Origin of the sequence: Bacteroides sp. 90-K9/2 (assembly GCF_047310725.1) — a bacterium.
Lineage (GTDB): Bacteria > Bacteroidota > Bacteroidia > Bacteroidales > Bacteroidaceae > Bacteroides > Bacteroides vicugnae.
Genome location: NZ_JBCGVL010000001.1, coordinates 403,700 through 634,385 on the forward strand (window position 1 = coordinate 403,700; position 230,686 = coordinate 634,385).

General features: G+C 41.0%; 190 protein-coding genes, 8 tRNA genes and 4 pseudogenes (2 of these 202 cut by a window edge). 71 read left to right on the forward strand and 131 right to left on the reverse strand.

The window, feature by feature from the left end; genetic code table 11:
* The 20 genes from AAHJ11_RS01525 to AAHJ11_RS01620 all read right to left on the reverse strand — a co-directional run.
* Positions 1 to 250, reverse strand: partial view of an HNH endonuclease signature motif containing protein gene (locus AAHJ11_RS01525; protein WP_413578968.1) — the beginning only. It extends 515 nt beyond the left edge of the window; the window shows 250 of its 765 coding nt (coding positions 1–250); it begins with the start codon at positions 248 to 250; its stop codon lies off the left edge, out of view.
* A gap of 27 nt (positions 251 to 277) precedes the next feature.
* Complete coding sequence (locus tag AAHJ11_RS01530; RefSeq protein WP_413578969.1) at positions 278 to 1,996, reverse strand: ParB/RepB/Spo0J family partition protein; 1,719 nt, start codon at positions 1,994 to 1,996, stop codon at positions 278 to 280.
* A 101-nt stretch (positions 1,997 to 2,097) separates the two neighbouring features.
* Positions 2,098 to 2,286, reverse strand: a complete 189-nt coding sequence (locus tag AAHJ11_RS01535) for a hypothetical protein (protein WP_008775937.1) — start codon at positions 2,284 to 2,286, stop codon at positions 2,098 to 2,100.
* Positions 2,287 to 2,291: 5 nt separating this feature from the next.
* Complete coding sequence (locus tag AAHJ11_RS01540; RefSeq protein WP_009039409.1) at positions 2,292 to 3,035, reverse strand: AAA family ATPase; 744 nt, start codon at positions 3,033 to 3,035, stop codon at positions 2,292 to 2,294.
* Entirely contained in the window at positions 2,944 to 3,807 is an 864-nt protein-coding gene (locus AAHJ11_RS01545; RefSeq protein ID WP_413578970.1) for a hypothetical protein, read from the reverse strand. The genes AAHJ11_RS01540 and AAHJ11_RS01545 overlap by 92 nt, the downstream gene beginning before the upstream one ends.
* Positions 3,804 to 4,253: a VRR-NUC domain-containing protein gene (locus AAHJ11_RS01550; RefSeq protein WP_217929605.1), complete on the reverse strand. Its 450-nt coding sequence runs from the start codon at positions 4,251 to 4,253 to the stop codon at positions 3,804 to 3,806. The genes AAHJ11_RS01545 and AAHJ11_RS01550 overlap by 4 nt, the downstream gene beginning before the upstream one ends.
* Before the next feature lie 177 nt (positions 4,254 to 4,430).
* Positions 4,431 to 6,167 (reverse strand): DEAD/DEAH box helicase, encoded by a 1,737-nt coding sequence (locus tag AAHJ11_RS01555; RefSeq protein ID WP_258973921.1) that lies wholly within the window; start codon positions 6,165 to 6,167, stop codon positions 4,431 to 4,433.
* The gene (locus AAHJ11_RS01560) at positions 6,164 to 6,772 is read right to left on the reverse strand and encodes a hypothetical protein (RefSeq protein ID WP_413578971.1); all 609 of its coding nucleotides are present in this window, start codon (positions 6,770 to 6,772) and stop codon (positions 6,164 to 6,166) included. Before AAHJ11_RS01560 ends, AAHJ11_RS01555 begins: the two co-directional genes overlap by 4 nt.
* A gap of 24 nt (positions 6,773 to 6,796) precedes the next feature.
* A complete protein-coding gene (locus AAHJ11_RS01565) occupies positions 6,797 to 7,216 on the reverse strand; it encodes a hypothetical protein (RefSeq protein WP_413578972.1) in 420 nt (139 codons plus the stop codon).
* A 2-nt stretch (positions 7,217 to 7,218) separates the two neighbouring features.
* Positions 7,219 to 7,692 carry a single-stranded DNA-binding protein gene (locus tag AAHJ11_RS01570; protein ID WP_413578973.1) on the reverse strand — a complete coding sequence of 158 codons (474 nt, stop codon included), beginning with the start codon at positions 7,690 to 7,692 and terminating at the stop codon, positions 7,219 to 7,221.
* Positions 7,689 to 8,597 carry a hypothetical protein gene (locus AAHJ11_RS01575; protein ID WP_413578974.1) on the reverse strand — a complete coding sequence of 303 codons (909 nt, stop codon included), beginning with the start codon at positions 8,595 to 8,597 and terminating at the stop codon, positions 7,689 to 7,691. Before AAHJ11_RS01575 ends, AAHJ11_RS01570 begins: the two co-directional genes overlap by 4 nt.
* On the reverse strand, positions 8,594 to 9,190 hold the full coding sequence (locus AAHJ11_RS01580) for an ERF family protein (RefSeq protein ID WP_413578975.1): 597 nt from the start codon (positions 9,188 to 9,190) through the stop codon (positions 8,594 to 8,596). The genes AAHJ11_RS01575 and AAHJ11_RS01580 overlap by 4 nt, the downstream gene beginning before the upstream one ends.
* Positions 9,191 to 9,425: 235 nt before the next feature.
* Positions 9,426 to 9,508: transfer RNA gene (locus tag AAHJ11_RS01585), tRNA-OTHER, on the reverse strand.
* A 100-nt stretch (positions 9,509 to 9,608) separates the two neighbouring features.
* Positions 9,609 to 9,675, reverse strand: a tRNA-OTHER gene (locus tag AAHJ11_RS01590).
* A 227-nt stretch (positions 9,676 to 9,902) separates the two neighbouring features.
* Positions 9,903 to 10,008 (reverse strand) — tRNA-Leu (locus AAHJ11_RS01595).
* 95 nt (positions 10,009 to 10,103) lie between these two features.
* Positions 10,104 to 10,174, reverse strand: a tRNA-OTHER gene (locus AAHJ11_RS01600).
* A 62-nt stretch (positions 10,175 to 10,236) separates the two neighbouring features.
* Positions 10,237 to 10,428, reverse strand: a complete 192-nt coding sequence (locus AAHJ11_RS01605) for a hypothetical protein (protein WP_004300202.1) — start codon at positions 10,426 to 10,428, stop codon at positions 10,237 to 10,239.
* Positions 10,425 to 10,688, reverse strand: a complete 264-nt coding sequence (locus AAHJ11_RS01610; protein WP_413578976.1) for a hypothetical protein — start codon at positions 10,686 to 10,688, stop codon at positions 10,425 to 10,427. The genes AAHJ11_RS01605 and AAHJ11_RS01610 overlap by 4 nt, the downstream gene beginning before the upstream one ends.
* A gap of 13 nt (positions 10,689 to 10,701) precedes the next feature.
* A complete protein-coding gene (locus AAHJ11_RS01615) occupies positions 10,702 to 10,896 on the reverse strand; it encodes a hypothetical protein (protein ID WP_008775948.1) in 195 nt (64 codons plus the stop codon).
* A gap of 115 nt (positions 10,897 to 11,011) precedes the next feature.
* A complete protein-coding gene (locus tag AAHJ11_RS01620; RefSeq protein WP_342989225.1) occupies positions 11,012 to 11,209 on the reverse strand; it encodes a hypothetical protein in 198 nt (65 codons plus the stop codon).
* A gap of 471 nt (positions 11,210 to 11,680) precedes the next feature.
* On the opposite strand from AAHJ11_RS01620, the gene AAHJ11_RS01625 reads away from it, so the two are divergent.
* Complete coding sequence (locus AAHJ11_RS01625; protein ID WP_413578977.1) at positions 11,681 to 12,502, forward strand: DUF2806 domain-containing protein; 822 nt, start codon at positions 11,681 to 11,683, stop codon at positions 12,500 to 12,502.
* A gap of 224 nt (positions 12,503 to 12,726) precedes the next feature.
* Here AAHJ11_RS01625 and AAHJ11_RS01630 read toward each other — a convergent pair.
* The 3 genes from AAHJ11_RS01630 to AAHJ11_RS01640 all read right to left on the reverse strand — a co-directional run bounded on the left by AAHJ11_RS01630 (position 12,727) and on the right by AAHJ11_RS01640 (position 13,602).
* Positions 12,727 to 12,797 (reverse strand) — tRNA-Lys (locus AAHJ11_RS01630).
* Between the two features lie 274 nt (positions 12,798 to 13,071).
* Entirely contained in the window at positions 13,072 to 13,275 is a 204-nt protein-coding gene (locus tag AAHJ11_RS01635) for a hypothetical protein (protein ID WP_342989227.1), read from the reverse strand.
* 18 nt (positions 13,276 to 13,293) lie between these two features.
* On the reverse strand, positions 13,294 to 13,602 hold the full coding sequence (locus tag AAHJ11_RS01640) for a hypothetical protein (RefSeq protein WP_413578979.1): 309 nt from the start codon (positions 13,600 to 13,602) through the stop codon (positions 13,294 to 13,296).
* A 166-nt stretch (positions 13,603 to 13,768) separates the two neighbouring features.
* Between AAHJ11_RS01640 and AAHJ11_RS01645 the strand changes: the two genes are divergently transcribed.
* The 3 genes from AAHJ11_RS01645 (at position 13,769) to AAHJ11_RS01655 (ending at position 15,044) form a co-directional block, all read left to right on the forward strand.
* Positions 13,769 to 14,149 carry a helix-turn-helix domain-containing protein gene (locus AAHJ11_RS01645; RefSeq protein ID WP_413578980.1) on the forward strand — a complete coding sequence of 127 codons (381 nt, stop codon included), beginning with the start codon at positions 13,769 to 13,771 and terminating at the stop codon, positions 14,147 to 14,149.
* Positions 14,150 to 14,405: 256 nt separating this feature from the next.
* Entirely contained in the window at positions 14,406 to 14,690 is a 285-nt protein-coding gene (locus AAHJ11_RS01650) for a hypothetical protein (RefSeq protein ID WP_413578982.1), read from the forward strand.
* Positions 14,691 to 14,699: 9 nt separating this feature from the next.
* A complete protein-coding gene (locus AAHJ11_RS01655) occupies positions 14,700 to 15,044 on the forward strand; it encodes a hypothetical protein (RefSeq protein ID WP_320974466.1) in 345 nt (114 codons plus the stop codon).
* On the opposite strand, the gene AAHJ11_RS01660 is transcribed toward AAHJ11_RS01655, so the two are convergent.
* Complete coding sequence (locus tag AAHJ11_RS01660) at positions 15,041 to 15,223, reverse strand: hypothetical protein (RefSeq protein WP_320974467.1); 183 nt, start codon at positions 15,221 to 15,223, stop codon at positions 15,041 to 15,043. The genes AAHJ11_RS01655 and AAHJ11_RS01660 overlap by 4 nt on opposite strands.
* A gap of 315 nt (positions 15,224 to 15,538) precedes the next feature.
* On the opposite strand from AAHJ11_RS01660, the gene AAHJ11_RS01665 reads away from it, so the two are divergent.
* The gene (locus AAHJ11_RS01665; RefSeq protein WP_099145872.1) at positions 15,539 to 15,751 is read left to right on the forward strand and encodes a hypothetical protein; all 213 of its coding nucleotides are present in this window, start codon (positions 15,539 to 15,541) and stop codon (positions 15,749 to 15,751) included.
* Positions 15,752 to 15,773: 22 nt separating this feature from the next.
* Here the strand turns inward: AAHJ11_RS01665 and AAHJ11_RS01670 are convergent, their stop codons facing one another.
* The 4 genes from AAHJ11_RS01670 to gnd all read right to left on the reverse strand — a co-directional run bounded on the left by AAHJ11_RS01670 (position 15,774) and on the right by gnd (position 20,712).
* A complete protein-coding gene (locus AAHJ11_RS01670; protein WP_320974468.1) occupies positions 15,774 to 16,724 on the reverse strand; it encodes a Dyp-type peroxidase in 951 nt (316 codons plus the stop codon).
* 44 nt (positions 16,725 to 16,768) lie between these two features.
* The gene (gene pgl, locus AAHJ11_RS01675) at positions 16,769 to 17,500 is read right to left on the reverse strand and encodes a 6-phosphogluconolactonase (RefSeq protein ID WP_167511895.1); all 732 of its coding nucleotides are present in this window, start codon (positions 17,498 to 17,500) and stop codon (positions 16,769 to 16,771) included.
* Positions 17,497 to 18,993: a glucose-6-phosphate dehydrogenase gene (zwf, locus tag AAHJ11_RS01680; protein WP_148367371.1), complete on the reverse strand. Its 1,497-nt coding sequence runs from the start codon at positions 18,991 to 18,993 to the stop codon at positions 17,497 to 17,499. The genes pgl and zwf overlap by 4 nt, the downstream gene beginning before the upstream one ends.
* A 243-nt stretch (positions 18,994 to 19,236) precedes the next feature.
* Positions 19,237 to 20,712 carry a decarboxylating NADP(+)-dependent phosphogluconate dehydrogenase gene (gene gnd, locus AAHJ11_RS01685; protein WP_148367328.1) on the reverse strand — a complete coding sequence of 492 codons (1,476 nt, stop codon included), beginning with the start codon at positions 20,710 to 20,712 and terminating at the stop codon, positions 19,237 to 19,239.
* A 109-nt stretch (positions 20,713 to 20,821) separates the two neighbouring features.
* Between gnd and AAHJ11_RS01690 the strand changes: the two genes are divergently transcribed.
* From AAHJ11_RS01690 to AAHJ11_RS01710, 5 genes are all read left to right on the forward strand, one after another.
* Positions 20,822 to 21,991, forward strand: a complete 1,170-nt coding sequence (locus AAHJ11_RS01690; protein WP_074559687.1) for a dicarboxylate/amino acid:cation symporter — start codon at positions 20,822 to 20,824, stop codon at positions 21,989 to 21,991.
* Positions 21,992 to 22,084: 93 nt separating this feature from the next.
* Positions 22,085 to 23,155, forward strand: a complete 1,071-nt coding sequence (gene gmd, locus AAHJ11_RS01695; protein WP_117933029.1) for a GDP-mannose 4,6-dehydratase — start codon at positions 22,085 to 22,087, stop codon at positions 23,153 to 23,155.
* A gap of 100 nt (positions 23,156 to 23,255) precedes the next feature.
* Positions 23,256 to 24,326, forward strand: coding sequence for a GDP-L-fucose synthase family protein (locus AAHJ11_RS01700; protein ID WP_074559690.1), 1,071 nt, complete (start codon positions 23,256 to 23,258; stop codon positions 24,324 to 24,326).
* A 253-nt stretch (positions 24,327 to 24,579) separates the two neighbouring features.
* Positions 24,580 to 26,238: an AMP-binding protein gene (locus tag AAHJ11_RS01705; protein WP_148367330.1), complete on the forward strand. Its 1,659-nt coding sequence runs from the start codon at positions 24,580 to 24,582 to the stop codon at positions 26,236 to 26,238.
* A gap of 49 nt (positions 26,239 to 26,287) precedes the next feature.
* Entirely contained in the window at positions 26,288 to 27,436 is a 1,149-nt protein-coding gene (locus tag AAHJ11_RS01710; protein WP_413578986.1) for an LA_2272 family surface repeat-containing protein, read from the forward strand.
* 219 nt (positions 27,437 to 27,655) lie between these two features.
* Here AAHJ11_RS01710 and AAHJ11_RS01715 read toward each other — a convergent pair whose 3' ends face one another.
* From AAHJ11_RS01715 to AAHJ11_RS01725, 3 genes are all read right to left on the reverse strand, one after another.
* Positions 27,656 to 29,650, reverse strand: coding sequence for a fructose-1,6-bisphosphatase (locus AAHJ11_RS01715; protein WP_413578987.1), 1,995 nt, complete (start codon positions 29,648 to 29,650; stop codon positions 27,656 to 27,658).
* A gap of 212 nt (positions 29,651 to 29,862) precedes the next feature.
* Positions 29,863 to 31,527 carry a putative transporter gene (locus AAHJ11_RS01720; protein ID WP_320978446.1) on the reverse strand — a complete coding sequence of 555 codons (1,665 nt, stop codon included), beginning with the start codon at positions 31,525 to 31,527 and terminating at the stop codon, positions 29,863 to 29,865.
* Positions 31,528 to 31,788: 261 nt separating this feature from the next.
* Positions 31,789 to 32,232: a hypothetical protein gene (locus AAHJ11_RS01725; protein WP_195650426.1), complete on the reverse strand. Its 444-nt coding sequence runs from the start codon at positions 32,230 to 32,232 to the stop codon at positions 31,789 to 31,791.
* A 213-nt stretch (positions 32,233 to 32,445) separates the two neighbouring features.
* On the opposite strand from AAHJ11_RS01725, the gene AAHJ11_RS01730 reads away from it, so the two are divergent.
* The 4 genes from AAHJ11_RS01730 (at position 32,446) to AAHJ11_RS01745 (ending at position 36,079) form a co-directional block, all read left to right on the forward strand.
* Positions 32,446 to 34,020 carry an AAA family ATPase gene (locus tag AAHJ11_RS01730; protein ID WP_367742472.1) on the forward strand — a complete coding sequence of 525 codons (1,575 nt, stop codon included), beginning with the start codon at positions 32,446 to 32,448 and terminating at the stop codon, positions 34,018 to 34,020.
* The gene (locus AAHJ11_RS01735) at positions 33,995 to 35,422 is read left to right on the forward strand and encodes a VWA domain-containing protein (RefSeq protein ID WP_217723616.1); all 1,428 of its coding nucleotides are present in this window, start codon (positions 33,995 to 33,997) and stop codon (positions 35,420 to 35,422) included. Before AAHJ11_RS01730 ends, AAHJ11_RS01735 begins: the two co-directional genes overlap by 26 nt.
* A gap of 429 nt (positions 35,423 to 35,851) precedes the next feature.
* Positions 35,852 to 35,938, forward strand: a tRNA-Ser gene (locus tag AAHJ11_RS01740).
* A gap of 66 nt (positions 35,939 to 36,004) precedes the next feature.
* Positions 36,005 to 36,079: transfer RNA gene (locus AAHJ11_RS01745), tRNA-Glu, on the forward strand.
* Positions 36,080 to 36,228: 149 nt separating this feature from the next.
* On the opposite strand, the gene AAHJ11_RS01750 is transcribed toward AAHJ11_RS01745, so the two are convergent.
* On the reverse strand, positions 36,229 to 36,966 hold the full coding sequence (locus AAHJ11_RS01750; RefSeq protein ID WP_074559704.1) for a DUF3845 domain-containing protein: 738 nt from the start codon (positions 36,964 to 36,966) through the stop codon (positions 36,229 to 36,231).
* A gap of 106 nt (positions 36,967 to 37,072) precedes the next feature.
* Here AAHJ11_RS01750 and AAHJ11_RS01755 point away from each other — a divergent pair, with 106 nt between their 5' ends.
* The gene (locus AAHJ11_RS01755) at positions 37,073 to 37,657 is read left to right on the forward strand and encodes a Crp/Fnr family transcriptional regulator (RefSeq protein ID WP_074559707.1); all 585 of its coding nucleotides are present in this window, start codon (positions 37,073 to 37,075) and stop codon (positions 37,655 to 37,657) included.
* A 2-nt stretch (positions 37,658 to 37,659) separates the two neighbouring features.
* On the opposite strand, the gene AAHJ11_RS01760 is transcribed toward AAHJ11_RS01755, so the two are convergent.
* The 3 genes from AAHJ11_RS01760 to AAHJ11_RS01770 all read right to left on the reverse strand — a co-directional run bounded on the left by AAHJ11_RS01760 (position 37,660) and on the right by AAHJ11_RS01770 (position 42,323).
* Entirely contained in the window at positions 37,660 to 38,562 is a 903-nt protein-coding gene (locus AAHJ11_RS01760) for a helix-turn-helix domain-containing protein (protein ID WP_074559709.1), read from the reverse strand.
* 93 nt (positions 38,563 to 38,655) lie between these two features.
* On the reverse strand, positions 38,656 to 40,398 hold the full coding sequence (locus AAHJ11_RS01765; RefSeq protein WP_148367344.1) for a bifunctional metallophosphatase/5'-nucleotidase: 1,743 nt from the start codon (positions 40,396 to 40,398) through the stop codon (positions 38,656 to 38,658).
* Entirely contained in the window at positions 40,395 to 42,323 is a 1,929-nt protein-coding gene (locus AAHJ11_RS01770) for a sensor histidine kinase (RefSeq protein WP_074559723.1), read from the reverse strand. Before AAHJ11_RS01770 ends, AAHJ11_RS01765 begins: the two co-directional genes overlap by 4 nt.
* Before the next feature lie 118 nt (positions 42,324 to 42,441).
* Here AAHJ11_RS01770 and AAHJ11_RS01775 point away from each other — a divergent pair, with 118 nt between their 5' ends.
* Entirely contained in the window at positions 42,442 to 44,574 is a 2,133-nt protein-coding gene (locus AAHJ11_RS01775) for a Tex family protein (RefSeq protein WP_234132265.1), read from the forward strand.
* On the opposite strand, the gene AAHJ11_RS01780 is transcribed toward AAHJ11_RS01775, so the two are convergent.
* Positions 44,546 to 45,442, reverse strand: a complete 897-nt coding sequence (locus tag AAHJ11_RS01780) for a CPBP family intramembrane glutamic endopeptidase (protein WP_413578989.1) — start codon at positions 45,440 to 45,442, stop codon at positions 44,546 to 44,548. The two genes, AAHJ11_RS01775 and AAHJ11_RS01780, sit on opposite strands and share 29 nt — an antisense overlap.
* A gap of 103 nt (positions 45,443 to 45,545) precedes the next feature.
* Between AAHJ11_RS01780 and AAHJ11_RS01785 the strand changes: the two genes are divergently transcribed.
* Positions 45,546 to 46,595 (forward strand): leucine-rich repeat domain-containing protein, encoded by a 1,050-nt coding sequence (locus tag AAHJ11_RS01785; RefSeq protein WP_413578991.1) that lies wholly within the window; start codon positions 45,546 to 45,548, stop codon positions 46,593 to 46,595.
* Between the two features lie 207 nt (positions 46,596 to 46,802).
* On the opposite strand, the gene AAHJ11_RS01790 is transcribed toward AAHJ11_RS01785, so the two are convergent.
* The 3 genes from AAHJ11_RS01790 to AAHJ11_RS01800 all read right to left on the reverse strand — a co-directional run bounded on the left by AAHJ11_RS01790 (position 46,803) and on the right by AAHJ11_RS01800 (position 48,063).
* Positions 46,803 to 46,904 (reverse strand): smalltalk protein, encoded by a 102-nt coding sequence (locus AAHJ11_RS01790; RefSeq protein ID WP_167511929.1) that lies wholly within the window; start codon positions 46,902 to 46,904, stop codon positions 46,803 to 46,805.
* Positions 46,905 to 47,017: 113 nt separating this feature from the next.
* On the reverse strand, positions 47,018 to 47,494 hold the full coding sequence (locus tag AAHJ11_RS01795; RefSeq protein ID WP_148367953.1) for an N-acetylmuramoyl-L-alanine amidase: 477 nt from the start codon (positions 47,492 to 47,494) through the stop codon (positions 47,018 to 47,020).
* 53 nt (positions 47,495 to 47,547) lie between these two features.
* Positions 47,548 to 48,063: an HU family DNA-binding protein gene (locus AAHJ11_RS01800; protein WP_167511927.1), complete on the reverse strand. Its 516-nt coding sequence runs from the start codon at positions 48,061 to 48,063 to the stop codon at positions 47,548 to 47,550.
* Between the two features lie 293 nt (positions 48,064 to 48,356).
* Here AAHJ11_RS01800 and AAHJ11_RS01805 point away from each other — a divergent pair, with 293 nt between their 5' ends.
* From AAHJ11_RS01805 to AAHJ11_RS01820, 4 genes are all read left to right on the forward strand, one after another.
* Complete coding sequence (locus tag AAHJ11_RS01805; RefSeq protein ID WP_148367949.1) at positions 48,357 to 48,602, forward strand: DUF4248 domain-containing protein; 246 nt, start codon at positions 48,357 to 48,359, stop codon at positions 48,600 to 48,602.
* Between the two features lie 544 nt (positions 48,603 to 49,146).
* Positions 49,147 to 49,383 (forward strand): hypothetical protein, encoded by a 237-nt coding sequence (locus AAHJ11_RS01810; RefSeq protein ID WP_167511925.1) that lies wholly within the window; start codon positions 49,147 to 49,149, stop codon positions 49,381 to 49,383.
* A gap of 127 nt (positions 49,384 to 49,510) precedes the next feature.
* Positions 49,511 to 51,703 (forward strand): VapE domain-containing protein, encoded by a 2,193-nt coding sequence (locus AAHJ11_RS01815; protein ID WP_298045305.1) that lies wholly within the window; start codon positions 49,511 to 49,513, stop codon positions 51,701 to 51,703.
* A 129-nt stretch (positions 51,704 to 51,832) separates the two neighbouring features.
* Positions 51,833 to 53,584 (forward strand): ATP-binding protein, encoded by a 1,752-nt coding sequence (locus AAHJ11_RS01820; protein WP_413578993.1) that lies wholly within the window; start codon positions 51,833 to 51,835, stop codon positions 53,582 to 53,584.
* Positions 53,585 to 53,748: 164 nt separating this feature from the next.
* Here the strand turns inward: AAHJ11_RS01820 and AAHJ11_RS01825 are convergent, their stop codons facing one another.
* Positions 53,749 to 54,306, reverse strand: coding sequence for a YdeI/OmpD-associated family protein (locus AAHJ11_RS01825; RefSeq protein WP_148367946.1), 558 nt, complete (start codon positions 54,304 to 54,306; stop codon positions 53,749 to 53,751).
* 107 nt (positions 54,307 to 54,413) lie between these two features.
* A complete protein-coding gene (locus AAHJ11_RS01830; RefSeq protein ID WP_195359096.1) occupies positions 54,414 to 56,033 on the reverse strand; it encodes an ABC-F family ATP-binding cassette domain-containing protein in 1,620 nt (539 codons plus the stop codon).
* 272 nt (positions 56,034 to 56,305) lie between these two features.
* Here AAHJ11_RS01830 and AAHJ11_RS01835 point away from each other — a divergent pair, with 272 nt between their 5' ends.
* The 3 genes from AAHJ11_RS01835 to AAHJ11_RS01845 all read left to right on the forward strand — a co-directional run bounded on the left by AAHJ11_RS01835 (position 56,306) and on the right by AAHJ11_RS01845 (position 59,652).
* Positions 56,306 to 56,887 (forward strand): nucleotide exchange factor GrpE, encoded by a 582-nt coding sequence (locus tag AAHJ11_RS01835; RefSeq protein ID WP_148367944.1) that lies wholly within the window; start codon positions 56,306 to 56,308, stop codon positions 56,885 to 56,887.
* A 106-nt stretch (positions 56,888 to 56,993) separates the two neighbouring features.
* Positions 56,994 to 58,181: a molecular chaperone DnaJ gene (dnaJ, locus tag AAHJ11_RS01840; RefSeq protein WP_195650546.1), complete on the forward strand. Its 1,188-nt coding sequence runs from the start codon at positions 56,994 to 56,996 to the stop codon at positions 58,179 to 58,181.
* A 331-nt stretch (positions 58,182 to 58,512) separates the two neighbouring features.
* A complete protein-coding gene (locus tag AAHJ11_RS01845; protein ID WP_008999257.1) occupies positions 58,513 to 59,652 on the forward strand; it encodes a DNA alkylation repair protein in 1,140 nt (379 codons plus the stop codon).
* A 120-nt stretch (positions 59,653 to 59,772) separates the two neighbouring features.
* On the opposite strand, the gene AAHJ11_RS01850 is transcribed toward AAHJ11_RS01845, so the two are convergent.
* From AAHJ11_RS01850 to AAHJ11_RS01885, 8 genes are all read right to left on the reverse strand, one after another.
* Positions 59,773 to 60,165, reverse strand: a complete 393-nt coding sequence (locus AAHJ11_RS01850; protein ID WP_004297896.1) for a type II toxin-antitoxin system HicB family antitoxin — start codon at positions 60,163 to 60,165, stop codon at positions 59,773 to 59,775.
* A gap of 36 nt (positions 60,166 to 60,201) precedes the next feature.
* Positions 60,202 to 60,390 (reverse strand): type II toxin-antitoxin system HicA family toxin, encoded by a 189-nt coding sequence (locus tag AAHJ11_RS01855; protein WP_007753884.1) that lies wholly within the window; start codon positions 60,388 to 60,390, stop codon positions 60,202 to 60,204.
* A gap of 87 nt (positions 60,391 to 60,477) precedes the next feature.
* A complete protein-coding gene (locus tag AAHJ11_RS01860) occupies positions 60,478 to 62,196 on the reverse strand; it encodes a RagB/SusD family nutrient uptake outer membrane protein (RefSeq protein ID WP_413578995.1) in 1,719 nt (572 codons plus the stop codon).
* A gap of 11 nt (positions 62,197 to 62,207) precedes the next feature.
* Entirely contained in the window at positions 62,208 to 64,952 is a 2,745-nt protein-coding gene (locus AAHJ11_RS01865) for a SusC/RagA family TonB-linked outer membrane protein (protein ID WP_320974651.1), read from the reverse strand.
* A 98-nt stretch (positions 64,953 to 65,050) separates the two neighbouring features.
* A complete protein-coding gene (locus tag AAHJ11_RS01870) occupies positions 65,051 to 67,126 on the reverse strand; it encodes a family 20 glycosylhydrolase (protein ID WP_320974650.1) in 2,076 nt (691 codons plus the stop codon).
* Positions 67,126 to 69,450, reverse strand: a complete 2,325-nt coding sequence (locus tag AAHJ11_RS01875; RefSeq protein WP_298045328.1) for a family 20 glycosylhydrolase — start codon at positions 69,448 to 69,450, stop codon at positions 67,126 to 67,128. The genes AAHJ11_RS01870 and AAHJ11_RS01875 overlap by 1 nt, the downstream gene beginning before the upstream one ends.
* Positions 69,451 to 69,484: 34 nt before the next feature.
* Positions 69,485 to 72,079: a beta-mannosidase gene (locus tag AAHJ11_RS01880; RefSeq protein WP_320974649.1), complete on the reverse strand. Its 2,595-nt coding sequence runs from the start codon at positions 72,077 to 72,079 to the stop codon at positions 69,485 to 69,487.
* Positions 72,080 to 72,232: 153 nt separating this feature from the next.
* Complete coding sequence (locus AAHJ11_RS01885; RefSeq protein WP_148367936.1) at positions 72,233 to 73,867, reverse strand: BNR-repeat neuraminidase N-terminal domain-containing protein; 1,635 nt, start codon at positions 73,865 to 73,867, stop codon at positions 72,233 to 72,235.
* Positions 73,868 to 73,947: 80 nt separating this feature from the next.
* Here AAHJ11_RS01885 and AAHJ11_RS01890 point away from each other — a divergent pair.
* The 17 genes and pseudogenes from AAHJ11_RS01890 to AAHJ11_RS01970 all read left to right on the forward strand — a co-directional run.
* Positions 73,948 to 74,445 (forward strand): annotated as a pseudogene (locus tag AAHJ11_RS01890) (MFS transporter); the annotation flags it as partial.
* Positions 74,446 to 74,576: 131 nt separating this feature from the next.
* Positions 74,577 to 75,752 carry an AGE family epimerase/isomerase gene (locus AAHJ11_RS01895; protein WP_148367935.1) on the forward strand — a complete coding sequence of 392 codons (1,176 nt, stop codon included), beginning with the start codon at positions 74,577 to 74,579 and terminating at the stop codon, positions 75,750 to 75,752.
* 31 nt (positions 75,753 to 75,783) lie between these two features.
* On the forward strand, positions 75,784 to 78,906 hold the full coding sequence (locus AAHJ11_RS01900) for a SusC/RagA family TonB-linked outer membrane protein (protein ID WP_148367914.1): 3,123 nt from the start codon (positions 75,784 to 75,786) through the stop codon (positions 78,904 to 78,906).
* A gap of 14 nt (positions 78,907 to 78,920) precedes the next feature.
* Positions 78,921 to 80,561, forward strand: a complete 1,641-nt coding sequence (locus tag AAHJ11_RS01905; protein ID WP_148367915.1) for a RagB/SusD family nutrient uptake outer membrane protein — start codon at positions 78,921 to 78,923, stop codon at positions 80,559 to 80,561.
* 141 nt (positions 80,562 to 80,702) lie between these two features.
* On the forward strand, positions 80,703 to 80,960 hold the full coding sequence (locus AAHJ11_RS01910) for a hypothetical protein (protein WP_413578999.1): 258 nt from the start codon (positions 80,703 to 80,705) through the stop codon (positions 80,958 to 80,960).
* 13 nt (positions 80,961 to 80,973) lie between these two features.
* Positions 80,974 to 82,272, forward strand: a complete 1,299-nt coding sequence (locus tag AAHJ11_RS01915) for a DUF5018 domain-containing protein (protein ID WP_148367917.1) — start codon at positions 80,974 to 80,976, stop codon at positions 82,270 to 82,272.
* A gap of 29 nt (positions 82,273 to 82,301) precedes the next feature.
* The gene (locus tag AAHJ11_RS01920) at positions 82,302 to 83,546 is read left to right on the forward strand and encodes an alpha amylase family protein (RefSeq protein ID WP_148367918.1); all 1,245 of its coding nucleotides are present in this window, start codon (positions 82,302 to 82,304) and stop codon (positions 83,544 to 83,546) included.
* Positions 83,547 to 83,582: 36 nt separating this feature from the next.
* Positions 83,583 to 84,566, forward strand: coding sequence for a phosphodiester glycosidase family protein (locus tag AAHJ11_RS01925; protein ID WP_234133908.1), 984 nt, complete (start codon positions 83,583 to 83,585; stop codon positions 84,564 to 84,566).
* 118 nt (positions 84,567 to 84,684) lie between these two features.
* Positions 84,685 to 85,983, forward strand: a complete 1,299-nt coding sequence (locus AAHJ11_RS01930) for a family 10 glycosylhydrolase (RefSeq protein ID WP_148367920.1) — start codon at positions 84,685 to 84,687, stop codon at positions 85,981 to 85,983.
* Between the two features lie 33 nt (positions 85,984 to 86,016).
* Positions 86,017 to 87,990 carry a glycoside hydrolase family 97 protein gene (locus AAHJ11_RS01935; RefSeq protein WP_148367921.1) on the forward strand — a complete coding sequence of 658 codons (1,974 nt, stop codon included), beginning with the start codon at positions 86,017 to 86,019 and terminating at the stop codon, positions 87,988 to 87,990.
* Between the two features lie 12 nt (positions 87,991 to 88,002).
* Positions 88,003 to 89,391, forward strand: coding sequence for an SGNH/GDSL hydrolase family protein (locus AAHJ11_RS01940; protein WP_148367922.1), 1,389 nt, complete (start codon positions 88,003 to 88,005; stop codon positions 89,389 to 89,391).
* Positions 89,388 to 90,860 (forward strand): calcineurin-like phosphoesterase C-terminal domain-containing protein, encoded by a 1,473-nt coding sequence (locus AAHJ11_RS01945; protein WP_050428315.1) that lies wholly within the window; start codon positions 89,388 to 89,390, stop codon positions 90,858 to 90,860. Before AAHJ11_RS01940 ends, AAHJ11_RS01945 begins: the two co-directional genes overlap by 4 nt.
* Positions 90,861 to 90,885: 25 nt before the next feature.
* Positions 90,886 to 92,889 carry a glycoside hydrolase family 97 protein gene (locus tag AAHJ11_RS01950; RefSeq protein WP_149952313.1) on the forward strand — a complete coding sequence of 668 codons (2,004 nt, stop codon included), beginning with the start codon at positions 90,886 to 90,888 and terminating at the stop codon, positions 92,887 to 92,889.
* 7 nt (positions 92,890 to 92,896) lie between these two features.
* The gene (locus AAHJ11_RS01955; RefSeq protein ID WP_234133914.1) at positions 92,897 to 95,080 is read left to right on the forward strand and encodes an alpha-N-acetylglucosaminidase; all 2,184 of its coding nucleotides are present in this window, start codon (positions 92,897 to 92,899) and stop codon (positions 95,078 to 95,080) included.
* A gap of 21 nt (positions 95,081 to 95,101) precedes the next feature.
* Positions 95,102 to 96,553 (forward strand): calcineurin-like phosphoesterase family protein, encoded by a 1,452-nt coding sequence (locus AAHJ11_RS01960; protein WP_148367925.1) that lies wholly within the window; start codon positions 95,102 to 95,104, stop codon positions 96,551 to 96,553.
* A gap of 4 nt (positions 96,554 to 96,557) precedes the next feature.
* A complete protein-coding gene (locus AAHJ11_RS01965; RefSeq protein WP_320974648.1) occupies positions 96,558 to 97,958 on the forward strand; it encodes a DUF5009 domain-containing protein in 1,401 nt (466 codons plus the stop codon).
* Positions 97,959 to 97,976: 18 nt separating this feature from the next.
* A complete protein-coding gene (locus tag AAHJ11_RS01970) occupies positions 97,977 to 99,047 on the forward strand; it encodes an SGNH/GDSL hydrolase family protein (protein ID WP_320974647.1) in 1,071 nt (356 codons plus the stop codon).
* A 699-nt stretch (positions 99,048 to 99,746) separates the two neighbouring features.
* Here AAHJ11_RS01970 and AAHJ11_RS01975 read toward each other — a convergent pair.
* From AAHJ11_RS01975 to AAHJ11_RS02025, 11 genes are read right to left on the reverse strand one after another with little or no spacing between them, the layout of a single operon-like run.
* The gene (locus tag AAHJ11_RS01975) at positions 99,747 to 101,159 is read right to left on the reverse strand and encodes a DUF5009 domain-containing protein (protein ID WP_148367927.1); all 1,413 of its coding nucleotides are present in this window, start codon (positions 101,157 to 101,159) and stop codon (positions 99,747 to 99,749) included.
* A complete protein-coding gene (locus AAHJ11_RS01980) occupies positions 101,156 to 103,810 on the reverse strand; it encodes an alpha amylase family protein (protein WP_148367928.1) in 2,655 nt (884 codons plus the stop codon). The genes AAHJ11_RS01975 and AAHJ11_RS01980 overlap by 4 nt, the downstream gene beginning before the upstream one ends.
* Before the next feature lie 7 nt (positions 103,811 to 103,817).
* Positions 103,818 to 105,251, reverse strand: a complete 1,434-nt coding sequence (locus AAHJ11_RS01985) for a calcineurin-like phosphoesterase C-terminal domain-containing protein (RefSeq protein WP_074559368.1) — start codon at positions 105,249 to 105,251, stop codon at positions 103,818 to 103,820.
* 22 nt (positions 105,252 to 105,273) lie between these two features.
* On the reverse strand, positions 105,274 to 106,677 hold the full coding sequence (locus AAHJ11_RS01990; protein WP_320974645.1) for an alpha amylase family protein: 1,404 nt from the start codon (positions 106,675 to 106,677) through the stop codon (positions 105,274 to 105,276).
* Between the two features lie 35 nt (positions 106,678 to 106,712).
* Positions 106,713 to 108,410, reverse strand: a complete 1,698-nt coding sequence (locus AAHJ11_RS01995) for a DUF5018 domain-containing protein (protein WP_320982846.1) — start codon at positions 108,408 to 108,410, stop codon at positions 106,713 to 106,715.
* Positions 108,411 to 108,428: 18 nt separating this feature from the next.
* Positions 108,429 to 110,090: a RagB/SusD family nutrient uptake outer membrane protein gene (locus AAHJ11_RS02000; RefSeq protein ID WP_148367931.1), complete on the reverse strand. Its 1,662-nt coding sequence runs from the start codon at positions 110,088 to 110,090 to the stop codon at positions 108,429 to 108,431.
* 18 nt (positions 110,091 to 110,108) lie between these two features.
* Positions 110,109 to 113,333: a TonB-dependent receptor gene (locus AAHJ11_RS02005; RefSeq protein ID WP_320974643.1), complete on the reverse strand. Its 3,225-nt coding sequence runs from the start codon at positions 113,331 to 113,333 to the stop codon at positions 110,109 to 110,111.
* A 52-nt stretch (positions 113,334 to 113,385) separates the two neighbouring features.
* Entirely contained in the window at positions 113,386 to 114,549 is a 1,164-nt protein-coding gene (locus AAHJ11_RS02010; RefSeq protein ID WP_259022807.1) for an AGE family epimerase/isomerase, read from the reverse strand.
* Between the two features lie 40 nt (positions 114,550 to 114,589).
* Positions 114,590 to 115,993 (reverse strand): sugar porter family MFS transporter, encoded by a 1,404-nt coding sequence (locus AAHJ11_RS02015; protein WP_320974656.1) that lies wholly within the window; start codon positions 115,991 to 115,993, stop codon positions 114,590 to 114,592.
* Positions 115,994 to 115,998: 5 nt separating this feature from the next.
* Entirely contained in the window at positions 115,999 to 117,096 is a 1,098-nt protein-coding gene (locus AAHJ11_RS02020) for a DUF4434 domain-containing protein (protein WP_148366359.1), read from the reverse strand.
* Between the two features lie 44 nt (positions 117,097 to 117,140).
* Positions 117,141 to 119,015 (reverse strand): FAD-dependent oxidoreductase, encoded by a 1,875-nt coding sequence (locus AAHJ11_RS02025; protein ID WP_320974642.1) that lies wholly within the window; start codon positions 119,013 to 119,015, stop codon positions 117,141 to 117,143.
* A gap of 334 nt (positions 119,016 to 119,349) precedes the next feature.
* Here AAHJ11_RS02025 and AAHJ11_RS02030 point away from each other — a divergent pair, with 334 nt between their 5' ends.
* Positions 119,350 to 120,558, forward strand: a complete 1,209-nt coding sequence (locus tag AAHJ11_RS02030) for an ROK family transcriptional regulator (RefSeq protein ID WP_074559553.1) — start codon at positions 119,350 to 119,352, stop codon at positions 120,556 to 120,558.
* Between the two features lie 217 nt (positions 120,559 to 120,775).
* On the opposite strand, the gene AAHJ11_RS02035 is transcribed toward AAHJ11_RS02030, so the two are convergent.
* Positions 120,776 to 120,848 (reverse strand) — tRNA-Thr (locus tag AAHJ11_RS02035).
* A 108-nt stretch (positions 120,849 to 120,956) separates the two neighbouring features.
* Complete coding sequence (locus AAHJ11_RS02040) at positions 120,957 to 122,999, reverse strand: toxin-antitoxin system YwqK family antitoxin (RefSeq protein WP_320979855.1); 2,043 nt, start codon at positions 122,997 to 122,999, stop codon at positions 120,957 to 120,959.
* A gap of 104 nt (positions 123,000 to 123,103) precedes the next feature.
* Here AAHJ11_RS02040 and AAHJ11_RS02045 point away from each other — a divergent pair, with 104 nt between their 5' ends.
* From AAHJ11_RS02045 to xpt, 7 genes are all read left to right on the forward strand, one after another.
* Entirely contained in the window at positions 123,104 to 123,685 is a 582-nt protein-coding gene (locus AAHJ11_RS02045) for an epoxyqueuosine reductase QueH (RefSeq protein ID WP_217722778.1), read from the forward strand.
* Between the two features lie 27 nt (positions 123,686 to 123,712).
* Positions 123,713 to 124,591 (forward strand): DNA/RNA non-specific endonuclease, encoded by an 879-nt coding sequence (locus AAHJ11_RS02050; RefSeq protein WP_217722780.1) that lies wholly within the window; start codon positions 123,713 to 123,715, stop codon positions 124,589 to 124,591.
* 412 nt (positions 124,592 to 125,003) lie between these two features.
* The gene (gene mltG / locus AAHJ11_RS02055) at positions 125,004 to 126,041 is read left to right on the forward strand and encodes an endolytic transglycosylase MltG (RefSeq protein WP_074637065.1); all 1,038 of its coding nucleotides are present in this window, start codon (positions 125,004 to 125,006) and stop codon (positions 126,039 to 126,041) included.
* 83 nt (positions 126,042 to 126,124) lie between these two features.
* A complete protein-coding gene (locus AAHJ11_RS02060) occupies positions 126,125 to 127,717 on the forward strand; it encodes a thiamine pyrophosphate-dependent enzyme (protein ID WP_148366353.1) in 1,593 nt (530 codons plus the stop codon).
* 3 nt (positions 127,718 to 127,720) lie between these two features.
* Entirely contained in the window at positions 127,721 to 128,302 is a 582-nt protein-coding gene (locus AAHJ11_RS02065; RefSeq protein WP_148366351.1) for an indolepyruvate oxidoreductase subunit beta, read from the forward strand.
* 14 nt (positions 128,303 to 128,316) lie between these two features.
* Positions 128,317 to 129,624, forward strand: coding sequence for a phenylacetate--CoA ligase (locus AAHJ11_RS02070; RefSeq protein ID WP_148366349.1), 1,308 nt, complete (start codon positions 128,317 to 128,319; stop codon positions 129,622 to 129,624).
* An 89-nt stretch (positions 129,625 to 129,713) separates the two neighbouring features.
* Positions 129,714 to 130,286 (forward strand): xanthine phosphoribosyltransferase, encoded by a 573-nt coding sequence (xpt, locus tag AAHJ11_RS02075; protein WP_008999223.1) that lies wholly within the window; start codon positions 129,714 to 129,716, stop codon positions 130,284 to 130,286.
* On the opposite strand, the gene AAHJ11_RS02080 is transcribed toward xpt, so the two are convergent.
* The 18 genes and pseudogenes from AAHJ11_RS02080 to AAHJ11_RS02165 all read right to left on the reverse strand — a co-directional run bounded on the left by AAHJ11_RS02080 (position 130,273) and on the right by AAHJ11_RS02165 (position 148,784).
* Entirely contained in the window at positions 130,273 to 131,049 is a 777-nt protein-coding gene (locus AAHJ11_RS02080; protein ID WP_413579001.1) for an EFR1 family ferrodoxin, read from the reverse strand. The genes xpt and AAHJ11_RS02080 overlap by 14 nt on opposite strands.
* Positions 131,050 to 131,407: 358 nt before the next feature.
* The gene (rplT, locus tag AAHJ11_RS02085; protein WP_004297540.1) at positions 131,408 to 131,758 is read right to left on the reverse strand and encodes a 50S ribosomal protein L20; all 351 of its coding nucleotides are present in this window, start codon (positions 131,756 to 131,758) and stop codon (positions 131,408 to 131,410) included.
* A gap of 98 nt (positions 131,759 to 131,856) precedes the next feature.
* Positions 131,857 to 132,054: a 50S ribosomal protein L35 gene (gene rpmI / locus AAHJ11_RS02090; RefSeq protein ID WP_004297539.1), complete on the reverse strand. Its 198-nt coding sequence runs from the start codon at positions 132,052 to 132,054 to the stop codon at positions 131,857 to 131,859.
* 69 nt (positions 132,055 to 132,123) lie between these two features.
* Positions 132,124 to 132,735, reverse strand: a complete 612-nt coding sequence (infC, locus tag AAHJ11_RS02095; protein ID WP_004307244.1) for a translation initiation factor IF-3 — start codon at positions 132,733 to 132,735, stop codon at positions 132,124 to 132,126.
* Between the two features lie 72 nt (positions 132,736 to 132,807).
* Positions 132,808 to 134,748: a threonine--tRNA ligase gene (gene thrS / locus AAHJ11_RS02100; protein WP_195650686.1), complete on the reverse strand. Its 1,941-nt coding sequence runs from the start codon at positions 134,746 to 134,748 to the stop codon at positions 132,808 to 132,810.
* An 82-nt stretch (positions 134,749 to 134,830) separates the two neighbouring features.
* Positions 134,831 to 136,861: a tetratricopeptide repeat protein gene (locus AAHJ11_RS02105; protein WP_148366344.1), complete on the reverse strand. Its 2,031-nt coding sequence runs from the start codon at positions 136,859 to 136,861 to the stop codon at positions 134,831 to 134,833.
* Positions 136,862 to 136,937: 76 nt separating this feature from the next.
* Positions 136,938 to 137,492 carry a peptide deformylase gene (def, locus tag AAHJ11_RS02110; protein WP_074559540.1) on the reverse strand — a complete coding sequence of 185 codons (555 nt, stop codon included), beginning with the start codon at positions 137,490 to 137,492 and terminating at the stop codon, positions 136,938 to 136,940.
* A 45-nt stretch (positions 137,493 to 137,537) separates the two neighbouring features.
* Positions 137,538 to 137,954, reverse strand: a complete 417-nt coding sequence (ruvX, locus tag AAHJ11_RS02115; protein ID WP_004307247.1) for a Holliday junction resolvase RuvX — start codon at positions 137,952 to 137,954, stop codon at positions 137,538 to 137,540.
* Between the two features lie 74 nt (positions 137,955 to 138,028).
* Positions 138,029 to 139,168: an OmpA family protein gene (locus AAHJ11_RS02120; RefSeq protein WP_167511826.1), complete on the reverse strand. Its 1,140-nt coding sequence runs from the start codon at positions 139,166 to 139,168 to the stop codon at positions 138,029 to 138,031.
* A 317-nt stretch (positions 139,169 to 139,485) separates the two neighbouring features.
* Positions 139,486 to 140,454, reverse strand: coding sequence for a PCMD domain-containing protein (locus tag AAHJ11_RS02125; RefSeq protein WP_148366342.1), 969 nt, complete (start codon positions 140,452 to 140,454; stop codon positions 139,486 to 139,488).
* Between the two features lie 25 nt (positions 140,455 to 140,479).
* Entirely contained in the window at positions 140,480 to 141,586 is a 1,107-nt protein-coding gene (locus AAHJ11_RS02130; RefSeq protein ID WP_320974638.1) for a sulfotransferase, read from the reverse strand.
* A gap of 82 nt (positions 141,587 to 141,668) precedes the next feature.
* Complete coding sequence (gene cysN, locus AAHJ11_RS02135; protein ID WP_099147257.1) at positions 141,669 to 143,129, reverse strand: sulfate adenylyltransferase subunit CysN; 1,461 nt, start codon at positions 143,127 to 143,129, stop codon at positions 141,669 to 141,671.
* Positions 143,130 to 143,221: 92 nt separating this feature from the next.
* Complete coding sequence (gene cysD / locus AAHJ11_RS02140; protein WP_004297523.1) at positions 143,222 to 144,130, reverse strand: sulfate adenylyltransferase subunit CysD; 909 nt, start codon at positions 144,128 to 144,130, stop codon at positions 143,222 to 143,224.
* Positions 144,131 to 144,137: 7 nt separating this feature from the next.
* Positions 144,138 to 144,746 (reverse strand): adenylyl-sulfate kinase, encoded by a 609-nt coding sequence (gene cysC / locus AAHJ11_RS02145; RefSeq protein WP_004297522.1) that lies wholly within the window; start codon positions 144,744 to 144,746, stop codon positions 144,138 to 144,140.
* Positions 144,747 to 144,761: 15 nt separating this feature from the next.
* The gene (locus AAHJ11_RS02150) at positions 144,762 to 146,315 is read right to left on the reverse strand and encodes an SLC13 family permease (RefSeq protein WP_320982970.1); all 1,554 of its coding nucleotides are present in this window, start codon (positions 146,313 to 146,315) and stop codon (positions 144,762 to 144,764) included.
* An 11-nt stretch (positions 146,316 to 146,326) separates the two neighbouring features.
* Entirely contained in the window at positions 146,327 to 147,151 is an 825-nt protein-coding gene (gene cysQ / locus AAHJ11_RS02155) for a 3'(2'),5'-bisphosphate nucleotidase CysQ (RefSeq protein WP_167511825.1), read from the reverse strand.
* Positions 147,152 to 147,403: 252 nt separating this feature from the next.
* Positions 147,404 to 147,898, reverse strand: coding sequence for an SPOR domain-containing protein (locus tag AAHJ11_RS02160; protein WP_004307254.1), 495 nt, complete (start codon positions 147,896 to 147,898; stop codon positions 147,404 to 147,406).
* 115 nt (positions 147,899 to 148,013) lie between these two features.
* Positions 148,014 to 148,784, reverse strand: a pseudogene (locus AAHJ11_RS02165) (SDR family oxidoreductase).
* Between the two features lie 200 nt (positions 148,785 to 148,984).
* Here AAHJ11_RS02165 and AAHJ11_RS02170 point away from each other — a divergent pair.
* The 3 genes from AAHJ11_RS02170 to AAHJ11_RS02180 are packed head-to-tail and all read left to right on the forward strand — an operon-like array spanning position 148,985 to position 149,850.
* A complete protein-coding gene (locus tag AAHJ11_RS02170; RefSeq protein ID WP_004297513.1) occupies positions 148,985 to 149,194 on the forward strand; it encodes a YtxH domain-containing protein in 210 nt (69 codons plus the stop codon).
* Positions 149,195 to 149,226: 32 nt separating this feature from the next.
* Entirely contained in the window at positions 149,227 to 149,589 is a 363-nt protein-coding gene (locus AAHJ11_RS02175) for a phage holin family protein (RefSeq protein ID WP_004297511.1), read from the forward strand.
* Positions 149,590 to 149,592: 3 nt separating this feature from the next.
* Positions 149,593 to 149,850 carry a hypothetical protein gene (locus AAHJ11_RS02180; RefSeq protein WP_004297510.1) on the forward strand — a complete coding sequence of 86 codons (258 nt, stop codon included), beginning with the start codon at positions 149,593 to 149,595 and terminating at the stop codon, positions 149,848 to 149,850.
* A 6-nt stretch (positions 149,851 to 149,856) separates the two neighbouring features.
* Here the strand turns inward: AAHJ11_RS02180 and AAHJ11_RS02185 are convergent, their stop codons facing one another.
* The 33 genes from AAHJ11_RS02185 to AAHJ11_RS02345 form a co-directional block, all read right to left on the reverse strand.
* Positions 149,857 to 151,410 carry an ATP-binding protein gene (locus AAHJ11_RS02185; RefSeq protein ID WP_074559530.1) on the reverse strand — a complete coding sequence of 518 codons (1,554 nt, stop codon included), beginning with the start codon at positions 151,408 to 151,410 and terminating at the stop codon, positions 149,857 to 149,859.
* A gap of 209 nt (positions 151,411 to 151,619) precedes the next feature.
* Positions 151,620 to 151,787, reverse strand: a complete 168-nt coding sequence (locus AAHJ11_RS02190) for a DUF86 domain-containing protein (RefSeq protein ID WP_148366334.1) — start codon at positions 151,785 to 151,787, stop codon at positions 151,620 to 151,622.
* Positions 151,771 to 152,064, reverse strand: coding sequence for a nucleotidyltransferase family protein (locus AAHJ11_RS02195; protein ID WP_148366332.1), 294 nt, complete (start codon positions 152,062 to 152,064; stop codon positions 151,771 to 151,773). Before AAHJ11_RS02195 ends, AAHJ11_RS02190 begins: the two co-directional genes overlap by 17 nt.
* A gap of 325 nt (positions 152,065 to 152,389) precedes the next feature.
* Entirely contained in the window at positions 152,390 to 152,962 is a 573-nt protein-coding gene (gene rfbC / locus AAHJ11_RS02200; RefSeq protein ID WP_148366330.1) for a dTDP-4-dehydrorhamnose 3,5-epimerase, read from the reverse strand.
* A gap of 8 nt (positions 152,963 to 152,970) precedes the next feature.
* Complete coding sequence (rfbB, locus tag AAHJ11_RS02205; protein ID WP_217722792.1) at positions 152,971 to 154,089, reverse strand: dTDP-glucose 4,6-dehydratase; 1,119 nt, start codon at positions 154,087 to 154,089, stop codon at positions 152,971 to 152,973.
* Positions 154,086 to 154,988: a glucose-1-phosphate thymidylyltransferase RfbA gene (gene rfbA, locus AAHJ11_RS02210; protein ID WP_217722794.1), complete on the reverse strand. Its 903-nt coding sequence runs from the start codon at positions 154,986 to 154,988 to the stop codon at positions 154,086 to 154,088. Before rfbA ends, rfbB begins: the two co-directional genes overlap by 4 nt.
* Positions 154,989 to 155,002: 14 nt before the next feature.
* Complete coding sequence (locus AAHJ11_RS02215; RefSeq protein WP_320982971.1) at positions 155,003 to 155,719, reverse strand: WecB/TagA/CpsF family glycosyltransferase; 717 nt, start codon at positions 155,717 to 155,719, stop codon at positions 155,003 to 155,005.
* An 80-nt stretch (positions 155,720 to 155,799) separates the two neighbouring features.
* Positions 155,800 to 157,035 carry a glycosyltransferase family 4 protein gene (locus tag AAHJ11_RS02220; protein ID WP_320982972.1) on the reverse strand — a complete coding sequence of 412 codons (1,236 nt, stop codon included), beginning with the start codon at positions 157,033 to 157,035 and terminating at the stop codon, positions 155,800 to 155,802.
* Positions 157,036 to 157,221: 186 nt separating this feature from the next.
* Entirely contained in the window at positions 157,222 to 158,004 is a 783-nt protein-coding gene (locus tag AAHJ11_RS02225) for an acyltransferase family protein (protein WP_413579004.1), read from the reverse strand.
* An 8-nt stretch (positions 158,005 to 158,012) separates the two neighbouring features.
* Positions 158,013 to 158,972: an acyltransferase family protein gene (locus tag AAHJ11_RS02230; protein ID WP_061448685.1), complete on the reverse strand. Its 960-nt coding sequence runs from the start codon at positions 158,970 to 158,972 to the stop codon at positions 158,013 to 158,015.
* 11 nt (positions 158,973 to 158,983) lie between these two features.
* Positions 158,984 to 159,898 (reverse strand): acyltransferase family protein, encoded by a 915-nt coding sequence (locus AAHJ11_RS02235; protein WP_413579006.1) that lies wholly within the window; start codon positions 159,896 to 159,898, stop codon positions 158,984 to 158,986.
* Positions 159,899 to 159,906: 8 nt separating this feature from the next.
* Complete coding sequence (locus tag AAHJ11_RS02240) at positions 159,907 to 161,004, reverse strand: glycosyltransferase family 2 protein (RefSeq protein ID WP_413579008.1); 1,098 nt, start codon at positions 161,002 to 161,004, stop codon at positions 159,907 to 159,909.
* A 38-nt stretch (positions 161,005 to 161,042) separates the two neighbouring features.
* Complete coding sequence (locus AAHJ11_RS02245; protein ID WP_413579010.1) at positions 161,043 to 161,900, reverse strand: glycosyltransferase family 2 protein; 858 nt, start codon at positions 161,898 to 161,900, stop codon at positions 161,043 to 161,045.
* A gap of 8 nt (positions 161,901 to 161,908) precedes the next feature.
* On the reverse strand, positions 161,909 to 162,472 hold the full coding sequence (locus AAHJ11_RS02250) for a DapH/DapD/GlmU-related protein (protein WP_320982977.1): 564 nt from the start codon (positions 162,470 to 162,472) through the stop codon (positions 161,909 to 161,911).
* Positions 162,469 to 163,626 (reverse strand): glycosyltransferase family 4 protein, encoded by a 1,158-nt coding sequence (locus tag AAHJ11_RS02255; protein WP_320982978.1) that lies wholly within the window; start codon positions 163,624 to 163,626, stop codon positions 162,469 to 162,471. The genes AAHJ11_RS02250 and AAHJ11_RS02255 overlap by 4 nt, the downstream gene beginning before the upstream one ends.
* A 9-nt stretch (positions 163,627 to 163,635) precedes the next feature.
* Positions 163,636 to 165,579, reverse strand: coding sequence for a capsular polysaccharide synthesis protein (locus AAHJ11_RS02260; protein ID WP_413579011.1), 1,944 nt, complete (start codon positions 165,577 to 165,579; stop codon positions 163,636 to 163,638).
* Between the two features lie 2 nt (positions 165,580 to 165,581).
* Positions 165,582 to 166,787 carry a glycosyltransferase family 4 protein gene (locus AAHJ11_RS02265; protein ID WP_320982981.1) on the reverse strand — a complete coding sequence of 402 codons (1,206 nt, stop codon included), beginning with the start codon at positions 166,785 to 166,787 and terminating at the stop codon, positions 165,582 to 165,584.
* A gap of 5 nt (positions 166,788 to 166,792) precedes the next feature.
* Positions 166,793 to 168,067 (reverse strand): EpsG family protein, encoded by a 1,275-nt coding sequence (locus tag AAHJ11_RS02270; RefSeq protein ID WP_413579013.1) that lies wholly within the window; start codon positions 168,065 to 168,067, stop codon positions 166,793 to 166,795.
* Between the two features lie 14 nt (positions 168,068 to 168,081).
* Entirely contained in the window at positions 168,082 to 169,053 is a 972-nt protein-coding gene (locus AAHJ11_RS02275; protein WP_320982983.1) for a glycosyltransferase, read from the reverse strand.
* Entirely contained in the window at positions 169,053 to 169,988 is a 936-nt protein-coding gene (locus tag AAHJ11_RS02280) for a glycosyltransferase (protein WP_320982984.1), read from the reverse strand. Before AAHJ11_RS02280 ends, AAHJ11_RS02275 begins: the two co-directional genes overlap by 1 nt.
* Before the next feature lie 73 nt (positions 169,989 to 170,061).
* The gene (locus AAHJ11_RS02285; RefSeq protein WP_320982985.1) at positions 170,062 to 171,084 is read right to left on the reverse strand and encodes a hypothetical protein; all 1,023 of its coding nucleotides are present in this window, start codon (positions 171,082 to 171,084) and stop codon (positions 170,062 to 170,064) included.
* A complete protein-coding gene (locus AAHJ11_RS02290) occupies positions 171,081 to 171,962 on the reverse strand; it encodes a glycosyltransferase family 2 protein (protein WP_061448665.1) in 882 nt (293 codons plus the stop codon). The genes AAHJ11_RS02285 and AAHJ11_RS02290 overlap by 4 nt, the downstream gene beginning before the upstream one ends.
* 11 nt (positions 171,963 to 171,973) lie before the next feature.
* The gene (locus tag AAHJ11_RS02295; protein WP_413579014.1) at positions 171,974 to 172,795 is read right to left on the reverse strand and encodes a hypothetical protein; all 822 of its coding nucleotides are present in this window, start codon (positions 172,793 to 172,795) and stop codon (positions 171,974 to 171,976) included.
* Positions 172,796 to 172,897: 102 nt separating this feature from the next.
* Complete coding sequence (locus tag AAHJ11_RS02300; protein ID WP_320982987.1) at positions 172,898 to 173,851, reverse strand: glycosyltransferase family 2 protein; 954 nt, start codon at positions 173,849 to 173,851, stop codon at positions 172,898 to 172,900.
* A 5-nt stretch (positions 173,852 to 173,856) separates the two neighbouring features.
* Positions 173,857 to 174,750, reverse strand: coding sequence for a polysaccharide pyruvyl transferase family protein (locus AAHJ11_RS02305; protein WP_413579016.1), 894 nt, complete (start codon positions 174,748 to 174,750; stop codon positions 173,857 to 173,859).
* 5 nt (positions 174,751 to 174,755) lie between these two features.
* On the reverse strand, positions 174,756 to 176,291 hold the full coding sequence (locus AAHJ11_RS02310; RefSeq protein WP_320982989.1) for an oligosaccharide flippase family protein: 1,536 nt from the start codon (positions 176,289 to 176,291) through the stop codon (positions 174,756 to 174,758).
* 25 nt (positions 176,292 to 176,316) lie between these two features.
* Positions 176,317 to 177,297, reverse strand: a complete 981-nt coding sequence (locus AAHJ11_RS02315; protein WP_320982990.1) for an acyltransferase — start codon at positions 177,295 to 177,297, stop codon at positions 176,317 to 176,319.
* Between the two features lie 78 nt (positions 177,298 to 177,375).
* A complete protein-coding gene (locus tag AAHJ11_RS02320) occupies positions 177,376 to 178,689 on the reverse strand; it encodes a UDP-glucose dehydrogenase family protein (protein WP_008999191.1) in 1,314 nt (437 codons plus the stop codon).
* 163 nt (positions 178,690 to 178,852) lie between these two features.
* Complete coding sequence (locus AAHJ11_RS02325; RefSeq protein WP_281219335.1) at positions 178,853 to 179,527, reverse strand: DUF4276 family protein; 675 nt, start codon at positions 179,525 to 179,527, stop codon at positions 178,853 to 178,855.
* Between the two features lie 14 nt (positions 179,528 to 179,541).
* Positions 179,542 to 180,621, reverse strand: coding sequence for an AAA family ATPase (locus AAHJ11_RS02330; RefSeq protein WP_007759269.1), 1,080 nt, complete (start codon positions 180,619 to 180,621; stop codon positions 179,542 to 179,544).
* 119 nt (positions 180,622 to 180,740) lie between these two features.
* On the reverse strand, positions 180,741 to 183,164 hold the full coding sequence (locus tag AAHJ11_RS02335) for a polysaccharide biosynthesis tyrosine autokinase (RefSeq protein ID WP_320982991.1): 2,424 nt from the start codon (positions 183,162 to 183,164) through the stop codon (positions 180,741 to 180,743).
* A 24-nt stretch (positions 183,165 to 183,188) separates the two neighbouring features.
* A complete protein-coding gene (locus tag AAHJ11_RS02340) occupies positions 183,189 to 184,001 on the reverse strand; it encodes a polysaccharide biosynthesis/export family protein (RefSeq protein WP_413579019.1) in 813 nt (270 codons plus the stop codon).
* 59 nt (positions 184,002 to 184,060) lie between these two features.
* The gene (locus tag AAHJ11_RS02345; RefSeq protein WP_195650651.1) at positions 184,061 to 185,467 is read right to left on the reverse strand and encodes an undecaprenyl-phosphate glucose phosphotransferase; all 1,407 of its coding nucleotides are present in this window, start codon (positions 185,465 to 185,467) and stop codon (positions 184,061 to 184,063) included.
* Between the two features lie 451 nt (positions 185,468 to 185,918).
* Between AAHJ11_RS02345 and AAHJ11_RS02350 the strand changes: the two are divergent.
* Positions 185,919 to 186,539, forward strand: a pseudogene (locus AAHJ11_RS02350) (BT4734/BF3469 family protein); the annotation flags it as partial.
* 36 nt (positions 186,540 to 186,575) lie between these two features.
* The gene (locus AAHJ11_RS02355; RefSeq protein WP_320982993.1) at positions 186,576 to 188,408 is read left to right on the forward strand and encodes a DUF3987 domain-containing protein; all 1,833 of its coding nucleotides are present in this window, start codon (positions 186,576 to 186,578) and stop codon (positions 188,406 to 188,408) included.
* A gap of 133 nt (positions 188,409 to 188,541) precedes the next feature.
* Here AAHJ11_RS02355 and AAHJ11_RS02360 read toward each other — a convergent pair whose 3' ends face one another.
* Positions 188,542 to 188,760, reverse strand: coding sequence for a DUF4248 domain-containing protein (locus AAHJ11_RS02360; RefSeq protein ID WP_004297475.1), 219 nt, complete (start codon positions 188,758 to 188,760; stop codon positions 188,542 to 188,544).
* 220 nt (positions 188,761 to 188,980) lie between these two features.
* On the opposite strand from AAHJ11_RS02360, the gene AAHJ11_RS02365 reads away from it, so the two are divergent.
* The 3 genes from AAHJ11_RS02365 to AAHJ11_RS02375 all read left to right on the forward strand — a co-directional run bounded on the left by AAHJ11_RS02365 (position 188,981) and on the right by AAHJ11_RS02375 (position 190,136).
* On the forward strand, positions 188,981 to 189,469 hold the full coding sequence (locus AAHJ11_RS02365; protein ID WP_148366283.1) for a DNA-binding protein: 489 nt from the start codon (positions 188,981 to 188,983) through the stop codon (positions 189,467 to 189,469).
* A 129-nt stretch (positions 189,470 to 189,598) separates the two neighbouring features.
* The gene (locus AAHJ11_RS02370) at positions 189,599 to 189,706 is read left to right on the forward strand and encodes a smalltalk protein (protein ID WP_004297473.1); all 108 of its coding nucleotides are present in this window, start codon (positions 189,599 to 189,601) and stop codon (positions 189,704 to 189,706) included.
* A gap of 4 nt (positions 189,707 to 189,710) precedes the next feature.
* On the forward strand, positions 189,711 to 190,136 hold the full coding sequence (locus AAHJ11_RS02375; protein ID WP_148366281.1) for an N-acetylmuramoyl-L-alanine amidase: 426 nt from the start codon (positions 189,711 to 189,713) through the stop codon (positions 190,134 to 190,136).
* On the opposite strand, the gene AAHJ11_RS02380 is transcribed toward AAHJ11_RS02375, so the two are convergent.
* From AAHJ11_RS02380 to AAHJ11_RS02395, 4 genes are all read right to left on the reverse strand, one after another.
* A complete protein-coding gene (locus tag AAHJ11_RS02380) occupies positions 190,129 to 190,869 on the reverse strand; it encodes a polysaccharide biosynthesis/export family protein (RefSeq protein ID WP_320979886.1) in 741 nt (246 codons plus the stop codon). The two genes, AAHJ11_RS02375 and AAHJ11_RS02380, sit on opposite strands and share 8 nt — an antisense overlap.
* Before the next feature lie 32 nt (positions 190,870 to 190,901).
* Complete coding sequence (locus tag AAHJ11_RS02385; RefSeq protein WP_148366277.1) at positions 190,902 to 191,480, reverse strand: UpxY family transcription antiterminator; 579 nt, start codon at positions 191,478 to 191,480, stop codon at positions 190,902 to 190,904.
* Between the two features lie 336 nt (positions 191,481 to 191,816).
* Positions 191,817 to 192,782, reverse strand: coding sequence for a tyrosine-type DNA invertase cluster 3b (locus tag AAHJ11_RS02390; RefSeq protein WP_195650653.1), 966 nt, complete (start codon positions 192,780 to 192,782; stop codon positions 191,817 to 191,819).
* 102 nt (positions 192,783 to 192,884) lie between these two features.
* Complete coding sequence (locus tag AAHJ11_RS02395) at positions 192,885 to 193,856, reverse strand: type I phosphomannose isomerase catalytic subunit (protein ID WP_117515077.1); 972 nt, start codon at positions 193,854 to 193,856, stop codon at positions 192,885 to 192,887.
* A gap of 259 nt (positions 193,857 to 194,115) precedes the next feature.
* Between AAHJ11_RS02395 and AAHJ11_RS02400 the strand changes: the two genes are divergently transcribed.
* Genes AAHJ11_RS02400 through galK form a run of 3 tightly spaced genes read left to right on the forward strand, consistent with a single transcriptional unit; the run spans position 194,116 to position 197,780 of the window.
* Complete coding sequence (locus tag AAHJ11_RS02400) at positions 194,116 to 195,213, forward strand: aldose epimerase family protein (RefSeq protein ID WP_074556472.1); 1,098 nt, start codon at positions 194,116 to 194,118, stop codon at positions 195,211 to 195,213.
* A gap of 50 nt (positions 195,214 to 195,263) precedes the next feature.
* Positions 195,264 to 196,574 (forward strand): MFS transporter, encoded by a 1,311-nt coding sequence (locus AAHJ11_RS02405; RefSeq protein ID WP_074556471.1) that lies wholly within the window; start codon positions 195,264 to 195,266, stop codon positions 196,572 to 196,574.
* A gap of 51 nt (positions 196,575 to 196,625) precedes the next feature.
* Positions 196,626 to 197,780, forward strand: a complete 1,155-nt coding sequence (gene galK / locus AAHJ11_RS02410) for a galactokinase (protein WP_195650654.1) — start codon at positions 196,626 to 196,628, stop codon at positions 197,778 to 197,780.
* Between the two features lie 117 nt (positions 197,781 to 197,897).
* Here galK and AAHJ11_RS02415 read toward each other — a convergent pair whose 3' ends face one another.
* On the reverse strand, positions 197,898 to 199,880 hold the full coding sequence (locus tag AAHJ11_RS02415) for an alpha-L-arabinofuranosidase C-terminal domain-containing protein (RefSeq protein WP_413579021.1): 1,983 nt from the start codon (positions 199,878 to 199,880) through the stop codon (positions 197,898 to 197,900).
* 378 nt (positions 199,881 to 200,258) lie between these two features.
* On the opposite strand from AAHJ11_RS02415, the gene AAHJ11_RS02420 reads away from it, so the two are divergent.
* The 10 genes from AAHJ11_RS02420 (at position 200,259) to rpiB (ending at position 214,437) form a co-directional block, all read left to right on the forward strand.
* Entirely contained in the window at positions 200,259 to 201,398 is a 1,140-nt protein-coding gene (locus AAHJ11_RS02420; protein WP_148366267.1) for an aldose epimerase family protein, read from the forward strand.
* Positions 201,399 to 201,423: 25 nt separating this feature from the next.
* Positions 201,424 to 203,118, forward strand: a complete 1,695-nt coding sequence (locus AAHJ11_RS02425; RefSeq protein WP_148366266.1) for a sodium:solute symporter — start codon at positions 201,424 to 201,426, stop codon at positions 203,116 to 203,118.
* Positions 203,119 to 203,141: 23 nt separating this feature from the next.
* Complete coding sequence (locus AAHJ11_RS02430; RefSeq protein WP_074556461.1) at positions 203,142 to 203,819, forward strand: NUDIX hydrolase; 678 nt, start codon at positions 203,142 to 203,144, stop codon at positions 203,817 to 203,819.
* A 5-nt stretch (positions 203,820 to 203,824) separates the two neighbouring features.
* Positions 203,825 to 204,508 carry an L-ribulose-5-phosphate 4-epimerase gene (locus tag AAHJ11_RS02435; protein ID WP_074556460.1) on the forward strand — a complete coding sequence of 228 codons (684 nt, stop codon included), beginning with the start codon at positions 203,825 to 203,827 and terminating at the stop codon, positions 204,506 to 204,508.
* Positions 204,509 to 204,543: 35 nt separating this feature from the next.
* Positions 204,544 to 206,073, forward strand: a complete 1,530-nt coding sequence (araA, locus tag AAHJ11_RS02440) for an L-arabinose isomerase (protein ID WP_148366378.1) — start codon at positions 204,544 to 204,546, stop codon at positions 206,071 to 206,073.
* Positions 206,074 to 206,095: 22 nt separating this feature from the next.
* Positions 206,096 to 207,691: a xylulokinase gene (locus AAHJ11_RS02445; RefSeq protein ID WP_195649088.1), complete on the forward strand. Its 1,596-nt coding sequence runs from the start codon at positions 206,096 to 206,098 to the stop codon at positions 207,689 to 207,691.
* Between the two features lie 146 nt (positions 207,692 to 207,837).
* Entirely contained in the window at positions 207,838 to 210,240 is a 2,403-nt protein-coding gene (locus tag AAHJ11_RS02450; RefSeq protein WP_413579023.1) for a beta-L-arabinofuranosidase domain-containing protein, read from the forward strand.
* Positions 210,241 to 210,306: 66 nt separating this feature from the next.
* Positions 210,307 to 211,851 carry an alpha-N-arabinofuranosidase gene (locus AAHJ11_RS02455; RefSeq protein ID WP_413579024.1) on the forward strand — a complete coding sequence of 515 codons (1,545 nt, stop codon included), beginning with the start codon at positions 210,307 to 210,309 and terminating at the stop codon, positions 211,849 to 211,851.
* Between the two features lie 142 nt (positions 211,852 to 211,993).
* Positions 211,994 to 214,003 carry a transketolase family protein gene (locus AAHJ11_RS02460; RefSeq protein WP_074556456.1) on the forward strand — a complete coding sequence of 670 codons (2,010 nt, stop codon included), beginning with the start codon at positions 211,994 to 211,996 and terminating at the stop codon, positions 214,001 to 214,003.
* A complete protein-coding gene (gene rpiB, locus AAHJ11_RS02465; RefSeq protein ID WP_004309178.1) occupies positions 214,003 to 214,437 on the forward strand; it encodes a ribose 5-phosphate isomerase B in 435 nt (144 codons plus the stop codon). The genes AAHJ11_RS02460 and rpiB overlap by 1 nt, the downstream gene beginning before the upstream one ends.
* Before the next feature lie 170 nt (positions 214,438 to 214,607).
* Here rpiB and AAHJ11_RS02470 read toward each other — a convergent pair whose 3' ends face one another.
* From AAHJ11_RS02470 to AAHJ11_RS02520, 11 genes and pseudogenes are all read right to left on the reverse strand, one after another.
* The gene (locus tag AAHJ11_RS02470; RefSeq protein WP_148366377.1) at positions 214,608 to 215,990 is read right to left on the reverse strand and encodes an MFS transporter; all 1,383 of its coding nucleotides are present in this window, start codon (positions 215,988 to 215,990) and stop codon (positions 214,608 to 214,610) included.
* Positions 215,991 to 216,092: 102 nt separating this feature from the next.
* Positions 216,093 to 217,001, reverse strand: coding sequence for an endonuclease/exonuclease/phosphatase family protein (locus AAHJ11_RS02475; protein ID WP_229128574.1), 909 nt, complete (start codon positions 216,999 to 217,001; stop codon positions 216,093 to 216,095).
* Between the two features lie 9 nt (positions 217,002 to 217,010).
* A pseudogene (locus tag AAHJ11_RS02480) lies at positions 217,011 to 217,679 on the reverse strand (GDSL-type esterase/lipase family protein); the annotation flags it as partial.
* Complete coding sequence (locus AAHJ11_RS02485; RefSeq protein WP_148366256.1) at positions 217,676 to 218,371, reverse strand: hypothetical protein; 696 nt, start codon at positions 218,369 to 218,371, stop codon at positions 217,676 to 217,678. The gene AAHJ11_RS02485 and the pseudogene AAHJ11_RS02480, both read right to left, overlap by 4 nt.
* A 6-nt stretch (positions 218,372 to 218,377) precedes the next feature.
* Positions 218,378 to 219,907, reverse strand: a complete 1,530-nt coding sequence (locus AAHJ11_RS02490) for a BACON domain-containing protein (protein WP_167511819.1) — start codon at positions 219,905 to 219,907, stop codon at positions 218,378 to 218,380.
* Positions 219,908 to 219,920: 13 nt separating this feature from the next.
* Positions 219,921 to 220,337, reverse strand: coding sequence for a BACON domain-containing protein (locus AAHJ11_RS02495; protein ID WP_148366252.1), 417 nt, complete (start codon positions 220,335 to 220,337; stop codon positions 219,921 to 219,923).
* Between the two features lie 50 nt (positions 220,338 to 220,387).
* Positions 220,388 to 221,917: a SusD/RagB family nutrient-binding outer membrane lipoprotein gene (locus AAHJ11_RS02500; protein ID WP_297284685.1), complete on the reverse strand. Its 1,530-nt coding sequence runs from the start codon at positions 221,915 to 221,917 to the stop codon at positions 220,388 to 220,390.
* Between the two features lie 12 nt (positions 221,918 to 221,929).
* Positions 221,930 to 225,403, reverse strand: a complete 3,474-nt coding sequence (locus AAHJ11_RS02505) for a SusC/RagA family TonB-linked outer membrane protein (protein WP_167511818.1) — start codon at positions 225,401 to 225,403, stop codon at positions 221,930 to 221,932.
* 263 nt (positions 225,404 to 225,666) lie between these two features.
* On the reverse strand, positions 225,667 to 226,686 hold the full coding sequence (locus AAHJ11_RS02510; RefSeq protein WP_148366246.1) for a FecR family protein: 1,020 nt from the start codon (positions 226,684 to 226,686) through the stop codon (positions 225,667 to 225,669).
* A 74-nt stretch (positions 226,687 to 226,760) separates the two neighbouring features.
* A complete protein-coding gene (locus AAHJ11_RS02515) occupies positions 226,761 to 227,354 on the reverse strand; it encodes an RNA polymerase sigma-70 factor (RefSeq protein WP_148366244.1) in 594 nt (197 codons plus the stop codon).
* Between the two features lie 71 nt (positions 227,355 to 227,425).
* On the reverse strand, positions 227,426 to 227,905 hold the full coding sequence (locus AAHJ11_RS02520) for a DUF456 domain-containing protein (protein ID WP_195649084.1): 480 nt from the start codon (positions 227,903 to 227,905) through the stop codon (positions 227,426 to 227,428).
* A 134-nt stretch (positions 227,906 to 228,039) separates the two neighbouring features.
* Here AAHJ11_RS02520 and AAHJ11_RS02525 point away from each other — a divergent pair, with 134 nt between their 5' ends.
* Entirely contained in the window at positions 228,040 to 228,477 is a 438-nt protein-coding gene (locus AAHJ11_RS02525) for a DUF6078 family protein (protein ID WP_148366241.1), read from the forward strand.
* 170 nt (positions 228,478 to 228,647) lie between these two features.
* On the opposite strand, the gene AAHJ11_RS02530 is transcribed toward AAHJ11_RS02525, so the two are convergent.
* A protein-coding gene (locus AAHJ11_RS02530) for a GH92 family glycosyl hydrolase (RefSeq protein ID WP_148366376.1) crosses the window boundary here: on the reverse strand, positions 228,648 to 230,686 show its 3' portion. Its footprint extends 157 nt past the window's final position; only the last 2,039 of its 2,196 coding nucleotides appear in the window; its start codon lies beyond the right edge, outside the window; it ends in the stop codon at positions 228,648 to 228,650.

Below are 230,686 nucleotides of genomic sequence, written 5' to 3' on the forward strand. Positions count from 1 at the left end.
CTGCACTTTCAGTTGAGCCAAGCATCGAAGCTATTTCAAGATTTGTATGATTAGGATAAAGAACTATCAATTTTTGTCTTCTCTCCGGACTCCAAACCCTCACGTCCGGAGAACGTTTCAGTTTACGAATCAAAGCTTTGGATTTAACAGCTTCAAGTGTTTTACCAAGACGCCCGGCAAGTTCTTTTAAATCAGCAGTCGGGTACTCACTGTCAAGTATAGTAAGTTGCTCGTCAGTCCATGTTTTCATAAGTGCATCAATAAAGAGAGGAAACCGCTAGGCTTCCTCTGTGTTATCGTTATTTAGCTCTTTCAGTCTTTCTTTGAGCTTCTTTTCTTTCTTATCATATGAATCCGCAAGTTTCTTAGAGAGCGCCTTGAAATCATCCGGATATTGTTCTGCAAAAAGGATTTTCTGACACTTTTGCAAATAGGAGTAGAAATTCACATTATTCGATGATAAGCATTCAGCAATAAAGGCTCTATACCATTGGTGTCGGTCAGCTTGGTTGTTCTTGACATAATTTACAAAATCACTCTCACCATTCCATTTTTTCAAATTCAGTTTTTCAAGATAAGTACTGCTACAACCGCTAAGAACCAGCACATCAAAAACAAGTTGTTCATTTTCAGAGAATTCTTTTGTTCTCTGATAATATGTTTTCTCTTGCGCCCACTTGCGCATTTCTTCAGCAGACTTCTCCTTGACTATATCCTTCGCTCTTTTTAATTGGGCGTTTATTTTTTCCCTTTCTATCTCTTTTAGATCGGCAACGGCGGAAGTAGAGGAAGCCGTTTCTTTTCTAACATAATAGAAACTAACGTTAAATTCGGGAGAATAATGTCCAAAAAATGAAAGACAACGATAAACTTCTCCATCTTCAAGCATTTTCAAAGTGCGTTCATCATCTTCTGAATACCAGCACTTACATCTAAAGATTTCATCAGGATCAACTATTTCAAATCCAAGTTGTTTAACAGCTTCCAAAGTTTTTTCATAGAAAACCTTTCTATCTTCTCCCCAATATGTATCGGGACGTCTAGCGATAATTATTGTTTTTCCAAATGAAAGAGGTTCGCCAACTTTAACAAGATGTTCATATTCTAGTTGAATTTTCCGCGTCACATAAGCAATCTGTTTTTTCTCATAGCAAGCAGCATTGATACATCTAGCATCCTTACTATTCATTTCATAGAACAAACAACCATGATTACACGTATTATTCTCACATTGAGAACATGATTTAATATCAGTATTTTCCCAATTATCGGAATCATCTTTAATCCAAGGTGCGTTACCAAGCTCCATGAAAGAATTACTCACAAATTCTCGAATCATAGCAGTAGTACATTGTTCTTCCTCCTCCTCATGAAACTCTTTTTGAGTATCTTCATCCAATTTAGAAAGAATCATAGCACCGGACAATGGTATATCTCCATTTCTTACCCGCTCTTTTAGTTCAGGAATAAGAGAATTCAATTTAATACGGTCAAAAACAAACCGGGTAGACTTTCCTATTTTAAGAGCGATATCTTCCAAAGTTCGTCCTTTTTCAGCCAACTGCGCAAAGGCAAAAGCTTCTTCGATGGGATCAACATCTTTTCTTTGAAGATTCTCGGTAATCATCGCTTCAAAAGCCTCATCATCTGTCATTTCTCTGACAATGCAGGATATTGTCTGAAATTTTTCCGACTTTTTTCGATGGGCTTTGATTTTTGCAACATTCGCTTCATCTTCCTTTGTTTTCAAAAGTGACACAGCCCGAAAACGACGCTCACCGCAAACAATTTCATACGAACAGGGAATTGTCGTAACACCGCCAGTCTCTAAGTCAGTAAAATCTTCGGATTTGGCTACCCTGACGGTGATAGGCTGCAATAAGCCTTGCTTTTCAATGTTGCTTGCGAGCTCTTCAAGAGCTGCTTCATCAAAAGTCTTTCTCGGATTCAAAGGAGAAGGACTAATAAGGTCAATTCTAATGTTTTGTACTTCCATAATTTAATTATATTGGTTTGACTTTTAATTCATTACATCAGTAAAGTTATCGTAAAATGACAAGTTATGCAAACAGAAACTTCGCCATTTTAACGCCATTTTCATGTGGGCTTATTACGTATTTGAATAAATCCTCTTCTTTCAGTTTCCCGAAGAAGTTCCATATCTTCTTCTCGTATTTCAGCAGGCGTTTCACCGTTCACACTTCGATACGTTCCAATACCGAAACGCTCTCTGATACGAGCAATTTTATCCGAATCTTTAGTAACCCAGTAAATTGTAACTTTCATAGTAGCTATATTCTACGACTCTCGCCACACAGGGGGAGAACATTAAACGTTTTAAAACGATCCACTAATCTTGGCCCAAAACGTTTCTTAAATTCGGCTATGCCAAGATTCGATGTTATATGATACTTCTTGCCGTATTGCTGAAAAATCTCATACCGGGCATAAAGAAATTCATCAATAACCGAATCGAGACTGGTACCATACGATTTTTGATTTTCCGTTTCCAAACCGATATCATTCAAGCAGATATTAAAGGGATTTGGTTTAAATCCTTTGGATTGATTCTCATTGTAAGTGTACAAGTCAATATGCCCATGAATTTTATAATAATTCATCATTTGAGTAACAGACAAGTTTTCAAAAGCATTGGGGTTACAAGTAAGTTTCAAATAATCTGCAAAAATCTGCATCAACATTGTTTTCCCGGTGCCAGGTTCACCAACAAGCAAAAGATTCTTATGAACCTTGTAATTCTCTTCCGGAAACACATTTTGAGCATACCGACATCCGTTGAAATAGTACAGAAGAAACTGAATTAGTTTAGAGTTGTTATCATCAACATCAAATTTTCTAAACTCCCGTTCCGTATAATCCGTACCAAGGTTAGAAATTAAATTCCAATGGCTGTAATACTCTTGCGTATCAGTTAAGTCATATTCAGAAACGTTCTGAATACTTTCTTTGTGCCTTTGTATCAGGTTCTCTATCTGTTGGAGCGTCAGCTTGCGCTTGCCAGCTTCCTTCTCCATCAAATTTTGAAGCTTGCTTGATAGATTCTTTTCCTCTTCCGTCATGGTCTAATTCATTTTTTCGATTTTCACGTATGCGATCCAGTATCCAAAGGTTTGCTTTGGAATCCCACCGTTCAATTTTCACTCCATTAGCATTCTTCCACCCTATCGAGTCAAAGTGATTGAAGAATATTTCTGCTTGCTCTTGCCAATCATCTAACCGTTCCGGAGCATTTTGCTTTATGAAGTGTTGAATAACCTCATCAAGCGTAGGAGCTATAAATTCTTTTGCGACTCTTTTAGGTTTCTCCGGTTTAGAGGGTGGGAAAAGCTCGCCAGAGCTACTTTCTTTCTTACCCCCTTTAGGGGGTTCTTTCTTTGTCTTTGTCTCTGTCTTATATTCTTCTTTAGGGGGTATGGGGGAGCTTTCTTGAAAAGGTGCACCTAAAGGATACCCTAAAGGTGTACCTAAAGGATGCCGTAAAGGTGGTATATTTTGCATACCTTTTTGTACACCTTTTATAGAATACGTTGATTTATTGCCTCTTCCATTGCCTTGTTTACATTCAATAAGACCTGCTTGAACTAATCTATTTCGGGCGGACTTGAATACTTTTACAGACACTCCCACGTCAGATGACACCTTTGTATCACTACGTGTCCAGTTATCCTCCCAGCCTAAACGATTCGCAATTTTTAGCAAGTAAAAATAAAGCCTCGTTTCACAGCAGGAAAATTGCCAGCTTTCGTCAAGTTCCCAAAACCTATTGATAAGTTCAATATAAGTCATATCAATTTATAATAATTCCGTAAGACATTGTTTATATAAGGTTGAGGGTCAGCTTTCAAATAACCGCAAACGCTATTAATGAACTCAATCAACCCATGACAAACAACATATACACTACCATATTTCTCTACTAATGCCTGCCACTCTTTTTGCCCATCAGACTGCGTTCCGGCACGTTTACCTTTTACACGTGGAGTTTTCATCTCTATACAAAGACTGCTCTTACCACCGCGAGGAAAAAGCAGAATCAAGTCAGCAACACCAGCGATGGCACCTTCATATTTACGCATAGCACCGCTTTTCTTTGTCCTGACGCCGCCGTTTGGTATAGCAAAGAGTAAAGGGCCGACATTGGGAAACGTTTCTCTGAACCAAGTTACACAAATGTGTTGTATCTTGGTTTCAGAATATTTCACCTCCAATTTACGAATATCTTCTTCAGTCATTTTTCTGCTTGTTTTTTGAAATCGTAGCACATTCATTTAGAAGGTCAACGATTTGTTTACACCTGTTCCTGCAACCGACAAAGGATATTATGGTTTCCCATTCAGGACCGAACAACATTTCTTTCTTGTATTCCTGAATATGAGTTCTCTGTCCATTTATAACTAATCTAAATGGCTTCATAATTTATCCCTAAACAAGTCCATTGCAAGATTCACCATATTCTCTTCTACTTGGTCATCCGTTCCGGTTACACCGTTAGCAATGTTCTTCTTTGTTTGAATCACATCATACATATACTTGTCAATAGTATCCTTACCTAAGAAGTAATAGCAGTTAACGTTGTTCTTCTGCCCGTTACGGTGTGCCCGATCTTCTGCCTGTTCACAATCACTGAATGTCCATGGAAATTCAATAAATGCTACTCGACTGGCAGCCGTCAAAGTAAGCCCGGTACCACCCGATTTGAAATTCAGAATAATCAGTTTACAATCCGGATTATTTTGGAAAGAGTCAACGGCATATTGCTTTTGGTTGACATTATCGGAACCCGTTACAGTAACAGCTTTAGGAAATTCCTTTTTCAGTTCTGCTACAACTTCTTTCAAGTAACCGAAAAGTATCAGCTTCTCACCACCGTCAATAACATCATGGACAAATTCACAAACAGCCTTGATTTTACCTCTGGCAGATATCTGCTTTAAAAGTTGCATCTGCACCATGACGGCACCATTCATTGATTTCTGCACCTGCTCATCCGAAGCGTTCTTGTATTTCTTCAAGTATTTTACCATATCAGCCTCGGCAGCTTTGTATTCTTTGGTGGTAGTGATATCAACTGTCAAGTATTGACGAGTCTTGTCCGGAAGTTGTGTTAGTACTTTCGACTTCTCACGACGGAAGAAACAAGTATTCCATAACCGCCAATTCAGTTCCTTAACGTTGGATGCCTGTTTAGGACCATCACAATATCTTTCAACATACCGGCTATAACCTCCAAAGTCCTCTAATCGACCTAATATTTTCAATTGTTGTATCAAGTCTGTATTATTGTTGACAACAGGAGTACCGGTCAATGCGAATACATATCGTTTTCCTTTGCAGATACCTTCTACAAACTTTCCTTGCTGCGTCTTACTTGATTTACATTTATGAGATTCGTCAATGATAACAGACCTGAACAAAGAGACACGCTGATCGAAAGCAATACTTTTCATTGTGAACTTAGATTCCTTATTTACAGACCTCACAAAAAACTTATTCAGTGATTCATAATTCGTAATGAATACCTCACAAAGTGGGCTGCCATCAGACTTCTTACACTCATAAAAAGATTGCCAGGACTGGCGGTTTCTGTCATCAAGTATAATGGCGTTAATCCCTGCGAATTTCTTGAATTCACGTTGCCAGTTGACTTTCAATGCAGCAGGGCAAATTACAAGTACTGGAAAAGATTCACCGTATATAGGCGCTTCTCTATGTGCTTTAACAACTGCACATATAGCTTGCAACGTTTTACCTAACCCGGGCTGGTCACCAAAAAAACAGCGTTTGTGCTCTATTGCATACTGTACTCCCTCAAGTTGATACTCGTAAGGTTGAAGTAACATATAGTGTTCACCGACAAAAGGTTTCATCGGAGGAATATCATAATTTATATCTTCAGTAACCTCACGTTCCTTGACAGTAGAACAATAACGCATCTGAACAGCCCACTGCGAAAAAGCTCTCACATACCAATTGGCATCACGTCCAACAGGATAACGCGCATCATTGATACTAACAAGCCACGCCCGGTCTGTTCCGTCGTAGCGTGGCTTACTTGGTATCATCTTTATGACCTCGACCAACTTTGGATGATACTCGAACTGAATCCGGTACAGATTGGGCGTCTTAGTCACATAGATTGGTTTCATGAAGCAGGCTCTAATACTAATTCTTGATGTTCAACAGTTGAGCGTATCTCATTATCATCACCATCCTCATTCATTACATCAGCAGCTTCATCTGTCTTCTCAAACGGGTCATCACCATCTTTAAACTCGAATTCTCTTTGAATCTCTGAACATTTATTCTCTGTAACATATTGTTCAGCCTCATACAAAAAATTGTAAACCGCATCACGAAACTCCTCACAATGCGCATACGATTCATTGTCCGGGTCGAAACCAATACCAGGAGAACAAAGATTAAGGACTTTGCTCGTCATAAGGGTTCGCTTACCTGTCAACACACAGACTTCAAAGGAAGAGTCACCACCAATGCTGACACCAGTGACATTGAATTTTTTGAAAAACTCATCTTCAAGACATGACTCCGGACGTTCCCAGTTAATGTACTGGGATTCTTTCTGCTCTGTAATATCTACCATGTAAGGTACGAGCTTGTTTAGCGAATCCTTCAAATCCGGATGAACAGGATTAATCCCCTTGAAAACGATATCGTTTCCCTCCTTGTCTGCATAGACCACTTCAAGACATCCCTTTTTGGTCAATTTTGCTTTTGAAATATTCAAATCCATTTTAATTAAACTTTTAGTTAATACTTACCTATGCAGGTATTCATTAATAAAATCTTTATAGTACTGGTCAACAGGTAATGGCAAATTGATTCCTAATTCGGTGGCAGCATCAGCCTGGACCTTATCCATGAAAGTTTTCATTTGGATCGTATTCAATTTAGAAGTACTTCCAACAACCGAAACAATATTTCCATTCATACATATTTGCCGTGGAAGAAACTTCCAGCAATAGTAATCATGTACATCCAACTTATCCGTGCCTGTCTCCCTCTCAATACAGGCAAACCACAGCCACATGAGCGCATTTTGCGACAGGGTACGCGGTTCTACCTTTCTCTTGATGCTTACAGTGTAAGTTCCATTTTTGAGCGTGGAACAGAGGTAGTCAAACGACTTATCCATTGTGACTACCCCATTTTGTTTTGTTAGAATAGCTTCTGCCATATTTAGAATGGTAAATCATCAGGTGGTGATACCTGTTGATATGGCTGTTGCTGATATGCAGGCTGCTGTACTTGTTGTTGCTGTCTCTGTGTAGGCTGTTGCATTGGTAACGGTGGTGGTACAGGAGCAGCCTGTTGCTGAACTTTCGGTGTAAGCATCTCGATACTATCAACAAAGACTTCAGTTATGTAACGTTTAACTCCTTTGCTATCATCATAGTTACGAGTGCGTAACTTACCTTCTATATACAACTTATCTCCTTTATGGACGTACTTCTCAACTATTTCAGCAGTCTTATTCCAAAAAATAAGATTATGCCATTCTGTACGTTCCGGCACCTGGGTTCCATTTTGCAAGGTGTACGCTTTATCTGTTGTGGCAAAAGATAAAGAAGCTACTTTTGCTCCACCGTCCAATGTTCTCACATCCGGGTCTTTACCGGCACGCCCTATAAGAATTACTTTATTAACACTCATTTTCCTTCCTCCCTTATAGTTACACGAATACTATCCGCTTTAGTTGACGTTTTTAAATATTGGGAATAAAGTTCCGGGTGATCTTCCTGAAACTTCTTTGCATCAAAACTCTTACCCGTTGAAGAGGGAGTATAGCTAACACGCAGCCGACCGGCGTCCCATGATTTAACACCGTTCTCACGCATGACACTTTTAAGCTGTTCCTTATAACCTTTCTGCACTTCAGCGATATAACTCGCCTGTTCCTCTATATCAATAATAGTATTTACTAATTGCATAGGAATAAGCAGCTTCTCATCGGCTGGAACAGGAGCATTAGGTAAGAACTGTTCACCTTTAATCTCACACTCCAGTAATCTCTTAACCTCTGCATCCGGTTTACGCTCAATCTCAACCAATTCAGATTTATCACCTCGTAGCCAAATTCCAAACAATTTATCAACTTTAATTAGTGGATTTTGAAGTTCAAACAAATAGGCATAAATTGATAACTGCCAACTCAAATACTCACGGTCAAGACTTGCAGTAGTCTTGATGTCACCAAGGCTGATTTTCTCGTCCTTTTCCCAAACACAATCAATATTCGATGCAAAATATTCATTATCTGAAACAGTGTACTCATTGGCAAAAGCCTTATATCCGGCATTTACTCTTTCCCTGATATAGTTAATAGCTTCAACACTTTCAGGTGGTAATCCTGTTACATCAGCAAACTGGCATTGTCCATGAATACGACTGCCTTTTTCAGCAGCTTTTTTCAATATGTATTCTGGAATATCCCTATACTTATTGGGAAATAGTTGCCGGCTTATCATTCCGGTAATACCTTTCAGTTGCTTTTCACCAAGAAAATATGTGTGGTTCTCTTCTGAGAAAACCACACTCGATTTAACCAACTCTATCATGATGCAGGATAAATTTTGCCCATTTCCATACAAGCATTTACAAACTCTTTATCATTTTGCATAGCCGGATTACCATACCATATTTTTTCAAGTTCAGCTCTGCTTTTGACAGCAAGCATATCGGCAATAGCCTTTTTCAGTTGAGCACCAGTATAAACTGGATTCTTCATACTAGCCGGTGTTTTTGCAGGCTGTTGCGCATCTTCTTTATCGTGAGTGTTAGTTGCATCACTGTCTTTTGTATCATCAATGCAAAATAGACCGTTAAGAGCATACTTTCTTGCATAAGAAGATGAGGCTCCGGTAATTTGGCTACCGTCCATTCCCTTCTTTGTTTCCTCTTCTCTCGCAAAAGCAGTCACTATTTCTTTTTCCCCTTTTTCGTTGGTTAAAGTGGCAGTTGCTTTTACATAAATTCTATTGCCTACTGGCACCATCTCATCACTGAGAGTTAATGAACACTTTGTTTCAGTAAGGATAGGTTTTACTGACTCAAGAATATCCTCACAACTACGGTATTTGTAACTACCGAACTTATTAAATTGCCCTTTGGGGGCTTTCAGCTTTTGCTGAATAGTTACTAATTCTTTCATAATTCTGAAATTAATGGTTTGACTTTTAATTCTTTACATCTATAAAGTTATCTTTTATTGACAAGATGTGCAAACAGAAACTTCGCCATTTTAACGCCTTTTTTGTAACAAAAAACTGCCTGTACGATATTGTACAGGCAGAAAAATAAGAAAATGAATAATCCAATGTACCTTATGGAACGGCTACGCTTGAAGGGTGTACGGCTCCCTGATTTATACATAATGTAAATGCTAGTGGACGGAACCGGAGTCGAACCGGTCTCACGGAATATTGGTGCACCTCACCGCAGTTTCAACCAACGATATACATATCCGCCCGATTAATTAAAAAGGTGCACTATCTTCACAGACCATACACCCCAATCACAAACACAAAACAAAACTCATGAACTACTATAATTTAATAGGATCAGAAGGGTGAATGGCGTGGGGCTCGAACCCACATCACGCATACCTGCGTATGCTGCCAATTACACCAGCCATCCGTTTTAAGTGAACTATTCTCACGAACCATTCACCTAGAACACAAACACAAAATAAAACACGACATTAACTATTAAATAGCACTCTCACGAGCTTCTTGCTTCCGGATAGCCGTTCAAAGCACACCAGAATAGTATAGAACAATTAAAACTCAAATAACAGGGGCTTTAACCCTACAGCGTCCTTTTCGCTGGCAACATTAGTTAAACATAAAAAGAAAAATTCTCTGTGAAGGAACCCGGACTCGAACCGGGATGAGTTGTCATGCTCACTACATCTAAGGGCTGACACTCCCTATTGTTGAGTAGCGCGTCTGCCAATTCCGCCATTCCTTCAGGTCGTAGCCAGACGCTTCCGGCTACATTGATTGATTGTTATTGATACAAACATAATTTTCCCCCTCACGGGTTACTTAACTCTGATTGAGTTGAACCGGGAAACGAATTCGAACCGCTGACCTCATGTAGAAACATGCGCTCTAACCAACTGGGCTATCCCGGCAGATGCCCGGCGAACCGGGCTAAATAAACATGACAAATACTAAAATTAAGCAATGCAGACCTTCACAGGCTATCTTTATTTTGTTTCCTATCTTCGTAGTATCGAAAACAGATATAATTCACTGATACGACAGTCACCAATACAAAAGCAGCAATAAATTCTTTCTTACTAACTTCAATGCTATCTATAAGATACAGTGTTGTCCATAAGGCAATGAACATCATGGCATACTGTATCACTTTAATCTTTTTCATTTCTTCCGTTTTTTATATTTAACTTTCCTTCCCGCACATCGGCAATGAAGTAATACTTGAGCAGCATTACAATGCCATTTACCGTTTTGGACATTAGTGGGCTTATCACTTTCAATCTTACCCGCTTCTATAAGATTCATCAATTTCTTTTCCCCACCTACGTAATATGCAGACTTATCTTTTCCGAATGTCTCCGTAGACATCACACGAAGAATATTATCCAGCAATATTTCAGCCATTTCACCCCTAATAGTTTCCATAAGCTTTAATTACTTACTCAACTCGTGTGACCGTAACAATACCACTGTTTCTATCAGACTTAATCCCCCATTTTTTATCAGGCTCCTTCTCTTTTAGCCTGTAAGAGGTCAGATTCAAAAGATACGCCCTTTTGGAAATGGGAAAGTCTTTTTTGTCATCAATCTCCATTTCACGGAGAATGCACATGATACTCTTTTCTTTTTCCATACTGATTAATTTTAAAATAAAAGCTCCCCCGAACCAATTCGATCGGCAGCATCACGCTTTATTCGGAGGATTTACTTAACTTTGGGGTGTATAATCAAAAATTAAGTGAAGAAATTTATTTATCATCTCTCTTTTTATCTCGATTAAACCCGACTTTACAATCTGCATAATCCCGAAAAGCTTTCTGTATCATAGCAGGAAGCTTTTCGGCTACTACTTTAGCTGATTTTATCGGCATATTCTCTACACGTAATGAGAATGTGGCATCTTCCAAATTCTCATTACTATCGTTTCTAATTGTTACTTGAATCATAAATATGTTATTAATCAATGGGACTACTCAATGAGTGAGATAGGCCAATAACCGTTCCCAATCAGGCTTATCGCCTGAGCCATATTCATCTTTGAAATGAGTGACAAACCACAATCGGATGCGCCACTCTTTCAAAGGTGCATTTACAATAAAGGAGGTTATTTCTCAGTAACCACCGTAAAGTTGTGTTTCCTCAATGACTCACATCTTAATTTTCCTGACTAAGTATTTGCTGATAAATTGGGGGAATTTCATAAACAAATAAGTAAATTATATTTTAGTGATAATAACCTAAACAATACTGTGGGGGTGTTTATTATTTCAAAAACTTGTCCTTTCAAATGCTGTTAGAATAAAGGACACACCCTAATAAAAATAAAGTGTCGAATTTTAAATTTATAATCAAAAACGGGTATGCCCTTTCATTTTTATTTATATTTTTGTCATTGTCGAATTTTTAAATTTATTATTATGGAAATAAAAGATTTAGTCGGACTTTCCGAGCCCTTAGTAAAACTTATTGAAACATTTAGTAATGGTTGCACAGGGCTTTTCAAACCGTATCAAATAAAAAGAATAGCAAAAGCTGAACGAGAAGTAAAAGAGCTTAACTGCAATTTAGATATGAAACTACAGATGAAACAAGCTCTTCTTTCAACTACAATCGACTCTGTAAAGTCAATTAGAGAGCAAAGACAATGTAATAATATAGCTGATATATATTCAATGGCAGCCGAAGAATTGGCTATAATTGAGAATGTATCAGATGAACCTGTTAATGTAGATTGGGCATCACAATTCTTTGATTATGCAAAAGACATCTCTGATAATGAAGCTAAAACATTGTGGTCTAAAATTTTAGCCGGTGAAATCAAATCACCAAACACATATAATAAAAGAACATTATTTGTTCTAAAACATATAGAAGTACATGAGGCAAAATGGTTCGTTGAAATATGTCCATTCATACTTAACAATCGTATTGTCCCTCGCTTTTTATTTGAGAAAAAAATTTATCCATACAGCCAATTCCTATCTCTATGTGATTGTGGTTTGTTTACAGAAGCTGAATGTATTTATTCTATAGACGAAGAAGAGATTGAAATAAAAGGGAGTTCCTTAACAATTACACTTCCGTATAGAAACCACACTATTGAATTTCAATCTTTTGGCTTGACTAATGCTGGTATTCAATTATACAGCCTTGTACAAAGCAAATCAAATAGAGATTATATGATTAAATTAAAAGAGAATATTGAAACAAGATATAACATTCAAGTTGAATTAACCTAAATACTGCATGAAGCAATTATCTCTATAACTCGATGTTTCGTAGCACAAAAAATCTTATCTTTAACTTCAGCATCAGTCGTACATATAGGATGATTGCGATCAGGTACAGTAAATTGAATAATCGTAGTTGCGTATTGCGTGAAGAAATGCATCTTTTTATAACGATACGCAACTATCATTTTTTTTACAACTTTCATATTCTATATTTTAAGAATTAAACATTGAAGTGATGGGCGGATTCGAACCACCGACCTCATGTAAAACATACGCTCTAACCTGTCTGAGCTACATCACTTTTATATACATAAAGCAAATGCCACGATTTGCCGACATACGTCTAACTGATTTAGTTTTACAACGATACGGCTTGACCATTAACCACAGCATTATATCGTTGGGAAGCCTGCCTACATCAGTAATCCCTTTCGGCACGTGTCGACTTCCAAAACACCATTTTACCAATATGTCAAAGAACTCTTCTCTGTTGTTCCCAGTCTCCCTTCAAGGGCAGGCTCAAAGACCGGACTGGGTGCCGGATAACCGACGGTTTGGTTTGACTTTAGTGAGGGTTATGATTTAGCAGCGGTGCAAATCAAGTTAGCTATTGTAGCAATGGACTTGACACTCTCCGCCAATTCGTAGTTTTTAGCATCTACTTTTCTCCACCAATCCTCATACATAGCTCTTTCTTTTCTTAGCTGTTCGTTCTCTTTCTTCAGTTCCTCTACTTGTTCTTCAAGAATCTGCTCACGTGATTTCTTTTGTTCTTCCATGATTATTTTATAATTTGATTAATCTCCGACATAATGTGCACCGTAATGAGTACTATTTGAGTTATAGTAAGCGGAAGCGGGAATACTGAGGTTATTGTACCCCTCATGCCTTGTAGCTTTAGCCGCTTTGCTCATTACCTCGTTTCTTTCTGATAAGAATTTATCCGTTCTTGCTTTCATGGCTTCCTGTGAGAAATTTTCTTGGAGTTTAGCAAGTCTCCAAGTAGCTTTCAGAACCTCAACAAAAGTTTTCCCCTGCTTCCTGCCTGAATACTTATAGGTTCTATGGGCATTTCTCATTATTTCGGATAAATCAAATCTTTTCATGTCTGTCACATTTATTTGGTTTCACATTTGTTTTATCAATCATTTTTTATACTTTTGGAGTATTGATTGATTGATGATGCAAATGTAATCCAAATATGGATAATTTCAAATCTGAAAACCTATTTTATTATCCATATTTGGATATATTAACTTTATAGTAAATTTTATGATTGATAGAATTAAAGAAGTTATAGCCTATTCGGGGCTATCTGATAGGGCATTTGCCCTCAAATGTGGTATTAAACAAAACACATTGAGTAGACAATTAGGAGGGGTAAGTGAGGTTAGCACCTCAACTATTAATGCAATATTGGATAACTACCAAGAAATATCCGCAGAATGGTTGTTAAGAGGAACCGGTTCCATGCTCATTCAAAAAGAAGAAACAGAACCAGGAATGGACAAATTGAAAAGTATAGTATATACAATAGCCAATCTACAAGATGAGATTAACGAAAAGACAATGCTCACTCAACGTCTTTTGGAAGAGAACCAGAAATTAAAGGGTGAACTGGCTATGTTGAAGAATGAACGAAATGTAGGATAAGCCATGAAAAGGACATATTATACTATAGTACTCAAAATAGCATTTGTAATCACTTACTTTATAGTACTGTTTAACTATCCAATAACAACAGTTATTATAAGCTTGATTCTTATTGCACTATACTATAACATAATGTCTGATTCAAGCCAAACTGATAGACCGGATAAATGGGTTAATGGATATACAAAAAAGGATGGAACCTATGTAAACGGTCACTGGAAAAGAAAAAGAAAGAAATAAATAAAATAAATACAAAATGAAGAAAATCACATTAGTTTCATTTGCATTAACACCCATAGTGTTATTTGCACAAGCTCCTGCACCGTCTTCATCATTCGATGGTTTCGGTTCAGTACTTATGGTATTACTTATCTGTGCTATAATCTTTATCGTATGCAGAGAACTACTTTGCTGGTATTACAAGATTAACAAAATGGTATCTAACCAAGAGGAAATTATCAGGCTCCTGAAAAAGATAGCAGAGAAAGATAAAATTGCATCTGATAATAAAGAAACTATTATTGATCCATTTCACAAATAAAACATCTATATGGAACTTAAAGAATTCATAAAAGATACAGTTACTCAAATAGCAGATGCAGTAACAGAGTTAAATGGAGGAACATCAAAATTTAACCTCATAGTAAACCCGATAGTCTCCATTGGAGGTATAAACAAAGGTACATTACATATTGGAAGGCAAGAATGTGTACTTACCAATATAGAATTTAATCTATCACTCACAACATCTGAAAACAAAGGAAGTGATGCTAAAGTTGGTGTATTTGCAAGCGTAATAGGAGTAGGAGCATCCTCTAATGAAAATGCACAAAACGAGATTGTGAGCAAAATAAAATTCTCGCTTCCAATATTGTTACCTACAAAAGAAGTTTAACTAATCGAACCGTCTTTAATGTATCTATATATTGCATCAGCAAGGTAAGCATTTGCAGGCTTAGAACCTTTTACAACATAATCGACACAACGTTCCCTGAGATCTTGGTCTTTTTTAAGTTCTCTACGAACTTTACGCTCTCTCATCCATTTTTGGATGCTTCTAAAAAACATTTTCATAAACGCACTATTTTAGTTTGACAATGCGCAAATATAACATTTAAAGTAATATAAAATATGAAATATAGAAATCTTGATAGTACATAAAACGGCAAATGGTCGAATTATGGTCGAACCATAAAAAAAAGCAGGACTATATAATTGATATACAGAATATACAACTAGATTTCCAAAAATGTGTCTAGTTTAGTTTTTGTGTTGATAGCTCCCTCGTCGGCGGACGAACAAGGGAGCTATTTTTTATTTATTACAGGAATATAATTGCATAAAATATACATATTTTCCATAACTTTGCAGTGACAAAGGATCACACAAATGGAATATAGTGTAGAAGAACTAAAAAGTGAATTAATAGAGAAATGCAAGAGCGAAGGTATCCTGTATGCAACGGTTGCAATGGACCGTCATACTAAAGAAATGATTCTTCCTGATACTTTACAAGGAGCTCTGAAACATCCGGAATTCTTCGTATGTACTTGCAAGAAAGTAAAAGACCAATATGTAGTGGAGGAGATTACCAAAGTGTAATCCTCCTCCAGTCTTTTATTTTTTATTCGCCCAGTTCACCCAGTAAATCGTAGGAAGGAGCAAAGAAAAGTGTTCCCGTTACTGCTGTACTAAAGTCCAGTAAACGGTCGGTATTGCCTACCGGATTGCCAATAAACATACTTTCCAACATCTGCCGGGTAGTAGTGAACGTACTTGCATAACCGATGAAGTAGGTACCATATTCTCCTTTAGACGTATTGGCGAACGGCATATTGGCACGCACTATTTTCAGGTCATCACCAATATTAGTGACGGCATTATGCGCATTTTGAGGTTTCTCCTCGTCAGACAGTTCGACATCGTTAAACTTGCGACGCCCGATCACTTTCTCCTGTTCTTCCACAGGCAAGGAGTTCCACGCAACCATATCATGAATATACTTCTGCACAAAGACATAGCTGCCTCCTGCAAAATCAGCATCTTCCTCTCCTACAACTGCAAAATGATAGGGATTTTCATCAACTGCCGGATTCTCCGTTCCGTCTACAAAGCCGATAATGGCCTTGCCGTCCATATATCTGAAACCGTGAGTTTCATCAACAGGCTCAACTACGCCTTGAAGTTTCTCATCGATGATAGATGCAAACTCAAAACATAATCCCATCTGTTTTGCACGGATATGAAACAATAAGTCGCCCGGAGTAGAAACTGCCGTATGCTTCTCGCCTTTTATCTCTTCGAAAGTGTTCAGTTCTTTGGGTTTTCCCAGTTCCGGGAAAAGACGGCTCCAGGCATCAGCTCCAAATCCCATGGTACAACTGAACATCATATCGGGAAAACGGTTACGCATACTGCGAATCAGGGCCGAAAAATTGGCACACACATCTTTTACTTTGTCAAGAGTTTCAGGCGAATCTTTTAAAGCATAAACAATAAAGATAACATTTTCGCCTTGTTTCCCAGCTACGTCTTGCGGGATATTACCACCAAATGAATGTTGATAAGGATTCATATTCTTCTTTTTTCTATTAGTTTCGTCAATGAAATAGTTATGTTCTAACTCTTCTTTTTATTAGGATCTTCAATACATGCGGCAGCCCCTTTATCCATAAACAATTCTACATTTTGAGCATGATGAGCTACATAGGCTGCGGGACCAGTGTCTCCCGAATGGCAGATTTCTTCTACTACATCGGCTTTGTTTTTTCCGGTAATCAGGAAAATGACATAGCGGGCATTCTGAATGGGATATCCCGTCATTGCGATACGCTTCTGCCCGTTACGGGGATGTGCACTGACCACATAAATAGAGTTTGAAGTCAGCAAATCTTCTTGTCCGGGAAAGATGGAAGAAGTGTGTCCGTCATCTCCGGCTCCCAACAGTATAATATCGAATTCGGGCCAACCACGTTTAAACGGCACTTGCTGCCGGACTAACTCCGAATAGCGAACCGCCTCTTTCGCAGGCTTTTCCTCTCCACGGATGCGGAATACATTCTCATAAAGAATAGGAGTTATGCCCAGAAGAAGGTTGCGCATCATTCCGTAATTACTGTCCGAATCATCGGGAGGCACACAACGTTCATCCACCCAATAAATCCGCATACGGTCCCAAGGGGTGATTTCCAGATATTCATTCGCCCATAAATCGAACATCAGAGCAGGGGTATTACCACCGCTGACTGCGATATTGAACACTCTGTCCGGCTCTTCATTCATGATTTCCACCAGGCGGAGTATCAATGCTCGTGAAGTTTCAATAGATGAGGGAAAAACTGATATTTTCATAATTCACAATATTGATCTGTATTTGTCAAATTCTTACAAGGATTCGTCCAGTCGGCCCCATGTTCATGCATCATCGCTTCGCTTTCCAAAGGCCCCCACGTACCTGCGGGATAACCGTAAAGAGGCGCGTCGGGATTATCTTTCCAATAGCGCAGCACCGGATCGAAAAATTTCCATGAGGCTTCTACTGCATCACTTCGAGTAAATAAAGTCGGATCACCCTGAATACAATCGTCTATCAGACGGGCATAAGCGTCGCCACTAGGCACACCGCCCAACTGTGCATAACTGAAATCCATCGTCACCTGACGGACTTCGAAGCCTGCACCGGGGACTTTCATTCCGATCTTGAGCACTATTCCTTCATTCGGTTGCAAACGAAGAATCAATTTATTCGCCCGCGGACAGTTGCCACCGGCACAATGAAACATCTGATGAGGTGTTTCACGAAAATGAACAACGATTTCCGTTACTTTCGTCGGCATTTGTTTTCCTGTACGAATGTAGAACGGAACGCCACTCCAGCGCCAGTTACTGATGCCCAGTTTCATGGCAATATAAGTTTCCGTGCGCGAATCGGGAGCCACTCCTTTTTCTTCACGGTATCCCTTTTTACTACCGGAGGCTGTATATTGTCCGCGAACAATATGTTCGTTCAAATCGACATCGTTCAATGGAGTAAGAGATTCGTAGACCTTCACCACTTCATTACGGAAATTGTCTGCATTGAAAACAGCAGGCGGTTCCATAGCCGTAAGGGCTACAAGCTGTATCAGATGGTTCTGCACCATATCCCGCAGCGCACCTGCCGTTTCATAGAACCCGCCACGTTGCTCGATACCCAGATTTTCTACGGCTGTAATCTCAACGTAGTCGATATAGTTACGGTTCCAGAGAGGTTCGAAGATACCATTGGCAAAACGGAAAGCCAGTACATTCTGGGCCGTTTCCTTACCGAGAAAATGGTCGATACGGTAAATTTGATGCTCATTGAAAACAGAGGCATACGTTTTATTCAGTTCAAGTGCCGATTCGAGATCATAGCCGAAAGGTTTTTCGACGATGATGCGCGAATGGGGAGTGTTAAGTCCGGCAGCTTTCAAGTAGATGGGCACTACTCCGTAAAGTGATGGCGGAGTGGCAAGGTAGAACAGCAGATTGTCCGGATCTACCTCGTTAGTCAATTCCACCAGACGTTGGCGGAGTTGTGGGTAACCTTCTTCTTTTGCCGGGTCCATCGGTAAATAGTAGAGATGGGAGACAAACGAAGCCATAAGAGCTGCGTCCTGTTCTTCGGACTTGACGAACTGTTGCAGTTCTTCTAATATATAGGAACGGTAGTTATCGTCAGAATAGACCGTACGCCCGATACCCAATATGGAAAACTCTCCGGTCAACCGGTTTTCACGGTAAAGGGAGTAAAGGGCAGGCATCAGCTTACGCTTGGTCAAGTCACCCGACGCACCGAAAATTATCATTGCAAATTTATCCATCATTCAAGAATTGTTTTGATTTATGTTTTGAAATGGTAAATAATCATTTATGAGTCCACCACAGAGGACACGGAGAACACAGAGTTCTTCTCTCTCTTTCTGCAAGTAAAACAGAGCGATAAATACAATTATAAATACGTGAAACTCTGTGTTACTCCATAGTAAATAAAAATATAAAACCTCTGTGTCCTCCGTGTCCTCTGTGGTGAAATATAATTTATCATTTCAAAACTATTTTTCTATTTAAACATTATATGTACCCGATTTCGTATCTCCTCCGTGGCCTGTCCAGTTCTCGTGGAAGAACTGTCCGCGCAACTCATCCTTACGCTCAAAAGTGTGCGCACCGAAATAATCGCGTTGTGCCTGCACAAGGTTGGCGGGCAAATCGGCAGAAGTGAGCGAATAGAAATAGTTCAGGGCAGAAGAGAAAGCAGGAACGGGAAGTTCTTCTTTCATGGCTTCCGCCGCCAGACTCTTCCATCCGGGAAGCAATGTCTTCATTTCTTCTTTAAAATAAGGAGCCAACAACAAGTGTTTAGGCTTGTCGGTGGCTTCGAAGGCAGCGGCAATATCGTTCAGGAATATACTGCGGATGATGCATCCCCCACGCCACATACGTGCAATGGAAGCCAGGTCGAGATGCCAGCCGAAAGCGTCGGAAGCACGTTGCAACACGGCGAATCCCTGGGCATAAGAGACGAGTTTGGAAGCATAAAGAGCAGAAAAAATATTCTTTACGAGTTCCGCCTTATTATATATAGGTTGTGTATGTTGACACTGGAATTGCTTGGAAGCCAAGTGACGCAAGTCTTTCTGTGAAGAAAGGCTTCGTTCGAATACCGCCGTGGCAATTAGCCCTAACGGCATACCGAGTTCCATCGCATTGATAACCGACCATTTACCGGTTCCTTTCTGTCCGGCTGCATCCAGAATTTTATCAATGAGATAACCTCCGGATTTGTCTTTATGCCGCAGAATGTTGGCGGTGATTTCAATCAGATAACTGCGAAGTTTGCCTTCGTTCCAACGGGCAAAGACATCAGCCATTTCCTCATTGGTCAGATCAAGCAACTTTTTCATCACCCAATAGGCTTCGGCAATCAGTTGCATATCACCATATTCGATACCGTTGTGAATCATCTTCACAAAATGACCGGAGCCGGCAGGACCCACCCATTGGCAACAAGGAGTGCCGTCCGGAGCTTTTGCCGCAATACTCTGAAGAATCGGTTTCACTTCAGGCCATGCTTTTTCCGAACCGCCGGGCATAATAGAAGCGCCATTCAAGGCTCCCTCCTCACCACCGGACACACCGCTACCGACGAAAAGAAATCCCTTTGATTCCGCCAGTTGGACACGACGGTTGGTATCTTCGTAATTAGAATTACCGCCATCAATAAGAATGTCTCCCGGTGAAAGCAACGGGAAAAGCTGATCCATCAGTTCGTCTACCGGACTTCCGGCACGAACCATCATCATAATCTTACGGGGAATAGCTATCGAATCTACAAATGCCTTTATATCCGTGAATCCTTCGATGTTTTTACCTTTTGCACGACCATTCAGGAAGCGCTCTACCACCCCCTCTTCTACTCCGGGAACAGTACGGTTATATACCGACACGTGCCATCCCTTACTCTCCATGTTTAAAGCAAGATTCTCGCCCATCACAGCCAAGCCGATAAGTCCGATATCTGTTTTATTCTGATTTGCCATAACTTGTATATTTTGAATATTCTTTATCTTAGTAACATTTAAAATGCACATTTGTTCGCAAGATTTTAGATTAAAACATTATTTTTGTAGTCTACAAATAAAATCAAGGATGAAGAAGATCAAAATCGGTTTGCTGGCACGCATCGTTATCGCCATCATTTTGGGTATTGCCATCGGCACAGTTTTCCCGGCTCCGCTAGTGCGAATATTTGTTACGTTCAATGGCATTTTCAGTGAATTTCTCAATTTCTCTATCCCATTGATTATCGTCGGGCTGGTCACTGTGGCTATTGCCGACATCGGGAAAGGTGCAGGAAAAATGCTGCTCCTGACTGCTTTGATCGCTTACTTCGCTACTCTTTTTTCCGGCTTTCTCTCCTACTTCACAGGAGTTACAATATTTCCCTCACTTATCGAACCGGGTGCGCCACTTGAAGAAGTAAGCGCAGCGCAGGGAATCCTCCCCTACTTCTCCGTTTCGATTCCGCCGCTGATGAACGTGATGACAGCCCTGGTTTTAGCTTTCACACTGGGGTTAGGACTGGCGTCACTCAACAGCGACGCATTGAAAAATGTGGCACGTGATTTTCAGGAAATTATCGTACGAATGATAAGTGCCGTCATTCTGCCTTTGCTGCCGCTTTATATTTTCGGCATATTCCTAAACATGACACATTCGGGACAAGTATATTCTATCCTGATGGTGTTTATTAAAATTATCGGAGTCATCTTCGTTCTTCATATTTTCCTGTTGGTTTTTCAGTATTCCATTGCGGCATTGTTTGTGCATAAAAATCCATTCAAATTGCTTATCAAAATGCTGCCGGCTTACTTCACGGCATTGGGCACACAATCATCCGCAGCCACCATCCCCGTGACGCTGGAACAGGCCAAAAAGAACGGAGTATCTGCCGAAGTGGCCGGATTCGTGATTCCGCTATGTGCCACCATCCATCTATCGGGCAGCACATTGAAAATCGTAGCCTGCGCACTGGCATTGATGATGATGCAGGGAATGCCGTTCGACTTCCCCCTGTTCGCCGGGTTTATCTTTATGCTGGGTATCACAATGGTAGCCGCTCCGGGAGTTCCGGGTGGAGCAATCATGGCTTCCCTGGGGATTCTGCAATCCATGCTCGGTTTCGACGAATCGGCACAAGCTTTGATGATTGCGCTTTACATCGCCATGGACAGTTTCGGCACTGCCTGCAATGTGACGGGAGACGGAGCTATCGCTTTGATTATCGACAAAATAATGGGAAAAAACCGTGCTGAATGACTGTGCTGAAAAATAATTGGAAAGTCACTTGGCTGGGTCACAAAAAATGCCGACATTTGCACCCACATTTTCAATTATATAAATAATTAGCGTATGAAAAAAGCCCTAATTTCAGGCATCACCGGACAAGATGGTTCTTATCTTGCCGAATTTCTATTGCAAAAAGGTTACGAAGTACACGGTATACTCCGTCGTTCTTCTTCGTTCAATACAGGACGTATTGAACATTTGTATTTTGACGAGTGGGTGCGCGACATGAAACAGAAACGTACGATTAATCTGCATTATGGGGATATGACAGATTCTAGTTCGTTAATTCGTATTATTCAACAGGTGCAACCGGATGAAATCTACAATCTCGCAGCTCAAAGCCACGTGAAGGTTTCGTTCGACGTTCCGGAATACACTGCCGAAGCAGATGCTATCGGTACGTTGCGTATGCTCGAAGCTGTACGCATCCTGGGACTGGAAAAGAAAACCCGCATCTATCAGGCTTCTACTTCCGAATTGTTCGGTAAGGTGCAGGAAGTTCCACAAAAAGAGACAACTCCATTCTATCCCCGTTCTCCGTATGGGGTAGCCAAACAATATGGTTTCTGGATTACTAAAAACTACCGCGAAAGCTATGGTATGTTTGCAGTAAACGGTATTTTGTTCAATCACGAGAGCGAACGCCGTGGTGAGACGTTCGTTACCCGTAAAATTTCGCTTGCTGCCGCACGTATCGCACAGGGCGAACAGGACAAACTGTATCTGGGTAATCTGGATGCACGCCGCGACTGGGGATATGCCAAAGATTACATCGAATGTATGTGGCTGATCCTGCAACATGATGTTCCCGAAGATTTCGTTATTGCTACTGGAGAAATGCACACGGTGCGCGAATTCGCAACGTTAGCATTCAAAGAAGCAGGGATCGAACTTCGTTGGGAAGGTGAAGGCGTAAATGAAAAAGGTATCGACGTAGCTACCGGAAAATCTCTGGTAGAAGTTGATCCGAAGTATTTCCGTCCATCGGAAGTAGAACAGCTGCTGGGCGACCCGACAAAAGCTAAAACACTGTTGGGTTGGGATCCGCGTAAAACATCATTCGAAGAACTGGTAAGCATCATGGTTCGCCACGATATGGAGAAAGTGAGACGAATGATTGCTACCAAACACTAAATGAATTTCATTTCACCACAGAGGACACCGAGGACACAGAGGAAAAAATAAAATCCTCCGTGTCCTCTGCGTCCTCTGTGGTGAACTAATAAAAGATAGAATGGAAAAGAATGCAAAGATATATGTGGCAGGACACCGCGGACTTGTGGGATCTGCTATCTGGAAGAATTTGCAGGATAAAGGATACACAAATCTGGTAGGCCGCACTCACAAAGAGCTTGATCTGCTGGATGGCGCGGCTGTCCGTAATTTTTTCGATGAAGAACAACCGGAATATGTATTCCTTGCTGCTGCCTTTGTAGGTGGTATCATGGCGAACAGCATCTACCGTGCCGACTTCATCTATAAGAATCTGCAAATTCAACAGAATATCATCGGAGAGAGCTTCCGCCACCATGTAAAGAAGTTGCTCTTTCTGGGTAGCACGTGTATTTATCCACGTGACGCCGAACAGCCGATGAAGGAAGACGTATTGCTTACTTCACCGTTGGAATATACCAACGAACCGTATGCAATCGCTAAAATTGCCGGACTGAAAATGTGCGAAAGTTTCAACCTGCAATATGGAACGAACTACATCGCTGTGATGCCGACAAACCTTTACGGACCGAATGATAATTTCGACTTGGAACGCAGTCATGTACTGCCTGCCATGATCCGTAAGATTCATCTGGCACACTGTCTGAAAGAAGGAAACTGGGAAGCTGTACGTAAGGATATGAATCTGCGTCCGGTGGAAGGTGTGAATGGCGACAGTCCGAAAGAAGAAATCCTGGCTATTCTGCAAAAATACGGAATCAGCGAAACGGAAGTCACTCTTTGGGGTACAGGTACTCCACTCCGCGAGTTCCTTTGGAGCGAAGAAATGGCGGATGCCAGTGTCTTTGTTATGGAGCACGTAGACTTCAAAGATACCTATAAAGAAGGTAGCAAAGATATCCGCAACTGCCACATCAACATCGGCACCGGTAAGGAAATCACCATCCGCCAACTGGCCGAACGTATTGTAGAGACTGTAGGGTATCAAGGAAAACTGACCTTCGACAGCAGCAAACCGGACGGCACTATGCGCAAGCTGACCGATCCTTCGAAACTGCACGCTTTGGGGTGGCACCATAAAATTGAAATCGAGGAAGGCGTACAAAGAATGTACGAATGGTACTTGAAATAAGAATCTAAAGAATCAATCAATATGCTATGAGCAGAATTATTTTTGCTTATAGCATATTTTTTTTTGATTATAGCATAATGATTTTTGGTTATAGCATAATGAAATTAGCTATAATCATATTCTTTCCTCCTACCGGCCTGTCGCAATCTCACCGCATCGCCCTTCCCCCATTTCCAAAAATTCTTCCCTCTTAATTCTTCATTCTTAATATAATTGCTATATTTGCACAAATTAATACCAAATGTGCAAAACAATGGAACAAAGTTTTATAGCCTACATTGAGAATAGTATCAAAAATAATTGGGACTTGGATGCCCTGACCGATTATAAAGGTGCAACATTACAGTATAAAGACGTAGCTCGCAAGATCGAAAAACTCCATATCATTTTTGAAGAAAGTGGGATCCGCAAAGGAGACAAGATTGCTGTTTGCGGAAGAAACAGCTCTCATTGGGGAGTCACTTTCCTTGCTACACTGACGTATGGGGCAGTTGTTGTACCCATTCTCCATGAATTTAAAGCGGACAATATACATAACATCGTCAACCATTCCGAAGCAAAATTACTGCTTGTAGGAGATATGGTATGGGAAAACCTGAATGAGTCGGCAATGCCGCTACTGGAGGGTATCCTGATGATGAACGACTTCACCCTGCTAGTGTCACGCAGCGAACGACTGACTTATGCACGCGAGCATCTGAACGAAATGTTCGGCAAAAAATATCCGAAGAATTTCCGCACAGAGCATATCGCATATCATAAGGATGAACCGGAAGAACTGGCTGTTATCAATTATACTTCAGGAACAACAAGTTACTCGAAAGGAGTAATGCTCCCCTATCGCAGTCTGTGGTCGAATACCAAATTTGCTTTTGAAGTGTTAGACCTGCAAGCCGGAGATAAGATCGTATCCATGCTCCCTATGGCACATATGTACGGACTGGCTTTCGAATTCCTTTATGAGTTCTCCGTGGGTTGCCACATCTACTTCCTTACCCGCATGCCGAGTCCGAAAATCATTTTCCAAGCTTTCGAAGAGGTGAAACCGAATCTGATTGTTGCCGTACCGCTTATCATCGAAAAAATCATCAAGAAGAGCGTACTTCCGAAACTGGAAACTCCTGCAATGAAGATCTTACTAAAAGTACCTATCATCAATGACAAGATAAAAGCAACGGTACGCGAAGAAATGATTAAGGCATTCGGCGGAAACTTCAAAGCTGTTATTGTAGGAGGTGCTGCTTTCAATCAGGAAGTAGAACAGTTCTTGAAAATGATTGATTTCCCTTATACAGTAGGATATGGAATGACGGAATGTGGTCCGATTATCTGCTACGAGGATTGGAGAAGATTCAAACCGGGTTCATGCGGAAAAGCTGTGCCACGTATGGATGTGAAAGTGTTGTCATCTGATCCCGAAAACATTGTTGGCGAAATCGTATGTAAGGGCCCGAATGTGATGTTGGGATATTACAAAAACGAAGAAGCTACCCAAGAAGTTATCGACAAAGACGGATGGCTGCATACAGGTGACCTGGCTTTGATGGATGCCGAAGGAAATGTTACGATCAGAGGACGCAGCAAGAACCTGTTATTGAGTGCCAGCGGACAGAATATCTACCCGGAAGAAATTGAAGATAAATTGAACAACCTGCCATACGTGGCTGAAAGTATTATCGTTCAGCAAAACGAAAAACTTGTCGGACTTGTTTATCCTGATTTTGACGACGCTTTCGCTCACGGTCTCAAGAATGAAGACATCGAGCAAATAATGGAAGAAAACCGTGTGGCACTGAATGATATGCTACCGGCCTACAGCCAAATATCCAAGATGAAAATCTATCCGGAAGAATTCGAAAAGACACCGAAGAAGAGCATCAAACGTTATTTATATCAGGAAGCAAAAGGCTAATATAAAGTTAGCTGCATAGAGATATAACTTAAACCGAAAAGAGAAAGGAATGAAGATAAAGAAAACAATATTCACGGCAGCTATACTAATGGCTGCCGTTTGTTTACCGGCACAGAACAAGAGTGCAGGTATTAATATATCCATCTGGAAAGATATTTGTACGCAACCGCATGACAGTACACAGACGACTTATGTGAACATCGGTCTCCTGTCTACAATGAACCGTCTGAACGGTGTGGGCATCAATGCATTGGGAAGTGTGGTACATGGTGACATGAACGGAGTACAGATCACCGGATTAGCCAATCTGGCAGGTGGAACAATGAGGGGTGTCCAGCTGGCCGGTATCAGTAATATCAGTGGTAACAACACCGTAGGACTTTCTGCTGCCGGACTGGTAAATATCACCGGTGACAGAACGCAGGGAGTAATCATATCCGGCTTAACCAGCATCGGAGGAGATAATACCTCGGGGGTAATGATGAGTGGTTTCATGAATGTGACGGGCAACATGGCTTCGGGGCTACACTTTTCCGGAGCGGCAAATATCACAGGACAGAGCTTCGGCGGTTTGATGGCTTCCGGACTTTTGAATGTAGTAGGCGAACACATGAACGGCTTGCAGATTGCAGGAATTGCCAACATAACCGCATCGAAACTGAATGGGGTGCAAATAGCATTATGTAATTATGCAACGCAGGCACGCGGGCTTCAAATAGGCCTTGTCAATTATTACAGGGAAGATATGAAGGGGTTCCAACTCGGACTGGTGAATGCGAATCCTGATACAAAAGTGCAAATGATGGTGTATGGTGGAAATGCAACACCTGCCAATATAGGTGTACGCTTCAAGAACCAATTGTTTTATACTATTCTGGGAGTCGGCTCCATGTATCAAGGATTGAATGATAAGTTTTCGGCAAGTGCATCCTATCGTGCCGGTCTGTCATTTCCTCTTTACAAAGGCTTATCCATCAGCGGAGACCTTGGCTACCAGCATATCGAGGCGTTCGATAACAAAGACGAGATGATTCCGAAACGTTTGTACGCATTGCAGGCACGTGCCAATCTGGAATATCAATTTACCAAGAAGTTCGGTATCTTTGCGACAGGCGGTTATGGGTTAACCAGATTCTATAATAAATCAAGCAATTATGATAAAGGAGCGATTATAGAAGCAGGTATTGTTCTTTTCTAAACAAGAATCGGGCAAGATATACTGCTGAAAAGATTAAAACACTAATATCAAGATATTGCTTTACTAATGATAATTCGTTCCACCTGGATGTTTGTTTCGTTCCACCATGGTTTTCCTTTCGTCCCATCCGGGTCACCGTTTAGTCCCACCTAGGTGGAACGAATCACTCAATGCACTAAAAGTTATTGAATTTCATATTGCAAAGGAATAACATTCATTTCAAACCTTCTCCTTTATCAGACCAGTACGATAAGCAACAAGCAATTTCTTCAAATCCTGTATTTGAGTCACCAGTTCTTTTCCCTTATCGGTATCTTTCACCATCATTCGTTGCGAATTAAATTCGAGAACAAAGTTGGTCGATTTGATATCAAGCCCCTCTTCAATGGCTTTCTGACGGGACTGGAACGGTTCATGCTGTACGAGCTGCATACCATGAGAATGATAAACAAGTGTATATCCCGCAATTCCCGTTTCCGGCTGATAAGCTTTCGAGAAGCCACCATCGATAACGAAAAGCTTGCCATTGGCTTTCATGGGTTGTTCTCCCTGAATCGTTTTCACAGGCACATGACCGTTGATAATATGCGAATGAGGCCCTAAAACTCCAAACTCTGTCAAAATCTGGTCACAAATATCTTCCCGGTTACGCAATGTGTAATAATAGCCCTTCTTTTCTTTATGTAACTCTTTATCTTCTAGGAAATAACGCTCAAAAGTCGCCATCTTATCCTTATCAAACAAGGGAGCCTCCGGACCACACCACATATACCAGATATAATCCATAGCAAATTCCTTATCCTCCTCTCCTTCTTCATCGAAGTAAGCGGTACGGATCAGTTGATCGGCTTTATCCAGCAATCTATGTCCCCAGTATTCCTTTCCACGTATTTTGACATGCTTAAAACTGCCATCCTCATTCAGAGGAACAGAAGCATGATAAAGAAGATTCGAGTTTGAAACCAGATACATGCCGCCATAGGTAAACAGACAACGCATATGCTTCTTCAATTTCTCGCTATTCATAAATGAATAATGAATCTTTTCTACCAATTCGCGTTCTTCTTCAGTCAACCGGTAAGGATTTGCCGGGTCTACAGTCGGGAAGTTGGTATCGCGCAAAGCATATTCTTTTCCTTCGTACACAAAGACACCACGTTCAAAATCAATCTTCTCCAGAAGTTTACGATTAGCCATTCCGAATTCCGGACGGCGGTCGATGATTTCAGCTTCCAGCTTAAACTGGATAATGGTAATGGCTTTATGCATTTGAGTAATCAGACGCAAAGTCTTCTCATTATAATGAGCATCGGCAAAGTTCATTTTCGGCATGAAGATCGTGCAAGGATCATCGGCATACGTATCCATTGCAAAAGTAGCCAATGGAAGCAAATTGATTCCGTACCCGTCTTCAAGCGTACCCAGATTACCGTAGCGCATGGACATACGTATCACATTAGCGATACAACTATCATTACCGGAAGCTGCTCCCATCCAAAGAATATCATGATTTCCCCATTGGATATCGAAGTTGTGGTAATTGCACAATGTATCCATAATGATATGCGCACCGGGACCACGGTCGTAAATATCTCCTACGATATGAAGAGAATCAATAGTCAAGCGCTGAATCAGATTACACATAGCGATAATGAAATCGTCGGCACGCTTCGTAGTGATAATCGTGCTGATAATTACATTAATATAAGCATGCTTGTTCGGTTCGATAGACGATTCGTGCAATAACTCCTGAATGATATAAGAAAATTCGGCAGGCAGTGATTTACGAACCTTCGAACGGGTATATTTGGAAGACACGTTCTGACAGACCTTCACCAGTTGGTTCAGCGTAATCAGATACCAATCGTCCAGATCCTTTTCACGGGCCTTCACCAATTGGAGTTTCTCTTCGGGATAGTAAATCAACGTGCAGATTTCTTTCTTTTCAGCTTCACGGAGAGTATTGCCGAATATTTCATTTACTTTACGTTTTACCGCACCGGAAGCATTTTTCAGTACATGCTGAAAAGCTTCATATTCTCCATGAATATCAGTCAGGAAATGTTCCGTCCCTTTAGGTAGATTTAAGATAGCCTCCAAGTTGATTATTTCCGTACTGGCATCGGCAATGGTAGGAAAACTTCGGGAAAGCAGTTGCAGGTAACGGAGATCACTCACAATGCTTTCAGGAGTTATGTTACTTTGAGCAGTCATTCTATTTACTATTTTACTATTTACAATTTATTAATTGGCAACTTATTATTCGTTGACAACTTACCATTTAGTAACTCAAAAAAGGAATTTATTAACTCCTCTCCTTTTCTAGTTACAAATTTATCTATTTTAAACGATTCCTGATTAAGAAATGACTTCTTTTTATTTACAAATCCATCATTTCTCAATTTTCAATTCTCAATTCTCAATTCTCAATTTAACAAGAACATCAACAACACTTGAGCGATAATTACCCGCAGGAACATACACAGCGGATAAACAGTCGCATAGGCTACGGATGGATTGTCGCTGGGAATGGTATCGTTCACATAGTTCAGTGCCATCGGATTTGCCATACTTCCGCACAACATACCGGATACAGTACCGAAATCAATCTTCATCATCTTGAAAGCTACAAACCCGACCAACATGGTTGGAACAATAGTCAATCCGGCCCCCAAAGCGATCCATAACAAACCTTCCGGACGGAATACGGTGTCGAAAAAATGAGCTCCGGCATCCAGTCCCAGACAAGCAAGATACATGGAAAGCCCCAAGGCACGCAGCATCAGATTCGCACTACGGGTGGTATAGGTAATCATGTGTATCCGCGGTCCAAAAGTTCCCAGAAGGATACCAACGATAATCGGTCCACCCGCCAATCCCAGCTTCACAGGAGTACTGACACCCGGAAAGGAGAAAGGAATAGCTCCCAATGCCAAGCCAAGTACGATGCCGATAAACACAACAACCAGATTGGGTTCTTTCAAGCTTTTTACAGCATTTCCCAATACCTTCTCCACATTCTGAATAGCAGCAGCCTCTCCCACTACCGTCAGGCGGTCTCCTAATTGAAGTACCAATCCCGGAGTAGCAAGCAACTGCACACCCGACCGATACACGCGGCTGATGTTAATCCCATAATGGTTTCTCAATCGGAGTGACCCGAGTTTCTTACCATTCAGTTCGGGACGGGTAACGACAATACGCTGCGAAATCAATTCACTATCAATCGCATTCCAGTCAATGTCCTCTTTATTCCAATCCGTATTTTCCTGTTCACCAAAAAGCACGGTCAAGGCCAAAGCATCTTTCTCCGCAGTTACCACCAGCAAACGGTCACCTTCCTTCAATATCTTGTCAGAAGTCGGAATACTGACATGTCCGTCACGCCATAAGCGGGAGATGACAAACTTCGGGTAGCTCATGCGAGCTATATCCTTGATGCTTTTATTGAAAATAGCAGGATTGTGTACTTGAAACGCTGCAATGTAGGTTTTGTTCGCATCGTCTTTCTCTTTTATCTCCAAGTCTTCTTTGCGAACCAGCACTTTGCGAATTAATAAAACGGCAAGGATTACACCAACGACCCCCATCGGATAGGCTACCGCACATCCTAAAGCAGGAGTACTGCTGTCCATTCCCATCTGTTTCAGCGTCTGTTGTGCGGCTCCCAACGCCGGAGTATTCGTGGTTGCTCCACAGAGGATACCGACCATATCAGGAAGAGAGACGCCTGTTGCATAACTGGCTACCACCGTCAACAAGGTTCCCAACAGAACAACTCCCATTGCCAACATATTCAACGTCACCCCTCCTTTGCGGAAAGAGCTGAAGAAACCGGGACCGACTTGCAAACCGAGAGAATAAACGAAAATGACCAGTCCGAAACTTTCTGCGTAGTTCAACATCTGCGGATCGACCGAAAGCCCGAGATGTCCGGCAAGGATACCTGCAAAAAAAACAAAAGTGACTCCCAGGGAAACTCCCCAGAAATGCACTCTTCCCAAGCCCAGACCAATGGCAGAAATCAGTGAAAGTACCACAACAGCCTGTAAGGCAGAATGTTCGATAAATAGACTATATAACCACTCCATGTATATAAAAACTAATAGGGCGCAAAGATAAAAACTATTTAGTCCGGTTCAAAACTTTTAAGCTTTCATTTCACGCCCTATTGATACCCTGATTCATATATCCTGAAATCTTATTGATTACCCTTTTACTTCGTTACCTATTATTTTGTTCCTAATAACTATCCTATTTCTATCTTAACTTCCTTATCCTTCTCTTTTCACCTGCATCTTGTTATCCTTCAAACGATCTTTTCCCTCTGTTTCTTTCCTCTTTATCTTTCATCATTTCCCCTGAAACTCTACAAAGTTATTTCGTCCGTCCAGATAACCGCTTAACCTGTTTCCACCGATGTACACATCATCCAGGTATGAAACATCATTCGGTCCGTATGACATACGAATGGAAGTCTGCGCATAATTCTCCCAGCTCCAACGGAAATTATATTCATATTGCTCTACTGCTCCGTTAGGATATTCCACCCGTATATAGTCAATTCCGGTACGATCTAAAAAGAAGTCCAGTTCCTGACGGCAATAGTTACCGTCCATGTCCCGGTAGAAACTAACCCAAGTACGGCTACATAAATCAGCCGAACGATTATAGTACCCTGCACCATTATGATCATCATCATAGAAACTATCTATTTCCACTTCGCAAGAGGTAAAACTTACCATCAATACGGCCATCAAAGCCAAACCGAAGTATTTAAATGTGTTCGTTTTCATATTCCTTTATTTTTAACGGTTCTCTAATTATTATCTATCATTAATCTTTCGATAGAACAAAAGTAGAGAATGAATTTTCCTTATGAAACTGAAAACTCCTACTTATCGGGAGGAAATTGCCTAAATCTGTGGGTAAATCCCCCCAATGAAGTCTATTTCAAAGAATTCTTGTATCTTTGCCTCCTGCTAACAACACATGAAATCATCTGTCGCATGAAGTCAATCAAATCCCATATCACCCAACTACTGAAATCCCTCAATGAGGGAGTATTCGAAAAAGAACATACCATCGCACTCTCCCTATTATCTGCCATGGCAGGTGAAAGTATCTTTCTATTGGGCCCTCCGGGAGTAGCCAAGAGCTTAGTGGCGCGCAGGCTCAAACTGGCATTTAAAGATGCGGATGCTTTTGAATATCTGATGTCCCGTTTCAGTACACCGGATGAAATATTCGGTCCCGTGTCCATCTCAAAATTGAAAGATGAAGATACATACGAACGTATTACACAAGGATACTTGCCGACAGCATCAATTGTCTTCCTGGATGAAATATGGAAAGCCGGTCCTGCCATCCAAAATTCTCTTTTGACGGTAATCAATGAAAAGATATATCGCAACGGACAATTTACGGTGCGTGTTCCTCTGAAAGCGCTGATTGCCGCGTCCAACGAACTACCCGCAAAGGGTGAAGGACTGGAAGCCTTATACGACCGTTTCCTGATCCGCCAGTTTGTGGGATGCATTGAACAGGAATATGCTTTCGACCAGATGATCTCTTCTACACGGGAGGTAGAACCTGAAATCCCCGCAAAACTCCAGGTAGACGATGAATTATACAATCAAATACAAGCTGAAAGTGAGAAAGTAGGTATTCACTATACCATCTTCGAGCTGATTCACAATATCAAACGAGAAATCGAACAGTACAATACGGGACGGGATGAAAACACCCCTCCCATCTATATATCCGACCGCCGTTGGAAAAAAATAGTAGGTCTGCTCCGCACCTCGGCCTATCTGAACGAATCGCCGGGGATTCACTTCTCCGACTGCTTGCTGATGAGTGCCTGCCTGTGGGATGAAGTTTCGCAGCTCCCCATCATCGAAAATATAGTGGAACAGTCGATTGCACGGGGAATCAACACCTATTTATTGGGAGAAAAACGGCTGGAACAGAAACTGGATACGTTGAAAGAGAACATGAAGTCCGAACATAGCTTACGGGAACTTAGCGATCCGGGAATCCAGGTCGTAGATACCTTCTATCATCGCATAGAAGGTTACCACATTGCCGGAAATTTACTCATCTTTGCTTCAGATTACCAGTCTTTGAAGAAAGACAGTAACCGGCTGTTTTATATCCAGCAGGATAAATTCCGTCCGGTCAACAAAATCCTGAAAGCCTACGATTTTGTAAAGAACAGAAATATCGCACAAAAGAATATTTATTCCCTCCGAAAAGGAAAACGATCTGTTTTCATCAACAATCAGGAGTATCCACTACTATGTTATGACAATTGCGAACCTTTGCCAGCACAGCAGGACGACAGCACTCCGTTCGAATTTACATTGCAGGAAGTGATAGATTTACTTCAGCAAATGGAAGTAGAATATAAAACAATCTCCGAGCGGGAAACAGCATACACCAAGGAACATCTTTTCTTAAGTTCATCGCAAAAAAGCAAGATTAAGCGAATCTTAGGAGAGACTGCACACGTCATAGAGAACTACCGGAATGAACTTCGCATCATCGCTCATGCCCATGAACAAGAGAACAGAGAGTATTAGGCTCAAACACCTGCAAGACATTTATTACGAAAAATTGCAGGGAATAGCCTATGATGTGTACGACGAACAACTGCACAATCAGATTATCCGTCCCGAAGAACTGGATGCGGACATTCACCTATATTTTCGTCACACACAACCCTCCCTGCAAGATTTCTACTCCCGCTATGCATCGCAATGGGAATACTTTCATGAAATGAATGAAGCATCGGACGCAAAGTTTCTTCAATTCCTGAAAAACAGCGCATACCCCTTCTCCATGAAATATCACCTGGTAGACCTCAACGTAAAATACTATCTCCAACGTTTTGATGTAATCAGCCCGCGTTCCAAAGAATGGAAAGCGTTGCGGACTCTCTTTTTCGACAAGTGGCATACGCTGCTCTCGAACAATGAGTTCAACTATCAGATGGAACATATCGAGCAACTCTGTGAGGATTTCTACCGCATTCAACTGTCATTAGCCAAAAATCTTCCGGTACGCGGTGGCTCACGCCTCGTCTGGCTGCTTCGCAATCATAAACAGATAGCGGAACAGATTTTAGAATACGAAGAAACGATCAAACGGAATCCCGTTATCCGCGAACTGGTAGAAATCTTAGGCAAGAAACACCAAAGCAGCCGGAAACGTTTCAAAATGACCGCAGGTATTCATCGGGAACAAATTATATCTCACGCCACCCGAAGCGATATTGCAGGCATTTGTGAAGGAAATGATTTGAATAGTCTTCTCCCTCTGGAATACTGTTATCTGGCGGAAAAGAGCCTGCAGCCTATATTTTTCGAGCGTTTCATAGAGAAGAGACTACAAGTCATCGATTATCAATCGCACGAGAAGCAAACCATCAATGATAAGAAAACAGCAGGAAATGAAGTTTCCGAAGAAGCTGAAGGCCCTTTCATCGTTTGTCTGGACACTTCCGGTTCTATGGCAGGAGAACGGGAAAGAATCGCGAAATCTACTCTACTTGCCATTGCCGAATTGACAGAAGTACAACATCGGAAATGTTACGTCATCCTTTTCTCCGATGATATCGAGTGTATTGAAATAACCGATTTAGGAAGTAGCTTCGACCGCCTTGTCGATTTCCTAAGCCAATCTTTTCATGGTGGCACAGATATGGAACCGGTCATCACGCATGCTCTGCGAAAAATCAGCGAAGAAGGATATATGGAAGCAGACATCATCACCGTATCGGATTTTGAGATGCGTCCCGTCGATAAACTGCTATCCCAGTCCATAGAACATGCAAAAGCAAAACAGACAAAGATGTATGCCATTTCTCTAGGAGGCAAAAGTGCAGAGACCAGTTATCTGAAATTATGTGATAAATATTGGGAATATAGTGTTCAAAACGCTGAAAATCTTAATAAAAATAGAATTGAGGAATCAAATATTTAATCAATGTTATAAAACATCTCTTTTTTCTTGTTTTATTTGCAAATTCACCAGAAGTCCGTATATTTGTACTGTGTTTTTCATAGTATTAGATTTAAGGTTAACAAAAGATTGGCTGTCTGGGATAGATAGCCTTTTTTTATGCCCTTTTCCAAGGTTAAATATACCGTCACTATCCAATCCCGATGATTACCCTATCCCATGAAGATACCGTCACTATAATGAACGGATAGCGTCAATATGTTTCAAGTCGTCCGCCCATCGATAAAATTTAAAAGCTTTCGAAAAAAAAATTCCTCCGTTTAACATTTGAAACATAGCAGGTTATCTCATTTTACAAAAAACAGGTAAAAAAAATCTTGCTAAAAGATTTGCGTAGTCCAAAAGTTCCCCCTATATTTGCACCGCATTTGAGAGAGAATGCGGGTTCAAGGAAGTTTGGGTGAGTGGCTGAAACCACCAGTTTGCTAAACTGACGTACTCGTAAGGGTACCGGGGGTTCGAATCCCCCAGCTTCCGCAAAATCTCAAAATAAAAAAGAGCTAAGTTTTGTAGACTTGGCTCTTTTTAAATCTATCAAATTCCGGTGGGTTCGTCTAACGGTTAGGACACATGCCTCTCACGCATGTAATACGAGTTCGATTCTCGTACCCACTACCACTTGATTATCAGCCTCTTACAAACAAGTAAGAGGCTTTTTTATTGCCTTATATCTATATCAAAGTATCGTTTTTAGGCGTTATAAATGGGTATTATTAAAAAAAATGGTGCAAATTTTGCGTAAATTTTCATCTCGCATAATTATCGCGCTATCCCATTAATGGACTCTCTTTTTCTTTATAGATCTCGAAGTAAGATTCCTTATCAATCCTCAACCGGACTCTGTCCTCCCTTTTCTGACCTGCCAGATTCACAAACAGATTGAAATACAGTTGGCTGAAAGAAAGGTTGGAACGGTCATAAGTTATATCGAACGTCCAAGTTCTGCGGAAAGAATCGAACGTAGCATACGATTGTTCACCCCCTTTACACATAAACACTTCCGGGAAAGACGTAGGAGGATAAGGCTGGAATAAGCCGGCTAATTGAGCATAAATATAATCAATCATCCATTCATCTCCTGTTAAGGTCAATTCTCCTTTTAAACGGAGTTTGATGGCATAACTGGCAGTCACGTCGGGCGAAGTATAAACAGGGACCTGGCTTTCTGCCGGATAGTTGCCGTCTTTATATCCAAGACTCATCGTTAGTTTGGATTGACCGACACCATTAAAACCACTCACCTCCTGATCAGTCAACCGGTTTTTCAGACTAACCATAAATGTCAATTTACCGAGCGTCGGATCACCCGGATATTGCGCGAGCGTGTCCAGTACATAATCTTCGGTATTATAACTACGGGCTATCAAATCACCCTTTCCAGCCTCCAAAGCCGGACCGCCTCTTTCCACATCCACGTTGCCAACCGGATAATAAATAGCATCATTATCCCTTACACAACCACTAAAACAGAACAGCAACACTGCCAACTTTATTATCTTATTCATTATCAACTACATTTTGATTTTGCGGACAAATATACATCTTTTTTGTACCACACATGATTTATGTCAACCGTTTTTAGTATTTTTGCACACACCAAGACAAAAAGACATGGATACACTATTAAGAGATACCGTAAATGCTGTTGTTAATTCCCGCTTTCCGGAAATGAGCATAGAAGGAAGACGGCAGATAGAAAACATATTGATCCGTGAAGAATTTCCCAAAGGAGCAATAGCGCTGAATGAAGGAGAAGTAGCTCACGAACTCGTTTTTGTTGGCAAAGGTATGCTTAGGCAGTATTATTACAAAAATGGAAAAGACATAACCGAACATTTCTCATACGAAGGCTGCATCGTGATGTGTATCGAAAGTTTCTTGAAACAAGAACCTACGCGGCTGATAGTGGAAACTCTGGAACCTTCCATCATTTACCTATTCCCCCGTGATATGATACAAAAGTTGGCAAGAGAAAATTGGGAGATCAATATGTTCTACCAGAAGATACTGGAATACTCCCTAATCGTATCGCAGATTAAAGCAGACTCCTGGCGTTTTGAATCCGCCCGCGAACGCTATAACCTCCTGCTCGAAACACATCCGGAAATCATCAAACGTGCACCTTTGGCGTACATCGCCTCCTATCTTCTAATGACACCGGAGACATTAAGCCGTGTACGTTCCGGTGTTTTATAAATTTAGCGGCTTTTCCGGTATTCCTTAGGAGACATACCGGTGTAATGTTTGAAGTATTTTCCAAAGAAAGACTGGTTTGCAAAATTCAGCCGGTCGGCAATCTCTTGTATATTCATACTTGAAGAATTCAGAAGTGCTTTCGCCTCCAGAATCACCAATTCGTCAATCCACTCTCCCACTGTTTTCCCACTGACCTCTTTCACTACTCCCGAAAGATGCTTCGGTGTCAGACATAACTGATCGGCATAGAATTTCACACTGCGTTCAGACTGGTAGGACTCTACTAAAAACTCATAGAAACGTTCAAAAATATATTCTTTCCGACTTTTATTCTTCACTGTGACAGTATTGGCAGGTACATGGTTATTAAGAATATTATACAGTTCGAAAAAGAACCCCTGCATCAATCCCATCACAACCTCTTTACGGTACACCCCCTCCTTATTTCTCAATCTCTTTCTGATAAACATATGATATTCCTTCACAACCTCCTGCTCGTGCGAGTGAAGGGCGAGACACGGATAGTCTTTCAGATAGAGAAATAAGGAAAGCACATTCCCTATTTTAGGCAACACCTCCAACATATTCTTTGACACAGCAAAAAATATTCCCTTAAAATCGGGACTAAAGCACCGCTGTTCAATAATCTGGCTGGGCAACGCTATCACCATCAATCCGGGAGACAACTCAAATTCACGCAAACTAATATTAAATGCACCAGTACCTTCCAGGCAAAGCCCTACAGTCAGCACTTCCAGTTTGGTAGGTCCATTATACAATGATATAACGCTCTCCGTATCGAAAAGTGCTATATCATTATCCATAACATCAATATGGTCGGCATCTATATGTTTGGAATGAACTACCGAAGAAATACCTATTTTAGGAACACTCTGAATATCCATACTCTCTCTTTTTTGCGACAAATATACCAGCATTTAATCAGATACACAAGCCATTCAGGAGTATTATCGGACATAATGAACACTTTTGACTACTTATTGAACAGACCGGAATAGATATTCATAATCACGTCTGGCAGCCGGCACTGTCCATTTCTCCGGAACAAACTTCCACTGATTCAGGGCTTTGGGGTCCATCTTACCTTTCTTTTCGATATAATTCATCAAATAGAAACGAAGGTCTTTATCCGTAGAGAAAATAATACGGTCTTTCAATTTCTCCTGCGGAATACCCGATCCTTTCGTCAACAGTTCTCCACCGCCATTACCACGATAAGAATTTAAGGCCACTTTATATATCTTATCCATACGGAAAGGAGAACCGTCGGCCATACTCGTAATCGTAATCTTTTCTCCCTGCGGTTTAGTCACGTCCACCGTATAAATAATGCCGGAAGCCGAGTCGAAATTAAAACTGAAGTTCCGGAAAGAAGCCCTGTCTTCCGCACCTTCCCGAGGTTTCTCCTTGAACCAGAGCAGATGATCTTCCGGTGACTTCATCCGGTTCGTCCACATATAATAAGACATCTCCAGAAAATCCTTAATCTCCTTCCCGGACAACGTCATCACGTACAACATATTCTCGTACTTATATAAGTTGAACATATCACTGACAAACACATCCCCCTTCTTTATCTCCGCATCAAACGAAAGCGGAGCGGCAAAAGAGATGTCAGCTCCGGTAATGTCGAGCTGTAAGGTATGTATCAAGTCGATAAAAGCGGAAGGACCGAAGAAAGCAGGACGAGTAGAGATACTCTCGGTAAAAGTTCCGATCTTCTTGGATACAAACTTCTGCACCGCCTCATATTGCGGAGCAAAATACTTCATGAAATCCTCGCTGATTCCGTAAGTTTCCGTCTCCGTCAACTCCCCCTTGATATCCTTGCTCTGCACCTTTCCATCTTTCAATTTCAAGGTCACATCGATATTAGACAATACAATTCCATTGCTGGCCGGATCGATAATCAACACCGAATCTCCGGCCACGTTCATCACCTTCTTACATTCGCGGGCATGATCGTGTCCCATCAATACAATATCGAATCCCGGGACATTCTTCGCAACGTTGAGAGAAGCATTCTCATTGTATTTGCCCGACATTTTGAAAGCCTCCTGTCCGGCATGAAACAATCCGATCACTACATCGGGATTCTCTTTTTCATGGATAATCTTCATCCATTTGCGTGCCGTCTCTTCCATATCGTCGAAACGCAACCCTTTCCACAGGTTTTCAGAAAGCCATGCAGGGATGGCAGGAGTAATCATACCCAATACCACGATCTTCACGCCATCACGTTCCAACACCTTATAAGGAGCCAGATGGGGCTTTCCCGTAGACGTATCAATGATGTTGGCACCCAACACAGGGAAGTCACAAGTGGCTATCCAACGGTCGAACACGGCACGCCCCGTTTCCACATCATGGTTTCCCATATTGCCGGCATCATATTTCATATAATTCATCATTTCCGAACAAAGATGAGGAGACACCGTATCTATATAATTATAGTAATAGGCAGTAGGCTGCCCCTGCAAAATATCACCATTATCCAGCAATATCAGATTCTCTTTATACTGTTCGCGCTCCTTCTGCACGAAAGAATAAATACGTGCCAGACTCCCCTTCCACTCGTGACGGGTTATAAAATTGTAAGGATAATAATTACCATGTACGTCACTTGTTTCCACAATCTTCAGCTTCACTACCTTTTCCTGCGCCGCAACAGACAGTACGAGACAGAAAAGCAAGCCATAAATAAATCCTATTCGTTTCATTCTTTTTCTATATTTAGCGGATGCGAGAATACGAACCGTGCCCCACCGGTATAGTCAGGGTCGATCCATATACTTCCTCTCCATTTATGCACAATCAATTTACAGATAGACAATCCCAATCCGGTTCCCTGGGCATACTCATTCAATTTTTCAAAACGCTCGAACACAAGTCCCTGTTTTTCTTTCGGGATGCCGCATCCGGTATCCGTTACCGAGAAAATAGCCATTTGCTTTTCCTCATTCACAGAAAAGTCCAATGTAATCTTCCCGCCTTTCGTAAATTTGTCAGCATTGGACAGCAGATTAATGATTACCTGTTGCATACGCTGCACATCCGTCACCATCCGGAAAGTTTCAAAAGAGGTGGAAAACAAAAACTGATTATCCGACGACTGCCGTGAAAAACTAACAGAGGCAACCACCTGACTACACAATTGCACCACATCACATTCCTCCCACGTCAAAGTCACCCGGTTGGCCTCCAGACGTGAAAGATCGAGAATATCATTAATCAGACGAAGCAACAAATCCGAATTGGTTTTGATAATCTGATAATAAGACTGCTGTTCATCCTCCGTGCTATCACCCATTGCCAGTACATCCGAGAAGCCGACAATCGAGTTCAACGGTGTCCGTATCTCATGACTCATATTAGCAAGGAAAGCACTCTTCAGACGATTAGACTCTTCCGCCCTGTCTTTCGCTACACGCAAATCCTTCTCCGATTTCAGAAGCTCGTCTTTCAAACGTTTCGTACGGAAATAATAGAAGAGAGAGATACATAAGCCAAGTACCAGAATCACGAACAAAGCACAAGCAGACCATATCTGATAAGTATATTGCTGATAGAACGAAACCGACTGGTTGACAAGCTGCACTTTAAAAGGCAACACATTCGGGTGCAGCCCCCACTCTTTCACCTTCCGGCTATCCAATACCGCTTTGCAGCCGATGACCGAAAGATGCTTTTCCGTATCCTCCGGATGCTGATCCATCCGTATAGATTCCAGAGCCATTTCTCCTCCCACTTTCCGATAATCGGGCAGCACTCCTCCTATCGCCCAATAACCGAGGCTCACCGATGAAGGAGTAAAAGCCGGGATGGTAGGAGTAGCTTCCATCATGGCATACGTAGCATTTCGCATGAAATACCCTTCGTTCATGTCCACACGCCACGTTCCCACCAAGATAACTGTGTTTTCGGGCAGCTGTCTCAATTCCTCAACGATGGTATAAATAGAATGTGTCCGGCCGTCCATCAGAATCAAATCCAGATCGGGGAAGTTCTTCATTTCTTTTCGCACCAACGCTTGCATGGTCACCCCGCCATAAGTATTGTCCGAGATAAAAGCAATGTGTTTCGTTTTCGGGTAGAAAGCTTGAATCATGCGGATATTACCTTCTATATTATATTGGTTGATAAATCCCGATTCCAGTTCGGGAATATCCAGATGATCCTCAAATATATCGATAGATTCGGGCATCCAGCGATCAAGGTTTTTCACCGTATCTTTCGGCAATATCACCACATTGCTACTGGCCAGACTGCACATCACAGGCACTTTCACCTGCATTTCATCCCTCTGCGACAAATAAGCAGCCCATGCCTCCTGTCCCAACAGGATAATTTGCGCCGGATGCTTTTCCCCCTGATATTTAGCCAGAATCTGCGTCATCATTTCGCTCCATAACGGAGCTTCCGAGAAGCTTTTACAGTTCATGTTTTCGATGATAATGTCGCGCTGTCCCCCCAATTTACTATATTCATCCATATAATCGGAAATAGTGACCGAGGTTTGATGCGCAGCCGGATTATAGGAGCAAATAATCAGAATAGGTTTCTTATCTTTAGAGACAGCCAATACTTCCGTTGACTGCAGAAGCCAAAGGAAACAGATAAAAAGATATCCAAGACGTCCCAGCATAATCATGCAGTTTTGATGTGTTAATTCATTAATTAAGTTGCAAATATAGTAAAACTTGTCGGGTTTAGCAGATTAATATGTATTTTTGTCGCTCATTTACTCTCAAAAAATACAAATTATGGAATTATTTCACAAGATGATTTCCGGTTTTTTGGGTATACCGGAAAGACAAATAAGTAGTACACTCCATCTTTTGGGTGAAGGTGCTACGATTCCCTTCATCAGCCGTTACCGTAAAGAAGCCACCGGCGGACTGGATGAAGTGCAGATAGAGCAAATCAAAGAGCAACACGATAAGTTGTGCGACATAGCCAAACGGAAAGAAACGATTCTCGGCACCATCAACGAGCAGGGAAAACTGACTGCCGAACTGGAGAAACGTATCAACGACACTTGGAATCCTACGGAACTGGAAGACATTTATCTTCCTTATAAACCCAAGCGGAAGACACGTGCTGAAGTAGCCCGCCAGAAAGGGTTGGAACCGCTTGCCATCCTCCTGATGTTGCAAAGGGAAAACAACCTTAGCGCCAAGGCTGCCTCCTTCGTGAAAGGAGACGTGAAAGATGTGGAAGATGCCCTGAAAGGCGCCCGTGACATCCTTGCAGAGCAGGTGAACGAAGACGAACGTGCCCGCAACGCGGTACGTAATCAGTTCAGCCGCCAGGCAGAGATTAGTGCCAAATTGGTGAAAGGAAAAGAGGAAGAAGCGGCGAAATACCGGGATTATTTCGATTTCTCCGAAGCACTGAAACGTTGCACGTCCCACCGCCTGTTGGCCATCCGCCGGGCAGAGTCGGAAGGCCTGCTAAAAGTATCCATCAATCCCGACGACGAGGCATGTATCGAACGCTTGGAACGTCAGTTCGTACGTGGCAACAACGAGTGTAGCCAGCAGGTGGGCGAAGCTACGGTCGATGCTTACAAGCGTCTGCTCAAGCCCTCCATCGAAACAGAATTTGCCGCTCAATCCAAAGAAAAAGCCGATGAGGAAGCCATCCGGGTATTCACCGAGAACCTCCGCCAACTTCTTCTCGCCCCTCCATTGGGACAAAAACGGGTGCTCGCCATCGACCCCGGATTCCGTACGGGATGTAAAGTTGTCTGCCTCGATGCGCAAGGCAATCTGTTACATAATGAGAATATCTATCCGCATCCTCCGGTGAACAAAACAGGAGAAGCTGCTTCCAAACTCCGTAAGATGATTGAGGCCTATCAGATAGAAGCCATCTCCATCGGCAACGGAACGGCAAGCCGTGAGACAGAAGATTTCATCAACAGCCAGAGCTTCGACCGTCAGATACCCGTGTTTGTAGTCAGTGAACAGGGAGCTTCCATTTATTCGGCTTCGAAGATTGCCCGCGACGAGTTTCCCGATTATGACGTAACGGTGCGTGGAGCAGTCTCCATCGGCCGCCGCCTGATGGACCCGTTGGCAGAATTGGTGAAGATAGATCCTAAATCCATCGGTGTAGGTCAATACCAGCACGATGTAGACCAGACAAAGCTGAAAAAAGCACTCGATCAGACCGTAGAGAATTGCGTGAACCTGGTCGGCGTAAACCTGAATACGGCAAGCAGCCATCTATTGACTTACATCTCCGGACTGGGACCGCAACTGGCTCAAAACATCGTCAACTACCGGGCGGAAAACGGAGCTTTCGGTTCGCGGAAAGAGTTGATGAAAGTTCCGCGCATGGGCGCCAAGGCTTTCGAACAGTGTGCCGGATTCCTCCGCATCCCCGGAGCCAAGAATCCGCTGGACAACACCGCCGTGCATCCGGAAAGCTACCACATCGTAGAGCAAATGGCCAAAGACCTGAAATGTACCATCGACGAACTGATAGCCGACAAGGAACTCCGCCGGAAGATTAACATCTCCGCCTACATCACCCCTACCGTCGGCCTGCCCACCTTACAGGACATTCTGCAGGAACTCGACAAGCCGGGACGTGACCCGCGTAAGGCTATCAAAGTCTTCGAGTTCGACAAGAACGTGCGCACCATAGCCGATTTGCGCGAAGGAATGATTCTTCCGGGCATCGTAGGCAACATCACCAATTTCGGGGCGTTTGTCGATATAGGTATTAAGGAGAATGGACTGGTGCACCTCTCGCAATTAGCGGAACGGTTCATTTCCGATCCGACGGAAGTGGTATCCATCCATCAACACGTCATGGTCAGAGTGATGAATGTAGATTATGACCGGAAACGGATTCAACTTAGTATGATCGGAGTACCGCAAGACTGATTGCTTCTCTTTTTTCTCCCCACCACACGATCAGAATCGTAAAAATAATCATAAGTACTGTGCAAATGAGCGAGCCTTCAAAACCGAAGGCTCCGCCATTCAGTACGTTTTCTTCGGGCATACGCAAAGTCAGCATGCTCGTCGTGAAATTATTTCCGCTTACCTGATAACCCAGAATCGGACCCTGAATCCAATTCCAGAAAAGATGAAGAGAGATAGGGAAACACAGATTACGGGTATATAGATAGGAAGCACCCAACAGCATACCGGCAAGCAATAGATTTAGCATCGGCAGGAAAGCTATTTCCGGATTAAAGATATGCATAAACGCGAATAATGCCGACGAGATGAAGAGTGCCAGGAATTTATTCATATTGGTATGAAGCAGACGTCCAAGGATATAGCCGCGCATCAGAATTTCTTCAAACAACGCCACTAACAGGAAAAACACCCACGACCCCAATAAATCCAACGGCTTAAACTGGAAACCGGTGACTTCTATTTCTCCCAAAACAACAGAGATTCCGAAACCCAGCAAATAGAGCAAGATTGCCACCAAGAGACCATACCACAGTCCGTTGGTATGTCCTTTTAGGGAAAGTCCCAAATCAGAAAACGGACGACGTTCGAGACGAAGCAAGATGACGGCGGCAGTAAGAACGGCCAAAAGCATACCGGCCTCCACGAAAATATACCCTACTACTCCCGGATGGCGAGCCTCCACTCCAAGAACCAACGACAGGCCTCCGCTGACCAATGTCCCATACAATCCAATAAATATGAAAAGTACCACAATAAACAGCGGGATACATGCCCACACAGGAAGTCTTTTGGGTTCTTTCTTCCCATCTATGTTGTCTGCCTCCATTTTTACAATTTGTTAATCCGGCTACAAAATTAGATATAAAACATAAAAAAACATCATGTATTCTCTATTTTTCCTATATTTGTCAGAACAAATCTACAAAATTATGAAAATTAAACTACTATTGATAAGTTTCTTACTGGCCGCTAATGCATTAGGAGCCGCCGCCCAAGTGAGTAAGACGTATTATGTGAGTAAGCCCGGTACGCTGATTTCCATGATGACTGAAGAGGAAGCCAACAGTGTCACCCACCTCACACTGACCGGAAAACTGAATGCAGAGGACTTCCGGCATCTCCGTGACGAATTCGATAATCTGAAAGTATTGGATATTTCGAACGCGGAAATCAAGATGTACAGCGGAAAAGCCGGTACTTATCCCAATGGAAAATTCTACATTTATATGCCGAACTTCATCCCTGCCTATGCTTTCTCGAATGTGATAGGCGGAGTGACCAAAGGTAAAGCCACACTGGAAAAAGTGATCCTTTCCGAGAAAACGAAGAATATCGAAGATGCTGCCTTCAAAGGCTGTGAGAATCTGAAAATCTGCCAGATCCGGAAAAAGACAGCTCCCAACCTGCTGCCGGAAGCATTGGCAGACAGCGTTACCGCCATCTTCGTTCCTCTGGGCAGCAGCGACGCTTACCGCTACAAAGACAGATGGCAGAATTTTGCTTTCATCGAAGGTGAACCGGTTGAGACTACCCTGCAAGTGGGTGCAATGGGTAAACTGGAAGAAGAGATCCTGAAAGCCGGACTGCAACCCAGAGACATCAACTTCCTCACCGTTGAAGGGAAACTGGATAACGCTGACTTCAAACTTATCCGCGATTATATGCCGAATCTCGTATCGGTTGATATTTCCAAGACAAATGCAACGGCTATCCCCGACTTCACTTTCTCGCAGAAGAAGTATCTGCTGAATATGAAATTACCTCATAACCTGAAATCAATCGGACAGCGTGTATTTAGTAATTGCGGTCGTCTGTGCGGCACGCTGGAATTACCGGCCAGTGTAACGGCTATCGAGTTCGGCGCTTTTATGGGATGCGATAATCTTCGCTACGTATTGGCTACGGGGGATAAGATTACAACGCTGGGAGATCACTTGTTCGGGGAGGGAGTTCCGAGTAAGTTGGTTTATAAGAAATAAAAAAGCTACCCGATCTAAATAAAAAATTATATACGCTTCAAAAACACAACAGTAGACGTACGAAACTTGAATTACATTATTGTTTTATAATATGTATGAATATGAATAGGCAAGATTGCCAATAATATGAAAACTAAAAAATAAATACAAAAATCAGTAACTAAAAAGGGCGGGAAGTAGTGCACGTACTTCCCGCCAAAATATAGGTTACAGATTCATCGCATTCGCACCAAATACGCCTGCTACTGCCGAAGCCACCGCAATGACTACCTTTAAAATAGTATCCCAAAGGGATCTTTTGACTGCCATAACTTTACACACCTCCTTTCCACGCTCTTTAGTTGACCACAGAGGACACAGAGGGCACAGAGGAATATTTATTTCCCTTCTCCGTATACGCTGCGGTGGTTTGTTTTTTTATACTAATTTTCCTCCGTGTCCTCTGTGTCCTCTGTGGTGAAACCTTCCGCTTTCACCTCAAAACACGGACACGCTTTGATCCATTCTTCCGGTTCAATTTCCCCGTTTCCGTTGCGGTCGGGACTTAAATCCCGGTGACCGCACACCCGGCTACCGGGGAAAGTCTCAAGCAATTGATGTACAAGCAAATGAAGTGTTGCCCGTTGTTCCGGTGTCCGCGTGTCCGCCGGACGACCATGACAGTCCAGCCCACCTTCATAGCAGATGCCTATCGAACAAGCGTTGAATCCTTTCACGTGCGCACCGATACGTTCAATCGGTCGGGTGATGTGCACCGTTCCGTCTTTGCGGATGTAGTAGTGATATCCTGTTCCGTTAAATCCACGCCGACGGTGTTGCGTTTCCAGATCATCCGGGGTGAGCGAACGGTCGGCACGGGTGGCGGAACAGTGAATCACGATCAAATCAATCTTTCTCATTATAGTGCCACTGTTTTTCTTATCAGTTGTAAGCATTATCTACGCTCTATGGCTCAAGCTGCCGGATCCGGAGCTTCACCACCGCCATCACCACTACCTCCACCGGAGTCTCCTCCTCCACCTTCTTCACCGGAATCTCCACCTTCGGTTTTCTTTTTCTTAGGTGCATCGAGGTCAAGGAACTCGATTTTCTCACCGGCACGGGTAGATGTCAGATTAGGACGGACGCTGCTGGAAGGACGGAAATTGATATTCACGCTCCTGATGTTCTTCATCGTACACTCTTCTTTCGTATCCGCCCCCAGTGTGGTAGCGGAAAGACTGAATACACCGAAGTCGCGGATATTGACGGACTTACCGTCGAACAACGCTGCACGCATCGCTTCAACAAGATTGGTTAGCACACTCTGGATATCGCCCAGCGACAAGGAACTTTTCTCTTTCATCGTGTAAGCGAGTTTATCCAGGTCTACACTCTGTCCCTGCGTCACAAGTTGTGGGTGATACTTCACCACCCCATCAACCTCTCTCGGATCTTTACGACCCATTCTTTTAAATGGTATTGCCATGATAAATTAAAAATTGAGAATTAAAAATTAAAAAATAAATGTTACAGATTGCGGTTAGCGCAATGGTATCGGAAGAGAGGAACGAGCTCTGTTTCTTTTCTTTCGATACCTCAAAGGTAGTGTATTACAGGGGAATGGAATGACGTACTTTGTCTCCGATTGGCTTACTTTGTCTTACTTTCATTTAGAATGTATTTACTTTCATTCAGAGTGATTTTATTTTACTTATACATTTGGAGTTCCTATGGATTTTTTGTATATTTGGAATACTATAAACATAATTCCCCGAAGATATGAAAGCTGAAACTGAAGAGGCGGCGGAAGAGCCGTTTGTCATACGTCCGTATTTGAAATCGGAGCTGGCGCATTTATATAATCCTTATGTACCGTTGGTGTATGCCATGCGGAAAATGAGGGAGTGGATCAGAAATAACAATGAACTATATGACGCAATGTATAGTGGCGGTGAAGGAAAAAACGACCACGCTTACAGCGCAAGGCAGGTACGGCTCATTGTGAAGTATCTCGATGAGCCATGAATCTCTTTATGGCAAGTGCTGATTAGCTATAATGAAAATGAAATTAGCTATAATGAAAATGAAATTAGCTATAATGAAAATGAAATTAGCTATAATGAAATCGAGATTAGCTATAATGAAAATGAAAGCGGCTATAAGGGATTCTGTGCAACACACAGCATCTTGAGGATAAACAGGCCATATGAGTTTTCTTTATATAATAATGTCCACGTGCGCAGGCGCGGGAGAATATTCTTTTAGATAGAAAAAAGCGTGTATTTGAGGGTGAGGGGTTCACCCTCAAATACACGCTTTTTCCATCAAATAAAATCTATAAAGAGAATAAACAACATAAGTAAATGATAGGAACAAAATAAAATGTACCTTTGCGTCTTTTTAAAACAACATTTTTTAACAACATTGAAATAACACTTAAAATCATGAGAAAAAAGACATTTTTTCCGAAGGCTTCGTTTACCTGAACAAGCAGGCTATAACGCTCGAAAAGGGAGAATTCCCCCAAGTATCCCAGTTTATCACACAAACGCTTGACACCGTCAATAATTTGTATAACAACAGGATAGATGTAAGTCCGCGCGAACGCAAGAAGTATCTCCTTCCCTTTGTCCATCTCTGCTATGATCACGATTCTCCTTTTAACACTAAAGGTCCCAAATTCTTTGCACAATTGTTGTTTATGACTGTTAATTTCAAGAAATATGATGATTCGGACGAATCATTAAGCGTAGAAGAGATTGACTATGAGATACAAAGACTAAAAAGAACGCTTTTTGACGATTAACATTTAAGAGCCGACTGTTAAAAAACTGCTTTTTGAGTACCAAAAGCAGTTTTTTTTATCTACAGGAAAAGCCGTCCTTTGCAGTGTGTTAATATTGACACGACTTAAATTCATATCAACAAATCAAATGGAAAATATCGTAATAACCACATACAGAGGATTATCACTCGTATCAGGAAATATCAGCATCCGGCAACTGTTCGAATTTATCCGGGGAGATGTCTATCGGGACAGAATCCGGAGACTTCGGGAAGCAATGGAGGCAGGAGACACGGCGAAAGCAGACCGCATGAAGAAGCAACTGCCCTACCACACCATCACAGCCACTTACGTAAAGGAAAGACTGGCTTACAGCCTGGACAAGTATCAGGACATCATCACGGTAGACTGTGACGATATGCCGGCAGAAAAGCTCCCGGAATTCCGCCAACTGGCGAACGATTGCCCCGACACATTAGGAAGCTTCATCAGTCCCCGCATGCACGGGTTGAAAATCTTTGTCTACCTCACCGGCAAAGAGGCGGAAGCCTTACGTGCCGAACTGAACGCGCTGGGAACCGTCGACTTCCCCACCCTCGAACGATATCACCACCGAATGTACGCCTTGGCAAGCAGCAAATACGAAACACTGCTCAATACCAAAGTGGATACAAGCGGAAGCGATCCGGGACGCGGATTCTTCGTGTCGCATGATCCGGACGCTTTCTTCGCTCCCGAACGACTGGAAAACGTAAAGCCGCTGACCGTAAAAGTGACACTGCCCACCGAGGAAGAGTGCAAAAACAAGAAACGCAAAAATCCGGCAAAACGATCTCCCCTCCTTCCCGTGCAGGAGAACGCGTCGCCCATCGACCTGCAAGTGCAACTCGACTTCCGGAAAGCGCTGGAATACACCCAACGCAAAGAACGTCTGGAGACAGGCAACCGGGACAATTTCTTCTATTGTCTGGGCAACCAGTGTTACCGTCGGCATATCACGGAAGAGGAAGCCGTCAGTCTGGCACACAGCCATTTCGGCGAACTCCCCGATTTCGACCTCGAACTCCCCCTGCACAATGCTTACCAATATACCTCAAAGACTGACTGTGCGGAAGAAGAAGAGAAAACACCGAGAATCTGCCAGGTAATCAAATTTATGGATGAACACTACGAAATCAGGAGAAACGTAGTGAAAGAGCAAATCGAGTTCCGGAAACTAATACCCGGTGTTCCCCCCACAGAGCTGCCGCCTTTCAGCACACTTCGCGTAAAGGATGTCAACACATTCTATATCAACGCGCAGATGAAGAAGATATACGTCTCACAAGCTAATTTGAAAGCGCTGGTAGACTCGGACTATGCCAAGCCATTCAACCCATTTGTCCATTATTTCACCTCACTCGAGGCATGGGACGGGAAAACAGACCACATCGGGCAACTGACAAAAACAGTAAAAGCGGCAGATCAGGCTTTTTTTGAAGACAGTTTCCGCCGCTGGCTGGTGGGAATGGTGGCATGCGCCATCAATGACGAAGTGCAAAACCACCAGTTGATGTTACTCCACGGCGCACAGGGAAAAGGCAAGAGTACCTTTATCCGCCGTCTCCTCCCGCCGGAGCTTAAAGATTATTATCGCAACGGCATGATTTATCCCGAAAACAAAGACCATCTCCTGCAAATGTCGTCCTGCCTGATCATCAACCTGGATGAGTTTGACACGCTCTCTCCCGCACGGATGCAGGAGTTGAAAAGTCTCATCACGCAAGATGTGATGAACGAACGGAAGGTTTACGACATCCAGAATTATACGTTCACCCGCCGCGCCTCGTTCATCGCCAGCACCAACAACCCGCACTGTCTGCCGGACATTGGTGAAAACAGGCGTATCCTGTTCAATACGCTTCTGAAAATAGACTATCACACGCCTGTCAACCATCAGGGGATATATGCACAAGCATACGCACTCTACCGGCAGGGATTCCAATATTGGTATGAGAACCAAGAGATTACGTTTCTCAACAACCGCAACGAGGCGTTCCGCCAAAAAGATCCGATGGAAGAGAATCTTTTCTTCTATTTCCGGGCTGCCAGGCCGAACGATATACAGGCGAAATGGTATCCCGCCTCCTACCTGCTGTCGGTATTAAGCGTGAACGGGCGTACACAGGCCAACGCACAGATGAAACAAATGCTGGTCACGGTACTGGAGAACAACCATTTCCACTCACGGAAGACCTCCAACAATGTCACAGAATATTGGGTGGTGGAGTATACATCCCAGGAACGTACAGAAAATTCAATACGACCGCAAGTTCCGGTTCAAAAAGGATTAGAGTTATAATCAATCTGCCAAGCAGCAGTTTTTCTACAAAATAACAGATAAACGGATAAATTAATGGCATTAACGATGTCACATTCATCCGTTTTCCGTATATTTGCTACGATATGAATTAAAGAAAGGAATCGCAATATGATGAAACAAATACCATACGGATTGACGGATTTCGGAGCCATCATCAAAGATAATTTCTATTATGTAGATAAAACCATGTTTATTGAAAAAATAGAGAAGCAACCCCGTTATCTGTTTCTGATCCGTCCCCGACGCTTTGGAAAAAGCCTCACGCTGGCAATGCTGGAAGCTTATTATGACGTTCGTTACGCTGACCAGTTCGACGAATTGTTCGGCCAGCTGTATATCGGGCAACATCCTACACCGATACATAACCAGTTTCTCATCATGAGATTCAATTTCTCGGAGGTGAGTTCGAATATCAATGAGGTGGAGGAATCTTTCCGGCTGCATTGTTGCGGGAAGCTTAGACATTTTCTGCAAAAGTACGAACATCTATTGGGAAAGGAAATCTGGGATGTGCTGAATGCAGAGACGCTTGAAGAACCGGGAGCATTGCTATCCGCTATCAATTCGTATGCCACTCTCAAGGGAGACATCAAAATTTATCTCCTGATTGATGAATACGATAATTTCACGAATACCATTCTCTCGACTTACGGCACGGACTTATATCGGAAAGCGACGCATGGCGAGGGATATATCCGGAGATTCTTCAATGTAATCAAAGCCGCCACGACGGGAATGGGTTCTGCCCTCAATCGTCTGTTTATCACGGGAGTAAGTCCGGTAACAATGGACGACGTGACAAGCGGATTCAACATCGGCACGAATATCACAACCGATCCCTGGTTTAACGACCTTGTAGGTTTCAGCGAGAAGGAACTGCGCGAGATGCTGGCGTATTATAAGGAGCAAGGCGCTCTTTCCATGTCAATAGATGATGCGGTGGCAATGATGAAACCCAACTATGACAATTATTGCTTCAGCAAAAGTAAATTAGCGGATTGCATGTTCAACTCGGACATGGTGCTCTACTGCATGAAGTCATTGATATTGCACGGAGTTAAACCGGACGAGATTGTAGATCCGAATATCCGTACCGACTTTAATAAGCTTGCCTACCTCGTCCGTCTTGACCACGGACTGGGAGATAACTTCTCCGTCATCAAGGAGGTTGCGGAAAAGGGAGAAATAATAACCGATATCGTCACTCATTTCTCCGCACTGGAAATGACGGACGTGAGCAACTTTAAATCTTTGCTGTTCTATTTCGGACTGCTTTCTATTAAAGGGGTCGATATGATGGGGCGTCCCATCCTGCACGTTCCCAATCTGGTGGTTCGCGAACAGCTATTCAATTTCCTGATTCAAGGATATGCCCGTCATGATATCTTCAAGCTCGACGTGAACCGGTTGCTTACGCTGTTTGAGAATATGTCTTTCAAGGGAGAATGGGAACCGTTGTTCGAATTTGTAGCAGAGGCCATTCGGGAGCAGAGCCGCATTCGGGAATATATAGAAGGGGAAGCTCATATCAAAGGATTCCTCCTAGCCTATCTAAGTATGTTCCGCTATTATCAACTGTATCCGGAATATGAAATGAACAAGGGTTTTGCCGATTTCTTCTTTAAACCCAGTCCGGTGGTACCCGTATCTCCACCCTACACTTATCTGCTGGAAGTGAAGTATGCGAAAGCCGATGCACCGGAAAAGGAAATAAGGACGCTTGCCGATAATGCGCGGGAACAGCTGATTCGCTATAGCAAGGACGAATGCGTGGCGGAAGCTCGTGAGAAAGGGAAACTGAAACTGATTACGATCGTGTGGCGCAGCTGGGAATTGGTGCTGATGGAAGAGGTGTTATAGGATTATTTGTCGCATGAAATGTGCGGGTGAGTCTTATTAATAAAAAATTAGGCACGGATTACGCGGATTTCACGGTTTTTTGTTAATTACAAATGATTAGCAACCGTGAAATCCGCGTAATCCGTGCCTGAATTTATAATATAATTGGATATAGAAAAACATACCTAGTAGTATTTTTCGATTCCCCCAAATCCTTTTATCATTTTATTTTCCTTCGTTTTATGGATGAAGTTGTTCAATCGCTTTTCAAATTCTTCCGGCCGTTTCCTTGCGGCTTCAATGTACGCAATTCGGATGCGCCTATACGCATCGGAAAATTGGAGGTAATTCTCCCATACTGTTTTATCCTCTTTCAGTTTTCCGATGATATCATTCGGAAAAACGAAAGGAGCTGACAATACTTTTCGTATATTATCTTCCCAATCAGGGTGAATCATTTGATGTTCCAGCAACCATTTCAGTCTCTCTTTGTTGGCTTGAGAATAGGAACTTTTAGGGTTTCTGGGCGTGAAATGCTGGATTTTATGTTCTTTGTCGAGCGCCTTTATAGTGCTGTCGATCCATCCGAAACAAAGGGCTTCTTCGACGGCGTCGTTGTATGTAATACTTTTTTCGCCCGAAGATTTGGAGGGGAATACAAACCAAACGTCACTGGCGGTTTCAAAGTTGTCCGCCAGCCATTTTCGCCAATCTCCTCTATTTTCAAAATATTTTATTTCCATAGTGCTAAAAAGAACAGCAACCCATTGTTGAGAATAGGTTGCTGTAAAAATAGGTTATTCATCAGACTTCATGTATGGGAGTCAGAGGCCTTTATTCGTCCGGTCACTTATTTGTCTCCGTACATCTTCGCCCGCAATTCCTTAATATGGTCGGAAGTGATATATTCGTCATATTCCATCATCTTGTCGATGATACCGTTCGGTGTCAGTTCGATGATGCGGTTGGCAACGGTCTGGATAAATTCGTGGTCATGAGACGAGAAGAGGATATTTCCCCTGTACGTCTTCAGGTTGTTGTTGAATGCCTGAATAGATTCCAAGTCCAGATGGTTGGTCGGAGTGTCCAGAATGAGGCAGTTGGCATTGCGCAGCTGCATACGGGCAATCATACAACGCATCTTCTCACCTCCGGAGAGTACGCTTACTTTCTTCAGCACCTCTTCGCCGGAGAAAAGCATACGGCCGAGGAAGCCTTTCATATATACCTCGTTGCCTTCTCCAAACTGGCTCAACCAGTCTACCAGATTCAGGTCGGAATTGAAGAAGTCGGTGTTATCCAGCGGCAGGTAAGCAGTGGTGATGGTTACCCCCCAGTTGAAGGTCCCTGCATCCGGTTTCATGTTTCCGTTGATAATTTCGAAGAAAGCAGTCATCGCGCGCGGATTGCGTGACAGGAATACCACCTTGTCACCTTTCTCTACATTGAAGTTCACATCGTTGAAGAGCACTACGCCTTCTTCCGTCTTCTTGCTCAATCCGGACACTTCCAGAATCTGGTTGCCCGGCTCGCGTTCGGGAGTGAAGATGATGCCCGGATACTTACGTGAAGAAGGTTTGATTTCTTCTACATTCAGTTTCTCCAACATCTTCTTACGGCTCGTTGTCTGCTTGCTCTTCGCTACGTTCGCGCTGAAACGGCGGATAAATTCTTCGAGCTCTTTCTTCTTCTCTTCAGCCTTCGCCTTCTGGTTCTGTTGCTGACGGAGAGCCAACTGGCTGGATTCGTACCAGAAACTATAGTTACCGGCAAACATATTGATTTTTCCGTAGTCGATGTCTACGGTGTGCGTACATACAGAGTCGAGGAAGTGACGGTCGTGGCTTACCACCAATACGGTATGCTCGAAGTTGGCAAGATATTCTTCCAACCAAGTCACTGTTTCCATATCCAAGTCATTGGTAGGCTCATCGAGCAAGAGGTTGTCCGGATTTCCGTACAATGCCTGCGCCAGCATGACACGCACTTTTTCCTTACCACTCAATTCACCCATCAATACGTAATGCTTATCTTCTTTCACGCCCAGTCCGCTCAACAGCATAGCTGCGTCGCTTTCCGCATTCCATCCGTCCAACTCGGCAAATTTTTCTTCCAATTCGGACACTTTCAGTCCGTCTTCGTCTGTGAAATCTTCTTTTGCATACAATTCTTCGCGTTGCTTCATGATGTCCCACAACACGGTATGACCCATCATGACGGTATCCATGACGGTATATGAGTCCCACTTAAAGTGGTCCTGGCTCAACACCGAAAGACGTTCGCCCGGTCCGAGCGCAATCGTACCTGTTGTCGGGTCCAGATCTCCGTAAATCGTACGAAGAAACGTAGATTTTCCCGCACCGTTCGCACCGATAATACCATAACAATTACCACTCGTAAACTTCAGGTTTACGTCATTAAACAACACTCTTTTACCAAACTGAACCGATACGTTCGAAACTGTAATCATCTTATTATTTACTATTTTACTAGTTACTATTTACTATTTGAGCGTGCAAAGGTAGACATTTAAAATGAATTATGAGCTATCTGATATGTGCCAATCTGACATAAAAGTGTTACCTTTGCTGCGTTTTTTGGCAAAACGGCCAACTTGGCAAAGTTTTTGCAGACAAAATCTGTGACATCCGGTCAGTCCGGTATGTTTATAAGCGGTATCTTGCATAGATAACGTGTGTTTCTAAATAGTAAATAGTAAATAATAAAATAGTAAATACCAAGATGGATCCGAAAGAAAAAAAAGTGAAGGAAGAGGAACTGAATGTGGAGGAAACTCAAAATCCTGCGGAAGACCAACCGCAAAACGAACAAACGGAGGAGTCTGCTCCGCTGACTCATGAAGAGGAGTTGGAAAAGGAACTGGAAAAAGCTCAAGAAGAGATTGAAGAGCAAAAGGATAAATATCTGCGCCTGTCTGCCGAGTTCGACAATTATCGTAAACGCACTTTAAAGGAGAAGGCCGAACTGATCCTGAATGGTGGCGAGAAGAGCCTTGGCAGTATTCTTCCGGTAGTGGACGACTTTGAACGTGCCATCAAGACGATGGAAACGGCAACGGATGTCAATGCCGTAAAAGAAGGGGTGGAATTGATTTACAATAAATTTATAGCTGTCTTGGCTCAAAATGGCGTGAAAGTCATCGAGACGAAAGACCAACCGTTGGATACTGATTACCATGAAGCCATCGCGGTAATCCCCGCACCGTCGGAAGCACAGAAAGGTAAGATTCTGGATTGTGTGCAAACGGGATATACACTGAACGACAAAGTGCTCCGCCACGCCAAAGTGGTAGTAGGGGAATAAGGATTGATTACGGATTATGAATGATGAAAAACGAGGGACTTCCCGCAATAATTCATCATCCATAACCCGTAATTCGTAATTCATCATTCATAATTTTAAAAGAAGCATGGCAGAAAAAAGAGATTATTACGAAGTATTGGAGGTGACGAAGACAGCCACAGTAGAGGAAATTAAGAAAGCGTACCGTAAGAAAGCAATCCAGTATCACCCTGACAAGAATCCGGGGGATAAGGAGGCTGAAGAGAAATTTAAGGAGGCGGCCGAGGCTTACGATGTGTTGAGTAACCCGGAAAAGCGTTCGCGTTACGATCAGTTCGGTCATGCGGGAGTGAGCGGTGCGGCAGGTAATGGCGGTCCGTTCGGTGGTTTCGGTGGCGAGGGGATGTCGATGGATGACATTTTCTCTATGTTTGGCGACATCTTCGGTGGCCGCGGCGGCGGTTTCGGGGGAGGCTTCGGAGGTTTCAGCGGATTTGGTGGCGGTGGCGGTTCACAGCAACGCCGGTATCGCGGCAGTGACCTTCGTGTGAAAGTGAAGCTGACGTTGAAGGAAATCTCTACCGGAGTAGAAAAGAAGTTTAAACTCAAAAAATATGTGCCGTGTGACCAGTGTCATGGCACGGGTGCCGAAGGTGATGGCGGTTCGGAAACTTGTCCTACTTGTAAGGGTAGCGGCTCGGTGATCCGTAACCAGCAGACTATTCTGGGCACTATGCAGACTCGCGTCACTTGCTCCACTTGTGGCGGTGAGGGTAAGATTATCAAGAACAAATGTAAGAAGTGTGGTGGCGACGGAATCATTTACGGTGAAGAAGTGGTGTCAGTGAAAATCCCTGCCGGAGTGGCAGAGGGTATGCAGCTCTCTATGGGTGGCAAAGGAAATGCCGGCAAACACAACGGTGTGGCAGGCGACTTGCTGATTCTCGTAGAGGAAGAACCGCATCAGGACTTGATTCGCGACGAGAATGATTTGATTTATAATCTGTTGCTTAGTTTCCCGACTGCAGCTCTGGGTGGAGCCGTGGAAATTCCGACTATCGACGGCAAAGTGAAAGTGAAGATTGATTCGGGTACTCAACCGGGTAAAGTGCTTCGTTTGCGCGGCAAGGGATTGCCGAATGTGAACGGGTACGGAACGGGGGATTTGCTCGTCAATATCAGTATCTATGTGCCGGAAGCGCTCAATAAAGAGGAAAAGAGCACGCTCGAAAAGATGGAGGCTTCGGACAATTTCAAACCTAACACGTCGGTGAAGGAGAAGATTTTCAAGAAGTTCAAGAGTTTCTTCGACTAATTTTTTGCTATGAGTATGGGTACATAATTAGTTTATATAGTAATTTAGGCACGGATTACACGGATTTCACGGTTTTTAGTGTTGTCATTACTGAAAAACAACCGCGTTAATCCGTGAAATCCATGCCTAAAAAAGATAGAAATTTATTAGTGACAAGTACTTAACATATAAAAGTGAGCTGCAATCTTTATTTGTAGCTCACTTCTGTTTTTGGGCTTATCCTTCCTTTTTCACTCTGTTCGGTTAAATAAGTCGATAAAGAATTGTCTTTTTAAAAAAAGGGCATATATTTGTGTAGCAAATAAATAGATACTAAATATAGACTTCAAGTATGGCAGAACCTTTTAAGAATATGTATAACGAGCAATTTTTCGATCTATTTACGAAAGATTTGAAACTTGTTATCGATGATTTTGATGCTCACGGGTTTGTTTCTCAAGTTATGGATGATGAATGGGAAGGCAGGGAACTTAAACAGCGCTGCATACATATCACTACCATTCTGAAAAAGTTTTTGCCGGCAGACTACAAAGAGGCAATCGCTAAGATTCTTGAGTTGTTGGATCATGTAAAAAGTACGCGGCCTGATTTTTCGGTGATAGACGATACGAAGTTTGGATTGATGCTGGAGTATGGGGCGATTCTGGATAATTATGTCGAGCAATATGGGTTGGATGATTATGAAACGTCTGTCAAGGCGATAGAGAAAATCACGCAGTTCACAAGTTGCGAGTTTGTGACTCATCCTTTTATTATAAAATATCCGGATGAAATGATGAAGCAGATGTTGGTTTGGTCGAAACACGAGCATTGGGGAGTAAGGCGGCTTGCGTCAGAAGGTTGCCGTCCGCGTTTGCCTTGGGCGATGGCTTTGCCGAATCTGAAAAAAGATCCGACACCTATTATTCCTATTTTGGAGAATCTTAAAAATGATCCGGCAAGATTTGTACGGTTGAGTGTTGCCAATAATTTGAATGATATTGCGAAAGATAATCCGGAAATAGTCATTGATTTGGCAAAGAAATGGAAAGGTGAGTCGAAAGAGGTAGACTGGATTATAAAACACGGTTGCCGGACGCTCTTAAAGCAAGGGATTCCGGAGGTGATGGAGTTGTTTGGCTTTGATTCTATCAGAAATAATATTAGTGTGGAGGATTTTCAGATTTCAAGTCCTAAGGTTAAAGTCGGGGACTCGCTGGAGTTTGGTTTTAACTTGTTGAATCATAGCAATAAGACGATCAAAATACGGCTTGAATATGGTATTTATTACCAAAAAGCAAATGGAACGCTGACGAAGAAAGTTCATAAAATCAGTGAAAAAGAATATACCGGAAATTCTACCACACGAATAACGCGAAAGCACTCTTTCCGTGTGGTTACGACGAGAAAATTCCATCTCGGGCTTCATCAGATTGCTATAATAATCAATGGGAGTGAATTTGAAAAATATGATTTCGATTTGATTGAGTAATTCGATTGCTGCAACAAATAATATAAATCCTCGATTCTCCGGATGAAAATCGAGGATTTTTTATTTGGGTTCGTCTTTATCTCACACTGGCTGGAAGTTGAATATATAGCACTCTATATATTACAATAAATTGATTGCCGATAATTCCTTTGATAAAGCCTGAATACCTTTTTGTATTTTTTCAAGTTGTTGCCTGCGAGGCTTATGCACTCCAGCAGCATAATGCCATAATTGCCGTTCATTAATACCCGTAATCCGACTCAATGCAGCTTTAGTGAAGATGTTGCTATAATAGTTTATAAATGTAGCAGCATCAATCTTGAATTTTAATTCAAACTCTCCGGACAATACTTCACAGGGATTGGAATTATCTTCCAAATACAATTCAATCGCCTCTCGCATGTTGTCCTCAATCTCTCTCATGTCATTGCCAACAGTGATAACCGGAGCATCTTCAATATAAGCACTCAAGTTCTTTCCTGCGTGTTCCACAATTACTTCTACTGTTTTCATATCTCCTCCTATATTAAATTACAGAAAACAAGGGGGCTACTTTAGCCCCGCTTGTTTCAAAATGCTGTAATAAGTGCCTTTCTCAACGCCTTTGCTATTATGATTCGGTACAATAACTACCCTACCGTTCTTCTCAAACTTCATGTGGCTACCTTTCTGACCTTTTAGAACAAAACCGTTTTCCAGCAACATAGTTACAACGTCTTTAACTGATTTGTAACTCATAACGCTTTGGACTTAATTACTGCACAAATATAGTAATTATATGAACACTACCAAAAGAAGTATTCATATTTTCACTATGATTTCTTCCTAATACCCCGGATTCTGTTTCAACCTCTCATTCATCACCCGTATTTTCTCCGGTATAGGAAATACAGTTGTATATCCACTTGCTTCATCCGGCAGTTGCGGACGGCTGCTGTAAGCTCTTGTAAACTTCCCGAAGCGGACTAAGTCCTGTCGTCTCCATCCTTCCCAAGCCAGTTCCAGCTGACGTTCGGCAAGGATATTCTCTAAAGTGGCAGTGCGGGGAGAAGCGTTGACACGGCTACGAATTTCATTGAGTTCTTCATCTCCGTTTGCTCCGTTCCGGACTTTCGCTTCACTTTTCATCAATAAAGCGTCTGCATAGCGGAACAATACAATGTCATTCTCCATCAACTTACCGTCTTTTGTGGCAGTCGGGTCGACTTCATACTTTTTCATGCGGGCTCCTGCGGTTTGTTCGTATGGGGTATCTGTTATATCCAGAGATACTTTCCAGGGCAGATATTCCAGTACCGTTCCATTATCCAGTTTGATTATGTTTCCTTTCAGGTCGTGGACAATTCCTGCAAAATAGCAAATATCAAAACGGGGATCTTGTTCCGCGGTTTCATAACCGAAAGTTTCGAGGGCTTCAATGGTGGCGCTGGGACCGTTCTCACCGCTTAGTCCGTAAGCCTTGGCATGATTATAGTGGCGGGAACGGAAGAGATATTGCATCTGGTTGGTATACAGAGTTTTGTTCATCGGGATAGTGAAGACATTCTCTACAGACGGTTCGTTGAATATGGAGAAATTCGTTTCGTATTCCGGTTCCAGTTTGTAGCCCATAGTCTTGAGTTGGTCACAGTAGTAGATGACTGTTTCCCAAGCATTGAGTTCGCTGCCGTTCACAATGAACTTTATATTTTTTCCATCCGGACGTTGTCCGTCCGTCCAATCATTGTCTGTATAAACTTCGGAGTTCAAAGCCAGTTTGGCCAGTAAGAAACTTACCACGGGGCGAGTGATACGACCATAGTAAGGGCCGGACTGGTTGCTATGTGCATCGCTCAACAAAGGAGCCGCCTCTTGCAATTCCTTGACAACAAAGTCAAAGACCGTTTTCCGTTCACTTTGCACTACATCTTTCATGGCTACGGAAGAGGATTGAACTAGCGGGATGCGTCCGAACAAATCCATCAGGTAATAATAATACATAGCCCGCATGGCACGTACTTCAGCGCGGTATGCCGGTAGTTCCGTAGCGGAATGAGTTTCGGCGAATTTGTCTATCCGTTCCAGTGATTTGTTACTTAACATGACGACTTTATAGAGATATTCCCATGTAGCCTGAATGGCATCATTCTCTATTCCCCAATCGTGCAGGTAAAGTCCTTGCCAAAAACCACCGTCATACCAGTCACCTCCACGGGTGGGGATAATGGCTTCGTCGGAAGTAAAGGTGTTCAGGTCGTAGACTCCCCTACCCGTTCCCTGCAATCCCTGACTATCACTATAACCGCCTACGTATGTATAAAGCGAAGCTACTGCATTGAGATATACTTCCGAGATCGTATTGTAAACGTCATCTTCGGGTAACTTATCTTTCGGATTTTCCTCCAAGAACTTATCACATGAGAATAAGCCCAGACACGCTATAAGAAGGAATACCAACACTTCCGAAGGACGTAAGTTCTTCTTTGAAAACAGTTCCGCTATCCTTGAAAGCTGTTCTTCTTTCTGCAAAAACCGACTTTTATTTTTCATATATTGTTTCATCATCTCCTCCTCCATTAAAAGTTAATACTCAATCCCAGTGTGTACGTCCGCGCCAACGGATATCCCCGTTTATCATCCACGCCTAAAGTGGAGTTCACCGTGGAACTGTTAATCATGGGTGAAAGTCCCGAATAACCGGAAATGGTTGCCAGGTTGTTGACTGTAAATGCCAGACGCAGGGAACGGACATATTTCTTCAGTTTCTGCACTTTCTCAATCGGCACGTTCCAACCCAGCGTCACATAGTCGAAGTTGACATAATCTCCTTTTTCCAACCAATAGTCGGTGGCGGTTTGATCCTTGATGTTCTGTTTCGGGGCTTTCTTCATTACGTTATAGTCGGGAAATATATTCATGTTCATATAGGTCAGGGAAGTTCCGTTGTAGATTTTATGTCCGAAAGCTCCGTTAATCTGCAAAGACAGGTCGAAACGCTTGTAGCGGAAACTGATGTTGGAGCCAAGAATCGTTTTAGGTACGGCTTGTCCTGCCACGTAGCGGTCTTCACCATCTTCAAGGCTGACACCTCCGCCATTCAGGTCGGCGATGCCATAGGTGTATCCACCGTTTCCGTCGGATTCGAGTCCTGTACTGTGGGGAAGATAGAACACGCCCAACGGTTGACCCACCATCTGATATACGATGTGGTTGTATCCTCCGTGAAAGCCGGCTCCGTCGAGGCCGGCAAGACTTTTATATTCGGGGGCAGAAAGCATTTCACCATTGTGCATACCGCTTAAAGAGAGCAGTTTGTTGCGCTGGAAAGTGATATTGGCATTGATATTCAGTTCCATATCCTTCGTCTTCAAAGGGGTGATGCCGATGGCGATTTCCGTACCCCAGTTGCGCATGGAACCGATGTTGGCAAGCAAGGTGTTATAGGTGAAAGGCGGTACGCTTACGTTGTAAAGGTAAAGCATGTCTGTGGTTCGAGAGTTGTAATAGTTGGCGGAAAGCAGCAGGCGGTTGCCGAAAAGAGCTACGTCGATACCGGTATTAAAGGTATGTTTCACTTCCCATTTCAGGTCGGGATTCGTGTTCCGCAAGTCTCCTAAAGATACGACGGCGGAGTTTCCGACGGGGACTACACCGTTCGGCTTTACAAGGTTCAATGTAGTGTATGAGTCAATCCCGCTCTGATTACCTGCCAGACCATAGCCGATACGGAATTTCAGATTGTCTACCATCGGCAAGTGCTTCATAAATTCTTCCTCACTAATCACCCATGCGGCAGATGCGGAGGGGAAAAATCCCCATTTATGGTTCGCTCCGAATTTGGAGGAAGCATCTGTACGGGCATTCAGCGTCAGCACGTAGCGGTCGGCGTATGTATAGTTGAAACGTCCCATGAAGGATGCCAGACGGGGTTGGTCGTAGTATGAATTAGTGCCTTCCCACAAGCGGAGTGCGCCTGCCTGAAGATTATTATACCCGAATTTGTCGGTGCTGAAATTGCTTACTGTCGTATAATATCCCGTGTAGGTTTCTTTTTGAAGTTCGGCAAGTGCCAGCACGTCAAAGAAATGTTTTTTCCAGTTTTTCTTATAGGTCAGCATCATGTTGCCCAACAAGGATTCTCGCTTTTTGGTTCCTTTGTAAGCCTGACCGTTCGCCCAGACGGAGGTGGGGAGGTATTGCGAATTTTCCACAATATTATAGGTATAGGCGCCGAAGAGGTTTAGTTTCAGTCCTTCCAGCAGATTGAAAGTCAGACGGGCGTGCGTGCTGATGTGCGAAGTGGCATCATCGTCCTGCACTTCCATCCATGCCAATGGATTGGTGATTTGGCTGGCGGTCGTTATTCCGTCCCAGGAATTGGTGACGGGGTCTTTATGGTTGGGATAGGTGGGGTTGAATGTGGCTGCCGAATAGAACGTTTTCTGATAATCCACCAGATTATGATTCTTCTGAATGGAACCGAACATTCCCAGCTCGCAGTTCAGGAAGCCGTCGAACATCTGCTGATTCATGTTCATATTCGAAGTGAAGTTTTTCATGTCTTCATTCAGAATCACTCCCTGACGGTCCATGAAACCGAGGGAAACACGATAGCTGGATTCACTGGAACCGCCATAAAAGGCGACGTGATGGTTTTGTTGTAGTCCTGTCTGTTCAATCTCTTTCTGAAAATCGGTGTTGTTTCCTTTATCCAGAATGGAAATGCCACGCTCCGAGGCCACACGACGGAATTCATCGCCGGACAGCATTTTCAGATTCTTGTAGACGGTGGAAACTCCGAAGCTACCGTTGTAGGCTACCTGTGTCCTGCCGCTCATTCCTTTTTTGGTGGTGACCTCAATCACACCGGAAGCTCCTCGTGAACCGTATTGTGCGGTTTCGGAAGCGTCTTTCAGAATGGTGAAGCTCTCAATATCCGTAGGGTAAATGGAGGTGAGCATACTCAAGTCGCCAAATACTCCGTCAACAATTATCAAAGGGTCGTTGCCACTGGTCAGTGAGGTGGTTCCCCGCAGGCGTACCGCATCCAAGGCTGCCGGACCGTTTGATCCGCGTTGGATGGTCAAACCCGGCACACGTCCGCGGATTGCTTCCAAAGGGTTCGTTATCTGGTCTTTATTCATCTGTGTCTCCGTAATCTTCTCTACGGAACCGGAGAGGTTTTTCAAACTTCCGGTGGCATATCCAACAGTTATCAATGAGTCTATGGGCGTGACGGGAATCTTCTGCGCCAAGGTGCTCTCGCACGGGATTACCAGAAGAAGAAGGCTGTAGAAAATGAGTCTAGCGTGTTGTACCATATTCTTAGTTTTTAAGGTAATAATACAAATATAACAATAAAAGAGGGAATCTGGTTGAGTAGATTCCCTCTTTTATTCATAAATGATATTGACAATGTCTATTTCACGATTATCTCATCCGTAAATATCCAGCCTCCGAATTCGCTTCCGGCCTGTGCCTGGTAACGTACGTATCTTCCTTTGGCTTCTCCCTGCCATGAAATATCCGTAAACCGGATGGGTGTTTCTTTGCTCACTTCAAAGTGTTGTTTTTGCAGCTCCGTGAAGTTTATTCCATCATCGGAAATGGAAATAATCACTGTCTCCGGCAGGAATACTTCCGCGCCGACCACTTGCATAAAAGCGGCGGTGACGGAATGGATAGGGGTTTCTTTTTCCATATCAATCGTCACATCGAGACGGTTGTCCGAGATAAATCCTTGCCATGAACCATCACCATAAGTCCAGTCACCACGTATGCCGTCTGTCAGGGCTGTGTTGCCTTGTGCGGGATAATGGGAGCTGTAGGGGGAGTTATAGATCACTTTTTTACCGAGTGCCAAATGGCTGACTGGTTGAAGAGATTCGGGACGGCTGCCGATTTCTTTGCTCAAATCGAAAGGATGGTATCCTTTTTTCTGTAAATCGGCCACTGCTGACAGTGCACGGGTATGGAAATCGGACCATGACTTACGTTCCGGAGCCGACCAGGCTACTTCCGCCAATGCCAGTATACGAGGGTAAATCATATATTCCACGTGTTCGGGAGTGGGGATATATTCCACCCATAGGTTGCCCTGCACACCGTAGACTAACTTTGCCTGCTCCGCAGTTAAGGAAGCGGGAACAGGATCGTAGGCATATACTTTCTTCAATGACAGGTAGCCGCCGATAGCTTCCGGCTGGGAGTATGGGGCGTCCTGATAGCTGTCCAGATAACAGTATGCACCCGGCGTCATGATGGCATGATGGCCGGAGGTGACGGCAGCGATACCACCCTCTTCTCCACGCCATGACATGACGGTTGCATTGGGCGCAATGCCTCCTTGCAAAATCTCGTCCCATCCCAAGAGACGGCGTCCGTGATTGTTGAGGAATTTTTCGATGCGGTGTATCAGATAGCTTTGCAGCTCGTCTACATTGGCCAGATGCTCGTCTTTCATTCTCTTCTGACATTTCGGACAGGTCTTCCAAGCCGATTTGCCGGCCTCATCACCTCCTACATGAATGTATTCGGAAGGGAAAAGTTCCATAACTTCCGTCAGTACATTCTCCAGAAAGGTGAAAGTTTCTTCATTGCCGACACAGAAATCGGAGTTCTTGTAAGGTTCTCCCGAACAGGATAGCTGCGGGTAGGCAGCCAGCACCTCTTCCGAATGGGAAGGCATTTCAATCTCCGGAATCACGGTGATGTAGTGCTGACGGGCGTATGCCAGTATTTCACGAATATCGTCCTGGGTGTAATAGCCTCCGGAAGCTCCGGGTTCATCGTAACGGAGGTATTTACGTCCGCCGTTCCACCATTTCTTCCAGGTGGGGTCTGTACGCCAAGCTGCAAAATCGGTCAGTAAAGGATATTTCTTAATTTCAAGCCGCCAGCCTGCCGCATCGGTCAGGTGCAGGTGCAAACGGTTGATTTTGTAATATGCCAATGCGTCTATCTGCTTCTTTATAAACTCTTTGGTAGAGAAATGGCGGGATACGTCCAGCATCAGTCCGCGGTAAGCAAAACGCGGGGTGTCTTCTATCTTGACAGAGGCTACGGAATAGCTGCCTGTGCCCGCCGGTTGCATCAGCTGTAACAGGGTTTGCATTCCATAGAATAATCCGGCTCCCGAAGTTGCCCGGATCTCAATTCGTTGAGGGGTGACGGAGAGTGTGTAGCTTTCCGGTGATGGCAATTGGGGGGTCTTGGGGGTTATCAATAAGAAAAGCATCTGCTTCCTGTCTTTCATTCTCGCTTCTTTCAATTGAACAGGCAATGCTTTCAGGTAATTCTCCCAAAGTTCCGCTTCTCCACCTTGCAGGTTTGTATAAAGTTTAGTCTTTTCTGACAGTAAAAAAGAGCCCGTCCCCTGCTCCATTTTTAATGGGACAGGTATGACGGACTGTGCCAGAATGGGATGTGCATGGAAGCACATCCCCAATATCCATAAGAAAAGACAAACTTTAGGGTATTCTTTTCTTATATTCATTAATCAATTTTGATTTCGTCTACAAATAAAAATGCGTTTTTACCTTTTCCTCCATGCCATGCCGGAAGTGATTTCTCCGGTGAAGCAATGACTCTCACGTATTGGGTGGTCACAGGATCAAAGGTTAGTTTATGCTCAACGATTCCGTCTTTGTCTGTCTCTTTCATCTCCGGGTATTCTTCGGAAGCAATCTTTTTGAAGTTCTTGCCATCATCTGAAGTTTCTACGGACAGGTTTCTGGCATCAAATACCCAGTCTCCTTTTGCTACATTGGTAGAGATTGCCACGCTTGAGATTTCAGTAGGTTGCTGGAGGTCGATAGTCATATCCATGTCATTTCCGTTGAAAGCGATCCAACGGCCTGACCTGTAGCTGCTATTTCCTTTCAGACCGTCTACCAAAGTGGAAGCTCCTTTGAACAGGTATTGTTCATTGATAGGCTGATTGGCTACAATCGGCTTCATGCTGGATTTGCTGAAATCAATCTTCTCCGTCACAGTCTTGCTTTCGCCGTTGGGACGGATGGCTTTAGCGGACAGGGTGACATTTTCCTTAATTTTCAATACTCCTTCGTAAACGGGGGAAGTGGCAGTAGGTTCTGTGCCGTCTAACGTATAGTAAATAGGAGCACCGTCGATGGTAGACAGGGTAACGTCCATTGTTCCTTCTGCCGGATTCGGGTCAAACTCGGCTTGTACGTCAAATACGTGTTTAGCGTAATTGTATCCTTCTGCATCGTACCACTTAATCAGTTGTGGAAGACGGGACAGGAAGTCGGCATAGTTTTTCTTTTCGGGGCTGGACCACTGAATTTCACACAAAGCAGCCCAACGAGGCAATACCATGTATTGTGCATGTGGGAAAGTAGCGATGTATTCTGTCCAGAGGTTGGCTTGCACTCCCTTGATGTATTTCTGTTCTTCGGGAGTAAGAGAAGCCGGCATCGGCTCGTAGCTATACACTCTTTCCATGGGCAGATAACCACCGATACCGAACGGTTCGTTTTCTACGTCTTTAGCTTGGTAGTAGTCGAAATACAGGTAGGTGTTCGGTGTCATGATGACATCATGTTGCTGCTTCGCAGCTTCGATACCACCTTTCTCACCACGCCATGACATCACGGTAGCATTCGGAGCAAGTCCGCCTTCGAGGATTTCATCCCAACCGATGATTTGACGTCCATGGTCGTTCAGGAATTTCTCAATATGGTTGATGACAAAGCTCTGCAAACGTTCTTCTTTGCTGTGGTTCTGATCTGACTTCAGTCCCAATGCTTTGATACGTGCCTGGCATTTCGGACATTTTTCCCATCTTACTTTCGGGCATTCGTCGCCACCTACATGAATATATGGTGACGGGAAGATTTCAATCAATTCACCATAGACATCTTCCAGGAATTTCAAGACCTGGTCGTTTCCGGCGCAAAGCACATCTTCGGATACGCCCCATTGTCTCCATACTTCGTACGGACCACCGGTACAACCCAATTCAGGGTAAGCGGCAAGGGCAGCTTGCATGTGTCCCGGAAGGTCGATTTCGGGAACAACGGTGATGTAGCGTTCGGCTGCATAATCTACGATTTCTTTGGCTTGTTCCTGGGTGTAGAATCCACCGTAAGGTTTGCCGTCGTATTCGCCGGAGTTACGTCCGATGACTGTTTCTGTTCTGTTAGCACCGATTTCAGTCAGTTTCGGGTATTTTTTGATTTCCAGACGCCAGCCTTGATCGTCGGTGATATGCCAGTGGAGGCGGTTCATGTTATGCAAAGCCTGCATGTCGATGTAGGTCTTTATTTCGTCCACAGTAAAGAAATGACGGCTGGTATCGAAATGCGCGCCACGATAGCCAAAGCGGGGAGCGTCATTGATTTCTACGGCTGGCATGGCAATATCCGCACCGACAGCCACAGGCAATGATTTGCGCAGGGACTGGATGCCATAGAATACACCGGCTTCCGTAGGACCGGTAATCGTGATTCCGTCACCGGTAACTTTCATCTGGTAGGATTCCGGATTTTCGTTCTCCGTACCTAATGCCAGTATGATTGCGTTTTTACCTTCTGTTCCGGCTTCAATGGCGAAATCTTTTCCGGTAGCCGTTTTCAGGTAGTCTGCCAGAAATTGTGCGTTGCGTTGCATCTTCTCGTTTCCTTCCGGATAGAGAATCTTCACACTGCTCTTCAGGATGAAGGGACTTCCTTGAGCGGTTACAATCTCTTGTGGCATGGGGATGATCTGGTAGTTGGCTTCCTGTTGCGCCGATTGGCAAGAGGCAAAAAGTCCTGCTAGTGCCAGACATCCGGTTAATTTAAAGAGTTGTTTCATAAACTAAAAAATTAGGTGTTAAGTTATTAATAGATTAATTATAAGTTTCACGAATATGTTTGATTGTCAAAGGCAGCTCCTCTCCTTTCTTTATTTGGGGAGAAGTGATGACGACCGTTTTACGTTCTCCGGGAAGAAGGTCGAAAAAGTTGTCGCTGAAACGGGCTCCCTGCAAAGGAATTTCAATAAAGACATCTTTTGCAAGAGTGGGAGAAAACAATGTCAGTTCACACATGCCGTCTTTCTGTTTCATCTTGCAGGAAACGGTTGTTTCAGGCAGAAGCAGGTCTTTTGTTTTTCTAAAGAAGTATACGGTTTCGGCAAGAGTATTTCCTGCCTTGTCTTTCAGGGTCAGTTGCATGAAACAGCGTTGCTGTTCTTCCGGTGATAGCCAGATATCGGGTTTTATACGGTACACACATTGGGAAGTGTTAGCCGGAACTGACAATGTGTTGAGTCGTATCGGCTTGCCTTGTTTCTTTCCGTCAAAATCTGTTACTTTCATTTCCAACGTCAGGTGGTCTTTGGTGTCCGGACAGTCGGAAATCAGGTAGATATTGAGGCTGTCGTTCTGCCGGATAGGATTGATGAAAATTGGAGCAAAGGCTCGTTTGGCTTGGTAATGCAGGGCTTTCCAGTTACCATAATAGTCGATACTCGACCAAGATACTACCGGCCAGCTGTCATTCAGTTGCCAATACAGGGTGCCCATACAGTAAGGACGGTTCCGGCGGTGCGCTTCCAGTCCGTGACGCATTCCTTGTCCTTGCAGCACTAGTCCGACATAGACAAAGTCTTCAAATTTTTCGGGGATGATATAGTCGCGCTCCATGTAGGTACGAATCAGGGCGTTGCCGATGCTGCTTTTCTGATGAGCATTCATCACTTCCGATTCTATCTGATAATCTTCCGGAGCGGCGAAAGTGGAGATGGTCTTCATTTCCGGGAAGGACTGGAAACCGAATTCGCTCATGAAACGGGGCAGGTCTGTATCGAGTGACTCGAATGTTTTTTGACCATACCAGACTCCCCAGTTATGGCTGTCTCCTATCCCCCAGGATTCGGGACGTCCCCAGTTGGCAAAATATGGGGAGCTGTGTATGTAGAAACGGGCGGCATCCAGTTCCTTCACCTTGGCAGGAAGGAGCTGATGGAACAGTTTGTCGTAGCCTCGAAACATTTCCTGATAGATTTCGGGCGGGAAGTTCTTGTCGAATCCCCAATATTTTAAGGCTTCCAGTATTTCGTTATTGCCGCACCACATCGCCAGGGAAGCATGATTGCGAAGGCGGCGGATGTTGTAGCAGGCTTCCGCCTCTACCCTTTTCAGGAAGGTGGGGTCGGACGGATAGGGAGTGCAGGCAAACATGAAGTCTTGCCACACCAGTATTCCGTTTTCATCTGCCAGGTCATAGAAGCGGTCATCTTCGTACGTCCCACCTCCCCATACACGAATGACATTCATGTTCGCTTCGCGGATGTCGCGGAATAAGGTTTGGTAGCGTTCGGTAGTGACGTTAGTCAAGAGTGCATCCTGGGGGATGTAATTGGCTCCTTTGGCAAACATCGGTACACCGTTTACTTCAAAATAGAAGGATTCTCCGTCTTTATCTTTTTCATTAACGAGGCGAACGGTACGCAGTCCTATCCGGTGCGATTGCTCGGCTACGACTTTATCTTCTACTATGATTTGAGCGGAGAAATCATACAGGGCGGGCTTTCCCCATCCATTCGGCATCCAACGTACGGGGAATGCCACTTCGGAAGGTATGGAAACATGATTGATTCCGGGCTGTAAAGTGATTGCCTGGTTGATGCTTTTTTCTGCACTTCCTTCGAATGAGGTATTGATTCTCACCTCTGCCTGAAGTGGGCGGGAGAGTATGTTGTTTATTTCTAACTCATTAGACAGGTTTGCGAGCTGGTCGGTCAGTGCGAGTTGCTTTACGTGGTAGTCACTGATAAAAGCTGCGTCATAAAAACGGATGGTCACCGGACGCCAGATGCCGCTGGTCACCATGCGGATTCCCCAATCCCAGCCATAGCTGTAAGGGGCTTTACGGGAGAATACGCTTAAATGTTTGTCGTGATGGTCGTTGTCTGCCGGATAGTTGAATCCATTCGAGTTATATTGAGGCAGTGTCTGCCGGATGGGGGAATGAAAATAGATGTGAAGAAGGTTTTCTCCGATACGGAGTTGGGACTTGACGGGTATGGTATAACCGACAAACATGTTATCGGCTTTCAGCAACAGTGCTCCATTGAGGTATACATCGGCGTATGTGTCAAGGCCTTCAAAAACCAATTGGGCGTCATCCCGTTTCAGTTGTTCGGGGGTAACTGTAAAAGCAGTCCGGTATTCCCAGTCTTCATTTTCCACCCACTGAATCTTTTGTTCATTGATGCCATAAAAAGGATCGGGTATTTGTTTATGGTTGATAAGGTCCTGATGAACGGTGCCCGGAACCTGTGCCGATTGCCACAGCTCTGTTCCTGCCTGGGAAAATTCCCAACCTGTATTTAGAACGACAACTTCGGAATTGTCATTGCTCTGTGCATATACCATACTGCAACAGCATAGTAATCCACATGCTATTTGAGCCTTTTTTCCGATCAAATTAATCATCATAGTGGGGGCATTAGATATTAACGGATTCAAAGATATTGTTTTTTCAGCAAATTTCACTGATAATTTAACAAAATATGTTGTTTTTGCATGCTACGATAAATATACGGCTTTATTCTTTTATCATATCAGATAGTTTAACCGCTATTATATCTTTCATTTCACTCCTAACAAATCTGTTAATTTCACCGTCTGAAAAGTCATGTGTGCCACACTGCTCTCATATAGAATACCGATTGTCTCTTTATCAATCATCGTCAGGCAACTATATCCCCATCCTTCTGCTTCGTCGAGCATGATTTGATGTTCGGGCAACCAGGTAAGTCCTTTATCCAGACTTGCTTTTATTGTTATATGATTGCGCCCTTTAGTCGTATCCGGATTTGAAAACAACAGGAGGTCTTTATTCAAAACGTTGTCCTTGGCATCGACATGAATCAAGCTGGCCATACATACCGGTTCCTGAAGTGCCTTACGTGAAGACGGATGTTCTGTCCAGGTTTTTCCCAAATCTTTGGTTAGGGCGACAGCACGGCTTCCTCCTCTATTATCACGCATATTCAGCATTAATACTCCCGGTTCTATTTCAGCAACTTGTGCTTCCGTCGTATTAGTCCGTGCCGGATGATGCATTTTCCATGTTTTTCCCCGATCTTTACTATACATGATTCCTGCATTCGGGATACGGGTAGAGTCGATAAACTGTGTTGGAAAGACTAATGTACCGTCGCTCATCGTTATTCCTCGTCCGGGACCTTGAAGCAGAAAATACCAGGAGGGATCTTTTACCTGTTCTGTTATATTGATCGGTTTCGACCAGGTTTTACCATCGTCTGTACTCTTTGCCAATACCAGCTGTGCGGTATGGTTTATATCCATTCCCGGATGGGAGCTCCACCAGGCACGTTGATTACCCATACCATGGGTCCATGCGGCAACCACCCAGACGGTATTCGTTTGGGTATCTACCAAAATAGAGGGATCTCCTACCCCATTCTGTGCTTTAGGTAAACCACCGTACTCACCAAATGAAAGCGGAAGACGCATTTTCTCCCAGCTCTTCCCTCCGTCAGTGCTACGACTCAAACCCACATCTACATATTCCTGTAAATCGACACTACTATTATATCGGACATCGTACACTCCCAATAATGTTCCTTTATTGGTTGTCACCAATCCGGGAATACGGAAGGAAGCAGAACCATCATTACCGGCATGACGGACTCCGACTGCCATCCGGTGAGTAACATTCTTCGGAGAAATAGATTTACAATAGAGTTCTTTCCCGTCCACTTTTACAGCACGTAAATCAGAGACTACTTTAGTATGCAAAGAGGCATCTGTTTTCATCTGCAAACTGATCCAAAAAAAGTTGACACCTGGAAATAAATTGTAATTACCTCTTAATACGACTTTTTCTGATGGTCCGACCTCTGCACATTTTATGGAATAGGAAGGATTAGCCGCCAATGTCGCACCCGGTCGATGGCTGGATATGTACTCTACAGGGGCAAAGCGATTTTTGTTTTGATCTTGTAAGGCCTCTGTTCCTCCATAATAGAGTTTGATTGCCTGAACATCCGCTAAATTGGTACTTTTACTGAAATCTAAAACTACTTCATCGAGCATCTTGCTTTCCTTTACATCCAACCGGATATAGAACAGAACATTGTCCTGCCGCTCTATCAAAACCGGGATTTGTGTTTCATGAATAAACACTGTGTCTGAAGCTTTTACGTCAAAAGAATAGCCTAATAAGACAAGGAAAAGTAAATAAAAAATTCTTCTCATAATGGGGGTATTAGTTAGTTTAACGCGATAAAGATAAAACTTTTCTACCATAATACAGCTATGCAAACAGTTAACTTTCATTTTACCAAGTTCTGGTAGGACTAGTCAACACCTTGACCACCGTTCTGGCTCTTGTCATCATTGATAAGGTAGGCCGCAAGAAGCTAGTTTATTACGGAGTTTCGGGAATGGTTGTTTCTCTGATTCTCATCGGCCTGTACTTCCTCTTCGGAGATTCCCTGGGAGTATCCAGCCTCTTCCTGCTTATTTTCTTCCTGTTCTATGTATTCTGTTGTGCCGTGTCTATCTGCGCTGTGGTGTTCGTGCTCCTCTCGGAGATGTATCCCACCAAGGTTCGCGGACTGGCCATGTCGATAGCAGGATTCGCTCTCTGGATCGGAACGTACCTAATCGGACAGTTGACCCCCTGGATGCTCCAGAACCTTACCCCCGCCGGAACATTCTTCCTGTTCGCCCTCATGTGCGTGCCGTATATGCTGATTGTCTGGAAACTCGTGCCGGAGACTACCGGGAAGTCACTGGAGGAGATTGAAAGATATTGGACCCGTTCGGAATAAATATAAAACAGACCTTAATAACAATAAACTAACATCTTATAAATATGGATAGTAAGAACAACATTGGTCATTCAGCGGACATTTCTTTCACTGCTGAATTGCCCATACCAATCTATAATGGAAATAATAGTATGGATTTCGAGAAACTGGCAAGTCTGTACAAGAATGAACTTCTGGACAGTGTCCTCCCTTTCTGGCTTGAACACTCCCAAGATCACGAGTATGGTGGTTACTTCACCTGTCTGGACCGTGAAGGAAAAGTGTTCGATACGGATAAGTTCATCTGGCTGCAATGTCGTGAAGTGTGGATGTTCTCCATGCTTTACAATAAAGTGGAAAAACGCAAGGAATGGCTGGATTGTGCCGTTCAAGGTGGTGAATTTCTAAAAAAATACGGACATGATGGTAACTATAACTGGTATTTTTCCCTTGATCGTTCGGGTAGACCATTGGTAGAACCGTACAATATCTTTTCATATACATTCGCTGCCATGGCTTTCGGACAGTTAAGCCTTGCAACCGGTAATCAGGAATATGCTGACATTGCCAAGAAAACTTTCGACATTATCCTTTCCAAAGTAGATAATCCGAAAGGGAAATGGAATAAGCTTCATCCGGGTACCCGTAATCTGAAGAACTTTGCCTTGCCAATGATCCTCTGTAACCTGGCACTGGAGATAGAGCATTTATTGGATGAAACGTATCTGCGGGAAACAATGGATACTTGTATCCATGAAGTGATGGAAGTTTTCTATCGTCCCGAACTCGGAGGTATCATTGTTGAAAACGTGGACATAGACGGTAATCTGGTCGATTGTTTTGAAGGCCGTCAGGTAACTCCGGGGCATGCCATTGAAGCTATGTGGTTTATTATGGATCTGGGCAAGCGTTTGAATCGTCCTGAATTGATAGAGAAAGCCAAAGAGACTACTCTCACGATGCTTAATTATGGCTGGGACAAGCAATATGGGGGTATCTACTATTTTATGGATCGTAACGGTTGTCCTCCCCAACAACTGGAATGGGATCAGAAGCTCTGGTGGGTGCATATCGAGACACTTATTTCTTTGCTGAAAGGCTATCAACTGACGGGAGATAAACGGTGTCTGGAATGGTTTGAAAAGGTACACGACTACACTTGGGAGCATTTCAAGGATAAAGAATATCCTGAATGGTATGGCTACTTGAACCGAAGAGGAGAAGTATTGCTACCACTCAAAGGTGGAAAATGGAAAGGATGCTTCCATGTACCAAGAGGACTGTATCAGTGCTGGAAAACATTAGAAGATTTGATGAATTATAAATAACTATCTTGTTTTATTAACATTAATATTTAATATGGAGAAACAAATCACATGGAGTATAAGGTTTATAGCCTTATTCATCTGTTCGCTTTCTTTCTTAAACGTTCATGCTCAAAAAAACACGAACGTGAAAGGGACAGTGTATGACTCAAACAATGAGCCGCTTGTCGGTGCTACTGTTAGTGTAAAAGGGAATTCGTCCAACGGTACTATTACCAATATTGACGGACAGTTTAGCCTAAATGTACTGGATTTAAAATCGACTTTAGTAGTTTCCTTTGTCGGGTACCAGACTCAAGAGGTTGCTTTACATGGTCGTTCAGAAATTACTATTAGACTTCAAGAAGATGCACAAGCATTGGATGAAGTTGTAGTGGTGGGGTATGGAACTCAAAAAAAGAAATTCTTAATAGGTTCCGTTTCTCAAGTAGGCTCTAAAGAGTTGATGATGGCTCCTCAAGCTAACCTTTCTAATATGATGACAGGCAAGTTACCGGGGGTAACGAGTGTTCAACGTTCCGGTCTTCCCGGAAACGACCAGACATCTATCAACATCCGTGGTTTAGGTACTTTTTTAGATTCTAGTCCTCTGATATTAGTGGATGGTGTTGAACGTATGTTGAATACTGTAAATCCTAATGATGTAGAAAACATATCTATTTTGAAAGATGCAGCTACAGCATCCGTTTATGGTTTGGCAGCGGCAAATGGAGTAATCCTGGTAACAACCAAGAAAGGTACTGAAGGTAAAGTAACTCTTTCGTATGACGGTTCTGTTACTTTCCAGAAAAATACAGCTATGCCTGAAATGCTAAATGGTCCTGACTATATTTATTGGTATAATAAGGCGAGTGAACTTGATGGCAACGGACCATATTATGGAGCTGATATTCAGACGAAAGTGGCTAATAACTATGATCCGGAAGGTAAATATGGAAATACAAACTGGACGAAAGAAGTTTTTAAGGATTATGGCTTCACACATCAACATAATATTTCTGCTTCCGGTGGTAACAAGAATATCCGTTTCTTCACCAGTATAGGTATGTTGGATCAATCCGGCATCATCGAAAATGTGAATTATGATCGTTACAATGTCCGTTCTAACGTAGAAGGTAATATTACCAAAGATTTAACGTTCGAACTTAATATTTCTGGCTTTTATGAAGAAAAGAACTGGCCCGGAATTAGTACAAGCGCACAAGCTGAACAAAACCCCATTCAGCAGGCTGTTTATTCAGCCCCTATTATTCCTATTTATTATCAAGGAGAATATACAGCTTGGATTGGTCCCGGTAGTTCCAACACACAGAGTCCACTCGCTACTTTAAGGAATAGCGGATTTCAGAAAAACCAAAGACATGAGTTTGATGGTACAATGAAAATCAGTTATGCCTTTCCTTGGATAAAAGGGTTGAAAGCTTCTCTAGGTTTAGTTTATGATACTAGTTATTCGGAAGATAACGGTTTCTTGGTAGGATACAATGTTAATGCTTATAGTGCAGATTCTAAATCATATAATTTAATGCGTGCCTCTTCTACAAGCGAGAAAGGTAATTACACAAAATCCGCATCTTCTTTCAGAAGATTTATGGTCCGCCCAAGTGTGGAGTATGCTAATACCTTTGGCAAGCATGCAGTTTCAGCCCTTTTCTTATATGAACAGACGCAATTGAAAGGTTCTACAATGACAGGAAAGATGGGTGGTTATAATTTTAATGATCCGGTTGATCTTTCATTAGGTACTGAATTTATATCCAATCCTACAGGTAGTCACAGCGATAAAGCTACCATTGGTTATGTAGGACGTTTCAATTATATTTTCGATAAAAGATACCTTGCTGAATTTGCTTTCCGTGTAGATGGATCCTATAAATTCGCAAAAGATAGAAGATGGGGATTCTTCCCTTCTGTATCTTTGGGATGGGTAATCTCTGAAGAAAATTTCATAAAAAACAATTTTTCTTCTATCAACCTATTAAAACTGCGTGCTTCTGTCGGTGAATTAGGAAGTGATAATACAGATGCTTTTTTACATAGAAGTATTTTTAACGTAGAGAAGAATGCCTACATATTCGGAGGAGTTCCTTATGCAGGATTAGGTGCATCCAACTCTATTACTTCCAGCTTAACCTGGTCTACTACCCGCAGTTACAATATTGGTGCTGACCTGACAATGTGGAATGGATTATTGGGAGTAGAATTCGATTTATTTTATAAGCTGACAAAAGATATACAAGAAAGCCGGAGTGGTGGTTTCCCTCCTTCATTAGGTGGAAATTATGCTCAAAAAGGAAATACGGGTAAGATCGACAATCGCGGTTTTGAATTGGTATTGAAGCACCAAAACCACGTTAATGATTTTTACTATAGTATAACCGGTAGTGTAGCGTGGGCTAGAAATAAAGTTCTGTCGCGGATTGAAAGTGAAAGTACTCCTTGGTACCGGACAAACATAGGTGAACCTTTAGGACAAATTTATGGCTATAAAGCTATAGGCTTATATCAAACACAAGAGCAATTGGATAACCGTCCTTTTGTTGGTAATGGAGTTCAACGTTTAGGTGATATCATGTATGAGGATATCAATGGAGATGGTAAAATTACGCAGGATGGGGATAAAGTTAAAATCGGTCACAGCACTTTGCCAGAGTTAAACTACTCTCTGTCTATGGACTTCAACTGGAAAGGGTTCAATTTGAGTGCATTATGGCAAGGAGCTGCTATTGTTAGTTATACGTTGAATGGTACTTATAATCATGGTTCAATGGACAATACGGTCTATACACGACCATTCTACTCGGGAGGAAATGCTCCTTATTATCTGGTAGAAGATTCATGGACACCGGAAAATACTAGCGCCCGTTATCCCAGATTAAGTGCCATTCATAACGGAAATAATGCATATACCTCTTCCTGGTGGTTAGTAAATGGTAATTTCCTGCGTTTGAAGAATTTACAGTTTGGTTACACAATTCCTAAAAAAATACTTGCGAAAGCCAATATTGGACTATCTAACGTTCGTGTATATGTAGCAGGCACCAATCTGTTTACTTTCACAGAATTTAAATATTGCGACCCTGAAATGGCTATTATAAATAATGGTTATTATCCCCAACAAAAGAATTATAGTGTTGGATTAAATATCACATTCTAATTAAATCAATAATTATGAAAATAAAAAGATTATATCTATTAGGGATAGGGCTGATGTTTACGTCACAGTTTCTAACCTCGTGCCATGATTTGTTGGAGAAAGATCCTACAGACTCATATTCAGAAACAGTAGCCTGGAGCTCGGAATCTTCTTTAGATATGTATGTGACTTACTTATATAAGCCTCTCAATGGCTTATCCAACTTTTCTTCTTTATCCTTAACCGATGGATATACAGATTTAGTTAAGTATGGAAATGGAGTTCCACAAACATGGAGTGCTCATAACAAGATTCTATTGCAGCAAAACACAATAACATCAGATAATAATCCGATGTCATCGTGGGGACTTTATACCGACATATTTAGAGAAAATGTATTTCTGCGTGATGCTGGCATCTATGGAAGTAAGTTTAGTGAAGATTTTCTCAATACTCGTATTGCTGAAATTCGTTTTATTCGCGCTGTGAATTATGCACGTATGATAAGAATTTTCGGAGGAGTTATTCTTCGTGACGAAACAAATGGAGTTGATTCAGAAGGGGAAAAAGCAAAAGCAAGAGCAACTGAAGCCGAATCATGGGATTTTGTTCTGAAGGATTTGGAATTCGCAGCCAAACACCTTCCGGAAGAATGGGACAGCAAATGGGATGGGCGTTTGACTAAAGGAGCAGCGTATGCCTATATGTGTCGTACAGCACTCTTTGCAAAACGTTGGGATATTGCTATTACCGCTGCTGATGAGATTAAAAAGCTCAATAAGTATGATTTAATGGATGAATATAAAGATGTATTTAAAGTGGCAGGTAATAAAGAAATTATTTTCTCCATAGCATACAAAATTCCGGATATGCCCCATTATTTCGATCGCTATTTTGCTCCTGACGGTAAACAAGGGATAAGAAGAGCTGTCCCGACAAGTGAGCTGGCTGATTCTTATGATATGGCTGACGGAACTCCTTTCTCGTGGAGCGGCTCCATGGCCAAAGATCCTTATGTAGGTCGTGAACCTCGTTTCTATGCATCCATTATATATAATGGGGCTACTTGGAAAGAAAAGACTATTTATACCTATGTAGACGCAGAAAACGGTTTTGCAGCTTACAGAGATAACATGAATCCGGGAGAAAAACAAACTGTTACCGGATATTTCATCAGAAAATATCTACAAGAAAACAATACCGAATTTGATGATAAGGGAAGCGATCAGTTTTGGATTGAAATGCGTTATGCGGAGGTTTTGTTAAATCTGGCTGAAGCTCTGGCAGAACAGGATTATGCTAAAAATCAGGATGATGCCCTGGAAGCTCTCAATGAAGTAAGAAGACGTGTTGACCTACCGGAACGTACAACACAAGAAGCACCGGATAAAGACTCATTTATGAAACTATTACGTAAGGAACGTATTTGTGAATTGGCCTTTGAAGGATTCCGTTATTGGGATTTACGCAGATGGCGTTTGGCTGGCGAAGTTATTGATGGAAAACAGGCACATGGAACAAAAATAACCAAAAAAGATGATAATTCTTATACTTATGAACAAGTGTCATGTGACGACAATATAAACCGCTTCTTTCCAGAACGCTATTACTTGCTACCTATTCCTGTAGATGAATTACAGAATAATCCGTTATGTGAGAATAATGCTCCTTGGTAATATTAAAAGATTATTATAGTTATGAAAAATTTCAAAGTAATTACATACATCATATTAATGATAGCATTTAGCTTTTCCTTTTCTTCTTGTGAAAAGCATGATGATATCCATTATCATTTTGATTGTGATATCATATCCATTATGGTTCGTGCTAATTCTCCGGAAGATGGTACTACTTATGATGGGCTCATATCAGAGAATGGAAATATAACTTTCGAACTTCCGGCAAAAGTGAAATTGAGCGAATTATATGTAACAGCCAATTTGCCTGTAGCAGCATTTGCTTATCCTTCATTGACTGGTGCTAAAGATTTATCTACTCCATTTAAACTAACTATTGTAGCAGGTGATGGAACGCAAAAGGAGTATACTTTGATTGCTAAACACCCAAATAACTAAAAAAGTAGATGTTATGAAAATAAAATATCATAATTGGCTTCAAGTTGCTGTCATGGCAACAATGGTTGTATTTTCCGCATGCTCGGATGATCCAACATTATACTCTGACACTGATATAACCGGATTCAAAGTTAGATTGGGCGAGGGTAATTATAAACAGGGTACCGTTAAGGATGGTAACATTATTGAATTTAAGATCACTCCGGACTTAGATTTGAGCAAACTCAATGGAGTTACTTGTTCTTTCTTTATCTCTCCATATGCAACAGTTACACCTACCCCCGATGTACCTCAAGATTTTTCAAAAGATGTACATTACACAGTGAAGGCGCAAGATGGCACAACCACTGACTGGACCGTAAAATGGACTTATGGCGGAAAAGTAAATGATGGAGAAGGTTTTGAATATTTTTTCAAAAAATGGGAAATTAGTGTACCCACTCCATCTAATAAAGACAAAGATGGTTTCGGTGCAGTGTTTGGTAATTATATAATAGATACCCAATTTAATTTCTATGATAAATATACAGGGCAGAAAGTAGATAAGACTTTGAATGTGACAGGAATAGACGCTTCTTTGTGCCAGTTAGTCAATGATGACGCCGGTAATTTGATCGGTGTAGTAAAAAATGTAGGGTTATACAGATGGACTACTGTTGAGGGAGCTCCACAAAAGGTTGCTAATGTAACTCCCGGAGCAAATAAAGTTTCTGCAATCGGTGATATTGACAAAGTGGGATATGTTTATGATTCTAAACCTGATGGTGTAGGTACACATGCAGTTTACAAATTTGAGAATGGTACATATACAGGCACTTCAACCTTGGTTACCGGTCGTCCCAGTAATGATAGTAACTGGCGACAGATTGTGGCTGTACTCGGCGTGTCGGATAACCCACCATTTTACGTAATAGACGCAGTGAATGCCGGAGGTGTAATGGGACCGGAAATCGGTTATAAAGCAAATACGGCAGGGGCATTTAGCAGCATCACAGGTCCATATATAGACATGTGGAATAAGAAAGGATACGCTGGCTGGGGAAATCATGTACTTATTTCCGGTAGAGGTATTCCATTCAATGGCAGATGGTACGGAGCAACCATAACTTGTGGTTGGGGCTGGGTTGGACTGCATCTGCTAGACCCGTCTAGTAATCATTCATTACCTATCACAGAAACAATTGAGCCATGGACTACCAACTCTTGTATCTGGACTACTTGTTCACCAAGTGATGACGGAGAATCATTATATCTCTATTACGGTTATGGTGTAGGTATTCGTTGTTATGAACTTACAAAATACGAGAAATAGGCATACTCCTAATTATATAGAATTGAAATATGTTGAATAAAAGCATTATATCGTTTTTTCTATTGTTATTTGCTACCTGTTCCTTTGCCGGGAACAGGGGCAAAGAACAACCTAAATACCTTTGGTTTGATGCAGAAGCTAATTTTGAACGCTTTGCCTCTAAAGATTCTATTTCTTACTATTTGGAAAAAGCCAAATCAGTAGGATTCAACCAAGTAGTAGTAGACGTCAAACCTATATACGGGGAAGTACTGTATAAAAGTAAAATTCTACCTCCACTTACAACAGTGAATGGTAAAGTAATTCATCGTGACTGGGATTACCTGCAGTATTTTATCAATGAAGCTCGTCGGTTAGGATTAAAAGTCACTGTTTCCACTGCAATGTTTCCGTCCGGACATCCCGCTACCCGCGAAGGTCTGGTCTATGATGAGTCACGTTGGGATGGGAAAACATGCTTGGAATATACACCTGACGGAAAGATGCTTGACATCAGAGAGGATAAGAAAAAAGTAGGAGCTTTTTTAAATCCGGTTCGTAAAGATGTCCGCAAATTTGCTTTAAGTATTGTTCGTGAAATAGTGAAAAACTATGATGTTGATGCTTATGCATTAGATTATTGTCGATATCCAGGAGATGATAGTGACTTCTCTGCTGACAGTCGTAAAGCTTTTGAACATTACTTAGGAAAAAAAGTCCGGAACTTTCCAGACGATATTTTCACTTGGAATGCCGATGGAACGAAAAATCCTGGTATTTATTATAAAGAATGGTGGGCATTCCGGGCTAATGTTATCACTAGTTTTGTGAAAGAGGTACGTAAAGAAATTCATTCTATCAATAATAAAGTAGAACTAGAGTATTGGGCCGCTTCCTGGATTCATGGTATTTATGGACAAGGGCAGAATTGGGCCAGTCCAAAATCTGATTTCTCATTAAATTATCCGTGGGGATCGGAAGCCTACAATGAATCAGGATTTGCACCTTATCTGGATACCTTCTTATGTGGAACGTATTTAGAGCGTATCTACGGCATGGATGATCCGGAATCTATAGAGTATGGTATTGCCCGTGCACAGAGATTGGTTGGTAATGATTGCAAAGTATTCGGAACGATATATGCTTTAAATCATAAAACCAATATAGCCGATGCAGTAAGCCTTTGTCTTGAGAAATCGGAAGGATTGATGATATTCGACATAGTACAGGTTATTGAAATGAATCTGTGGGATGATATCCAAAAAGGTATAGAACGTGCGGAAGCACAGAGATAACTAAAAATAAATATTTACGATTAAATCGATATGATAATGAAAAATATATCAAAATATTGGCTTCTTTTCATGATTGCCGCCATGTCTGCGACAAGTTGTTCAGATGATGATAATGAAAAGGTGGTAATGCCGGATCCTGATCCGACAACATTAGGTTGGGTTAAACAGACAACAGAGTTTGGCACATTACCTGAATACATAAGTGTATACAAATCTCCGTCAGAGCTGGAAGGCATGAAAGCCATAGCTTTTATTGCTGTTGCGGATATGTCAAAAGCAAATTTTGCAACTATCGGAGACCAGATATATTCTAAGACTCCCAATCAAATCTGGCAAGCAGAACAACAAAAATATCCGATAATTATGAATGGTGGATATTTTGTAATGGGAGCCGGTAAGTCTGTCAGTCTGCTATGCCGTGGAGGAGAGGTCTTAGCTGTGAACTCGCAGGAGGAAATACGTTCTCAAAAGAGTTATTATCCTACACGAGGTATCTTTCAGCTGTCAAAGAATGGCTATTTCTCCACAGATTGGGCTTATACAACAACTGATGGTGTGACATATACCTATGAACAACCTTCTCCCAATAAGTCCGGTTATGAGCCTCAACCTGCACCTTCGGCTTATTTTCCGACGAGAGGCGTGAAATTAAATGCAGAAACGGCGATTGGAGGTGGACCGATCCTGTTGAAAGACGGAAGTGTGAGAAATACTTTTATTGAAGAACTTTTTGATGAAGAAAGTGGAGTTGCTCCCGAAAGTTATCATCCAAGAACCGCTATCGGAGTAACAGCCAATAATAAGGTGATATTTTTTGTTTGTGAAGGCCGCAGTGTAACGGAAGGTGTAAAAGGTATGAATATGGCTATGATGGCTAATGTCCTGAAGAGCTTAGGTTGTGTAGATGCTATGAATCTTGATGGTGGTGGTTCAACTTGTATGTTGGTCAACGGTCAACCGGTGATAAAGCCAAGTGCTGGTGCCCAACGTGCTATAACTACGGCAGTAGCTTTAAAATAACGGTCGAAAGATCTTTAGGATAACAAGTTTATTTTATTTAGCTTTCTTATTATTCTCGATTTCAGGCTGTATTTTTTCTAAATACTAGCTTGAAGTCGAGAAATAAAAACAATAAAGTATGAAATACATTCCAAGCATTTTATTCTTCTTTTTTCTTCTATCACTTAGTAGTTGTTCTACAAAGACTGTAGAATCAGAGCTTCCCGAGCCAAATCCTCCCACTCCTGTCATTCCGGAAGAACCAACTCCTGAAAAAGAAAAAATGCTCTGGTTTGATGCAGAAGCAAATTTTGAACGTTTCTCCCCAAAAGAGAATATCACATATTATCTTGATCTCGCCAGATCAACAGGTTTTAATAAAATTGTAGTCGATGTGCGTCCTGTACAAGGCGATGCCCTGTTTAAAAGTTCCTATTTAACCCCATTGACCGATCTTGCCGATACACATATCGAAAGAGATTGGGATTATCTTCAATTTTTTATTGATGAGGCTCATAAACGTGAACTTAAAGTTACGGTCTCTGCTACTATATTTACGGCAGGCCTACCTTCTTCTAAAAATGGTATGGCGTACCGTGATGATACATGGGATGGAAAAACTTGTTTGGAATATACCAAAGATCAGGGTTTGATAGATATTAAGGACGATAAAACAAAAGTCTCCGCCTTTTTAAACCCAGTTTTACCGGAAGTACAAGACTTTTGTCTGAATTTTATAAAAGAGTTAGTTACAAATTACAATTTTGATGGTTTTGCCTTAGACTATTGCCGTTATCCGGGAGATGAAAGTGATTTTTCGGAGGCAACAAAAACGGCTTTCGAACAATACATCGGAAAGCAATTAGATCGGTTCCCGGATGATATTTTCATTTGGAATACAGATGGCACTAAACGGACAGGGACTTATTACAAGAAATGGTGGGAGTTCCGCTCTATGGTCATACGTAATTTTGTAGAACGGGTGCGCACAGAAATTAAAAACATTAAACCGGATATTCAATTAGAATATTGGGCTGCCTCATGGATTCATGCTATTTATGGGCAAGGACAAAATTGGGCATCCACCGAATACGATTTTTCCAAAGAATACAGTTGGGCTTCACCTGAATATAAAAATACAGGTTTTGCCGGATTGTTAGACACCTTTCTATGTGGAACTTATTTAACCAAAATATTTGGATTGAACGATCCCGAATCCATAGAATATGGTATAGCGCGTGCACAACGCATTGTTCATGGAGCATGTAAAGTCTATGGCACTTTGTATGCTTTAAATCATAAGGACAATATAGCAGATGCTGTTTATGTCTGTCTTTCCCAATCCGAAGGATTAATGGTGTTTGACATTGTGCAAGTAATAGAATTCAATCAGTGGGCAGCCATTAAGGAAGGAATTCAACGAGCAGAGAGTCTTTAAATAGCGAATATTCAATAAAATATAATATATAAAATGAAACGAGTACTTATATTATTACACATTATTTTATGCACATGCATAGTAATTCAAGCCAAAAACTACACTGTAAGTTCACCGGATGGAAAAATCAAGGTGACGGTAACAGCCGGAAAACTATTAAGTTGGAGTATTGATTACAATGGTGAACGTATACTAAATCCCAGTCTGATGCAGATGGATATTGAAGGGCAGACTGAACAACCGGGAGTAAATCCGAAAGTAATAAAAGCTAAAACACTCAAAGTAAATTCGGAGCAAACAGCTGTCATTCCACTTAAACAAAGAATTATCAAAGATCAATATAACCAGTTAACTCTGACTTGTAAAGGTAACTACGCAATAGTCTTCAGAGTATATAACAATGGAGCCGCTTATCGTTTTGAGACTTCATTAAAGCAACCTAAAGTTATTATTAATACTGAAACCATCGAACAGAACTGGACTGAAGGGTGTAAGCTATATTGGCCAAGAGAAAAGAATCAAGAATATCTCACACACTGCGAAGCCATTTTTGATGAATTAAACATCTCCTCGCTCACTAAGGATATGAAAGGCTATCTACCCATTTATCTCTCTACCCCTAAAGGAACGAAAGTTGTTATTATGGAATCCGATCTTTTCGATTATCCCAATCTATTTTTGACAGGTGATCGTAATAACACGCTGTCCGGTGAATTTCCTCCTGTAGTTTTAAAAAGTGCCTTAAAGGAAGGTGCCGACCGTGACGAAGTATTATTGGAGAAAGCCTCTTACATTGCTGAAACTGAAGGAACAAGAACTTTCCCTTGGCGTGTGTTAATGATTAACGAAGACGACAAAGCGGTAATTGAAAATAACTTAGTGTATCAATTAGCCTCTCCATCTGTTACTCAAGACACAGACTGGATAAAACCCGGAAAGATTTCTTGGGATTGGTGGAGTACACTGAACGTATACGGGGTAGATTTTAAGGCAGGTGTGAATACTGATACCTATAAATATTTCATTGATTTCGCTTCAAAATACGGAATTGAATATATTTTATTAGATGAAGGATGGTCAGCCGGAACCTGGAATATTAAGGAGCCAATACCCGGATTGGATATACCGGAACTGGTACGATATGGAAAGGAAAGAAATGTTGGTCTTGTATTATGGACCTTATGGAACCCACTTGATAAAGAATTGGACGAAATTCTGGATGTTTATGAAAAATGGGGAATCAAAGGTATAAAAGTAGATTTTATGCAACGTTCGGATCAATATATGGTTAATTTCTACGAACGGGTAGGAAAAGCCGCAATGGACCGTAAATTACTCGTTGATTTCCATGGATCTTTCAAACCTTCCGGTTTGCAGAAGAAATATCCCAATGTGATGACTTTTGAAGGTGTACTGGGATTAGAGCACGATAAGGATTCAAGAGATATTAATCCGGTACATGACTTGATTCTTCCATTTACAAGAATGGTAGCCGGTCCGATGGATTATACTCCCGGTGCAGTAAACAATGCAACAGCAGAAGACTTTTACATCAATTTCGTACATCCGATCAGTTTAGGTACACGCGCCCATCAGGCAGCTTTATATGTAGTGTATGAAAGCCCGTTACAAATGTTAGCAGATTCTCCCTCAAATTATTATAAAGCTCCAGAATTTGCCTCTTTTATCTCCCGTATACCTACCATTTGGGAAGATACTAAAGCTATAACAGCTAAAATCGGAGAACAATTAGTTATTGCCCGCAAGAATGGTAAGAATTGGTATTTGGCAGGTTTAACAGACTGGAATGCCCGTAACATTGAAGTGAAACTGGATTTTCTTGAAGCATCCAAATATAAAATGGAAATTTTCAAAGACGGTGTGAATGCAGATGTTTACGCCTCGGATTTTAAAACAGAAGAGGTAATGGTTTCAAAAGATGAACTAATTAACATCATCATGGCTAAAGGTGGCGGTTGGGCAGCAATTCTTACTCCGGTTGAATAAAAAGGTTTAGTAATGAAGAAAATACTATTTATATTATATACCTGTTGCATTTTATCGTTTCCTGTACGTGCGCAGCAAATTCCGTCATTTAAAGCAAATGACAGAATTGTTTTTCTTGGAAATAGTATAACGGAAGGAGGGCATTATCATTCTTATATATGGCTGTATTACATGACGCACTTCCCCAATTTACCTCTTCGTATGTATAATGGAGGAATCGGTGGTGATTGTGTGAGCCACATGGTTTATCGTTTCGATTCAGATATTAAAATCAAAAAGCCGACCTATCTGATCTGTTCTTTCGGGATGAATGATTCCGGATTCGACGGATATAATAAGCCCGGATATGATAAGTATGCGAATCAGCAGGTAGAGTATGCTCACACAGAGTTTGAAAAACTGCAACGGCAGATTCTTGCTGACAAAAAAATAAAAAGCGTAGTACTTCTAGGCTCTCCTCCCTATGATGAGAATGTGAAATTGAAAGGAGTAGAAGCTCTACACGGAAAGAATGAGACGATCAAACGAATTATTGAAATGCAGGCAGAAGTTGCCCAAAAGAGAGGATGGGGATTTGTCAATTTCAATACTGTGATGTGCGGGTTGAATAAGCAGATTCAGCTATCTGATTCTACAGCTACTTTCTGTGGCGGTGACCGGATTCATCCTGATAAAGACGGTCATATGGTAATGGCGTACTTATTCCTGAAAGCACAGGGACTTGCAGGACAGGAAATCGCCTCTTTCCAAATCAATGCCACTAACAGGAAAGCAATGGAAGAGCGAAATTGCCGAATATCTCATATAAAGAATGAGAATGACACAATATCTTTCAGATATTTATCCCGTTCATTGCCTTTCCCTATCGACACGATTCCTCGCTGGGGAACGAAAGGTACAGCCCGAGATGCTATCAGACAAATTCCCTTTATGCAGGAAATGAACCAGGAAATAATGAAAGTAACTGATTTGCATGGCATTTTCCGGGTAACTATTGATGGAATAGAAATTGGCTGTTGGAGTGGCGACGAATTGAGTAAAGGAGTTAATCTGGCAGAAATAACATGTACACCCCAATACCAACAGAGTCTGTCTATCATGCATCTGAATGAAGAAAGGTGTGCTATAGAAAAACGTTTACGTCAATATATGGCTATGCAGTATGTCTTTTTTAAGCATAGAGGATTACTTTTTGCAGATAATAAAGCCGCTCTTGATGTTGCCAAAGCGGAACGGGAAAGTCATTACCTGGTGAAGTATTTATATACCAATTATACTCAAGCCATGTTTCCACAGATACGTGAAGCCTGGCAGGCTGAAATAGACCAGTTGATAACTCAAATATATAAAATAAACAAGCCTCTTACGCGTTTGATAAAAATAGAAAGGATTAAAGAATGAAATTAAGACTATTATTACTTTTATGCCTGTTCCAATGGAGTTTTTCCTGTTTTAGTGTACAGGCTGAAACTACTCCCGTAGTCTATTACGGGAAAGTACTGTCCGGAGGTAAGGGAGTTGCTAACGTACCTGTGACAGATGGTACGCAGATTGTCCTTACAGATAATAAAGGACGATACTCCATGACAAGTACCTCTGATGCAGAATACATCTATATTACCCTTCCTGATGGTTATGACGTTCCGATGAAAGGTAAAGTCCCTGTATTCTTTCAAAAAGTACCTGCTCAACCTTCAAAGAAAGTACATTTTGATTTTGAGTTGACACAATCATCTACGAATAACCAAAAGCATGTTTTGGTTGTATGGGCTGACCCACAAGTGTATTTTGACGAAGAAATGCCACAAGTACGGGAGGCCTCAAAAGATGTGAAAGAGCTGTTGGCAACTAGCTATCAGGGAATCCCTGCGTATGGAATAGTGTGTGGAGATATTATTGGTGACATCAATAAAAAGCCCAGCTATTTTGCGCCCATGATAGATGCAATAGCCGAAACGGAAATTCCCTTTTTCTATGTAATTGGAAATCATGACTTAGATTTAAATGTACGTTCCAATGAACATGCACGTACTACTTATAAATCTTATTATGGTCCCACTTACTATTCATTCAATAGAGGAAATGTGCATTATGTTGTTCTCGATGATATTTTCTTTATTGCAAAAAGCTATTTGTATGTTGGTTATCTTACCGAACAACAACTCCAGTGGTTAGAACAGGATTTGAAACAAGTTACTCCGGGATCCACAGTAGTAGTTGCTACACATATCCCTACCTATTCAAGAGAAGCACGCCGAAAGGAATGGGGAAAGGAGTCTACTATGAAAGTAATGAATAACCGCTCTCATTTGTATGAGTTGCTAAAACCTTACAATGCTCATATCATGTCAGGACATGAACACTATAATGAAAATTATGTGTTGGCAGACAATCTTTACGAACACGTGCACGCCCCCTTGTCAACATTGTTTTGGCAAGCTCCCTGGGCTTGTGATGGAACTCCGGGCGGATATGCCGTCTACGAGTTTGACGGAGGTAAAGTTAACTGGTATTACAAATGTGTAGGAAAAGATAAGGACTATCAATTTGAACTTTATCCGGTAGGTGCCAGTCGAAATAAAAAGGAAGCAGTGGTGGCAAATGTCTGGAATTACGACCCAACCTGGAAAGTGAAATGGTATGAAAACGGTATTGACAGAGGAGAAATGACTCGTTTTTCCGGATACGACCCTGCTATTTATGAATACTGTGATAAAAACAGTTCTACATTTAAGCATAAGTATTTGGGAGCAGACATTACTGAACACTTATTTTATGCGGTTCCTGAAATGAAGGATTCCGAAATACGTGTAGAAGTTACAGATCATTGCGGTAATGTATATACCCGTAAAATGCAGCAACCTAAATAAGCAAAAACATAAAAAAGGAAAGAAAATGAATCGACTAACTGCATTAAGAAAAGTGTTTTATATTGTGGGAATCACCAGCTTCCTTTCAGCTTGTAACCAAACTGATAATCTGGTACTAAAGTCCCCGGATGGTAAGATACAACTAACAGTCACAGAGAATGATAATACAATATCATACGCAGTAAATAAAGAGAATGAAACCATGATACTCCCTTCTAAATTAGGGTTTATCCTGGAACATGGAGATAGCTTAAACCATTTTGTAATTAAAGGCACCGAACGTTCCTCCTTGGACGAAACTTGGGAACAACCTTGGGGAGAGAGCCGATATGTACGTAACCACTATAATGAATTGAAAGTACTACTTCAAGAGGTAGCAGGAAAACGTAAACTTAATGTAATATTCCGTCTCTTTAATGATGGTATCGGATATCGTTATGAGTTTCCGCAACAGGAATCCATGGATTCATTAGTTATTATGAGCGAAGCAACAGAGTTTAAAATGCCGCGTATACATAAAGCTTGGTGGATTCCCGCATCCGATCCATATTATGAATGTATAGCAACATTCTCTTCCATAAATGAACTGGATACTGTACGCACTCCTCTAACAATGGAAACTGCAGAAGGAAAGTATCTTGCCATTCACGAAGCTAACCTGACAGATTATCCCAAAATGAATCTGACAGTCAAGGATTCTGCCACACTCTGCGCTTCATTAGTTCCTTGGTCTAATGGGGTTGCAGCATACATCAAAGCTCCATTTGTTACCCCTTGGAGAACAGTTGTTATTGGTGATAAACCGGGTGATCTGGTTACATCTTATTTGATGTTGAATCTCAACGAACCCTCCAAAATCAAAGATACTTCCTGGATAAAGCCAGGGAAATACATCGGTATATGGTGGGAAATGCATTTGGGTAAAGGAACATGGTATTATGGTCCCAAACACAGTGCTACCACTGCTAATACAAAGAAATATATAGACTTTGCATCGGAAAATGGTATCTCCGGTGTGTTAGTAGAAGGATGGAATGTCGGCTGGGAAGGAAACTGGATGAAACACGGGGATTCTTTAGACTTCACCAAACCTTATCCGGATTTTGATATTAAGGCAATCACTGATTATGCCCGTGAGAAAGGCGTAGAACTGATTGGACACCATGAAACTGCAGCTGCTACCCGCAACTACGAGAACCAACTGGATAAAGCCTTCGCTTTCTATCAACAATATGGAGTGCATGTCGTGAAAACCGGATATGTGAATCGCCTAATGGACTTTAAAGAAGCGCACGACGGTCAGTATGGTGTACGTCACTATCGGAAAGTGATAGAAACTGCTGCCAAATATCAAATAGCTATTGACAACCACGAGCCTGTTATGCCTACCGGTATTGAGCGCACATGGCCTAATCTTATGACCCAGGAAGGCGTGCGCGGACAGGAACACAATGCATGGTCTCCCGATGGAGGAAATCCGCCGGAACATACAACTGTTATTCCTTTTACCAGAGGATTAGCCGGCCCCATGGACTTCACATTCGGAACTTTCAACTTTACTAACGAAGCATATCCGGGGACTCGTGTCAATACTACACTTTGCAAGCAATTAGCGCTATTTGTCGTGATCTACAGCCCCTTACAAATGGCCTCGGATTTACCAGAAAACTACAAAGGCATCAAAGCGTTCGATTTCATTAAGGATGTACCTACCGACTGGGATAAAACTTATGTGGTAGATGCCAAAATTGGTGATTATTCCGTGTTTGCGCGGAAAGACCGTAACACCAGCGATTGGTATGTAGGCTGCATCACAGATGAAAATGCAAGAGAGTTGGATGCTCCTTTGAGCTTTTTGGATGCGGATGCGAAGTATACTGCTCAAATATATGCTGACGGTGACGATGCGGAATGGAAAACGAATCCGACTTCTTTCAAGTATGAAGAGAAAATAGTAACAGCTTCTGACACGCTTCATGTCAAACTGGCAACAAGCGGTGGATGTGCTATTCGTTTTATCAAACAGTAATATGATTATGAAGAAAATACTAAGTATACTCCTTTTTCTAGTTGTTGTCTGCCAAATACGTGCGGAAGATGCTAATATCACTACCATGTATAAAATGACACAACGGTTGTTTCCTCAACAGGCTTCATCTTTTGATTTCCGTCTGTTGAATAATACTTCAGCAGACACTTTTACCATCAAAAGTGAAGGGAATAAAATTATTATTTCCGGAAATAACGCTAACTCTATGGCAGTAGGTTTGAATCATTATTTGAAAAACTACTGTCTGACCACTATTTCATGGTATAAGGATGATCCGATAGAATTACCTAAAACTCTCCCTTCCATATCAACAGAAGTCACTATTAAGGCAAATGTCCCGACCCGTTTCTTTCTAAACTATTGTACGTTCGGGTATTCAATGACTTGGTGGAAATGGAGTGATTGGGAACATTTTATCGACTGGATGGCTTTAAATGGAATCAATATGCCTCTTGCTATTACCGGTCAGGAAGCTATCTGGTATAAAGTCTGGAGTAAACTGGGATTGACAGATGAAGAAATACGGGGATACTTTACAGGTCCTGCACATCTTCCATGGCATCGAATGTGTAACTTGGATGGCTGGCAAAGTCCTTTACCTAAAGAGTGGTTGTCAAGTCAGGCAGCGTTGCAGGAACAGATTGTTGCCCGTGAACGTGAATTTAATATGCGACCTGTATTGCCGGCTTTTGCCGGGCATGTACCGGCAGCATTGAAACGGGTTTATCCCAATATAAAAACAACCAGAGTAAGCGAATGGGGAGGTTTTGCCGATCAATATCGTTGTACTTTCCTGAATCCCATGGATTCTTTGTATGCGATCATACAAAAAGAATATCTTACCGAACAGACTCGTTTATATGGTACAAACCATATCTATGGCATCGATCCGTTCAATGAAATAGATCCTCCTTCATGGGATGCCGATTCTTTGGGAATGATGGCTAAGCATATCTATGAATCTGTAGCTGCTGTAGATCCTGAAGCGGTATGGTTGCAGATGACATGGCTGTTTTATGCTGACATCAAGCATTGGACCACTCCACGTATCAAATCCTATCTTCGTTCTGTGCCTCAAGACAGGTTGATTCTATTAGACTATTTCTGTGAATATACAGAAATCTGGAAACAGACAGACAGTTATTTCGGTCAACCTTATCTTTGGTGTTATCTGGGTAATTTTGGTGGCAATTCCTTTCTGTCAGGTCCGGTAAATTTGGTGAGCGAACGATTGGCAGATGCTTTAAAGAATGGCGGCAGTAATCTTAAAGGAGTAGGTTCCACTCTCGAAGGCATAGACCTGAATCAGTTTATGTATGAATTTGTTCTTGACAAAGCATGGAATGGAGGTCAGACAGATAAAGAATGGTTCTTTAAACTGGCAGACAGACGAATTGGCAAGATATCTCCTGAAGCGAGAAAAGCATGGGAAATACTAGCAAATAAAGTGTACGTCCAACCAGCACAAGTGGGACAAGGCACACTCACCAATGCGCGCCCCTGTTTGAAAGGAAATGGACATTGGACTACCAAACCAACGATTGAATATCAACCAAAAGATTTAGTTGAAGCATGGAGATTGCTATTATCTGTAAAAGACTGTCAACGGGATAGTTATGAGTTTGATCTGGTCAATATTGGACGACAAGTTTTAGGGAATTATTTTAATGTAGTCCGTGATGAGTTCACCCTTGCATATGAAGCGGGAGATATACCGATGATGAAAAACCGGGGGAATAAGATGAGAGAGATTCTTGCTGACCTTGATAAACTCGTTAGCTGTCATCCAACTTTCTCACTGCATAAATGGATCACTGATGCTCGTGATATGGGACATGATACCGCTTCTAAAAACTATTATGAAATGAATGCCCGTTCTCTGATTACCATTTGGGGAGATAGCTATCACCTGACCGACTATGCTAATCGATCATGGGCAGGTCTAACCAATCAATATTATTCTGTTCGGTGGGATCGTTTTATAAATAAAGTAATCGAGGCTGCTGAAAAGAAGAAGAATTTTGATGAAGAAGAATTCTTTAATCAATCACGGATTTATGAAAACGAATGGGTAAATCCTAGTAACAGAATCAGCTACAACGAAGGCGGTGACGGAATAAAACTAGCCCGCCAAATCTATAAAAAATACGCAAAAGAAATCATTCGATAAAATTATAAAGTATACCTCAATATGAGAACGAATAAACTACACTTGTTTTTATTTCTTTTAATGTGTTTCTGCCTGAACCTTTCAGTTCAGGCGGAAGCCTCTATCAACATTATCAAAGGTAAAGTCACCTGCGAAGGTAAAGGAATGGGGGGAGTAATGGTTACCGACGGCCATATATGTGTGCAGACCGACGCTTCAGGGAAATATAGTATCCCCACTTTGGGAGACAGTCGTTTTGTATATATTTGTACTCCTTCAGGCTATCTGACAGACCGGAAAGGAACTATCCCTTCTTTCTATCTACCTATTGATTATTCTAAAAAGCAAAACTATAATTTTAATCTGAAGAAGAATCCCAAAGATGATGTTTCCCATGTTTTTGTAGCTCAATCTGATATACAAGTTACTTCCAGAGACGAACTGGCTATTTATCAACATGTAGTCGACGATTGCAAACAACTTCTCTCTTCTTATGCAACAACAGAAGTTTTTGGAATTGATTGTGGAGACATTGTAGGCGATCATCAAGAATTATATCCCGATTATTTGAAAAGAGCCGATCAACTGGATATACCTATCTATCGTGTAGTTGGCAATCATGATATGAATTATGACGGTCGCACGCATGAAACTTCCTACAAGACTTTTGAAGATACTTTTGGTCCTTCTTACTATTCTTTTAATAAGGGAAATGCCCATTATATTGTAGTAGACAATAATTTCTTTATCGGACGTGATTATTTCTATATGGGTTATCTGGATGAGAAAACATTTGCATGGCTTGATAAGGATTTATCATACGTACCGAAAGGGGCACTCGTATTCTTCATTATGCATATCCCTTCCCGCCAAACAGAAAAACAAGAAGCTTTTTTGTATAACTATGATATGATTGGTAATCAGATGGTCAACGCAGGTGCACTGCATCAGATGTTGAAACCCTACAAAGCACATCTTATCACAGGACATACTCATTACAATCTTAATGTCGTATTCGATGAGAATCTGATGGAACATAATACGGCTGCAGTTTGTGGTACGTGGTGGAAAGCGGATATTTGTCTGGATGGTACTCCACGTGGTTATGGCGTATATGAAGTAAATGATAACGATGTAAAATGGTATTACAAAAGTTCCGGATATCCCAAAGAACATCAATTTCGTTCTTATCCTGTAGGAGCTTCTAAGGAACATCCGTCAGATATTATTGCTAATGTATGGAACTGGGATAAACTGTGGAAAGTGGAATGGCTGGAAGACGGTCAGTTGATGGGAAACATGACACGATATACTGGTTTAGATCCATACGCATCAGTAGTATGTTCGGACCGGGAAAAGATGGTATATACATGGATTACCCCAAGACCTACCCAACATATGTTTCGGGCAACTCCTAAAAATAAAGATGCTCATATAACGGTTAAAGTAACCGACCGTTTTGGCAAAGAATATATTCAAACAATCAATCCATAGATATATGAATAAACGTGCTTATGCTTTAGATGCCCTACGAGGTTATGCCATCATCACGATGGTGCTTTCGGCAACTGTTGCATGGAATTCTCTACCCGGATGGATGTATCACGCACAAACTCCTCCTCCGGACAGAGCTTTCGATGCCAGTTTATCGGGAATCACCTGGGTGGATCTTGTTTTTCCATTCTTCCTGTTTGCAATGGGTGCTGCTTTCCCTTTCTCGATCAAAAAAAGATTTGAGAAAGGGGATACTAAGTTACGATTGGTATATGAAGCTATCAAGCGAGGTGTGCAATTGACTTTCTTTGCTATTTTTATTCAACATTTTTATCCGCATGTTTTAAGTAATCCACAAGACGTGCGTGCTTGGTTATTATCCATTCTTTGTTTTATTATACTATTTCCTATGTTCATTCGCATCCCTCTGAAAATGCCAGATTGGATGCGTACAGTTATCAAGGTAACGGCCTATGTAATAGCCATTGTCTTGTTACTGACAACTCAATATGCAAATGAAAGAACTTTTGATGTATCATTCAACAACATAATCATATTACTGCTGGCAAATATGGCTGTTTTTGGTTCGGTCATATATATTTTCACAATGCAAAATCTCCGGGCACGAATAGGTGTATTACTAATATTGATGACTTTGTTGTTAAGTGGACAGGTTGACAATTCCTGGACACAAGCTATATACACCTACACCCCTCTACCTTGGGCTTTTCATTTTGAGTATTTACAATATCTCCTTATCGTGATTCCGGGAAGCATCGCCGGAGAGTATTTGATGGAGTGGCTGAAGCAGCACAATGATTCGTCTGTTGAATCTACAAATAAATGGAAAGCTATCGTAATGATTCTTTTGACATTAGCTATAATTATTGTAAATTTGGCAGGACTTTATACACATTGTACAGTCTTGAACCTGATAATAAATATTCCGTTGCTGATAAGTGGAGTCTTTTTATTGAGAAAGGGCACAGGATTTATAAAGCTTTGGAGAGAACTTTTTACAGCCGGAGCTTTCTTAGTTGTTTTGGGATTATGCTTTGAACCTTTTCAGGGAGGTATAAAAAAAGATCCCGCCACTTTGAGTTATTTATTTCTCACTTCAGGTCTGGCATTTATGGCTTTATTGCTTTTAAATGTGATATGTGATTATTTTCGTTGTGTAAAGAGTACCCGTTTTCTTGTAATGCCCGGACAAAATCCCATGATGGCCTATGTAGTAGGAGATCTGTTGATTATGCCTGTAATCCATTTATTAGGAATTGCATCATTGCTTGTTTATTTCAATGAGAATGCATGGATGGGATTTTTACGAGGGGTAGTATTAACGGCATTATCAGTATTGGTAACTATGTTCTTTACCCGAATAAAATGCTTTTGGAGAACTTGAAACAATAATATTCAAAATATGAAAAGAAGAATTTGTGTTTTTATAATGCTTTTTTTGATGTGTCATATATATGCCCAACTAGTATATCATGATGCATCAAAGTTCCCTCTATTAGGAAAAGCCACCGAAGCCACCGGAGTACGATATGAAAGACTTCCGGATTCATTGAAGAATATTTCCCGTGCTCCGTTATGGAATTTAAGTCGTAATTCTGCCGGAATGGCGATACGTTTTCGCAGTAATTCTACCACGATAGCTGCAAAATGGGAAGCTCTTATCAATTTTCATATGAATCACATGACTGATACAGGTGCAAAAGGCTTAGACCTTTATTGTCTTCAGAAGAATGGGGAGTGGCGTTTTGTAAACAGTGGTCGTCCGAATGGAAAAATAAATCAAGCAATAATCATTGCTAACATGCAACCGGAAGAGAGAGAATATATGCTTTATCTTCCTCTCTATGACGGTTTGGTTTCCCTATCTATAGGGATTGATTCGTTAGCTACTATCGATCAGCCTTTAATTGATTATCCAATTCGCCAGAAGCCGGTTGTATTTTATGGAACCAGTATTCTTCAAGGAGGTTGTGCTTCACGTCCCGGAATGGCACATACAAACATTATATCAAGAAGATTAAATCGTGAATGTATCAATCTGGGATTCAGTGGAAATGCATTGCTAGATTTAGAAGTTGCCAAAGTAATAGCCGAGGTAGATGCCAGTGTTTTTGTTTTGGACTTTGTGCCTAATGCTTCTGTAGAACAGATGAAAGAACGTATGGAGACATTCTATCACATCATTCGTAGTAAGCATCCGGATACGCCTATTATTTTCATAGAAGATCCTATATTCACCCATACATTTTATGATGAAAGAATTGCTAAGGAGGTACAAAGAAAGAATGATACGCTAAAGGAGATATTCAACCGACTAAAAAAGAAAAATGAGAAAAATATCATTTTAATCTCTTCAAAGAATATGCTGGGAGAAGATGGAGAAGCCACAATTGATGGTATTCATTTCACTGATTTAGGCATGATGAGATATGCTGATCTTGTCTGTCCAATCATAAAAAAAGCAATCAAATAAAATAGTGTCGCTATCGGCTTGGTATAGCGTCGCTATATGAAGCTTATAGCAACGCTATCCTGTTGACATAGCGTCACTATTTTAATAATCTTAATAGGTGGCTTTTTCGTACGCTATATCAATAGAAACAAATCTTCAAATATCAAAATGATAAAATGTCATTTTGATATTTGAATTGCACTATAATCGAATTTATTCAGTCTCAATGCCAGGAGTGGAAAAGAATCGTACGGATTAGTGATCTGCATAATTCAGGAATCAAAGAAATCCTTTTATTATAGAGCATAATCATTATTATTGAATATTATGCGCTGCATAATGAATGCATTTATCAATCCATACATGCTTTTTGTTTGATTAAACAGAGCCCTAAAAACACTTCTAATAAATCACGAAATCCTATTTTCACGAGTAAAATATGCTTCCTTTTAAATGTACGTGGCGTTTCTTATAAACCAACCTTGTGTTTCTTTAAAACCAACCGTACGTTTCATTAGAATCAACCGTATGTTTTTCGCAAATAATACGGTAATTTATATGCAAATGACCGTTCTTTTATTCGTAATTATGCATATAAATACCGTATTTTATTTGTTTATTTCTCTACTTCTTTTCATTTACAAAGGATAGGAAATAGTAGAATCTATAAAAAAGCGACAGAAAGCAAATCTTTTTAGTATAAAATAATCACATTGATATTTACGTTCTCCAAAACCATTTGATTTTTGTGAAGAACATAGTCACTAAAACTGCCAAAGAAGTAAGAATTACTCCTTGGAGAAAACCTAACCAAGCACTTTGTTGAAAATAAGATAACAATGAAGCAACTCCTAATATGTTAGCTAATGGCATAATCAATAAATCGCCGACCACATAAGCTATCATTGGATTCTGACCGGACATGACTAAAAAACGAGTACTTTTGACACACCGGAAATAGTCACAAATAATACTTAGGAATATAAGAGCCAGGAAAGCCAGCCCGGAAGTAACAAAGAAATAACTAAAAGTTGTCGGATCTTTTTTAATGCCATCCTGAAAAGGTTCAAAACACAAACCCAAAAGAAGTAAGTATGCGCCTGCATTAAACAACTTTTTCCATAATAGGGCTATTCCATCCACCCTGTGTGGAAATATACATTTGCCTGCTAGTAGCAATAAAACTGTAACCACCAGATTAATAACCAAATTACGAGTGTAGAGACCGTAAAGATTACTAATGATAAGAACGACGGATAATATCATCAACATGATACTCATTTTACGATAAGGAGATGTAGCATAATCATCCGTCTCTTTTTGATATGTTTTCATCCACTCCGCTAAATATTCGCCAGCTATACTGCCGGGAATAACGATAAATAAGTATTTCAAGTAATCAAACCGATACATCCATGGCAGAGGAGTATAATTAAATACACTCTGTGTCCACGAACCATCCACTGTACTCCCTAATATCATTGTCAGTAGCAATATCAGAATTCCTAAACGTATCCAACGATTATGCATTGTGAAAATGTAAAGAATAGAGCCGAAAATAGCCATATTAGCCAACAACAAAATGATGATATTACTGGAGAATAGGCTGAATGTCTTACCATCTGCATAAGAGGTGGTTGCTAACATGATGGCAGCAATAATGTAAGCTCCAACTTTTATTGAAGTATGTGCCCAATCCGGCATCTTCAAAGGAATACGCATAAACATGGGAAATAGAACAATAAAACAGAGTATAGCCAGCAACCATGCCCTCATATCTTGTGGAGAGCTTAACATGTACGGATAAAAGTGCTGGATAAAAATAGCAAAGAAAGTCAACTGAATCCCCCGTTTGACAGCTTCATAAACAAGCTTCAATTTTGAATCACCTTTTTCAGCACGTTTCCTTATGGAAAAAGGAAACGCGGCTCCCATAGCGAACAAGAAAAAAGGAAACACAAGATCTACCCAAGTAATGCCGGGTAACAACGGATTAAACACATGATCTGGCGGAGGCGTTTGCGCATGACTCATCCAACCGGGAAGAACATGCGTTACGATGGTAGCCGAAAGTACCATCGTAATAATTGCATATCCTCTTAAAGCATCTAAAGCTAAAGCTCTGTTGTTCATAAAGCTCCCCCTTCACGCATTCCTTTTTCTACTTCCTTCCAAAGATTCTTTTGGATGATGTGTACAATATCAAATACCATGAGCCCATCCGATCGACGGAGGTTCATTTCTATTGTTTCAGATAATTTTCCCGGGTTATCGTAGAATTGATCTACCAGGATACCACCCATAAACTTGTTATCTTTCAGAATTTGACGTAAGTGTTGACAAGAACCTTCCACACAGTACCATGTACCGGCTTGAGCTTGTGAGTCTGTTTCGTTCCAGATACTGCGGTTCGTTTTCTTATACTCTTCTATTGTTATGTCTGTATAGTAATTTCCAGTTGCATACAAATCAATCAGCTCTGCATATCCATAATTTTTATATTCGGGAGTAGCCCAGCTGAAATCTTGAGACGGATCATACTTTTTACTGGCGAAATTAACTCCTACTTCGTAGTAAGACGGATACCAAGCTCCAGTATATGTGCCAAAGGAAACTTTTGGATTGGTAGCTTTAACTTCTTTACGTGCCAATGCCATAAAATCAGTAATGTTTTTCGTCCTCCATTCAATCCATTTCTGGAAAAACTTTCCCGGTTGCATGATATACTTCCCGCCAGCATTCTTCTTCCAAACAAAAATATCTTCGGGGAACTTGGTCACTTTCTTATCTATATATTCTTCAAATTTCTCACGCGAAAGTGATGAAAAGTCGGCTGTTATACCATCATAACGTACGCGATCGAGCATCAGTCCATCCAAATCAGGATAATTGGTCACCACTTCTTTCAGTACATTCAGAATATGCGTCCGATATTCCTCATTCAAGGGGTTAATCATAGCACCGTATTTCTGTTTTTCTTCCGTGATTGGAATAATGCCTTTCTCGGGAGTATACACCATTGATGCCCAGTCCGGATGTCCACTATATACCATTCCGCGATCGAAATAATTGTGTCCGGCGCAGAACACATTTAGGGAAGCATGAATCTCAAGTCCCAATTCATGCCCTTTTTTAATGAAATGTTGCAAGTAATCAAAATTCCCAGCTTTTGCACCTTTCCATTCTTTCATCTGTGGGGCAAACTGGCTTTGATAAAGCACTTCTCCGGTAATGGGGCGGATGTCCACTATTGCGTGGGTAAAACCTAATGATTTGATTTTCTCCAGATAGTAGTCTATCGAGTCTTTATGACTGAAACGTTCGAAATTAGCTTCGGCATCAAACCACATTAAAGCGGGTTTCTTCTTGATTACAATCCGAAAAGGAGAAGCAGGAATTTCCGCATTGTTACATAGTTCTCCCAACATATAATTCCGGAAACAATAGCGCACCTCTACCGGATCATTTACAGAATCATTCCATACTTTTACAGTGGATGAGCCATTGATAATTTCTGCTTTAGCCGATCGTAATATACCATCTGTCCCGACTATTTCAAATCCTTTTATATTTTGATTTTCAGGAGTCAATCCATCTTCACCATGTTCAAAATCTATCTCTACTATGTTCTCTTTTATCCGGTGGGATTTATATATAGGACCGGAATATTGAATACCTTTACGATGATAGGTCTTTGCCAATGCCCAATAAGCCAATCGCTCACCGATCTTTATTTTATAAGGTGAATGAATAAAGTTTTCACTTCCGGCATCTCCTGTTGTCACCATCCCGACATTAGGAACTTCTGACATCAATTCCAACTGACATTGACGGAACCAAGCCCAATCCTGTTTATCATTGCCTTCCGATTTCCACGGCGCAATCTGTACGTAATAAAATGGCATTTGGGGATTATTGAAGAATGTTCTCCATTGAGAAACCATCGCAGGAAATAATCTTTTATATAATCCAGGATCGGGTGTGTTTGCTTCGCCTTGATACCAGATAACTCCTTTAACAGGAAATCCTTTCCATGGATTTACCATTGCATTCCATAATAATGTGGGAGTCCCTGCCGTCCATTCAAACTCTTTCTGTTCCACGCAGGGTAATGCTATTTCCGGGAAGTCCGACAAAGTCTCTTTATCCATCCAGGCCTCTATTTTTGACATACTCCAGGAACAATGTATCAGTCCGACGGGAATATCCAGAGATTGTTGTAGCTGATTACCAAAGAAATAAGCTGTCGCACTGAAATTAGCAACTTCTTCCGGAGAGGCTTCTTCCCATTCTCCTTCCACCCCAGTTTCCTGTGGAGTGGTACTCCAGGCATTTTTTACTGTATAGAGGCGCAATGGACGTTGAGGATTGGCAGATACAATGTACGGCTGGGAGCCAAACACTGGCTGTCCACGGAATCCTTTTACAGGCATCTCCATATTCGACTGTCCGGAACAGAACCAAACTTCTCCTATTAAAATATTTTGTAACTTGAGTTCCTCTCCGTCCGAAAACGTTATACTGTATGGCCCTCCGGCTCTCGGTGTTTGAAGCGTAAGTTTCCATTCACCTTTTGTATCAACATTCGTTTGGACTTTTTTATTATCCCATGAAGCGATAGCTTGCACGCGTTTTCCCGAAGTTGCCGTTCCGGAGAAAGTAACCTCTGATTGTTGCTGCAACACCATATTACTCCCCCAAATGGAAGTTAGGGTTACTTTAGCTTCTGCCTTCAAAAGAAACGACAAACATATCAATAATATAAAATATCTGGTTCTCAACATATTATCTTTATTTATTTTCTATAGCTTTAGTGTATACATTACCGAAGCGGTCTGTTACTTTCACTTCCATTTTAGCATTCTTATTGTGGGGAGTAGCATGAAAAAGATGTTCGGTAAGAACAGGGGAAATCCATTCATACTTCACCTTTTCTTTGTCAGAACAGATTGCTTTGGCTGTAGGATCGTACCCTTTATAACGTTGCATTTCTCCCATTCGCTTTCCGTTTTCATACCATTCCACTTTCCATCGTTCATCCCAGTTCCATACATTAGCAATGATATCAGAAGGATGCTCGTCGGATGATCCGACAGGATATACATGTAGCTGATGTTCTGCCGGATAGCTTGCGCTTTTATATATCCATTTCACTTGATTCCCATCTACTTCATATACCCCGTATCCCCTCGGAGTGCCGTCCACATTAATATCTGCACGCCACCAAGTACCGCATACGGCAGCTGTGTTATGTTCCATTAATGAATCATTAAAGCATACGTTCAAATTGAAATGTGTATGTCCGGAAATGATATGGGCATTATAACCTTCCAATAGTTTGTACAGTGCAGCTGTATTTACAGTTTCATCCTGATCTAGGGTATTATATCTTAACTTCTTCTGAAGACTGGAAGGAATATGCATTACCACAAAGACAAGTTTGTCTTTAGGCACGTATGAGAGGTCTTGCTCCAGCCATTGGAAAGTACGTTCATCAATGTAACCTATATATTGATAATCACGGTTGACATAAAAGCAATTATCGAGTACGATGTAATGTGCATTTCCTTTATTAAACGAATAATAGATGGGACCGAAATAACTTTCGAAAGTACGATAGGAGTATTCAAAAGTACGTCCTCCATACGTCATGTCATGATTACCGATTGCCCGATAAATGGGAAAATTTAATGATGATACCGTGTTTATATATGAAGGATATAAAGAGGGTGTATCTCCTACAATATCCCCACAATCTATACCGAATACCTCTTTTTTACCTATATAAGGACGAATATATTCTTTCATATCCTGCAAATATTTTGCATAGGCTTTTACATCATCCTCGGAAGTCACTTGGGCATCTGCCTGCACCAAAAAAAGATGATTCATTTCATTTTGCGGATTTCTTATCAATTCGAAATCGTAAACACCTTGTTTGGCCGGATTCAGCTTTTGATAGAATAAAGGTATTGTTTGTTCTGCTTTCGGCAAATATCCAGAAGGAGTGGATAAATAAATAAAACGAACATCTCTATTGGGGAGGAGAGTATATTGGCCTTGTTGGTCAGTAAGCGTACAGTCTATTCCGTCGGTAACTACTATTCCTGGAATTCCTATTCCATCGCAAGTCACTTTCCCGCGAATATGATTAGAAGGAATCTGGGCTTGTAAATTCAAGCCCAGACCTACTAATAAAAAAAATTGTAATAAATATATTTTCATAATTAGTTGGTTAGTTCAAACCTTATTCTTCGATAGATTCCAGATATTTATCAAAGCCCGTTTTAAAAGCATTCCAATAGTCATACATCTTAATGTGGCAAAGGTCGAAGGCAAAGAAACCGTCGCTATTATTGATACAAGCATCAATGGCATCCGGAATTTTGGCAGATTGTCCTCCGTCGGTCCATCCGGTACTGTTACCTATATCCGGTCCACCGGCAAAAGGTACATCACCTTGTAGCAATTCGCGTCCATTCTTGCAAAAGCCTTCCATGGTCCATTCCCCGCTTCCATATATATTGTTCACGGAAGCATAGGCACCCAAGAAGATATAGTCTAAATGATCTGCATATCCATAATTTTTATAATCGGCAGTAGCCCATTTCGGATAGTAAGTAGAGGTGTTGTATTTAGGGCTGGCCCAGTTTACACCTGACGTATAGTATGTAGAATACCAAGCACCGACATAAACTCCAAATTTGATATTGTTATTGACAGATTTAACCTTGTCGCGCGCCTTTACAACGAAATCATGAATAACTTTCACTCTGAATTCCAGCCACTTCTTAAAATAGGCAGGCTGTTCCGAAGGAAGTTCATCCGTACCGGGTGCCATAATATCTGCCGGGAAGTTTGCTACAGTTTCACCGATGTATTCTTCGAACTTCTGTTTGGAAATGTCTGAAAAATCACTTTCTAAACCATAGTCATCATAACGACAACGGTCTAGTATAATGCCATCCAGATCATATTTAGCCAAGTCGGCCAATAATTGTAAAACGAAGTTTTGTACATCATCATTAGCCGGGTTGAAGAATTTTGTCCCATAATCAGTCTCATCGTCCAACAAATCCATTGTATTGGTTAGCCCATCAGCCAAATTAGCTACACTAGCCCATCCTTTTTTAGAATCATCACGGAATAATACTCCATCATGCCCCAGATTATACGGACATAAATAACCGCCTACAAATGTATTGATGGATGCATTCACTTTTAATTCCTGTTTACGAGCCTCATCAATAAATGCTTGTAAGTAATCCCAAGTTTCCGTCCTTTCATAATAACTATATCCGGAATTACCCCATACATCCATACGTTTCACCTGATCTACAACATTTGTATTGAATAATACATCTCCTGTAGTGGGACGTACATCGACAATAATATCAGTGAATCCTGCCGCTTTTATCTTTTCCATATCTTTGGCTATGTTTTCCTTACTATTGGCATAGTCAGGAAAATTAGCAGCCGCATCAATCCAAATATATCGTGGCTTAGCTTCTGTAACATCCGGCTCGTCCGGCTTTTCTGTCGAATTATCGTTCCACGGCCATCTGGGAATTCCATCAGAATTATCACTACAGGAGGTTATTGTAACTGCTCCCAAGAAAGTCAGTATTAGTATTTCTAGAAATTTTCTCATATCATATTTGTTTTATTAAGTAGATACTACTTTAATTATTTGTCGATACAATCAAATTCATATCCTCCGATAACCTTACAGTTGTTATCCACGTAGTAAACACGGAGTTTATATCCATCTGTTGTTGGGGCAAGCAATACATCGCCTGTTGCAGCTACACCATCAGCAGAGTTGAACGAAGAAAGTGTCGGATTGAATGACAAAGCATCCGAAGTAGATACTGTACCGGTGAATGATCCGTCTGATGTTACATCATACATATATAGGTATGGAGTTCCACCCCATTGTGGGAAATGAGCTGTACATACCAATACAAGATATTGTGCATTATTAAAGCTTCTTGCATCCAGACAGTTGTTGTTCATTGCCCAAGAATTACCATTGTCGGAATCTGCCAAAGATTTGGCTGCATTGTTACTTGCTCCATTCACCCAATAAAGTATGTTAGCGTCATAATATGACAAGAAATAATCACTTTGAGCGGTAGTTCCCTTAGTCACAACTTTAGTGTTTGATACAGGTGCTCCCCAACTATCTACACCGTTTACTGAAACAACTTGAGGACTTCCCAGTACGCCATCTGTTATAATCCAACGGACAAACTTGTTGGAACCAGAGCCCGATGCTCCGTCGCAAGTGGCAATAATAGAGGCATTAGTATTGATATCTCCTTGAACAGACACTTTCGTACCCATATCCAGACCTGTACTATTGGTATAAGTTGTCAATAAAGTCGGAGCTGTTGTCACAGACGAAGTTTTATAGATAGAGAAGGATTTACCGTTAGTAGCCTTGGTAGCTAATAATATATTTCCCTTACTATCACTCGTCATACATCCCAAAGAAGCAACACTCACACTTCCCAAAGTTACATTACCAATCTTATTTCCGGTAGATGCATTGTAATATGTAGGAGTGGTGGCACCATCTCCTAGGCAAACTACCAAATTATTTCCGCTAACGGCCAAAGAGGGTGAATTAGCATCGGTCCAAGGTAATCCGATAACTCCCATATCCAATTTGAATAATTCTGTTTCACTACCTTTTCTGTATCCGTAAGGGATCTTATCCGGTACTGCTTTTTGAATGGTATACGTTTGTTTTGTCACTCCATCGTGAGCTATCACCGTAAGTTCCACAGGCGAGTTAAAATTAAGCGGCTCCGTTTTAGGATCCGGTGACATGGTTGCATGGGCTGACAATGAATAATCTGCCAAGCAAGAAGATAAGTCTTCTGCAGAGATTAAAGATACAGTTTTATGGTCTTCATCGATAATACCGGTAATATCCTCTGATGGTATTGAGAAACTTAGTAACTGACATTTAGTAGACTTAACTCTTTCACCTGTGATACAGATTTGTTTCTTATATCCTTGAGCGTCTGTGTAAGTGAAATAGTTTTCTTTAGTCAAGTCCAGAATTGAAAGAACCGGCTCAATGGTACAGTTGGGCGCCAACTTTGCCTGAACCCTCATCGTCTTCATATATTCTGAAGTTTCATTATCGCTATTTTCAGGATAATACCATGGCATAGGGATTACATACTTATCTACAGAAGCATCTGTAATGGTATACACTACTGCTTCTTTATCTACGTATGGTCCAGAAGTAAAGAGCGCAGTCAAGCTCGTGATTCCCTGCCTGTCCGCAGTAGGAAGCACATATTCCGGATCTTGGCAAGAACTCGTGAGAGCCAAAACCCCTAATAATAGATATAGTATATTCTTTTTCATAATGTTTTCATTTTAGATTTATTGCCATTCTGCATATTGAGTTACTGCACCGTTATTATCCAACTCTGCCTGTGGCATTGGGAAACGATACATCTTAGTCGGGAAATTACGATCTTTATCGTCACATTGTGTATAAATGTAAGTGAAAGATCCATTTGCATTTTGCTCTATTTTCATTCCATGAAGACGAATACCGGTAAATGCTGTTGCAGATAATTTCCAACGCCGCATATCCCAATAGTAATGTCCTTCGTATGCAAGTTCCACTTTACGTTCCTGACGGATGGCTTTTATTAAATCATTACCGCTTTTGTCTGTGTAAGATAAGCCGACTCTGTTACGAATATCTTTAATATCTTTATTTGCCTTATCCGTATAGCCATTCAAATGATAGCAGGCTTCTGCATGATTCAATAAGACTTCTGCATAACGAATTTCCGTCCATGGCTGCGTACTGGCTTGTATGGAAGTAAAGTTGTGATCCTCGTCTACCAGTTTGCGCAAATAGTATCCGGTGGTAGAACGCCCTTCCGGCTTCGCATCCGTTTTCCATGCAGCCCAGCCATCAGTACCATTTACGAAAGATTCTATAGTTCTACCTTTCCATGTTGCTCCATTATAAAGAATGGTAGCTTTAAAGCGCGGTTCCAGCTTATCGTAAGGAGGAGTAGCTGTAGTACCTTCAGCAGTATGCCATGCACTCCAATCAGGGAAACCACTGCCATCTGCATATTCATACGATTCAACCATTTCTTGTGTTGGGGTACCAAATCCTCCAGTCATGGAGTTACCATCCAATACTTTATCACCTCCAGGAGTCATATATCCATCAAAGTCATGAGTCACAGTAGAACTTTTATCATAACAATATTGTAAAATGGCTTCTTTGCTTCCCGCTTTAAAGGCATTTGAATAGTCTTCTTTTGCTTCCAGTTCATAGCCCATTGCCATCACCTTTTCAGCTGCGATGCGAGCATCATCCCATCTTTCAGCATACAACATAGCTCTTGACAACATTGCATAAGCAGCTCCGCTGGTTAGACGTCCGTTAGGAGTTTTATCGACAGGCAAATGTTCGCCAGCATACTTCAAATCATTATATACAAAGTTCCATCCATCGGCTTCCGAACTAACCGGCATATCCTTTTGGATATTATCCAAGTTCTCATCGTATATGATAACTTCTTTATAACGTTTTAATAAATCTGTATAGAGATATCCTCTGAAAAAACGCATTTCAGCTTCCAGGCGTTCTTCATCAGTCTGATTGAATGAAGCATACTTCTTTAATTTGTTGATACCTTCATTGACGCGGCGCACGTACTCGTACATAGTACCCCAGTTACCTAAATAAGTACTAACATAGTTCACCGTAAGGACAGAACCTCCATAAGCAATTTCACTGGGTATTTGACATTTGGCCATATAGTTGTAAGAACCATATTTAAGCTGATCCGTCAAAGCTTCTGTCATTCCTGCCAAACATTGTCCGTCCCGATAGACTCCTAAATAATCTATATAGCGATAGAAATCGTTGACTGCTTGCTCTGCATAGTCAAGTTTACTCCATACAAGTTTATCTGATGCTCTGTCTGTTGGAGTCATGTCCAGATAATCGCTACATGAGCCAAGCCCTAAAGAGGCTCCCAACAATATGATACTTAATACTTTTGTTTTCATAATAGAACTTTTAAAGGTTTAGAAAGTCAAAGTTATACCGCCCATAATAGTGCGTTGTTGAGGATAGTATCCGTTATTTACTCCCGGAGATTCAGGATCGATTCCATCAGGAAGACCGCAAATCGTGAATAAATTGGAACCTTCTACATAAATTCTTAGATTCTGAATACCTACGGGGCTCATCCATTTCTTGGGGAATGTATAACCTAATTGTGCAGATTTGAGACGAAGGTATCTACCATTACGCAGCCAGAAAGTGGAAGCTAGTCCATTATCTCCTCCATGCCCCTGATTGCCCAGCGTAAGTCGGGGGAATGTTCCATTCGGGTTTTCTACTGTATATGCATTCTGAACCAAGTATAATGGTGAGTTGGCACCTTCTTTAAATGCTTGTGTCCAAACAGTGTTGTCGTCATAGCCATTATAATAAGTACCTGTCAATGATACGTCGAACAATGCACCTCCGGTAAATTGTGCACTTAAATCGAATCCATTCCAGGCACAATTTAAGTTCAAACCATAAGTTAGTTCCGGACGATTACCACGTCCAACACGTGTTCTATCATCTTCGTCTATTTTACCATCACCATTCAAATCTTTATACTTGATATCACCTACATTAGGACGGGTGCCATACCAGGCTGAATTGTCTATTTCTTCTTCCGAACGGAATAGACCATCTGCAATCCACACAACAGAGGCATCTACACTACGTCCTGTACGTTTTCTCCATTCTACTGTATTAGGACTATCCGGATAGCGGAGGTAGCGGTTTCTTGCAAATGTCAGATTGAAGCTCGCACCATAGGAGAATGGCTTACCTGCTAAATTTAATTTATTACGATGACTCACCGTTACTTCAACTCCTTTGCTATCTACCTTATTGTAATTGGCATAGGTATAATAATATCCTCCCATGGATGGTGGATAATCACCTCCCATGGATGTCAGGATATCGTAGGTGTAATTATAAAATGCATCGAATTCTACACCTAACAGACCATTCCACATGGTAAAATCAAAACCCGCATTGTAGGTTAAAGTGTTCTCCCAAGTCAGAGTAGGATTGGCTATAACAGAAGCACGTAATGCTTGCATTACTTTTCCATTCAAAATTGTCTGGTATGCATTTTTGTTGCTATCCATCAAATCATAAGTACTAAGGAATGCGTATGGGCTCACTGCATCGTTTCCTAACAAACCAATGGATGCGCGAATCTTCATGTCATCCAAGAATGTCAAATCAGACATAAAATTTTCTTTGGATATTCTCCATGCTACAGATGCTGATGGAAAGAACGCCCAACGTTTTCCACTGACGTTACCCGCGAATTTATAAGAGCCGTCATATCGACCTGTAAATTCTGCCAGATACTTATTGTCATAGTCATATTTCAGACGGAAAACATAACCTATGCTACGATTTGCATCACTGTAGCCCGAGATTGGGGAGTCAGCCGGCTGGCCAAAACTTAATTCAGGAAGTTCGGAGAAACTCATATTCTTATTATATCCGGAGAAGCTATTTTCTTTATAGTCCCGGATTTCCGCTAATACCATTGCTTCCACATTATGCTTTCCGAAGGAGTTTGCATAGTTTATACTCCCTTGACCTACCATTTGATGAGAGCTGTATTGTCCTTCACCTAAATTTATTCCATTGGCTGTACCACGGGGATCATCTGCTTTAGACCAAGTCCAATCTGTTGTTGAAGTCGGCATTCTATGTATATATGTAGAATAAGGCGTATTCAGATTCTTATTATGAGAAGTTGTATAGTCATAAGCTCCGGTTACTTTCACGCTCAAGCCTTTAACCCAAGGTACATTATATTGTAAAGAGATGTTGGTCTGTAAATCAAAGCTGTTAGTATGCTTATATCCGGATTCATAAATAGCAGCCAACGGACTGTTGGGCAGACTTGTGTTATTCTGTGTAGTAGCACTATAAAGCCCGTCGTATGTTTCCGGCAAATATGGGTGCATCATTATAGTCTGATGAGCTACTGACAACCAGCCTTGTTCACCTAGTTCGGAATTAGAATCCGTACCACCCGAAGCATATCCCGGAGTCTCACGCTTGCCAACATTTCCTGCAATACCTAAACTTAACTGGAAGTTCTTAGCCAATTGAGTCTCGAGATTAGTTCTCAAATTATATCTCTTGTAAGAGAAATTATCAATGTTACCTTTTTGACCTAAATAACCCACAGAAGCAAAGTAACGCATCTTATCACTACCTCCTTGTACTGTTACATTGTGTTTCTGGTTGATACCGGTTCCGAATACTTTATCAATATAGTTAACATTATCCCATCCGTCAGTAGGATCACCATTCAACATCGCTTCTACATTTGCCTTTGTAAAAACAGGAGTATATTGACTAATCTCCGAAATACTTCCATTTGCCATTTTATCCATCATGTCAGCCATGTTATAATAATAAGCAAATTGAGGTCCATTCATAAACTGTGGGAAGTTTGCATTCATAGATGCTCCTATTGAACCGTTATAAGTGATTCTAGATTTTCCTTCCTGACCTTTTTTAGTAGTTATAATAATAACACCACCCGCTCCTTTTAATCCATAAACTGCTGCAGAAGCTCCATCTTTTAAGACAGATACGCTTTCAATGTCATTAGGATCAATATCATTAATAGAACGAGGCATTCCGTCCACTATATAGGTAACATTATAAATAGAGCCACGAACCCGTAATGTAGCCTGGTCATCTCCCGGTTCACCGGATACTTGGACGGATGAAATACCCGGCAAGCGTCCACCTAAAAGACTCGATACATTGGTTGCCGGTGCTTTCAACAGTTCATCACCTTTTACCGCAGATACGGCTCCGGTCAAAGATTGTTTTTTGGCAGTACCATATCCGACAACAATAACTTCATCCAAAGCCGCCACATCATCTTTCAGAACCACATTAATGGTATTCTGACCTGCTACTTTTATTTCCTGATCTGCCATTCCAACATAAGAGAATGATAAGATGTCTTTTGCTGTGGCCTGAATGCTGTATTTTCCATTTACATCTGTAATTGTGCCATTAGTAGTTCCTTTTACAACAACACTTACTCCTGGTAGAGGTTCCCCTATACCATCAGTAACAGTTCCTTTCACAAAACTCTGTGCATGACTACTGATAGCACATGCAAATAGTGCGCATAATGAAAACATAAATATTTTCAATATACGAGAGTTTTTTTTGATTTTTGAGTTAAACTCTGTCATAGAATTAATTTTTAGATTATTAATATAGATTGGTTAACATATCCGTTATTGTTTATAGCTGTTCCAATACTTTCCAGCATTGGTATAACCCTCTTGGTACATGGAAACATCCTTTCCATTTTCCTCCTTTCAATGGTAACAGTACTTCACCTCTCCGGTTTAAGTAGCCATACCATTCGGGATATTCTTTATCTTTAAAATGACTCCATGTATAATCGTGTACTTTTTCAAACCATTCCAGACATTGGTTATCTCCGGTCAATTGATAACTCTTCAGAAGAGATATGAGTGTTTCAATATGCACCCACCATAGTTTCTGGTCCCATTCCAGTTGTTGGGGAGGACAACCGTTACGATCCATAAAATAATAGATACCTCCATATTCTTTATCCCAACCATATTCAAGCATTGTAAGAGTGATGTTCTTAGCCTTTTCGATTAATTCCGGACGGTTTAGGCGTTTCCCTAAATCCATTATAAACCACATGGCTTCAATCGCATGGCCAGGGGTAATCTGCCGTCCTTCAAAGCAATCTATCAGATTACCATTCACATCTACATTCTCAACAATGATACCACCAAGTTCGGGACGATAGAAGACAGACATAACTTCATGAATACAAGTATCCATCGCTTGTTCCAAATAGTCCTTGCCTAAAATATGCTCAATTTCCATAGCAAGATTGCATAGTATCATCGGCAGGGCAAAATTTTTTAGATTACGAGTGCCCGGATGAAGTTTATTCCATTTACCTTTCGGATTATCTACTTTGGAAAGGATAATATCGAAGGTTTTCTTAGCAATGTCAGCATATTCCTGATTATCGGTTGCAAGGCTTAATTGCCCGAAAGCCATGGCAGCGAATGTATATGAAAAGATATTGTATGGTTCTACCAATGGTCTACCCAAACGGTCAAGGGAAAAATACCAGTTATAGTCTCCATCATGTCCATATTTTTTCAAAAACTCACCACCTTGAACGGCACAATCCAGCCATTCCTTACGTTTTTCCACTTTATTGTAAAGCATAGAGAACATCCACACTTCGCGGCCTTGCAGCCAGATAAACTTATCTGTATCGAAAACTCTTCCTTCACGATCCAAACAGGTGAAGTAGCCTCCATATTCATGATCTTGTGAGTTTTCAAGCCAGAAAGGAAGAACATTATTCAAGAGTTCATCCTTGTATTGATTTGCCAATTTCTTAAAATCCATACATCTTTTATTATTAAGTTATTAAGGTCTTTTTGTTTTACTATTCCGAACGGTTCCAATATCTTTCAATCTCCTCCAGTGACTTCCCGGTAGTCTCCGGCACGAGTTTCCAGACAATCAGCATATATGGCACGCACATGAGGGCGAACAGGAAGAATGTTCCGGCGGGGGTAAGGTTCTGGAGCATCCAGGGGGTCAACTGTCCGATCAGGTACGTTCCGATCCAGAGAGCGAATCCTGCTATCGACATGGCCAGTCCGCGAACCTTGGTGGGATACATCTCCGAGAGGAGCACGAACACCACAGCGCAGATAGACACGGCACAACAGAATACATAGAACAGGAAGAAAATAAGCAGGAAGAGGCTGGATACTCCCAGGGAATCTCCGAAGAGGAAGTACAGACCGATGAGAATCAGAGAAACAACCATTCCCGAAACTCCGTAATAAACCAGCTTCTTGCGGCCTACCTTATCAATGATGACAAGAGCCAGAACGGTGGTCAAGGTGTTGACTAGTCCTACCAGAACTTGGTAAAAAAGAGAATCTCCACCTGAAAGTCCTGCATTTTCAAAAATAGAAGGGCCGTAATAAAGCACTGCATTCACTCCCATAAATTGTCCTAAAATGGCAATACAAACACCGATAATAACAGCTTTGAAGATTCCAGGCTTCATTAATAACGACCATTCCGATCTCGTTTCAGAGGTCAGTACAGATTTCGTTTCTTTTAATTGACTTTTCGCTTCTGTAATTGAATTGTATATCCTTTCTAGTATATTTACAGCTTTTAAATCTTTACCACGTACGATTAACCAACGAGGGCTTTCCGGAATAAAGAATATGATAATGAAAAATAAGATTGCGGGCAATGTTTCCATCCCTAACATTCCTCTCCAGACTTCAGTAATAAATACCTTATTCAACCAGTCCACACTTAATTGAGTTCCACTCTCTGCCCATGCTAATAATTGATAATTAACCAAATAGGCACCTAAGAAACCTACCGTTACAGCTAATTGATATAGCGATACCAAACGCCCTCTATACTGTGCTACAGATACTTCAGATATATAAAGAGGAGAAACGATGGAAACAACCCCTATCCCTACTCCACCTATAATCCGATAGATCACTAATTGAGTAAAATCGGCGCATAGAGCACATCCTAAGGCTGATGTAGAAAACAATACGGCTGAAATAACCATCGTAAGTTTTCTTCCTAACTTATCACTTAAGATTCCTGCAAAAAGAACACCCACAATAGAGCCTACTAAAGCACATCCTACATACCATCCCTGTTGCAACGTATCTAATTGAAATAGTTGAGTCACCTGGGCAATTGTCCCCGATATAACTGCGGTATCATATCCGAACAAAAAACCTCCCACTGCTGCCACAACGGAAAGAAATATAAGATAACCAAAATTGATTGTAGACTTCATCATATTTATTTTATTTCAAAATATTCTTTATATCTGTCATATAAATGACCCGCTTGTAAATAAGCTGACTGCGGACTCATAAAATGAGAAAATTCAAAGGTGATAGCCTTATCATATCCAGCACGTTTTGCAGCCTCCAATTTCATCCGAAGTTTATCGAACTTAATGGGTAGAAAACGAATAGGCATATCACGGTCAAAAGATTCGGCATTTGTCCAACATTGCATACCATACTTATCTGCTAACTTTTTATTGACAAAAAAGAAGGCATCCAGTTCATCATAATCAATATGACCATCTTGAAAAGCGCATGCGTCTACCACCTCATGAATTCCATCAAAAATTTCATCCCACTCTTTTTCGTGTTGTTGTACAGAAACGGCATCTTCCTTAGTCATCTTTGTCGTTCCCATTATTGCTTTTTTGCCATCGATCCAAGGAGATATAAAAGTAGGCAATCCATTGGATACATCTTTACATTGTTTACCTAATGCATAAAAAGCACCAATTGCACCTTTCGTTGCCCGACTAATTTCACCACTGATGTACCATCCACCAAAACTTTTATACTTGAAACCATAGTTTTTCCAAACCTCATCAATCACATATTTATTATCTTCTACTTCCCAGGTCATATCTCCTGTGTCCCAGTATTTACCCGAATCATACAATCCAAAATAGAATTTCATTCCATACTTTTCAGCTAAACGCAAAAACATATCCACCAAATCAACAGAAGGCATATAGCAACCTTTTTTCAGCAAATAAGGAGAAGGGAAAGTTACAAATTTACGATAGCCCGAACGGATCATTATTACCGTATCAATTCCTATATTCTTCATGTGTTGAAAATCTAGGTCCCATTCTTTCTCACCCCAATTCTGATGTGGAATATCATGCGATATCTCATCCAGGAAAGTTCCGGTAATTTTTAATCCATTGTTTTTAGGAACAATGAGTTTACTTTCCAGACCATCGGTTGCCACTATTGTACTAGCATTAGCTTTTGAAGTACAAGATTCAAACAATGTTGGCACAGTCAAAGCCGACGCACCAGCCAATGTGGCTTTTTTTAGAAAATTTCTTCGATCTAATGTTTTCATATTAGTTTAATTAAAACAGCTGTTAACATTTATATTTTTATTACCTATTGAATATACTGTCCTGTAATATCTATTTTTTTATTATTGAAAGGATCTAATATCTGATCTATCAAAATAGCCATTTCACCCCGTAGAATATTTCGATTCATATCTAAATCTTTCAAGCCAAATTCACTCCAGATTTCTTCAATCCTACCCTTCTTCAACTCAATACTTTCTTTTTCAGCAATCCCTTCTATCATCTCTACCGCTTTCTGAATTGATATGGTATTATTACCTTCAAAATTTTGCTTATCAACAAAGGGATACACATCTCTTAGCCCTTCCAACTCATTTGCCAATAACAAAGTATCTGCTCTAAACCACGTTTGATTTGCCCAGTCAACACTTTTACCTATACCTTTTAAAATTCCTGTAGAACCTACACGCTGTAATGATTTAAACATTGGATGATCCATTGCAACATCTAAATAAGGTAATAAATATCCTTTCGCATCCAAAATTACATTTTGCACTTCCCGAACAGACACTTCACTAATATTCTTATTTTCTTTCACTGCAAGAGCTGCCAATGCTCCCGCTGCCTGTCCAATCTGCATTACCATAGGTTGCAAGCGAGTGGTACCATTAATTATATTGGAAACGGATATTGATTTTTCAGCAACAATCAAACCTTCAACATCTTTTGGAATCAGGGTTCCTAAAGGCAATCCATACGAAGGTACCGGATGAAAATAGAGATTAGGCAATTCTTCATATCCATGATAACGGGTATGATGATGATCTACTGGATAATTTCCAACAGCAATGCAAGTGCGATAAAGTGGTTGAGACTGGTTGAACGGCTCACAAACATGATTTAAATTAAAACGAACCAATCCATGGATTCTTCTTGACTCCCTATGATAAGGAATAAATGGCAGTTTGTCGGCCGTAGGATATTCATCATCAGCCAATCCCAATGTATTAAAGCCTAACTCATGTTGCAGGAAATAAACAAAACACATTGTATAATGCTTGGCATATTTCAAAGCTTCTTCACGTTCCTCACGAGTCATCTCAATCAGGTTAACATAATAATCATTGCCTTCTATCGGCCAATTTATCATATACTTATTATTAGGAAGCTTCCCATATGTTATCATCATTTCCTTAGACCATACACGATCCGGTTCTTTAGGTGTGACACAAACAGGACTGGCGCACGCACAAGCAAATTCATCTTTATTGTATCCTTCAGGGCAAGGAATCGTCACATCCTTACCATAATCTTTCAAGGTTGCAACGTATGTAATATCCTGAACTATATTATTTTTCTCTTCCGGGGCAATATCTTCTTTAGTATCATGACGGCTTTCCATGCCGATATCATATTTCACACCGCACATTTTGGCTATATCACCCAATTCCGTACCATCAATCAAAATCTTAGCGCATACTTTTTTAATCGTATTATCCTTCATCTGAATTTGAGCAATCCAAGAATCATCTTTTCTTTCCAATTTTACCAGAGTAGCATTATGCCATACTTTTAAGTTTTTCTCTACGCCAACCATCTCATGGAAAATTTTATTTCCAACTGAAGGTTCAAATAATACTCCACTCACCCAACCGGTTTTTAAAGAATCAAGTCCTCCATAATAATCTGCTAAATGTCCGCGAAACTCACCAAACAAACCAGCCGGCAAATCATAATTTCCATCAACAGCACTTACACCCGCAGAAGTTAACATTCCACCCAACCAGTTTGTCTCTTCCACTATTAATGTCTTAGTTCCCATTCGAGCAGATTGAATACCAGCAGTCACCCCACTAGCACCTCCACCAACAATCAGCACATCAACAGAATCATCCAAATGAGAACACGCCGTGAAGCATAAGGATATTAATAAATATAGAGTTAAAAAATAGTTTCTCATACTAAATTCATTTAAGGATGCAGATTTTTATTAATAATATCACGGCACAAATATAGCTATATTTATTAAATAAACAATAGATAATAAAATATTTTATTAATAAAAACATTATTGATAGCATAATTAATTAATAGAAGGGGTAATTAATTCACCAATCATCATATTCCATTTATTATACCCATAATCGATCACCCTTATATTATCCTGTATATAAACTCATTAGATAACATATATATAGTATAACATCCAAGATATTCTAATTTTCAAGGTTCTAAAACCGTAAATTAATAAAAAAATTAATTATCTTTGTGTGAATTACCAAATAAGCATAGTTATGAACCAACAATTCTTGAAAGAAATAGAAAAGGGCTCTAAAAGCGCTCTCGTCAAAAAGAGAATTATTACACATTATATATATAATGGCAGTTCTACAATTCCCGATCTTTCAAAAGAGCTGGATTTAAGTGTACCAACTGTCACCAAATTTATTGGCGAAATGTGTGATGACGGATATATTAATGATTATGGAAAATTGGAAACTAGCGGCGGACGCCATCCAAACCTTTATGGACTTAATCCCGAATCCGGTTACTTTTTAGGTGTAGACATTAAAAGATTCGCTGTCAATATCGGCCTGATAAATTTTAAAGGCGATATGGTGGAACTGAAAATGAATATACCTTATAAATTTGAGAACTCAATTGAAGGGATGAATGAGTTATGCAAACATATTCTCAATTTTATAAAGAAACTCACTATTAATAAAGAGAAGATCTTAAATATTAATGTAAATGTATCGGGTCGTGTAAATCCTGAATCAGGATATAGCTTCAGCCAGTTTAATTTTGAGGAGAGACCATTAGCAGATGTATTATCCGAAAAATTAGGATATAAAGTGACTGTTGACAATGATACGCGTGCCATGACCTATGGAGAATATATGCAAGGCTGTGTAAAAGGAGAAAAAGATATCATTTTTGTAAATGTAAGCTGGGGAGTAGGGATCGGAATTATTATTGACGGGAAGATCTATACTGGAAAATCCGGTTTCTCCGGTGAGTTTGGACACATGAGCGCTTATGATAATGAAATAATCTGCCATTGCGGCAAAAAAGGATGCCTGGAGACAGAAGCCTCCGGTTCAGCACTGCACCGTATTTTATTGGAACGTATTCAGAACGGGGAAAGCTCCATACTATCGACTCGAGTCGCCACAGAAGAAAATCCGATCACTCTTGATGAGATAATTGCTGCCGTGAATAAAGAAGACTTGCTTTGCATTGAAATCGTAGAAGAAATCGGGCAGAAACTGGGAAAACAGATTGCCGGACTAATCAACATCTTCAACCCGGAACTGGTAATTATAGGGGGAACTTTATCTCTGACCGGCGATTATATCACCCAGCCCATAAAAACAGCCGTACGCAAATACTCACTCAATCTGGTGAATAAGGATTCAGCCATTATAACATCCAAATTGAAAGATAAAGCTGGCATTGTTGGCGCTTGTATGCTAGCACGCAGCAGAATGTTTGAAAGCTGATTATCTTCTACGCTGGGAGAAAAAGTTATCTATAAAGCGAACGATATAGACTACTGCCACTCCGGCAACTACTAAAACAATAATACGACTCAACATAGATTACATTTTTATATTTCACATCTATTACATACACTGAATTTTCCTTTCATAGGAAATTGGATATTTTATAAAAATTAGAACGCTGATTATTAGTTAATAATCAGCGTTCTAATTTGAGAGCCGCTAGCCAGACTTGAACTGGCGACCTACGCGTTACGAATGCGTTGCTCTACCAACTGAGCTATAGCGGCGTTTGTCTCTCGTTTACGGCGTGCAAAATTACAGCTTTATTTGAGAAAACAAAAAGAATCCGATTATTTTTTGAGCTTATTTTTTAAATCAACTTTTGTTGACGTAATCTAAAACTTTTCTTTGCGCTCAAATTTCCCGTCCTCGGTATAATATTTCCATGTACCTTTCGGTTTATTATTTGCATACTTTCCACGAAGTTTCAAGGTACCATCTTCATAATATTCACGGTAACGGCCGTGACGTTTCCCTTCTTTTACTTCCGCTTCACTCTTCAATGCGCCTTCCGGATAGAACTCCCGCAACACATTCCCTTCAAACTTTTCGACATAGAAACGTTTCAGTTCGCTCATCTGCTCTTTCTCGGTTTCAGCATCTTCGTTCATTTCCTTATCATCTTCATCAGTAGCAATAGCAACGGCAACCTCTTCCGGTTGATATGGGCTATAATCCATCACATACTGCAAAGAAGCCGAGTGATCCTCTCCTATAATCTGCATAGTCCAGTAAGGGAATGAATACAAAACGTCTTTGTTTGATTGTATTTCATTCCATGTGGCAGGATTCATCATCGGTTTCAACTGGGAATAAAACTTGCGCACATCTGTATATAAGAAAATAGTAGAACTTGATTTTAAATATGACAGTGCATTTTCAAAACCCGGATTATTTTTCAATAAATTCTTCTGCTCGTAATCTTCTACAAAAGAAAGTAAAGAAGCAGCTTTATTACTAAAAACTACATAATCGTCAACATAAGTATAGTATGGCTTCTCAAATTTATCAAATAGCTTCCCAAAAAACAAGCGGAAAAAGCCTTTCATCTCGATATAATTAATCTCGAAATCCTTATAATTAGCAGTCTTAATCTTAACCGGAGTACGTCGCTTAATCTTCTTTTCAATGAATTCCATGTTCTTACGGGCATCTTTAATACTTTTAGCCCTGATAGCCAGAATCAGTTCGGGATCATGCCCTAACAAACCTGGTTCGGATTGCGTAATAGCAAACTCTCCTGACATCCAACTCAAGAAGTTTTCTTCCAAAGATATACCGAATAACCCTTCTATCTTTTTCCGGGAACTTTGATAAGAATCATACAACTGTTTATTGTGAACCGACAGTGCATTCTCCAATTCCTTTACAAAAGTTACCGGACTATTGAAACCTATATTCGTATAAAGAGCTGTCCGCCCGGACAGAATCTCATGCGCTTTCATTTTATGTTTTCCCGAATTCAACAAAGCAGTGACATAAGGATCGGCAGAATCTTTTTTCAACGTATATCCTTTCACCTCCATCCTTTCCTTATTCGTATTTAAATAAAGTCCCGCAAAATTCATGGAATTGCTAAACAGATCGATATACTCATTTCTTGTACCTAAATAAATAGACATAAATTGAGGTACACGCGCATAATTGATAAAGACCCTGACAAGCCCCTTACCGGAAACCAACTTCTCTGTTTCAATAAAAGACTGATCAAGCCCGATTTTAGGTTTATTACGAGAATCAATAGCCGACTCGACAAGTCCGGATGTATAAGAACCGACCAAATGATTATCGACAAAAGCAATATAGAAAATATCCCTCGTCTCGGGATCGCGCATTTCAAGGATATTAATGCCATTATGCATCCGGTTAGTCACAGTAAAACCACTCATAACCAATACGGTTTCAACCTGGTCTTTCAATAAGTCCATCTTTGATGTCTTCTGCATATCCAGGATAAGTAGAAAATCCCAATTAGTGGGACGAGTCTTATGGAGCGAAATAAGCATATCCCGCTCACCAACAAGCGACAATAATACCTTATTGCTTTTGACAACGGAATCCAGCTTCTCCACACTTTGCGTCACCTCCTCAAAAGATTTCGCTTTCTTCAGGCATTGCCACGTCTCGCTTCCACTAAACTTCTCCCAATCTTCAATCGGAGCCGATGACTGAATAATAAATGCCGCATCTTCCGGAACCAGATAGATCTGCTGAATATTCCGATCAGGCGAGACAAATAAATAAACCACGGAATATACAACATATACCGCCAAAGCCAATGCAGCCACAACTAAAGTTCTCTTCACTATTTTCGAGGTACTTTTTTTCTTCTCCGGGCCTGCATATTGCTCTTCTTGCCCGCAATTTAATTCATCCATTATTGAGTTGTTATAAACTTGAATGGACAAATATACAAAAAAAACTATTCTGAATAAAACATAAACCATTGACTCGTATCGTAAATATGTACTAACTTTACCGCATGAAAAAGAAATTCCAACTCGAAGTTCCGGGAGGAGCCGATAAGGTCTTACTTCATACCTGTTGCGCTCCTTGTTCATCAGCCATTATTGAATGTATGATGCAACATCACATTACCCCTGTTATCTATTATTGCAATCCTAATATCTATCCGCTGGAAGAGTATATGATAAGAAAAGATGAATGTACGCGCTATGCCCAATCATTGGGATTGGAAATAATAGATGCTGATTACGATCATGAAAACTGGCGATGTCATATAGCAGGAATGGAGCAGGAACCCGAAAGAGGAGGACGCTGCCTACGTTGCTTTAAACTACGTTTATTGGAGACCGCCCGTTATGCACACGAACATGGCCTTTTCGTAATAACCACAACGCTTGCTTCCAGTCGTTGGAAAAGTCTGGAGCAGATTAATGAAGCCGGACAATATGCCACTGCTTCATACCCGGATGTCACATACTGGGAGCAGAATTGGCGGAAAGGCGGACTTAGTGAACGACGCATTGCCATCATTAAAGAGTATAACTTCTACAACCAACAATATTGCGGTTGCGAATTCAGCATGAGAAAAGAAGAATAAAACGAACCCGACATCAGCAGCTAACCAATGAATCGAAGTAAAAAAGGTAAAAACAGAAAGCTATTCAAAAAGAAATCACATTCCAATAACAAGTTAGGATGTATCATCGCCATCATTGTGCTCATTCCTATTCTTTTTGGCGTCTATTTGTATTGCCAACAGATTAATATCCAGAAAAATAATGAACTGCAAACCGATGCTTCCCTTCAAATTCCACTTGGCAAAGATCTGGAGACACCCATATCATTAGCTCCCCGGCAAGAACAAATCATCCGGCATAGCGGATATACCGTATCATATAACAAAGATTTAAAGATCCCCAACTGGGTCTCTTACGAATTAACCCGGGAAGAAACCAGAGGAAAAGAAAAAAGAGGCAATCGTTTCATTGCCGATCCATTAGTGACAGGTCCGATTGCCACGAATGCCGACTACACCCGTTCAGGATATGATAAAGGCCACATGGCTCCTGCAGCAGATATGAAATGGAGCCCCGAAGCCATGAAGGAATCATTCTATTTCAGCAATATGTGTCCACAACATCCACAGTTAAACAGAAGAGGGTGGAAAAATCTGGAAGATAAAATCCGGAATTGGGCCATAGCAGATAGTGCCATTATTATTATATGTGGACCTATTATTGAAAAACAGCCTAAAACGATTGGGAAAAATAAAGTCGTAGTACCTCAACAGTTTTTCAAAGTAGTCCTATCCCCTTTTGTCAAACCGATACGGGCCATCGGCTTCTTATTCAACAACGAGCAGGCAGTAGAACCTCTATCTTCATATGTAGTCACAGTGGATAGCATCGAGAGCCTGACTAATATGGATTTCTTTGCCCCCCTGCCCGACGAAATAGAAAACAGGATAGAAGCGGACGCTAATTATTCCTTATGGCCGAACTAACTTGCAAAACTCATTCAGCTGAAACGAATTTATCTCCATACGCCAATAGTATTCTGTTACAACAGTCCTTCACCTTATTATAAAGGGATGCCGTAGCGATTCTAACGGTTTCACACGGTATCATCAAGTAATTCAATTAGTCCCACATATTATGGGAAAGTATTCTTTTATATTGTGGGAAAGTATTCCCACAATATATGGAACTAATGGAGTTACTATACAAAAAAGGAAATACTATAAAGATCCGGATAAATCAAGAAGGGTGAAACGCAAGATGAAGAAACAGCTTCATAAACCGCACCAAAAGAAAACAAACTTTTGATGCGGCCGCCCTGTGATTCATCATGTAAAGAGAACAATCCTATCCAAATTCTTTTTATCTTTGGCGAACTTTTTAAATATACCTCAAAAGATGAAGAGAAAAAAGAGAAACATTCTATTATCCATTCTAATCGGAGCATTCCTCCTTTGTGCAATTGCCGGAGGCACCTTTTATTACTATCTGTTTGCTCCTCAATTTCATCCATCTAAAACTGTATATATTTATGTAGACCGGGATGATACAGCCGATTCTATCTACCATAAAATAAAAGAATTCGGGCACGTCAATAAGTTCGCCGGATTCCGGTGGATGGCAAAATACAAAGATTTCGATCAGAATATCCATACCGGACGTTATGCCATTCGCCCCAATGACAATGTCTATCATGTATATAGCCGCTTTTCCAGAGGTTATCAGGAGGCGGTCAACCTTACTATCGGAAGTGTCCGGACATTAGACCGATTAGCACGAAGCATTGGAAAACAACTCATGATAGACTCTGCCGAAATCGCCAGCCAGTTATTCGACTCTACTTTCCAGGCTCAAATGGGATACACAACCATAACACTCCCCAGCCTTTTCATACCTGAAACCTATCAGGTATATTGGGACATGAGCGTAGACGACTTCTTTAAACGAATGAAGAATGAGCACGAACGCTTCTGGAACAAAGAACGTCTGGCACAAGCCACCGCCATCGGCATGACACCGGAAGAAGTCAGCACTCTTGCTTCCATCGTCGAAGAGGAAACCAACAACAATGAAGAAAAGCCAATGGTAGCCGGATTGTATATCAACCGTTTACATCAAGATATGCCTCTGCAGGCAGATCCTACCATCAAATTTGCACTGCAGGATTTCGGTCTGCGCCGAATCACCAATGAGAATTTGAAAGTCAACTCCCCCTATAACACCTATATAAATACCGGACTGCCTCCAGGCCCCATCCGTATCCCTTCTAAAAAGGGAATAGACAGCGTATTGAACTATACCAAACATAACTATATCTACATGTGTGCCAAAGAGGATTTTTCCGGAACTCACAACTTTGCATCCAATTATGCCGACCACATGGCAAATGCAAGAAAATACTGGAAAGCCCTGAATGAAAGAAAGATTTTCAAGTAAATTTGTAATAAAACGAACGGAAAAGCCTATCTTTGCCCGATAGATTAACAAACTGTGATCAACACTAAATAAAAGAAATATATATGAGCAAGCAACTCTTACTTGGCGATGAAGCCATTGCACAAGCTGCACTGGATGCCGGACTTTCTGGTGTTTATGCCTATCCTGGTACTCCTTCAACTGAAATTACGGAATATATTCAAATGGCCCCAATAACGACCGAACAGAATATACACAGCCGTTGGTGCGCCAATGAAAAAACAGCGATGGAAGCTGCGTTGGGTATGTCATTCGTTGGTAAACGGGCATTAGTTTGTATGAAGCACGTAGGTATGAATGTAGCTGCCGACTGTTTTGTCAACTCTGCCGTCACAGGCGTGAAAGGCGGATTGATGGTGGTAGCAGCAGACGACCCCAGTATGCACTCTTCGCAGAACGAACAAGACAGCCGTTTCTACGGAGATTTCTCACTGATCCCCATGTACGAACCCAGCAATCAGCAGGAAGCGTATGATATGGTATACAGTGGCTTCGAATTCTCTGAAAAATTGGGCGAACCGATCTTGATGCGTATGGTAACCCGCCTTGCACACTCCCGCTCCGGAGTAGAACGCAAAGCACAAAAACCACAGAATGGCATCTCTTTCAGCGAAGATCCCCGTCAGTTCATCTTGTTGCCGGGAAACGCCCGCAAACGCTACAAAGTATTGCTTGCCCGCCAAGACGAATTTATCAAAGCCTCGGAAGAATCACCTTATAATAAATATACAGATGGTCCTAACAAGAAGTTAGGAATTATCGCTTGCGGTATAGGTTACAATTATCTGATGGAAAACTATCCTGAAGGTTGCGAATATCCGGTACTTAAAATCGGCCAGTACCCATTGCCTAAAAAGCAATTACATCAATTGATTGACTCCTGTGACGAAATCCTCGTTCTGGAAGACGGACAACCATTTGTAGAAAAACAATTGAAAGGTTATCTGGGCATCGGCGTTAAAGTAAAAGGACGCTTGGACGGCACTCTGTCACAGGATGGAGAATTGAATCCGGACTCTGTAGCCCGCGCCGTAGGCAAAGAGAATAAATCGGAATTCGGCATTCCTTCTGTCGTAGAAATGCGTCCGCCTGCACTTTGCGAAGGTTGCGGACATCGCGATATGTATATCACATTAACCGAAGTTCTGAAAGAAGAATACCCATCTCATAAAGTATTCAGCGACATCGGCTGTTACACGCTAGGTGCGAATGCTCCTTTCAATGCAATCAACTCATGCGTAGACATGGGCGCCTCCATCACGATGGCAAAAGGTGCGGCTGACGGAGGTCTTTTCCCAGCTGTAGCTGTCATCGGAGACTCCACATTCACCCATTCCGGAATGACCGGACTACTAGATTGTGTGAACGAGAATGCCAGTGTAACCATCGTCATCTCCGACAATGAAACTACCGCCATGACAGGTGGACAGGACTCTGCCGGAACCGGACGTATCGAAGCGATCTGTGCAGGTATCGGAGTAGATCCGGCTCATATCCGCGTCGTTACTCCGCTGAAGAAAAACTATGAGGAGATGAAGCAAATCATTCGCGAAGAGATCGAATATCGTGGTGTATCTGTCATTATTCCACGCAGAGAGTGTATCCAGACATTAGCACGCAAAAAAAGAAGTAAGTAAGCCATGAAGAAAGACATTATATTATCAGGAGTCGGTGGACAGGGAATTCTGTCTATTGCTACAGTGATCGGCAAAGCTGCCTTGAAAGAAGGATTATATATGAAACAAGCAGAAGTGCACGGAATGAGCCAACGCGGAGGAGATGTTCAATCCAACCTCCGTATCAGCGACCAGCCGATTGCTTCAGACTTGATCCCATCAGGTAAATGCGACCTTATTATTTCATTGGAACCCATGGAAGGATTGCGCTACCTCCCCTATCTTAGCCCTAACGGTTGGTTGGTGACTAACGAAACTCCGTTTGTCAATATCCCCAATTATCCGGAAACAGACAAAGTAATGGCAGAAATCAATAAGCTGCCTCACAAAATTGTGTTGAACGTAGACAAAGTAGCCAAAGAAGTAGGCTCCGCCCGTGTTGCCAACATTGTCTTATTGGGAGCAACGATTCCATTCCTCGGCATCAATTACGAGAAAGTGCAAGACAGCATCCGGGAAATCTTCCAGCGCAAGGGAGAAGCAATTGTAGAAATGAATCTTAAAGCATTGGCCGCCGGCAAGGAAATTGCAGAAAAGCTAATGTAATAACAGACATTATCATGAGTACACAATACTGGGAAGAAGAACTAGAAACCATGAGCCGGGAGAAGTTGCAGGAATTACAACTTCGACGGCTCAAGAAAACAATCAATATAGCTGCGAACTCCCCATATTACAAAGAAGTTTTCAGCAAACATGGCATCACAGCAGATAGCATACAATCATTAGACGATATCCGCAAATTGCCCTTTACTACCAAAGCCGATATGCGTGCCCACTATCCTTTCGGGCTGGTAGCAGGTGATATGAGCAATGATGGTGTACGTATTCACTCTTCCAGTGGTACTACCGGAAACCCGACAGTTATTGTTCACTCACAGCACGATCTCGACTCCTGGGCCAACCTGGTAGCCCGTTGCCTATACGCAGTAGGAATACGCAAGACCGACGTCTTCCAAAACAGCTCCGGATACGGTATGTTTACAGGAGGGCTGGGTTTCCAATACGGTGCAGAACGCCTGGGCTGCCTGACAGTTCCCGCTGCAGCAGGAAACAGTAAACGACAGATTAAATTCATCAACGACTTTAAGACTACCGCTTTACATGCTATTCCCAGCTATGCCATCCGCCTTGCCGAAGTCTTTCAGGAAGAAGGACTTGATCCCAAAGGAACCACACTGAAAACGCTGGTTATCGGTGCCGAACCTCACACCGACGAACAACGCCGGAAAATAGAAAAGATGCTGGGCGTAAAAGCATACAACAGCTTCGGTATGACAGAAATGAACGGCCCCGGCGTTGCTTTCGAATGTCAGGAACAAAACGGAATGCACTTCTGGGAAGACTGTTATCTGGTAGAAATTATCGATCCGGAAACAGGAGAACCCGTTCAGGAAGGAGAAATCGGAGAATTAGTGCTTACAACTCTCGACCGTGAGATGATGCCGTTAATCCGCTATCGCACCCGCGACTTAACCCGTATTCTTCCGGGGAAATGCCCCTGCGGCCGCACGCATATCCGTATCGACCGTATCAAGGGACGCAGTGATGATATGTTCATTATCAAGGGAGTAAATATCTTCCCGATGCAGGTAGAAAAGATACTCGTACAATTCCCCGAATTAGGCAGCAATTACCTGATTACACTGGAAACGGTCAACAACCAAGACGAGATGATCGTCGAAGTAGAATTAAGCGACCTTTCCACTGACAATTATATTGAACTGGAGAAGATCCGCAAGGATATAACCCGCCAATTAAAGGATGAAATATTGGTGACTCCCAAAGTTAAACTGGTAAAAAAAGGCTCTCTCCCACAAAGCGAAGGAAAAGCCGTCCGAGTGAAAGACTTAAGAGACAACAAATAACGATTCAAAATTCCATGTGCTAATATACCAACCGCTGTTCACCATGCGGAATGGAATATTAGCACATTATTTAATTAATATCATACAGCATGCAATTACTTAAAAAAAGAATTCTGCAAGACGGAAAGTGCTACGAAGGAGGTATCCTGAAAGTAGACGGTTTTATTAATCATCAAATGGACCCTGTCCTGATGAAATCAATCGGAGTTGAGTTTGTCCGCCGTTTTGCAGCCACAAACGTAAATAAGATTATGACGATCGAAGCCAGCGGCATCGCTCCTGCTATCATGACAGGCTACTTGATGGATTTACCAGTTGTATTTGCAAAGAAAAAGTCTCCTAAAACCATCCAGAATGCACTAAGCACCACCGTGCACTCATTCACCAAAGACCGTGATTATGAAGTCGTTATCAGTGCAGATTTTCTCACCCCGAACGACAATGTTCTTTTCGTGGATGACTTTCTCGCATATGGAAATGCCGCATTAGGCATTATTGACCTCATCAAGCAATCCGGAGCAAATCTGGTAGGAATGGGCTTCATTATTGAAAAAGCCTTCCAAAATGGCCGTAAAATGCTCGAGGAACAAGGTGTCAGAGTAGAAAGTCTGGCCATCATTGAAGACTTATCCAACTGCTGTATTAAAATCAAAGACGAGTAGATTGATTGGGGTTGAAATACTGCCCCTTATCTTTCGTCCTTTTTCCATATTGCACCGCATGCTGCGGACAAACATGATAACATGCCAGGCATGAGGTGCAATCCATTCCCCAAACAGGCCTTCCGTCCACAACTTTAACATTCTCCACCGGACAAATCTTCTCACAACGCTTGCACCCAATACAAGCATCGGTAGCATAAAAATGCTTGGGAGACATCTGAAAACGATTAAACAACGGATTTATAATCCTCGTCTTGATAAAAGGCATACTCCCTTCATGACAGAGAAACATCTCTTCCCTCTTACTTATCAAAGCATTTATTTTACTGACAGTCGAAACAGCCTCCGCTAGTTTTTTCTCTTCCAACTCTTTATTATCCACGTCAAAACCGGGAAGCAAGACATAATTATTAGGCATAGTCACCGAAAAACCAGCGTGACATTCCCAACCTTTATTCTTCAATGCCTTCGCCAGTACTTGCTGGGTAAGCCCGGTATCATCACCACAGGAACAAACAAAAAACAAATATTGTCCTTTATATCCCCTTAAAGAGAGCTGTCGAACAAAGTTCAATACTATTTCAGGAGGTCCCCACGAATAGATAGGAAATACAAAGCCGATCTTTTCATCTGCCTGCAAACTTAACTCCAATGCTCCATTCTTTAGCGCATCGGGAATAAAAACCAACTCTTCTTTTTGCTCTTTGGAAAGCTGATTTGCAATCCACTTAGAATTACCTGTACCGGAGAAATAAAATATCATAGAAAAGTATATAAAAAAGCCGCATCGACGATGTGATGAAACTCTGATAGAACAAGATTTGAGCGCTCGCCCTCTTTGTAATCCACCGGCTTAAAGCTGTCCCGAAGGATGTGGCCCGCCATTGAAGAACGAAGCTTTCTCGGTGCATCAGATTAATTTGAAGAGTTTCCCGATCCAGTCGATACGGCTAATATTTTTGTATCACAAATGTAATAAGAATCTATGAGACTAACAAGAAAAAAAAGGAATTTGTTTACCTACTAACATTTTTTTCACTCCCTTTTATCCGCCTAACAAAAGAAAAGTGTCAGTTACTAGCCTAGTAACTGACACTTTGTAACTCGTAAACTATTGATGCTTAAGCAGCTTTAGCCTTAGCAACTACAGCTTTGAAAGCTTCCGGGTGATTCATAGCTAAATCAGCCAAAACCTTACGGTTTATTTCAATACCGGCTTTGTGCAGACCGCCCATCAATTTAGAATAAGACATTCCTTCAAGACGTGCAGCAGCGTTGATACGTTGTATCCAAAGAGCGCGGAAGTTTCTTTTCTTATTTCTACGGTCACGGAACGCGTAAGTCAAACCCTTTTCCCAAGTGTTTTTAGCTACGGTCCATACATTCTTTCTTGCACCAAAGTAACCTCTGGTCAATTTCAAAATTTTCTTTCTTCTTGCTTTTGAAGCAACATGATTTACTGATCTTGGCATAGTTTTACTTTTTTTGAATGTTAGCGCCGCTACTTCACGCAGCGAACTTCAAGCTAATGCATTCGGTTAATACTTTAATAATACTTTTACGCTTTTGATTACTTCATTGCTAAGAGTTCCTTAACCTGGCTTACATTTGTTGTATCAACAGTTGTAGAGTAGCACAGATTTCTTTTTCTCTTCTTGGATTTCTTAGTCAAAATGTGACTGTGAAAAGCGTGCTTTCTTTTGATTTTACCTGTTCCGGTAAGGGTAAACCTTTTTTTAGAACCGGAGTTAGTCTTCATCTTTGGCATCTTACTTGTTTTTAAATTATTAAATATATAATGGCAACGCACTATACCTGCGCGTTACGCATCCTTTTCTTATTCTTCGCTCGTTTCCGGCTTCTCTGCTTTTTGTGCAGGAGCAGCAGGTTTCGGTGCTCCGGCCGTTGCAGGCTTTTTAGGAGCTTCTTTCTTCTTCGGAGAAAGCTGTATAGTCATACGCTTACCTTCCAGTATCGGCATCTGATCTACTTTAGCATAGTCTTCCAAATCATTCGCAAAACGAAGCAACAATACTTCACCTTGTTCCTTAAAAAGGATAGAACGACCTTTAAAGAATACATAAGCCTTCACCTTATCACCGTCTTCCAAGAATCCTTTAGCATGCTTCAACTTAAAGTTGTAATCATGGTCATCTGTCTGGGGACCAAAACGAATCTCCTTCACATTAACCTTCACCTGCTTCGCTTTCTGTTCCTTCTGACGTTTCTTTAATTGATAAAGAAATTTAGAATAATCAATAATACGACAAACAGGGGGTTGAGCATTAGGAGAAATTTCCACTAAATCCAATTCTTTTTCTTCAGCCATTTTCAGAGCCTGAAAGATTGGATATACTTTCGGTTCAATATCATCGCTTACTATGCGAACTTCCTTGGCACGAATCTGTTCATTGATTCTGTATTGCCCTTTTAGAGTGTCATTCTTCATTAAAAACGTTTACTTCCTGGTTTGATCTTTTTATTGTTATACTAAATATTTTATTCTGAAACGGCTGCAAAGTTACCATTTATTTATCATATTCTGAACTTCTTCGTTCAAAATTTTAGCAAATTCTTCAAATTTCATGGTTCCTTTGTCACCTTCGCCTTGTCTACGAACAGAAACTTCACCATTTTCAGCTTCTTTTTCACCGACAATCAGCATATAAGGAATGCGTTTCATTTCATTATCACGAATCTTACGACCGATCTTCTCGTTACGATCATCTACAATCGCACGGATTTCGTGTATTTTCAGATACATCTTCACCTGCTCTGCATATTCATTGAACTTCTCACTGATCGGCAGAATAACTACCTGTTCCGGTGTCAGCCACAATGGGAATCTACCGGCAGTGTGCTCAATCAATACGGCAACAAAACGTTCCATTGATCCGAACGGAGCGCGGTGAATCATCACCGGACGGTGCTTCTGATTATCAGAGCCCATATACTCAAGTTCAAAGCGTTCCGGCAAGTTGTAGTCAACCTGAATTGTACCCAGCTGCCAACGACGACCAATAGCGTCTTTCACCATAAAGTCGAGCTTAGGACCATAAAAAGCAGCTTCTCCATACTCAATCTTAGCAGGCAAGCCCTTCTCCGCACAAGCCTCGATAATAGCCTGTTCCGCTTTTTCCCAGTTATCATCGCTACCAATATACTTTTCACGGTTCACCTTATCACGCAAAGATATCTGTGCTTCAAAATTCTGGAAATCCATAGAACGGAACACAATAGATATAATATCCATCACACGAAGGAACTCATCTTTCACCTGTTCCGGACGACAGAAGATATGCGCATCATCCTGCGTAAAACTACGAACACGAGTTAAACCATGTAACTCTCCACTTTGTTCATAACGACAAACCGTACCAAATTCAGCTATACGCAACGGAAGGTCTTTATAAGAACGTGGGAAGTTCTTGTAAATCTCACAGTGGTGAGGACAGTTCATTGGTTTCAAGAAATACTCTTCCCCCTCTTCCGGAGTATGGATAGGTTGGAAGGCATCCTTGCCATATTTTGCATAGTGGCCTGAAGTCACATACAGCAACTTATTACCGATTGGCGGAGTAATCACCTCCTGATAATCGTAACGCGTCTGGATACGACGCAAGAACTCCTGCAGACGCAAACGCAATGCAGTACCTTTCGGCAACCACATAGGAAGCCCCTTCCCTACAGTTTCGGAGAACATAAACAACTGCATCTCCTTACCGATCTTACGATGGTCACGCTTCTTCGCTTCTTCCAACAACACCAGATACTCATCCAGCATTTTCTTCTTCGGGAACGTGATACCATAAATACGGGTCAACATCTTACGGTCTTCATGACCACGCCAGTAAGCACCAGCCACAGAAGTTAATTTAATAGCCTTGATCGGAGCAGTCGTCATCAAGTGAGGACCACGGCAAAGGTCAGTAAACGCACCCTGTGTATAAGTCGTAATGTGTCCGTCTTCCAGTTCGGAAATCAATTCACATTTATATGTTTCGCCACGATCACCAAACATTTTCAAAGCATCCGTTTTTGCGATGCTTTTTCTGACTACGTCTTCTTTCTTTGCAGCCAGTTCCAACATTTTAGCTTCAATGGCAGGAAGGTCGCTTTCTTTTATTACCGCCTCACCCGGATCCACATCATAGTAGAATCCGTTTTCAATAGCCGGTCCGATACCAAACTGGATACCCGGATAAAGTTCCTGCAAAGCTTCCGCCAACAAGTGTGCACTTGTATGCCAGAATGCATGCTTACCTTCTTCATCATCCCATTTATAAAGAACAAAATTAGCATCTTCATTAATAGGACGTCCTAAATCATAAGTCTCGCCGTTCACGCCACATGCCAGCACTTCCTGTGCCAGACGCGAGCTGATACTTTCAGCAATCTGTAAACCGTTCACTCCTTCGTTATACTCACGAACGGAGCCATCGGGAAATGTTATCTTTATCATAATATGATGATGTTATATTTTCATAATTTGAACGCAAAAGTAACTAAATCTTTTGAGTTTTCTGTTTTTTATCAAAAAAATGTTATTCCGATTGATCCGTAAAACGTTTGATAACATTATAAGCGGAAACAATCCCCAACTCACCGGCTTTACTCAAATCTGAAATACCCAGCTTATTATTTCCTAAGAAAATATGAGTCAGTCCACGGTTGAAATAAGCATCCGCAAAATCAGGATTCAGCTCAATCGCCTTATCGTAGTCGATAATTGCGGCACGGTAATCTTTCAACATGGCAGAAACATTAGCACGATTATAATATGCGTATACAAAGTCCGGAGCCAGATTAATCACCTTATCCAAGTCTTTTCTGACCACTTCATAATCTACCGCAGTAATCTCTTTACGCTTATTATCACCCGGAACAACATCTGTTTCGACAGCTTGTTCAGCCTTCTGATATTCCAACTGTTTACAACGGATCAGTGCACGCATAAAATATGCCGGGAAGAAATCACCATCCAGCAAGATCGTCTGGGTCAAATCGGAAACCGCACTCGAGAAATCCTGCACCAGATAAAAATCAATCGCACGGGCAAAACGTTTCGAAGCATTCTTATCATCTTCCACAATCGCCGATGTATGCGTATCAATCAAGGCAAAATGAACTTTCACCTGTTCTTCCGTCAACGGAGCTTCCATATTTGTGATACGAAGACGTTTCGGAAGTATACCTGTACGGTTCATGTCTTCAATATATTTGTGGAAGTTCACCGAACGCTTCACGTCACTCATCTTCTCATAATAAGTCAAAGCGAACATCGGTTCCAGCGTTATATTTACGTTCTTATCCTGCACACGACCACGATAATCACTTGTATAGCGTTGTTCGGCTTCAGAATCATCCGCAATCACTATCTTACGATAGTTATTCATATTCTTATCGGATTTCTTACGGGTCTTCTCTCCGCCTTCCTCCTCATTTTCCTTATCCTTGTTCTGCGCTACATCTTTATTCGTCACACCATTCTGCTTGTCGATCTGCGCCTTCATGACCTTAAACTCGTCCTGCTCCGCACCCTTCTTATCTCCAATCTTTCTGCGAGCTTCCGAACGCTGATAATATCCGGCCAGGAAGTTCGGATACTGATTGATAACGGTGGTGTAATCTTGTATAGCTCCGCGATAATCACCCGTTTGCGCACGAAGCAAACCACGGTTAAAGACAGCCATCATATTATCCGGTTCCATCTTGATGACAAAGTCGAAGTCTTCGATAGCCCGGTTATCATCTCCTACCTGTGCACGTAACAATCCGCGGTTATAATGACCGATAAAGTTATTCGGGTCAATATCCAATGCCAGATCATAATCGCTCATGGCCCCTCTTAAATTATTCTGATGAAAGCGTGCCAATGCACGGTTTATATAATTTCCTGCATTCTTAGCACTCAACGGAATAGCACGGTTGAAATCCGCTTCTGCTTCCGCATACTTAGCCTGCTGTAATTTAACAATCGCTCTTGCAGCCCAAGCATCCGGATCATATTTATCCAGTTCAAGCGCCTTATTGAAGTCATTCAAGGCAGCAATTGTATCTTTCTGTTGCAAAGACACTTCCCCCCTCATCAAATAAGCACGGGTATAGCGTGGAGACACCTTCAACAAGCTTTCCAAATCCTCTTTCGCAGAATTATAATCCTTCTTCTGGATATGAGATAATGTCAGGTTATGCCATAAGGTAATATTCTCCGGATCATAATGCAATGCTTTCTTATAATCCTCAATCGCCCCATCAAATTTACTCTGACGAATCCTTGCCAAACCACGAATCTGATAAGCACCCACCACAAACGGATTGCGTTGGATAGCTGCATCACAGTCCGCTTCAGCACCCTGAAAATCCTCCAGATTCAGTTTGGCCAATGCCCTGAAGAAATAAGGTTCATACAGATAAGGCTTAGCGTTAATGACCTGGTTAAAGTACTGAATAGAAAGCACATAGTCCTCAAAATAAAGAGCATTTCGGGCAATAGTCATCACCCGATCCGTATTTATTTGAGCACACACCAGCGTTGGGAACAGTAATAAAACTGTTAAGATTCTTTTTACCATTGATATTTTATGCTTGTAAACGAAGCAAAAATAATGCTTTTCGCTTACTTAACAGGGATATAAACGTTTTTTATCTTTATTTCACCTGTTTCATCTTATATGAACTGCGCGCTTTTCCCTTCAACATCGTATTCAGCTTTCCTTTAATCATCTGCTTACGAAGCGGTGAGATATGGTCGATGAACATCTTACCATCCAAATGATCGAACTCATGTTGCATCACCCGAGCCAGATAACCTTCCACCTCTTCCTCATGCTCCACAAAATTCTCGTCCATATATTTCACGCGAATTTTATTACCTCTTTTCACTGTTTCATGAATACCGGGAAGGCTTAAGCATCCCTCTTCCATATTCACTTCTTCCCCCCCAACTTCCAATATGTGGGGATTGATATAAGCCTTATTGAAGTCTTTAAATTCAGGATATTCCTCCGAAAGCGGATCCAATGTAATCGTGACCACGCGAATAGGCAAACCGATCTGTGGAGCAGCCAATCCTACGCCGTCCGCATGTACCATTGTTTCGAACATGTTCTCAATCAACTCTTTCAGATTCGGATAATCCGGTGTTATGTCCTCTGCAACCTTTCTCAATACAGGTTGACCATATACATAAATAGGTAAAATCATATTTTTATACTCTACTAAAAAATTAAGTTATTCTTATGTTCTATACTAAAAACGTTTACTCTCCAAATATGTTTGCAAAATAATAGTAGCACTTATCTCGTCCACCAATGCTTTATTTTGCCGGTCCTTTTTCTTCAAGCCGGCCTCCAGCATGGTACGGTGTGCAAGAACAGAAGTGAAGCGTTCGTCCACATATTCGACCGGAAGGTCCGGATAGCGTTTTTTCAGCGAACGAACAAAAGGCTCTATATTCTTCATATTCTCCGAAACCTCATTATTCATTTGCTTGGGCAATCCAATAATAATCCGCTCCACCGGTTCTTTAGCTATATATTCACCGATAAAGTTCAGAAGTTCATGCGTGGGCACCGTTGTCAATCCGTTTGCGATCAACTGCATTGTATCGCTCACAGCTATTCCGGTACGCTTTCTTCCATAATCTATTGCTACTATTCTGCTCATGGGGTACAAAAATACAAAAAAGACGCTTCCCATGAAAGGAAACGTCTCTTTTATTCTATTATTTCAAATGTATATTATTCTTCAACAATAGCTACACGGCTCAACTTAGCATCATCATAGAACATGTTGCCTACGCCACCCTTGTAATCAACCTTCAATTGAGAAGCAGGAACACCAAATTCATTAACCATCAGGTCACGAACAGCTTCAGCTCTCTTCTTACTCAACTTCATGTTGTATTCAGCAGAACCAGTACCCTTATCAGCATATCCTGTTACAGTAAATACTTTATCAGTTGCTTTGATACCCTTAGCCATAGCTTCGATATTCATGTATTCTCTCTTGCTGATGTTGCTCTTTCCGATATTGAATACAACAACCAGACGTGGAACGAATCCAGCTTCTTTCTTAACGATCACTTCCGGTTTCTTGTTACGAGCTTCAACCAAGTCACGTTTCAAAGATTCGTTTTCACCCTTCAGGGCGTTCACTCTGTCTCTCATGTCGTTCAACTGGCTTTCCGGAACCATTGGTACAGTAGGAACAGCATCCCAACCACGTTTCTTAAACTTGTAAGTAACACCTACAGTCAGACCGGCCAATCCTTCAGGACCTGAATTGCCGAATGCGCCTTTCATCAAAAGTCCGCGCAATTCAACGTTGAGATCCAAAGCAGAAGACAGGCGGAAACGGTTGATCAAACCGGCATTGATACCCAATTCGTCATAACCCGAACCTTTTCCTGAATGAACAAATCCAGCTCCTACATAAGGAATGAATGAATACAGACGATCTTCTCTATAACCACAAATCATATTGGAAAGATTCAGCATTACATCTCCATGGAAGTTCATCACATTCCATTTTTCTTTGTAGTAGCCATTAGAATACTGTCCTCCGTCTACAAGCGGACCATTAGCATCAGGAGTAGCACCTTTAGCCTGAAGACCGTTATAAGCAACACGTAATCCGATACCCGGAGTAAACCACTTACCTACAGCAATGTCAAGTGCCGGAGCAAGACGTTTTCCGAAGTCAGCTTTACCATCATTGTCGCCAAAATACATTTGTGCGCCAACGCCACCACTAATAAACCAGTTAGCACCAAAGCGATTCGTTTCCACTCTATAACTCTTTGCTGCATTTTCTTTTTCTTGTGCAGGCAGACATACAGAGACTGCTGCCAATAAAATAAACAATAAACCCTTTTTCATCTCAATTTATTTTAGTAAATAATATATTTCAATTGTCTTACAGGATAGAAGCACAACCCAAATGCTCTACACCTGACTAAGAGACAATAAACATCATCCTTCTTTCTAAATTTAGTGCAAATATAGATATTTAATATAACACAAACAAAAAAACACGTAAATTTTCATTCATCCATAGTTTTTTATAGAACGATAAAAGTGTCATATAACACCAGGAGGCATCTGAAGGCATTTATAATAGAAGAATTAAAACAAAAAAAAATAGTCAATGATAAATTATATCACTGACTATTTCCATTCTTCAACTATATACCTTATTAATATACCAGTTTCACATTGTCAATCCATAGCGTATTTCCCGGAGAACCAATATAGGCTCCTCCATGACTGGACGTGAACTGAAGACACATATGAGTCGGAACATCATTTTCATCTCCCCAGGCCACCTCATGAATAGGCACACTTTCACCTTTGCTGTTCACCGTATAGTTTTCGGTCACTTGCAGACGCATCATATGAGACTTATATTCCGGACGGTTCGTTATGTCACCATACATAATCTCATAGGTTGCATTATTTTTCCAATCCGTAGAATGATAGTAATAAGTCACCATTGTCCCTATCCGTTTCGCATACACATTACCATTGGCATCCTCCCAGCGTTTTTGCAAAAACAGGATAGCTGCCGGATAATCTTTTCCGGGAACATCCGTAATCTTGCTGAAACCGGTAGCACGAATACGATTCTCCCGGTCAGACATCTTCACTTTGTAATCAAACTGAAGGGCAACCGGTTTCTTTGTAAACGGAATGCCGGTCTGCAACATTTTCTGCGGATTTTTAGTACCCTTAATCGGCTCATGCACCGAACCAGTGAAAATAGAACCGGCCGCCAGTACTGTGATATTAACCAATCCCATCACTTTCACACTTTCCATGCGCGTATCCAAACGTGCACAATATCCATCCCCCCGTTTCTCCGGGAATACCGAAGTATTAGTTTTCGTTATACCGGCAACCTTCGCCATTACATTTGAAGTGCCCCAAGGCGATCCGCCCATATTCTTATAAACCTGATCTCCCTTAATCACCGTCGTCGGCCCTATCGCATATACATTCTTTGTATTTCCACCAATAATGCTCGACTCCTTTATCTGACGGTCCACCCATTGATCCATGTCCCCAAAAGGAAGCATTTCAACTTTATGTTGCGCCATCAAAGACAAGGAAGAAATAAATGCAACGAAACCTGTCATCAACAGGCGATGAACGTTTTTCTGAATCATCAATACTTTTCCTTTCTTTTTCTTCTTATAAATTATAATCCCATTGTTTCAAAGCAAAATCCCAGTTCTCTTCTACCAAACGAATCGTACGGTCGTCATATTTATACTTATTCTTCTTATATCCCTTCTTTCCGCCCACATATTTTTCTATATCACTACGTGCTTCGGCAAATCCGGGGATAGAAAGAGACTGATAAATATTCTCCGTCATTCCCATCGCATCCGCTTCGAAATCTTCAAACTTCACTTCCATCAAGTTACCTTCCGGAATAAATTTCTTATCCGATTCATACTTATGATAAAGCTTGGCATAAATAGAAAGGATATTTTCCTCTAATTGTTCATTGCTGACATCCTGCAATTTCAGCGGCTGAATCGTATTTGTAAAGAAACTGCGTGTAGATTCGAATACAGTATACGGATTACGCATCAGGTAGATAAACTTAGCATTCGGGAACATTTTCACCAGTTCCTTCACCCTGCCGGTATGCGGAGGATTCTTGCTAAGGAATTGAGTACCATGGGTATTCCACAAAGAGATCTTAATCAACTTCGTAAACACCTCTTCAAACACTCTCAATTCAGCATCCGTTATATCATCAAATAAAAGATATTTATCAGCATATTCCTGTTGATATTTCGGCAAAAACCAGAAATTATAATATGTATAAGGCATCATGTTCGACAAAGCAAACTCCTCCTCCTGGGGAAGATCCACTGCCAGCTCCATATTATCCGTCGGACGCTTATCCGGCATCAGCCAACTCATATTCTTTTTGAAGAAAGGCTGTCCCCACATCATCAGATGAGGAAATACAGTCTGATAAGTAGTGTTATACCCAAAATGCTTGTCACAAGAGAACACATTATGTACAAATGTAGTTCCACTCCGCCAGTGTCCCAAAATGAACACCGGATCATGCTCCAATGGCTGACCAGCCAGCAACTTCTCATAACGCCTGTCTTGTAATGACGCCAATGGAGAAAGCAATCGGCACACAGCCTTCGTCAATCGGTATTTACCTTTGTAGGCTGCGTCAATTTCACGACCGGCGGTGATAGCCTTGAATGTCTTCCAGTCGGCACCTACCAATGTATTAATCGGAAGTTTATTAAATTCGAGTAATCCCACTTTATTAATTAGAAATTAAAAATCAAAAATTAAAGACGACAGGATACTGTCATTTTCAGTTTTCAATTTATTGTTGAACAATCTATTTTATTAGTCGCACTGCAAGACCCTGGCGTTCCAGTTCCTTCACAGCTTTTTCTACCGCTTCGTAATGTTCCGGAGCAATTCCCAGTTTTACCATATCCAATACCGGAATACCCTCCGTGTCACTCATATCTTTCATTTCCACACGGTCGATAATCATACCTACTGCCGAAGTATTATTAGTGATCGGGTCAATCAGGATAAATGAGCCACAAGATTTATTCTTCTTATAAGGATCAAAAAACAATTCCTTAGCCGTAGTCAGCACCACACGGGCAATCTGATTCAACTGCAAAGGCAGCGTTTCTTTAGTCAGCTGACCATTCTCCAGAGACAGATGCTCCATGGTATTCACGTCCACCTTATATTTTATCGTATCAATTCGCGTACGGCTCAAATTGGTAGTCTGTTTGATAAAGAACGACTTATTTACATCCATCGGTTCTTCATCCATCCAGACCATCATAGCATCAAAGTTACGATCCACCGTCGGCAGATTATCAGGATGCACCAACATTTCGCCGCGCGACACGTCGATCTCATCCTCCAAAGTCAAAGTCACAGACTGCGGTGGGAAAGCGTAATCCAATTCCCCGTCATAAGTCACGATACTCTTCACCTTAGACGTTTTTCCGGAAGGAAGTGCCATCACCGTATCCCCCTTGCGAACGATACCGGATGCAATTTTACCACAGAATCCTCTGAAATCCAGATTCGGACGAAGCACATACTGAACCGGGAAACGGAAATCCGTAAAATTATGGTCATTATCAATCTGAACCGTTTCAAGGAAATCGAGCAAAGAAATCCCCTTGTACCATGGAGTACGTTCAGATTTATCCACCACATTATCCCCATCCAATGCAGAAAGTGGAATGCAGTTGACGTCAGGAATACCTAATGGAGCAACAAACTTCTTATAGTCAGCCACAATCTCGTTAAAACGCTCTTCCGAGAAATCCACCAGGTCCATCTTATTGACAGCCAATACCACATGCTTGATTCCCAGCAAAGATACCAGGAAAGTGTGGCGACGAGTCTGGGTTATCACTCCGGTACGGGCATCCACCAGAATAATAGCCAAGTTAGCCGTAGATCCTCCGGTAATCATATTGCGGGTATATTGCTCGTGTCCCGGAGTATCCGCGATGATAAACTTACGGCCATTCGTTGAGAAATAGCGATAAGCAACATCAATCGTAATCCCCTGTTCACGTTCAGCCTTCAATCCATCGAGCAATAACGCATAGTCAATATGCTCACCTGCATTTCCCACCCGTTTGCTATCACGCTCCAACGCATCCAACTGATCCTCGTACAGTTTCTTACTATCAAACAACAAGCGTCCGATCAACGTTGATTTTCCATCATCTACCGAACCCGCAGTCAACAGTCTCAACAAGTCTTTCTGTTCATCCTTGTCCAGAAAAGCTTTTATATCTAATTTATTATCTGCCATTACTTCTTAAATTAAAAATTGAGAATTGAAAATTGAGAATTAAAAACTACACACTATTATTTTTTAATTTTTAATTCTCAATTCTCAATTTCCTAAAAGTATCCTTCACGTTTCTTTTGTTCCATGCTACCCTCCTGGTCAAAGTCAATCACACGGGTAGTACGTTCACTCTTCGTTGTAGTCATCATTTCCTCCACAATCTCTTCAATCGTAGCAGCTCCACTTTCCACCGCCCCTGTCAGAGGCCAGCAGCCCAATGTACGAAAACGAACCATCTTCATTTCAATCTGGTCACGGTACTTTTCAGGCAAACGGTCATCATCCGCCATAATAATATTACCATCCAAATTAATCACCGGACGCTCCTTAGCATAATATAGCGGAACGATCGGAATATTCTCCAAACGGATATACTGCCAAATATCCAACTCAGTCCAGTTGCTAATCGGGAATACACGGATACTTTCCCCCTTATGCACGCGGGCATTATAAATATCCCACAATTCAGGACGCTGATTTTTCGGGTCCCATTGGTGAAACTTATCCCGGAAAGAGAAAATACGTTCCTTCGCACGTGACTTCTCCTCGTCACGACGTGCACCACCAAATGCAGCATCAAACTTATACTTATCCAGCGCATGAAGCAAAGCCTGTGTCTTCATCAAGTCCGTATGCACCTTACTTCCATGCGTAAAAGGTCCTACCCCTGCATGAAAAGCCTCCATATTACTTTCAACGATCAGATTCCATCCATACTTCTTCGCATATTCATCACGAAACTGAATCATCTCCTTGAACTTCCATTTCGAATCGATATGCATCAACGGGAATGGCACTTTACCCGGATAAAACGCTTTTTCAGCCAAGCGTACCATCACCGAGGAATCCTTTCCGATACTGTAAAGCATCACCGGATTCTCAAATTCCGCCGCCACCTCGCGGATAATATGAATAGACTCGGCTTCGAGCTCCTTCAAGTGGCTTAATTTATATTCTTCCATATTTATTTCATTTTATACACTTCACTTTTGGCAAAACAAGCTCCAACAAACGGTTCACCGACTCCTCCAAAGTCAATTTGGAAGTATCCAGTGACAAAGCCGGATGTTCGGGAACCTCGAAAGGTGCGGAGATTCCTGTAAAATTCTGAATTTCCCCTTTCCGTGCCTTCGCATACAACCCTTTCACATCACGTTTCTCACATTCCTCCAGCGGAGTACTAACGAAAACCTCCAGAAAATCATCCTTACCAATAATGTTTGCAGCCATTTCGCGAATATCATTATTAGGGCTAATAAATGCAGCAATCGTAATGATACCGCTATCCAGAAACAACTTCGACACTTCCGCTATGCGACGGATATTTTCCACCCGGTCCGTTTCGGAGAATCCCAGGTTATTATTAATTCCACTACGGATATTATCCCCATCCAAGATACGGCAAAGCAATCCGCGCTTATGAAGTTCACGTTCCAATGCAATGGCAATCGTGCTCTTTCCGGAACCGCTTAATCCGGTAAACCAGATCATCACACTGTGTTGCCCCAAAAGCTCTTCTTTGTCCTGCCGCGTCATCATGCGGTCAAATATCGGATATATATGATTCTTTTCTTCCATTTACAAATTTATTTATTAAAAGTTCCAGATCAACGGGATCAGAATAATAGAGATTAAGAAAGTGATGATATTAAGCGGCAATCCGATACGTACAAAATCCGTAAACTTATAGTTACCGATACCTTGCACAATCAAATTAGTCTGATAACCAATCGGTGTCGAGAAGCTGGCAGATGCAGCCATACAGATCACCACAAAGAAAGGGGTAGGACTAACTCCCAATTGGGCAGCAATCGACAATGCCAACGGGAAAGCCAAGGCAGCAGCTGCATTATTCGTTATCAGTTCCGTAAACAAATTCGTAATGATAAACAACATTGCGAGCAACACATGCGGGCCATAATCATCGCTCAACCCGATAATAAACTTCGCAACGCTATCCGCCACACCGGAGTTCACCATCGCCTTACTGATGGCAAAAGCACAAGCAATAGTAATCAGAATATCCCACGAAATATATTTAGTATATTTACGGGCAGGGAACAGATTCGTCCATGCCATAATAATAGTAGTAATAGACACAAAGAAAAACATATCCAGCTTGATATCCGGAAACATCTCCTTAGTTACCGGAAGCTCACCCACCGTTGCGCCGACAATCATCAGAACCAGCAACAGCAAAGCAAACCAACGCTTCTTCTTCCCGGTAGTATCCGGCTCATTCCCGTTCGTCAACAAGACAAATACAGAAGATTCCCCCCATGTCGGGATAAACGTATCATCAGCCATCACAACCAATGTATCTCCTTCGTGAAGCACCACAGCCTCCAGATTCGACACAAAACGCTGTCCGTTACGTGTTTTAATCTCTTTTACCTCCGCACCGTAATGACGCTGGAAATTAAAATCCTTCAGTTTCTTATTGATACCGGGAAAACGGGCCCCCAAAACAGCCTCTACCCGATGTAACTTCTCCCCTTCCTCTACTTCCTCATCCGGCACAGCCGTATCCGGACGTGCATCCGGCAAAAGACGTTTGGAGAAAAGAAATATATAAACGATTCCGGCAATAGCGATAAAAATGCCCACCTTTCCGAGTTCGAACATCGAAAAGCCTTCAAATCCGGCCTCCAATATCATTCCATGCACCACCAGATTGGTAGAAGTACCGATCAAGGTACAGATACCTCCCAAAATAGTCACATAAGAAAGAGGAATCAGAAACTTCGTAGCCGGGAGATTCACCGACTTAGCCCAATGTTTGATAATCGGTGCAAAAATAACCACCACAGGCGTATTATTCAGAAAGGCGGAAATAAATGCCACCGAAGGTAAGATACGCAACTGTGCCTTAAATACGGTCGTCTTTCCTTGCGGAAGCAACTTTTTAATCACTTGTCCCAATGTGCCCGACTGGCGAATCCCCTCACTCACCAGAAACAGCAGAGCAACGGTAATCATCCCTTTATTACTAAACCCTTCCAGCATCTCTTTAGGAGTCAGGATGCCGGCACACAGAAACAAAACCACTACCGAAAAAAGTATCATGCCCGGACGCATCTTATCTGCTACCAAAGCCGCTACCATTCCTAATAGGGATAATAGTACAAATACAATTTCAAATGTCATATAAACATTATTTAGTGTTCTCTTTTTGGCTCAACGATAAACCACGGATTCAATAAATCCTCCTTATTATATCGTAGAGGTTCTTCCTCTCCAGCCTGATATACTTCCATCCCTGCAGCACGGGCTATCGCATGCCCGGCAGCCGTATCCCACTCCATCGTCGGAGCGAAACGCGGATATACATCAGCCTTACCTTCAGCAACCAGACAGATTTTAATAGAACTTCCGCTCGAAATCAACTCCACACTGCCGTGTTTCTTCTTCAAATCTGCAATATATGATTCAGTTTCAGGCGACAGGTGCGAACGGGAAGCAACCACGATCAAATGATCGTGCACCTCCTTCAAAGGTATCTGTTCCGACTTCCCAATCAGCTGTTCCAATGCCACGCCGTCATCTTCCAGACTGACAATACCGGAACATTTATAAGCCCCTGCACCTTCGATCCCGAAATAAAGTTCTTTTTTAACAGGCACATAAATAACACCGAACACAGGTACAGCGTTCTGCACCAAAGCGATATTTACCGTAAACTCTCCATTGCGCTTAATAAACTCCTTCGTTCCATCCAGCGGATCTACAATCCATAAAGTATCCCATCCTCGACGGATCTCATACCCTAAATGCTTCCCTTCTTCACTAAGAACAGGAAAAGGAGTATCGTTCAGAATAGCCACAATCGCTTCATGCGCTTTTCTGTCTGCTATAGTTAACGGAGAGTTGTCAGCCTTCCTCTCTATCTCAAAGTCCGATGCCGGATCATTATAAATAGAAAGAATCTTTTCACCCGCTTTTAGAGCCGCATCAATAGCAGCCATAACATATTTTTGTTCCATTCAATCTCTAAAATTAATGCCCTATTCACATTCAGGCAATACATCCTCCAAATTAAGAGTTGACAAAAGTAAAAACTTTCTTTGCTATAAAAGTTTCCCCACTATCATTTATAACTTCTTTTAGTAGAAAGATAAAAATATCTAAACGAAAAAGCCACTCATTTTCAATAAAAAAGCAGTAACTTCCCAGTTACCGCCTTCTTATTCGGAAAAAAACGTTCGTTCTTTCCAATATATATTACCAAAAAGAAATCAATATACACGATACAGCAACCAAGCACCCTGAAAATCCGAACGGTTCGGATATTTAGCCTTGAATGCATCGCGAGCTTCAGCAGCAGCAGCCTTGTCAGCAAAAGAGTTCACAATCACACGATACATTGCCTTATCAGCATTAAATGCAATCGTAGAGTGATATCCCTGTCCGTCCAACCAATCTTTCAGGCCTTCAGCATTCGCTTTCACCCCAAAGCTACCTGCCACAACGCTATAATCTTTCAATCCTTCGTTACCGGAAACCACTGTAACCTTTTCCTGACGAACGCCGGATGTATCTGCCACTTTAGTAGTTGTCACAGGAGCTGCAACCACCGGAGTAACCTCTACCGGAGCTTCCACCTGCGGTTCTGCCAATTCTTGCTGTTTTGCTTTTTCGTAAGCTTTCTTATAGGCACTTTCGCTGGATTTACAAGATGCAAATGCCAGCACCAAGCATACTCCCATTCCTAATACGACTAATTTTTTCATAATCCTATACTCTGTTTTAATTAATAATTCAATATTCTCGTCTATTATATTTAGTTTCGGGCAACAAAATAATAGAAATTTTATCATCCGGCAAAGAAATCCATCAAAAAAACGTCTATTCCGGCTTCTTCTTATACGAAATAGTGCCTGTAGCCTGATAAGTAGGCATCAAAAGTACCTCCGCAATCTGAATATGTGCAGGAGCCGACGCGGCAAAATAAACAGTTTCTGCAATATCATCTCCCGTCAACGGACGAATCCCTTTATAAAAATTATCGGCAGCCTCCTTATCTCCCCGATAACGCACCACTGTAAAGTTTGTCTCCACCATTCCCGGTTTTATATTCGTCACTCTCAACGGAGTGTCCACCAGATCGATCCGGAGCCCGTCCGAAAGAGCTTTCACGGCAGCTTTCGTTGCGCAATACACACTTCCACCCGGATAAGCGGCATCCCCCGCAATAGATCCTATATTAATAATATGTCCGCGTCCGCGTTCCACCATACCGGGCACCACCAAACGCGTCATAGCCAGCAGTCCTCTTATATTCGTATCGATCATGATATCCCATTCATCCAGGCTACCCTCGAATTCCTTATCCACACCGATCACCAGTCCGGCGTTGTTCACCAACACATCAATCGCCTTCCATTATTCGGGCAATGATTCCAAAGAGGCGGCAGCCAATTTCCGGTCACGCACATCAAAAGGCAATAAATAAACCCGGACACCATACCCCCCTTCCAGTTCAGCTTTCAGTTCTTCCAGTTTCGATACGGTACGGGCATTCAGAATCAGGTTCCATCCCTCCTTCGCAAATTTACGGGCACAACCTTCACCAATTCCGCTACTGGCACCGGTTATAAAAACAATCTTAGCTTCCATTATGTTTTGATTTACAATATTCGAAAGCAAAAGTACGCCTTAACCTTCAAAGGATAGCTACGAAAGTCAGTTAAATAAGATTAAACCATAAAAGAAAAAAAGAATTATAAAACGAGGCACTTTTTTTCAGTTTTCACGAACAACCTTTCGATAAAAATGTTATATTTGTTGTATCATAATCATTTTAAACATTATACATTATGAAAGGATTGAATGTTTTAGCAGCTTTTTTGGGTGGTGCAGCCGTAGGTGCAGCCCTTGGTATTTTATTTGCTCCTGAAAAGGGAGAAGATACCCGTCATAAAATCGCAGAGATTCTTCGTAAAAAAGGAATCAAGCTTAACCGCAGTGAAATGGAAACTCTCGTTGACGAGATCGCTGCCGAGATGAAGGGAGAAATAGCAGAATAAGTGAGTAACCAAAGACTAAAAACAGAGCGACCATGTTTGCAGACGATAAAAGTATTGAGAATTTTCAGCAGTTGTTTTTCGAGTTCAAGAAATATCTGGAGCTTCAAAAAGAATATACCAAATTAGAATTGACGGAGAAGTTAACCATACTTTTTTCCACGTTAATTATGATATTAGTACTTATTATCCTTGGCATGGTTGCCCTGTTTTATCTGCTTTTTGCTCTTGCTTATATATTGGAGCCTTTGGTGGGCGGTCTGATGTCGAGTTTCGCCATCATAGCAGGCATCAATGTTGTTCTCATCGCCCTGGTTATTATTTTCCGCAAGCAGCTCATCATTTCTCCAATGGTGAACTTCCTCGCTAATTTATTTTTAACCGATTCAAATAAATAAATTATGAATGCGCAGACCCCGCAGAAATTTACATTAGAAGAGATTGCCGAACGTAAAAAGAAGCTTTTAAATGAGATCCATGCTCAAAAAAAAGCCATGACAGCTACTACACGCGAAATATTTGCCCCACTTGCTCCGGCAACCAACAAGGCGGATGCACTCATGCGTTCGTTCAATACCGGTATGGCTGTATTTGATGGCGTAGTGATGGGAATCAAGATTATGCGGAAGATACGGGCGTATTTTAGGAATTTGAGATAAAAAGAGCTACTCTTCCACTATCCATTTTTCTATATTTCTTGTTTGCGAACTAAAGTTCACACCTACTTTAAAAAGCTTACGATTATCCGCTTCAAAAGGAAGTGAATAATGTTTTTCATTAATCTGCTTCAAGGCTTCTTCTGCCGTGCCATTCAGTTTAAATTCCATGACATATATAAATTTGTCCGTCTGCAAAACAAGGTCGATGCGTCCTTCGCTTGTATGATATTCCACTTTAGTATAAAAGCCTACGAGTTTGAAAACGATAAAAAGCACATTTTCGTAATGCAACTCCTGCTCGCGAATCACGTCATAGCCTGTATCTGCAAAGAAACTTTGCAAACGACGGAAGAAAGAGTTATAATCACCAGATTCAACTTCACGGACAAACTTCTGAATTTCAAACGGAGACTCCACCTTATTCACGTTCGCATAATAAGGAAGCAGGAAACGAACAAACCCCTCTTCCACTTCACGATTCGGAAAACCTAAACGATATATACCAAAACGTTCGTCATACCCCTTAATGGTGAGATATCCGCTCTGGTAAATCACCGGAATGGGATTACTAGATTCCGAGTCGATACTGTTCAACACCTGTTCATCTGTTTCCTCATGAGCCATCCGTTCCAAATCATAGTGATGCTTCTTCAACAAGTTCACCAGATAAGTGGGTGTCCCCGTCTCAAACCAGTAGCTGCCGAACTTCATCTTATCAAACGTGTTCAACAGACTGAAAGGGTTATAGATTCCTATAGTATGTTCCACAAAGTGATAGCCATCATAACATTCTTTCAATTCTGCACACACCTGCTCATAACTCATCTTCTGCTTTTCTGCCAACTGATGCAATTCCTCCTCCAGATTGTCATGTATTTCTTTCTCCGTAATACCGCAAATATCCACAAAGCGCTCATCCATTGAAATATCCTTCAAGTTATTCAAGTCACTGAATACGCTTACCTTGCCAAATTTTGTCACCCCGGTCAGCAACGCGAACTTGATACAACCGTCCATCGTCTTCAAAGCGCCGTAAAAAGGCTTCAATGTATCCCGGAATTGCTTCTGTAAGTCCTCATTGCCAATTGCCTGCAACATCGGCTTGTCATATTCATCCACCAGAATAACTACCCGTTGTCCGGTCTTTTCATAAGCGCGCTCTATAATACCGGCAAAGCGTAGAGAGAACGAACGTTCCGATGGTTCGGCACCATAAAGTTTTTCCCAAGCGGTCAACGATTTATCCAGAATATTATCCAGACTCTCCGGAACATCATACTTCTCAATATTAAGGTCGAGATGCAAAATTGGATGTTCTATCCAATCTTTTTCGAGCTTCTCCACCATCAGTCCAGCAAATAGTTCCTTCTTCCCTTGAAAATATGCTTCCAGGGTAGAGATCAGCAGACTCTTTCCAAAACGGCGCGGACGACTCAAAAAGTAATAACTCCCGGTCTTTACCATCTGATACATCAAGGCCGTTTTATCAACATAGAAATAACCGTCTTGACGGATTTTCTCGAAGTTCTGGATACCAATAGGATATATTTTATTGCTCATACATGTACAACCTTTTAATTATGGTGCATACAAATATACTGCTTTCATTCTATAACACAAAGCTAGCAATGATTTTAATTCTATGATAGAAGAAACTTTGGGGTGAATTATATTCGGATGCAGAAGGTACGGACATATTTTAGAAATTTGAAATAAAAAATCATTTAGTCAATCGCTTGATTGGATACTTTCAAATCGTCTATGATTTGTTATAGCACATCTTTTAACTTCGGCAAATCATGTTTTATCACGTCATAAACAATTTCAGCATCTAAATCATAATGGTGTGCAACTATATCCCTCATTCCCATTACACCTTTCCAATCCATCTCTGGATACAATGATTCTATTATCTGACTTTTACACATAAATTCCATCTTTATTGATACACCCCCTCAATAATTCATCCATATTATTTCGCAACCGAACCACATCAACTGGACATTTCAATAGTTTTTCCAATTCTTCTTTAATATGAACTAAAGTAAAGATAGAAGGTCTATCAATTTCAACACAAATATCGACATCACTACCTTCATGTTGTTCACCACGAGCAACGGAACCAAATATCCCCATGCGAGAAATACCATATTTAGCAGCATTCTTTCGCATATACTCACGAAGCAAAGATAAATATTCTACAGTAGTCAACATAATAAATTGCTTTGATCTATACTACAAAGAAATGCATTTTCTTTCAAAAACACAATAGATAATCAATAAAAAACATTCTAATTCTTTCTATTATACAAAACTAGAAATCTGAATATTATCTTTAATCAATAAACATGCTATTAAAAAGTAATATATCAACGATCTTCACAGACAGTTGATATATTTAGAATACATATCAGCATTTGCCAATATGAGGGGACAGATCAGGAATATACCGCTGTATTTTTTCCCAACCTGCAGAATGTAGGGGATTCATGTGTGTAGCATGAAGTTAGGGACCTACATATTTCGTTATTATTATATGCTATTTATATAAATCCTCTCCATACAGAAATGGAGATTCAAAATCTTTCAATAGTGGATGCTTAGTGTCCTTCTCACTTAAGATAGCCTTGCCTGTAGGAATTCTCCAACAAATTCCAAGTGATTCATCTAATATGCTGATGCCTCCATCATGCTGTGGAGCATAAAAGTTATCACATTTATATTGAAACACTGCTATTTCACTCAATACTGTAAAACCATGAGCAAAGCCACGAGGAATAAAGAATTGGCGATGATTTTCCCCTGTCAACTCTACCGCTACATGCTGACCATAGGTAGGTGAACCCTTGCGGATATCAACAGCCACATCCAGCACTGCACCCTTTACGCAACGTACCAACTTACTTTGGCTGTAAGGCATAGTTTGAAAATGCAGCCCCCTCATTACTCCATACGAGGACATACTTTCATTATCCTGTACAAACTTAATAGGACGTACCTTTTCATCAAATTCCCTTTGTGAAAACGATTCGAAGAAATACCCCCTGTCATCCTTAAAAAGACGCGGTTCAATAATCACCACCCCTTCAATATTTGTCTTAATAACTTCCATACAGATACTTATCTATTCTTATACATATCCTCGTAGTAGCTCTCATAGGCACCACTGGTGATATTATCCATCCACTCCTGATTATCCAGATACCACTGTACTGTTTTCTCAATCCCCTCTTCAAACTGCAGACTAGGTTCCCAACCCAGTTCATTCTTCAGTTTCGTAGAGTCAATGGCGTAGCGTAAGTCGTGTCCCATACGGTCCATTACATAAGTGATCAATCCCTCGCTATGCCCTTCAGGGTTACCCAGTAATCGGTCCACAGTCTTAATAATCACATGAATAATGTCTATGTTCTTCCACTCGTTAAAGCCACCGATGTTATATGTATCCGCAATCTTACCATTATGAAAAATCACATCTATAGCCCTTGCATGATCTACCACATAGAGCCAGTCACGCACATTCTCTCCCTTACCATATACCGGTAACGGTTTGCGATGACGAATATTGTTAATAAACAATGGAATTAGCTTTTCGGGAAACTGATAAGGTCCATAGTTGTTCGAACAGTTAGTCACAATAGTCGGCATACCATAAGTATCATGAAAAGCGCGTACAAAGTGGTCGCTACCTGCTTTCGAAGCCGAGTAGGGTGAGTGTGGGTTATACTTTGTTGTCTCTTTGAAAAACTCATCGCCATATACTTCGTGTGCTGATATTTCTGATGACTTTCCTTCCGGATGCGTTAGTTCCAATGTTCCATACACCTCATCTGTTGAAATATGATAGAAACGCTTACCCTCATAGCCTTCCGGAAGATACTCCCAAGTTAACCTAGCAGCTTGTAATAAAGAGAGAGTTCCAAGAACATTAGTACGAGCAAAAGTAAACGGATCTCTGATACTACGATCCACGTGACTTTCGGCAGCTAAATGAATGACCCCATCTATATGATACTGTTTGAAAATTTTCAGCATCATCTCAAAGTCACAAATATCCGCTTTCACAAAAGTGTAGTTTGGTTTATTCTCTACATCTTTTAAGTTAGCCATATTTCCCGCATAAGTCAACTTGTCCAGATTGATAATATGATAATCAGGATACTTGTTCACAAACAAACGCACCACATGGCTGCCTATAAATCCGGCACCACCGGTAATGATAATATTTCTTTTACTCATAAGTTACTCTTTCCTGTACGTTCCACTTCCTCTACCACCTGCAACAAATACTGCCCATATTGGTTCTTCAGCATCGGTTGGGCCAACTCACTCATCTTGTCGGCATCAATCCATCCTTGTCTAAAAGCTATACCTTCCAAGCAAGCCACTTTTAGTCCCTGCCGTTTTTCAATCACCTCAATAAAGGTCGATGCTTCACTCAATGAGTCGTGTGTACCCGTATCCAACCAAGCGAAACCACGTCCCAATGTCTGTACTTTCAACTCACTATCCTCCAAAAATCGCTGGTTCACAGTGGTAATCTCCAATTCCCCACGAGCTGACGGTTTGATGTGCTTCGCTACATCTACCACCCTATTAGGATAGAAATAAAGCCCTACTACCGCATAATTCGATTTTGGCTGTACAGGTTTTTCTTCAATGCTTAGGCAATTACCCTCGTCATCAAACTCCGCAACACCATAGCGTTCCGGATCACTTACCCAATAACCAAACACGGTAGCTTTTTGCTCCTTTTCTGCCATGTACACCGCCTCCTTCAACATGCTACTAAAACCATTGCCATGAAAGATGTTATCACCTAGTACCAAACAGACCGAATCACTACCAATAAAATCCTCACCAATAATAAAAGCCTGCGCCAATCCATCAGGTGACGGTTGTTCCGCATACTCAAACCTCACACCATAGTCACTGCCATTACCTAACAAACGTTTAAATCCCGGCAAGTCATGTGGAGTAGAGATAATCAATATCTCACGAATACCCGCCAACATCAAAACCGAAATAGGATAATAAATCATCGGTTTATCAAAAATAGGAATCAGCTGTTTGCTAATACCCTTGGTAATAGGATACAAACGCGTACCGCTACCACCAGCTAAAACAATACCTTTCATATCATTGCATAATTCTATATCTCTTTACAAATATTCCATAAGAACAGTACATTACCAATCAAGTATCTACGCCACATTCGTTTAGGCTCTTTTAGCAGTCGATAAAACCATTCCAACGAATGCTGTTGCCACCATAATGGAGCCCGTTCGGTAGTACCTGCGTAAAAGTCAAACACCGCCCCTACAGTACCCACATGACAATGAATGTTCAATTTTTGCCAATTGCTGTAAATCCATTTTTCTTGTTTGGGAGCCGTCATGCCAATCCATAAAAGATCTGGATTTGCCCTATTAATAGCCGCCACAATAGCCTCATTATCTTCCTGTGAAAATTCCGGTTTATAAGGAGGTGAATAAGTCACCACTTCCAAGTTCGGATAGTCTACTGCTGCTCGTTGCTTTATCAATGCCAACACTTTCTCTGAACTACCCATAAACATACATCGCCCGCCTTTCTCGTTAAGACGATTCATTTCAAAAACAAAAAGATCCCAACCGGCTATTCGTTCCCGTGGTTGGCTTTGCATCTTTAACCATTTACAAACCTTCACGATGCTTGCTCCGTCAGGAATAAGAACATCCCCTTTCATTAATGCTTTGGCAAAGAGTGGATCCTTCAGAGCAGTGTTATACGAGTGTGCATTAATCGTGTTTATTAGCAACTTACCTTGCGGCAATGCTTTAAGTTGATTTATACTCTCCATAATAGAGAGTTCTTTTAACTTAATCATATTAAATTAAAAATTTAGAGGATTAATTTCATTCACTTATCTCGCGGAAATTATTTCTTAGCTCTCATCAAAACCCATCGCTATACGTTGAGAGAGCATGATTCATACAGTTCCAACATCTGTTTTGCCTTGTTATCCCAAGACAATTCTTCTTGTCGTTGACGACAATTCAATGAAAGTTGTTTTAACAAACCTCTATCTGCTTCTAATTCATTCAATACTTTAGCAAAATCTTTAACCGATTGCGTTGGAGATGACAATGTTATCTTACGACCAACAGTTTCATCTATAACTGCAGCCATACCACAAGCATCAAAACACACCACCGGTAACTGATTACTTACAGCTTCCAGCACTACCGTAGAAGTATCCTCATTCACACTGGTAAATAAAAATATATGAGAAGAGCACATTTTCTCATGTACTTCATGATTTGGTCTATTCCCATGCCATATCACTTGATCAATAATACCTAACGAATTCGATAAAGCTTTGGCTGCAGAAACTTGCTCATCTGTACCTGTACCATAAACATTCAATAAAATGCGTTTATTCTTTGTTGCAGCGATAGCTCTCAAAGCTAAAGATAATTGTTTTCGAAAGTCAAATTTCCCTACCCACAAAATATGAAAAAAATAGTCATCAAATCGATCTGTAGAAACACATGCCAAAGGGAAACATCCTGTTTCCGGTATTACCACCGATTCCAATCTTTTATATCTTTTAATAGCTTGATAAGAATCCGGTATAGAACTGACTAAAACATCAGCCTTTTTAAAAGCTGCATTTACTCGTTTATCGTATTTCAACTGAAGCACATTAATAATGTTCTTCAATCCATTAAACAGTTTCATTTTTAATCCAGCCCCTTCAAGGTATGCCAATGGAAATTGTTTCAATCCTCCGATAGGTCCCCACACAAACGGAACCTCCTCTATCTTCCAAAGATATCCCGGTTCACGAAAACCAATCATATTGAGTTGATGCACTATATCAATATGATGCATCTTCATAATATCAAGAGTCATCTCATACGTGCGATATTGCCAAGTACGATAGTGTTTATAAAAACGCCAGTCGCCTTGATTCCAACACATCCTTCTCACCTCTTCCGATACCGGATTATAATAGAAGTGTATATTACCACCTTGCGGCAATGTAGGTACTACCGCCTCTATTTTGTCACAGAATTCACCTTCAGTAATGATGTGTAGTTCGCAATACTTAGCCAAGTTTACACACCAATTCCAAGCCATACCCGGTTCGCTACCCATATTCGGTGAACATGCGTAGGCGTTAATTAAAATAGAAAGCATATAAAATTAAATATGAATCTTAGATTTTATGAGCTCTATGATTATAGAACATAGCAAAGAACATCCTAATACAGTAATAAACATCACAAGAGGATTATTTGTAATAAAAGAAATACCATTCAAAAAATAAAAAATGAATGAACAAGCCAAAGATTCATTGAATGTTTTCCAAAGAAAAGTAAGATTTTACCCCTCCGTTTTACATATATTAATAATTCCTACACAAAACATAGGAACTATCAGCAACTCTGTAATACCAATAAGAGGCAAATAAGCTCGCACTAAAATCGGTATCACAAGAAGTAACGGAGCCAAGTATATTTTTTCATAGAGCCAATAACATCGTTCATGCAGCCATCCGAAAATATTAAACTTAGCAAAGAAACAGCCCAACATAAAGATATTCAAATCTATTAATATCATTTTCAGATGCCTCTCCACAATCATCTCCTCATCTAAATGTAATGCGCAGTTTAAGCCCCTTGTAAGAATCAATAAACCCAACATCAATAGCAGATAACCTTTCCATCCTAATTTGATCTTACTGACAAAGTAAAATAAAACGAGTAACTCCGCATAGAGCGAAAAAAACCACCATTCCCCATTGCATGAAGTTGTAAGCCCCGATAAATTATAAAAGATGTTTTTTACATCAGGGGCATAATATCCTACAATACAACCGACAGAAATAAATGATATCGCTACCCACCAAAAAGACAGGTATAATTTCTTCAACCGTTTTCCAATGCTCATCCATGTTACTGTTCCCTTTGCTACTATACATTGCAAACCATACCCTGCCATAAAAAGGTATATAGGTACGCATATCTGAAGTGCCTTGATAATAGGCATTCCCATCCACAGCACACTAGTTGGAATACGTTCAGGAAAACCAAATAAATGAAATAATACCATACAAAGAATGGCTACTCCTTTAATTTGTATAGAATGTTCCTTAGTTAGATTCATCTTAATACTTATACGGCTTTAAACACTGCCCTCCAATCATAATCCATATCCTTGAATGTCTGTGCAAATAGCCTTGCACTGCAACGTAAGATATACGCTGCAAATACTATAATTGCAAACATTACGATTAAGTTAAGCGGAAAGACTGCATTCATCTTATCTGTAAACAAAGCAGTTTGCACCAAATATATCTCTAAGCACAAGCCACCAACAAGTTTGATAATCCAGCCTACTGTACAATGATGATAGGCCTTTTTCATAAAATCAGAGTTACATAACTTGAAAAAATAGAATACTGTACCCAACAATGGAATCCAAGTCAACATCTGAAATTTATTATATACCGCAATATCTTTAAAGGCATATAGCGCATAAAATGCTACAACACATCCTATCAGTTTCAATCCATCCCATACAAAATGATACTTGTATTCTCGTTGTGAAATACCCATCATCGCTCCCATCAACATAAACATGAAGAAATGAAACCATTTAAAATATCCCGCTCCATACATATTAAAATCCATTGGAGTATTTATTAACATAAAGTAAACAGCACATGCTATTGCTACTGCCATAAATGCTAATCTTAAGTATTTAAACATATAGCGTTGTATAAAATATAACAACACATAATATAACATTATGCAACTAACAAACCATCCCCCTCCGGATAGAAGTACATTGTTTATATTATTTTGATAACCAAATAGTAAAGAACCAAGTATTGCCCATGCAAAAATAGTAGGATAAATACGGTTAATGCGTCGTTTATACCAATTATCAAATCGCCCCATTCTACCCAAGAATAGAGTGAAACCAGAACAAAAGAAAAAAAGAGCATCACCAATTGCACCACCAGTAGCTAATGCACCAAACTTTGGATAAAGTATATCCATATGCGAGTTGGTAATAATCAGTGCAGCAAAACATTTCAAAATATCAATACTAATATTTCTTTGCTTCATTTTTGCCAACTCTATTTAAAGAAAAAACGACAATATTTTTTCAGAATCACACCTATACCTGCCGTAGTAAAACACACAATTGCACCAACTACAAAAGCAATAATATTATTATTTGAAATATGAGCCTTATCATATAACATTCGTATTATAGGCCAATGCATACACAAAATAAAAAGAGAATAACCTCCAAGAAATGATAAACTTTTACGTAATATAAGAATTGACTCTACAATACAACTAATAGACAAAATAAAAGCAATACCCGAAAAAGAAGCTAGTAGATATAACAATATATTATCTGGAAGTTTCATCCAACGGATTCCTATATGTACAGGTATCACCCAAATAAAGAGTGCACATAACAATATCGAAAGCAAACAAATTACATATCGGTATTTTCTAAAAAAAGGTTCTATTTTTAAATAATAATTCCCTGCAAGCAAGATAGGGAGCGAAATACCAGCTTTGGTAATATCTGTATAGTCATCTATTCCATTCAGTCCTAAATAATAGCAAACACCAAAAATTACCCACAACATACAAAAACGCACATATTGAGGCAGTTCATTAAGTAATAAGAACATAATATTTAATGTAAATAATGCTATTAGAAACCAAAGAGGCCCATTATCAAACGAGTCGGGATCATAAAGATGAATTCCGTCAATAGTATTTCTACCCAACATTAATACAGCGATAGAACTGATAACTGCAAAAAACAGGTAAGGATATATCAAAGCTTTCACTTTCTTATATAAACTATTTTCTACTGTATGCGAAGATTTTATAAAAACTCCACTCAAAAAGAAAAAGACCTGTACATAGAAGAAATCAAAGAGATATGAGTAACCAAAAGGAGTGTGACTCAATACAATCAGCATAATACTTAACCCTCTTGCTATATCCAAAGATATATTACGTTTCATACTATGATTCAAATATTAATTTTTAATCCCATCATTTTAAGAACTCTCATTCCACCTAATAATAAATAAGTCAAACGATATTTCAACATTACAATAGGCAAACGCAATTTTAAAGGCAAGTGGGACACATCTATTTCCTTAATTCCAACTCTAACATCCTCCATATTCATATATCGTTTCAATTCTTTCCTAGAAGAGAAGAAAGATATATCAGATAAACGCATTATCAATTCTAAAGCACTAAACACAATAGTACCAATATAATATGAAAAAATATCTATATTTTTCTCTTTCAAATAAAGATTTCGTAAGATAGCCCTCTGCTCAATACCTATTATTTTATCTTCCACTAGCCCCTTAACATTATTTAAAGACGAAGTCAATAAGCCCTTTTCTTTAATTACATAATTATACAACACATCATCCATCAGCGCTATCGTTTTAGCATAACAAAAGAATCTAGCATTAAACAATTTATCTTCTATTAATTTAATTCTCTTTGGAAATAATATTTTATTATCTATTAGAACAGATCTCTTATATAAAAATCGCCATACTCCAGAGAATTCTTTACTATTCCACAGATGATTCAAGTCTACAAAACTATTTATATTATCTTGAGTTATACCTAAAAAGCGAGGAAGATAGTTATGTATTATTTCGTCATTTGTCTGATATACGTATGGTGATTCAGCTTTGTCATAATGTATACCTCCTTGATCTTCATAAATAGTTTGGAAACCAAAATGTACTGCATCATAATTACCCTCTTTTGCTTTTAAATAAACTTTGGATAACATTCCTTGATTTATATAATCATCAGGATCAAAGAAATACACATACTCTCCTTGAGCTATCTTTAAACCTTCATTCCGAGCTTGAGATAATCCTTGATTCTTAAAAGACAATATTTTGATATAACCTTTCTCTGTATATCCTAAATCATCACATTTTTGCAATAAATTATCTGTACTACCATCATTTATGATTATAATCTCATAATCTTTAAAATCTTGTATCAGTATGCTATCAATAGCTCTTTCTATATATTGTGCTACATTATAGCATGGCAGAATTATGCTAACAGCGTATTTATTTGTATTCATATGTATTCCTCTTTATTCTAAAAGATGAAGTCTCTAATCTATCCACGTTTTTCCAATAACCTATATATCCAAAATACGAGTTTATGAAATATATAATTAGAAAATGAAATACCAACCCATTCATTCAGTAAACTGTACTGATAGAAATTACCTTTCAACCTTATTAGAAAATTAGATATTTTACCATCTTCTTTTTTTTCAATAGAATTAAAGCTTTTCAAACCAACAACTTGTTGTCTGTGTTGTCTATAAAGAATTGTACTTTTCTTTAAATTACAAACTACCCCCCCCATTTTAAGAGTCATTAACACTACCCACCAGTCATGCATATAGATTCTATCATCAAAAGGAAGTGCTACCGCTTTTGCCTTATCGTTTAGCATAATCGTATTGCCACATATTCGATAAGATACAATAAACCAATTCAATTTATCTAACCAATCAGGATAAAGTTTGTCATATTTATACCGTGATCCCTTCACAACGAAACCATCTTCATCTGCAATAGCCAAATCCGTATGAACTAAAATGGGTATAGTAGGATTAACACTTTCCATTTCAAGCATCTTTAAGTAAGTAGATTCTATTTTATGAGGTAACCATATATCATCCTGATCAGAAAACATATAATATTCAGAATGAATATTTTCCAATAGCCAAATAAAACTTTTCTTTGCTCCCCTATGCTTAATTTCATCATCAACCAACATAATACGACTATCTTTTTTACAATATTCACGCACTATTTCTACAGTAGAATCAGAAGAGCCATCATCCCTTATGTATAGTGTCCAGTCCTCAAAAGACTGCCCCATAATAGATTCTATCTGATAATTTAAATAACACTCTCCATTATAAGTAGCCATTAATATTGCAATCCTCGATTTATTGTACATATCTTTGATTATTTAAAATTTGCATGACAAATATGATATTTCTTCTCTTCTTCCGTTTCAAACCTATCACGAATCTTCCTTGCTGGTACTCCACCCCATATCTCACAAGACGGTATATCTTTCGTTACCACCGATCCGGCAGCTACAATACTCCCCCTGCCTATTGTAACCCCACTCATAATGATAGCGGCAGTACCAATCCATACATCATCCTCAATAATAGTAATACCATTATCTCCACGCTCACCACTCCATATTGTTTTGCCCGGAGTAGAAAATGTATGGTCTTGGCGCCCCACAAAACATACACGACCTGCCATCAAAATATTATTCCCAAAATACACATTGGAAGCTACATTGCAGTAATCACCGAATTGCACATTATGTCCTATCCGTACATCCATATTCTGTGCAAAGCCCGTGCCTTTCATTACTCGTACAAAACCCTCATATTTCACCCATGGATAACGTATATGAAACATATACCACGTACGTAACTGATTGAAAATATAGCGCAATATAAAGTTTAGTTTGCTTGCCCCATTAGGCATATTACTACAATCAATCTTCATCGCTTATATACTTTTTCACAAGCCTCAAAGATGCGGGCCGCCGCCTTATCAGGCGTATAATTACTTTCTATTTCAATCGCCTTTTGTCCCATAGCCGACAAATCAGCTTGATGAAATTTTGCTAATATATCTATAATGGATTCAGGCTTCAAAGGATCGAACTTATACCCATTCACCCCATCTTGCACCAGTTCATAATGACCACCATTATAAATAGAACAAGCCACAGGTTTGCCACATGCCATTGCCTCCGGTATCACCAAACACCAATTATCCTCAAGCGTAGGCATGATAAATACATCACAAAGCGCATAGAATTTATAGAGTTCATCGTAATTGATGCCCCCCATGATATGAATAGAACTATCCCCCGCATACAGTTCTTTTAGAGGCTTTTCTAAAATCCCTTTACCTATTACCAATAAGTTATCGTTGGGATATTCTGCAATATGCTGCCCCCATACCACAAGCAGTTCTTTTATGCCTTTGCGTTCCACCATTTGACCAACGAAAAGAAAAGTTAACCCATTCTTTAAGTTTAACTCTTTACGTAAAGCGTCTTTGTCTGCACTAGTTACTTTTTCCACTGCCTGTGATAAGCCAAAACTATCCGCACACATACAACCTTTTACTTTCGGAGTTCTCTTAAAGTGCAAGCCCTCATTCAAATATTCTTCTGTAAGCGTACCATTAATTAGAAAATAATCCACAGGTATACCTACCAATCGGCGATACATCGACCGCCATGTAGGGGAGTTACGTTCCACGTAAGCTGTGCGTTCATAGAACATACAAAGTTTTTTTCGATGTGTCACCGCATAGCGAATACCAGCGGGAGCCCATCCCCCAAAGCCTTCAGTAATAATCACATCTGCCTCCACAGATTTCACAGCCTTATACAAACCTGGTTGCTTCTTTATTACTAACGCACTATTGGCAAAGTCCGACTCATCACTCCCCATTGTCATACGTTGTTCACCACTCATCACAATAGCATGATTACCCAATACCGCTTTCAACTTCCCTCTTACTAGTTCTGAAGTATTCTCTTCTGAACAAATCAAGTAGAAATTACCACTACAAAGCCTATTTAAGTTTTCATATACCGGTACCCGGTAATTACCGAACCACGGTGAAATCCACAATATTTTCATTTTGTTATATTATGAGTTTTCAAGAACCCAACCATAAAAAGTATACATTCCATCATTCGTATATTCATTTAGTCTCCCCTTCCAAGTAAGTTTGTGTAAATTCACTTTAGAAACAATCTCATTATAAATATTTTCATCATAGGCCTGATTCAACAAAAAGTAGATGGAATGTGCATCTTTATCCGAGTTCAAAGCTGGTAAAGCATCAATCATCTTTCTAACATTAGGATATAAATCATAAGCCAAACTCAAACAATAATCAGTAAAAAAATAATCTATAATAAATTTATTATTTTTCCAATATTCGGAAAGCATCTCTTTCATATATCCAAACATCACATTATGTTTAGCTGCTCCTAAATAGTATATATTCCATTTCCCTCTATTTGGTACAGAGTCCAATTTATTCGTCCTTACACTCACAAAAGATGCGTTTTGTGGAACATAAAGCGGAGCTGTGAGCATGCAAGTAGCATCTAGCCAAATTCCTCCATGTTCATACACCAAAGCCATACGCACATAATCAGAAAAGTGAATAAAAGACATTCCTTGCATCATATCACCAACATTTTGTTTTAATCTATCTTTGATATGTTGAGGGATGGTTAAATATTCATCAATATTATGTTGGGAAACTACTCTTACCGGATGTGCACCTGCATACTTTCTTACAGAATTCAAACAACTCTTTACTACAGGAGGCATTTCATTCTCTCCTTGCCACCAAAAAATCCATATAGGCAGATTATCAGTAAGAGGAGAAAGTTCTAGACTTGTCAATTCTGCATATTCATGAACCACCCGTTTGCAAGTATGTTTTGCATAATGCTTTACTGCCACATCATGCATCTTTCTAAAAAATAAAGCAACTCTTGTAGAAGGGAATAATCTAAGTGATAAAACAAATAGAGTATAAGCCAACCCATGAAATAAACCAAAGCTATACACTTTCTTGATTTTACCTCCAGAGCACTTTACAATATTCGACAATTCATTATACGTACTCGTATGAATATATTTCCATCCATCTCTATACCCTTCCATGTAAGTTTTAAAATAGCGTATATCCCATCTGATTACTCCTTTGAGCAGAGCGAAAAGAGAAGTAAAGAATATGCGTCGGACAATACACAGTATAGATAGCCATTTCTTATCCCTACATTTATAAATGAACCGATGCCAAAAGATTAAACCATTACGAGCCGAAGCATATATATTATTCAATTTTTTATTGTCATCCATTAGCGAAGAACCAGCATCAAGATGTACAAACTCCACTTCACGATTCATAGCAATCACATTACCCTTCAAATAAAGTTTATAGAACATCACCATATCATCCGGTAATGCATACTTGGCATCTTGCAACCATAACTCTTCTTCAAAATGCAACTCTTTCAAGGCCTTTGTACGTCCGAACACACACGTACCATGACCACTTTGACTATAATACTGTTTATTATCTTCTACCGCACTATTCACTATAAATCCACCAGTACGCCATACTTTCACCATGAATGAATCTTTCAAACGTTTTCTAATAGAAACTCCCAATAGCCAATCTTTTATTTTATTAATTAGTGTATATCTCCCCCCCGAAATGTTTACTTCTTTTACCAGTGGGGAAACAAAATCCGCTTTACACTTTTCCATAGTATCAAATAAAGAAGCCACAAAATTGGAGGAAAACTCTACATCATCGTCTAAGGCTAAAGTATATTCTGAAGAAGACTCATCAAAACACGCAACACGCTGATTGACCATACCCTTATCTACAAACACAAAACGTTCATACCCCAATTGCTCTTTAGGGCATTCATAACCATTAGCCAAAACAATAATTACTTCTTTAGGCTGAATGCTTTGTGTGGCAATACTATCCAATGTGCGTTGATATTTATCTTCGGCTGTTCCCAACGTACGAATAGTCACGCTATAATTCCTGTTAATCATATTTACTTATTCTTATAATCCTCTACCACTTCCTTATAATAAGCAATCTGCTGCTTTATAATCATATCCAAGCTGAAAGCATCTTTGATACGCTGCTTAGCGCTCAATGAGACATTGGCCTTCTCTCCTTCCGATAAATTAAATATCTGCCTTATTTTATCGGCTAAACATCGAGGATTACGAGGTTCTATCAGAAATCCACTTTTACCATCCTCAATAATTTCACTCATACCGCCCGAACTACTACCTAATACTATTCCTCCGCAAAGCATCGCTTCAATACATACCATAGGCATATTTTCCCACCATGAAGGAAAACAAATTACATCAGCGGTAGTATATCTTTCCATCAACTCCTCACGTTGTACCTTACCTACTAAATTAAACCAAGGTTCATCTCCATACTTAGCTTGTAATTGTTCCGCAAAAATTCCAGTTTTTCCCACTAGACTTAAACGAAACTGGCAAGAAGCATCCTCTTGATGAAGTATTCGGCAAGCTTCCGCTAAATCGCCACATCCTTTCCAATCACAAATAGTACCAGCAAAAAGAATCTCTTTCACTTCACGGTATTCTTCTTTTCTCCGAAAGCCCTTCCACGCATTCATATCAATAGGATTATAAATCACCCGTGCTCTGTCTTTCATTACTCCAGCATACTGCTCTGCCCATATTTTGAGCGAAGTGCTACATGATGACAAATAGGCAGCCTTTTTCATCTCTTGGAGCTCCTTCTTTCCTTGCCAGTAGTAATGCCAATTATTTTTTGAGAAAGATTGAAGAGAAAATCTATAATGATCGAGTAACATTGGCGTATGCAATCGTACCACCACGGGAATATTCAATTGATGTAAGAAATACCCCTCTGCTCCATATTCAGGCACTTCTACTATATCCACATCACCTAACTTCCTTATAGCTAATACAATGCGCTTACGATAACTATAAAAACGATATAGAGGACGAAATTTCTTCCATAAAGAAGGCTTCTCGACTTCAGGAATAAGAAAATCCCCCCCTCTAAGACGTATTACGCATATACCTTCATCATCATACATTGATTTTTGACATGTATTATCCGATGCGCAAATCACTGTAATTTGATGTCCAACTGCATGCAAACCATGTACAACTTCTTTTATGTACGAAGCTATTCCACCACCTCTTAATGAAGGTGGATATTCACGACAGACAAAACAAATATGCATATCTACTATACCGTATAATAATTACCAAATAACAGAAAAATCGGACTCTTAATAATAATATCCACTAGAGGAGCATAATCCCAAACAATTAGTTCGAACTGATAGTAAAACCACAAAATCATCACTACTGCAATCACTTTAAGCAACATATCCCTATTTCTGATATTATCAAAAGCAAAAGGATAAATAAAAGGCATGAAGGCAAATAACATCATAAAATAACGATATTGCGCTAATGGCTGTCTATACATTGCTACTATAGTAAGCAATAATAAAAGAGTAATATTCAGAATAAAGGCACTACTATCAGATAATGTTTTACGTTCTAGCCATAGTTTGCGGAATGCAATTAATGCCATAGGAAGAGCTATTATAAAGACTTGAGCCCATACAAGGCCAAACTCCGTATCATTAAGAGTTTCACTGGTCGCCAAGCGAGATACACCATATGTCAAAGCAGAACTAGTATCTGTTGCTATACCTGATGCCAATCTAGGAGCTATAATAATTAGTATAGCAAAAGCTGCTCCAATAAAAAACAAGCCCTTTTTCGTTAGTCTGCGATGTAGAGGTTTGAAAATAAAGAAAGGTACAAAGAGCAACGTTGCAGCATGAGTAAACACTGCACAAACAGCCATAATCCAATCCTTCTTTCGCATTTTACCATAATAGGCATAATTTCCTAAAACGTACATCATAATACACTGGGCAAGAAATTGCTTTTGAATTTGCAAGGTATATTGAAAAAAAAGATAAAAAAACGATAATGTAAAAACCCCAGCTATTATAGGTATATGCGGTTTCTTCATTGATAAACAAAATCTGCGTAATCCCCAAAAAACAAGCAAGTAGTCCATAAAAGTCAACAACGCTGCATACAGAGGATAATAACCAAAGGTAAGATAATATCCCAAATAGTTATATATACCATTCATAAACTCTCCTGAAACTTGCATTCTAGACGAATCTTTAAAATAGTCTATTCCATAGATGTAAACCAATGATTTCCAGAACCCCACATCTGGAACATTCATATAAGCAACATAATATTGCCATTGATCTCCCCCCATACGTTTCGTGGCATTAATAGCTGCAAAATAACCTGCAATAGCAAAGAAACACAGATAATAATCAGATTTAGTCGCATGGGATTTAGTGACCATATAAACTATTATGGTGGGAATAGCAATAAAAGGAGGTGCAATCAAGAATAATATGAAATATCCAATGATATAACCCCAGTTTGTTTTGGAGTCTTTATTTAGGAATTGATGGATCATTATATCTACCTCTATTACATTAATCGATTTAATATCCTTTTAAGAAGAAAAAGACTCCTCCATAACTTAAAACCTTTATCCCCCAACAAAGAGATACATTTCCATTCCACCATAACCGGCCTATTTGTACATTGACATATAATAGCATCTAGATCACCATCAAGAACATTCATATTAGACTTCTCCAAATAAAGATGAATGGCAAGACTTTCTGCAACAGTCTTAAAGGAAGTCCTCAAATTATTAGTTATGTTTTCAGACATTTGAATAATTTCAGTAAACACTAGTTTCACATCCTCATAATTCTTCATTGAAAACTTAGCAGTCACAGCTTCACTATATTTCCTATACCCATACACCTTGATTGGAATATAAAAGTTTTTCTTGCTATATAATAAACTTTTCAATATAAATAGTGTATCCTCATTATAAGTACAATCTGGTAAAAATGAAATATGATGAGATTTAATAAGCGAGGATTTAAAGATATTGAGACACATATAGTACTCATTTAATAAAATTTTGTTCATGAAAGTAGCCGCGTCCAATTCACAACCAACATATTTCTTACGCCTTCTTATATTGTAATTTGGATACATTTCATTTCCTTCTTCATCTATAGTCTGATGCTCAAATCTCAATAAATCGGCATTTGTTGTTCGGAGCATTGCAGCTATTTTATCTAGTGTGTTAGGATATATTATGTCATCCGCATCCAAGAACATGATATAAATCCCTCTACTGACTTCTAACCCCTTATTACGTGTTGTAGCAACACCTTCATTGCACTTATCTATAAAAACTATACGCTGGTCATTAGAAGCATATCGCTGTGCTATCTCCGCACTTTCATCAGTTGATCCATCATTGATCAGAATAATTTCATAATTAGTATACTGCTGATTCAGAATACTATCCAATGTTATCGATAAAAATTGAGCAACATTATATACTGGTACTATAATCGAAATAAAAGGAATACTCATCACTTTTTCAGAAACTTTTTTAGTGCAGCGAGATGTAAAAGATACTTAATCCACGGATATAAATAGAGCCTAGGATTTATTAACAACGAAACAAGAATCTTTATCGATGAATATTTGAGATCAATGCCAAAAGGATGCAAATCAAGCCCTGACAAATACAAACTATTTTTACGATTCAATTTTATAGTATTTATCGCATTCGAGTTATGTAGTATTTCGAGCCACAGCGGCTTTTCTGAAATATGAATTACAGGCATAAATTTCTCTACAAAGAAATGATCCCAATAAAATACAGTCCGCAAGGGTTTATCCAGCTTTTCGAGCATCGATGTAAAATGATTATTAGGATAATAAAAGCGTTGAGCTATACACGTATTATTAAAATACTGTATCCCCATATCAAAACTTAAAATATGATCAACCGTATCAATTGTTGCATACTTCTTTACAGCCTCTACCATATCACACTCAAAACAATCATCGTTATCAATACGGGTTGTTATCACATATTCTATAGAATCTTCACAATACGAACGAATCAGCAAATTGTAGTATTCAGCCAACCATACTCGCCCCATCATTACACCATAATCATTCTCATTAACAGGAGCAATCTCATTAGCGTATATTACATAAGACGATTCAATTGCTAAATTGGCTATATAATTCATATCAACATAAATTGGCTTAAAATTTTTGCACAACTTCTGTAATTGTTCATTCCGATATACAAAAGACTTGGGCGTTCTTTTATCAAAAAATACCAACCATATAAAATCTTTATTTTTTTGATTACACATTGAAGAGAAACATGTATTCTCAAATATAGAATAACGTTCATTCAAATAGGAATCAGAAAATAGAAAGTCTACACTATCTTTACGAATGAAAGGTATATTGAAACGAGTTAGGATAAAATGTTTAAAGTCATTCATGCTAGCCTTGTTTTAGCTTCAGTGTTAATACTTATCTAGTTATACTATTACCACAGTTTAATATTTAATTATTTTAAACATTACCCCCCCCCAATTTAGCAGCATTTAACGAAAAGCCAGGCATAAACATACGCTCTTTTTTGCATACATAAATAAAACTACTCCGTGCTAGCATCAACATATCAAGAAACTCTTTACTATAATCTGTTTTTACTAATGTACACTGTTTATCAATATGCACTATTTCACCGGAAACAGTAAATACATACGATTTTTCACTAGCGGCTTTGATAAAGTCTTTACTATCAGAAGTCACAAATATCATTTGCTCACCATTATTTTCTTCATAAACCTTATCTATAAGATGCAAACTATCCTCAATGTATTGTTTCCGTTCTGCCACTGACAATACTTCTCCACCAGACGCATCCTCAAAATCACCTAATAATTGCCTAAATCTAAAAGCCATTGAAAGATATGGAGAATAATTATGTACCTTGCTATAAAAAGAAATCTTTTCTTGGAGTCCTTCGGAAAGAACAAAAAGTTCTTTAAATAATTCGGCATATTCCTTATCATCTACAAAGTGAGCATTAGTATAAAAATGAAACTGTTTTATATGTGGATGGGAATCTATAATCTCATTCATCTTTTGATATTGAAACTCCGCTTCTTTTGCTTCAGATAAAGAATATTGCTTATAATAACTGCCCAAAGTAACAGGGAAAGAATCACCCATAAAATAAGATATTTCATCTTGATCTATTTTCCAATCATATTCATTGCAAGTTAAGTATTCATGAATATCAAAAGGAGATTTCCAATAAATTCTAAAATCCATCCCCCTTTCTTTTGCAAACTTATACAGATTAATACATCCACGCAATCTATCCGCCAAACCACCATGTGGGAAACGACCATCTACCATCATAATCAAACAAGGAGCAGAAAACTCACCAACTACTTTGCATGTTCTAGTATAATAATTACCTACATGACTACGAAGAGACTCATTATCCTCCCAAAACATATACGCTAGTTTCGAACAAAACATTTTTCGTATTTTCCTCTTTAAACGATAAAATATACTATTCATCTGAAAAGTTTTAAGAATTTGTATTTCAAATGTTTTTTTACAATGAAAAAAGGGGTCTTATATATATATTTAAAAAACTGTATAAAAAACAATGGATAGCTAATTTTGCGAAGATCTAATAAATAGCCCCATATCTCATTATAATATTTAATTTTTCCATGATTCCTTAAGAAAGTATTAACTTTATATCCTACCTTCAAACGAGCTAACAGCCTCTCTTTATCAAGAGAATATTGCAAAGATCCCTGTCTAATTGTTCTTGTATATACTATTTCTTTAGAAATTTCTATTTTTCGCGCATAAAATCCAACTTGTACACTATACCATACATCATTTGAAGCAGGTGTCTCATCGAACATGATATGATACTGATTTATTAACGACATCTTCACCATTTTTGTCCATGGAGGTTGAGACTTGTATCTTAAAGGATCAAATTCATTTTCATGATTACACTCTTTAGCTAATTCCGCCACTTTTAAATCTTGATTTTGTGGAATGAATGTATCACAATCAATCGTATTATTAGTAATAAAAACTACATCTGCAGTAGAATCTTTATATTTATCCAAAAAGACATTCAATTCTGGTGTAAAAAAATCATCAGCATCTGCAAATAAAACCCATTTACTCTGTACTTGTTTTAACCCTACATTACGAGCATAACCTGCTCCATATCCTTCTTTCGTAAATATAACCTCCACAAAAGGATTATTAAGACCCGGGAAATGGCTAAAATCCACTTGGCAAGAATCACTATTGTCATCAACTACTACGATATGCACATCTTCCCTTTGAGGGATAGAGTCAATACACCGCTGTAATAAAGAGGGTATATTTTTATGAGGAATAATGAAAGTAAAATTACAAAGATGCATAAAATAGTTATCTAATTAAACAGTTTCCACAAATCAAAATAATCAAAAATAGCGTGCACAGCCTTATCATTCAGATTTTTTTCTATATTATCCTTACACAATGCACTAGTTTGCACTTCCCTTATACCAGTATGGAAGCGCATTACAGGCTTATTTAATTTTATTTGCCTGCAATTCGTACCTTTCTTTAAAGACATTGCTTTCAACCAAATATCATCGGCAGTAGGAGCTAATTTCATAAATAAAGTCTCGTCAGTCACTTCTTCAGCCAAAGAATGAGGAGGATATAAGATACCTCCAATTCCTGTAGGAAAATTCTTAATATTACATTCTAATGCCGTCAAATGCTCATCATACCAAGTTACATAAGGTTTTATGTTTCCATTTTTATCAAAAGCCATCTTACTACCACTCATAAACCAAATATATTCAGGTTCCTGTAAATAAGCATTAATCAAATATTCTAAAGTTTCATGTCCATACAGCACATCATCATCTATTGTTATAATTACATCTTCCGGATATTTCCGGAGAGTAGGAATAATCTTCTTATACGAACGGTAATCCGGACAATAAGCTATTTCCACCCCCCTACTTCTCAAATCTTTCAATGATTGTGGCAAATTTTCATCATTATATTCTTGTTCAGAAAGCCATAGTATTATTCTGTTAGGTTGTACGGATTGCATCAAAATGCTATATATTACATAGCATACAGAATATACTCTATCACCATAAGAAGTTAAAGATACCGTCACAGTATGCGTATAGCCTTGGCTATCTACAAAAGGATGCAAATTCACCCCCCAATTTGTTAATATTTGCAAATACATCAAGCTTTAAGAATCTAAGTTTATATGAAACAATATCATCTATTATTTCATCAATATACAGCATATTAGAAAATACTCTTTTCAGTTTTGATAACCACATACTCATCTGTTTTTTATGTAAACTATAATTTTATGAATTTTAAAAAGCAAAAGCCCCAACCACATGTTATAATAGCACAATCTAAACTTTCTTATATTCTTTATTTCAGGCAAATAAGAAACTGTCTTATTATATTCAGAGATAAAGAAAGTCGCTCTTTCCTTCACCGATATATCTGTTGTAAAATCATTCATATAAGATTCATACAACCTTTTTACTTGAGCATAAACATTAAGTAAAGGCACATCGTGCAATATACAATAAGATAATATATTGTTAGCAGAAAGCAACCGACTCTTAATCCATGCTTCCGAGTGTTTCTTATGTGAAGCAGAATATATATTTGTACAATTATAATTATAAACTATCAAATTGAAAGATTGCACTACGCGGGCTTGACACAATGCTTTTATATTGAAGTTTTGATCTTCTGTACAAATCACACCTTCAGGGAAATTTATATCATTATTTATCAATAGAGTACGTCGAAACACATAATTCCAACTTGCCAATTTAAATGATGCAGAATTTAAAATCTCTATTGGTGCACACACCCTATCCTGTTCACGATGCTCTATAATCTTATCCTGCAGAATTGTATTATAACCAAATGTACAAATATCAATAGCTTCATCAAGCTGCTTCAAATTCGTAATAAGAAATTCCATATCACGTTTATTTAACCAATCATCAGCATCCATAAATAAAACCCATTCATTATGGGCCCTCAAAAGCCCTTCATTGCGTGCTGCACTAACACCTTGATTATCCTGTGAGAAAATAAATATATTAGAATAGCAATTAGCCATCTGGTTACAAATGGCTAAAGTATCATCTGTACTACCATCATTTATAATAATAATCTCCGTCTCCGAACCTAACAGATTCAGACAACTATCTATACAAGTGGTTATAAATGAAGCCGCATTGTATGCCGCAATAATGATGGAAATCATAAATATTAGCTCTTTTTTAAAAGATTTCTATATTCTTGTTTTACAGGAAATGGAGCAACGTCTAGCAAATCTTGTTGAATTTCAACAAGAGATTTATGAGGTAATGCAATGGACGAATATCTTTCAAAAAAGTTCAAACAGCTAGACAAATCTGAAAGGATATCCTCTATATCAGTAAAACCTTCATAAATAGGTATATTTACCGAGCTAAAATAATCATAGAACTTTATACCATCTGTATGAATGTAACCTTTTTGAATCCAAATACACGGAATATGATAGGCGTGCGCTACGATAATTCCATGAAGAGATGAGGATAAAACATATTGGCAACTATTGATTTCGTCTATAACTTTTTCCACCTCAAAGGTTCGCAAATCTATCACCGTATACTTAAGACCATATTGTTTTATAAAGTAATCAACTTCGCTGAAATGCGGGACAATACCTATTTGAATATTTTTAACATTGGGGGGGGTAGGTTCATAAACCAGTGGCAATAGTAAAGCGGGATCACCAAAAACACAACATCCTGAATAACCCATCGATATAATCTTATTATTGGTATATTCCCCTCTTACAGCACAAGCTATTCCACCATGAAATGTTTGGTCAGTATTCATAAAACCACTCCCCCAAATATGTGACTTATGATTTCCCAAATTAATCACAGAACCTATACCTATAATATTATGTTCCCAAGAAAACAACATATCTTTCAGTGCTTTTCGGTTATTACAGATGAGATATTTTAAGATTTCTTTTATTGACCTTCTAACGCTCACCGGACCTCGTTTATATTGTATAGGCAATCCACTCAATTTATTAATGATATAAGGACTTAATTGATCCCCAAAATTCGGTTTATTCCAATATACAAGATTGATTCTTTTATTCATTCTATTTATCTTTTATAATTTATCACATTCCTGATTTTCGCTCTAACAAACAATCGTTCTTCATGATTTATCCCAATGAAGTATACTACAGAAACAACAGATAGCACAGAAGACACACATACTATAAAAAAACGGAAAAATGGTGGTTCTATAATATAGAATAAATATATTGGCAATACAGAAGATAAAATTCCAACGCCCATACATCGAATGATAACATCTACAAAATAATGCTTGGGAGATAAACCAATAAAAGGTTTAAGCATAAAGACTCGAATTATTAATGAGAGAAATAAAATAAGCAAATTTACTATAAAGACAGAATAAGCAGGTGCTCCAAACTTCAAAAAAAGATAAGACAAAGGAAGAATACATAATAATAGAGGACAGATTACCAGCTGCAATTTTTTAACATTACCAGTTGCTAAAGCAGACACTAGAAGGGGATTAGTTGTGGTCTCTATATAAGTCGTAAACAACATGATCCTCAAAAATACAACAGTATTCTCCGGTACATTTACAAGCCACCAGTTCAATATCAGTTGTGCTTCAACAAGTACAGGCAAAGACAACAATAAAAGTAAATATAATGAAAATTTTGATTCAGCAAAAATCAGTTTTTGCATATACTCATAATTCCCAACTGCGTAATTTTTTGTTATTTGTGGGTGAATGGCTGTTTGAAAATTGGATGCAAAATTAGAAATAATACCTTGCACTCGGATCGCAATTCCTCTGGCAGCATTCACCGATGGACCAAAAAACATATTTATCAGCAAGTTTAAACCTTGCGTATAACAGACAAAAGCGAAATTACCAGTCATGTTCCAACCTGCAAAGCCACACATTTCCACAAATAGCTTTTTATTCCATGTTAAACTATATTTTGCCTCTTCAAAATGTACCTGACAATATATGATATAAATGAGTTGATTGACTATCTGCGTAATAAACAGCAATAATGCATAAAGCAATAATTTATCCCAAGGCAAATAAATGACAATATACACAATCAGCAATTTAAAGACTACATCCGAAATACTAATATAAGCAAAAGCATTCATCTTCTCATGTGAAATAATAGAAGAATTGTAAGGCACACTCATTATAGACAACATCGTAGTTATTATAGAAAGCTGATATAAGATAAATGCTGTATCCATCCTCTCTGCTGGTATAATCATCTTATGGTAAAAAAACCATAAGCCAAAAGTTTCTGCCAAGAGTAAAATAATAAAAGCTAATATGGCATGAATAGTAACAGCAAAGCTAAAAGTTGCCTTCAATTCTTGGGAATTTCCTTTTGCCAAACTCACAGTCAAGAAACGAGAAGTAGAACTATTCATAGAGCCATTAATGAATGTAAACATCACTACAATACCACCAACTACATTATAGATACCAAAATCGGTTTCTCCTAAAGCATTCAGAATTAGTCTTGACGTAAATAGGCTAACTCCCATATTTACGAACATCCTAAGATAGAGCATCAAAGAATTTTTAACTAGCAGTTTATTATTTGATACAGTAGATTGATTCATGAACGCAGATAAAAATTCAGCAATATTAAATAGTTACACACTTTTTCGACAACAATTTATACATATTAATAATATAAGTAGCAACTACAATTGTACACACAAATACAATAATAGGGCATAGGAATCTTATCATTAATGAAGAAGAAAAATCTATATAGAAAGACAATATTCTAAGAATGAAAATATGTAGAATATAAATAAATGCAGAATACTCCCTTCCTATTATTGCGACAACACTTCCTTTGCCAAAATAAGGATATTGTAATGCCAAAATAAAAAGAATTCCACTCATCAATATTATAAAAACATAATGATCACGAATAGGATCCATACCTACTATTTCATACAATTTATATTCACCCAACAGGCCGATAATAACAGCAGAAATAAAGTAAACTATTTTTACCCCCCCCAGTTTATATATTAACATTTCTTTATACTCAAATATTATACGCCCCAAAAGGATATAAGGAACGCCCATAAATGCCCAATTACGATACCATGAATAAGGCCACCCTTTGCATCCTACATATAATCCAATAAGAAAAAGAATAGGAATCACCCATTTAACTTTGATTTTCAATTTATCTATAACATAAATAGCTATAAATGAATAAAGCATAGCATATAGATACCATAAATGCCCAACGCCTGGAGTGTCATTTATAAGCACCCAATTCAGTATCGATATAGAATTAAAAGTGTCCATAAACCATTGATAGAACATATTATTTTTTAGAGCCATACAGCCATAGTATATCCAATAAAACAGAGAAGATGCAATAGCCAACAAAAAGATCTTTTTCAGTTGCACTCCATATTTTCCTTTTTCTACAATAGATGTGTAATAATAACCCGTGATTAAGAAAAACAAAGGAACAGCCAGTCGTGCAATTACATTCAATAACGGACACACAGTCGCAGGAATAGTATGCAATTGCACCACAAAAAATGCCGCAAAACATTTCACAACATCAAAACTGTCTTTTCTACTATTCTTCTCCATACCGTAACACCCACTATCATTAGTATTCCTTGAAAACGTATAATGCCAGAAATACTGTTAATCCACTATTATTTTACTCTATTTCTCTCCAATTCGTGTATAACTAAATCCCATTTCTTCCAGCTCCACACGATTCCAAATGTTACGTCCATCTACGATATACTTATCAGTCATCACCTTCTGAATCACGTTCCAAGTAGGCAGGCGGAATTGTCGCCATTCAGTCATCAGCAGCAACGCATCAGCACCATCGGCACAGTCATAGAGATTTTCAGTATAAGTCACAACATTGCCGATACGACGTTTACATTCAGGCATAGCGATGGGATCAAACACTTTCACGGTAGCACCATCCTTCAGCAACTTATCAATGACTACTAGAGCTGGAGCTTCACGCATATCATCAGTATCAGGTTTAAAAGCTAAACCTAACATAGCGATAGTTTTACCTTTTACATCCCCCATCAAACGGATAAGTTTATCATAAACAATACTCTTCTGACGGTCGTTGACACGTTCCACCGCTTCAATCACCTCCATGTGATAACCGTTGTCGATACCTGTATGCATCAAAGCTTTCACATCTTTCGGAAAGCAGCTACCGCCATATCCGCAACCGGCATAAAGGAATTTTTGCCCGATACGCACATCAGCTCCAATACCTTTGCGTACATGGTCTACGTTAGCCCCTACTCGCTCGCACAAATTAGCTATATCGTTCATAAAGCTGATACGGGTGGCCAGCATGGCGTTAGCAGCATACTTGGTCATTTCAGCACTAGGTATATCCATAAAAATTACACGGAAATTCTGGAGCAAGAAAGGTTGATAGAGCTTGGTCATCACCTCTTCAGCTTTCTTGCTCTCAACGCCAACTACCACCCGGTCAGGACTCATAAAGTCTTTGATAGCGGCACCTTCTTTCAAGAATTCGGGGTTACTGGCTACATCGAAGGGTACATCTGCCCCACGCTTGTCCAACTCCTCTTGAATGACAGCCTTCACTTTTTGAGCAGTACCCACAGGTACAGTAGATTTGGTGACCAGAATGGTATATTTATTGATATTTTGTCCAAACTGGCGGGCTACGGCAAGCACATACTTCAGATCGGCGCTACCATCTTCGTCAGGAGGAGTTCCTACTGCGGAAAAGACGACTTCCACATCATCCAAAACTTCGATCAAATCTGTTGTAAAGTGAAGGCGCCCATAGCCAACGTTGCGTTTTACCAATTCTTCCAACCCTGGTTCATAAATAGGCATTTCACCGGCTTTCAACTTGCTAATCTTATTAGTATCTACGTCAACACAAGTCACAGTGGCACCCATTTCTGCAAAACAAGTACCGGACACCAAGCCAACATAGCCTGTGCCTACAATTGCTATATTCATATATTATTATTGATAAAGTTCCTGCTTATTTTATGCAGAATTAAGAGCATGTCTCATAGGGGTAAATACTTGGAAGTATTCACCTATATAAAAATAGATTGATGTATAATTAAAATTTTAAAGTTTATTCTTCCTTTGCTTTGTGTTCTCCATACACGTGATGTCAGTTAGCATTTGCAACTGACTGAATAATCCCGATTAATTTTTCTATCCATTTGTCGAAACGAGGACACTTTTTCCGCATCGTTTCAACATCCAGTTCATCAAGTACAAGTCCACTATCGGCTACCTTGTTGTAATCAAAAATACGTGACAGTCTTTTCGAAGGCGCAGTTTCCACCCCTCCGTTTATATCTTCGACGTTTGCATAAGAATCTATGATTTCCTGAATCTGATCCAATTGTCCGCTATCATCAAGCAACAGATTAAATCCATCCATAGAAACAAACAATAAAGTTTCAAACTCATACTTCTGTATGTAAGGCACCAGTCTTTCATACCCCAGATCCGACTTTATCCCTTCCTCGATAGCATCTATATTCCTGCACTCAAGACTGTAGTTAGGAAAATCATTGGGTAATCTAAAAAAATCCAAGAAAGTGGTTATCCATATATTACCTTGCTGGGCGGCCACCCGCTCTACCTCATTCTTCAAATAAGCATAGTTCACATTTCCACCTTTTCTGTTCAGCTTACGATTAGTGGTAATCTTTTGGGCATTCATGCTCCATTGGGCAGTCCCAACATACTTATAAAGATAGGGAATAATCATCTTATTAATGAAAGCAACCTCACAATCACCCTCTACGATAAAAACCAGTCTGTTTCCTTTTTCCATAGTGCCAATCCGCTTTAGAAAGGCTGTCCGCCAACAAGATTTTTCTCCCACAACTCGCCCATACTATAATCCTTCAGCCACTCCTCCAAATCCTTTCCGTCCAGACGGCAGAATACTGTTTCGTTTCCTTTTCTATCAGCAACGATAATATCTTCCGGTGCGAAATTATCCACCAAATTCACGGACTGCGTCGATACGATGATTTGAGAACTTGAAGATACTTTCTTCAACATGGCGCAGAGTTTGTTAATGGCTAAGGGATGCAACCCCAGTTCCGGTTCGTCTATCAAAATGGTTTGGGGCGGTTCGGGTTGCATCAGTAACGCAGCCAGACAAATGAAGCGCAAAGAGCCATCGGACAACTGATAAGCATTGAATGTCATATCCGGCACATCTTTCTGTTTCCATTCAAGACGAATCGTATTCGGATTCAATCGATTGGGTTCAAGCACGAATGAGTCGAAAAACGGAGACACCGATGCCACCATTTTCTCTATTCGCAGGTAATGCTTGAGATATTTCTGTTTCAGTAAATATAAATATGGAGCAATGTTCGATCCGTCACGTTTGAGACGTACATTGTCGTGTAAAGGTGCAAAGTCTTTCATAGGCGACTTATCTCCCGTATCATGGAAATGATAAATCTCAAACTGTTCCAACAGAGGGCCTACATACCACGCCTGTCCACAACGGTCTTGCTTGATAGACGCCTCTTCCTTATTTGTGTCGCAGGTCTGGATATGCCAAACCGCTCCACTAAGGAAGGCTGTTTTCGCTTCTTTCACAAACAATCGATCCTGTGATTCCTCCAACACGACAATATATCTATTTTTACTGTGGTCATGCGTAAACAACAAGTCCACAGTGATTCGGTCAGTATACTTCTTGCCATTATAAAGCAGACAGTTAGCTCCTCCTTTTCTCAATACATGATTTTGCAATTGTTGCTCATAGATATCACGTATCAGTTCAAAGGCTGAAATAAAATTAGTCTTACCTATACCATTTCCACCTATCAAGATATTGATGGGACTTAACTTCACCTCTTGAGCCTTGATGGACTTATAGCCTTCTATTGTTATAGCATCAATCATAATCTAACTTACATTTACTTGCAAAGATAGCATATTTTCTCAAACAATGATACTGCCGGTTGTTCTTCTACAAATAGTTCCTCAAAAAAGATCTTAAATGCAAGATTGAATATTGCTATTTATTCTTCCTTCGTTTTATGCTCCCCATAGCCGTAACCATAGCCATAACGCTTACCATAACCATAGTACTTGCCATATTTACCATAACCGTAATAATAGCCATATTTCTTCTTCTGAAGATCCAGACCGTTAATTACCGTACAGAGATTGGGCAGCTTATTGTTTTCAGCCAATTCATTAATTAATGTATATTCGGCTTTTCGGGTATAATCGGCACGACAGACGTAAACAGACAAATCCGCTACACGACCTATGAGCAAAGTATCCGTAACCATACCGACCGGAGCAGTATCCAAAATCACATAATCAAAATTCTTTTTCAACGTTTCAACCGCCTTATCCAAGCCATCACGAGCCAATAATTCTGTAGGATTGGGAGGAACCGTACCACCGGGAAGAATATACAGACTCTTGCTCACATCAGAAACCTGAACGAAATCCATCAGATTCTTTTCAGGATTCGACAGATATTGGGTAATGCCCTGCTCCTTTCGAGAAATATTAAAAACTTTATTCAAACCGGGTTTACGAATATCAAGACCGACAATAACCACCTTCTTTCCTAATAAAGAAAGACTAATAGAGAGATTCGAGGAAACGAATGACTTACCTTCACCACTGATTGTTGAAGTCACCAAAATTACTTTCTGATCATTCTCAAGCATAAACTGAAGATTTGTACGGACATTGCGGAAAGTCTCACTCATCAGGTTATTCTGATTCTCAAATACAGCTATGGAACCGTTCTTCTCCCCTGTCAAAGGCACATCTCCTACAATAGGCAGACGAGTCAATTTCTCCACATCACCACGACCTTCAATCTTGAATTTAGTAAGACTGATCAGGAAAATGATGCCGACAGGCAAACCTACTCCCAACGCTAAAGCAAACATATAAATCATTTTAGGTTTCGGAGATACCGGGCCACCTTCAGCTACTGGCTCATCTATAATCTTTGCATTATTTGCCGTAGCAGCTAACGTAATAGCATTCTCTTCACGTTTCTGCAAAAGCATCAAATAAAGCCCTGCCTTAATTTCCTGTTGACGTGCAATACTTACATATTGTCTTTCCTGTCCCGGAGCATCACTGATACGACGGGAAAAACGACTAGCTTCACGATCCAAATCAGCCTTGACTATAAGCAAACCCTGTAACGTTCCGTCAATAGCAGCTTTAACATTCGCCTTCATTGCACGAATACTCATATCCAGATTTATAATCATCGGATTGTTTTCAGTTGAAGTACGCAACAAGCGTTTACGTTCGATAACCAGTTCATTATAACGTTCTAATTGAGTAGTCAGTCCATTGTCTGTTAAACCAATGTTACTGGGAAGCACCTCATATTCATTCAATGGATTATTGATATATTTCGCAAGGTCACGAACCAAATTAATCTGTGTACCATTCTCAACCCTTTTCTTTTCATATTCAGCATTTCCTGATACAGCCAATTGAGCATCACTGCTTATATCCGTCAAACCGGCATTCCGCTTAAATGTCTCCAGCTTTTCTTCCGTATTGCCCAATTCCTCGTCTATAATTTTAATACGCTCATTGATAAATTCTCTCGTCTTTTCAGCCACTTCATTTTTATCATTGTTTGTATTCCGGTTATACATTTCCATCAGTTTATTGATAAAATCTTGTCCACGCTGAATATTCGTATTGACCAATGAGACTGTGGCAACAGAAGTTGCTTTTGAGGTTGGTGCAATCGTTAATGCCCACTGATATCCCTTTGCCATTCCAAACGGCTGGCTAACTACCGCACTGATATGCCGAACATCCTTCCGACCTTCGACCTGGCCGTTTAACAACGAATCTCTTAATGTAAATCCAAAGGTTCCTACATTAGTAGGAAATACGGCCGGCAACTTGTCAAATCGCTTATTATATTCATTCAAGCCTACTTTCAAATTCACATCCAGCCCACCATCGGAAGACAGTTGCATGTCAATCAAAGCCGCACTCGGAAGTTTGTCCGCTTCCTGGGCAGTCAAATTCACCACAACAGGAGAAGTCTTATACATCTCACGCTTGGGAAATTCATCCTCATCATAATAAGTAATATATAGTTCCAGACTATTGACGACTTCCTTGAGTATGGTCTTTGAACGGAGTACTTCTATTTCATTATCAATACTCTGTGCAGAAGTAATGACTCCTCCTAATCCCAAGTTTTCTAAATCTGCCGATCCCGAATTTCCTCCCTTCTTATCATCCTTTATCATGATAGAAGCAGAAACCTGATACACAGGGGTCTGAAAATATAAATATCCCCAAGCACCTATCAAACAAATCAATATAGAAGCCAAAAACCAAGGCCAATGGATTATATATCTGAAAAGAAGTTCCTGATAATTGATTTTCTCCTCATCCTGTTCATTCATATTATTTTCGTACGGGTTTTCTTTCATTGTTGATCAATTATTTTATTAATTTTATCGTAATATAGTTATTAATAAATTGGCTATTGACATCAAAATTGAAATGCCATAGAACCACAGGCCGGTACTAGCCCCAACATCCGAATTCTTCGCCTTAGTCTTATTAGGTGTCACATAAATTATATCATTCTGTTGTAGCTGATAGTAAGGAGACAGTACCGTTTCAGCCTTATTCAAATCCATAGTAATAATTTCCTGCTTGTTATCTTGCCCTGTCCGGATCAATTTCACATTATCACGCATACCATAAATGGTCAAATCACCTGCCATGGCGAGCGCTTCCAGCAAATTTATCTTCTCGTTAGAAACCACAAAACTACCCGGACTAGCGACCTCTCCCAATACCGAAATCCGGTAATTAACAATACGCACAGTTACAAGCGGTGCTTCTTTCAAATAAACCTTCAACTTATCTATAATCAGATTTTCTATTTCAAGTTTAGTCAATCCACCTACATGAATCTCGCCTAACACAGGAAAGTTGATATTCCCTTGATTATCTACTAAATATTGCTGTAGAGCAGATGATGCAGTTCCTTGTCCTACCGTCTTTCCCTCCGTTCCACTAGCAGTACCCGAATTTACCAGATTAAAAGGTGCAGCCAGTTCCGGAGTAGAACAAGATACGGCAATCGTCAACAAATCCTTGGGCATAACCTTCACACCTGTCTGACGAACACTCTGTTCTGTATCATTCACAAAAGCCGTATCCTGCAAATAAGGTACTTTCTTATATGATTGGCAGGATACCAGCAAAAAAGCAAGTAACACACCCAAAGTCAATCGTTTCAGTTTTCTCATAACCACCTAACTCATGTAATTTTACAACTATTGATTTAATCTTTATTCAAATTCCAACTCTTCACCTAATAAGCCTCTTTATCCCCGCGGATGACATTATACACAGTTTTATACATGATATATAAATCCAAAAGAAACGACCAATGCTCAATATACCAGATGTCACGTTGCACGCGTCCTTCCATCTGCCAAAGCTCTTTTGTTTCTCCACGAAAACCTGTCACCTGTGCCCAACCTGTAATACCCGGTTTCACAAAATGACGAACCATATATTTATTTATTAAATGGGAATATTCTTCTGTGTGCTTCAACATGTGCGGACGAGGACCCACTAAAGACATATCCCCTTTCAGTACATTAATAAATTGAGGAAGTTCATCCACATTCGTCTTACGAATCAAATCACCGATTCGGGTTTTACGAGGATCATGTTCGGTAGCCTGTAATGTATCACATAGAGCATTCACCCGCATCGAACGGAATTTATAGCACCAAAATTCACGACCATCTTCACCACTTCGTTTCTGTTTGAAAAAGACAGGTCCGGGAGAACTTATCTTTATAGCCAGTCCCACAATGACATATATAATCGGGAAAAGGGTACAAAGGAACAGTAGCGAGCAAATAATATCAAAGCTACGTTTCACAATACGATTTTCCAATAACTCTAGTGGCTCACGACGGATAGAAAGTACCGGAACATTACCTAGCATTTCAAAATGCATTCTCCGTTTCAGATAGTTCCGGACATTGGGAACGCTGAAAAAACGAATCAGATGGTTCTCACAATAGTTGATAATCGGCACAATTTCAGCACTACGGGCGGAAGGAAGACTGCAATAAAGCTGGTCTACTTTTCCCGCATTACGGGTCAAATAATCAACGGCTTCGCATGGCTGTCCCAAATATGCTACATTCATAGGATAGCGGTCTGATGGAGAATCTTCAAAATATCCCAGTACCCGAAATCCGGATGTCGGATCATCCGTCATGGAATGATAAAGTTCCTGCATATTTTCATGGCTACCCACTAGTACTACCTTTCGGACATTTTCCCCACTTTTGCGATAAAGCTCCAGAATATAACGAAACGTCAGGCGATAAGAAATAATAACGATAATGAGAACTACGTAAAATGCCCCCAGCTGACGCAGGTTAACACATTCAAAATGGAAAATGTATGAGAGTCCCAACACCATCAATACAAAAGGAATCATGTTCCGTGCCACTCGAAGCATGATTTGCTCCGGACGAACCACCGGACGATGAAGGATCACTCCGGAACGAATGTTGCAAACCAGATAACATAAAGTCATCAAAGCCATGCTCTGGAAAAGAGGCATGGAAAACTCAAAAAGGGAACGGTTTCCCCAAAGAGAATCGAATACCCACAACAGTAAGTTCAGTAAGATAATGTCCCCTAAAAGGACAAAAGATTTTAGGACTTTATTAAAACGTTGGACTTCCTGCATAATATTATTTTTTTCTTAATCAGATCCCCCCCTATTATCCGTGTTTCTTCCTATACTTGATATAGAACTCCACACATTCATTTGCTTTTTTCCGAAACTCTTCTTCAGTAGAAACGTCATAGAAAAAGTTCAAAAGACGGATATAATGACTCACGACCTTATCGTCGCCCTTTTTAATTGTTCATAGGTGTCCGAACTCATATGCATCTCCTTAAGCATATCTTTCACAGTTACACCTGTATTCTTAAGCAGCCTACCCATTACAAAACCAAGCACATAATGATGCCATTTTCTTCTCATTCTTAAACTCTTATTAATTGTTAAAATATTGAATTATATATTATTTTCACCCGCTGAGTTTCAGATATGTCTGAAACCTCTATTTCCAGTTTTTCCTACTTTCGCACCGCGTTTTGAAAATTCAAGGCGATAACTTCAAATAATAAACATTATGACAAACGATTTTAGAATGTCTTATTTCATGCCTCCCATTGCTCCCATCAAAAATGAACAGGGACGGATTGTTACTCCTGCAACACTTATTCCCTCCTGCGAAGTCTCCGTAGAGCAAGTTTTTCAAATGATAACCTGCAACGAGAATCTCAAAATTCTGACCGGACAAGTACGCAATTCCGAAGATATACGGACCGCAAAAGCATCACTATTGCCGTATGTGACTCCCTGTGGTACGTTCTCGCGTCGAAACAGCAAATGTTTCGTAGCTTCTTCACATCTGGTGGTGGTAGATATCGACCATCTCGACTCCTATCAGGAGGCAGTGGAAATGCGCAGCGCATTGTTTAATGACCACCTTCTGCATCCTGTACTCACGTTTATCAGTCCCAGTGGACGGGGTGTGAAAGCATTCGTACCCTACAATCATTTACCCATGGCTAACGACACAAACAGTATCATCGAAAATATGAAGCTGGCAATGATGTTCACCGTGCTGCTCTATGGTACGGAAACACCTTCTCCATTCGGAGAAAAACGCAAAGGGGTAGACTTTTCCGGTAAGGACATTGTAAGGTCTTGCTTTCTTAGTCATGATCCGGGAGCGTTGTTTAGAAACAGAAATAATCAAAATTATAAATTACAAATTAAAATTATGGACGAAATTGAATCGTTATGCCGCCTCTGTGAGGCGGTTGAAACTGCAGGAGCGGATATTGCCCCTACGTATGCTGAATATGTACAACTGGCGTTCGCCATCGCAACGGATTGCGGAGAAGCGGGACGCGAGTTTTTCCATCGGTTGTGCCGGGTGTCTGCCAAATACGAACGGGAACATGCCGAACGGATATTCTCCAACGCACTTACTACCCGGCATGGAGATGTCCATCTGGGCACTGCATTCCATCTTGCTGAAAGGACGGGTGTAACTCTCTGCAAAGAGGAAATGATGAATCACCGGAAAAATGCAAAAAATGCAGAAAATACACCGACCAAAAATCTCACACACACGCACGTATATAATAAGGTGGACAATGAAGAACCGGACGAATCCGAAGAGCTGCAGGACGGTAGTGAACCGAACCAGCCATTGCCCTCTTTCACCGAAGCGGACTGGCCGAAAATCCTGTTGCTCATCATGAGTTATGCCACCAGCCCCACACAACGCGATGTCATGCTGCTCGGAGCATTGACCGCCATAGGTGCCAGCATGGAGCGATATGTGAGATGTCCATACGCCGGCAAACTCCAATCTCCTTGCCTGCAAAGTTTTATTGTAGCTCCTTCCGCCTCGGGTAAGGGAATTCTTTCGTTCATCCGTCTGCTTGTAGAGCCTATTCATGACGAGCTCCGCCAACAAGTAGCGGAAAAGGTCAAGGCCTACAAGAAAGAGAAAGCCGCCTATGATGTCATGGGAAAGGAGCGCTGCAAAGTGGAAGCTCCTCAAATGCCCAAGAATAAAATGTTCCTCATTTCGGGTAATAACACCGGAACGGGTATTCTGCAAAATATCATGGATGCCAACGGCACAGGGCTTATCTGCGAAACCGAAGCGGACACCATCTCTGCAGCTATCGGCTCTGAATACGGACACTGGAGCGATACGCTCCGCAAAGCGTTCGACCACGACCGTCTGTCGTACAACCGACGCACCGACCAGGAATACCGGGAAGTAAAGAAAAGCTATCTTTCCGTCCTGCTTTCCGGTACACCCGCACAGGTAAAACCACTTATTCCATCGACAGAGAACGGTCTCTTCTCGCGCCAGCTGTTTTATTATATGCACGGTATATGGACATGGATCAACCAGTTTGAAAGTGGCGAAACCGATCTGGAAGCTGTCTTCACAGACATAGGTCTGGAATGGAAAAAGCAACTGGACCTGATGAAAGCACACGGGCTTCATACGCTCCGGCTCACTGATGAACAAAAGCAAGAGTTCAATGCTCTCTTTGCCGATCTGTTTTTCCGTTCGGGACTCGCCAACGATAACGAAATGAGCAGTTCCATAGCCCGACTGGCTGTCAACACGTGCCGTATCATGGCAGAAATAGCTATGATGCGTGCACTGGAATGCGACCAGCCTTACCAGTTCAAAGGTTCTTCCGCCCCTCTGCTGACTCCTGACAAGGAGATTGCTGCCGATAATATCAAAGACGGCATTATCACCCGTTGGGATATGACAATCACCGCTGAAGATTTCCATGCGGTGCTGGAGCTTGTAACTCCGCTCTATCGTCATGCCACACATATCTTATCTTTTCTTCCTTCCACAGAGGTCAAACATAGAGCCAATGCCGACCGGGATGCACTTTTTGAAATAATGGGCAACCAGTTCACCCGCACACAGTTGTTGGAGCAGGCTGAAAAGATGAAAATCAAACCTAACACTGCTCTTAGCTGGCTGAACCGTCTGATAAAAAAAGGATTGCTTATCAATACAGACGATAAAGGCGTTTATACGCGCACGCATGTGTGCGTGTGTTAGGGAGCCTCCGGAAAAAGTGCATTCTTTGCATTTATATAACAACAGGACGTTTCATGAAATCTAAAGCGGCGCTTTAGAGGTGGTAAAGCATAGCTTTACGATTGCTAAAGCGGTGCTTTACTTTTCCGCTCTTCTAAGGTTCTCCCAAGGCGTCTACAATCACTCTCACCTCCAACGGGGTGAATGAGCGGCGCTTTGATTCGTAACCTAAGTCGTACAGACGTTGCAGAAGTCCGGGACATAAAGAGATCCATTTCTTCATCTTTCGATATGCAGCAATGTCAGTTAGTTCCGGAGAATAAAGTTGAGCCAGTTCCATGCGGCCGTAGGCACGTATTTTGAATTCGTTCATAATGAATAAGTTTCTGATTTACAGTTACAAAAATAACAAAATATATCCACATATCCTACGTTTTTCCATTGAATAACCGACTGTTACTGCGCATAATTGACAACAATCGTACGCAAGCGCATACTATTGATTTTTCAAGGTTTGAGGGTAGTATCTTTGTATTGTCGAAAGGGAAAAGAATCCCTCGGACACGATGTTTAACCCTTTAATTTATTGTTTTATGATCCGTTACAAAATTTATCAAAACCAACAACAGAAAGGCCTGAATGCAGGCAAGTGGTTCGCCCGTGCAGTAAGCGACGAGACGTTTGATTTGGCAAAGCTTGCCGAGCATATGTCGAAGCACAATTCACCGTATTCCGGTGGTGTCATCAAAGGTGTGCTTTCCGACATGGTTGACTGTATCAAAGAACTGCTGCTGGATGGCAAATGTGTGAAAATCGACGACCTTGCCATCTTTGGTGTGGGCATCCGCAGTAAGGCGGCTGATACGCTGGAAGATTTCTCACTGGAGAAAAACATCACTGGTATGCGTCTGAAAGCCCGTGCTACCGGTAATTTGTCAACCACCAACCTGAAACTCGACAGCCAGTTGAAACAACAGGCCGAATATCAGAAACCGACAACTGCCGGAGGAGGTTCTGATTCGGGTGACAACCCTGATCCGAAACCGGATGGTGGCGGTGAAGCGCCTGATCCGGCTGCTTAAAGGATTCACCACAGAGGACACCGAGGACACAGAGTTTTTTCACCACAGATTATTTCTTTCCTCTGTTTCCTCTGTGTCCTCCGTGGTGAATAAAAAAACTATTATCAATTTATTTAAAACTTCTTATCTATGAGTAATTCATCATCTCCCCGCTCCGTATGGAGCTTCATCATCAAAGTGATTATCACCGTTGCCACCGCTATCGGAGGTTTGATCGGAGTACAGAGCTGTATGTAGTCCTATGCGTACCATCACTCTGATTATCATTCATTGCAGTGCCACGCCGGAAGGAAAGTCCCTTTCGGCGGAGGCTTGCCGACAAGATCATATCTTGCACCGGAGATTCCGTGACATCGGCTATCATTTCTACATCACCCGGGACGGAGAAATCTGCCAGGGTCGTCCTCTGGAAAAGGTCGGGGCACACTGCCGTGACCATAACACCCATTCGATAGGTATTTGTTATGAAGGAGGGCTGGATATGGCAGGACGTCCCAAAGACACGCGTACATTGGCACAACGGGCTTCTTTGCTCGGTCTGCTCCGCGAATTGAGGAAAATATTTCCTAAGACGTTGATTGTAGGCCATCATGATTTGAATCCGATGAAGGAGTGTCCGTGTTTTAATTGTACGGAGGAGTATCGGGAATTAGGTGGTATTATCTAAGTATATTGACCAGCAAACTGGCAATAGATACCAGGATGGAAAATCCCGAAACCCACATCGTCGTACTTGTTCCTATGTCTGCGCTCTGCGCTTTGGTTTTATTAGGAGTGACATACAGGATGTCATTCTGTTGCAACTGATAATAAGGAGAGATTAACAAATCCGCGTCGTTCAGATTGAGTGTAACAAACTGTTTATGCCCATTCCTGTCTTCGCGGATTAGTTTTACATTATCACGAACACCATAAATTGTTAAATCTCCTGCCATGGCAAGTGCTTCGAGCACATTGATCTGCTCATTCACCACCGGATAAACACCGGGGGAAGCCACTTCTCCCAAAACCGAAACTTTAAAGCCGGACATACGGACTACTACCGTAGGACGTTCTTTCACGTAAGATTTCAGTCTCTCCGTTATCAGGTTTTCAGCTTCACGACTTGTTAAACCGATTAAAGAAAGTTTACCTAAAACCGGATAGTTGATATTCCCCTGGTCATCCAGCAGAAATGTACTGCCTTGTTCATTGAATGGCTGCGAAACAACCGGATCGGAAGTGGAAACAAAAATGGAAACCTCATCGCCCGGTATCAGTCTTGCGTCCTGAACAGGTGCAACTTGCGTATTCGCCTGTTTCAAAATCTCCGCATCCTGTAAATAAGGTACTTTCTTATAGGACTGGCAAGCCGAGAAAAAGAATATCAGTGCAAAAGCACAGGATAATTTCGTATTCATGTAAATGGTGGATAAATAATGACTGACGGGTATTAGTTTTTCTCGCAGATTGCCTCGACATAACCAATAGGCATATTAACGCAAGCGCATCCCAGCATATTCAGCCGGACAGCAATCTTGCTTTTGCCATCGACATTGACCAGTTCACCAACCAGCCCGGTCAGAGGTCCTTTCACAACACGGACCCTTTCACCACGTGCCAAAGGAGAACTGTTCATACAAATAGCTTCCTCTGAATAGTCGAGCATGAAACGGAAACGAGCCATCTGCTCATCAGGGATCACCGCCGGAGAACTCTCACCGCGCATCACCATATAACGGCTAACAGTAGAGAAACCCAGAACTTCTTTGCGTTCTTTCGGATTTACATGCACAAACACCATCATGGGCAGAAGAACGGACTCAACCATCTTGCGCCGGTCACTCCACTGGTGAATTTCTTGTTGGACAGGAACGAAATTCTCAATCCCCATTTTAGATAAACGCTCGGCTACTTTCTTCTCGTGGTGCATACGAACCAGAGCGACATACCAGCGTTTAGAGTGTGCTACGCCTTCCCCTGTCCCATCACTAGGCCCAGCACTAATTGATTTTGGTTTTGTTAAAATCATGTTTTTTTACCCCATGTTATTCCGTTACTTCTTAGGTAACGGACAATACATACACAAGGCACGCATCTCAATAAAAATGGAAATCACATATAGGAATAGGGCACAAGAATGGAACTGCCTAATACTCAACAGGAAAAATCCAGAGATTAGGCAATAAAAAAGTATAGAGCATGAAAATTAGATTATTTCATGTTCGGATAGTTTTTTTCCTTATATTTCAGATAAAACGAAAAAAAGTGGAAGAATATTTGCTTACTATCTATGTTTTTGTCTATCTTTGCGTCAAATTTAAGTTCCGTTACCTAAGAAGTAACGCACATATATCAATACTGACTACTAGCACTTTACACTTTTCTTTCTGTCTACACAACAGTTTCTGACGTAAGATAAATTCCCTTTATTTACCTCTGTACGTTCTTTAAGTCCAAAGCCCTTTAAATAGATTTGTGTTGTTTTTATAGATTTATGGCCCAATGATTCACTAATCATTTCAATAGGTACTCCCCGATACTTCGCTGTCGTTGCCCAAGAGTGGCGAAGTGTATAGGAAGTGACGGGAGATTGCAGACGTAAAGCTCTAGCCAAGTCTTTCAAACAATTATTGAACTGACGGAGAGCGGACTGATATTCCCGATACCCTTTTTCATCCTGACGTTTCTGTTTGCCGCTAAGAATGTCAAACAGATAATCCGGACGATCGGGTTGGGCATCTTCCCTGTTACGGAGCTGGTTGATCATTTCCCTGGCTGTATCAAGCACTTCCACACTCATCGGAGTTTTGGTTTTGATACGATTATACCGCAACACATTCTGATCCAAAGCCGATTTCTCCAAATGAGCCAAATCGGCAAAAGACATTCCACAAAACTGGAACATCAGGGCAGCAATAGCCTGTGTACGACGCAATCGCTCCGACTTTGGATCTTCATATAGAAGCTTATGCAATTCGACAGCAGGCAGGGCTTTTTTCTGGCGGATATCCACACCTGTATAAACATCATGAAACAGTCGCGGCACATAAGACGCAATACCTGCTTCCACTCCCCGGTTGTAAATGCTACGAAGCATACGCATATACGTAGAAATCGTGTTGGGCTTCAAACCACACTCGTAAAGGTACTGCCCGTAACGCCGTAAACTTTCCCGGGTGACTTGTCTGAACGACACATTGAGCGTGCCGCAAAACTTGCTGAAAGAGAAGAGAGCATTCTTGTAAACATGTGCCGTAGAATGGCGTCCCTCCTTTCGCAAACGGCCGATGTAGAACTCTGCACACCGGCTAAATCCATTTTTGTTCCTCATTACATCATTTATTATTTTATATATTTCAAAAAAAATCATCCGGCTTTGTCCATCATGAGAACGGAACAAAGTCGGATGAATTCCATTTTGTACGATATTATCTTACACGTATGTTTCCAGCAGTTTCACATTTCCTCCTTCGGGAGTGATTGTGACATCTTGCGTGGTAGCAGGCAACAGGATAGATTCTCCTGCACTGACAGTCAGTTCATTACCTTCATTGTCTCTCATCTTGCAGGATCCTTCCATACAGATAAAGATCACGAATGAATCGAGTTCGGAATAGTCGCAACTGATTTCTTCAGTCATGTCATACAGAGAAGTCGTGAAGTAAGTGCAAGCAACCAGTTCTACCGGTTCGTCCTTCAACGGTTCGTATTTAGTGCGATAGTCATCCAAAACCTCATAGTTGATGGCTTCACGGGCTAAATCGGTGTGAAGTTCGCGGGTTTTGCCATTCGCATCTTTACGGTTGAAATCGTAGATACGGTAAGTTATATCAGAGGTCTGCTGAATCTCGGCGATGAAAGAACCTGCCCCGATGCTGTGCACACGTCCGGCAGGAAGGAAGAATACATCACCCGGATGAATTTCATATTCCTGCAATACGTCGGTAATCGTATTGTTCAACACGCGTTCTTTATATTCTTTCGGGGTAATCTGTTCAGAGAATCCTGAACGCAATTTAGCTCCTTTGTCGGCATCTACCACATACCACATCTCGGTTTTTCCCATCGAATTGTGGCGTTTCTTCGCCAACTCATCTGTCGGATGTACCTGGATTGACAAATCCTGTTTGGCGTCGATGAACTTAATGAGCAGTGGAAATTTATTGCCGAAACGAGCATAATTCGCTTCTCCAACCAGCTCCTCGCGATACTTTCTGACCATATCGGCCAAGGTTAGACCTTTATCCGGACCATTAGCCACTACGGATTCATTGTTCTCAACGCCAGAAATCTCCCAGCTTTCTCCTACTCCTTTCAAGTCTGAATTCAAATGCTTGAATGGAATAATTTTGTCGCCCCCCCAAAGCGTCTGCTTCAGAATAGGTTCGAATTTTAATGGATACATTTTTGTTTTTCTTGTTATAAACTTAGATTAAATTCGCTCGGATTGTTACAATCCGGCAACAAACATACAAAAAATAGTTCAGTTTTTAAGAAAAGGAGGATGAAAATTCATTTAAGAAAGCATCTTTTATTCTTGCATTCGAAGAAGATGAAGTAATAAAGCTAAACTTTCCTAAAGCATCTACTATATTTAGCCGGAATAATTTGTGAGTAAGAAAGAATTTCCCTTTATTTGCAGGAAAATTTTAATAATACCAGACATGAATAACACATTCCCAACAGAAGGGAATCTATCAGGGCTTAGCCGGAAAGATTTCCAAAAGGATATAAATGATAAGAAAACTGATTTATTTATCCTCAAAAACGCAAAGGGAATGGAAGTAGCTGTAACCAATTACGGATGCGCCATTCTTTCTATCATGGTACCGGACAAAAACGGTAAGTATGCCAATGTAATCCTCGGACACGACAGCATCGACCACGTCATCAACAGCCCGGAACCTTTCTTAAGCACTACTATCGGACGCTACGGCAACCGTATTGCGAAAGGAAAATTCACTTTGTTCGGCGAAGAACATGAACTCACGATTAACAACGGACCTAACTCTCTGCATGGTGGACCTACCGGTTTCCACGCCCGTGTATGGGATGCTGTCCAGATTGATGAGAGTACGGTGCAATTCAACTATGTTTCTGCCGATGGCGAAGAGGGATTCCCCGGCAATCTGGAAATAGAAATGACCTACCGCCTGGACAACGAAGTAAATGCACTGAATATCGAATACCGAGCTACCACCGACAAAGCTACAGTCGTTAACTTGACTAACCACGGTTTCTTCAACCTCGCCGGTATTTCCAACCCTACTCCTACCGTCAACAACCACATCGTTACGATCAACGCTGATTTCTATACGCCTATCGACGAAGTTTCTATCCCTACCGGTGAAATTGCCAAAGTAGAGGGTACTCCGATGGATTTCCGTGCCCCGCACACTGTAGGCGAACGTATCGACGACAAATTCCAGCAACTGATTTTCGGTGCAGGATATGACCATTGTTACGTACTGAACAAGTTGGAAAGCGGTTCGCTCGATCTGGCTGCCACTTGCAAGGATCCGGAAAGCGGACGTATCATGGAAGTATATACCACCGAAGCGGGTGTACAACTCTATACAGGCAACTGGCTCAACGGATTTGAAGGTGCACACGGAGCTACATTCCCTGCCAGAAGCGCTATCTGCTTTGAGGCACAGTGTTTCCCGGATACTCCGAACAAACCGCATTTCCCATCGGCTACTTTGCTGCCGGGTGATGAATACCAACAGATCACTGTCTACAAATTTACGGTAGAAGAATAAGATTTGAAAAATAACTAACCTAATTTTATAAACTAACATTTTTTTGAACCATGACACAAGAAAAAAAGAATGGAAAAATCATTGCGATCATTACGATGATTTTCCTTTTCGGTATGATTTCATTTGTTACTAACCTCGCTGCCCCTATGGGTATCGTATTGAAAAACCAGTTCGACGTATCAAACGCATTAGGTATGCTGGGAAACTTCGGAAACTTTATTGCTTATGCAGTAATGGGTATTCCGAGCGGCATCTTGTTACAACGCGTGGGCTATAAGAAAACAGCACTTATCGCAGTAGCTATCGGCTTCATAGGCGTAGGTATCCAGTTTTTATCCGGCCATTCAAGCCCGGAAATGGCTTTCGCTGTTTATTTGATCGGTGCATTCGTAGCAGGTTTCTCTATGTGTTTGCTTAACACTGTTGTGAACCCGATGCTGAACAAACTTGGTGGCGAAGGTAACAAAGGTAATCAGCTTATCCAGGTAGGTGGCTCTTTCAACTCTGTAATGGCTACCATTACTCCGATGTTTGTAGGTATCCTTATCGCCGGATCTATCGAAAAAGCTACTATTTCTCAAATATTCCCTGTGATGTACACCGCTATGGCTGTGTTCGCTTTCGCATTCTTCGTGCTTTTGTTTGTACGCATACCAGAACCTAACGCCGCTACCGCAACAGAACCTATCGGTAAATTGATGAAAGGTGCTTTGAAGTTCCGTCATTTCGTCCTGGGAGCTATTGCAATCTTTGTATATGTAGGTATTGAAGTAGGTGTACCGGGAACTTTGAATTTATTCTTGACAGACCCTGTAGAAAAAGGTGGAGCAGGTATCGCTTCTACAATCTCGGGATTCGTAGTAGGAACATACTGGTTCCTGATGTTGATCGGACGCTTGACAGGTGCTTCTCTTGGTGCTAAAATCTCCAGTAAGGCTATGCTTACATTTACTTCTGCTTTAGGTTTGATTCTGGTATTCCTTGCCATCTTCTCATCTACAGAAACAATGGTTGATCTACCTGTACTTCAACAAAGCGCTACCGGTAGTTTGTCATTCGGATTTGCAGAAGTTCCTATCAATGCCATGTATCTGGTATTAGTGGGCTTATGTACTTCTATCATGTGGGGTGGTATTTTCAACCTTGCTGTAGAAGGTTTAGGTAAATATCTGGCTGCTGCTTCCGGTCTGTTTATGGTACTGGTATGTGGTGGAGGTATCTTACCTGTAATTCAGGGATTAGTAGCCGATATCGCTGGTTTCATGCCTAGCTATTGGGTTATTATCGCCGCTTTGGCTTACCTGTTGTTCTACGGTCTGGTAGGTTGCAAGAATGTAAATAAGGATATTCCTGTGGAATAAACAATCACATAGAATAGAATTCAATTTATTCACCTTTAAAATATAAATATCATGGATACAGAATACGTAAGAAGTCGATTCATTAAACACTTTGACGGAACTACCGGCTTTCTATATGCTTCTCCGGGCCGTATCAACCTGATCGGCGAACACACTGACTACAACGGTGGATTCGTTTTTCCGGGAGCGGTAGATAAAGGGATGATTGCTGAAATCAAACCGAACGGTACTGACAAAGTAAAGGCTTACTCTATCGACTTGAAAGATTATGTGGAATTTGGCTTGAATGAAGAAGATGCTCCACGCGCCAGCTGGGCAAGATATATTTTCGGTGTATGCCGTGAAATGATCAAACGTGGCGTTGACGTGAAGGGATTCAATACTGCTTTCGCAGGTGATGTGCCTCTGGGTGCAGGTATGTCTTCTTCTGCTGCTTTGGAAAGTACATATGCTTTCGCATTGAACGAACTGTTCGGTGAAAACAAGATAGATAAGTTTGAATTGGCTAAAGTGGGTCAGGCTACAGAACATAACTATTGTGGTGTGAACTGCGGTATTATGGACCAGTTTGCTTCCGTATTCGGTAAAGCAGGCAGCTTGATCCGTCTGGATTGCCGTTCACTGGAGTATCAGTATTTCCCATTCCATCCGGAAGGTTATCGCCTGGTTCTGATGGATTCAGTGGTGAAACACGAATTGGCTTCTTCTGCTTACAACAAGCGTCGCCAAAGCTGTGAAGCTGCTGTTGCCGCTATCCAGAAAAAACATCCGCACGTAGAATTCCTGCGCGACTGTACAATGGCTATGCTGGAAGAAGCAAAAGCTGATATCAGCGCTGAAGACTATATGCGTGCAGAATACGTAATCGAGGAAATCCAACGTGTACTCGACGTTTGTGAAGCATTGGAAAAGGATGATTACGAAACTGTAGGTAAGAAGATGTACGAAACTCATCATGGTATGAGCAAGCTGTACGAAGTAAGCTGCGAAGAACTCGACTTCCTGAATGACTGCGCTAAAGAATACGGTGTTACCGGTTCACGCGTGATGGGTGGCGGATTCGGCGGTTGTACGATCAACCTTGTCAAAAACGAATTGTATGACAACTTCGTTGAAAAAACAAAAGCTGCTTTCAAAGCTAAATTCGGCAGAAGCCCGAAAGTGTATGATGTAGTAATCGGCGACGGTTCCCGCAGACTGGAATAAAATTCATTCGAAATTAAATAAGTAAGAAGGGCGGCTTCCTCACGGAAGCCGCCCTTACTTTTACAATTAACAAAAATTTAAAACCTATTACTTGGTATTCTGAGCTAACACATCTATTTATTTCTTCTTAAATTTATAAACAGCAAATGTAGTCGGTTCCAGTTCGGTAACAAACACGTTGCCTTCAATCGATACCGGAGTTTCCTGTGGAGTGATGGCGGAAGGTTGTTCAAGCGTGTTATCCTTGTCAAGATCAAGCGAATGAAGTTTGATGCAACGGCCGTCGGAAAGTACATCCTGTTTTTTCAAACCTTCAAAGTTCAATGAAATCGGTTGGGCCGTGGCGGAAGTGTTAACCACCTTAACAATCAATTCATTCTTATCCTTATCATAAACAGCACTGGCAAAGAGTCCGTTTTGCCCTTCAGCTCCTGTTACTTTTTTCTTATTCATGGTAAGCGGAAGCACGTTAGTTCCTTTGTTATGTGCAAACAACTGCTGTACATAATAGCTTGTAGTACGCACGGAATTCAGGTTATCAAACCAAATCATATCCGGACGCCATTGCCATCCTTCTACGTGAGCGAAAAGAGGAGCATAAGTAGCCATGTGTACGATGTCAGCGTTACGTTCCAGCCCTGTCATAAAAGCAGCTTCAAGCAGAGCAGCATGGTAATGATTCCATTTTTTGCCTTTTCCGTGGCAGGCATATTCTCCGGCAAACACTTTCGGACCTTTACGGTCATAGTTGTCATAGCGTGCGCCTTGTGTCAGAAACCAACTTTCAGGACGATAGAAGTGTTCGTCCACCAAATCAGCTTTCAGACGTTTCATTTCAGGCCACAAATAATCAAACTCTTTTCCTTCGGAATTCGGACCGGAGCTACCTACGATTTTGATTTCCGGATGAGCCTTACGAATGGCTTTGATAAACGGTTCAAGACGTTCGGGATATTCTTTTCCCCATTGTTCGTTACCGATACCGATAAACTGCAGATTAAATGGAGCAGGATGTCCCATATCGGCACGTACCTTCCCCCATGTAGTATTGACGTCACCATTGGCAAATTCTATCAAATCGAGTGCATCCTGAATATAGCTATCCAGATCACAAACTGCAACGTGAGCTTTCGAATCATTATTCTGATATTGACAGGAAAGACCGCAATTCAGAATCGGAAGAGGCGCTGCACCCATTTCTTCGGACAACAGGAAGTATTCGTAGAATCCTAATCCATAGCTCTGATAATAATCCGGGAAGAAACGATGGGTAAAGGTATATTGCCAACGGTTCTCATTCAAAGGGCGGTTTTCTACGGGACCTAGCGATTTTTTCCAGTCATAACGGGTATCGAGGTCAGTACCTTCTACGATACAACCACCGGGGAAGCGGAAGACTCCGGGATGAATATCCGCCAATGCTTGTGCTAAATCTTTGCGAAGACCATTTTCATGTCCTTTCCAGGTATTGACCGGGAAAAGAGAAACGTGCTCCAAATCAACCGTTCCTTTAGAAGTAAGGAAAATGCGGAGTACGGATTTTGGATGGGTAATGCCGGACTTCAAGATGACTTGATACTTTTTCCATTCGTTGGAGTCAATCGTCAGATTCTCTGCGGCAAAAGCCTGACGTTCACCCATTGATTTAGTATCGACAAGTTCGATCCTCAATGTTTCTTTCGTACTTCCTTGCGGCAAACGCGCCCAAACAGAAAAGCGATACTCCTCTCCTTTCTTGACGCCAATACCGAAAAAGCCTTCGTTATCCAGACCGGTATGTTTGTGTCCGTGTCCCGGATCGGAAAGGCGTACATAATGCGGATTACGTTCAAAAGGTCCGTCATCCATCAGTGTCACTTTGCCATAGGTATTCCATCCCATCAGATGCTGGGGGAACTCGAACGAGCGGTTCTTTACCAGTTCCGCGTATAATCCGCCATCAGCAGCATAGTTGATGTCCTCAAAAAAGAGTCCGTACATAGTAGGTTGGATTTCCGCTCCCAGCTTCTTCGTTTGTATCACCAACTCATTGGTTTGCGCATGAAGTGCAAGGTTAGTAAACAAGGCTAATACTGCCAATAAATTTGTGTATCTTCTCATGGTTCTCAATAAAAAATTATATATAGTTAAAATGCAAAGATAATCAGATTCTCAATTTTCCGCGTACCCGATTTTATCATAAACAGGTGTTTATCGGTCAAAAAGGATCAAATTCCATTCATTTGCACAAATTTCCATCTGGTATCCGTATTTATAATACGAAATCAGATAAAAAAACACCTATTTATTACAATCATATAATACAAATATGAACTGCAGGAAAGCGTATATTTATATATATAATAAGGTGTGGAAAAAATTATAAAACATACCTTTTATGCTGCATAACATATAAGAGTGTATTTGATACACCAAACAAAAGTGTTACTTTTACACCCAAAATAAGATAAGCATCTCATTTACATTAAAAATAAAACCATGAAAAAACATTTTCTACTTGCAGGAATTGCCGTGCTGATGCTGGCTGCGTGCAATAACAAACCGGCTTCCGAGCTGACCTTGTCCGGTCTTGATCCGGTAAAATTTCAAACAGAAGTGAATAATGCCCAAACAGCTCTTTACACACTAAAGAATAAGGCAGGCATGGAAGTATGCATCACTAACTTCGGAGGACGTATCGTGTCTATCATGGTACCCGACAAGAACGGTCAGATGCAGGATGTAGTTTTAGGTTTTGACAGCATTGCTGATTATATCAATATTCCCAGCGACTTTGGCGCTTCTATCGGACGCTATGCAAACCGTATCAACCAGGGACGTTTTGTATTGGATGGCGATACGATCCAGTTACCACAAAACAATTACGGACACTGTCTGCACGGAGGTCCGAAAGGCTGGCAATACCAGGTTTATGAAGCCAATCTTATCGATCCGACAACACTGGAGCTGACTCGTATTTCACCGGATGGAGATGCTAATTTCCCGGGCAACGTAACAGCTAAAGTGACTTACAAACTGACTGATGACAACGCTATCGACATCAAATATAGCGCAACTACTGATAAAAAGACGATCATCAACATGACCAACCACTCTTATTTCAATCTTTCCGGTGATCCGTCTAAAATTTCAACCGACCATATCATGTATGTGAATGCAGACTACTATACTCCGGTAGACAGCACCTTTATGACTACAGGCGAAATTGCTCCGGTTAAAGACACTCCGATGGACTTTACTACTCCGAAAGCCGTGGGTAAGGAAATCAATAACTATGATTTCGTTCAATTAAAGAATGGAAACGGATATGATCATAACTGGGTATTGAACACTAAGGGAGATCTTTCTCAAGCAGCCGCCAAACTTACTTCACCCGAAAGCGGCATTACTCTGGAAGTATATACCAACGAACCGGGTATACAGGTTTATACAGGTAACTTCCTCGATGGAACCGTAACCGGCAAGAAAGGTATCGTTTACAACCAACGTGCTTCCGTTTGTCTGGAAACACAACACTATCCTGACAGCCCTAACAAGGCAGACTGGCCGTCTGTTGTTCTGGAACCGGGACAAACTTACAACAGCGAATGTATTTTCAAATTCTCTGTAGAGAGATAATATTAACTCATAAATCATTTTTATCGTGGAAGCATTAGATTGGCTAGTAATCGGAGTCTTTTTTCTGGCTCTGATTGGTATTATTGTTTGGGTAGTCAGACAAAAACAAAATGACTCGGCAGATTATTTCTTAGGTGGACGTGACGCAACATGGCTTGCGATCGGTGCCTCTATCTTCGCATCGAACATTGGCTCGGAGCACTTGATCGGACTGGCAGGAGCCGGAGCATCCAGTGGTATGGCTATGGCTCACTGGGAAATTCAAGGATGGATGATTTTGATTCTGGGATGGGTGTTCGTGCCTTTCTATTCACGAAGCATGGTATATACGATGCCGGAATTCCTGGAACGCCGCTATAATCCTCAATCACGTACTATCTTGTCTGTAATCTCTCTGGTTAGTTATGTCTTGACCAAAGTAGCCGTAACTGTATATGCCGGTGGTCTGGTGTTCCAGCAGGTATTCGGCATCAAAGAACTTTGGGGAATTGATTTCTTCTGGATTGCAGCTATCGGTCTGGTAGTGTTGACCGCAATTTATACCATCTTCGGAGGTATGAAATCCGTTCTTTATACTTCTGTTCTTCAAACTCCAATCCTATTGTTAGGCTCCTTAATTATCCTTGTGCTTGGTTTCAAAGAACTAGGCGGATGGGACGAAATGATGAGAGTTTGTGGTGCTGTGACTGTAAATGATTATGGTGATACCATGACCAACCTGATTCGTAGCAATGATGATGCAAACTTCCCATGGTTGGGTGCTTTGATCGGTTCAGCTATCATCGGATTCTGGTACTGGTGTACTGACCAGTTTATTGTGCAGCGTGTACTTTCAGGAAAAAATGAGAAAGAAGCTCGCCGTGGTACTATCTTCGGAGCTTACCTGAAACTGTTACCTGTATTCCTTTTCTTGATTCCGGGTATGATTGCATTCGCATTGCACCAGAAATATATCGGTGCCGGTGGTGAGGGTTTCCTTCCGATGCTGGCTAATGGAACTGCAAATGCCGATGCCGCTTTCCCGACATTGGTTGCCAAATTACTTCCTGCCGGGGTAAAAGGTCTGGTAGTATGTGGTATTCTTGCCGCTTTGATGAGTTCTCTTGCCTCTTTGTTCAACTCATCGGCCATGTTGTTCACTATCGACTTCTACAAGCGTTTCAGACCGGAAACTCCGGAAAAGAAACTGGTTGGTATCGGCCAGGTTGCAACAGTTGTAATCGTTATTTTAGGTATTCTTTGGATTCCTATCATGCGTAGTGTAGGTGATGTACTTTACACTTATTTGCAGGATGTTCAGTCAGTCCTGGCTCCAGGTATCGCTGCTGCGTTTTTACTGGGGGTCTGCTGGAAACGTACTTCTGCTCAAGGTGGTATGTGGGGACTGATTTCCGGTATGGTCATCGGCTTGACGCGTCTGGGTGCTAAAGTATACTATAGCAACGCGGGTGAAGTGGCTGATTCTACATTCAAATATTTGTTTTATGATATGAACTGGCTGTTCTTCTGCGGATGGATGTTCCTATTCTGTATGATTGTAGTAATCGTAGTTAGTCTAACAACAAAGGCCCCGACAGCAGAAAAGATTCAGGGACTGGTATTCGGTACAGCTACTAAAGAACAAAAAGCGGCTACTCGTGTCAGCTGGGATCACTGGGATATTATTCATACTGTAATAATCCTGTCTATTACAGCCGCTTTCTACTGGTATTTCTGGTAATTAAATAATTCACTACGACAACAATGAACAATTATTATAGCTCAAATCCGACTTTCTATGTCGGCATCGACTGTATCATCTTCGGTTTCTCCGAAGGGGAAATCAGCCTGCTCCTGTTGAAGAGAAACTTTGAGCCGGCAATGGGTGAATGGTCTCTGATGGGAGGATTCGTGCAGAAAGATGAAAGTGTGGACGATGCCGCCAAACGTGTATTGCATGAGCTCACCGGACTGGAAAACGTTTATATGGAACAGGTGGGAACCTTCGGAGCGATTGACCGCGATCCGGGTGAACGGGTAATCTCTGTGGCTTATTACGCGTTAATCAACATCAATAAATATGATCTGAATCTGGTTCGGAAACACAATGCTCACTGGGTGAAAATAAACGAGCTTCCCCCACTTATTTTCGACCATCCTGAAATGGTGGAGAAGGCACAGGAACTGATGAAACAGAAAGCGTCCGTGGAACCTATCGGATTCAATCTGCTTCCGAAACTCTTTACGTTGACTCAACTGCAAAGTCTATATGAGGCCATTTATGGTGAGACGATGGATAAACGGAACTTCCGTAAAAGAGTGGCTGAAATGGATTATATAGAGAAAACTGATAAAATTGATAAACTAAGTTCTAAACGCGGCGCTGCCTTGTATAAGTTCAACGGCAAGGCTTACCGCAAAGACCCGAAATTTAAAATCTAATCATTATGCTGGAAGAACTAAAAGAAAAAGTATTTCATGCCAATCTCGAATTGGTAAAGCATGGATTAGTCATCTTTACCTGGGGAAATGTTTCTGCCATTGACCGTGAAAGCGGATTGGTAGTAATCAAACCCAGTGGTGTAAGTTATGATGACATGAAAGCCGAAGATATGGTAGTAGTGGATCTGGATGGCAAGGTCGTTGAAGGACGGCTGAAGCCATCTTCAGACACCCCTACTCACGTAGTGCTTTACAAAGCATTTCCGGAAATCGGAGGAGTGGTACATACACACTCTACCTATGCAACAGCATGGGCACAAGCCGGATGTGACATTCCGAATATCGGAACCACTCATGCAGATTACTTCCATGATGCCATTCCCTGCACAGCGGATATGACGGAAGCGGAAGTGAAAGGTGCTTACGAGCTGGAAACCGGTAATGTAATAGTGAAACGTTTTGAAGGCTTGAACCCTGTACATACACCGGGAGTATTGGTGAAAAATCATGGTCCTTTCTCTTGGGGAAAAGACGCATACGACGCCGTACACAATGCTGTGGTTATGGAACAGGTAGCTAAAATGGCAAGTATCGCTTATGCGGTAAATCCCAATTTAACAATGAATCCGCTGCTGATAGAGAAACATTTCAGCCGCAAGCATGGCCCGAATGCTTATTATGGACAGTAAAACAATTAAAAATTATAAATTTAAACTATAACATGATGAATAACGTATTTGATCAATATGAAGTATGGTTCGTAACAGGAGCACAGCTTTTGTACGGAGGTGACGCAGTAATCGCAGTAGATGCACACTCTAATGAAATGGTTAACGGATTGAACGAATCCGGTAAACTTCCTGTAAAGGTGGTATACAAAGGAACAGCTAATTCTTCTAAAGAAGTGGAAGCTGTTTTCAAAGCAGCCAACAATGACGAAAAGTGTGTCGGTGTTATCACTTGGATGCATACGTTCTCCCCTGCTAAAATGTGGATTCACGGCTTGCAACAGTTGAAGAAACCTTTGTTGCACCTGCATACTCAATTCAACAAGGAAATTCCTTGGGATACCATGGACATGGACTTCATGAATCTGAACCAGTCTGCTCACGGTGACCGTGAATTCGGACATATCTGTACCCGTATGCGTATCCGTCGTAAAGTGGTGGTAGGTTACTGGAAAGAAGAAGAGACTTTGCATAAGATTGCCGTTTGGATGCGTGTTTGTGCCGGTTGGGCAGATTCACAGGATATGCTGATTATCCGTTTCGGCGACCAGATGAACAACGTAGCTGTAACCGATGGTGATAAAGTGGAAGCTGAACAGCGTATGGGTTACCACGTAGATTACTGTCCGGTAAGCGAATTGATGGAATATCACAAAGATATCAAAAATGAAGATGTAGATGCATTGGTAGCTACTTACTTCAAGGAGTACGATCACGATGCTTCTTTGGAAGATAAATCAACTGAAGCTTACCAGAAAGTATGGAATGCTGCCAAGGCTGAACTGGCTATGCGTGCTATCCTGAAAGCTAAAGGTGCGAAAGGGTTTACTACCAACTTCGACGATTTGGGCGACATTGAATACAATGGTTTCGATCAAATCCCGGGTCTTGCCTCACAACGTCTGATGGCGGAAGGTTACGGATTCGGTGCTGAAGGTGACTGGAAATCGGCTGCTCTTTACCGCACTGTATGGGTAATGAATCAGGGACTTCCTAAAGGCTGCTCATTCCTGGAAGATTACACTCTGAACTTCGATGGTGCAAACAGCTCTATCCTTCAGTCACACATGTTGGAAATCTGTCCGCTTATCGCTGCCAACAAACCTCGTCTGGAAGTACACTTCCTCGGTATAGGTATCCGCAAGAGTCAGACTGCACGTCTGGTCTTCACTTCAAAAGTCGGTACTGGCTGCACTGCTACTGTTGTAGATATGGGTAACCGTTTCCGTCTGATCGTGAACGACGTAGAATGTATCGAGCCGAAACCGCTGCCTAAGTTGCCGGTTGCTTCTGCTCTCTGGATTCCGATGCCAAACCTTGAAGTAGGTGCAGGTGCATGGATTCTGGCTGGTGGAACTCACCACTCTTGCTTCTCTTACGACCTGACAGCAGAATATTGGGAAGATTATGCTGAAATCGCAGGTATCGAAATGGTACATATCAACAAGGATACTACGATCAGCTGTTTCAAGAAAGAACTGCGCATGAACGAAGTTTATTACATGTTGAATAAAGCACTTTGCTAAACCTTAAAATATTGATTTCAACATGAAATTAGATGCAAAATCAACCATTGAGGCAGGTAAAGCTATTCTTGGCATAGAACTCGGTTCAACACGAATAAAAGCTGTCTTGATTGACCAGGAAAACAAGCCTATTGCTCAAGGTAGCCACACTTGGGAAAACCAGTTAGTTGACGGACTTTGGACGTATAGCATTGAAGCCATCTGGTCAGGGCTGCAAGATTGCTATGCCGATCTTCGTACGAACGTAAAGAATGCATACGGCATAGAGATCGAGACGCTGGCTGCCATCGGTGTCAGCGCCATGATGCATGGTTATATGCCATTCAACAAAAAAGAAGAAATCCTCGTGCCTTTCCGCACTTGGAGAAACACCAATACAGGCCGCGCAGCGGCTATTTTGTCCGAACTATTTGTCTATAATATCCCTCTGCGGTGGAGCATTTCCCACTTATATCAGGCTATTTTGGACAACGAAGCACATGTGAATGAGATTGACTTCTTGACCACTCTGGCAGGTTATGTGCATTGGCAGATCACAGGCAAAAAGGTGTTGGGAATAGGTGATGCATCGGGTATGCTTCCTATAGATCCGACTACTAACAACTATTCTGCCGAAATGGTGGCTAAGTTCGATAAGCTGATTGCTCCGAAAGAATATAGCTGGAAGCTGCAGGATATTCTGCCTAAAGTATTATCGGCAGGTGAAAATGCAGGTGTCCTCACACCGGAAGGTAGTAAAAAGCTCGACGTATCGGGTCATTTGAAAGCAGGAATACCCGTTTGTCCTCCGGAAGGAGATGCCGGCACCGGTATGGTTGCAACCAATGCTGTGAAACAGCGTACCGGAAATGTATCGGCAGGTACTTCTTCATTCTCTATGATTGTATTGGAGAAAGACTTGTCCAAGCCATACGAAATGATCGACATGGTCACAACTCCTGACGGAAGCCTCGTAGCCATGGTACATTGCAATAACTGTACTTCTGATCTCAATGCATGGGTCAACCTGTTTAAGGAATATCAGGAACTTCTGGGCATACCTGTAAATATGGATGAAATCTATAGTAAACTCTACCATATCGCACTTACCGGTGACACAGATTGCGGAGGTCTCCTTTCATACAACTATATTTCAGGCGAACCTGTAACAGGACTTGCGGACGGAAGACCGTTATTTGTACGTTCTGCCAATGACAAGTTCAATTTGGCCAACTTTATGCGGACTCACCTATATGCTTCAGTAGGCGTTCTCAAGATTGGTAATGATATCCTGTTCAACGAAGAAAAAATCAAAGTGGATAGAATTACAGGTCACGGAGGACTGTTCAGAACAAAGGGAGTAGGTCAAAGAATACTTGCAGCAGCTATCAACTCGCCTATTTCGGTGATGGAAACAGCCGGTGAAGGTGGTGCCTGGGGGATTGCCTTGTTAGGTTCTTATCTCGTGAACAACGAAAAGAAACAATCTCTTGCCGACTTCCTGGATGAAAGTGTATTTGTCGGAGATGCCGGTGTCGAGGTATCACCCACACCCGAAGATGTAGCCGGCTTTAATACATACATCGAAAACTACAAGGCAGGATTGCCCATCGAAGAGGCAGCGGTCAAATTTAAATAGTTGACAATTGGCAATTCCTTGTTATATATTCATCAAGAAATTGCCGACAAATCGCTGTTTAGCAAGAACCAATTCTCACTAAATATTAACATTAACTATCCCCACCCCTCTCCTCTTTGGGAGAGGGAAAAGGGGAGACTATTACCATGAAAACCACCTCATTCATACTTGGCCTTGTCCTGTCCGCCTCACTGGCTAAAGCACAAAATGCTCCACAGGTGTCTTACTTCCCTTTACAGAATGTAAAACTATTGGATAGCCCGTTCCTGCAAGCCCAACAGACTGATTTACATTATATACTTGCCTTAAACCCCGACCGTCTGCTCGCTCCTTTTCTACGCGAAGCAGGTTTACAACCTAAAGCTCCCGGCTATACCAACTGGGAAAATACCGGATTGGACGGACATATCGGCGGACATTATCTATCCGCCCTCTCCATGATGTATGCCGCTACCGGAGATACTGCTGTCTACAACCGCCTCCACTATATGCTGAATGAGTTGCATCATGCACAGCAAGCTGTAGGTACAGGATTCATCGGAGGAACTCCGGGAAGCCTCCAACTTTGGGAAGAAATAAAAGCTGGAAAAATCCGTGCCGGAGGTTTCGACCTTAACGGCAAATGGGTACCTCTATACAATATACATAAAACGTATGCAGGATTACGGGACGCTTACTTGTATGCAGGAAGCGATCTGGCACGCCAAATGCTGATTGACCTTACAGACTGGATGATTGACATCACTTCCGGTTTGAGCGACGAACAAATGCAGGATATGCTTCGTAGCGAACATGGCGGATTAAATGAGACTTTCGCTGATGTGGCTGAAATCACAGGCGACAAGAAATATCTGGAACTGGCCCGCCGTTTCTCCCACAAACTTATCCTCGACCCGCTTATCAAAGATGAAGACAAGCTGACAGGTATGCACGCCAACACACAGATTCCCAAAGTGATCGGTTACAAACGAATAGCCGAACTTTCGCAAGATGACAAGAGTTGGAATCATGCTGCTGAATGGGATCATGCCGCCCGTTTCTTTTGGAATACGGTAGTCAATCACCGTTCCGTCTGCATCGGAGGAAATAGTGTCCGTGAACATTTCCACCCGGCGGATAACTTCACGTCCATGCTGAACGACGTTCAAGGACCGGAAACCTGTAATACTTACAACATGCTCCGTCTCACTAAAATGCTTTACCAGAATTCTCACAATCCCAACAATACACAGGAGCCTGATCCCAACTACGTAAACTATTACGAACGTGCGCTTTACAATCACATTCTTGCATCGCAGGAACCGAATAAGGGTGGATTTGTCTATTTCACTCCCATGCGCCCGGGACACTATCGTGTGTACTCACAACCGGAAACATCCATGTGGTGCTGTGTCGGTTCTGGCTTGGAGAATCATACCAAATACGGTGAATTTATTTATGCACATCAGAAAGATACGCTTTATATCAATCTCTTCATCCCTTCACAACTGACCTGGAAAGAGCAAGGCGTAACTTTGACACAGGAAACCCGATTCCCTGACGACGGTAAGGTAACTTTGCGAATAGATGAAGCGCCCCAGAAAAAACGTACTTTAATGATACGTATTCCGGAATGGGCTAACCAATCCAAAGGCTATAGCATCAGCATCAATGGGAAAAGAAAAATATTCATTATGGCAAAAGGTAATCAGTATCTTCCTCTCTCCCGCAAATGGAAGAAAGGAGATATCGTTACTTTCAACTTACCGATGAAAGTCAACATGGAACAGATTCCCGACAAGAAAGATTATTATGCTTTCTTATACGGTCCTATCGTTCTTGCAGCTTCCACGGGCACTGAACACCTCGATGGTTTATATGCCGATGACAGTCGTGGCGGACATATCGCTCATGGCAAACAAATTCCATTACAGGAAGTTCCGATGTTGATAGGAAATCCCGATTCCATCCGTAAGTCTCTTCACAAAGAACAAGGCAGCCGGATCGCTTTCAGCTACAACGGAGATGTTTACCCTGCACAAGGCAAAGCATTGGAGCTTGTTCCCTTCTTCCGCCTGCATAATTCCCGCTATGCCGTTTATTTCCGGCAGACAAGCGAAGAGCAGTTCAAAGCCATTCAGGAAGAAATGGCAACGGCTGAACGAAAAGCAACCGAATTAGCTAATCAAACCATTGATCTTATCTTCCCCGGCGAACAGCAGCCGGAATCCGACCATGGCATCCAATATGAGCAGGCAGAAACCGGAACGAACACAGACCGCCACTTCCGTCGTGCCAAAGGTTGGTTCGGCTATCAACTGAAAGTAAAAGAAGAGGCAAGCCGCATACTGATTACAATACGGAAAGATGACCGTAACAAAGTAGCTATTCTACTGAATAATGAAAAGTTGGCTGTTAATCCAATGATCAGTGAAACAGATAAAGATGGTTTTATCACCCTTTCTTATGTCCTGCCTCAAAAACTGAATACAGGCAGCTGTCCGATACGTTTCATCCCTGACGGAACGGAATGGACACCTGCAATTTACGAAGTACGTTTACTAAAATAAACGTTCAAAAAGAAATAACCATCATCAAAATCAAACATCTATATAATCATTAAACAAATACCATTTATGAAAGCAAAACTATTAGTCAGTACGGCCTTTCTGGCAGCATCAGTATCTCTTTCCGCGCAAAAGAGTGCTACCATAACCGTACATGCCGACCAAGGCAAAGAGATTATCCCGAAAGAAATCTACGGTCAGTTTGCCGAACACCTGGGTTCATGTATCTACGGTGGTCTTTGGGTAGGCGAAAAGTCAGATATACCCAATATCAAGGGATACCGTACAGATGTATTCAATGCATTAAAAGACTTGGCTGTTCCCGTTCTACGCTGGCCGGGTGGCTGCTTTGCCGATGAGTATCATTGGATGGACGGCATCGGTCCGAAAGAAAACCGTCCGAAGATGGTGAATAACAACTGGGGCGGAACGATTGAAGATAACAGTTTCGGTACACATGAGTTCCTGAATCTTTGCGAAATGCTGGGTTGTGAGCCTTACGTAAGTGGAAATGTAGGTAGCGGTACCGTAGAAGAACTCGCCAAATGGGTGGAATATATGACCTCGGACGGGGACTCTCCCATGGCCAATCTCCGTCGTAAGAATGGTCGTGACAAAGCATGGAAGCTCAAATATCTGGGAGTAGGAAATGAAAGTTGGGGTTGTGGTGGCAGTATGCGTCCGGAATATTATGCGGACTTATACCATCGTTATTCTACCTATTGCCGCAACTACGACGGCAACCGTCTGTTCAAAATTGCCAGCGGTGCAAGTGATTATGACTACAACTGGACAGACGTATTGATGAATCGTGTAGGACATCGTATGCAGGGGCTTTCTCTCCACTATTACACCGTAACCGGATGGAGCGGCAGCAAAGGAGCAGCCACTCAATTCAACAAGGATGATTATTATTGGACAATGGGGAAATGTCTGGAAGTGGAAGATGTGCTCAAGAAACATTGCGCCATCATGGATAAATATGACAAGGACAAAAAGATCGCTCTTTTACTCGACGAATGGGGAACCTGGTGGGATGAAGAACCGGGAACCATCAAAGGACACCTGTATCAGCAGAATACATTGCGCGATGCTTTCGTTGCTTCTTTAAGCCTTGACGTATTCCACAAATATACAGACCGCCTGAAGATGGCAAATATCGCGCAGATAGTCAATGTACTTCAATCCATGATTCTGACGAAAGACAAAGAAATGGTGCTCACTCCTACTTATTATGTCTTCAAGATGTATAAAGTACATCAGGATGCCACTTATCTTCCCATTGAGCTGACTTGCGAAAAGATGAGTGTACGTGATAACCGTACCGTTCCGATGGTAAGTGCCACAGCTTCCAAAAACAAGGATGGAGTGATTCACCTTTCTCTTTCTAATGTAGATGCTGACGAAGCACAGGAAATCACCATCAATTTGGGTGATACGAAAGCAAAAAAAGCAGTTGGAGAGATTCTGACCTCCGCCAAACTGACCGATTACAATTCTTTTGAAAACCCTAATATTGTAAAGCCGGCACCTTTCAAAGAGGTAAAAATCAATAAAGGAACAATGAAGGTAAAACTTCCTGCTAAGTCCATTGTTACTTTAGAGTTACAGTAATTTTAGGGGATTTACTTATTGTATCGCAAACAAGAAGACCGTAAAATTGTCGATAAAAAAGATAGCTCTTTTGGATTGTTAAATCCACATAAAGAGTTATCTTTGCGAACAATCTGACAGAAATCAATTAAATTTTAATGATATGAACGATAACAAACTTATGAATCGTGCAGCGGATAACATCCGTATTCTTGCTGCTTCAATGGTTGAGAAAGCCAATTCCGGTCACCCGGGTGGCGCCATGGGTGGTGCTGATTTTGTAAATGTACTCTTCTCTGAGTTTCTAGTATACGATCCTGAAAATCCCCGTTGGGAAGGACGTGACCGCTTCTTCCTGGATCCGGGCCATATGTCTCCGATGCTTTATTCTACACTGGCATTGACCGGTAAATTCACTCTGGACGAACTGAAAGAATTCCGTCAATGGGGAAGCCCTACTCCGGGACACCCAGAAGTGGATATCATGCGGGGCATTGAAAATACTTCCGGTCCGTTGGGACAAGGACACACTTTCGCTGTGGGTGCTGCCATCGCTGCCAAATTCCTGAAAGCCCGTTTCAACGAAGTGATGAATCAAACAATCTATGCTTACATCTCTGACGGTGGTATCCAGGAAGAAATCTCTCAAGGTTCCGGACGTATTGCCGGTGCACTGGGACTGGACAACCTGATTATGTTCTATGACTCCAACGATATCCAGCTTTCTACTGAAACGAAAGATGTAACCGTTGAAGATACTGCCATGAAATATGAAGCATGGGGATGGAACGTACTTAGCATCAACGGTAATGATCCTGACGAAATCCGCGCAGCAATCAAAGAAGCACAGGCTGAAAAAGAACGCCCTACACTGATTATCGGCAAAACGGTTATGGGTAAAGGTGCACGCAAGGCAGACGGCAGCAGCTATGAAGCTAACTGCGCTACACACGGTGCTCCTCTCGGTGGCGACGCTTATGTAAATACAATCAAGAATTTGGGTGGTGATCCTACTAACCCGTTCGTTATATTCCCGGAAGTAGCCGAACTGTATGCAAAACGTGCAGAAGAGCTGAAGAAAATTGTAGCTGAGAAATATGCTGCAAAAGCTGCATGGGCGAAAGCAAACCCGGAACAAGCTGCCAAACTGGAACTTTTCTTCTCGGGCAAAGCTCCGAAAGTGGACTGGGCTGCTATCGAACAGAAAGCTGGTAGCGCTACTCGTGCTGCATCTGCCACTGTACTGGGCGCACTTGCCACACAAGTAGAAAACATGATCGTTGCTTCTGCCGACCTTTCTAACTCTGACAAGACTGACGGTTTCCTGAAAAAGACTCATTCTTTCAAGAAAGGTGATTTCAGCGGAGCATTCTTCCAGGCAGGTGTATCAGAATTGTCGATGGCTTGTATCTGTATCGGTATGTCACTCCACGGTGGTGTAATCGCTGCTTGCGGTACATTCTTCGTATTCTCCGATTACATGAAACCTGCCGTACGTATGGCTGCTTTGATGGAACAACCGGTGAAATTCATCTGGACACACGACGCATTCCGCGTAGGTGAAGACGGTCCTACTCACGAACCGGTAGAACAGGAAGCACAAATCCGCCTGATGGAAAAACTAAAGAACCACAAGGGACACAACTCTATGTTGGTACTTCGTCCGGCCGATGCAGAAGAAACAACTATTGCATGGAAACTTGCCATGGAAAATATGTCTACTCCGACAGGATTGATCTTCTCTCGCCAGAATATTGCCAACTTACCGGCAGGAACTGATTACGAACAGGCAGCTAAGGGTGCGTATATCGTAGCAGGTTCTGACGAAAATCCGGATGTAATCCTGGTAGCTTCAGGTTCTGAAGTGGCTACATTGGTAGCCGGCACAGAATTGCTGCGCAAAGATGGCGTAAAGGTACGCATTGTATCCGCTCCGTCTGAAGGTCTGTTCCGTAACCAACCGAAAGAATATCAGGAAGCTGTTCTCCCGGCAGATGCAAAGATTTTCGGTATGACTGCCGGTCTGCCTGTTAATCTTCAAGGTCTGGTAGGTTGCCACGGTAAAGTTTGGGGATTGGAATCTTTCGGTTTCTCTGCTCCTTACAAAGTGTTGGATGAGAAACTTGGATTTACTGCCGAGAACGTATATAACCAAGTAAAAGCAATGCTCTAATGAAAACAATCGGATTAGCATGCGACCATGCCGGTTTTGAACTGAAAGAATATGTTCGCGGCTGGCTGGAAGTAAAAGGCTGGGCTTACAAGGATTTCGGAACTAACTCTACCGCTAGCGTAGACTATCCGGATTATGCTCATCCACTGGCTCTTGCAGTGGAATCGGGAGAATGTTATCCCGGTATCGCTATCTGCGGCAGTGGAAACGGAATCAATATGACGCTGAACAAGCACCAGGGAATTCGTGCTGCTCTCTGCTGGAATGCAGAAATTGCGCATCTGGCTCGTCAGCACAACGACGCTAATGTTCTGGTCATGCCGGGACGCTTCATCAGCACTGAAGAAGCGGATATGATTTTGACAGAGTTCTTCTCTACAAAGTTTGATGGCGGTCGTCATCAGAACCGTATTGACAAGATTCCGGTAAAATAAAGCCTGAAGATAAATATAATAAGGCAGCTATACGATTGTGCGGTAGAACCGCAATCGTATAGCTGCCTTTTATTAATAAACTAACATGCGGAAAGATCGCCATCGGTTATTTACTTCTCAACAAATAGTCTTTTAGCATATATACATGTCTCCGACAATTCTATTTGCTATTATATATTCTTTTTCTTCCATAAAAAAAGCACTAATAATGAAGAAAGTACAGAAGCTGAAACCCAAAAAACAGAAACAGGACAAAAATTATAAATAACCACACCATTAATAACACCTTTATTGGAATCAATTAAATAACCGCTGATAATGTCTTGGAGCCCCGCTCCAATATAACTAGCCATACCGACAATACCCAACGCTGCTCCACTTGCATCCCTTGGAACAATATCTATCGCCATTAATCCTCCTAAAAAACAAATCAACACTCCTACTGCAACACCGAAGAGTAGCATACTCAAAATATTGATAAAGAAGCTATTTCCTGAAAACAAAAATAAACAAAGAGACAATGTATTAAGCAAACCAAACAGAAAAGCCAACAATCCTCTTTTGCCATGAAACAACCTATCTGATAACCAGCCTGAAAAAACAGTACCGACAATGCCGAGTAAAGCATTTATAGAAATAATCTGCGTTGCATGAGATAATGAGAATCCTTTCACTTCTTGCAAAAACAATACCCCCCAACCATTAATACCATACCGGCTGATATACATAAAAGAACTGGAAAATGCCAATAACCATATGAAAGGATTTCTAATGACAGCTTTTTGTAACTCTGAAGTAGATTCTTTTGAGGATGCTTCTTTTCTCTCCAATTCTTCATTAGATATGACTTCCACTGGAGGCAAACCTTTACATTGGGGTGTATCATGGAGAAAGAGAATAATAACAACGACTCCTGCCGCACCGGCTAAGGAAGCTCCGACAAATCCCCATTGCCAACCAAAGAAACCGACTACCGCTCCGACAAATATAAAAGAAAGAAATTCTCCTAAATTATGGCTGGCACTGAAGAATCCATAATATGTTCCGCGTTGTTTTAACGGGAACCAACGAGAAAGGGCAATAATAGCCGGAGGTGCTCCCATTGACTGAGCCCAGCCATTTATTCCCCACATAGCCGCAAAAACGACAAAAAGTAACATATTAGAATAGAAAGCCACATTTCCCTGCAACAATCCACACGCTCCGACACAAAAGTTCGCAACAGCGGAAACTGCAAGCCCAGTTGCCATAAAACGTTTTATATTACTGTGATCGGCCAGAAATCCATTAACGAATTTTCCTAAAGCATAAGAGAATAATAAGGCAGAGCCAATAATGCCTAACTGCACAGCATCTAATGTTCCATTTTCAAGGATTGGCTTCTTCACGACATTCAATGTAGTGCGGCACACATAATACAAACTATATCCTATTGTTCCGGACAAGAAACACGACCAGCGCCATTTCCTATACAACTTACTTTGCATTTCTTCGGAAATTTCAAGCATAGGGATAGGGGCACTTTTTTTATAAAAAGTGAGTATGTTTTTCATCATACAATGTTATTTCAAGATTTAAAAAAAGCACAATATGATATAAAAGAGAGTATTGGAATCAATACTCCCTTTCAAAAAATAAATATGCTGATAATTATTTTATTTAGTATAGCTCAAATCAACTCTCACAGGAAAATGATCTGAAGGAGTACGTGCCTGTGAGTTCTCATAAATAATATCAGAGGATTCTTGAGCCGAATTGGTTATTTTTTTGTCACTTGTTTTATAACGATATGTATCCGTCAAAACCGAATACTTGTCAACCACTAAATCCGGAGTTATAAAAATATGGTCAATACGGCTATTGGTATTCAGATTCGGATTAAAATGATTAATCGTTCCATTCAGCACATAGCGAAACTTCGCTTTCTCATAAGAATCGCACACGACTCCTGACGAAGCTAACAACTGATAACTTTCATGACTTTGATCCACATTGAAATCACCTGTCAGAATAACAGCATCATTTCCACACATTTCCTTAATCTTCCTCAACACCAACTTCGAACTTTCCCTCATTGCCACTTCCCCCTTATGATCTGTATGGAGATTAAAATGCCAAAAACGGAAATTTGTTTTCCTATCAACGAATTCCCCCCATGTACATATTCTTACATAAGCAGCATCCCAGCCCTTATTGGGTTTAGAGGTATCTTCAGACAACCAAAAGTGGCCGGAATGCAATACCTCGAACTTATCTTTCTTATAGAAAATCGGTGCATACTCTCCTTTCTTTTTGCCGTCTTCGCGACCTACACCAATATAGTCATAGTCCGGCAAACTTCTTAAAAGATCTCCCAGTTGGTTATATTTTACCTCCTGAGCACCCCAAATATCAAAATTATTGTATTTAATAAGCCGAGCAATTACAGGGTACCTTTGCTGCCATCCGTTTCCCTCCAATGAGTCCTTTACATTACTATTCCGTATATTATAAGACCCGACACTGAGATTTCCGGCTGAGGCATTGAGTACTTGCTTAATGACAGGTTGTACTACATTCTCCATTATCCGGTAAGCAGATTCTAGCGGATGCACCCCATCCTCGCTATATCCAGCCTTCATCGCACCATTTTCATCTCTTAAAACGGTATTATAGTCTACATACGGAAAACCATTCTCTTCTGCATATGCTTTAATGGCACGATTGAGAGCATCTATTTTCTGTGTGACTTCCGTAACAGCAGGATTCCATCTGAATCCGCCCGACGGTAATACTGAAGCCAAGATAACCCGAATGCCATTCATCTGAGCAATTTGTGCCATAGAACGAATATTATTCAAAGTAAAAACCGGATCATATGTCCCTGCATTCTCCGCTATGTCATTCGTTCCGGCGTTAATTACTACGGCATAAGGTTTCAGAGCAACTACATCCTGTTGAAAACGCAACAAAAGCTGGGCACTGGCTTGCCCACCTATCCCCCGTCCTATATATCCGTTTGCAGTAAAAAACTGCGGACGCATACGTACCCATCCGCGCGTTATAGAGTTACCTATAAAAACAACCCGCTTTTCATTCGTTGCAGGAGTAGGCAAACTATTATTCGCTTTTGCATAATATGCCAGATTCACAATCTCATAAAGATGTTTTTGCGGCTTTTCTCTCTGGGCATCAGATTCAGGACAAAAGCCCCAAAGAATACATATCACCAATACTATCTTTTTCATTTCTCTACTCATCATTTTACTTTCACAACTTTAAAATTATCCAAGAAGAAACGGGCGGCCTTTCCAGTGTTTTTCACCTGTATAGAACGAACTAATATTTGTGTGTCAGAGGTTGCCCCATAAACCGGAACAACTATTTTCTTCCACTTATTCCAGCTATTCACCTTGATTTCCTTTTCTGTACTGCCATCCTTCAGCTTACCGGCATTCAATACTTCTACAAGAATTGTATTCAGATCTTTATTGCCTTTCACGCCCTGATAAATAGCCACATCAAATGATACATCCACATTTACTTCTTTACCTGGTTCTATTCCCGCGCAGCTATACTCTCCCAAACCAGCTTCAGGCATACGTTTTTCTAACTTCGGAGAAATAATATCTCCGCCATCAGTCCTGCGTCCCACCTGCAAATACCCTAATCGAAGATAAACAAACTTTCCTGTGGTTTTCCAACCGGTAGCCTCCAGCACACCTTTAAGCTGCTGTGGCACTCCGTCAATCCGGGGACCGGCATTAGCAAACTTGCCATTCAGATAATCCTGGCCCCCAAACTCAGACGAAACCCAGTCAAATTGATCTTCAAAATAAATATACCCTATCGGATTATGATCTCCTTTACTATTTTGAGCATATATCACACTGTTCCCACAAAAAGAGAACATTATCATAAACAATATATATTTATACATCTTCATATTTCCCATAATTATTTATTCCTTTACTGCTTTTTCTACTTTCAGATGATCGAAGAAAACACGGTTTCTCCCTCCCGGCGAAGCGACCCCATATTTAATCCGGATGCGTGTATCCGATGTGGCTCCATAAACCGGTATCTCAATCCTCCTCCAACTATTCCAGCTATCCACTTTTATTTTCACTTCCTTGTCTACCTTATTACTTAATGTTCCTGCATCAAGCACCTCCATGATTATATCGTCAGAATCCTGATTACCACCTGCTCCCATATATACTGAAACATCAAAAGATACCATGACATTTACAGCCTTACCGACACCAATACCTGCCCTTTTGGGAATATCCGGATAAGAAGAAATATAACTATTCAGTCTCGGAGAAATAATATCTCCACCGGAAGTAGTACTTCCCAACTGAACATATCCCAAAGATATGTAAGTGAAGTATCCGGACGATACGCTCCACCCCGAAGCATTCCATATCGGTTTACAGGCTGCAGAAAGCTTATCCCAGCGTGGACCGGTAGGCGGATATTGACCGATAGCCGATCCACCCACATAATCACCCCCACCGAACTCTTCTGTAATCCAGTCAAACCGATCTTCAAAATAAACGAAACCTGCAGGCTTATCATCATCAACCAACGCATCGAAATCAATCTCTATTCCTTCATTTCCAACTCCTTCCACAAGCTGAATATCATCAATACGATAAGTGCCACCTGCTGAATTGGAGAATCTGAAATACATATAAGATGTCTGGCTCAACAAATGGAACTTCACTTGTGCCATCGACCACTCCGCGGTTTCGGCCTGTTGATATGGTAATTGAATCCAGTTTTCATCATCATTACTTATTTCTAAAATCAGACCATTCTCTTCCCCCAGAACACCAAAAGACAAAATAAAGCCGGTATTGGATTTTGTCCCCACAGGCCCGAAACTAAATTCACTATCCTCTGAATCAAGAAGTACATTATTAGCACCCGAAGCCGTTTCATATCCAACTGAAGGAGATTCACTGTCAATATAAGCCTGTTCACCGGAGAAACTGGTGCCTAAAATCCCGACTCCGACAACATTCCACTGCTCATAAGCCTTCACCGGAGCTTTTTCCACAACCGGTTCCAATCCAAAATCACTGGAAAAGAAACGGATAACCTCATCCCCTCCCGACTGGTTAACCTGAATCGTTTTCTTCGTTCCGTCGAGTGTTTCTAATGTTAATTCTGCAGAACGAGGTTCTCCTTCATTTTTAAGAGCGGTAATCACCACCTTGGTCGTTCCGGTTCCTCCCATAGGTGACACCTCTATCCAATCGACATTTTCATCCTTCGTTATCTCCCAATAAACATTGGAAGTAACCTCAACCCCTGCTTCATCTCCATTTTTTCCGAATCCTAATTTATTTATCTCTATTTCCGGTTGACTTAGTGATATTTCCGATACTACCTGTTCTTCTTTCTCCGAACATGACAGCATACAGAACACAATAAAAAATAGGACGAAATATGTCAGTCTTTTACTTGTAAGATTTGCTTTCATATATTCTTTATATTTAATGTTGAATGACAGGAATTGTCCAATACACCTCTCCACCATAAATTATGTTGAGTGAAGAAGTCCTCTCCTCCGATGTTGAATTAGAATAAACCTTCACATAGAAACGCCCATCCTCATTACCTTCTCCGGGCCAGACTTCAATCCAGTCAACATCCGATTCCGCTTCCGTCCGAACCTCCCATTCCGGCAAGTTAGAATAGAGAAAGAAAGATTTGATGTCACCCGATTTTGAGTTATCCCACACATAATCACGTTCAATCAATACATCCTTCTTTTCTCCTGTCAATACATCAGTTTCTGTAACCCCCATTCTTATATAATACTGTTCATCGCTATCGTTGTTGCAGGAAAACATACACACCATCACTACAGCGATAAGAACTGAGTGAAAACAGAGTTTTATCTTTCTCACACTTTTAAAATTACTTTGTTTCATATTATCTCGTTCAAAGTGAATAACTTTTATAATTCAGAAGCTTGCTTGCTCCACCATACAGGTGTCAACATATTATCCCCTCCGCGATAAAGAGTTCGTAAACGGTCGACAGCCGCTTTATAATTATCAGGATTCGTTTCTGCCGTATTTGTCGGATATTCGAACCGGGTGGGCAATGTGTAATTGTTACTTCCGGTAGCAGAACCAATTCTTAACTTAGGATAACCCGTACGACGATATTCATGCCATGCTTCATATCCGGTCCAGAAAAGAGCAATATATTTCTGAGTCAGAATTTGTTGTAATGTTCCATTATAAGTAACTCCATTCTGGAGAAAGAAAGATATCACTTCATCCGTTACAGGAGTCTTGTCAGGATCAATACTTTGCCAGTAACGAATAGAAGCGGTAATGGCATCTTCATAGTTTTTTTGAGCAACATCATCTCCCCCGGGAATGATTCCCACCTTCGCCGCTTCAGCTTTAATAAACAACACCTCATCATATTTCATCAAAGAGTAAGGAGAGGCGTACAGTCCCAATACGTTCTTGTTCAACATGGATATACCTTTATTATCAGTATCCTGAAAAGACTCTCCACTAGGTTGTCCTTTCCAATCGTAGCCTTTCACTTTGACATAATAGAACGGCAAACGCGGATCATTGGTAGTATTCATCAATGAGACCATATTTTCAGTCATATTGTGTCCTGACCCCGTAAACTCCGTCTCATTCTTATCCCCAAAAGGATTCAGAAAAGGGGCACTTCCGCTAAAGAAAATCGTCGCATTATCCTCATTACCGGAAAATACCGGATAAGTTTCCGGGTCATTCAATATCTCCCTGATTTTTTCAAAAACATTCATTTCCTTATCACGATTACTCAGACGCATCAATAAACGAAGATACAGAGAATTGGTAAACTTCTTCCATTTCAACATATCACCACCATACAACAAGTCTTTATCCGTTTTCTTTAGTGGTGTAGAAGTATCATACAACTGGTTTGCCTCTTCCAACCATAAATAAAACTGGCTGTACGCATCCTGTTGTGTGTCAAATACAGGTTTATAATTCTGCTCTCCTCTGCCCTTAAACGCCTCACGACACGGAATATCTCCGAATACATCAGCGGCATTGGACATATAAAACACCTTCATGGTAAGAGCAATGGCCTCACAATTACGATATTCCGCATTATCCGTTTCTTCTCTTTTCATTTTAGCCACCTCATACATATGTGTCGCATTTGCCGCCCAGATAAAACAACCGTTCCACACACTTGCCATAGATGCATTACTGATTACATACCGATGTACCGCATTATTCGTAGCCCCTCCCACCGTGTACTGCATCAATTCATTTGTCAACATCCACGAGTTATTCAACATGGTTGTAGCTCCCGAGTAAATCACATTCGGCAACAGGCTTGAAGGAGATACAGTCCACATTTCAGGCTGATTGGGGTTAGTATTATAATCCTCAAAATTGGTCGTACACGAGCTGACAGAAAATAATGTTGCCAGACAACCTATAAAACAAACGATATACTTCATATTCTTCAGAGTTTAAAAAGCTAATTTCAAATTAACACCATAAGAACGAGTCATAGGATACCCTCCTGTTTCAACTCCTCTGTAAAGCGAGGAACCTGAGAAAGAAGCAACTTCCGGATCATATTGGGGCCATTGAGTGATACAAAAAAGATTCGTAGCAAACACACCCAATGAAAGCCCCTGAAGCCTTAATGCGGAACACATTTTGGGAGTGAACTTATAATCCAGCCGACATTCTTTCATTTTCAGGAAAGAAGTACTGAATGTATTTTCCTCCACATTATTGCGATTCCATTTAACCAGATTATAGTAATCTACAATATCCGTAGTAATCTTCTCATTCTTGGTATATGTCCCGTCCGCCGCCCGGTTCACACCCGGATGTATCAAGCCGTCATAACGTCCTTCCAAGGAATTCTTCAGTTTCCCCATATAAGAAAGTCCGAAATTCGTGACAGAATAAGCATGCCCGCCCATCTGGGCGCTAAAAGACATATATAAAGTAAAATTCTTATAAGACAGAGTTTGAGTCATTCCGGCCTTCCAATCCGGATAGATGCTACCCAAATCTCTCAATTCCGTCCCTAATACCGGATTTCCTGTTGCCGCATCGACAACCACCTGTCCGGAGCAATCGACCTTATTTCCATTCTCATCCCGGTAAAACGCACCTTCCGGAGCCCGCTCATATCCGGTTCCATAAATCCGTCCCAGTTCTTTTCCCGGATAGGCATAGATAAAGACTCTCTGTCCAATTGTGTTCTTTGTATTCAACTGCCACAGATTCACTCCCGGCGCAAGTTCAACCAGTTTGTTCCAGTTTTTCGACCAGTTCAGAGTCATATTCCATTTCCAGTCCCTTGTCCGGACAGGTTTAATATTTGCTGAAATCTCAATACCTTTATTATTGACTTTACCCGCATTAATAATCCGTGAAGACGCACCGGTAGCATAATCGGCCGGAACATTGATGATTTGATCAGTTGTATTGGTATTATAGAAAGTAAAATCAAGTCCCAACCGATTTTTAAACATACGAGCTTCCAATCCAAACTCCCAGCTTTCTACATTTTCGGGCTTTAGATTGTAATTCTGAACCTTATTGGAAAGCAGATAAGAACCAACAAAATCACTATTGTTATATACCTGTTCCAATTCATAAGGATCCGTGTCGTTACCCACATTTGCCCATGACCCACGTATTTTCAACATATCAATCCATGAAGCACGCTGATGCAGGTTAAAAACTTCATCAAGCAGGACACTCACATTAACCGACGGATAAAAATAAGAATTATTTCCCGGAGCCAATGTACTTGACCAGTCATTGCGTCCGGTCAATTCCAAATAAAGCATATTTCTCCAACCAATATTAGCAAAGCCATAGAAACTGTTGATACCTTTACGACGACGCGTAGGATTCACCAACAAGTTGCCATCGCTATTCCGCAGCATATAGATACCCGGTTCCAATAAACGTGAAGCTGTAATAATTACATTACGATAATTTGAATACATACTATTCCCACCCAAAGAAGCATTTATATCAAAGTCTCCGAACCTGTCTTTATAAGACAACAAGAAATCATTGTTCATTTCAAGGTTATATACAGTCTGCTCCTTATACATACCTGACATATATCCATTCGAATAAAAAGGTTTGCGTTGTGTACGGAAATCATTACTCATATCCATACCACTTCTCAACGCTAAATTCAATTTATTCTTTATCAAAGAGATATCCAGACTGACATTACCATATACACGGTCACGTGCCAAAGTATTCAGCTGTTCGTAAACTTGCAGATAAGGGTTATCAGCCGTGGCATTAATCAGCAGATTCGTTTTCAACCCTTCTTCATACACTTTATTGATGCGTCCTGATTTATATTCATTATAATAATCATTTACACTGACGCTGGTGGGCGACCATATCAAAGTATATAAAGGCGAAGCTGTACTATATCCTGACATCGGAAGATTATCGCTATTTTTGCGATAGTATGTAACCTTTCCTGACAATTTCAGAAACCGGTTCAGTTTCTGACTCACAGACAGATTTATGTTTTGTGAATCAAAGCCGGTATTAGGCACAATCCAAGAATTACGCTGATCGGTTATAGACAGGCGGACAGAGCCCCCCTTCCCATTATTTCCGTCAATAGTCACACTGTTGCGGAAAGTCATCCCCGTTTCAAAAAAGCCCTTGTACCAATCCTGTTCAACAAACGGAAGTTTGGTATATTCATCCGTTTCCCAGTTTCTGGATGCATAGAGATACTTCAGCGACCCGTCATACCTTGGTCCGAACGAGTAGCGTGAATAGTTTCTTGGTGTATCCCCCACTGTCCAAAAAGAGAACTCGGCAGGCTTCACTTCAGTTGAGCCAACTGTTTGACGGCGATAATCGCCCGAACCATATTCATGTTGGAAATCAGGCCAGAAACTTGCTTGTTCAAAAACAGCCGAAGAACTGAACGTAACCCCAAGTCCTTTTGTGATACGTCCGGATTTGGTAGTGATAACTACTGCACCGTTGGCAGCACGCGAACCGTACATAGCGGTTGCCGCAGGGCCTTTCAAAACCGAAATGGATTCAATATCATCCGGATTAAAGTCACTGGCACTGTTACCATAGTCAATCGGTGCATCTGTATTTGAATATCCACCGCCATCATTACTTGCCGACATATCACTGCTGACCGGTACGCCATCTATGACGAACAAAGCCGTATTACGATCATGAGACAAAGAGCCTTCTCCACGTAATGTAACCCGTATGGATGCACCGGGAGCAGCAGAAGACTGGTCAAAATTCAATCCCGCGACTTTTCCGGACAGCCCTCCCAGCCAGTTGGCAGAAACAGTCTGTGTAAAATCGTCATTATCCAACTTAGAGATAGAATAACCTAATGCCTTCTCTTCACGTTTAATGCCAAGAGCAGTGACTACGACCTCGTTCAGTTTGACCCCGTAAGACATTGTAAAATCCAATTGCCGTTGCTCCCCATTCTTCAGTCCTTTCACTGTGACAGACTTTTTCTCATATCCGATAAAAGAAGCGTCTATGACATGTGTCCCCTCCGGCACATTCGACAAGAAATAATTACCGTCAATATCCGTTATGACACCTATTTTAGTACCATGTACCACTATATTCACTCCCGGAAGCGGTTCGCCATTAGAATCTTTTACATTTCCACGTATGCTGCCGGACGTTTTTTTCCTAGCAGGCTTATACACAGATATTCTCTTATTCTGTATCTCATACTTGATATCTTTTCCTTTAAACAGCAATTCCAGAATCTCTCCCACTGTTTTATTCTTAGCCTCGATAGAAACTACCTCATTGACATTTACATCATTATTACGTATCAAAATAGAATAATTCGTTTTCGATTCTATTTCATTGAATACTTTACTCAACAATACATTTTTCTGCTGAATCGAGATACGTATTTCTCCCTGTTGAAAGGGAGAAGCCACAACGGATAAGTTTATCAGAGTACTGAAACAGGCAAGAAAAAAAACGGTACGAATAGATATAAAACTTGTATTAGAATGATAAAATAGATAAATCATTCTATTATATAGAAATTTTGTCATACATTTGTAACATCTTAAAAGATTATTTTTAGAAAAATAATTTCACGATCGATCGGAGAGCATAGGGCAAATATGTTCTCCGATTTCTTTTACTATCTTGAGTCTATATCATAAGCATTACTATTATTTAAGGGTTAAACAATTCATTTTCTTTTATCCTGTACCACAATCATATTACCTTTACGTGTCCACGTATATTTCTTATCTACATCTATATATTCCAAGACGTCTTCAATCGACAGTTTAACATCAATGCTTCCCGAGAATATTTCTTTCTGAGCTTGTTCGCTTTCTATGTTAATCTTCACATTATATCTCCGTTCAATATCTTTCATGAGACTGACAAAGGAAGTATTAACAAAGTTCAATCGTCCGGTAGTCCACAATGTCATTCTTTTGGCATCGGTTACATCTTTCCGCATTTGCTGCCGCTCCTTATTGTAAATCAGACATTCGTCAGGAGATAAAACCACATTTTTCTTTTCATCCGAATTCATAGAGACATTGACTTTCCCTTCCACCAAGTCAACTTCCACTTCCGGATCCTCATGATAAGAGCGTATGTTAAACACTGTTCCCAGCACTTTTACCTTGAGTTCATTGGTATGGACGATAAACGGCCTTTCCGGATTCTTCTCCACCTCGAAATATCCTTCTCCCGTTAAATAAACATCTCTCGTCTTCTGTTTCAGGAAAGAGGGGCTATACTTTAATGTAGAACCGGAATTAAGACAAACGACTGTTCCATCCGGAAGATATACTTTGGTTTGTGAGCCCAAGGGAACTTCCATCATACATAATTGTTTTGACTGCCCTGCAATTTGAATACCATTATAAATATAGTAAACAGTCACAGACATTGTTATAACCAACAATACAACTGCTGCTATGCGATATCCCCACTGACGTAGAGAAAAAGTTGAATGCTTGCGATTGGGATGCATAGACAATTTTGACACGAGTTCAGCATAGTTCGTTTTTTTCTCGTTCTCAAATCGTGGGACAAAAGATTTGGCACGGACTTTTGCCATTTCTTCATATTTCTGCCGATATATCCGGTCGGACTTCATCAAAGTACACAACCTCCGACTATCCTCTTCCGACAGATTACCAGCGAAATAATCAACCAGCAATTCTTCAAATTCCTTCAACTGATTTTCCATATATTATCTTTGCCTTTTGTATATAATACACATCTGGAATACGATGCATTTAGACAAAAACAATTTTTTTTTCATTATTTCTTCAAAAGGAACAAAAGCAGAATCACAATAGCCGACCCTAATTGCATTTTCATTTTATCCATTGCATTCTTGATTTGAACGCGAACTGTATTTACCGAAATACCCAATTCATCCGCTATTTCCTGAGGAGAAATACCCGAATAAAGATACTTTTCAAAAATAATGCGACATTTTTCCGGCAGAGACTTCACTATATTTTCAACTTGCTGTTTCAACTCGTTAACTTCCAACTCCTGCAAAGGACTGTAATCCTCTATGCAAAATTCCTCCTGCATACGAAGCAGTTCTTCACGATATTCATCAATAATACGTTCACGGGTACGCAAAGAGCGGATATAATTCAAACAGCCATTTTTCACACTACACAACAAATAAGAATGTATGGGATATGTCAATCCGCCCCTGCGATACCATATATGCACAAAGACATCATTAACTACCTCTTTTGCTTCATCAGGATCAAACAAATAGGTAGTGGCATAGACACACAAATATGTAAAGTAGCTATCATATAAAATGGAAAAAGCAGATTCTTTCCCTTTATTTATATCTAAAATAATTTGTTGATTGACTTGTGAGAATTCCATAATATCTTATTTCATCGGTGCCAAAGATACATTATATATTTAAAATACAAGTCTCATTTTTATGAAAAAAACTATCGGACAAGTCCCACAATAAACTGATAACAGAAATAACCGCAAACCACAAACTTCAGCAAAGTTCCCAATATGAATCCGATTAATGAGCCGAATCCGGATTTAAGTGCCTGGGAGAATTCCTTATTTCCCAGTAGCTCACCAATCACAGCCCCGAGGAAAGGTCCGAGAATAATGCCCCAAGGCAGAAAAAGAAGTCCGACCATCGTTCCGATGATACATCCCCAGTTCCCCCATTTACTACCACCACTATACTTGCTGCCCAGCATCGGCGTAAAATAATCCAAGACCTGCAAAACAGCTACAATCAATAACCATACGATTAATTGCGTCGCAGTATATTCTACTTTATCCGTGAAATGAAGAATGACTAATCCCAAATAAGCAATCGGAGGGCCGGGAAGAAACGGAAGGATACAACCTGCTAACCCTGCTATCATACAAAAGGCACTAATCACAATCAAAATAAGGTCCAGCATAGATCTATACATTTTAATATCTGCACAAAAATACAGTAACTTTCAGTAAATACAAGCTAACATCAAGAATTATTTCCCCACTACTTGCACAGCCCCAGATAAATTCGTTCCTTTGTGAAACTGTAATTATCATCATGCGTAACCCACAAAAGAAAAACAAACCGGTCCCCGATTCATTCGCCCGCTGCCTCAACGAAAAATGTAAGCAAGCTAATTCCTGCCTCCGTCGTCTTGCCCTGTTACAAACCACACCCGAGACTCACTACTTCAGCATCGTCAATCTTGCTAGTGTTTCGCAGGATGCTGCAAAATGCCCCTTCTTCGTCAGTTCCCGAAAATTACGGATGGCATGGGGAATGAAACATCTGCTTGATAACGTACCATATAAAACTGCTTATAGCCTTCGCTACAACTTGCTTGCCTATTACGGAAAATCGCATTATTATTGTTGCTTCCGGGGCGAACGCTACATTACTCCCACCGAACAGGCATATATCCGCAATTTGTTCCTGCAATATGGAATAAAGGAAGAGCCCGTTTATGATGACTACACCGAAGAGTACAGTTGGTAATCACCAAGGACAAAAGAAGTTCCCCGTAAGACAACAGTTGTTTCCCCGTAGGCAAACCATAGTTTCCCCTATGGGGGAACAACTGTTGTCTTACGGGGAAACAAGTATTACATTATGGGAAACTTCCCAAAAGGTATAATCTTAATTACCAATCATGTAACCATTCAATATTAATTAGTCATCACAAATACCAATTCCCCTCCTTTCATAATATCCGAATGATATATTCTGAAATTCTCAACAGGTTTGCCATTCAGCGTTACCGACTGCACATACTTATTCTCATCCGATAAGCCCTTTGCCTGTACCGTGAATGTTTTATTATCCGGTAATGAAATGGTGACTTCTTCTATCTGCGGTGCTCCCAATATATACTCTCCTCCAATCGGATTCACCGGATAAAATCCCATTGCAGAGAAGATATACCATGCAGACATTTGACCGCAATCGTCATTTCCGCACAATCCATCCGGTTTGGACAGATAGAAACGGTCAAAAATCTCACGAATGAGTTGCTGTGTTTTATGAGGTTGTCCCACATAGTTATATAAATAAGCCACATGATGGCTTGGCTCATTGCCGTGTGCATACTGTCCGATAAGCCCCGTTACATCTTGGGTGAATCCTGTATTCTCTTTAGATGATTCCAAGAAAAATAAAGAGTCCAGTTTATTGGCAAACTCCTCCTTACCTCCGAGTAGTTCGATTAGCCCTTCCACGTCATGTTGTACGTGCCAGGTATATTGCCAGGCATTCCCCTCCGTATAATCTCCGCCGGAAGTGGCAGCATGGGACAATAACAAGGTGTTAAAAGGAGTACGCCAGTTCCCTTTTGAATCTTTCCCTCTCATCATGGTTGTTGAAGGGTCCAGCAAATTCTTATAATAGGAAGAGCGTTTGGAGAAATAATCATAATCTTCATCATTCCCCATCGCTTTAGCCATTTGAGCCACACAAAAATCATCATATCCCGATTCCAGTGTCCGGGAAACAGATTCTTTCGGGATAAGGTCGAAAGGATAATATCCGTATTGATCATAAATCTCCCAGTCGGAATGCTGATGACTAACGGTTGAAGTACCACGAATAGCAGCATAGGCCTCTTTCGGTTCAAATCCGCGGAAACCTTTCAGATAGGCATCCACTATGACAGGAATGGCATGATTCCCTATCATACAATAACTCTCCTTTCCCCACAAAGTCCATATCGGCAGATATCCTTGTATTTTATAATGGTCAAGCATACTCTGGATCATACCATCCACCTTTTCCGGACATAGAATCGTATATAAGGGGTGAGCTGCCCTGTAAGTGTCCCACAAAGACAAAGTAGAATAATAACTACCCGTCTTCGAAGTATATATACTATCATTGGCTCCACGATAACGACCGTCTATATCAGCAATGTTGTTAGGTTGGATAAACAGATGATAGAGCGATGTATAAAAGTTGGTTTTCTGTGCATCACTTCCCGTAACTTTCACCCTAGAGAATAGTTGATTCCATTGGTTATGTGCCTCCGTACGGATTCCCTCAAAATTCCATGCCGGATTTTCTTTTTCCAAAGCTGCAATGGCACCCTCTACTCCTACCGTTGAAAGTGCTATTTTCACTTGCAAGGTATCCCCTTTCGCCAGATTGAAATCCAACAGAAGACGTTTCCCTTTCTCCGGATCAACAGAAGATAAGGTATCCTTTACCGTATATGGTTTATCAAAAGAAATCACATAATAATAGGAACGTTTCACCCAGTTCTCTACCATCTGATGTCCGGTGATGGTATGGTTATCCGGCAGATCCATATCAGCATACAATACATGTTTTTTAAGCCATTCCCGATCCCATACGACTCCACTCTGCAAGTCTATCAGCAATCCGGATGGTGCATCCGAATGATAAACGTAACGATGAAAAGCTGTCCGTTGGGTAGAAGTCAGTTCGACATCCACATCAAAATCTGTCAGGTGAACGGCATAATATCCGGGAGAAGCCTTTTCTGACCTTTTATCAAACTTACCTTTATAGACATTATTTTCGATCTTCCCACTGAAAGGTAGTAAGAGGATATCACCCAAATCAGGACATCCCGTTCCGCTTAAATGAGTCTGGGCAAAGCCGATGATAGAATCATCCGCAAAATTATATCCGCTGCAATACTTCCAGGCATCATTTCCCGTTTCCGGGCTCGCCTGAATCATACCGAAAGGAA

Bases quoted from the DNA above. Each gene is read 5' to 3' on its own strand.
- AAHJ11_RS01670 (WP_320974468.1), bottom strand. From the start codon at position 16,724: ATGAATCCTTATCAACATTCATTTGGTGGTAATATCCCGCAAGACGTA.
- rpiB (WP_004309178.1), top strand. From the start codon at position 214,003: ATGAAAACAATCGGATTAGCATGCGACCATGCCGGTTTTGAACTGAAA.
- AAHJ11_RS01710 (WP_413578986.1), top strand. From the start codon at position 26,288: ATGAAGATAAAGAAAACAATATTCACGGCAGCTATACTAATGGCTGCC.
- xpt (WP_008999223.1), top strand. From the start codon at position 129,714: ATGCAATTACTTAAAAAAAGAATTCTGCAAGACGGAAAGTGCTACGAA.
- AAHJ11_RS01605 (WP_004300202.1), bottom strand. From the start codon at position 10,428: ATGAAAAAGATTAAAGTGATACAGTATGCCATGATGTTCATTGCCTTA.
- AAHJ11_RS02455 (WP_413579024.1), top strand. From the start codon at position 210,307: ATGAAAGCAAAACTATTAGTCAGTACGGCCTTTCTGGCAGCATCAGTA.
- AAHJ11_RS02520 (WP_195649084.1), bottom strand. From the start codon at position 227,905: ATGCTGGACCTTATTTTGATTGTGATTAGTGCCTTTTGTATGATAGCA.
- AAHJ11_RS01820 (WP_413578993.1), top strand. From the start codon at position 51,833: ATGATGAAACAAATACCATACGGATTGACGGATTTCGGAGCCATCATC.
- AAHJ11_RS02475 (WP_229128574.1), bottom strand. From the start codon at position 217,001: ATGGAGAATGTAGTACAACCTGTCATTAAGCAAGTACTCAATGCCTCA.
- AAHJ11_RS01620 (WP_342989225.1), bottom strand. From the start codon at position 11,209: ATGATTCAAGTAACAATTAGAAACGATAGTAATGAGAATTTGGAAGAT.
- AAHJ11_RS01660 (WP_320974467.1), bottom strand. From the start codon at position 15,223: ATGAAAATGTTTTTTAGAAGCATCCAAAAATGGATGAGAGAGCGTAAA.
- AAHJ11_RS01725 (WP_195650426.1), bottom strand. From the start codon at position 32,232: ATGAAAACGAACACATTTAAATACTTCGGTTTGGCTTTGATGGCCGTA.
- AAHJ11_RS02390 (WP_195650653.1), bottom strand. From the start codon at position 192,782: ATGAGGAACAAAAATGGATTTAGCCGGTGTGCAGAGTTCTACATCGGC.
- AAHJ11_RS02515 (WP_148366244.1), bottom strand. From the start codon at position 227,354: ATGGAATTCTCACAAGTCAATCAACAAATTATTTTAGATATAAATAAA.
- AAHJ11_RS01870 (WP_320974650.1), bottom strand. From the start codon at position 67,126: ATGAATATAAGAAAAGAATACCCTAAAGTTTGTCTTTTCTTATGGATA.
- AAHJ11_RS01975 (WP_148367927.1), bottom strand. From the start codon at position 101,159: ATGAACAACAGAGCTTTAGCTTTAGATGCTTTAAGAGGATATGCAATT.
- infC (WP_004307244.1), bottom strand. From the start codon at position 132,735: ATGAAGAATGACACTCTAAAAGGGCAATACAGAATCAATGAACAGATT.
- AAHJ11_RS01925 (WP_234133908.1), top strand. From the start codon at position 83,583: ATGAAAAATATATCAAAATATTGGCTTCTTTTCATGATTGCCGCCATG.
- AAHJ11_RS02395 (WP_117515077.1), bottom strand. From the start codon at position 193,856: ATGTATCCATTAAAATTCGAACCTATTCTGAAGCAGACGCTTTGGGGG.
- AAHJ11_RS02250 (WP_320982977.1), bottom strand. From the start codon at position 162,472: ATGAAGATTGATTGTAGTAATATGCCTAATGGGGCAAGCAAACTAAAC.
- AAHJ11_RS01900 (WP_148367914.1), top strand. From the start codon at position 75,784: ATGGAGAAACAAATCACATGGAGTATAAGGTTTATAGCCTTATTCATC.
- AAHJ11_RS02185 (WP_074559530.1), bottom strand. From the start codon at position 151,410: ATGAGCAATAAAATATATCCTATTGGTATCCAGAACTTCGAGAAAATC.
- AAHJ11_RS02065 (WP_148366351.1), top strand. From the start codon at position 127,721: ATGAAGAAAGACATTATATTATCAGGAGTCGGTGGACAGGGAATTCTG.
- AAHJ11_RS01905 (WP_148367915.1), top strand. From the start codon at position 78,921: ATGAAAATAAAAAGATTATATCTATTAGGGATAGGGCTGATGTTTACG.
- AAHJ11_RS02435 (WP_074556460.1), top strand. From the start codon at position 203,825: ATGCTGGAAGAACTAAAAGAAAAAGTATTTCATGCCAATCTCGAATTG.
- AAHJ11_RS01760 (WP_074559709.1), bottom strand. From the start codon at position 38,562: ATGGATATTCAGAGTGTTCCTAAAATAGGTATTTCTTCGGTAGTTCAT.
- AAHJ11_RS01790 (WP_167511929.1), bottom strand. From the start codon at position 46,904: ATGGCAGTCAAAAGATCCCTTTGGGATACTATTTTAAAGGTAGTCATT.
- AAHJ11_RS01730 (WP_367742472.1), top strand. From the start codon at position 32,446: ATGAAGTCAATCAAATCCCATATCACCCAACTACTGAAATCCCTCAAT.
- AAHJ11_RS02310 (WP_320982989.1), bottom strand. From the start codon at position 176,291: ATGAATCAATCTACTGTATCAAATAATAAACTGCTAGTTAAAAATTCT.
- AAHJ11_RS01610 (WP_413578976.1), bottom strand. From the start codon at position 10,688: ATGGAAACTATTAGGGGTGAAATGGCTGAAATATTGCTGGATAATATT.
- AAHJ11_RS01835 (WP_148367944.1), top strand. From the start codon at position 56,306: ATGGATCCGAAAGAAAAAAAAGTGAAGGAAGAGGAACTGAATGTGGAG.
- AAHJ11_RS01940 (WP_148367922.1), top strand. From the start codon at position 88,003: ATGAAGAAAATACTATTTATATTATATACCTGTTGCATTTTATCGTTT.
- AAHJ11_RS01845 (WP_008999257.1), top strand. From the start codon at position 58,513: ATGGCAGAACCTTTTAAGAATATGTATAACGAGCAATTTTTCGATCTA.
- AAHJ11_RS02385 (WP_148366277.1), bottom strand. From the start codon at position 191,480: ATGATTTTAACAAAACCAAAATCAATTAGTGCTGGGCCTAGTGATGGG.
- AAHJ11_RS02265 (WP_320982981.1), bottom strand. From the start codon at position 166,787: ATGCATATTTGTTTTGTCTGTCGTGAATATCCACCTTCATTAAGAGGT.
- AAHJ11_RS02365 (WP_148366283.1), top strand. From the start codon at position 188,981: ATGATCCGTTACAAAATTTATCAAAACCAACAACAGAAAGGCCTGAAT.
- AAHJ11_RS02415 (WP_413579021.1), bottom strand. From the start codon at position 199,880: ATGAGAAGATACACAAATTTATTGGCAGTATTAGCCTTGTTTACTAAC.
- AAHJ11_RS02510 (WP_148366246.1), bottom strand. From the start codon at position 226,686: ATGGAAAATCAGTTGAAGGAATTTGAAGAATTGCTGGTTGATTATTTC.
- AAHJ11_RS01855 (WP_007753884.1), bottom strand. From the start codon at position 60,390: ATGAGTTACAAATCAGTTAAAGACGTTGTAACTATGTTGCTGGAAAAC.
- AAHJ11_RS01985 (WP_074559368.1), bottom strand. From the start codon at position 105,251: ATGAAAATATATTTATTACAATTTTTTTTATTAGTAGGTCTGGGCTTG.
- AAHJ11_RS02080 (WP_413579001.1), bottom strand. From the start codon at position 131,049: ATGATATTTTATTTCTCCGGTACAGGTAATTCTAAGTGGATTGCAAAT.
- AAHJ11_RS01555 (WP_258973921.1), bottom strand. From the start codon at position 6,167: ATGAAACCAATCTATGTGACTAAGACGCCCAATCTGTACCGGATTCAG.
- AAHJ11_RS02160 (WP_004307254.1), bottom strand. From the start codon at position 147,898: ATGAAAAAATTAGTCGTATTAGGAATGGGAGTATGCTTGGTGCTGGCA.
- AAHJ11_RS01945 (WP_050428315.1), top strand. From the start codon at position 89,388: ATGAAATTAAGACTATTATTACTTTTATGCCTGTTCCAATGGAGTTTT.
- AAHJ11_RS02380 (WP_320979886.1), bottom strand. From the start codon at position 190,869: ATGAATACGAAATTATCCTGTGCTTTTGCACTGATATTCTTTTTCTCG.
- AAHJ11_RS02040 (WP_320979855.1), bottom strand. From the start codon at position 122,999: ATGGATGAATTAAATTGCGGGCAAGAAGAGCAATATGCAGGCCCGGAG.
- AAHJ11_RS01615 (WP_008775948.1), bottom strand. From the start codon at position 10,896: ATGGAAAAAGAAAAGAGTATCATGTGCATTCTCCGTGAAATGGAGATT.
- thrS (WP_195650686.1), bottom strand. From the start codon at position 134,748: ATGATAAAGATAACATTTCCCGATGGCTCCGTTCGTGAGTATAACGAA.
- AAHJ11_RS01565 (WP_413578972.1), bottom strand. From the start codon at position 7,216: ATGGCAGAAGCTATTCTAACAAAACAAAATGGGGTAGTCACAATGGAT.
- AAHJ11_RS02335 (WP_320982991.1), bottom strand. From the start codon at position 183,164: ATGAAAGAAAACCCGTACGAAAATAATATGAATGAACAGGATGAGGAG.
- AAHJ11_RS01875 (WP_298045328.1), bottom strand. From the start codon at position 69,450: ATGAAACAACTCTTTAAATTAACCGGATGTCTGGCACTAGCAGGACTT.
- AAHJ11_RS01645 (WP_413578980.1), top strand. From the start codon at position 13,769: ATGATTGATAGAATTAAAGAAGTTATAGCCTATTCGGGGCTATCTGAT.
- AAHJ11_RS01580 (WP_413578975.1), bottom strand. From the start codon at position 9,190: ATGAAAGAATTAGTAACTATTCAGCAAAAGCTGAAAGCCCCCAAAGGG.
- AAHJ11_RS01795 (WP_148367953.1), bottom strand. From the start codon at position 47,494: ATGAGAAAGATTGATTTGATCGTGATTCACTGTTCCGCCACCCGTGCC.
- AAHJ11_RS01865 (WP_320974651.1), bottom strand. From the start codon at position 64,952: ATGGTACAACACGCTAGACTCATTTTCTACAGCCTTCTTCTTCTGGTA.
- AAHJ11_RS02105 (WP_148366344.1), bottom strand. From the start codon at position 136,861: ATGGTAAAAAGAATCTTAACAGTTTTATTACTGTTCCCAACGCTGGTG.
- AAHJ11_RS01700 (WP_074559690.1), top strand. From the start codon at position 23,256: ATGGAAAAGAATGCAAAGATATATGTGGCAGGACACCGCGGACTTGTG.
- AAHJ11_RS01850 (WP_004297896.1), bottom strand. From the start codon at position 60,165: ATGAAAACAGTAGAAGTAATTGTGGAACACGCAGGAAAGAACTTGAGT.
- AAHJ11_RS02225 (WP_413579004.1), bottom strand. From the start codon at position 158,004: ATGAATCTAACTAAGGAACATTCTATACAAATTAAAGGAGTAGCCATT.
- AAHJ11_RS02275 (WP_320982983.1), bottom strand. From the start codon at position 169,053: ATGAGTATTCCTTTTATTTCGATTATAGTACCAGTATATAATGTTGCT.
- AAHJ11_RS02015 (WP_320974656.1), bottom strand. From the start codon at position 115,993: ATGAAGTCTACAATCAATTTTGGTTATCTTATATTTCTTTCCGTTGTG.
- AAHJ11_RS02270 (WP_413579013.1), bottom strand. From the start codon at position 168,067: ATGATCCATCAATTCCTAAATAAAGACTCCAAAACAAACTGGGGTTAT.
- AAHJ11_RS01830 (WP_195359096.1), bottom strand. From the start codon at position 56,033: ATGATTACAGTTTCGAACGTATCGGTTCAGTTTGGTAAAAGAGTGTTG.
- AAHJ11_RS01860 (WP_413578995.1), bottom strand. From the start codon at position 62,196: ATGATGAAACAATATATGAAAAATAAAAGTCGGTTTTTGCAGAAAGAA.
- AAHJ11_RS01575 (WP_413578974.1), bottom strand. From the start codon at position 8,597: ATGATAGAGTTGGTTAAATCGAGTGTGGTTTTCTCAGAAGAGAACCAC.
- AAHJ11_RS02000 (WP_148367931.1), bottom strand. From the start codon at position 110,090: ATGAAAACAAAAGTATTAAGTATCATATTGTTGGGAGCCTCTTTAGGG.
- AAHJ11_RS01540 (WP_009039409.1), bottom strand. From the start codon at position 3,035: ATGGAGAAGGAAGCTGGCAAGCGCAAGCTGACGCTCCAACAGATAGAG.
- AAHJ11_RS01560 (WP_413578971.1), bottom strand. From the start codon at position 6,772: ATGGATTTGAATATTTCAAAAGCAAAATTGACCAAAAAGGGATGTCTT.
- cysC (WP_004297522.1), bottom strand. From the start codon at position 144,746: ATGGAAGAAAAGAATCATATATATCCGATATTTGACCGCATGATGACG.
- zwf (WP_148367371.1), bottom strand. From the start codon at position 18,993: ATGGATAAATTTGCAATGATAATTTTCGGTGCGTCGGGTGACTTGACC.
- AAHJ11_RS02295 (WP_413579014.1), bottom strand. From the start codon at position 172,795: ATGTATTTGCAAATATTAACAAATTGGGGGGTGAATTTGCATCCTTTT.
- AAHJ11_RS02260 (WP_413579011.1), bottom strand. From the start codon at position 165,579: ATGATTAACAGGAATTATAGCGTGACTATTCGTACGTTGGGAACAGCC.
- AAHJ11_RS02345 (WP_195650651.1), bottom strand. From the start codon at position 185,467: ATGCAGGAAGTCCAACGTTTTAATAAAGTCCTAAAATCTTTTGTCCTT.
- AAHJ11_RS01750 (WP_074559704.1), bottom strand. From the start codon at position 36,966: ATGAATAAGATAATAAAGTTGGCAGTGTTGCTGTTCTGTTTTAGTGGT.
- AAHJ11_RS01970 (WP_320974647.1), top strand. From the start codon at position 97,977: ATGAAAAGAAGAATTTGTGTTTTTATAATGCTTTTTTTGATGTGTCAT.
- AAHJ11_RS01965 (WP_320974648.1), top strand. From the start codon at position 96,558: ATGAATAAACGTGCTTATGCTTTAGATGCCCTACGAGGTTATGCCATC.
- AAHJ11_RS02005 (WP_320974643.1), bottom strand. From the start codon at position 113,333: ATGACAGAGTTTAACTCAAAAATCAAAAAAAACTCTCGTATATTGAAA.
- AAHJ11_RS01770 (WP_074559723.1), bottom strand. From the start codon at position 42,323: ATGCTGGGACGTCTTGGATATCTTTTTATCTGTTTCCTTTGGCTTCTG.
- AAHJ11_RS02120 (WP_167511826.1), bottom strand. From the start codon at position 139,168: ATGAAAAAGGGTTTATTGTTTATTTTATTGGCAGCAGTCTCTGTATGT.
- AAHJ11_RS01930 (WP_148367920.1), top strand. From the start codon at position 84,685: ATGAAATACATTCCAAGCATTTTATTCTTCTTTTTTCTTCTATCACTT.
- AAHJ11_RS01950 (WP_149952313.1), top strand. From the start codon at position 90,886: ATGAATCGACTAACTGCATTAAGAAAAGTGTTTTATATTGTGGGAATC.
- AAHJ11_RS01640 (WP_413578979.1), bottom strand. From the start codon at position 13,602: ATGAAAAGATTTGATTTATCCGAAATAATGAGAAATGCCCATAGAACC.
- AAHJ11_RS01665 (WP_099145872.1), top strand. From the start codon at position 15,539: ATGGAATATAGTGTAGAAGAACTAAAAAGTGAATTAATAGAGAAATGC.
- AAHJ11_RS02450 (WP_413579023.1), top strand. From the start codon at position 207,838: ATGAAAACCACCTCATTCATACTTGGCCTTGTCCTGTCCGCCTCACTG.
- mltG (WP_074637065.1), top strand. From the start codon at position 125,004: ATGAAGAGAAAAAAGAGAAACATTCTATTATCCATTCTAATCGGAGCA.
- AAHJ11_RS01995 (WP_320982846.1), bottom strand. From the start codon at position 108,410: ATGAAAAAGAATATACTATATCTATTATTAGGGGTTTTGGCTCTCACG.
- AAHJ11_RS01915 (WP_148367917.1), top strand. From the start codon at position 80,974: ATGAAAATAAAATATCATAATTGGCTTCAAGTTGCTGTCATGGCAACA.
- AAHJ11_RS01885 (WP_148367936.1), bottom strand. From the start codon at position 73,867: ATGAGAAGAATTTTTTATTTACTTTTCCTTGTCTTATTAGGCTATTCT.
- gnd (WP_148367328.1), bottom strand. From the start codon at position 20,712: ATGGCAAATCAGAATAAAACAGATATCGGACTTATCGGCTTGGCTGTG.
- AAHJ11_RS02420 (WP_148366267.1), top strand. From the start codon at position 200,259: ATGAAAAAACATTTTCTACTTGCAGGAATTGCCGTGCTGATGCTGGCT.
- AAHJ11_RS02360 (WP_004297475.1), bottom strand. From the start codon at position 188,760: ATGAACGAATTCAAAATACGTGCCTACGGCCGCATGGAACTGGCTCAA.
- AAHJ11_RS02235 (WP_413579006.1), bottom strand. From the start codon at position 159,898: ATGAAACGTAATATATCTTTGGATATAGCAAGAGGGTTAAGTATTATG.
- AAHJ11_RS02400 (WP_074556472.1), top strand. From the start codon at position 194,116: ATGAATAACACATTCCCAACAGAAGGGAATCTATCAGGGCTTAGCCGG.
- def (WP_074559540.1), bottom strand. From the start codon at position 137,492: ATGATTTTACCTATTTATGTATATGGTCAACCTGTATTGAGAAAGGTT.
- AAHJ11_RS02220 (WP_320982972.1), bottom strand. From the start codon at position 157,035: ATGCTTTCTATTTTAATTAACGCCTACGCATGTTCACCGAATATGGGT.
- AAHJ11_RS01625 (WP_413578977.1), top strand. From the start codon at position 11,681: ATGGAAATAAAAGATTTAGTCGGACTTTCCGAGCCCTTAGTAAAACTT.
- AAHJ11_RS01690 (WP_074559687.1), top strand. From the start codon at position 20,822: ATGAAGAAGATCAAAATCGGTTTGCTGGCACGCATCGTTATCGCCATC.
- AAHJ11_RS01535 (WP_008775937.1), bottom strand. From the start codon at position 2,286: ATGAAAGTTACAATTTACTGGGTTACTAAAGATTCGGATAAAATTGCT.
- AAHJ11_RS02070 (WP_148366349.1), top strand. From the start codon at position 128,317: ATGAGTACACAATACTGGGAAGAAGAACTAGAAACCATGAGCCGGGAG.
- AAHJ11_RS02045 (WP_217722778.1), top strand. From the start codon at position 123,104: ATGAAAAAGAAATTCCAACTCGAAGTTCCGGGAGGAGCCGATAAGGTC.
- AAHJ11_RS02180 (WP_004297510.1), top strand. From the start codon at position 149,593: ATGAATGCGCAGACCCCGCAGAAATTTACATTAGAAGAGATTGCCGAA.
- AAHJ11_RS01785 (WP_413578991.1), top strand. From the start codon at position 45,546: ATGAAAATTAAACTACTATTGATAAGTTTCTTACTGGCCGCTAATGCA.
- AAHJ11_RS01805 (WP_148367949.1), top strand. From the start codon at position 48,357: ATGAAAGCTGAAACTGAAGAGGCGGCGGAAGAGCCGTTTGTCATACGT.
- AAHJ11_RS01650 (WP_413578982.1), top strand. From the start codon at position 14,406: ATGAAGAAAATCACATTAGTTTCATTTGCATTAACACCCATAGTGTTA.
- pgl (WP_167511895.1), bottom strand. From the start codon at position 17,500: ATGAAAATATCAGTTTTTCCCTCATCTATTGAAACTTCACGAGCATTG.
- AAHJ11_RS02170 (WP_004297513.1), top strand. From the start codon at position 148,985: ATGAAAGGATTGAATGTTTTAGCAGCTTTTTTGGGTGGTGCAGCCGTA.
- AAHJ11_RS02215 (WP_320982971.1), bottom strand. From the start codon at position 155,719: ATGATTAAGTTAAAAGAACTCTCTATTATGGAGAGTATAAATCAACTT.
- AAHJ11_RS02470 (WP_148366377.1), bottom strand. From the start codon at position 215,990: ATGAAAAACATACTCACTTTTTATAAAAAAAGTGCCCCTATCCCTATG.
- AAHJ11_RS02025 (WP_320974642.1), bottom strand. From the start codon at position 119,015: ATGAGAAACTATTTTTTAACTCTATATTTATTAATATCCTTATGCTTC.
- rpmI (WP_004297539.1), bottom strand. From the start codon at position 132,054: ATGCCAAAGATGAAGACTAACTCCGGTTCTAAAAAAAGGTTTACCCTT.
- cysQ (WP_167511825.1), bottom strand. From the start codon at position 147,151: ATGGAACAAAAATATGTTATGGCTGCTATTGATGCGGCTCTAAAAGCG.
- cysN (WP_099147257.1), bottom strand. From the start codon at position 143,129: ATGGCAGATAATAAATTAGATATAAAAGCTTTTCTGGACAAGGATGAA.
- AAHJ11_RS01910 (WP_413578999.1), top strand. From the start codon at position 80,703: ATGGTTCGTGCTAATTCTCCGGAAGATGGTACTACTTATGATGGGCTC.
- AAHJ11_RS01955 (WP_234133914.1), top strand. From the start codon at position 92,897: ATGAAGAAAATACTAAGTATACTCCTTTTTCTAGTTGTTGTCTGCCAA.
- AAHJ11_RS02430 (WP_074556461.1), top strand. From the start codon at position 203,142: ATGAACAATTATTATAGCTCAAATCCGACTTTCTATGTCGGCATCGAC.
- AAHJ11_RS02315 (WP_320982990.1), bottom strand. From the start codon at position 177,297: ATGGAGAAGAATAGTAGAAAAGACAGTTTTGATGTTGTGAAATGTTTT.
- AAHJ11_RS01935 (WP_148367921.1), top strand. From the start codon at position 86,017: ATGAAACGAGTACTTATATTATTACACATTATTTTATGCACATGCATA.
- AAHJ11_RS02460 (WP_074556456.1), top strand. From the start codon at position 211,994: ATGAACGATAACAAACTTATGAATCGTGCAGCGGATAACATCCGTATT.
- AAHJ11_RS02280 (WP_320982984.1), bottom strand. From the start codon at position 169,988: ATGAATGACTTTAAACATTTTATCCTAACTCGTTTCAATATACCTTTC.
- AAHJ11_RS02500 (WP_297284685.1), bottom strand. From the start codon at position 221,917: ATGAAGTATATCGTTTGTTTTATAGGTTGTCTGGCAACATTATTTTCT.
- AAHJ11_RS02300 (WP_320982987.1), bottom strand. From the start codon at position 173,851: ATGATTTCCATCATTATTGCGGCATACAATGCGGCTTCATTTATAACC.
- araA (WP_148366378.1), top strand. From the start codon at position 204,544: ATGAATAACGTATTTGATCAATATGAAGTATGGTTCGTAACAGGAGCA.
- AAHJ11_RS02190 (WP_148366334.1), bottom strand. From the start codon at position 151,787: ATGGAATTTATGTGTAAAAGTCAGATAATAGAATCATTGTATCCAGAG.
- AAHJ11_RS02330 (WP_007759269.1), bottom strand. From the start codon at position 180,621: ATGATTGATGCTATAACAATAGAAGGCTATAAGTCCATCAAGGCTCAA.
- dnaJ (WP_195650546.1), top strand. From the start codon at position 56,994: ATGGCAGAAAAAAGAGATTATTACGAAGTATTGGAGGTGACGAAGACA.
- AAHJ11_RS02485 (WP_148366256.1), bottom strand. From the start codon at position 218,371: ATGGGAAATATGAAGATGTATAAATATATATTGTTTATGATAATGTTC.
- AAHJ11_RS01545 (WP_413578970.1), bottom strand. From the start codon at position 3,807: ATGACTTATATTGAACTTATCAATAGGTTTTGGGAACTTGACGAAAGC.
- AAHJ11_RS01775 (WP_234132265.1), top strand. From the start codon at position 42,442: ATGGAATTATTTCACAAGATGATTTCCGGTTTTTTGGGTATACCGGAA.
- AAHJ11_RS02020 (WP_148366359.1), bottom strand. From the start codon at position 117,096: ATGAAAACATTAGATCGAAGAAATTTTCTAAAAAAAGCCACATTGGCT.
- AAHJ11_RS01635 (WP_342989227.1), bottom strand. From the start codon at position 13,275: ATGGAAGAACAAAAGAAATCACGTGAGCAGATTCTTGAAGAACAAGTA.
- AAHJ11_RS02445 (WP_195649088.1), top strand. From the start codon at position 206,096: ATGAAATTAGATGCAAAATCAACCATTGAGGCAGGTAAAGCTATTCTT.
- AAHJ11_RS01780 (WP_413578989.1), bottom strand. From the start codon at position 45,442: ATGGAGGCAGACAACATAGATGGGAAGAAAGAACCCAAAAGACTTCCT.
- AAHJ11_RS01755 (WP_074559707.1), top strand. From the start codon at position 37,073: ATGGATACACTATTAAGAGATACCGTAAATGCTGTTGTTAATTCCCGC.
- AAHJ11_RS02405 (WP_074556471.1), top strand. From the start codon at position 195,264: ATGACACAAGAAAAAAAGAATGGAAAAATCATTGCGATCATTACGATG.
- AAHJ11_RS01720 (WP_320978446.1), bottom strand. From the start codon at position 31,527: ATGGAGTGGTTATATAGTCTATTTATCGAACATTCTGCCTTACAGGCT.
- AAHJ11_RS02285 (WP_320982985.1), bottom strand. From the start codon at position 171,084: ATGAATAGTATATTTTATCGTTTAAAGAGGAAAATACGAAAAATGTTT.
- AAHJ11_RS01705 (WP_148367330.1), top strand. From the start codon at position 24,580: ATGGAACAAAGTTTTATAGCCTACATTGAGAATAGTATCAAAAATAAT.
- AAHJ11_RS02230 (WP_061448685.1), bottom strand. From the start codon at position 158,972: ATGAAGCAAAGAAATATTAGTATTGATATTTTGAAATGTTTTGCTGCA.
- AAHJ11_RS02305 (WP_413579016.1), bottom strand. From the start codon at position 174,750: ATGAATAAAAGAATCAATCTTGTATATTGGAATAAACCGAATTTTGGG.
- AAHJ11_RS01825 (WP_148367946.1), bottom strand. From the start codon at position 54,306: ATGGAAATAAAATATTTTGAAAATAGAGGAGATTGGCGAAAATGGCTG.
- ruvX (WP_004307247.1), bottom strand. From the start codon at position 137,954: ATGAGCAGAATAGTAGCAATAGATTATGGAAGAAAGCGTACCGGAATA.
- AAHJ11_RS02370 (WP_004297473.1), top strand. From the start codon at position 189,599: ATGAGTAATTCATCATCTCCCCGCTCCGTATGGAGCTTCATCATCAAA.
- AAHJ11_RS01550 (WP_217929605.1), bottom strand. From the start codon at position 4,253: ATGACTGAAGAAGATATTCGTAAATTGGAGGTGAAATATTCTGAAACC.
- AAHJ11_RS01920 (WP_148367918.1), top strand. From the start codon at position 82,302: ATGTTGAATAAAAGCATTATATCGTTTTTTCTATTGTTATTTGCTACC.
- AAHJ11_RS02010 (WP_259022807.1), bottom strand. From the start codon at position 114,549: ATGGATTTTAAGAAATTGGCAAATCAATACAAGGATGAACTCTTGAAT.
- galK (WP_195650654.1), top strand. From the start codon at position 196,626: ATGGATACAGAATACGTAAGAAGTCGATTCATTAAACACTTTGACGGA.
- AAHJ11_RS02245 (WP_413579010.1), bottom strand. From the start codon at position 161,900: ATGTACAATAAATCGAGGATTGCAATATTAATGGCTACTTATAATGGA.
- AAHJ11_RS02240 (WP_413579008.1), bottom strand. From the start codon at position 161,004: ATGAATACAAATAAATACGCTGTTAGCATAATTCTGCCATGCTATAAT.
- rfbA (WP_217722794.1), bottom strand. From the start codon at position 154,988: ATGAAAGGTATTGTTTTAGCTGGTGGTAGCGGTACGCGTTTGTATCCT.
- AAHJ11_RS02255 (WP_320982978.1), bottom strand. From the start codon at position 163,626: ATGAAAATATTGTGGATTTCACCGTGGTTCGGTAATTACCGGGTACCG.
- AAHJ11_RS02150 (WP_320982970.1), bottom strand. From the start codon at position 146,315: ATGACATTTGAAATTGTATTTGTACTATTATCCCTATTAGGAATGGTA.
- AAHJ11_RS02195 (WP_148366332.1), bottom strand. From the start codon at position 152,064: ATGTTGACTACTGTAGAATATTTATCTTTGCTTCGTGAGTATATGCGA.
- rplT (WP_004297540.1), bottom strand. From the start codon at position 131,758: ATGCCAAGATCAGTAAATCATGTTGCTTCAAAAGCAAGAAGAAAGAAA.
- AAHJ11_RS01765 (WP_148367344.1), bottom strand. From the start codon at position 40,398: ATGAAACGAATAGGATTTATTTATGGCTTGCTTTTCTGTCTCGTACTG.
- AAHJ11_RS01735 (WP_217723616.1), top strand. From the start codon at position 33,995: ATGAACAAGAGAACAGAGAGTATTAGGCTCAAACACCTGCAAGACATT.
- rfbB (WP_217722792.1), bottom strand. From the start codon at position 154,089: ATGAGTAAAAGAAATATTATCATTACCGGTGGTGCCGGATTTATAGGC.
- gmd (WP_117933029.1), top strand. From the start codon at position 22,085: ATGAAAAAAGCCCTAATTTCAGGCATCACCGGACAAGATGGTTCTTAT.
- AAHJ11_RS01990 (WP_320974645.1), bottom strand. From the start codon at position 106,677: ATGAGAAAATTTCTAGAAATACTAATACTGACTTTCTTGGGAGCAGTT.
- AAHJ11_RS01530 (WP_413578969.1), bottom strand. From the start codon at position 1,996: ATGGAAGTACAAAACATTAGAATTGACCTTATTAGTCCTTCTCCTTTG.
- AAHJ11_RS01655 (WP_320974466.1), top strand. From the start codon at position 14,700: ATGGAACTTAAAGAATTCATAAAAGATACAGTTACTCAAATAGCAGAT.
- AAHJ11_RS01880 (WP_320974649.1), bottom strand. From the start codon at position 72,079: ATGATGATTAATTTGATCGGAAAAAAGGCTCAAATAGCATGTGGATTA.
- AAHJ11_RS02030 (WP_074559553.1), top strand. From the start codon at position 119,350: ATGAACCAACAATTCTTGAAAGAAATAGAAAAGGGCTCTAAAAGCGCT.
- AAHJ11_RS02355 (WP_320982993.1), top strand. From the start codon at position 186,576: ATGGACGAAATTGAATCGTTATGCCGCCTCTGTGAGGCGGTTGAAACT.
- AAHJ11_RS01715 (WP_413578987.1), bottom strand. From the start codon at position 29,650: ATGACTGCTCAAAGTAACATAACTCCTGAAAGCATTGTGAGTGATCTC.
- AAHJ11_RS02175 (WP_004297511.1), top strand. From the start codon at position 149,227: ATGTTTGCAGACGATAAAAGTATTGAGAATTTTCAGCAGTTGTTTTTC.
- AAHJ11_RS01895 (WP_148367935.1), top strand. From the start codon at position 74,577: ATGGATTTCGAGAAACTGGCAAGTCTGTACAAGAATGAACTTCTGGAC.
- AAHJ11_RS01815 (WP_298045305.1), top strand. From the start codon at position 49,511: ATGGAAAATATCGTAATAACCACATACAGAGGATTATCACTCGTATCA.
- AAHJ11_RS01960 (WP_148367925.1), top strand. From the start codon at position 95,102: ATGAGAACGAATAAACTACACTTGTTTTTATTTCTTTTAATGTGTTTC.
- AAHJ11_RS02060 (WP_148366353.1), top strand. From the start codon at position 126,125: ATGAGCAAGCAACTCTTACTTGGCGATGAAGCCATTGCACAAGCTGCA.
- AAHJ11_RS02320 (WP_008999191.1), bottom strand. From the start codon at position 178,689: ATGAATATAGCAATTGTAGGCACAGGCTATGTTGGCTTGGTGTCCGGT.
- AAHJ11_RS02490 (WP_167511819.1), bottom strand. From the start codon at position 219,907: ATGAAAGCAAATCTTACAAGTAAAAGACTGACATATTTCGTCCTATTT.
- AAHJ11_RS02525 (WP_148366241.1), top strand. From the start codon at position 228,040: ATGCGTAACCCACAAAAGAAAAACAAACCGGTCCCCGATTCATTCGCC.
- AAHJ11_RS01800 (WP_167511927.1), bottom strand. From the start codon at position 48,063: ATGGCAATACCATTTAAAAGAATGGGTCGTAAAGATCCGAGAGAGGTT.
- AAHJ11_RS02375 (WP_148366281.1), top strand. From the start codon at position 189,711: ATGCGTACCATCACTCTGATTATCATTCATTGCAGTGCCACGCCGGAA.
- AAHJ11_RS02325 (WP_281219335.1), bottom strand. From the start codon at position 179,527: ATGGAAAAAGGAAACAGACTGGTTTTTATCGTAGAGGGTGATTGTGAG.
- rfbC (WP_148366330.1), bottom strand. From the start codon at position 152,962: ATGGAAGTTATTAAGACAAATATTGAAGGGGTGGTGATTATTGAACCG.
- AAHJ11_RS02050 (WP_217722780.1), top strand. From the start codon at position 123,713: ATGAATCGAAGTAAAAAAGGTAAAAACAGAAAGCTATTCAAAAAGAAA.
- AAHJ11_RS02125 (WP_148366342.1), bottom strand. From the start codon at position 140,454: ATGATTCAGAAAAACGTTCATCGCCTGTTGATGACAGGTTTCGTTGCA.
- cysD (WP_004297523.1), bottom strand. From the start codon at position 144,130: ATGGAAGAATATAAATTAAGCCACTTGAAGGAGCTCGAAGCCGAGTCT.
- AAHJ11_RS01980 (WP_148367928.1), bottom strand. From the start codon at position 103,810: ATGTTGAGAACCAGATATTTTATATTATTGATATGTTTGTCGTTTCTT.
- AAHJ11_RS01570 (WP_413578973.1), bottom strand. From the start codon at position 7,692: ATGAGTGTTAATAAAGTAATTCTTATAGGGCGTGCCGGTAAAGACCCG.
- AAHJ11_RS02290 (WP_061448665.1), bottom strand. From the start codon at position 171,962: ATGCATCTTTGTAATTTTACTTTCATTATTCCTCATAAAAATATACCC.